Origin of the sequence: Halobacillus kuroshimensis DSM 18393 (assembly GCF_000425705.1) — a bacterium.
Taxonomy (GTDB): Bacteria; Bacillota; Bacilli; order Bacillales; family Halobacillaceae; genus Halobacillus; species Halobacillus kuroshimensis.
Map to the genome: position 1 here is coordinate 1 of NZ_AUDY01000011.1, position 230686 is coordinate 230686.

Annotated in this window: 214 protein-coding genes, 2 tRNA genes, 1 rRNA gene, 4 pseudogenes and 3 riboswitches; of the genes and pseudogenes, 157 read left to right on the forward strand and 64 right to left on the reverse strand. The window is 45.5% G+C overall.

Annotated elements, in window-relative coordinates; genetic code table 11:
* The 8 genes from rrf to tsaD all read left to right on the forward strand — a co-directional run.
* Positions 1-106: ribosomal RNA gene (gene rrf, locus H615_RS0112720) — 5S ribosomal RNA — on the forward strand; the annotation flags it as partial.
* A 36-nt stretch (positions 107-142) separates the two neighbouring features.
* Positions 143-219 (forward strand) — tRNA-Met (locus H615_RS0112725).
* 70 nt (positions 220-289) lie between these two features.
* Positions 290-366: transfer RNA gene (locus H615_RS0112730), tRNA-Asp, on the forward strand.
* A 133-nt stretch (positions 367-499) separates the two neighbouring features.
* Positions 500-1486, forward strand: coding sequence for a thiamine-phosphate kinase (thiL, locus tag H615_RS0112735; RefSeq protein WP_027955511.1), 987 nt, complete (start codon positions 500-502; stop codon positions 1484-1486).
* The gene (tsaE, locus tag H615_RS0112740) at positions 1487-1942 is read left to right on the forward strand and encodes a tRNA (adenosine(37)-N6)-threonylcarbamoyltransferase complex ATPase subunit type 1 TsaE (protein ID WP_027955512.1); all 456 of its coding nucleotides are present in this window, start codon (positions 1487-1489) and stop codon (positions 1940-1942) included.
* Positions 1939-2625, forward strand: a complete 687-nt coding sequence (tsaB, locus tag H615_RS0112745) for a tRNA (adenosine(37)-N6)-threonylcarbamoyltransferase complex dimerization subunit type 1 TsaB (protein ID WP_027955513.1) — start codon at positions 1939-1941, stop codon at positions 2623-2625. Before tsaE ends, tsaB begins: the two co-directional genes overlap by 4 nt.
* Position 2626: 1 nt before the next feature.
* On the forward strand, positions 2627-3070 hold the full coding sequence (rimI, locus tag H615_RS0112750; RefSeq protein WP_027955823.1) for a ribosomal protein S18-alanine N-acetyltransferase: 444 nt from the start codon (positions 2627-2629) through the stop codon (positions 3068-3070).
* Positions 3067-4110, forward strand: a complete 1044-nt coding sequence (gene tsaD, locus H615_RS0112755) for a tRNA (adenosine(37)-N6)-threonylcarbamoyltransferase complex transferase subunit TsaD (RefSeq protein ID WP_035532175.1) — start codon at positions 3067-3069, stop codon at positions 4108-4110. The genes rimI and tsaD overlap by 4 nt, the downstream gene beginning before the upstream one ends.
* A gap of 306 nt (positions 4111-4416) precedes the next feature.
* Here the strand turns inward: tsaD and H615_RS0112760 are convergent, their stop codons facing one another.
* On the reverse strand, positions 4417-6351 hold the full coding sequence (locus tag H615_RS0112760) for an ABC-F family ATP-binding cassette domain-containing protein (RefSeq protein WP_027955515.1): 1935 nt from the start codon (positions 6349-6351) through the stop codon (positions 4417-4419).
* A 159-nt stretch (positions 6352-6510) separates the two neighbouring features.
* On the opposite strand from H615_RS0112760, the gene moaC reads away from it, so the two are divergent.
* Positions 6511-6999: a cyclic pyranopterin monophosphate synthase MoaC gene (gene moaC / locus H615_RS0112765; protein ID WP_027955516.1), complete on the forward strand. Its 489-nt coding sequence runs from the start codon at positions 6511-6513 to the stop codon at positions 6997-6999.
* Positions 7000-7013: 14 nt separating this feature from the next.
* Positions 7014-7673, forward strand: coding sequence for a redox-sensing transcriptional repressor Rex (locus tag H615_RS0112770; RefSeq protein ID WP_027955517.1), 660 nt, complete (start codon positions 7014-7016; stop codon positions 7671-7673).
* A 38-nt stretch (positions 7674-7711) separates the two neighbouring features.
* Here H615_RS0112770 and H615_RS0112775 read toward each other — a convergent pair whose 3' ends face one another.
* Complete coding sequence (locus H615_RS0112775) at positions 7712-8533, reverse strand: SDR family oxidoreductase (RefSeq protein ID WP_027955518.1); 822 nt, start codon at positions 8531-8533, stop codon at positions 7712-7714.
* Between the two features lie 186 nt (positions 8534-8719).
* On the opposite strand from H615_RS0112775, the gene H615_RS0112780 reads away from it, so the two are divergent.
* Complete coding sequence (locus tag H615_RS0112780; protein ID WP_027955519.1) at positions 8720-10129, forward strand: MDR family MFS transporter; 1410 nt, start codon at positions 8720-8722, stop codon at positions 10127-10129.
* A 126-nt stretch (positions 10130-10255) separates the two neighbouring features.
* On the opposite strand, the gene H615_RS0112785 is transcribed toward H615_RS0112780, so the two are convergent.
* Both H615_RS0112785 and H615_RS0112790 read right to left on the reverse strand, forming a co-directional pair.
* Positions 10256-10453, reverse strand: a complete 198-nt coding sequence (locus H615_RS0112785) for a YdiK family protein (RefSeq protein ID WP_027955520.1) — start codon at positions 10451-10453, stop codon at positions 10256-10258.
* 4 nt (positions 10454-10457) lie between these two features.
* Positions 10458-11168, reverse strand: coding sequence for a CPBP family intramembrane glutamic endopeptidase (locus H615_RS0112790; protein ID WP_027955521.1), 711 nt, complete (start codon positions 11166-11168; stop codon positions 10458-10460).
* Between the two features lie 261 nt (positions 11169-11429).
* Between H615_RS0112790 and groES the strand changes: the two genes are divergently transcribed.
* From groES to H615_RS0112815, 5 genes are all read left to right on the forward strand, one after another.
* Entirely contained in the window at positions 11430-11714 is a 285-nt protein-coding gene (groES, locus tag H615_RS0112795; RefSeq protein ID WP_027955522.1) for a co-chaperone GroES, read from the forward strand.
* Positions 11715-11764: 50 nt separating this feature from the next.
* Positions 11765-13399 carry a chaperonin GroEL gene (gene groL, locus H615_RS0112800; RefSeq protein WP_027955523.1) on the forward strand — a complete coding sequence of 545 codons (1635 nt, stop codon included), beginning with the start codon at positions 11765-11767 and terminating at the stop codon, positions 13397-13399.
* 268 nt (positions 13400-13667) lie between these two features.
* Positions 13668-14648 carry a toll/interleukin-1 receptor domain-containing protein gene (locus tag H615_RS0112805; protein WP_027955524.1) on the forward strand — a complete coding sequence of 327 codons (981 nt, stop codon included), beginning with the start codon at positions 13668-13670 and terminating at the stop codon, positions 14646-14648.
* A 101-nt stretch (positions 14649-14749) separates the two neighbouring features.
* Positions 14750-15187, forward strand: coding sequence for a DUF3908 family protein (locus tag H615_RS0112810; protein WP_027955525.1), 438 nt, complete (start codon positions 14750-14752; stop codon positions 15185-15187).
* A 145-nt stretch (positions 15188-15332) separates the two neighbouring features.
* A complete protein-coding gene (locus H615_RS0112815; RefSeq protein WP_027955526.1) occupies positions 15333-15626 on the forward strand; it encodes a hypothetical protein in 294 nt (97 codons plus the stop codon).
* A 112-nt stretch (positions 15627-15738) separates the two neighbouring features.
* On the opposite strand, the pseudogene H615_RS22885 reads toward H615_RS0112815, so the two are convergent.
* Positions 15739-16861: pseudogene (locus H615_RS22885) on the reverse strand (tyrosine-type recombinase/integrase).
* A gap of 22 nt (positions 16862-16883) precedes the next feature.
* Positions 16884-17225 (reverse strand): ImmA/IrrE family metallo-endopeptidase, encoded by a 342-nt coding sequence (locus H615_RS0112825; RefSeq protein WP_244877760.1) that lies wholly within the window; start codon positions 17223-17225, stop codon positions 16884-16886.
* 322 nt (positions 17226-17547) lie between these two features.
* Between H615_RS0112825 and H615_RS0112830 the strand changes: the two genes are divergently transcribed.
* Entirely contained in the window at positions 17548-19674 is a 2127-nt protein-coding gene (locus tag H615_RS0112830; protein ID WP_035532184.1) for a hypothetical protein, read from the forward strand.
* Between the two features lie 84 nt (positions 19675-19758).
* Here H615_RS0112830 and H615_RS21325 read toward each other — a convergent pair.
* Together H615_RS21325 and istA are read right to left on the reverse strand one after the other, a co-directional pair.
* Positions 19759-20339, reverse strand: a pseudogene (locus tag H615_RS21325) (ATP-binding protein).
* On the reverse strand, positions 20336-21568 hold the full coding sequence (gene istA / locus H615_RS0112840; protein ID WP_027955529.1) for an IS21 family transposase: 1233 nt from the start codon (positions 21566-21568) through the stop codon (positions 20336-20338). Before istA ends, H615_RS21325 begins: the two are co-directional and overlap by 4 nt.
* Before the next feature lie 630 nt (positions 21569-22198).
* On the opposite strand from istA, the gene H615_RS0112845 reads away from it, so the two are divergent.
* From H615_RS0112845 to H615_RS0112880, 7 genes are all read left to right on the forward strand, one after another.
* A complete protein-coding gene (locus H615_RS0112845; protein WP_027955530.1) occupies positions 22199-24250 on the forward strand; it encodes a BglG family transcription antiterminator in 2052 nt (683 codons plus the stop codon).
* 37 nt (positions 24251-24287) lie between these two features.
* Positions 24288-24773 (forward strand): PTS sugar transporter subunit IIA, encoded by a 486-nt coding sequence (locus H615_RS0112850; protein WP_027955531.1) that lies wholly within the window; start codon positions 24288-24290, stop codon positions 24771-24773.
* Positions 24774-24775: 2 nt separating this feature from the next.
* A complete protein-coding gene (locus tag H615_RS0112855; RefSeq protein WP_027955532.1) occupies positions 24776-25060 on the forward strand; it encodes a PTS sugar transporter subunit IIB in 285 nt (94 codons plus the stop codon).
* A gap of 24 nt (positions 25061-25084) precedes the next feature.
* Entirely contained in the window at positions 25085-25369 is a 285-nt protein-coding gene (locus H615_RS0112860) for a PTS sugar transporter subunit IIB (RefSeq protein WP_027955533.1), read from the forward strand.
* A gap of 43 nt (positions 25370-25412) precedes the next feature.
* Entirely contained in the window at positions 25413-26672 is a 1260-nt protein-coding gene (locus tag H615_RS0112865; RefSeq protein ID WP_027955534.1) for a galactitol-specific PTS transporter subunit IIC, read from the forward strand.
* A 14-nt stretch (positions 26673-26686) separates the two neighbouring features.
* Positions 26687-27721 (forward strand): zinc-binding dehydrogenase, encoded by a 1035-nt coding sequence (locus H615_RS0112870; protein WP_027955535.1) that lies wholly within the window; start codon positions 26687-26689, stop codon positions 27719-27721.
* Positions 27722-27932: 211 nt separating this feature from the next.
* Complete coding sequence (locus H615_RS0112880; protein ID WP_027955536.1) at positions 27933-28979, forward strand: galactitol-1-phosphate 5-dehydrogenase; 1047 nt, start codon at positions 27933-27935, stop codon at positions 28977-28979.
* A gap of 111 nt (positions 28980-29090) precedes the next feature.
* Here the strand turns inward: H615_RS0112880 and H615_RS0112885 are convergent, their stop codons facing one another.
* Complete coding sequence (locus H615_RS0112885; RefSeq protein WP_027955537.1) at positions 29091-30026, reverse strand: ornithine cyclodeaminase family protein; 936 nt, start codon at positions 30024-30026, stop codon at positions 29091-29093.
* A gap of 297 nt (positions 30027-30323) precedes the next feature.
* Between H615_RS0112885 and H615_RS0112890 the strand changes: the two genes are divergently transcribed.
* The 9 genes from H615_RS0112890 to cntE all read left to right on the forward strand — a co-directional run bounded on the left by H615_RS0112890 (position 30324) and on the right by cntE (position 39628).
* Entirely contained in the window at positions 30324-31157 is an 834-nt protein-coding gene (locus H615_RS0112890) for a histidine racemase CntK family protein (protein ID WP_027955538.1), read from the forward strand.
* 27 nt (positions 31158-31184) lie between these two features.
* Complete coding sequence (locus H615_RS0112895) at positions 31185-31979, forward strand: methyltransferase domain-containing protein (RefSeq protein ID WP_027955539.1); 795 nt, start codon at positions 31185-31187, stop codon at positions 31977-31979.
* Between the two features lie 24 nt (positions 31980-32003).
* Positions 32004-33290 (forward strand): opine metallophore biosynthesis dehydrogenase, encoded by a 1287-nt coding sequence (locus H615_RS0112900; protein WP_027955540.1) that lies wholly within the window; start codon positions 32004-32006, stop codon positions 33288-33290.
* Between the two features lie 54 nt (positions 33291-33344).
* Complete coding sequence (gene cntA, locus H615_RS0112905; protein ID WP_027955541.1) at positions 33345-34955, forward strand: staphylopine-dependent metal ABC transporter substrate-binding lipoprotein; 1611 nt, start codon at positions 33345-33347, stop codon at positions 34953-34955.
* A gap of 82 nt (positions 34956-35037) precedes the next feature.
* Entirely contained in the window at positions 35038-35970 is a 933-nt protein-coding gene (gene opp1B / locus H615_RS0112910; RefSeq protein ID WP_027955542.1) for a nickel/cobalt ABC transporter permease, read from the forward strand.
* The gene (gene cntC, locus H615_RS0112915) at positions 35971-36831 is read left to right on the forward strand and encodes a staphylopine uptake ABC transporter permease subunit CntC (protein WP_027955543.1); all 861 of its coding nucleotides are present in this window, start codon (positions 35971-35973) and stop codon (positions 36829-36831) included.
* A 4-nt stretch (positions 36832-36835) separates the two neighbouring features.
* A complete protein-coding gene (gene cntD, locus H615_RS0112920) occupies positions 36836-37645 on the forward strand; it encodes a staphylopine uptake ABC transporter ATP-binding protein CntD (RefSeq protein ID WP_027955544.1) in 810 nt (269 codons plus the stop codon).
* Positions 37646-38392 carry an ABC transporter ATP-binding protein gene (locus H615_RS0112925; RefSeq protein WP_027955545.1) on the forward strand — a complete coding sequence of 249 codons (747 nt, stop codon included), beginning with the start codon at positions 37646-37648 and terminating at the stop codon, positions 38390-38392. It begins immediately after the preceding gene.
* Positions 38393-38437: 45 nt separating this feature from the next.
* Entirely contained in the window at positions 38438-39628 is a 1191-nt protein-coding gene (gene cntE / locus H615_RS0112930) for a staphylopine family metallophore export MFS transporter CntE (protein WP_027955546.1), read from the forward strand.
* Between the two features lie 189 nt (positions 39629-39817).
* Here the strand turns inward: cntE and H615_RS0112935 are convergent, their stop codons facing one another.
* Both H615_RS0112935 and H615_RS0112940 read right to left on the reverse strand, forming a co-directional pair.
* Positions 39818-40159, reverse strand: coding sequence for a hypothetical protein (locus H615_RS0112935; protein WP_027955547.1), 342 nt, complete (start codon positions 40157-40159; stop codon positions 39818-39820).
* 700 nt (positions 40160-40859) lie between these two features.
* Complete coding sequence (locus H615_RS0112940) at positions 40860-41633, reverse strand: MBL fold metallo-hydrolase (protein ID WP_051254701.1); 774 nt, start codon at positions 41631-41633, stop codon at positions 40860-40862.
* 513 nt (positions 41634-42146) lie between these two features.
* Between H615_RS0112940 and H615_RS0112945 the strand changes: the two genes are divergently transcribed.
* The 42 genes and pseudogenes from H615_RS0112945 (at position 42147) to H615_RS0113150 (ending at position 85335) form a co-directional block, all read left to right on the forward strand.
* Positions 42147-43112, forward strand: a complete 966-nt coding sequence (locus tag H615_RS0112945) for a CobW family GTP-binding protein (protein ID WP_027955549.1) — start codon at positions 42147-42149, stop codon at positions 43110-43112.
* A gap of 86 nt (positions 43113-43198) precedes the next feature.
* Positions 43199-44212 (forward strand): permease, encoded by a 1014-nt coding sequence (locus H615_RS0112950; protein ID WP_027955550.1) that lies wholly within the window; start codon positions 43199-43201, stop codon positions 44210-44212.
* A 7-nt stretch (positions 44213-44219) separates the two neighbouring features.
* Complete coding sequence (locus H615_RS0112955) at positions 44220-45092, forward strand: TIGR03943 family putative permease subunit (RefSeq protein ID WP_027955551.1); 873 nt, start codon at positions 44220-44222, stop codon at positions 45090-45092.
* 385 nt (positions 45093-45477) lie between these two features.
* Positions 45478-45855 (forward strand): hypothetical protein, encoded by a 378-nt coding sequence (locus tag H615_RS0112960; RefSeq protein ID WP_027955552.1) that lies wholly within the window; start codon positions 45478-45480, stop codon positions 45853-45855.
* Between the two features lie 93 nt (positions 45856-45948).
* Positions 45949-46389 carry a Fe-S cluster assembly sulfur transfer protein SufU gene (gene sufU, locus H615_RS0112965; protein WP_027955553.1) on the forward strand — a complete coding sequence of 147 codons (441 nt, stop codon included), beginning with the start codon at positions 45949-45951 and terminating at the stop codon, positions 46387-46389.
* On the forward strand, positions 46376-47353 hold the full coding sequence (locus tag H615_RS0112970; RefSeq protein WP_035532190.1) for a CobW family GTP-binding protein: 978 nt from the start codon (positions 46376-46378) through the stop codon (positions 47351-47353). The genes sufU and H615_RS0112970 overlap by 14 nt, the downstream gene beginning before the upstream one ends.
* Before the next feature lie 59 nt (positions 47354-47412).
* A complete protein-coding gene (locus H615_RS0112975; protein WP_027955555.1) occupies positions 47413-48522 on the forward strand; it encodes an NAD(P)/FAD-dependent oxidoreductase in 1110 nt (369 codons plus the stop codon).
* Entirely contained in the window at positions 48516-50189 is a 1674-nt protein-coding gene (locus H615_RS0112980) for a FeoB small GTPase domain-containing protein (RefSeq protein ID WP_027955556.1), read from the forward strand. Before H615_RS0112975 ends, H615_RS0112980 begins: the two co-directional genes overlap by 7 nt.
* A gap of 18 nt (positions 50190-50207) precedes the next feature.
* On the forward strand, positions 50208-51407 hold the full coding sequence (locus H615_RS0112985; protein ID WP_027955557.1) for a GTP-binding protein: 1200 nt from the start codon (positions 50208-50210) through the stop codon (positions 51405-51407).
* A gap of 21 nt (positions 51408-51428) precedes the next feature.
* Entirely contained in the window at positions 51429-51983 is a 555-nt protein-coding gene (gene dcd, locus H615_RS0112990; RefSeq protein ID WP_027955558.1) for a dCTP deaminase, read from the forward strand.
* Between the two features lie 38 nt (positions 51984-52021).
* Positions 52022-52291 carry a 30S ribosomal protein S14 gene (gene rpsN, locus H615_RS0112995; RefSeq protein WP_027955559.1) on the forward strand — a complete coding sequence of 90 codons (270 nt, stop codon included), beginning with the start codon at positions 52022-52024 and terminating at the stop codon, positions 52289-52291.
* Positions 52292-52473: 182 nt separating this feature from the next.
* Complete coding sequence (locus tag H615_RS0113000; RefSeq protein WP_027955560.1) at positions 52474-53652, forward strand: GTP-binding protein; 1179 nt, start codon at positions 52474-52476, stop codon at positions 53650-53652.
* A gap of 324 nt (positions 53653-53976) precedes the next feature.
* Positions 53977-54384 (forward strand): Fur family transcriptional regulator, encoded by a 408-nt coding sequence (locus H615_RS0113005; protein ID WP_027955561.1) that lies wholly within the window; start codon positions 53977-53979, stop codon positions 54382-54384.
* Between the two features lie 108 nt (positions 54385-54492).
* Positions 54493-56172: a metal ABC transporter solute-binding protein, Zn/Mn family gene (locus tag H615_RS22115; protein WP_027955562.1), complete on the forward strand. Its 1680-nt coding sequence runs from the start codon at positions 54493-54495 to the stop codon at positions 56170-56172.
* A gap of 246 nt (positions 56173-56418) precedes the next feature.
* Positions 56419-57162: an SDR family NAD(P)-dependent oxidoreductase gene (locus H615_RS0113015; protein WP_027955563.1), complete on the forward strand. Its 744-nt coding sequence runs from the start codon at positions 56419-56421 to the stop codon at positions 57160-57162.
* A gap of 214 nt (positions 57163-57376) precedes the next feature.
* Entirely contained in the window at positions 57377-58315 is a 939-nt protein-coding gene (locus tag H615_RS0113020) for a phytanoyl-CoA dioxygenase family protein (RefSeq protein ID WP_027955564.1), read from the forward strand.
* 86 nt (positions 58316-58401) lie between these two features.
* Positions 58402-59658: an MFS transporter gene (locus H615_RS21330; protein ID WP_035532195.1), complete on the forward strand. Its 1257-nt coding sequence runs from the start codon at positions 58402-58404 to the stop codon at positions 59656-59658.
* Positions 59659-60158: 500 nt separating this feature from the next.
* A complete protein-coding gene (locus tag H615_RS0113035; RefSeq protein ID WP_027955565.1) occupies positions 60159-61268 on the forward strand; it encodes a Gfo/Idh/MocA family protein in 1110 nt (369 codons plus the stop codon).
* 64 nt (positions 61269-61332) lie between these two features.
* A complete protein-coding gene (locus H615_RS0113040) occupies positions 61333-62295 on the forward strand; it encodes a LacI family DNA-binding transcriptional regulator (RefSeq protein WP_027955566.1) in 963 nt (320 codons plus the stop codon).
* Positions 62296-62917: 622 nt separating this feature from the next.
* Entirely contained in the window at positions 62918-64381 is a 1464-nt protein-coding gene (locus H615_RS0113045; RefSeq protein WP_027955567.1) for an oligosaccharide flippase family protein, read from the forward strand.
* A 16-nt stretch (positions 64382-64397) separates the two neighbouring features.
* Complete coding sequence (locus H615_RS0113050) at positions 64398-66218, forward strand: DUF7411 family protein (protein WP_027955568.1); 1821 nt, start codon at positions 64398-64400, stop codon at positions 66216-66218.
* The gene (locus H615_RS0113055) at positions 66187-67338 is read left to right on the forward strand and encodes a glycosyltransferase family 4 protein (protein WP_027955569.1); all 1152 of its coding nucleotides are present in this window, start codon (positions 66187-66189) and stop codon (positions 67336-67338) included. The genes H615_RS0113050 and H615_RS0113055 overlap by 32 nt, the downstream gene beginning before the upstream one ends.
* Before the next feature lie 42 nt (positions 67339-67380).
* A complete protein-coding gene (gene pssD / locus H615_RS0113060; RefSeq protein WP_027955570.1) occupies positions 67381-67851 on the forward strand; it encodes a PssD/Cps14F family polysaccharide biosynthesis glycosyltransferase in 471 nt (156 codons plus the stop codon).
* 5 nt (positions 67852-67856) lie between these two features.
* Complete coding sequence (pssE, locus tag H615_RS0113065; protein ID WP_244877761.1) at positions 67857-68351, forward strand: PssE/Cps14G family polysaccharide biosynthesis glycosyltransferase; 495 nt, start codon at positions 67857-67859, stop codon at positions 68349-68351.
* The gene (locus H615_RS0113070; RefSeq protein WP_027955572.1) at positions 68348-69676 is read left to right on the forward strand and encodes a UDP-glucose dehydrogenase family protein; all 1329 of its coding nucleotides are present in this window, start codon (positions 68348-68350) and stop codon (positions 69674-69676) included. Before pssE ends, H615_RS0113070 begins: the two co-directional genes overlap by 4 nt.
* On the forward strand, positions 69673-71004 hold the full coding sequence (locus H615_RS0113075; protein WP_027955573.1) for a sugar phosphate nucleotidyltransferase: 1332 nt from the start codon (positions 69673-69675) through the stop codon (positions 71002-71004). Before H615_RS0113070 ends, H615_RS0113075 begins: the two co-directional genes overlap by 4 nt.
* Before the next feature lie 81 nt (positions 71005-71085).
* Complete coding sequence (locus H615_RS21335; RefSeq protein ID WP_051254702.1) at positions 71086-71862, forward strand: YveK family protein; 777 nt, start codon at positions 71086-71088, stop codon at positions 71860-71862.
* Positions 71837-72520, forward strand: coding sequence for a CpsD/CapB family tyrosine-protein kinase (locus H615_RS0113085; RefSeq protein WP_027955574.1), 684 nt, complete (start codon positions 71837-71839; stop codon positions 72518-72520). The genes H615_RS21335 and H615_RS0113085 overlap by 26 nt, the downstream gene beginning before the upstream one ends.
* 34 nt (positions 72521-72554) lie before the next feature.
* The gene (gene galU, locus H615_RS0113090) at positions 72555-73436 is read left to right on the forward strand and encodes a UTP--glucose-1-phosphate uridylyltransferase GalU (protein WP_027955575.1); all 882 of its coding nucleotides are present in this window, start codon (positions 72555-72557) and stop codon (positions 73434-73436) included.
* A 14-nt stretch (positions 73437-73450) separates the two neighbouring features.
* Positions 73451-74125 (forward strand): sugar transferase, encoded by a 675-nt coding sequence (locus H615_RS0113095; RefSeq protein ID WP_027955576.1) that lies wholly within the window; start codon positions 73451-73453, stop codon positions 74123-74125.
* A 21-nt stretch (positions 74126-74146) separates the two neighbouring features.
* Entirely contained in the window at positions 74147-75598 is a 1452-nt protein-coding gene (locus H615_RS0113100; protein WP_027955577.1) for an oligosaccharide flippase family protein, read from the forward strand.
* Between the two features lie 30 nt (positions 75599-75628).
* Positions 75629-76363 (forward strand): sugar phosphate nucleotidyltransferase, encoded by a 735-nt coding sequence (locus tag H615_RS21340; RefSeq protein WP_035532199.1) that lies wholly within the window; start codon positions 75629-75631, stop codon positions 76361-76363.
* A 20-nt stretch (positions 76364-76383) separates the two neighbouring features.
* On the forward strand, positions 76384-76959 hold the full coding sequence (gene rfbC / locus H615_RS0113110) for a dTDP-4-dehydrorhamnose 3,5-epimerase (protein ID WP_027955578.1): 576 nt from the start codon (positions 76384-76386) through the stop codon (positions 76957-76959).
* Positions 76956-78008 (forward strand): NAD-dependent epimerase/dehydratase family protein, encoded by a 1053-nt coding sequence (locus tag H615_RS0113115; protein WP_027955579.1) that lies wholly within the window; start codon positions 76956-76958, stop codon positions 78006-78008. The genes rfbC and H615_RS0113115 overlap by 4 nt, the downstream gene beginning before the upstream one ends.
* A gap of 17 nt (positions 78009-78025) precedes the next feature.
* Positions 78026-79132, forward strand: coding sequence for a glycosyltransferase family 4 protein (locus tag H615_RS0113120; RefSeq protein ID WP_027955580.1), 1107 nt, complete (start codon positions 78026-78028; stop codon positions 79130-79132).
* Between the two features lie 42 nt (positions 79133-79174).
* Positions 79175-80596 carry an O-antigen ligase family protein gene (locus H615_RS0113125; RefSeq protein ID WP_027955581.1) on the forward strand — a complete coding sequence of 474 codons (1422 nt, stop codon included), beginning with the start codon at positions 79175-79177 and terminating at the stop codon, positions 80594-80596.
* Between the two features lies 1 nt (position 80597).
* Positions 80598-81515 (forward strand): glycosyltransferase family 2 protein, encoded by a 918-nt coding sequence (locus H615_RS21345; RefSeq protein ID WP_051254703.1) that lies wholly within the window; start codon positions 80598-80600, stop codon positions 81513-81515.
* A gap of 231 nt (positions 81516-81746) precedes the next feature.
* Positions 81747-81971, forward strand: a pseudogene (locus H615_RS22890) (LbetaH domain-containing protein); the annotation flags it as partial.
* Positions 81966-82080, forward strand: a pseudogene (locus tag H615_RS22895) (CatB-related O-acetyltransferase); the annotation flags it as partial. The pseudogenes H615_RS22890 and H615_RS22895, both read left to right, overlap by 6 nt.
* Positions 82081-82222: 142 nt before the next feature.
* A complete protein-coding gene (locus tag H615_RS21355; protein WP_035532202.1) occupies positions 82223-83377 on the forward strand; it encodes an NAD(P)-dependent oxidoreductase in 1155 nt (384 codons plus the stop codon).
* 41 nt (positions 83378-83418) lie between these two features.
* Entirely contained in the window at positions 83419-83766 is a 348-nt protein-coding gene (locus H615_RS0113145) for a helix-turn-helix domain-containing protein (RefSeq protein WP_027955582.1), read from the forward strand.
* A gap of 36 nt (positions 83767-83802) precedes the next feature.
* A complete protein-coding gene (locus tag H615_RS0113150; protein WP_156896489.1) occupies positions 83803-85335 on the forward strand; it encodes a right-handed parallel beta-helix repeat-containing protein in 1533 nt (510 codons plus the stop codon).
* A 53-nt stretch (positions 85336-85388) separates the two neighbouring features.
* Here H615_RS0113150 and H615_RS0113155 read toward each other — a convergent pair whose 3' ends face one another.
* Complete coding sequence (locus tag H615_RS0113155; RefSeq protein WP_027955584.1) at positions 85389-87143, reverse strand: right-handed parallel beta-helix repeat-containing protein; 1755 nt, start codon at positions 87141-87143, stop codon at positions 85389-85391.
* A gap of 933 nt (positions 87144-88076) precedes the next feature.
* On the opposite strand from H615_RS0113155, the gene H615_RS0113160 reads away from it, so the two are divergent.
* Positions 88077-88571 (forward strand): flavodoxin domain-containing protein, encoded by a 495-nt coding sequence (locus H615_RS0113160; RefSeq protein ID WP_027955585.1) that lies wholly within the window; start codon positions 88077-88079, stop codon positions 88569-88571.
* 74 nt (positions 88572-88645) lie between these two features.
* Complete coding sequence (locus H615_RS22720) at positions 88646-88783, forward strand: DUF454 family protein (RefSeq protein WP_244877755.1); 138 nt, start codon at positions 88646-88648, stop codon at positions 88781-88783.
* Between the two features lie 332 nt (positions 88784-89115).
* Here the strand turns inward: H615_RS22720 and H615_RS0113170 are convergent, their stop codons facing one another.
* Genes H615_RS0113170 through H615_RS0113195 form a run of 6 tightly spaced genes read right to left on the reverse strand, consistent with a single transcriptional unit; the run spans position 89116 to position 95539 of the window.
* Complete coding sequence (locus H615_RS0113170; RefSeq protein ID WP_027955586.1) at positions 89116-90027, reverse strand: NAD-dependent epimerase/dehydratase family protein; 912 nt, start codon at positions 90025-90027, stop codon at positions 89116-89118.
* Positions 90024-91313, reverse strand: coding sequence for a glycosyltransferase family 4 protein (locus H615_RS0113175; RefSeq protein WP_035532295.1), 1290 nt, complete (start codon positions 91311-91313; stop codon positions 90024-90026). Before H615_RS0113175 ends, H615_RS0113170 begins: the two co-directional genes overlap by 4 nt.
* Positions 91314-91342: 29 nt before the next feature.
* On the reverse strand, positions 91343-92404 hold the full coding sequence (locus H615_RS0113180; RefSeq protein ID WP_027955588.1) for a phosphotransferase: 1062 nt from the start codon (positions 92402-92404) through the stop codon (positions 91343-91345).
* 2 nt (positions 92405-92406) lie between these two features.
* On the reverse strand, positions 92407-93585 hold the full coding sequence (locus H615_RS0113185) for a carboxylate--amine ligase (protein WP_027955589.1): 1179 nt from the start codon (positions 93583-93585) through the stop codon (positions 92407-92409).
* On the reverse strand, positions 93582-94886 hold the full coding sequence (locus tag H615_RS0113190) for a glycosyltransferase family 4 protein (protein WP_027955590.1): 1305 nt from the start codon (positions 94884-94886) through the stop codon (positions 93582-93584). Before H615_RS0113190 ends, H615_RS0113185 begins: the two co-directional genes overlap by 4 nt.
* Positions 94883-95539, reverse strand: a complete 657-nt coding sequence (locus H615_RS0113195; RefSeq protein ID WP_027955591.1) for a PIG-L deacetylase family protein — start codon at positions 95537-95539, stop codon at positions 94883-94885. Before H615_RS0113195 ends, H615_RS0113190 begins: the two co-directional genes overlap by 4 nt.
* 231 nt (positions 95540-95770) lie before the next feature.
* Between H615_RS0113195 and H615_RS0113200 the strand changes: the two genes are divergently transcribed.
* Both H615_RS0113200 and H615_RS0113205 read left to right on the forward strand, forming a co-directional pair.
* On the forward strand, positions 95771-96241 hold the full coding sequence (locus tag H615_RS0113200) for a hypothetical protein (protein ID WP_027955592.1): 471 nt from the start codon (positions 95771-95773) through the stop codon (positions 96239-96241).
* 169 nt (positions 96242-96410) lie between these two features.
* Positions 96411-96626, forward strand: a complete 216-nt coding sequence (locus H615_RS0113205) for a hypothetical protein (RefSeq protein ID WP_035532206.1) — start codon at positions 96411-96413, stop codon at positions 96624-96626.
* A 98-nt stretch (positions 96627-96724) separates the two neighbouring features.
* Here H615_RS0113205 and H615_RS0113210 read toward each other — a convergent pair whose 3' ends face one another.
* A complete protein-coding gene (locus tag H615_RS0113210) occupies positions 96725-97273 on the reverse strand; it encodes a serine/threonine-protein kinase (protein ID WP_027955594.1) in 549 nt (182 codons plus the stop codon).
* 315 nt (positions 97274-97588) lie between these two features.
* On the opposite strand from H615_RS0113210, the gene rpsN (H615_RS0113215) reads away from it, so the two are divergent.
* On the forward strand, positions 97589-97858 hold the full coding sequence (rpsN, locus tag H615_RS0113215) for a 30S ribosomal protein S14 (RefSeq protein WP_027955595.1): 270 nt from the start codon (positions 97589-97591) through the stop codon (positions 97856-97858).
* 56 nt (positions 97859-97914) lie between these two features.
* Here the strand turns inward: rpsN (H615_RS0113215) and H615_RS0113220 are convergent, their stop codons facing one another.
* A complete protein-coding gene (locus H615_RS0113220) occupies positions 97915-99432 on the reverse strand; it encodes a multicopper oxidase family protein (protein ID WP_035532211.1) in 1518 nt (505 codons plus the stop codon).
* A gap of 168 nt (positions 99433-99600) precedes the next feature.
* Between H615_RS0113220 and H615_RS0113225 the strand changes: the two genes are divergently transcribed.
* Positions 99601-100140, forward strand: a complete 540-nt coding sequence (locus tag H615_RS0113225; RefSeq protein ID WP_027955597.1) for a TetR/AcrR family transcriptional regulator — start codon at positions 99601-99603, stop codon at positions 100138-100140.
* 36 nt (positions 100141-100176) lie between these two features.
* Here the strand turns inward: H615_RS0113225 and H615_RS0113230 are convergent, their stop codons facing one another.
* Both H615_RS0113230 and H615_RS21365 read right to left on the reverse strand, forming a co-directional pair.
* On the reverse strand, positions 100177-100584 hold the full coding sequence (locus H615_RS0113230; protein WP_027955598.1) for a carboxymuconolactone decarboxylase family protein: 408 nt from the start codon (positions 100582-100584) through the stop codon (positions 100177-100179).
* A gap of 19 nt (positions 100585-100603) precedes the next feature.
* Complete coding sequence (locus H615_RS21365; protein WP_051254705.1) at positions 100604-102148, reverse strand: BCCT family transporter; 1545 nt, start codon at positions 102146-102148, stop codon at positions 100604-100606.
* 368 nt (positions 102149-102516) lie between these two features.
* Here H615_RS21365 and H615_RS0113240 point away from each other — a divergent pair, with 368 nt between their 5' ends.
* The 3 genes from H615_RS0113240 to H615_RS0113250 are packed head-to-tail and all read left to right on the forward strand — an operon-like array spanning position 102517 to position 104847.
* Entirely contained in the window at positions 102517-103407 is an 891-nt protein-coding gene (locus tag H615_RS0113240; protein WP_027955599.1) for a beta-keto acid cleavage family enzyme, read from the forward strand.
* An 8-nt stretch (positions 103408-103415) separates the two neighbouring features.
* Complete coding sequence (locus H615_RS0113245; RefSeq protein ID WP_280513307.1) at positions 103416-104363, forward strand: 3-hydroxyacyl-CoA dehydrogenase NAD-binding domain-containing protein; 948 nt, start codon at positions 103416-103418, stop codon at positions 104361-104363.
* A 13-nt stretch (positions 104364-104376) separates the two neighbouring features.
* Entirely contained in the window at positions 104377-104847 is a 471-nt protein-coding gene (locus H615_RS0113250) for a thioesterase family protein (protein WP_027955601.1), read from the forward strand.
* Positions 104848-104942: 95 nt separating this feature from the next.
* Here the strand turns inward: H615_RS0113250 and H615_RS0113255 are convergent, their stop codons facing one another.
* From H615_RS0113255 to H615_RS0113270, 4 genes are all read right to left on the reverse strand, one after another.
* Positions 104943-105383: a tripartite tricarboxylate transporter TctB family protein gene (locus H615_RS0113255; protein ID WP_027955602.1), complete on the reverse strand. Its 441-nt coding sequence runs from the start codon at positions 105381-105383 to the stop codon at positions 104943-104945.
* Between the two features lies 1 nt (position 105384).
* Positions 105385-106866, reverse strand: coding sequence for a tripartite tricarboxylate transporter permease (locus H615_RS0113260; protein ID WP_027955603.1), 1482 nt, complete (start codon positions 106864-106866; stop codon positions 105385-105387).
* A 14-nt stretch (positions 106867-106880) separates the two neighbouring features.
* On the reverse strand, positions 106881-107993 hold the full coding sequence (locus tag H615_RS0113265; protein ID WP_244877763.1) for a type 2 periplasmic-binding domain-containing protein: 1113 nt from the start codon (positions 107991-107993) through the stop codon (positions 106881-106883).
* Between the two features lie 107 nt (positions 107994-108100).
* Positions 108101-108970 carry a LysR family transcriptional regulator gene (locus H615_RS0113270; RefSeq protein ID WP_027955605.1) on the reverse strand — a complete coding sequence of 290 codons (870 nt, stop codon included), beginning with the start codon at positions 108968-108970 and terminating at the stop codon, positions 108101-108103.
* Between the two features lie 130 nt (positions 108971-109100).
* Here H615_RS0113270 and H615_RS0113275 point away from each other — a divergent pair, with 130 nt between their 5' ends.
* Together H615_RS0113275 and H615_RS0113280 are read left to right on the forward strand one after the other, a co-directional pair.
* Entirely contained in the window at positions 109101-110216 is a 1116-nt protein-coding gene (locus H615_RS0113275) for a 2-methylaconitate cis-trans isomerase PrpF family protein (protein WP_027955606.1), read from the forward strand.
* 426 nt (positions 110217-110642) lie between these two features.
* Entirely contained in the window at positions 110643-111791 is a 1149-nt protein-coding gene (locus H615_RS0113280; RefSeq protein WP_027955607.1) for an FAD/NAD(P)-binding protein, read from the forward strand.
* Positions 111792-111829: 38 nt separating this feature from the next.
* Here the strand turns inward: H615_RS0113280 and H615_RS0113285 are convergent, their stop codons facing one another.
* Both H615_RS0113285 and H615_RS0113290 read right to left on the reverse strand, forming a co-directional pair.
* Positions 111830-112729 (reverse strand): TIGR03943 family putative permease subunit, encoded by a 900-nt coding sequence (locus tag H615_RS0113285; protein ID WP_027955608.1) that lies wholly within the window; start codon positions 112727-112729, stop codon positions 111830-111832.
* A 12-nt stretch (positions 112730-112741) separates the two neighbouring features.
* Positions 112742-113722 carry a permease gene (locus tag H615_RS0113290; protein WP_027955609.1) on the reverse strand — a complete coding sequence of 327 codons (981 nt, stop codon included), beginning with the start codon at positions 113720-113722 and terminating at the stop codon, positions 112742-112744.
* A 341-nt stretch (positions 113723-114063) separates the two neighbouring features.
* Between H615_RS0113290 and H615_RS0113295 the strand changes: the two genes are divergently transcribed.
* Together H615_RS0113295 and xylE are read left to right on the forward strand one after the other, a co-directional pair.
* Entirely contained in the window at positions 114064-114249 is a 186-nt protein-coding gene (locus tag H615_RS0113295; RefSeq protein WP_156896490.1) for a hypothetical protein, read from the forward strand.
* Between the two features lie 396 nt (positions 114250-114645).
* Positions 114646-116100, forward strand: coding sequence for a D-xylose transporter XylE (gene xylE, locus H615_RS21370; protein ID WP_035532302.1), 1455 nt, complete (start codon positions 114646-114648; stop codon positions 116098-116100).
* An 81-nt stretch (positions 116101-116181) separates the two neighbouring features.
* On the opposite strand, the gene ppdK is transcribed toward xylE, so the two are convergent.
* The 4 genes from ppdK to cudC all read right to left on the reverse strand — a co-directional run bounded on the left by ppdK (position 116182) and on the right by cudC (position 121529).
* On the reverse strand, positions 116182-118845 hold the full coding sequence (gene ppdK / locus H615_RS0113305) for a pyruvate, phosphate dikinase (protein WP_027955611.1): 2664 nt from the start codon (positions 118843-118845) through the stop codon (positions 116182-116184).
* Positions 118845-119663, reverse strand: coding sequence for a pyruvate, water dikinase regulatory protein (locus H615_RS0113310; RefSeq protein WP_027955612.1), 819 nt, complete (start codon positions 119661-119663; stop codon positions 118845-118847). Before H615_RS0113310 ends, ppdK begins: the two co-directional genes overlap by 1 nt.
* Positions 119664-119946: 283 nt before the next feature.
* On the reverse strand, positions 119947-120822 hold the full coding sequence (locus H615_RS0113315; protein WP_027955613.1) for a glycine betaine ABC transporter substrate-binding protein: 876 nt from the start codon (positions 120820-120822) through the stop codon (positions 119947-119949).
* Positions 120823-120977: 155 nt separating this feature from the next.
* Complete coding sequence (gene cudC / locus H615_RS0113320; RefSeq protein ID WP_027955614.1) at positions 120978-121529, reverse strand: choline uptake/conversion transcriptional regulator CudC; 552 nt, start codon at positions 121527-121529, stop codon at positions 120978-120980.
* A 277-nt stretch (positions 121530-121806) separates the two neighbouring features.
* Between cudC and betB the strand changes: the two genes are divergently transcribed.
* The 5 genes from betB to arsC all read left to right on the forward strand — a co-directional run bounded on the left by betB (position 121807) and on the right by arsC (position 127624).
* Entirely contained in the window at positions 121807-123279 is a 1473-nt protein-coding gene (gene betB, locus H615_RS0113325) for a betaine-aldehyde dehydrogenase (RefSeq protein WP_027955615.1), read from the forward strand.
* A gap of 48 nt (positions 123280-123327) precedes the next feature.
* Positions 123328-125010: a choline dehydrogenase gene (gene betA / locus H615_RS0113330; protein ID WP_027955616.1), complete on the forward strand. Its 1683-nt coding sequence runs from the start codon at positions 123328-123330 to the stop codon at positions 125008-125010.
* 511 nt (positions 125011-125521) lie between these two features.
* Positions 125522-125866, forward strand: coding sequence for an ArsR/SmtB family transcription factor (locus H615_RS0113340; RefSeq protein ID WP_027955617.1), 345 nt, complete (start codon positions 125522-125524; stop codon positions 125864-125866).
* Positions 125867-125884: 18 nt separating this feature from the next.
* Entirely contained in the window at positions 125885-127174 is a 1290-nt protein-coding gene (locus tag H615_RS0113345) for an arsenic transporter (RefSeq protein ID WP_206933757.1), read from the forward strand.
* A 27-nt stretch (positions 127175-127201) separates the two neighbouring features.
* Positions 127202-127624, forward strand: coding sequence for an arsenate reductase (thioredoxin) (gene arsC, locus H615_RS0113350; RefSeq protein ID WP_027955619.1), 423 nt, complete (start codon positions 127202-127204; stop codon positions 127622-127624).
* A 41-nt stretch (positions 127625-127665) separates the two neighbouring features.
* Here the strand turns inward: arsC and H615_RS0113355 are convergent, their stop codons facing one another.
* The 4 genes from H615_RS0113355 to H615_RS0113370 all read right to left on the reverse strand — a co-directional run bounded on the left by H615_RS0113355 (position 127666) and on the right by H615_RS0113370 (position 131694).
* Entirely contained in the window at positions 127666-128853 is a 1188-nt protein-coding gene (locus tag H615_RS0113355) for a macrolide family glycosyltransferase (protein WP_027955620.1), read from the reverse strand.
* A gap of 192 nt (positions 128854-129045) precedes the next feature.
* On the reverse strand, positions 129046-129204 hold the full coding sequence (locus tag H615_RS22120) for a DUF1540 domain-containing protein (protein ID WP_084163156.1): 159 nt from the start codon (positions 129202-129204) through the stop codon (positions 129046-129048).
* 151 nt (positions 129205-129355) lie between these two features.
* Entirely contained in the window at positions 129356-130171 is an 816-nt protein-coding gene (locus tag H615_RS0113365; protein WP_027955621.1) for an alpha/beta fold hydrolase, read from the reverse strand.
* A 107-nt stretch (positions 130172-130278) separates the two neighbouring features.
* Entirely contained in the window at positions 130279-131694 is a 1416-nt protein-coding gene (locus H615_RS0113370; protein WP_027955622.1) for a hypothetical protein, read from the reverse strand.
* Between the two features lie 154 nt (positions 131695-131848).
* Here H615_RS0113370 and H615_RS0113375 point away from each other — a divergent pair, with 154 nt between their 5' ends.
* The 6 genes from H615_RS0113375 (at position 131849) to H615_RS0113400 (ending at position 138541) form a co-directional block, all read left to right on the forward strand.
* Entirely contained in the window at positions 131849-132796 is a 948-nt protein-coding gene (locus H615_RS0113375) for a nucleoside hydrolase (RefSeq protein ID WP_027955623.1), read from the forward strand.
* 154 nt (positions 132797-132950) lie between these two features.
* Positions 132951-133850, forward strand: a complete 900-nt coding sequence (locus H615_RS0113380; protein ID WP_027955624.1) for an ROK family protein — start codon at positions 132951-132953, stop codon at positions 133848-133850.
* Between the two features lie 128 nt (positions 133851-133978).
* Positions 133979-136132 (forward strand): type IA DNA topoisomerase, encoded by a 2154-nt coding sequence (locus H615_RS0113385; protein WP_027955625.1) that lies wholly within the window; start codon positions 133979-133981, stop codon positions 136130-136132.
* Positions 136133-136428: 296 nt separating this feature from the next.
* On the forward strand, positions 136429-137388 hold the full coding sequence (locus H615_RS0113390) for an ATP-dependent 6-phosphofructokinase (protein WP_027955626.1): 960 nt from the start codon (positions 136429-136431) through the stop codon (positions 137386-137388).
* Positions 137389-137551: 163 nt separating this feature from the next.
* Positions 137552-137938 carry a YbaN family protein gene (locus H615_RS0113395; RefSeq protein WP_051254707.1) on the forward strand — a complete coding sequence of 129 codons (387 nt, stop codon included), beginning with the start codon at positions 137552-137554 and terminating at the stop codon, positions 137936-137938.
* A gap of 96 nt (positions 137939-138034) precedes the next feature.
* On the forward strand, positions 138035-138541 hold the full coding sequence (locus tag H615_RS0113400) for a YehS family protein (RefSeq protein ID WP_027955628.1): 507 nt from the start codon (positions 138035-138037) through the stop codon (positions 138539-138541).
* Positions 138542-138579: 38 nt separating this feature from the next.
* Here the strand turns inward: H615_RS0113400 and H615_RS0113405 are convergent, their stop codons facing one another.
* Positions 138580-138777: a hypothetical protein gene (locus H615_RS0113405; RefSeq protein WP_027955629.1), complete on the reverse strand. Its 198-nt coding sequence runs from the start codon at positions 138775-138777 to the stop codon at positions 138580-138582.
* Positions 138778-139023: 246 nt separating this feature from the next.
* Complete coding sequence (locus H615_RS0113410) at positions 139024-139269, reverse strand: hypothetical protein (RefSeq protein ID WP_027955630.1); 246 nt, start codon at positions 139267-139269, stop codon at positions 139024-139026.
* Between the two features lie 174 nt (positions 139270-139443).
* Here H615_RS0113410 and H615_RS0113415 point away from each other — a divergent pair, with 174 nt between their 5' ends.
* The 5 genes from H615_RS0113415 to H615_RS0113440 all read left to right on the forward strand — a co-directional run bounded on the left by H615_RS0113415 (position 139444) and on the right by H615_RS0113440 (position 146870).
* Positions 139444-140094, forward strand: coding sequence for an SDR family oxidoreductase (locus tag H615_RS0113415; RefSeq protein WP_027955631.1), 651 nt, complete (start codon positions 139444-139446; stop codon positions 140092-140094).
* 237 nt (positions 140095-140331) lie between these two features.
* Complete coding sequence (locus H615_RS0113425; protein ID WP_084163157.1) at positions 140332-142236, forward strand: LTA synthase family protein; 1905 nt, start codon at positions 140332-140334, stop codon at positions 142234-142236.
* A 171-nt stretch (positions 142237-142407) separates the two neighbouring features.
* On the forward strand, positions 142408-144027 hold the full coding sequence (locus H615_RS21375) for an FAD-dependent monooxygenase (protein ID WP_051254708.1): 1620 nt from the start codon (positions 142408-142410) through the stop codon (positions 144025-144027).
* A 236-nt stretch (positions 144028-144263) separates the two neighbouring features.
* Complete coding sequence (locus H615_RS0113435) at positions 144264-146498, forward strand: YhgE/Pip domain-containing protein (RefSeq protein ID WP_027955633.1); 2235 nt, start codon at positions 144264-144266, stop codon at positions 146496-146498.
* Between the two features lie 18 nt (positions 146499-146516).
* Positions 146517-146870: a YqfO family protein gene (locus tag H615_RS0113440; protein WP_027955634.1), complete on the forward strand. Its 354-nt coding sequence runs from the start codon at positions 146517-146519 to the stop codon at positions 146868-146870.
* A gap of 13 nt (positions 146871-146883) precedes the next feature.
* Here the strand turns inward: H615_RS0113440 and H615_RS22575 are convergent, their stop codons facing one another.
* The gene (locus tag H615_RS22575) at positions 146884-147105 is read right to left on the reverse strand and encodes a hypothetical protein (protein ID WP_169516204.1); all 222 of its coding nucleotides are present in this window, start codon (positions 147103-147105) and stop codon (positions 146884-146886) included.
* A 175-nt stretch (positions 147106-147280) separates the two neighbouring features.
* Positions 147281-147847, reverse strand: a complete 567-nt coding sequence (locus H615_RS0113445; RefSeq protein ID WP_027955635.1) for a TetR/AcrR family transcriptional regulator — start codon at positions 147845-147847, stop codon at positions 147281-147283.
* A gap of 272 nt (positions 147848-148119) precedes the next feature.
* Here H615_RS0113445 and H615_RS0113450 point away from each other — a divergent pair, with 272 nt between their 5' ends.
* The 3 genes from H615_RS0113450 (at position 148120) to H615_RS0113460 (ending at position 152994) form a co-directional block, all read left to right on the forward strand.
* Entirely contained in the window at positions 148120-150060 is a 1941-nt protein-coding gene (locus tag H615_RS0113450) for an efflux RND transporter permease subunit (RefSeq protein ID WP_027955636.1), read from the forward strand.
* Positions 150061-150062: 2 nt separating this feature from the next.
* Entirely contained in the window at positions 150063-151859 is a 1797-nt protein-coding gene (locus H615_RS0113455) for an AAA family ATPase (RefSeq protein WP_027955637.1), read from the forward strand.
* Positions 151860-152061: 202 nt separating this feature from the next.
* On the forward strand, positions 152062-152994 hold the full coding sequence (locus H615_RS0113460; RefSeq protein ID WP_035532229.1) for a ribose-phosphate diphosphokinase: 933 nt from the start codon (positions 152062-152064) through the stop codon (positions 152992-152994).
* A 518-nt stretch (positions 152995-153512) separates the two neighbouring features.
* Here H615_RS0113460 and H615_RS0113470 read toward each other — a convergent pair.
* Positions 153513-154400 carry a fructose bisphosphate aldolase gene (locus tag H615_RS0113470; protein WP_027955640.1) on the reverse strand — a complete coding sequence of 296 codons (888 nt, stop codon included), beginning with the start codon at positions 154398-154400 and terminating at the stop codon, positions 153513-153515.
* A 399-nt stretch (positions 154401-154799) separates the two neighbouring features.
* Here H615_RS0113470 and H615_RS0113475 point away from each other — a divergent pair, with 399 nt between their 5' ends.
* The 7 genes from H615_RS0113475 (at position 154800) to H615_RS21380 (ending at position 161567) form a co-directional block, all read left to right on the forward strand.
* Positions 154800-155753, forward strand: a complete 954-nt coding sequence (locus H615_RS0113475; protein WP_027955641.1) for an ABC transporter permease — start codon at positions 154800-154802, stop codon at positions 155751-155753.
* Positions 155743-156693 (forward strand): iron chelate uptake ABC transporter family permease subunit, encoded by a 951-nt coding sequence (locus H615_RS0113480; protein WP_027955642.1) that lies wholly within the window; start codon positions 155743-155745, stop codon positions 156691-156693. Before H615_RS0113475 ends, H615_RS0113480 begins: the two co-directional genes overlap by 11 nt.
* Positions 156687-157445: an iron ABC transporter ATP-binding protein gene (locus tag H615_RS0113485; RefSeq protein WP_027955643.1), complete on the forward strand. Its 759-nt coding sequence runs from the start codon at positions 156687-156689 to the stop codon at positions 157443-157445. Before H615_RS0113480 ends, H615_RS0113485 begins: the two co-directional genes overlap by 7 nt.
* A gap of 22 nt (positions 157446-157467) precedes the next feature.
* Entirely contained in the window at positions 157468-158430 is a 963-nt protein-coding gene (locus tag H615_RS0113490) for a siderophore ABC transporter substrate-binding protein (RefSeq protein WP_027955644.1), read from the forward strand.
* Between the two features lie 26 nt (positions 158431-158456).
* The gene (locus H615_RS0113495; RefSeq protein WP_027955645.1) at positions 158457-159278 is read left to right on the forward strand and encodes a MerR family transcriptional regulator; all 822 of its coding nucleotides are present in this window, start codon (positions 158457-158459) and stop codon (positions 159276-159278) included.
* A gap of 101 nt (positions 159279-159379) precedes the next feature.
* Positions 159380-160600: a multidrug effflux MFS transporter gene (locus tag H615_RS0113500; RefSeq protein WP_027955646.1), complete on the forward strand. Its 1221-nt coding sequence runs from the start codon at positions 159380-159382 to the stop codon at positions 160598-160600.
* 130 nt (positions 160601-160730) lie between these two features.
* Positions 160731-161567, forward strand: a complete 837-nt coding sequence (locus H615_RS21380; RefSeq protein ID WP_169516205.1) for a glycosyl hydrolase family 28-related protein — start codon at positions 160731-160733, stop codon at positions 161565-161567.
* Positions 161568-162155: 588 nt separating this feature from the next.
* Here H615_RS21380 and H615_RS0113520 read toward each other — a convergent pair.
* Positions 162156-163010 carry an SDR family oxidoreductase gene (locus tag H615_RS0113520; protein WP_027955648.1) on the reverse strand — a complete coding sequence of 285 codons (855 nt, stop codon included), beginning with the start codon at positions 163008-163010 and terminating at the stop codon, positions 162156-162158.
* 223 nt (positions 163011-163233) lie between these two features.
* On the opposite strand from H615_RS0113520, the gene H615_RS0113525 reads away from it, so the two are divergent.
* On the forward strand, positions 163234-163965 hold the full coding sequence (locus H615_RS0113525; RefSeq protein WP_027955649.1) for a tryptophan-rich sensory protein: 732 nt from the start codon (positions 163234-163236) through the stop codon (positions 163963-163965).
* Between the two features lie 158 nt (positions 163966-164123).
* Here H615_RS0113525 and H615_RS0113530 read toward each other — a convergent pair whose 3' ends face one another.
* Positions 164124-165332, reverse strand: coding sequence for a cytochrome P450 family protein (locus H615_RS0113530; RefSeq protein WP_051254710.1), 1209 nt, complete (start codon positions 165330-165332; stop codon positions 164124-164126).
* Positions 165333-165461: 129 nt separating this feature from the next.
* Between H615_RS0113530 and H615_RS0113535 the strand changes: the two genes are divergently transcribed.
* The 3 genes from H615_RS0113535 to H615_RS0113550 all read left to right on the forward strand — a co-directional run bounded on the left by H615_RS0113535 (position 165462) and on the right by H615_RS0113550 (position 167349).
* Positions 165462-166136, forward strand: a complete 675-nt coding sequence (locus tag H615_RS0113535; protein WP_211225373.1) for an LbetaH domain-containing protein — start codon at positions 165462-165464, stop codon at positions 166134-166136.
* An 82-nt stretch (positions 166137-166218) separates the two neighbouring features.
* Positions 166219-166734 carry a CBO0543 family protein gene (locus H615_RS0113540; protein ID WP_027955652.1) on the forward strand — a complete coding sequence of 172 codons (516 nt, stop codon included), beginning with the start codon at positions 166219-166221 and terminating at the stop codon, positions 166732-166734.
* Between the two features lie 237 nt (positions 166735-166971).
* Entirely contained in the window at positions 166972-167349 is a 378-nt protein-coding gene (locus tag H615_RS0113550; RefSeq protein WP_242520384.1) for a GNAT family N-acetyltransferase, read from the forward strand.
* A gap of 5 nt (positions 167350-167354) precedes the next feature.
* On the opposite strand, the gene H615_RS0113555 is transcribed toward H615_RS0113550, so the two are convergent.
* A complete protein-coding gene (locus H615_RS0113555; RefSeq protein ID WP_169516206.1) occupies positions 167355-168446 on the reverse strand; it encodes a YheC/YheD family protein in 1092 nt (363 codons plus the stop codon).
* Between the two features lie 107 nt (positions 168447-168553).
* Between H615_RS0113555 and H615_RS0113560 the strand changes: the two genes are divergently transcribed.
* Positions 168554-169870, forward strand: coding sequence for a YheC/YheD family endospore coat-associated protein (locus H615_RS0113560; protein WP_027955655.1), 1317 nt, complete (start codon positions 168554-168556; stop codon positions 169868-169870).
* 410 nt (positions 169871-170280) lie between these two features.
* Here the strand turns inward: H615_RS0113560 and H615_RS0113565 are convergent, their stop codons facing one another.
* Genes H615_RS0113565 through H615_RS0113585 form a run of 5 tightly spaced genes read right to left on the reverse strand, consistent with a single transcriptional unit; the run spans position 170281 to position 175769 of the window.
* Positions 170281-171660 (reverse strand): UDP-N-acetylmuramoyl-tripeptide--D-alanyl-D-alanine ligase, encoded by a 1380-nt coding sequence (locus H615_RS0113565; protein WP_027955656.1) that lies wholly within the window; start codon positions 171658-171660, stop codon positions 170281-170283.
* Positions 171661-171690: 30 nt separating this feature from the next.
* On the reverse strand, positions 171691-172119 hold the full coding sequence (locus tag H615_RS0113570) for a hypothetical protein (protein ID WP_027955657.1): 429 nt from the start codon (positions 172117-172119) through the stop codon (positions 171691-171693).
* Positions 172120-172144: 25 nt separating this feature from the next.
* Positions 172145-173167 (reverse strand): YheC/YheD family protein, encoded by a 1023-nt coding sequence (locus H615_RS0113575; RefSeq protein WP_027955658.1) that lies wholly within the window; start codon positions 173165-173167, stop codon positions 172145-172147.
* 10 nt (positions 173168-173177) lie between these two features.
* Positions 173178-174401 carry an ATP-grasp domain-containing protein gene (locus tag H615_RS0113580; RefSeq protein WP_027955659.1) on the reverse strand — a complete coding sequence of 408 codons (1224 nt, stop codon included), beginning with the start codon at positions 174399-174401 and terminating at the stop codon, positions 173178-173180.
* Between the two features lie 18 nt (positions 174402-174419).
* Positions 174420-175769: a YheC/YheD family endospore coat-associated protein gene (locus H615_RS0113585; protein WP_027955660.1), complete on the reverse strand. Its 1350-nt coding sequence runs from the start codon at positions 175767-175769 to the stop codon at positions 174420-174422.
* Between the two features lie 108 nt (positions 175770-175877).
* Here H615_RS0113585 and H615_RS0113590 point away from each other — a divergent pair, with 108 nt between their 5' ends.
* Positions 175878-177209: a YheC/YheD family protein gene (locus H615_RS0113590; RefSeq protein WP_027955661.1), complete on the forward strand. Its 1332-nt coding sequence runs from the start codon at positions 175878-175880 to the stop codon at positions 177207-177209.
* Here the strand turns inward: H615_RS0113590 and H615_RS0113595 are convergent.
* From H615_RS0113595 to H615_RS0113645, 9 genes are all read right to left on the reverse strand, one after another.
* The gene (locus tag H615_RS0113595) at positions 177206-177925 is read right to left on the reverse strand and encodes a YheC/YheD family protein (protein WP_169516207.1); all 720 of its coding nucleotides are present in this window, start codon (positions 177923-177925) and stop codon (positions 177206-177208) included. The genes H615_RS0113590 and H615_RS0113595 overlap by 4 nt on opposite strands.
* A 113-nt stretch (positions 177926-178038) precedes the next feature.
* Positions 178039-178392 carry a hypothetical protein gene (locus tag H615_RS0113600; protein ID WP_027955663.1) on the reverse strand — a complete coding sequence of 118 codons (354 nt, stop codon included), beginning with the start codon at positions 178390-178392 and terminating at the stop codon, positions 178039-178041.
* 290 nt (positions 178393-178682) lie between these two features.
* The gene (locus H615_RS0113610) at positions 178683-179186 is read right to left on the reverse strand and encodes a hypothetical protein (protein WP_027955665.1); all 504 of its coding nucleotides are present in this window, start codon (positions 179184-179186) and stop codon (positions 178683-178685) included.
* Between the two features lie 197 nt (positions 179187-179383).
* A complete protein-coding gene (locus H615_RS0113615; protein ID WP_027955666.1) occupies positions 179384-179806 on the reverse strand; it encodes a hypothetical protein in 423 nt (140 codons plus the stop codon).
* Positions 179807-179935: 129 nt separating this feature from the next.
* A complete protein-coding gene (locus H615_RS0113620) occupies positions 179936-181309 on the reverse strand; it encodes a M28 family peptidase (RefSeq protein WP_027955667.1) in 1374 nt (457 codons plus the stop codon).
* A gap of 393 nt (positions 181310-181702) precedes the next feature.
* A complete protein-coding gene (gene prpB / locus H615_RS0113630; protein WP_027955668.1) occupies positions 181703-182623 on the reverse strand; it encodes a methylisocitrate lyase in 921 nt (306 codons plus the stop codon).
* Positions 182624-182640: 17 nt separating this feature from the next.
* Complete coding sequence (locus H615_RS0113635; RefSeq protein ID WP_027955669.1) at positions 182641-184080, reverse strand: bifunctional 2-methylcitrate dehydratase/aconitate hydratase; 1440 nt, start codon at positions 184078-184080, stop codon at positions 182641-182643.
* Positions 184081-184128: 48 nt separating this feature from the next.
* Positions 184129-185238 carry a citrate synthase gene (mmgD, locus tag H615_RS0113640; RefSeq protein ID WP_027955670.1) on the reverse strand — a complete coding sequence of 370 codons (1110 nt, stop codon included), beginning with the start codon at positions 185236-185238 and terminating at the stop codon, positions 184129-184131.
* Between the two features lie 45 nt (positions 185239-185283).
* Positions 185284-185472: a hypothetical protein gene (locus tag H615_RS0113645; RefSeq protein WP_027955671.1), complete on the reverse strand. Its 189-nt coding sequence runs from the start codon at positions 185470-185472 to the stop codon at positions 185284-185286.
* Between the two features lie 159 nt (positions 185473-185631).
* A riboswitch (cobalamin riboswitch) is annotated at positions 185632-185825 on the reverse strand.
* Positions 185826-185980: 155 nt separating this feature from the next.
* Between H615_RS0113645 and H615_RS0113650 the strand changes: the two genes are divergently transcribed.
* The gene (locus H615_RS0113650; RefSeq protein WP_035532238.1) at positions 185981-186520 is read left to right on the forward strand and encodes a CotY/CotZ family spore coat protein; all 540 of its coding nucleotides are present in this window, start codon (positions 185981-185983) and stop codon (positions 186518-186520) included.
* 76 nt (positions 186521-186596) lie between these two features.
* On the opposite strand, the gene H615_RS0113655 is transcribed toward H615_RS0113650, so the two are convergent.
* Both H615_RS0113655 and H615_RS0113660 read right to left on the reverse strand, forming a co-directional pair.
* Positions 186597-186968 (reverse strand): hypothetical protein, encoded by a 372-nt coding sequence (locus H615_RS0113655; RefSeq protein WP_027955673.1) that lies wholly within the window; start codon positions 186966-186968, stop codon positions 186597-186599.
* Between the two features lie 18 nt (positions 186969-186986).
* A complete protein-coding gene (locus H615_RS0113660) occupies positions 186987-188159 on the reverse strand; it encodes a ParM/StbA family protein (RefSeq protein ID WP_027955674.1) in 1173 nt (390 codons plus the stop codon).
* Between the two features lie 214 nt (positions 188160-188373).
* Here H615_RS0113660 and H615_RS0113665 point away from each other — a divergent pair, with 214 nt between their 5' ends.
* The 18 genes from H615_RS0113665 (at position 188374) to H615_RS0113750 (ending at position 204521) form a co-directional block, all read left to right on the forward strand.
* The gene (locus tag H615_RS0113665; protein WP_027955675.1) at positions 188374-189138 is read left to right on the forward strand and encodes a CsxC family protein; all 765 of its coding nucleotides are present in this window, start codon (positions 188374-188376) and stop codon (positions 189136-189138) included.
* 137 nt (positions 189139-189275) lie between these two features.
* Positions 189276-190001, forward strand: a complete 726-nt coding sequence (locus H615_RS0113670; protein ID WP_051254711.1) for a CsxC family protein — start codon at positions 189276-189278, stop codon at positions 189999-190001.
* Positions 190002-190044: 43 nt separating this feature from the next.
* Positions 190045-191280: a hypothetical protein gene (locus tag H615_RS0113675; protein ID WP_027955677.1), complete on the forward strand. Its 1236-nt coding sequence runs from the start codon at positions 190045-190047 to the stop codon at positions 191278-191280.
* Positions 191277-191456 carry a hypothetical protein gene (locus H615_RS0113680; RefSeq protein WP_027955678.1) on the forward strand — a complete coding sequence of 60 codons (180 nt, stop codon included), beginning with the start codon at positions 191277-191279 and terminating at the stop codon, positions 191454-191456. The genes H615_RS0113675 and H615_RS0113680 overlap by 4 nt, the downstream gene beginning before the upstream one ends.
* A gap of 256 nt (positions 191457-191712) precedes the next feature.
* Entirely contained in the window at positions 191713-192429 is a 717-nt protein-coding gene (locus H615_RS0113685; RefSeq protein WP_051254720.1) for a ZIP family metal transporter, read from the forward strand.
* 164 nt (positions 192430-192593) lie between these two features.
* Positions 192594-194171, forward strand: a complete 1578-nt coding sequence (locus H615_RS0113690; RefSeq protein ID WP_169516208.1) for a BCCT family transporter — start codon at positions 192594-192596, stop codon at positions 194169-194171.
* Positions 194172-194226: 55 nt separating this feature from the next.
* On the forward strand, positions 194227-194598 hold the full coding sequence (locus H615_RS0113695; protein WP_027955681.1) for a VOC family protein: 372 nt from the start codon (positions 194227-194229) through the stop codon (positions 194596-194598).
* A 189-nt stretch (positions 194599-194787) separates the two neighbouring features.
* The gene (locus H615_RS0113700; protein WP_027955682.1) at positions 194788-196344 is read left to right on the forward strand and encodes a sodium:solute symporter family protein; all 1557 of its coding nucleotides are present in this window, start codon (positions 194788-194790) and stop codon (positions 196342-196344) included.
* The gene (locus H615_RS0113705; RefSeq protein ID WP_027955683.1) at positions 196316-196555 is read left to right on the forward strand and encodes a hypothetical protein; all 240 of its coding nucleotides are present in this window, start codon (positions 196316-196318) and stop codon (positions 196553-196555) included. The genes H615_RS0113700 and H615_RS0113705 overlap by 29 nt, the downstream gene beginning before the upstream one ends.
* A 24-nt stretch (positions 196556-196579) precedes the next feature.
* On the forward strand, positions 196580-196882 hold the full coding sequence (locus tag H615_RS0113710; protein ID WP_027955684.1) for an urease subunit gamma: 303 nt from the start codon (positions 196580-196582) through the stop codon (positions 196880-196882).
* Positions 196883-196894: 12 nt separating this feature from the next.
* Positions 196895-197212 carry an urease subunit beta gene (locus tag H615_RS0113715; protein ID WP_027955685.1) on the forward strand — a complete coding sequence of 106 codons (318 nt, stop codon included), beginning with the start codon at positions 196895-196897 and terminating at the stop codon, positions 197210-197212.
* Complete coding sequence (gene ureC / locus H615_RS0113720; protein WP_027955686.1) at positions 197202-198911, forward strand: urease subunit alpha; 1710 nt, start codon at positions 197202-197204, stop codon at positions 198909-198911. Before H615_RS0113715 ends, ureC begins: the two co-directional genes overlap by 11 nt.
* Before the next feature lie 9 nt (positions 198912-198920).
* Positions 198921-199370 (forward strand): urease accessory protein UreE, encoded by a 450-nt coding sequence (ureE, locus tag H615_RS0113725; protein ID WP_027955687.1) that lies wholly within the window; start codon positions 198921-198923, stop codon positions 199368-199370.
* Between the two features lie 4 nt (positions 199371-199374).
* A complete protein-coding gene (locus H615_RS0113730; protein ID WP_244877756.1) occupies positions 199375-200046 on the forward strand; it encodes an urease accessory protein UreF in 672 nt (223 codons plus the stop codon).
* Positions 200047-200070: 24 nt separating this feature from the next.
* Entirely contained in the window at positions 200071-200685 is a 615-nt protein-coding gene (gene ureG, locus H615_RS0113735; RefSeq protein ID WP_027955689.1) for an urease accessory protein UreG, read from the forward strand.
* Positions 200682-201494, forward strand: coding sequence for an urease accessory protein UreD (locus H615_RS0113740; protein WP_027955690.1), 813 nt, complete (start codon positions 200682-200684; stop codon positions 201492-201494). Before ureG ends, H615_RS0113740 begins: the two co-directional genes overlap by 4 nt.
* A gap of 12 nt (positions 201495-201506) precedes the next feature.
* On the forward strand, positions 201507-202121 hold the full coding sequence (locus H615_RS0113745; RefSeq protein WP_027955691.1) for an urease accessory protein UreH domain-containing protein: 615 nt from the start codon (positions 201507-201509) through the stop codon (positions 202119-202121).
* Between the two features lie 420 nt (positions 202122-202541).
* On the forward strand, positions 202542-204521 hold the full coding sequence (locus tag H615_RS0113750) for a penicillin-binding transpeptidase domain-containing protein (RefSeq protein ID WP_027955692.1): 1980 nt from the start codon (positions 202542-202544) through the stop codon (positions 204519-204521).
* A gap of 193 nt (positions 204522-204714) precedes the next feature.
* On the opposite strand, the gene H615_RS21385 is transcribed toward H615_RS0113750, so the two are convergent.
* The 3 genes from H615_RS21385 to H615_RS0113765 all read right to left on the reverse strand — a co-directional run bounded on the left by H615_RS21385 (position 204715) and on the right by H615_RS0113765 (position 208779).
* Positions 204715-205692, reverse strand: a complete 978-nt coding sequence (locus H615_RS21385; protein ID WP_051254713.1) for a class F sortase — start codon at positions 205690-205692, stop codon at positions 204715-204717.
* A 63-nt stretch (positions 205693-205755) separates the two neighbouring features.
* Positions 205756-207084: a hypothetical protein gene (locus tag H615_RS0113760; protein ID WP_027955693.1), complete on the reverse strand. Its 1329-nt coding sequence runs from the start codon at positions 207082-207084 to the stop codon at positions 205756-205758.
* A gap of 300 nt (positions 207085-207384) precedes the next feature.
* Positions 207385-208779, reverse strand: a complete 1395-nt coding sequence (locus H615_RS0113765) for an L-cystine transporter (RefSeq protein ID WP_027955694.1) — start codon at positions 208777-208779, stop codon at positions 207385-207387.
* A gap of 234 nt (positions 208780-209013) precedes the next feature.
* Between H615_RS0113765 and H615_RS0113770 the strand changes: the two genes are divergently transcribed.
* The 18 genes from H615_RS0113770 (at position 209014) to H615_RS0113855 (ending at position 230116) form a co-directional block, all read left to right on the forward strand.
* Positions 209014-209997 carry a ring-cleaving dioxygenase gene (locus H615_RS0113770; RefSeq protein WP_035532242.1) on the forward strand — a complete coding sequence of 328 codons (984 nt, stop codon included), beginning with the start codon at positions 209014-209016 and terminating at the stop codon, positions 209995-209997.
* A 106-nt stretch (positions 209998-210103) separates the two neighbouring features.
* On the forward strand, positions 210104-211345 hold the full coding sequence (locus tag H615_RS0113775; protein ID WP_027955696.1) for a surface carbohydrate biosynthesis protein: 1242 nt from the start codon (positions 210104-210106) through the stop codon (positions 211343-211345).
* Between the two features lie 122 nt (positions 211346-211467).
* On the forward strand, positions 211468-212466 hold the full coding sequence (locus H615_RS0113780) for an SDR family NAD(P)-dependent oxidoreductase (protein ID WP_027955697.1): 999 nt from the start codon (positions 211468-211470) through the stop codon (positions 212464-212466).
* A gap of 21 nt (positions 212467-212487) precedes the next feature.
* The gene (locus H615_RS0113785) at positions 212488-213966 is read left to right on the forward strand and encodes a hypothetical protein (RefSeq protein WP_156896491.1); all 1479 of its coding nucleotides are present in this window, start codon (positions 212488-212490) and stop codon (positions 213964-213966) included.
* Between the two features lie 82 nt (positions 213967-214048).
* Entirely contained in the window at positions 214049-214990 is a 942-nt protein-coding gene (locus H615_RS0113790) for a dTDP-glucose 4,6-dehydratase (protein ID WP_027955699.1), read from the forward strand.
* Between the two features lie 13 nt (positions 214991-215003).
* The gene (pseC, locus tag H615_RS0113795) at positions 215004-216206 is read left to right on the forward strand and encodes a UDP-4-amino-4,6-dideoxy-N-acetyl-beta-L-altrosamine transaminase (RefSeq protein WP_027955700.1); all 1203 of its coding nucleotides are present in this window, start codon (positions 215004-215006) and stop codon (positions 216204-216206) included.
* Positions 216203-217264, forward strand: coding sequence for a UDP-2,4-diacetamido-2,4,6-trideoxy-beta-L-altropyranose hydrolase (gene pseG, locus H615_RS21390; RefSeq protein WP_051254714.1), 1062 nt, complete (start codon positions 216203-216205; stop codon positions 217262-217264). Before pseC ends, pseG begins: the two co-directional genes overlap by 4 nt.
* A 9-nt stretch (positions 217265-217273) precedes the next feature.
* Positions 217274-218341 (forward strand): pseudaminic acid synthase, encoded by a 1068-nt coding sequence (gene pseI / locus H615_RS0113805; protein ID WP_027955701.1) that lies wholly within the window; start codon positions 217274-217276, stop codon positions 218339-218341.
* The gene (locus H615_RS0113810; RefSeq protein ID WP_027955702.1) at positions 218338-219075 is read left to right on the forward strand and encodes a cytidylyltransferase domain-containing protein; all 738 of its coding nucleotides are present in this window, start codon (positions 218338-218340) and stop codon (positions 219073-219075) included. The genes pseI and H615_RS0113810 overlap by 4 nt, the downstream gene beginning before the upstream one ends.
* Entirely contained in the window at positions 219075-219611 is a 537-nt protein-coding gene (pseH, locus tag H615_RS0113815; protein ID WP_027955703.1) for a UDP-4-amino-4,6-dideoxy-N-acetyl-beta-L-altrosamine N-acetyltransferase, read from the forward strand. The genes H615_RS0113810 and pseH overlap by 1 nt, the downstream gene beginning before the upstream one ends.
* A gap of 15 nt (positions 219612-219626) precedes the next feature.
* A complete protein-coding gene (locus tag H615_RS0113820; RefSeq protein WP_027955704.1) occupies positions 219627-219863 on the forward strand; it encodes an acyl carrier protein in 237 nt (78 codons plus the stop codon).
* The gene (locus H615_RS0113825) at positions 219860-221104 is read left to right on the forward strand and encodes a class I adenylate-forming enzyme family protein (protein WP_027955705.1); all 1245 of its coding nucleotides are present in this window, start codon (positions 219860-219862) and stop codon (positions 221102-221104) included. Before H615_RS0113820 ends, H615_RS0113825 begins: the two co-directional genes overlap by 4 nt.
* Complete coding sequence (locus H615_RS0113830; RefSeq protein ID WP_027955706.1) at positions 221101-221826, forward strand: SDR family NAD(P)-dependent oxidoreductase; 726 nt, start codon at positions 221101-221103, stop codon at positions 221824-221826. Before H615_RS0113825 ends, H615_RS0113830 begins: the two co-directional genes overlap by 4 nt.
* A 392-nt stretch (positions 221827-222218) precedes the next feature.
* The gene (locus H615_RS0113835; RefSeq protein ID WP_027955707.1) at positions 222219-223184 is read left to right on the forward strand and encodes an AAA family ATPase; all 966 of its coding nucleotides are present in this window, start codon (positions 222219-222221) and stop codon (positions 223182-223184) included.
* Positions 223181-224446, forward strand: a complete 1266-nt coding sequence (locus tag H615_RS0113840) for a DUF58 domain-containing protein (RefSeq protein WP_027955708.1) — start codon at positions 223181-223183, stop codon at positions 224444-224446. The genes H615_RS0113835 and H615_RS0113840 overlap by 4 nt, the downstream gene beginning before the upstream one ends.
* A complete protein-coding gene (locus H615_RS0113845; RefSeq protein ID WP_027955709.1) occupies positions 224446-226641 on the forward strand; it encodes a DUF4129 domain-containing transglutaminase family protein in 2196 nt (731 codons plus the stop codon). The genes H615_RS0113840 and H615_RS0113845 overlap by 1 nt, the downstream gene beginning before the upstream one ends.
* Positions 226642-226676: 35 nt before the next feature.
* A riboswitch (purine riboswitch) is annotated at positions 226677-226778 on the forward strand.
* Between the two features lie 128 nt (positions 226779-226906).
* Positions 226907-228445: a glutamine-hydrolyzing GMP synthase gene (gene guaA / locus H615_RS0113850; RefSeq protein WP_027955710.1), complete on the forward strand. Its 1539-nt coding sequence runs from the start codon at positions 226907-226909 to the stop codon at positions 228443-228445.
* 79 nt (positions 228446-228524) lie between these two features.
* Positions 228525-228627, forward strand: a riboswitch (purine riboswitch).
* A 154-nt stretch (positions 228628-228781) separates the two neighbouring features.
* Positions 228782-230116, forward strand: a complete 1335-nt coding sequence (locus tag H615_RS0113855; RefSeq protein ID WP_027955711.1) for an NCS2 family permease — start codon at positions 228782-228784, stop codon at positions 230114-230116.
* 87 nt (positions 230117-230203) lie between these two features.
* Here the strand turns inward: H615_RS0113855 and H615_RS0113860 are convergent, their stop codons facing one another.
* Positions 230204-230629: an Hsp20/alpha crystallin family protein gene (locus tag H615_RS0113860; RefSeq protein ID WP_027955712.1), complete on the reverse strand. Its 426-nt coding sequence runs from the start codon at positions 230627-230629 to the stop codon at positions 230204-230206.
* Positions 230630-230686: the final 57 nt, after the last annotated feature.

Genomic DNA, 230686 nt, shown 5'->3' on the forward strand with positions numbered 1-230686 from the left:
TGAAGGCGAAGAGGTCACACCTGTTCCCATGCCGAACACAGTAGTTAAGCTCTTCAGCGCCGATGGTAGTCGGGTTTACCCCCGTGAGAGTAGGACGTCGCCAGGTTGATACAATATTTTATGGGATGCATTCCCACAATATCGCGGGGTAGAGCAGTCTGGTAGCTCGTCGGGCTCATAACCCGGAGGTCACAGGTTCAAATCCTGTCCCCGCAACCAAATTATTTCTTGGTCGTGCTTCACAGGCGCTTCCAAAAATTTTTTTGTCTAAAATGATTTTCCAAATCATGGTCCGGTAGTTCAGTTGGTTAGAATGCCTGCCTGTCACGCAGGAGGTCGCGGGTTCGAGTCCCGTCCGGACCGCCACTATTTTAAACTTTTAAATGTTATACATAAAGCCTTAGGATGCTTTCCTAAGGCTTTTATTATGGATTTTTTTATTAGAGGGCGTGTCCTGGTATACTAGGAGTATTCATAACGTACGGAAAGGGTTAGAATGATGGATGAGTTTTCATTTATACGTTCCATACAACCGAAATTTTACCGCCAGGCCTCAGTCATGAAGGGGATCAGCGATGATGCAGCTGTTATCCGTCCGTTGGACGGTGATTTCGTCACTGCTGTCGACACGATGGTGGAAGGGGTCCATTTCACAAGAGAAACCATGGATCCTGAGCATATCGGATGGCGGGTACTTGCTGCTAACCTGAGCGATCTGGCTGCGATGGGGAGCACGCCCCGCTTCTACATGGTTTCGATTACGATTCCAAAAAGTTGGTCGGAACAGGAACTGCAGGCGGTCTATCAAGGCATGAAACGGCTTGCTGATCTTTATGATGTCGACTTAATCGGTGGAGATACGGTTTCCGGGCAGGAGCTGTCGCTCACTGTGACCGTGATCGGGTCTGTATCCAAGGATAAAGCCCGGTACCGCTCTCACGCTCAAGCCGGCGATCTTCTATTTGTTACCGGTACGCTAGGAGATTCCAGAGGGGGCTTGGAATACCTGCTCACAGGAAGGACAGCATCGTCCGACGGTCTTGATTATTTGATCCAGCGTCACCGTACGCCGGAGCCGAGAATCACCTTCGCTTCTTCTCTGGCTTCTTTGAACCGCATGGCGCTCAATGATGTGAGTGATGGGATTGCCAGTGAAGCCAATGAAATCGCAGCCGCTTCACACATGGATCTCATCATTGATCCGGAGGTGGTTCCTTATTCCAAAGCTCTAGAGAGGTGTTATCCTGGTCATTATCAAGCATGGATGTTTTCCGGTGGTGAAGACTTTGAGCTGCTTGGCACAGTTCCGGAGAAGGATTGGGCTGTCGTTGAAAAAACGGCAGAGTCCGTGGGTGTCCGTGTGACCCGGATTGGATATGTGGAGCATATGAGGTCTGACAGTCCCTCTGTATGGCTCGCCAAAGATGGAGGGCGGGAGAGACTTGACGCCTCCGGGTATACACATTTAAAGGAAGAGGGTGAGTAAATGACTGCATTCGAATGGAAAAGCAGTTCAGTACAAGAGACAAACGATATGGCTGTCCGGCTTGGAGAGAAGCTGACTGCGGGTGATGTACTCACCCTCGAAGGAGATCTCGGAGCGGGGAAGACGACGTTTACGAAGGGATTAGGAAAGGGGCTTGGTGTGAAACGGACCATTAACAGCCCGACTTTTACGATTATTAAGGAATATCAGGGGCGAGTGCCTTTTTATCATATGGATGTTTATCGTCTGGAGGACAGTGATGAGGACCTCGGCTTCGATGAGTATTTGGACGGCGGCGGGGTTACCGTTGTGGAATGGGCCCAGTTCATTGAGGAATACCTTCCAGAAGAGCGACTGGACATCACAATCCGGTACCTGGATGATACCGTACGCGTCTTTCACTTTGAAACAGCCTCTCCTCGATTGGAACAGGTATGTAAGGAGATTTTGTCATGAATATTTTAGCGATCGATACTTCGAATTACGTAATGGGAGTCGCGGTTCTCAGAGACGGTGAAGTTGCCGGGGAATACGTGACCCATATGAAAAAGAACCATTCCATCCGGCTGATGCCTGCGATTGACCAGGTAATGAAGGACACAGGAATGAAACCGGAAGAACTGGACAGGATCGCTGTCGCTCACGGACCTGGATCCTATACAGGTGTCCGCATCGGACTGACGACGGCGAAAACGATGGCATGGTCTCTTGGAATTCCTGTTGTCGGTGTATCCAGCCTGGAGGCGGCTGCACGTCAGGGAGCCTTTTTCCAAGGATATATCAGCCCGTTTTTCGATGCCCGGCGCGGTTTAGTGTATACCGGGTTGTATGACAGAGAGATGACCCTAGTGAAAGAGGAGCGCAACCTGCTGATGGAGGACTGGCTTCAGGAACTGAAAGAGTCAGGGGAACAGGTTCTCTTTATCAGCCAGGATACAGCTGTGCATAAGGAACGAATCCTTGAAGTGCTCGGTGACCAGGCTGTCATTCCGGCCGCACCTTACCAGTTCGCTAGACCTTCCCTAGTCGCAGCTGCTGGAGCTGACAAGGAACCGGGGCCGCTGCATGACCTTGTCCCGAATTATCTCCGCCTTCCTGAAGCAGAGGCCAAATGGCTGGCCCAGCAGGAGAACAAGTAAAATGGCGTCCGTCCGGCGAATGACCATTGACGATGTCGAAGCTGTGATGCAGGTGGAAAAAGCATCTTTTGCTGTGCCGTGGTCACAGGAAACATTTGAAAAAGAAATGACCGACAATCCATACTCCTTCTACTATGTTGTGGAAGAGGATGAGAAAATCATCGGATATTGTGGGTTGTGGTTAATTATCGATGAAGCGCATATAACCAACATTGCCATTCTTCCTGAGTACCGTGGATACAAGTATGGGGAGCTGCTCTTCGGACATACGTGCCGGGAAGCCGTCGAGCGGGGAGCTGTACAGCTTTCCCTTGAAGTCCGTGTCTCCAACATGGCTGCCCAGCATCTATACCGGAAATTCGGTCTTGTCCCCGGTGGTGTACGGAAGAGGTATTATACAGACAATGGAGAAGATGCGCTCGTTATGTGGGTGGGATTAAAATGAATGAAGATCAATACATTCTTGCAATTGAAACGAGTTGTGATGAAACAGCCGTTGCTGTCGTGAAAAACGAAACCGAACTGATTACAAACGTCGTTGCCTCACAAATAGAAAGTCATAAGCGCTTTGGCGGCGTCGTCCCGGAAATCGCGTCAAGGCATCATATTGAGCAGATGACCCTCACGCTTCAGCAGGCACTGGACGACTCGGGCATGACGATTGATGATATGGATGCGATTGCTGTGACAGAAGGACCGGGGCTGGTCGGCGCGTTGTTAGTCGGTGTAAACGCCGCGAAGTCGATAGCTTTTGCCAAGCAGAAGCCACTCGTTGGCGTGCATCATATCGCAGGCCATATCTATGCGAACCGTCTGGAAAAAGAATTTCAGTTTCCACTGTTGGCGCTCGTCGTTTCCGGTGGTCACACGGAGCTCGTACTGATGCGCGAGCACGGCTCGTTTGAGATTATCGGGGAAACACGCGATGATGCTGCAGGAGAAGCCTATGACAAAGTCGCCCGGACGCTGAAACTTCCCTATCCAGGTGGTCCCCATATCGATCGTCTGGCTCATGAAGGGGAAGAAACGATCGAGTTTCCACGGGCATGGCTCGAGGACGGTTCCTACGACTTCAGCTTCAGTGGATTGAAGTCAGCCGTCATCAACCGTCTTCATAAGGCGAAGCAGCGTGGGGAAGAGTTAAAGGCTGAAGACGTTGCGGCCAGCTTCCAGGCGAGTGTTGTCGATGTTTTATCTACGAAAGCCCTCCGTGCTGCAGAGGAATACGGTGTGAAACAGATGATTGTTGCTGGTGGGGTGGCCGCCAACAAAGGATTAAGAAAAGCGTTGGAGGAAAAATTCCAGAACAGTAAGGCAGAACTGCTGATCCCACCCCTTCATTTGTGTACGGATAATGCAGCCATGATTGCTGCAGCTGGTGCTGTAGCTTTCAATCAAGGCCATCGTTCCGGCTGGGATTTGAATGCCAACCCCGGGCTCGATCTTGAAAGGTACGGAGCAAGGAAAACAGGCTCTCCTTCCTAAAGGGGAGCTTTCTTTTCTTGAGTTATCCACATGTGTATAAGTTGTTTTTCCAGTAAAAGGCTGTGGGCAAGTAGATAATGGAAAGAAAACGTTACCATTTTGCGTGGATAAGTACGGGTTTTCCTGTGGATAATGTGTATAACCCTGTTGAGAACTGTAAATACGCGTGTGGATCTGTTGAAAACTTTGTGGATATTGAATAGTGGTTCACAGGGGTATGAGAAGGACCCCTCTTCGGCCTCTGATCTATTGAGGTCACGAGTCTACAGTCTAAAAAAGCCGGCGTATGAGCGCCGGCTTTCTTGTTTACTCATGAAGAGCTTCCCATTCTTCCATTAAAGCTTCTAAACGAGCATTCTTTTCTTTATTGTCTTCCGTAATTTCAAGAGAGCGTTCGTGATCCTGGTAAATATCCGGATCACAGAGCAGTTCTTCGTTTTCTTCCAGTACAGCTTCTACTTCCTCGATTTCCTTTTCGATTTCAGCAATCCGGCGGTTTTTCCGGCGTTCCTCACGCTTCGCGGCTTTATCCTCTTCAAAGCTGTTTTTCGGAGGCGTCTGCTTTTCCGCAGGTTTTTCCTGGGCGCGTTCGGCTTCTTCCAACTGCTGCAGTTCGTATTCTTCCTGCTTCTTCTCCACATAATAGTCATAGTCCCCGAGGAACAGGCGTGTGTTCTCCGGCTTCATTTCCACGACTTGATCGGCAATCTTGTTGATGAAGTAACGGTCGTGGGAAACGAACAGCAGGGTGCCCGGGTAGTCGACGAGTGCGGCTTCCAGCACTTCTTTACTGTCCAGGTCCAGGTGGTTGGTCGGTTCATCGAGAATGAGGAAATTGGCTTCCTGCATCATCAGCTTGGCGAGGGACAATCGTGCTTTTTCCCCGCCGCTCAATGCAGAGACCGGTTTCAGCACGTCCTCCCCTGAAAACAGGAAGTTGCCCAGAATCGTCCGGATATCTCTTTCATTTTTCATTGGGTAATCATCCCACAGCTCGTTCAGCACCGTTTTCTTAGACTGAAGCTTGAGTTGTTCCTGGTCATAATAGCCGATCTGGACGTTTGTGCCGAGGAGCTTTTTCCCTTTTGTCCCTTCCAGTTCACCGACAAGCGTCTTCAGGAGGGTCGTTTTTCCAACACCGTTTGGCCCGACGAGCGCTACAGAGTCCCCACGGTTCAGATCAAGCGTCAGGTTATCGAATAAATAGGACGAGCTGTCCGAATAGCGGAAGGCATAGTCTCTCAGCTTCAGCACATCATTGCCGCTTCTTCTCGCAGCCTGGAAACTGAACTTCGCTGACAGGTTGTCTTCCTTGGGCTTGTCCAGCTTATCCATTTTCTCGAGCTGCTTGCGGCGGCTCTGCGCCCGCTTACTCGTTGTCGCCCGGACAAGGTTCTTCTGGATGAAGTCCTCCATCCGTTTGATTTCTTCCTGCTGCTTTTCAAAGCGCTTCATTTCCTGTTCGAAGTCGGCTTCCTTTTTCTTTAAATAGTTGCTGTAGTTGCCATGATACTTCTTCGATGATTGAAAAGCGATCTCGTATACGGTATCGACGATTTTATCCAGGAAGTAACGGTCGTGCGAAACGATGACCACGGCACCGGGATAGCCCTGGAGGTAGTTTTCCAGCCAGCTCAGCGTATCGATGTCCAGGTGGTTGGTCGGCTCATCAAGAATCAATAGATCGGGACTGGTTAACAGCAGCTTCCCGAGCGCCAGCCGTGTTTTCTGACCTCCACTTAATGTAGAAATCGGTGTAGTCCAGTCAAAATCCTTGAAGTTAAGTCCGTTCAAGACGGCCCGGATATCGGCTTCATAATGGTAGCCGCCGGCGGTCTTGAACTGCTCCTGTTTCCGGTCGTAGTCCTTCAGCAGCTGCTGATAGCGGGTCTGATCTTCCATCAGCGCGGGATCGGCCATCTGCACTTCCATGGAGCGGAGTTCTTTTTCCAATGATTTTAAGTGGTCAAAAACCTGCTCCATCTCATCCCAGATCGACTTTTCGGACTGCAGACCTGTATGCTGCTCCAGGTATCCGACCGATGCATCTTTCGGTTTGAACATATCTCCGGAATCGTAGCTCATCTCTCCGGCCATAATCTTCAACAGGGTCGATTTTCCTGCCCCGTTCCGGCCGACGATGGCGATCCGGTCATTCTTTTGTACTTCCAATTTAATATTCGTTAAAATCAACTCGGCGCCGAAACGCTTCGTCAGTTGATTCAGCTGCATGAGAATCATGTCGTTTCACCTCGATGAACTAAGTGTATCTTATACGGATGCCCACTAGCAACAGAATCCCCCGTGTGAAAAGCGAACGTTGACGACTCCGGTTTGATTTTTTGGTAGAATAAGAGTAGTGTTTCAATCAGAACCATGTAGAAAAAGGGGAACGTGCCAATGACGGAATTTAGTCATTTCAATGAAGAAGGCCGTGCCCGGATGGTGGATATATCCGGCAAGGAAGATACCGTAAGGACGGCGGTCGCCTTCACAAGTGTAGAAGTGAACAAAGAGATTTATCATAAAATTACAGAACGGACGATGGAAAAAGGGGACGTTCTGTCTGTAGCCCAGGTGGCCGGTATCATGGCTGCTAAAAAAACCCCGGACTGGATTCCAATGTGTCACCCTCTACCGTTGAAGGGTGTCGATATTTCCTTCGACTGGGAGCTTGATGGAGAGAAACCGCGTTTGATCATCGAGGTTTCCGCCAGGACGAAGGGAAGCACAGGTGTGGAAATGGAAGCGCTCACGGCTGCGTCCGCTGCTGCGCTTACGGTGTATGACATGTGTAAAGCCGTAGATAAAGGGATGGTCATCGGGCCGACGTATTTGTCGGAGAAGACCGGTGGCAAAAATGGCGACTATAAACGAACGGATCGGTAAAGGAGGTCGGAGCCATGGATATGGAACAAGCAAAAATTCCACAGGCGACAGCCAAGCGGCTGCCGCTGTATTACCGCTTCTTGAATAACCTGCACAGTCAGGGAAAGCTGCGTGTATCATCGAAAGAGCTGAGTGAGGCGGTGAAAGTCGACTCCGCTACGATCCGCCGGGATTTTTCCTACTTCGGAGCACTCGGGAAGAAGGGCTACGGCTACAACGTGGAATACCTGCTGTCCTTCTTCAGAAAGACGCTCGATCAGGATGAAACGACGAAGGTCGCCCTGATTGGTGTAGGGAATCTGGGAACGGCTTTTCTGAATTACAATTTTACGAAAAACAACAATACGAAAATTGAAATGGCCTTTGATGCCAACGAGGAGCGGGTCGGTACGGAAGTCGGCGGTGTCGAAGTGCACCACATCGACGACTTGGAAAACCAGCTCGGTGACCTTGAGGTTGCCATCTTAACGGTACCGGCATCCGCCGCCCAGGGCATTGCAGAACGCCTTGTAGAAGCGGGCGTGAGCGGGATTCTCAATTTCACGCCGGCGCGGATCAGCGTACCATCGCACGTTCGAGTGCACCATATCGACCTTGCGATTGAACTGCAGGCCCTTGTCTATTTCCTGAAGCATTATCCGCTGATGGAGGATGGGCCGGTGGATGAAGCATAAAAAAGACTTAGAGCGTTGTCTGCTCTAAGTCTTTTTTACTACTTCGTCGTTTCTTTCCAGCTGTTGTCCATCAGCATTTTACCCGGCCACGTGTAGGCGGTCAGTCCGCCGTCCACAGTAAGATCCTCACCGGTAATGAACGAACTTTCATCAGAAGCGAGGAAAAGGGCGGCGGAGGCGATTTCCTCCGGCTTTCCTAACCGGCCCATCGGTGTCACCCATTTCTGCGCTTCCCGGAATTCACGACCTTCCTCTTCTTTTTTCGTACCGGCCAGTTCATCAACGAGCGGCGTTTCAATCGTTCCGGGGGATACCGCATTCACACGGATGCCCTGACGTGCGTAATCAATCGCCATCGCCCGGGTGAAATTGGTGATTCCGCCCTTGGCTGCGTTGTAGCCGGAACGGTCCAGATCAGCCGCCTGTCCGGACATGGATGATGTATTGATGATCGAACCACCATTTTCAAACATGAGCGGAAGCAGATATTTACTGACTAAAAAGGTGCCGCGCAAATCGACGGAAATGATCTGGTCGAACAAATCGACCGGATATTCGTGCACCTTGCCGCCTTCTTCATCCACACCGGCGTTGTTGAACAGCACATCAATCGTTCCGTACGTTTCCTCTACATAATTGGCAAAAACGCGGACACTTTCCTGCTCGGACACATCCAGGGCGTAGGATTCCGCCTGCCCGCCGTTGGTGTTGATTCCTTCCACAGTTTTTCGGACATCCTCTTCATCGACGTCAGCACAGATGACGCGGGCGCCTTCCTGTGCGAAAAGCTTCACGGTCGCTTTACCGATTCCTGTCGCGGCTCCTGTCACGACTGCCGTTTTATTGTCTAAACGTCCCATATGATCTTCCTCCTTTATTCATCTGGTTGTATACTACCCAGGGGTTATAGACTGGAAACATAAGGGAACGCTTACACCGCTCATTTGACCAAAAATAAACTGGAACGGCCGATGGAAGGGTTAATCCGTTTCCGAGGTGGTATAGTAGATAATAGTGTACGAATCGACAGAAAGTGAGGGACATCTATGAGTAAGCTGCCGAATAAATGGCTTGTCGTCATATCGGTTCTGTTTGGAACGTTTACCGTCATCTTAAATAATAGTATGCTGAACCCGATTTTACCGCGGTTCATTGAAATTTTTGATTCCAATGCCGTAGCCGTCGGGTGGATTTTAACGATCTTTATGGTCGCCATGGGGATGACGATGCCGCTGACGGGGTATTTCGGAGACCGGTTCGGGAAAAAGAAAGTCTACCTGACCGGTTTGTTTATTTTTATCCTTGGGTCGTTGTCTGGATTCTTTTCCTTCACGCTCAGTATGGTGATCATCTCCCGGGCGATTCAGGGAATGGCCGGGGGCTTGATGCTGCCGATCGCCATGGCACTCATTTTCAACTCGTTCCCGAGACATGAGCGGGGACTGGCGGTCGGAGTTTACGGGGTTGCGGCGATGGTCGCTCCGGCAATCGGTCCGACCGTCGGGGGACTGTTGATCCAGTATGTGGACTGGCCGTGGCTGTTTGCCTTTAACATTCCGTTTGGACTGACAGGTCTGATTTTATCTGCGAAGTTTCTGGAGCGGACGGAAACGCATCCGGAGAAAAAGTTCGACCTTGTCGGGTTTCTTATCATTACCTTAGGTATCGGATCCGTGTTGTTCGCGCTCGGACGCGGAAGGACACTGGATAAATTGATGGATCCGCTGAACCTGACGCTCGTGGTGGTCGGCTTATTGGCAATCGTCTTGTTCGTCTTTTACGAAAACCGTCAGGACGATCCGCTTCTCAATCTATCGGTCTTCAAAGTGCCGACCTATTCCGTATCCATCCTTGTCACCTCGGCTGCATCGATCGGGTTGTTCTCAGGAATTTTCCTGCTGCCGCTGCTCATTCAAAATGTCTACGGCTTGAATGAAGTCATGACAGGTCTGTTGTTCCTGCCGGCAGCCGCGGCGAGCGGGGTGTTCATGTCGATCGGCGGACGGATACTTGATAAAAAGGGACCGAAGTACGTCGTTCCGCCCGGTCTTACGATTATGGCCCTGGCGACACTGGGGCTTGGGATGCTGAAGCTTTCCACCCCATATTGGATGATTCTCGCCTTGAACACGGTGCGCGGTCTGGGCATGGGAATGGGGAACATGCCGGCGACGACGTCCGGAATGAATGCTATTCCTGAGCATCTTGTCGCACAGGGAAGTGCGATGAACAACATCATCCGGCAGATTTCCTCTTCGCTCGGTATCGTCTTTTTCTCTATTTATTATGAAGTCCGACGCGCGCAGATTTCCGCAGGAGGGGATATCGAAATGCAGGCGGCCACCCTGCAGACATTAAATGAAGCTTTCCTTGTGTCGGCGGTTGTGCTGCTGATTGCGCTGCCGTTTTCCTTTATTTTGAAAGGCGTTCCGGATGAGGACGAAAAACAAGCATAAGTAAAGAGCTTGTTCTCGCCTGGAAAGTATGTGGATGGTCGTGTTCCACTTATCGGTGGATGCCTGTCCGCGGGCACGGCCACCTTAATAAACATAAAAAACGCAGGCATCGCGCCTGCGTTTTTCTTATTTCTTCGTATTCTTAATTTTGTTATGAAGGTTGTATAAACGAACGGCCACGGCAATGTTGAAGGTGGCGACAAGCGACAAAATGATCGTCGTTGCATTCCAGATCGTTTCAACCGCTGCCTGAGCGGCAATATACGTAAAAGCAATCCCTAAGGAAAAATACAGCAGCGCCATGAATAATGGAGATGTTTTCATAAGTTTAGAATAACCCTCCAATGAAGATCGTCTCGACCTGCTCCTGCATGCGGCGGATATCTTCCTCTGTCAAAAAGTACTGGGTGGCGACAACAAACGAGTTCATCGCCATATGAGCCACGATTGGTGTAATAATTCGTTTTGTTTTGACGTAAAGGAAGGCGAATACCACACCCATGGAGAAGTAGACTAACATGTGCTTAAAGTCGAAGTGGAACGCACCGAATACAAGTGCAGAAACGAGCACTGCAAGCAGGAAGTTCGTGCGTTTGTAAATTTCTCCAAAAATAATTTTACGAAAAATAATCTCTTCTGTAATCGGAGCGAATACAACAGGGAGTAGAATGAAAAGCGGGGCTTCCCGGGCAATTTCCATCAAGCCCATCGTATTTTCCGAACCGGCCGGCACACCGAACACCTCACGTTCAATGGTGGCGGCGATCGCCTGTGCAAACAAAGCGAGAAACACACCGGCGATCGACCAGAGAATGACTTTTCCGGCACCAGCTTTTTCATCGCGCGCGTACGCTTCCTTTCTTTCCGGACGGAGCAGCAGCAGAATGATCAATGTTGCGATCGTAAAGCTGATGACAGACGAGACAGCCACCGCATCAAACCGCTCAAACCCTGCAGCGATCAGAAGAGGAGCAAAGACAAGCGTGGAAAGCTGTGTCACTACATAAATTAAAATGATATACCAATATCGTTTGGGCATACGTTTACGACTCCTTTTATTCAGCAGCAGGAACACTTCCTGCACTACATACTTTATGTATTTTATCACAGTTTCAAAACCACACGTAAGCGATACGCAGGAACGTGCGATTTTTGTCGAAAAACTTGGATAAATTTCTAGAGTTTCTACTTGAAAAACAGTAGTGAATTGATTATGATAAGAATTGTGTTAGCACTCACCTATGTCGAGTGCTAATAAACGACTAAAATCTGAACAACCATATCAAGGAGGGTGTCCTAATTGTTAAAGCCACTTGGTGATCGTATTGTCATTGAACTAGTTGAAGAAGAGCAGACTACTGCAAGCGGAATCGTACTTCCGGATTCTGCGAAGGAAAAGCCGCTGGAAGGTAAAGTTGTTGCTGTCGGTAACGGCCGCGTAACCGAACACGGCGAGAAAGTAGCACTTGAAGTCGCAACCGGCGACCGCGTGATCTACTCCAAATTCGCAGGTACCGAAGTGAAGTATGAAGGCAGTGAATACTTGATTCTCCGCGAATCCGACGTACTTGCTGTCATTCAGTAAATTCTTCAAAAATACTTAAACATACGATATTAATGAGGAGGGCATTTTAAATGGCTAAAGAAATCAAATTTAGTGAAGACGCACGCCGCTCTATGCTGCGTGGTGTAGATACATTAGCAAATGCTGTTAAAGTTACACTCGGACCAAAAGGACGTAACGTCGTTCTTGATAAAAAATTCGGTTCTCCACTCATTACTAATGATGGTGTAACCATCGCAAAAGAGATCGAGCTGGAAGATCACTTCGAAAACATGGGTGCTCAGCTTGTATCTGAAGTTGCTTCCAAAACCAACGACGTGGCCGGTGACGGTACGACGACAGCAACGGTCCTTGCTCAGGCGATGATCCGTGAAGGTCTTAAAAACGTAACATCCGGTGCGAATCCTGTCGGTATCCGTAAAGGAATCGAGAAAGCGACAGCTGTAGCAACGGAAGAGCTTCGCAAAATCTCCAAGCCGATCGAAGGCCGCGATTCCATCGCGCAGGTCGCAAGCATCTCTGCTGCTGACAACGAAGTCGGCCAGCTGATTGCTGAAGCTATGGAGCGTGTAGGTAACGACGGTGTTATCACGATTGAAGAATCCAAAGGCTTCAACACCGAGCTTGAAGTGGTTGAAGGTATGCAGTTCGACCGCGGCTATGCTTCTCCTTACATGGTCACTGACCAGGATAAGATGGAAGCGGTTCTTGAAGATCCTTACATCCTCATTACAGATAAGAAGATCAACAACATCCAGGAAGTTCTTCCTGTCCTTGAGCAAGTGGTTCAGCAGTCCAAGCCGCTTCTATTGATCTCTGAAGACGTTGAAGGCGAAGCACTTGCTACACTTGTAGTGAACAAGCTGCGCGGTACATTCAACGCAGTAGCTGTTAAGGCTCCAGGCTTCGGTGATCGTCGTAAAGCGATGCTTGAAGACATTGCAACACTTACGGGCGGCCAGGTCATCACAGAAGATCTTGGTCTTGAATTGAAGAATACAACAATCGATCAGCTTGGACGCGCGTCCAAAGCGGTCATTACTAAAGAAAACACAACGGTTGTCGAAGGTGCCGGAAACCCTGAGCAGATCTCTTCCCGTGTCGCTCAAATCCGTGCCCAGGCAGAAGAAACCACTTCTGAATTCGACAAGGAAAAACTGCAGGAGCGCCTTGCTAAACTTTCCGGGGGCGTAGCTGTCATCAAAGTCGGCGCTGCTACAGAAACAGAATTGAAAGAGCGTAAACTACGCATCGAAGACGCCTTGAACTCTACTCGAGCAGCTGTAGAAGAAGGCATCGTAGCCGGTGGTGGTACAGCGCTTGTCAACATCATTACCTCTGTCGAAGGCCTTGGCCTTGTCGACGACGAAGCGACAGGTGCAAGCATCGTTCTCCGTGCGCTTGAAGAGCCGGTTCGCCAGATCGTCCACAATGCGGGTCTTGAAGGATCCATCATCGTTGAGCGTCTGAAAGGCGAAGAAGTCGGCGTAGGCTTCAACGCAGCCACAGGCGAATGGGTAAACATGGTTGAGCAGGGTATCGTTGACCCAACTAAAGTTACACGTTCTGCGCTTCAAAACGCAGCTTCCGTAGCCGCTATGTTCTTGACGACTGAAGCGGTAGTCGCTGATCTTCCTGAAGAAGATAACGCTGGCGGCGGCATGCCTGACATGGGTGGCATGGGCGGTATGGGCGGCATGATGTAATCTGCCCCCAACCCCTTTGATAGACAAGGATTTGAAACCCTAAAATTGAATATTGACTGGATTTTGACTGGATTTCCCCTGGAAATCTCTTTAAGTCCCAGAAGCCTCTTATGAGTTCCCTGAACTTTTGGGAGGCTTTTTTATTTAAAAATATGGAAAAAACGATATAAGTGTTGAAGTGAAATTATTAATGATAGTGTATGAATCTATTTGTATAAAAACTAAAATTTGGAATAATTGTTTAGGAGATGAGATTAGGAGGGAGCTTATGTCAATAGATAATAAGAAAGTATTTATTAGTTACAGTTGGGATGATAAGTCTCATGAGCAATGGGTGATGGATCTTGTTGTTGAATTAAGAAATAATGGTGTTGATGCATCTTTCGATAAATATGTAACACAATCAAAAACTACAAACCTTTATCAGATGATGATTAATAACATGAGAAATAATGATAATGTCATTATCGTATTAACAGAAAAATTTGCCAAAAAAGCAGATGAGATACAAGGAGGAGTAGGCTTTGAGACATTGCTTAGTTTGCCAGATATCCAAGAAGATCCTAACAGGTTTATTTTCATTTTAAAGCACCAGGGAAACTTTAAGGAAGCTTTTCCATTTCATTTACGTGGTTATTATGCTATAGATTTTTCTGAGGATGAATTTTTTGATGAAAAGTTTTTGGAACTCCTCCATCGAATTGAAGGTGTCCCTATGTACGAAAAAGTTCCTTTAGGAAAGAAGCGAGATCTAAAACCGATACGCGAAATTGATTCTCCTTCAAAAAATGAAAAAGACTTTTTTAAGAATATAGAATTACCGAATTCAAGAGAAGTAAGGGATATAGATAAGGATAGGTTTCTGTCTGAAAGTTATGAAGAAATTCAAAATTTGTTTGTCGCACTTTTTAATCACCTTAAAGAAGAGCTTTCAAGCTTTGAATATGTCACCGAACAAATTAGCAATAAGAAACATATATTTAAACTTTATGTCAACGGGCAACAAAAAATAGGAATTAAGATATGGTTAGGTGGGCACTTCGGTAATGGAATTAATTTAAGTTATGACAACCACATTGATCCCTATTCTGATAACTCTATGAATGAAACCATAAGGTGTGAAGTTAATAATAGAAATGAAATGAAGTTAAGTATGACAATGAATATGTTTGGAAATAAAGAAGTAAGTGACCCAAGAAGTATAGTGCAAGAAATATGGAGAAATAATTTATCCCATTACATCAAATAAAATCCAATGTTCAGTCAATATGCTTTAATATTCGTTTTGAAACGCAACATAATCCATTTAGACGTACTTAAAAATACGTAAATAATAGAGGGAGAGTTTATATGGATTTTATTAGTTTAGAACAATTAAGGAAATATGCGTTACAAGAAAGTTACTCTAATAATTCTTGGAGAAATCTCGAATATTTTATTGAAGAATTATTAGAGAGTGGAATCTTAGATGATATTAATCACAAAGGATATATGTTTTACCCTAAGTATCTGTGGCAAGAAAACAACGAAGTTGAATTGATATTTATTTCTAAAGAATCTATACTATCTTGTATTTATAATGATGGGTATATTACTGTAAAAAAACGTATGCTAAGAGAATTAGTAAGGGTAGAAATAAGTCAAATGAACTTAAATAATAGCCAAGTTGAGTTGTCCCTTATATTTAAAGATGGGGAGAAAGAAGTTTTTAATAGCAACAATTCAAATCAAGCATGGAAGCGAAAATATTTCACAGCTATTCTAGAAATATATAAAATGATAGCTTAGTAAAGTCATTAGGCTATATACCAAAGGTGAAAAATTCAATTAGGCGTTTTTCTGTCCACTTCCTAAAATGAAAAATTAGATAAAAATTGAAACCTTTATTACCTTGATAGCGTAAGGTAATTAAAATATTTCAGGAGGGATCATTTTGAAAGAAAATAAAGTTGATAAGGTTAGGCAAATGGGACTGTATGGAGTGGAAAAGTTAGGTGAAGTCTCTAAAGATGCTGCGGCACCTGTTATTGAATTTTTTAAAGCCTTTGGAAAAGATATAGACAGTGGTGATAATTTTAGAAATAAGGTTATCGAACTAAATCCAGATAACCAAGAGGTTGCAAGCAAGGCTCTAAAACAAAGAACTACTGAAACTTTAATTAGGTATAGTGCTGTACTAGGTGTAGCCGTTACCACAGCAATATTTTATAAGAACGGTAAATCCTAATCAACCTTGTGTTCTATTTCTTCTTAAAGGCTATAATAAAAAGTAAATAACCGGATAAACAAAATCTATACTTTGCATATCCGGATATTATTTAAATACCACTCTTATATAGCTAATCTAATGCACCTTTCATAAACTCGCTGAACTTTTCAGATGCTTTTTTCTCCATGTTCTTTGTAATGTGCGCGTAGATGTTCATGGTAGTATTTATATCACTGTGTCCTAACCTTTGTTGAATTTCTTTGGCACCGACTCCTGCCTCAATTAAAAGAGATGTGTGGGTGTGCCTGAATGAATGAGGAGTAACATTTTTTTCAATTCCACTAAGCTTTAATAAACGTCTCATCCGGTTTTCAACCGTCTTTATAAAATCAGGATAGCCAGGGTTATTGATCTCTTTTGCAAAAACAAATCCAAAATCAGTATACTGATTTCCAAAAGCCATTTTTATTTCTTTTTGATAAGTTAAATGCTTCTTAAACTCATTGATTACTTGTTTATCCATTTTTATAGTCCGTATAGATCCTTTTGTTTTAGGAGTGAGCAGCTGATAATTTTTTGTATTATTATTCGGATTGTAATAGGTCTTTGTAATACGCATGGATTCATTATTAAAATTCACATCGTTCCATTTAAAAGTCTCTATCTAGCTCCTGATCCTTAGCCGTTTTTAAAAAAGTTATTAGTTCATTTTTCTCAAGAAATTTTATTACCTCATCATTTTATTCAATTTCTTCTACCGTTTCTATTTTCTTTGGAATTTTTGCAAATTCATTTGGGTTTGTTTTAATAAGGTTATATTCCAATGCCTTCTTAAAAAGCATTCGGCCAGTAGTATGGATTCCATCTAATGTATTATGTGCACATCCTTTTTCGTGTAAATCATCAAGAAATGCTTGATAGTGTTTTCTTGTAATATCAGATAGCTTCATTTTCGTAAAATATCTTTTAAAGTGCTTAATTTCTTTAGTACGCCCACGCAGGGAACTAACCTTAGAATTTTTTGCATAGAAATTCAGCCACTCATCGGCAAATTTGTTGAGAGTAGTATTGTTTTCTTCAACGTAGGATCCTACCCTTACCTCCCTTTCTAATTCTTCTGCTTCAATTCTTGCATCGGTTTTTCTAATAAATCCCCCCTTAGACTTTGTTTTTCTTTTTCTTTCTCCGGTGACTGGATCTAACCATTCCACTTGATAGGACCACTTGTTACCTCTTTTCCTTATATATGCCAAAGTTTCACCTCCCGTCTAAATATTAAGTTATAAAATGGTTTTTGACTGGTACAATAGGACGTCGCTTTATTTTTTCCAGTCGTTCCTGGCATATATCTAAAGGAATATTGAAATCTTGAGACCATAGGTCAATGATCTCAGGGTCAGTCAATGTGTACTCTTTAATCATGTGGTAGGGTAGCGAGGCGTAAAGAGTGAAGTGCCTTGCATCTCTTTCTTGTAGCTCATAAAAAGCTTTTGGCATTATTGACTGACGACCAGTGTGTCTTAATGCGTGGCAAAGTTCATGGAAGAACTGTTCTCGTTGATAGATTATAGGGATCCGACTATCTACAATTATCTCTTGAAAATTCCCCACTTTCATGTATCTAGCGTAAGTAGGTTTACTTAGTAGGGAGATATGAGATTTTAACTCAATTCTATGAATACATAAGTCTTCCGGTAGAATAATTTCATGATTTTTATACCACTTAGTTATTGAGTCCTCAAGAGTAGTGGTTGTATATGGAGTGAATCTCAATCTAATCAACCTCCTTGAGGATAATTATACGAACAAATATTCTTGTTTCCAATTCATATTTAGAAAGATATGTTACTGACAGTATAGGAATACTAGCAGCTTTTTCTTACCAATCTGTAATTTGTGATAAAATACCAGTATAAGTAATATTTTCAGGGGGATTAAAGTGGAGCATATTAAATTTATGAAAATAGCCGAATCATTAAGGCAATATAGAAGGGCAGAATTAAGAGATTTTGAGGATGAAATAGGAGTAGACCCGGTGGATAAAATTTATATGGATCCCCTTCCTGGGGATGCTGTATTGCATTCTGTACTATCAAGCAACACAACATTTCTTCTAGGGAGAAAAGGAACAGGAAAAAGTACGATTTTTACAAAAGCACAACTTTCAATGAGGGATAAAAAAAATATTATTACTACATATCTAGACGTTAAGTCACTTTATGACATGATCCCTACTCAACAAACGTCAAATGAAGTATCTGCAAATGATAATATCAGTGAGACAGCATTCAGATCTCATATGTTAAGGAAGTCAATGTTAGGGCAGGTTATATCAGAATTATTAAAGAAAATAAATGTTAGCTGCGAAAATTTATCGATTTGGGAAAGATGGACAGGTAAGAAAAAGCGATATGAGGAACTTAGGTCAAGTTTAGAAAAAATACAGGAAGAAGTTAAAACTCCGAAATTAGAGTCAAATGAGTTACCAATTCTGCAAAGGATAACAACACAAATAAGGACTAAGAATCAAACGGAAAATGCTAAGACCACCAGTGAAAAATTGGGAGGTAAAGGAAGTGTTAAAACTACTGGTTCAGGGTCTATAGAGGCATCTGCAGAATCCTCTCTCACTGATTTTGATAAATCTTTGGATGACCATGAAATTTATAATGAATACTCTGATGTTGTCTATAAATCATTTCCTTTCAGTGAAATCATAACTGAAATTCAAACTTTGTTAAGTGAGTGCGGATTATCTAAGTTGGTTATTTTTTTAGATGATTTTTCAGAGTTAAGTTTTGTTGATCAAAGGCTCTTTGTAGATGTTATTCTATCTCCATTAAACAATTCTAGTAATGAGGCAATAAAACTAAAAGTAGCAGGGTACCCTGGAAGGGTTTATTACGGGAAAATAGACCCGAATAAAATTGATACAATAAACTTAGACTTTTCCGACCTATATGAGTCAACTGAAGTACAAGAAATGGAACGATCAGCCATGAATTATACAATGGGACTTTTAGAAACTAGATTTAATTTGTTTGAGGTAGATATTGAAGATTATTTTGATTGTTCCTCTAACTCAATGGATGAGTATTATAGGTTATTGTTTCAAGCGTCTTTTAATGTTCCGAGAATAATTGGTCATTTGTTACACTTTTGCTATATAGATAGAATTTCAAAAGGAAGTAAAATAAACTTACAAGCAATTAGGTTAGCATCAAGAAAATATTTTGAACAAACTGTCCATCTTTATTTTGATAAGTTAAATAGGTTTGCTCTTGAACCTTTCGAAAACAAACTAGACAGATATAATCAAAAGGAACTCCTTGGAACTTTAATAAGTGAAGCTAAAGAGACACGTAAAAGAATAATGGGTGATGAACTGGGGGGGACCTATTTTCAGGGTATTTCAAATCCACCGACTAGCCATTTCATTGTTACTCCAAATTTAAATGAATTCTTTGCTTCTCTTGAATCTAATTTTCTTTTATCTAAATATAAAAACACCCGTAATAAGGACGGTCAACAAGTTACTGTTTATGCACTATTTTATGGATTGGTGGAAAGTGAAAGATTTCAATGGGGCTATCCTCCAGGTAGGGAGTATAGGAATTACTTTGTTCAAAGGTGTTTTGATTATACTCGTGCTGTTCATAATTACCTTTCTAATAACCAAACCATCGAATGTAACAATTGTGGCACTTGTTATTCCTTAGACAAAAGAGAAAGTTTTGAAATGTATCACTGGAAGTGTCCAGAGTGTGCTGTAGGGGATTGTAGAGTAGTTTATATTGCTGATAATTTTAAAGAAGAATTCACTCAATTAGATGAGGATATAATGCTAGAAACTATTGAGGTAGAAATACTATCCGTATTGAATTCCGAGGAGAGAAAAATGAGGGCAGGAGAAATTTCGCATCTTATTGATAGTACTCATCAAATGGTTGGGAAACGGACTAGTAAACTTCAAGAACTTGGTTTAATTGAAAAAGGAAAAAAAGATATTAATGGAAAAACATACAATGAAATTACAGAACTAGCGAAGAGGATTTACTTCTCTTGATTATCCCAAAAAGAATCCGTTAAAAAAGAGCATGTTACTAAACATGCTCTTTATTTTTTCTTCTCCTCAAGTTCCCTTGATTTACTAAGTAAGTATTGAAAGTAGCTTTCCAATGATTTGGAAAAGGGTGTGTGCGCTTAGTTCATCGAAACTAAAGTAATCTAATTCATCAATAATTAGTAATTCTGGTCGACTATATCTTTTAATAATCCGTTGGATTAACCCTTGTTTCTCTGCCTTTTGCCACTCAGCTATAAAATCATTTGCTGTGATAAAAAGTGCTTGGTGTCCATTCGTGATAGCTTCAAAAGCCAAATGGCTAAATGTGTTTTTCCTACTCCTGGTGGTCCGAGAAGTAGGATGTTATCTCCATTATGGATATATCTCCCCGATAACACTTCTTTCACTCTTCGTTCGTCAATACTAGGTTGAAAACTGAAGTCGAAGTCATGAATACTCTTGATGTAGGGGAGCTTCGCTTTCTTTAGACGCTTATCTAAAGCTGCCTTTTCCTTTTGTTCGATTTCTTGTGATAATAGCGTGATTAAGAAGTCCGAATATGGTACATTATTTTTAGATGCGTCTTCAAGGAGACCATCTATTTGATCGGCGGTGTAATGCCAACCGATTTCTTCTAAGCGTTCAACTAAAAGGTTTGTGGTCATGATTGATCACCTCCTTCTAGTTGCTCATAAATTTGAAGGGAACGCTGTTCTACTTCAATATCGGGGGACTGTAAACGGCTGGGGGTCGGCAAACCATCAGTAGTCGTTTGCAGTCCTTTATAATGTTCAAGGTTAATGTGGTCTCTTACCTTTCCAGTCATAATAGGGTGTTTAGCCACACATTCATAATGGTCATAAATCTCTAAATGATGATCTAACGTTTCTTTTATCTTCAATTCTTGCCCAACGTACCGAAAGGGTACTGAATACCTCTTACCGAGATAGGAAACAAAGCAATCCTTACTCACTTTTCTAATCTCCCAATGATGAATAGGGAATAATGGTTTCGTATTTGAAGCCATTAAATGCTTTTGTTCATGCTGGAAACGTCTATGAGGTGATTCAAGCGTTGTCTGATGAACCTTACGGTTTTCTATTTGATCTAACCACACTCTTACATTTTCATTTAATGCTTTTAACGTAGGTTCATGCTTGCGCTGCAGAAAGTTCTTCTTTAAGTATCCAACAACATTTTTCACCTTTCCTTTTGTTTGTGGTCGGTGTGGTTTACATGCCTTTGGGACAATTCCATAGTAAGCTGAAAATTCTTCGAACTTCCGATTGAATCTGATTTCGACTGGGCTATGCCTGATAACAGCAGTTTTCATATTGTCATATAAAATTTGCTCAGGAACTCCATTGAAATAAGCAAAGGCATTCATATGGCACTTCATTAAAGTTTCTAAATCCATGCTGTCTGTAAACTCTACATATTTAAGCCTCGAATAACTTAGTAAAATTACAAAAGCATAAATATCCTTTATTTCACCATCAACTTCGAATTTACCAATCTGTCCCCAATCCATCTGAGCTTGTTTCCCAGGAGGAGTCTCATATCTTATAGTAGCTTGCTTTTTTGGTCGCACCCTGTACGGTCGAATGAAATCCCGGAGGATTGTCAGTTTGCCCTCGTACCCCATAGATGTAATCTCTTCTAATAATACGGTGCAGTTCGTGGTACCCTCCTTCATGCGTTTCTCTAAGTAACCTTTGAAGGGGTCAAGCTTACTACCTTTTCTAGGTACTTTCTTCATCCTTGGTAATTCTTCAGATTTTATGTACTTCCTAATAGATTTTGGGTCAAAGCCAGTCTCGTTAGAGATAGCTGTGATTGACCACCCTTTTTGAAATAATTCTCTAATCATTAAGAATTCCCCAATCTTGATCATCACTTCTACACTCCATATCCTTATCCAGTATAGAAATGATTATCTGTTATTATTGGGGAATTTGGAACCGTTGTTATTAGGGATTTTACCACCGTTGCTTACAGAATATAATGACATACCGAATGACATACTCTTTCTCATTATTTAACAATTTCATTTAGGGTTATTAAATGCATAATACTGAATGAAGCTGGAGATAACATATTATTTTGGCATTATTTTTTACTATTTTGTTTGATGAAGCCATGGCCGGCATGATGTAAGGTTTTCCATACCTATCCCCCTGATGTGACAATGCTACAAGATAAAAGAGCTTACTCTTTTAATGAGGGGGTAAGCTCTTTTTTTGCTTAAAAAATGAGATTTATATAATAGCGAAATTTGGGAGTTTCTTTGTCGATCGAGAAGAAAAACGAATTGAGTAAATTCAAGTATGGTTTAGGTTCATAATATAATAGAAACATACGTTTAGTAGGCTGCTGAGGACCTATGCGTCACTTATAAATAATTGAATATTGCAAAAGTAAATCACTATGATGTACATTCTAACTCCATTATCTTGTGATGAAAGCGTATACATTTAAGCTGTTATAGGTGCTAGAATGAAATTGTGGAAGGGGGACAGACGGAGTGAAACTTAATGAAAGAAGTAATAAAATTCTTCGCGAGTTAGTTGTTAACCCGAAGATCACAAGTACAACTTTGGAAAAGAAGTATGATTTGACGAGGAGACAACTTGGATATAGTTTCACCAAAATCAATGATTGGTTGGAGTCTCACAACCTACCGGAAATTGAGCGAACGAGGCAGGGGCAGTTCATCATTGATCGTGCTATCTTTGCTCGAGTTAACGGTGAACACAAGCCGACGTTTGAAACGTCCGTTTTATCAGAGGGGCAAAGAGTTCACTTAATAATACTTATGCTTTTAAGTAGAAAAGAATTGTCTTTGAATCATTTCACTTACGAGCTGGACTTCAGTAAAAATACCATTTTGAATGACTTGAAGCAGGCTCAGTCCTTCTTGGATCCCTATCGTGTGTCGATTAAATACTCCAGGAAGACGGGGTATTTGCTGGAAGGTAAAGAGTTTCAAATTCGTCGTGTACTGATTAAGGCGATTTACGAATTGATGATACATACCGGGAAAAGCAAAGTGAAAGAATTGGCCGCGCTTTCCACAGAACAGTTATCTCAATTCAAAAATCAAATCGGGGAGCTTGAACACGAACTTAAAATTCAATTCACTGACGAAAAAATAGAGATCATGCCTTATATTTTGGCTTTGGTTCTGAGGAGGATTGAAAGAGGTTTCGTCATTACGAACTTCCCGTTGAAACATGATGATGTCTCGAGCACTAAAGCATACAAGCTTGTAGGTCAAATTTTTGAATCAGTCGATATTCCGGAAGAAGAGCGATTATTCATGACACTCCATCTATTGACGACAAATGTATATCGATCTGAGGAGCTGGCGGATATTGATGCGACGACTGATTTGATTCCGGTTATTGAACAAGTGCTTCAACTATTTGAGAAAAGCGCCTGTATCCATTTTCAAAACAGAGAGCATCTGGTGGATAAACTTTACCAACATATACGCCCTGCCTATTACCGAATCAAATATGGATTAACAGAGACACAAGTCATCCAAGATTCGATTACGGATGAACTTAAGGAGATCCATCATCTCCTCAAACGCTCCGTTTGGCCATTAGAACGGTTCATGGGAACCGAAATTCCAGACAATGAAGCAGCCTATTTGACGATGCTGATTGGTGGGTGGATGACAAGACAAGGAGAAAGCATTGAGGAAAAGATTAAGGCAATAGTGGTTTGTCCACAGGGGATTTCCGTTTCGAGATTGCTGTTTAATCAGCTGACCGAGCTGTTTCCAGAGTTTGTATTCTTAGATTCTTTGTCCAAACGAGAGTATATGGAATACGAATTAGATTGTGATTTAGTCTTCTCCACAATTCCTTTAGATAGCAAGGAAATTGAAAAAGTGATCGTGTGCCAAACCTTCCTGAACCACGATGACCGCCTGCGCTTGAGGAAACAAGTCATGATGAAAGTTCAAGGGTATGTCTTAAACGACATTCATGTGGATCATCTTATGGATATCATTCGAAACTACACGACTATTCATAATGAAAGAGTGTTGGTGGATGAGCTGAACTCTTATATCTACAGTAATGAGGAATCTTCTATTAAACAAAGCTTAGAACAAAGAATCCTTCACTTAGATCAACTGATTCCCATTCATCATATTAATTTGAGAAGCGCTGTAAGCTCTTGGGAACAGGCTGTAGAGATCGCTTCCGAACCTTTGATTGAGAAAGGTTATGTGGAACGCAGGTATGTGGATAAAATGGTTCATCACATAGAAAGGGATCCTTATATCATTATTGCACCCCATTTTGCTATTCCCCATGCAGCCCCTGAGGATGGAGTGATAAAAACAGGGATGAGTCTATTGAAAGTGGAACAAGGTGTATCTTTTAATGAGGAAGAAACGGTCCACGTCATTGTTGTAATCGCTGCTGAGGATAAGAAAAAGCATATGAATGGATTAATGCAATTGATGAACTTAGCAGGGTCAGAACGAGATCGAACCAGACTTATTCAAGCGGACGAAGTAAAAGATGTCCATCATCTGATTCAAGCTTATTCTACCGAGTAAAAAGTTGAAAAATATTTAATATAGAGTGGTGAAAACGGTGAGCAATATCTATTTTAATGAATCTGTCATTCTACTTAATCTGGAGGCAGCTTCCAAAGAAGAAGTACTGAAAATAATGGGAGATAATTTACTCTCTTATAACTTAGTTAAGGAAAGCTTCATTCCCGCTATCATCGCAAGGGAAGAAGAATACGCCACTGGGCTGCCAACTGCAGGAGTAGCTGTGGCGATTCCTCACACAGACGTGGATCATGTCCAGCGTAAAGCAATCAGTGTAGGTGTACTGAAAGATGCGGTCGAGTTTGGTGTGATGGGTGATGATAAGGAAACGATCCCAGTGCGCATTGTCTTTCTACTGGCGATGGATGAATCTCATTCGCAGCTGTCATTATTACAACAGTTAATGGGTGTTTTTCAAACGGAAGAAGCACTTATGTCTATTCTTAATGAAAAAAATAAAACGAATATTAGAAGTCTATTAGAAGAGAAATTGGACTTCGGTGTTCTTGAAGGAGAGAAATAATCATGGCAAAGAAACAAGTATTGGTAGCATGTGGAGCAGGTATCGCAACATCAACCGTTGTGAATGGAGCGATTGAAGAGATGGCAAAAGAAAACAACTTGGACGTTAACCTGGTGCAGATCAAGATTACTGAAGTAGGCGGATATGTGGATTCGGCTGATTTACTGGTGACTACAGCAATGACGCAGAAGGAATACCCATTCCCTGTCATTAACGCAAGATCCTTCCTTACTGGTATAGGAACAGCTGCTACAAAAGAAGAGATTTTGACAGCGCTTCAAAAATAAAAACTCAAAAGGAGAGAAATAATCATGACAAAGAAACAAGTATTGGTAGCATGTGGAGCAGGTATTGCAACATCAACTGTTGTGAACGGAGCGATTGAAGAGATGGTCAAAGAAAACAACCTGGACGTTGACCTGGTACAGATTAAAATTGCAGAAGTAGGGGGTTATGTAGATACGGCAGATTTGTTGGTAACAACGGCGATGACCCAAAAAGACTATCCGTTTCCTGTTATCAATGCCAGGACATTCTTGACTGGAATTGGTACGGAAGAGACAAAAAAAGAAATTCTACAGGAGCTTAAAAAGTAAGTTATCGCTCTTTGTAACTTGTTAGAACTAGGGAGGAGTAAACATGCAGGGTTTCGTCAATATCGTACAAGGATTTTTAGACTTAGGCGCAACGGTCATTTTGCCTGTCGCTATCTTCTTATTAGGTTTGCTATTCGGGCAGAAACCAGGAAAAGCCTTCCGCTCCGGTCTGACTATTGGAGTAGCGTTTGTGGGGATCTTCTTAGTGGTTGACTTGCTAGTCAATAACTTAGGACCAGCTGCACAAGGGATGGTAGATCGTTTAGGCGTAGAACTGAACGTCATTGATGTTGGATGGCCGGCATCATCATCAATCGCTTGGGCGTCTGTGGTAGCAGCATTCATCATCCCACTTGGTCTTGTTGTCAATGTTGTCATGCTTGTGACAAAGACGACAAAGACGATGAATGTTGATATTTGGAATTTTTGGCACTATACATTTATGGCAGCATTGATTTACGCAGTATCTGGAAGTATTGTTCAAGGCTTGATTGCTGCTGTGATATTCCAGGTGGTCTGTCTTAAAGTAGCAGATTGGACCGCCCCGATGGTCAGTAAGTTCTATGATCTTCCCGGGGTTTCTATTGCTACAGGAAGTACCATTTCCTATGCCCCGGGGATATTCTTAGTTCAGTTGTTGAACAAAATCCCTGTTATTAAGGATTGGAATGCAGATCCAGAGACGATCCAGAAACGATTCGGCATTTTCGGGGAATCGATTTTCATCGGATTGTTCTTAGGAGCAGCGATCGGAGTCCTTGCTGGCTACAGTGTAGGGGATGTTATTGAAATAGGTATGGCTATGGCTGCAGTTATGGTGCTGATGCCTAGAATGGTGAAGATTCTGATGGAAGGGCTCATGCCAGTTTCTGAGTCTGCCCGTGAATGGCTATCTAAGCGCTTCGGTGATCGGGAAATTTATATTGGATTAGACGCAGCGGTTGCATTAGGTCACCCTGCTGTAATCTCTACAGCTCTCATTCTAGTACCAATAACTGTTGTTTTAGCGGTCGTTTTACCAGGGAATGCGCTTCTCCCATTTGGTGACTTAGCTACTATACCATTCGTAGTCGCCTTCATTGTTGGAGCCGCGAGAGGGAATATCGTCCATTCCGTCATCGTTGGAACAGTTATGATCGCTTTATCTCTTTACATGGCGACTGACGTTGCTCATTTATTCACAGAAATGGCTGTAAATGCTGACTTCAACATGCCGGATGGATCAGCGAAAATCTCGAGCATTGACCAAGGCGGTAATTTAGTCAATTGGATCATCTATAAAGTATTCAGCTTGTTCAATTAACTGGAGGGATAAGATTGAAAGCACTTGTGAAGACAGAACTTGGATTCGGGAATTTAGTAATCCAAGATAGACAGGAGCCGGAAGTGAGCAAGGGTCAGGTGAAGATTGAGGTGAAATATACTGGTGTTTGTGGATCCGACATTCACACCTATGAAGGCCACTATAAAGTGAAAGTTCCAGTAACGCTTGGTCATGAATTTTCAGGAGTCATTGTCGATGTTGGCGAAGACGTTACAGAATTCAAGATTGGGGATCGAGTGACTTCGGAAACAACTTTTTACGTATGCGGCGAATGTGAATATTGTAGAAATGGGGATTATAACCTTTGCAATTATCGAAAAGGGCTCGGAACACAACAAGATGGTGGTTTTGCCAAATATTTAATTGCCAGGAAGGAAAGCGTTCATCATCTCCCACCTGAAGTAGATTACAGGTCTGGCGCCATGACAGAACCGCTTGCATGCACGCTTCATGCCGTGGACAAAACAGTCATTAATCAGGGCGATCTCGTTGTTGTTGTTGGTCCAGGTCCCATAGGGTTATTTACTGCGCAAGTTGCCAAGAGCAGAGGAGCAAAAGTTATTATTGCTGGCTTATCCCACGATCAAGTTCGATTGAGTAAAGCAGAAGAGCTTGGGATTGACTACGCCCTGGATATACAGAAGCAGGATTTACAAGAATTCGTCTACGGACTGACGGATGGATATGGAGCAGATGTCGTCTTTGAATGTTCCGGTGCTGTACCAGCTGCAAGCCTAGCCTTGAATCTACTAAGGAAAAAAGGACAATACGGGCAAGTAGGTATATTCGCTAAGCCGGAAATCGAATTCAACTTAGAGAAAATTATTCAAAAAGAAATTCAAATCATCGGAAGTAGAAGCCAGAAATCTGCTGATTGGGAGCCGAGTCTACATTTGATGAACAGCGGTCGAGTGAATGCTCGGTCACTTGTGACCCACGAATTTCCGATTACAGAGTGGGATCAGGCATACCAAGTTATAAAGAGTGGTGAAGCTATTAAAGTTTTATTGACGCCGGTAGATGAATAGAAAAGGAAATGAGGGTTTTACATGGTACATGCATTTCTTGAGTTTATGCTAGGACCGATGCAGTCAATAGGAGACGTCTATTTTGAGAACCAACTGATTTTTAATTCCTTGATTGTAGGCAGCGCTTGTTGGAAGTTGATGAAGAAGAGATCTTCCCATTCCGTATCTAAGGAAGAAACGGAAAATGTATAAAATATAGGAAGTGAGATACATGAAGACATTAAATCTTTATGGAGCCCAGGATTTAAGATATGAAGAAAAACCTAACCCTGTATTAACACTGGAAGACGAGGTTGTTATTAAGGTGAAGGCGGTAGGTATTTGTGGATCCGATGTTTCCCGATATAAAAAGCTTGGTCCTTATGTAAAAGGGATGACCTTTGGCCATGAGTTCTCGGGGGAGGTAGTGGAGACAGGCTCCAAGGCAGGTCGTATTAAAGTGGGAGACCGTGTGGCTGGATGCCCAACTTTCTACTGTGGCGAATGTCATAGTTGTTTGAAAGGAAACTTATCCCAATGTGAGAAATTGACTCTTATTGGCGCTCGCTACCCTGGTGCTTATGCTGAATTTGTCACCCTCCCTGCATCCCATGTCCTTCAACTCCCCGAGAATGTTGATTATGAATCGGCAGCCATGGTCGAACCATCTTCAGTAGTAGCTCACGGATTTTATCGTACAAGTGTATCCCCGGGATCTACTGTAGCCATTATGGGGTGTGGAAGTATTGGTTTACTAGCGGTACAGTGGGCTAAAATCTTTGGGGCTGCACAAGTAATAGCCATTGATATCGATGACAAGAAACTGGAAATAGCCAAGGAAGTAGGAGCTGATGTGATAATCAACCCAACTATTCATCCATTACAGAACCACGTAGCTGAAGTCACAGATCAGTTAGGTGTCGATTTAGCGGTAGAATGTGCTGGTTCCCCAGTTACTTCAGAACAAATTCTTGCGCTTCCAAAAAAGGGAGGGGAGGTTCTCTATATGGGAATTCCATATGCAGACATAGAATTTGAACGATTTTACTTTGAGAGAATTGTCCGTAATGAACTGAAAGTAATCGGTTCCTGGAATGCTATATCTTCTCCATTTCCAGGTAAGGAATGGGAATCAACACTACATTATATGAATACTGGACAGTTAACCATCCAACCGCTGATTTCTCATCGATTGTCATTAAAAGATGGACCGGCTGCGTTTGCAAGTCTGAATAATCGAGATGGTTCTTTTGTTAAAGTAATGTTTCTTCCCCATTAGGCTATGTGATGGTATAGACCAAAGACCGCAATTAGCGGTCTTTTAAATTTTATTTAACGAGAAGGCCTCGACCGGATCATACGATAAGCCCCATGCTCCAACTTTTCTTTCTTACTTATACAGCTTTTCATAAATCGATTGAACCACAACCAAATCAAATATGGCCGCCCCTACAGATTTGTACACGATCGTCTTTTCTTCTAAATCCTGCGGCGGATCATTTTCGGTGATGATTTTTTCGAGGTCCCAGGAGTTCTCTAAGTCCGAACGTAAATGCCCGGCCTGGATCATGTCCCCGGATTCATGCAGGGCGGATCTGGCATCTACAAATACTTCATCAGCGATTCTTAGTACTTGATCAGAGATTTCCTGCATGGAAGGGCGGAAGGAGCCGACGCCTACAATGAGTTTGCCTTTCCAATCTGAATCGTGTAATTCAGGAAGTACAGGTGTGGTGGAGGTCGTAGTTGTTACGATAATGTCTGCCTCTCTGGCTAATTCTTCGACAGAGGAAACGGTAAACGTCACTTGCGGAAAGCGGGTCTCTGCTTTTGCTTTAAACTGATGGGCTTTCTCTTCGGTGCGGTTATAAATATGTACATGTTTAATATCTCTGGCAGCGAGGGCTGATTCCAAGTGACTCCATCCTTGTGTGCCGGTTCCGATAATGCCTAACGTTTCCGCGTCTGCTTTAGCCAGGTATTTGATTCCGAGTCCTCCCAGAGCACCTGTACGCAGGGCCGTAATGGCAATGGCATCACATAAGAAAAGGGGTTCCATCGTCTTGCGGTCATTCAGAACCATCAAGCCGTGGATTGTGTCCTTTCCAGCATTTTTGTTTTCAGGAGCAACGCCTGCAAGTTTCGTTGAGTAATAGTCTTCATAGAAGGCGGGCATAAGCAAAGCCGTATTCTCCCCATCCTCTATATGCATCCGGTCCGGCGATATGAATTCGCTCTCTTTTTCGGCGTAAAAAGACTCGATGCTGTCCATCGTTTCCTTCATAGAAAAATTACTTGTAATCTCTTCTTTTGATATGACTTTCATGACTATCCCTCCTTTATGATGTACTACAGATACTATCAAATTTTTCTGAAAAAGTGAAAACACCACAAAATTATGGTGTACGACTATAAACGTAATGAGTGAGCTTGAAATTTTCGAGTGATAACGGAAAGTCGTTGGGACACAAATAAACTGGACAAATAATTGCAATAATTTCGAATATCAATTGACAAAATGGTTGGTTATGGTAATATTTAACCGTTCATTAAAATCGTAATTATTACGATTTACTGATATTACACTACATAATCAATCCTATTAAAAATTGAGGTCATCCGTATGAAACACGAAGTTGAGTTTATGAAATTTAATCCCACGCAGAATATGACCATTTTAATAGATACTCCTTACCCGATCGAAAAGCACAAAACAGTTTCTTCTGAGATTATGTCCTATCAAAACGTCTATGCAGAGCAAGTGGGGTTCATTGAAAAACCATTTAACACGAACGCTGAAGCTCGTTTGCAAATGGCTGGGGGGGAGTTTTGCGGGAACGCTTGTATGGCGCTTGCTTTACTCGTTTCATCCCAAAGAAATCTACTGAAAAATGGTTGTACGAAGTTTTCCCTGGAAGTATCTGGATCTGATCGGTTAATACAATGTCAAGTAAAGCAAGATGCTCATAACTTTTATTGTAAAGTTGATATGCCTTTACCTAAGAAAATTGAGTTAAAACAGATCATTTTTGAAGGAAATGAATTGGAAATCATCATTGTAAGGTACGACGGTTTCCTACATATTATTTTTGAAACTGATGAATTTAATGCTGAACAAAAGAAGAGAGCGCAGTCTCTAGCAGAACTCCTGGGAGCGACTTTAGAAGTTAACTTAATTGGAATACTTTTGTATAAAAGAAAAACACATGAATTGTCACCTCTTATTTATATCCCGGATCTGGATAGCAGTGTATGGGAGAGAGGGTGTGGTTCGGGGACAGCGTCTCTTGGAGCTTATCTTGCATGGAAACATAATAAGGACATTGTTTCAGAAATTAAGCAGCCAGGAGGAACGATCACCGTTGCATGCCATCATGAAGAAGGTGAACGGACGAAGCTGACTATTGAAGGTACTGTCGACCTGGTTGCTGTAGGAAAAGCGTTTATCGATGTATAACCATAATGACCTTTGGAGGTGGACGATATGTTAGAAATGAAAACTCTTGGAGAGGATTTACAAAGTTTCAGATTGAGGTTTGATGTACTAGCCAAGGATAGTAATGACACATTGGACCATAATTCTGAATTAGAGGTGCTGCTTGATGAGTACTCAAAATTTATATTAGATGAAAAGCACAATAATTTATGGGAACAGTTAAGTTCAGCCGATTCGAATAAATATAGCCAGCTTTTATCTGAATTAAGAAAGACATCCGCCCAATGTGTAGCCAGAATGGAGAAATATCGTGCATTAAGGTTATTGGAAGGACATGATGAAGGTTCAGGTTACTTTAACAACATAGAGTCTTGTATTCAACAGGAATTCGGCTGCTTTGAAATCAGTTCAAACTCAAAGGTATTACTCATAGGATCCGGCTCTTTTCCGATGACTCCACTTCTGATAGCTAAGCAGACAGGAGCAGAAGTAGTTGGAATTGATATTGATGAAGAAGCTGTCAAACTGGGCCGGCGAGTTATAGAAAAATTGGGTAGTGAGTTAAATGTCAGGCTTGAACAACAATCAGTGGAGGACCTAGGTTATGTATCACAAGCGACTCACATCATATTTAGTTCTACTGTAGAAAAAAAGTATGAAATATTAAATGAATTACATGCATTAACCAAGAATGATGTCGTGGCAGCTATGAGGTATGGGAATAAATTAAAATCATTATTCAACTATCCAATGAAGAATGTTAATCAAACGAAGTGGCGATTAGTTGATAATACTGTTCGACCAGACCAGATATTCGACATAGCCTTGTATGAAAAAGCCTAATCTATTTTTGAAAAGGAGTCATTTATGAAAGGTTTCAACAGAGTATTGATATTAGGAACTGGTCCAACTGCCATCCAGCTCGCCCTGAATTTTAAAGCGCAAATGAATAGTTATATAGGGATTGCTGGGAGAGAATCTGTTCGATCTGAAACATTTTATTCCGATATTGAAAAGAATGATTTTCAGCTAAGGGTGAGTGTTCAAAATGAGAAACATAAAAAGATGGAAGGTGAATGTCGTATCGATCAGCTTTATAAAGGGATTGATACGGTTGAGGGGAACTGGGAAACCCTTATATTATCTGTAACGACAGATGCGTACATAGATGTTTTGAGGCAGGTTCATCATCATGTTCTGGAAAAAGTGAAATATATTGTTTTAGTGTCCCCTACGTTAGGTTCTAACCATTTACTCCGGAGTTACATGAATGAACACAATTCAGACGCTGAAATCATCAGCTTTTCCACTTATTTTGGTGATACTAGATGGGTTGCAGAGCGCCCTTCTAATCATGTATTGACTACAGCGGTTAAAGAGAAAGTATTCATTGGCTCGTCCCACTACAATTCTGATTATGTAAATAAATTATGCTTCATGTATAAAGAAATCGGACTGCAGCTGGAAGTTATGAAGTCTCCTATAGAAGCTGAGACGAGAAATATTTCTCTGTATGTTCACCCTCCATTATTTATGAATGATTTTTCGTTAGATGCGATATTTGGAGATACAGAAACTAAAAAGTACGTTTATAAAGTATACCCAGAGGGGCCGGTCACCCAATATTTAGTTCGGGAAATGTTATCTCAATGGAAAGAAATCATGAATGTTCTTAAGAAGTTAAGAATAAATGGAATAAATCTGCTGCAATTCATGACGGATGATAATTATCCGGTCAGGCAGGAAAGTTTATCTCGTAATGATATCGAGAATTTCAATTCTTTTGACGACATCCACCAGGAATACTTGCTTTACATTAGGTACACTTCTTTGTTAGTGGACCCATTTTCAGAGCCTGATGCTCAAGGAAGATATTTTGATTTTTCAGCTGTCCCAATTAGAAGGGTTTTTGTGAATAAAGAAGGATATTTGGATGTTCCCAGGATGCCCAAGGAAGATTATTACCGGATAAAAATCATACATGGAATAGCAGAACATTTGAATGTACCCTGTCCGACCATTGAAAAGTTTATAAGTAAATATGAGAGTAAGTTAAAGGATGCTGCAAACTCTCAAGACTCCCGATTATTATCTGATGCCTTTATTGTTAATAGTTTTGAGACAGATATAAAGATGATTTGCAGTGAGATATAAGGACGAGCGATCATCCGTAATTGAATAGATGAACTAAAAAGGAGTCTACTCTATATGCATTATAAAAAAATCACCCAATTAAGCTTATTATTGCTGACTATATTCACCTTAGCGGCTTGTTCTTCAGGAGATGACGCAAAGGCTGAGAATGAAAATGAAAATGAATTGACTTATGCGATGACGAAAGACATTGGTGATATGAACCCACATTTATATACGGGTTATATGGCAGCTCAGGGAGTTGTATTTGAGACGTTGGTTGAAAATACAGAAGAGGGAATTAAACCTTCATTAGCCGAGTCGTGGGATATATCAGAGAATGGAAAAGTGTATACGTTTACTTTAAGGGATGATGTTAAATTCCATGATGGTGAACCTTTCAATGCAGAAGCTGTAAAGAAAAATATAGATGCTGTTCAAGAAAACGCTGAAGTCCACTCATGGATTCAGCTGTCACAAAAGATCACAGAAACAAAAGTAATTGATGAATATACTGTTGAGATTAACTTATCAGAGGCATACTACCCTACACTTTCCGAACTATCAACAACAAGGCCGTACACTTTCTTATCGCCTAATGACTTTAAAGATGGGGGTACCAAAAACGGGGTGAACGGTTATAACGGAACTGGTCCATATATCCTTACTGAACATAAAAAAGAAGAAGCTGCTGTGTTCGAAGCGAATGAACAATATTGGAATGGAGTACCTGATGTAAAGAAGGTTACTTCGAAAGTTCTTCCCTCGGGAGAAACAACGTTTTTAGCCCTTAAAAAAGGAGAAATTAACTTCCTCTTCACTGATGACCGTGGAGCAAACAGCATCGATTATGAATCCATGGAAGCTCTTGAGGCATCTGGAGAATACCAAGTCGTGAGAAGTAAACCGATGGATACAAAGTTGATTGCGGTTAACAGCAGTAATGAAGACAGCCCGATTAGGGAAACGGCGGTACGTGAGGCAATTTGGTACGCAATAGATAGAAAGACGATCAGTGAAAGTATTCTAAACGGTACTGAACAGCCGGCAGGCACGTTACTTTCTAAGAACATCCCCTATGCAGATGTTGATTTGAAAGAGCGCGGGTATGACCCGGAAATGGCAATGGAATTATTGGATAAGGCTGGCTGGAAGCTGGACGAGGGATCAGGAGTGAGAACAAAAGAGGGAAATGATCTAAATGTAACTTTCTATTACGACAGCAATGCCCCTGCCCAAAAAACACAGGCGGAGTTTATACAGGATTCCCTGAAAAATATGGGCATTAACCTTGAAATTATTGGAGAAGATTCTACGTCAATCGCAGACAGAAGAAAGTCAGGAAATTATGAGCTTTTGTACACGCGTACGTGGGGGTTAGCTTATGATCCTGAAAGTACGATTTCAGCTTTTACTGATGTTTCTTACAATCTTCATTCAACAAAAGGGATGAAGAATTCGGACGAGCTTTATAAAAAAATCGATGAAGTGATGGTGACAGTGGATAAAGAGGAACGCCAATCTTTGTATGATGATATTCTCACAATGGTTCATGATGAAGCTGTATTTATTCCGATCACATATGGTGGTATGACAGTCGTCGCACCTGAAAATCTGGAGAACATTAATTTTAAGCAAACTCAATATGAACTCCCATTTGAAGAGATGGCATATAGAGAAAAATAAAAAGGAGCATGCTCCTTTTTATTTTTTCTATTATTGGAATGCGATATGAAGTTGAAACTATCACAGTGAGAAGGAGGACCCAATGGCGTTATATACAATAAGGCGGCTGGCAGCTGTATTCCCGATTTTAATTATTATTTCTTTCTTAACTTTTTTTTTAATCAATCTTTCACCTTTCAATCCTGCTGAAATCCTTTTACAGGCAAGAGGAATCCCCGTTATAACCGACGATTTAATCTTGCAGACGGAAGAAGAATTAGGGTTGAATGATCCTTTTATTGTCCAGTATTTTAATTGGCTGATGGATTGTTTTCAATTAAATTTTGGAACATCTTATGTTACAGGAGAACCAGTATGGAATGAAATTAAACCCGCTTTCATAAATACATTAAAATTAACAGTGCTTTCATCCTTCATCATAGTTGGCTTATCGATTCTTTTAGGAGTTATCTGTGCCATTAATGAAGGAAAGTTCATTGATAAATCGGTAAGATCCATGTCCTTTGTACTGATTGGAATGCCATCATATTGGTTGGCTTCCTTAATGATTTGGTACTTTTCAGTAGAATTAGATTTACTGCCCACAAGCGGCATGTCCTCTGCTGAAAGTTATATTCTCCCAGTAAGCATCATTACGGTAAGTTACGTTGGAATCTATTTTAGAGTGATTAGAACATCTATGCTGAGTAATTTAAATGAAGACTATGTATTCTATGGACGTGCAAGTGGTTTACCTGAAAAGAAAATAACCTTACACCTGTTGAGGAATTCTCTCCAAGTATCCATTTCAGTTTTTTGTATGGGAATTCCTACAATATTAGGAGGGACTGTTGTGATTGAAAATATATTTGCATGGCCAGGTTTAGGAAGTTTGAGTGTCGATTCCATTCTTAAAAGAGATTTCCCTATTATACAAACGTATGTTTTACTGCTTGGCGCATCTTTTGTAGTATTTAATACTCTATCTGACTTGATAAATATGACTTTGAATCCCAAATTGAGGAAAGGATTTTAAATGAGGTTTTTAAAAAGCTTATTTAAGGATAAATTAGCTGCCAGTTCTTTAGTTGTTATTTTGGCAGTTATCATAATTGGTGTCTTTGCACCCGTATTCGCTCCTCATGACCCTCTTGAAGTAAACATAAGTAAGAAATACGCTGGATCATCATGGGAATACTTACTCGGTACGGATCAGCTTGGTCGCTGTGTGTTATCGAGGTTAATTTATGGGATTCGTCCAAGCATATTGTGGGTGATGGCGGCATTGATGCTTTCTGTTTTAATTGGAGCAGTACTAGGCTTTATTGCCGGCTATTTTAAAGGTAAAGTTGATGCTTTAATTATGAGAGTGTGTGACATCATGCTTTCTTTTCCAGGCTATGTAATGCCTATCGCATTTGTTGGTATCTTTGGCGTAGGTCTTGAGAATATATTGATCGCCTTTATCATTATGAAATGGGCATGGTTCACAAGAGTCATTCGAACATCTGTTATGCAGTATACGGAGCTTGAATACATACAATTTGCAAAAGCTGCAGGGGTCAATCATTTTAAAATCATCCGCAGGCATCTTATACCTGTTACGTTGGCGGATATTGCTGTTATATCCAGCAGTTCTGTTTGTTCAATGATTCTTCAAATATCTGGATTCTCCTTTCTTGGTCTGGGAGTACAGGCCCCGGCTCCGGAATGGGGCATGATGCTGAATGAAGCAAGAAGTGTCATGTTTACCAGACCTGAATTAATGCTTGCCCCTGGAATTGCAATTATTACTGTTGTTTTTGCTTTTAATTTTTTGTCTGATTCTCTGCAAACTATATTTGATCCAAAGTTAATGAAATCGAAAAAAATAAGAACAGAAAAAGTAGAGGCATGAACGTATGAACCTATTAGAAGTTCGAGCATTAAAAGTATGGAATAAAAACGACAATGTATCTATTGTACAAGACAGTTCGTTTGAGTTAAAAGAAGGAAGCTGCTTAGCGATCGTAGGAGAAAGTGGAAGTGGGAAATCGGTGACGTGTCAGGCTATAACGAGGCTGAATAAACCGTCTCTTCAACAATCTGGAGAAATATTGTTTAAAGGAGAAGATTTAACACATTTATCAAATAAAGTGATGAGAAAAAGAAGAGGGAAAAATATATGTATGATCATTCAAAATGGAATGAGCGCATTTGATCCGACGTGCGTAGTCGGCGTCCATTTGAGAGAAACCATCAACGAGCATTTTGACTGGAGCAAAGGCAAAGTAGAGGATAGATTATTAGAAGCAATGAGGAGCGTCATGCTAAAGCACCCGGCTGAGATATTAAAAAAATATCCTCACCAATTATCCGGGGGGATGCTTCAAAGAATTATGATTGCTTTAAGTATTGTGTTGGAGCCGGACATTATTATCGCAGATGAGCCTACAACGGCGCTTGATACAGTCTCGCAATATGAGGTGATTGAGCAGTTCATCAAGTTGAGGCAGAATGTGGGCTGCTCTATGATTTTTGTATCTCATGATTTAGGGGTTGTAAGACGGATAGCAGATGAGGTTTTAGTAATGAAGGATGGAGCGATTGTTGAGAGAGGAAGAAATGAAGACATTTTTGAAAACCCACAACATGAATACACAAAGTATTTGATTTCTACCCGGCGTTCTCTAAATGATCACTTTAGAAGAATTATGAAGGAGGAACTGTAGGTGTTACAGGTTAAACGAGTAGAAAAAAGTTATGCGAAAGGAGGAATATTCTCCAAGGAAAGACAACAGGTCCTAAACCGTGTCACTTTTGACTGTAGAGAAGGCGAGTGTCTTGGAATTATAGGAGAAAGCGGCAGTGGAAAGTCGACCTTGGGACGCTTAATTTTGGGAATCGAAAAACCTGATAGCGGTTCTGTTTTATTCGATGGGAAGAAATTGAAGAAGAGTCTGTCGAAGTCTGGGATTATTAGTGTAGTATTTCAAAACTACAAATCTTCCATTAACCCGTTTTTTACAGTTCAACAAGCGATTATGGAACCTATGGAGATTACCAGCAGAAATACAATGGAAAGCAGAAAAAAGGTTGTATGGCTGTTGAATCAAGTTGGTTTACCTTCCTCTTACTTAAATAAATATCCTCATGAATTATCGGGCGGAGAGGTTCAAAGAGTTTGCATTGCGAGAGCGATTTCCACTGAACCCAAATGTATCATCTTAGACGAGGCCATCAGTTCATTGGATGTATCTATTCAAACACAGATTCTGGAACTACTGAAGCGTCTGAAAGACACTCATAACATAAGTTATCTGTTTATCACGCATGATATCCAGTCAGCTGCGTATATTTGCGACAGAATTATTATATTCAAAAATGGTCAAATAGAGGAAATCGTAAAAACTGAGAATCTGAAAAATACACAGTCTGCATACGCAAAGCAGCTCTTGAAGTCGTTAATGATTTATTGATGAAAGAAAAAGGTGAAATTCAATGTGTCTGGAGGGATATGAATCTTGAGCGGAGCTATGTCTTGGCCATTTCTTAGGTTATATTTACTTGTGCTTCTATATTTCAGCGCAAATGCAATACTTAATGTGATCATTCCTTTGCAGGGAAGTGCCCTGGGAGCTACGAATACAACAATTGGTCTGATCATGGGTGCATACCTATTCACAACTATGTTTTTCAGACCGTGGGCAGGTCAAATCATAAAAAAATACGGTCCGATAAAGATATTACGTATTATTCTTATTCTGAATGGCTGTGCGTTAATTTTATATACAATTACAGGCCTGGGAGGATATTTGGTAGCGAGGATGCTGCAAGGTGTATCAACGGCGTTCTTTTCAATGGCTTTGCAGATAGGGATTATTGATGCATTGCCTGAAAAAGATCGGTCTCAGGGTATTTCATTATATTCTTTGTTCTCATACATACCAGGAATCATCGGCCCCCTATTGGCATTGGGTATTTGGCAGGGGGGGATGGAGTACTTTTCATTTGTAATGATTACAATCGCGGTTTCTGCTGTGATTTTTGGCTACAGTGCCAAAATTGATGAAAAAGATAAAGAAGCTCCTTCTTCGTCCGATGAAAAAGAACCCAGCAGCAGTACCTTCGCTTCGTTTAGTGAACTATTCAAAAATCCTCACTTGTTCAAATCCAGTGTGATCATGTTAGTGGGTTCCGTTGTGTTTGGAGCAGTGACTGTATTTATTCCGCTTTATGCTGAACAAATAGAAAATGGTAATGCCGGAGTTTATCTGATGCTGATGGCAATTACTGTTGTTGTTTGCAGGTTTACTTTAAGAAAAAGTATTCCTTCAGATGGAAAATGGCATTCGCGTTTTATGATGGGGACCATGTTTGTGCTGGCGTTAGGCGCCCAGTTTGTAAGTTTCTCTATAACTGGAGGCGCAGCTTTCTTCTATATGGGTGCTATTCTGCTGGGAATTGCCCAGGCGCTGATCTATCCTACATTGACAACCTATCTAAGTTTTGTTCTTCCCAAGTTCAATCGAAATGTTCTTCTTGGATTGTTTATTGCTATGGCGGATCTGGGCGTCTCATTCGGAGGTGTTGCCATGGGGCCGCTTGCAGATTTGTTCTCTTACTCAATCATGTATCAAATTTGCGCAGTCATGGGTGCTTTCATGATTGTTTTTTCTCACGATCGCCGCAAGGTATTAGTTGTACAGACTTGACTCATCGGAAGCTGTATTATGATGCTGATAATCGAATCGTAGTTCATCCTCCATGTCTTTTTTTAAAAGTTGATTCCTGGATGGAAAAAGAGGGGGAATTATGATGATTTTACTCAGGTGCATTTTTGTTATCTTTTAAGGTTTTGATTATACACACCAGATAAAGAAGCTGGTGTGTATAAGGAGAACCTATTTAAGGGTAACTAATTCTACAGGTCCGTGGTCATCACAGTGATCGCCATGGACATGGTGTAGACGTCCATTCACCAAGTAGTCCATATGGTCACCATGTGGGACTAATTCATGACCGCAGTCACGATCATGATTACATCCACAACTCAAAGGAGCACACTGATCAGGATTGGTTTCTGTAACTGGAACCGTACATTCATCCCAGTGACCATTATGCTCATGATGAAGATGGCCGTTATGCACATAATCAATGTGATCATCATGTTTTATTTTTGTATGACCACATGAAAGGCTGTGCTTGTGAGAGTGCTGCTCATGAATTTCGTGTCCGTTCTCCATAAATAAACCTCCTTTGTATTGGTTTTGACCTTACTTTTATAAGGTCTCCAGAATGAACAGGTAATAACCATAAAATGATGCCATGGCTTGCATACTCTAAATGAATTTTTACAAAAAAACCTCTCAATTTTATTGAGAGGTTTTCAGGCTGTAGAAAAATCCGTGTTATCCAGTTAGAGTTGTCCGCATGTCGTGTTGAGGGGGGACACATTCCGCTTTTCGGTGGATGCTTGCCGCGGGCACGGCCTCAGCTAACTTGGTCAAAAAAACATTTGACCAAGTGGATCTTTCGGCTCGCGCTGTTCCCGCAGGCGTCACCACCGAACGCTCCTCGTGCCAATGCCTGTGGGAAGACAGCTTTACCCTATGATAAAAGAGAACGTTGAGCATAGCTCCTTCGTCGTTTCAAAAGAACGGCATGGGCTGCGTTATTGCGACTTGCCCTGAAAAAAAGTGAAGGAGCAGGCGCTGACGACGGCTGCCTGCCAGAATATGAAAAAGATTGTCCTCCATCCAACAAAGGTGAGCTGGGTAAAGGAGAGTCTTTGTCGATTTTAAAGAACTCCCAAGGGGCTTTCGCTCCTGGCGGTAAGATTGAGAGGTTTTGTTTTCATGAGTATTGTATTTGATACTTTCTATTCTTTCATGATTCTTTTTCAACATCACCTGCCTTGATGTCTGACCATTCTCTTGACATTATTTATTTGGCCTTCCACTTATACGTACCATGATCTTGTTCAATATACCCCAGACCTGGAAATGGATAATGACATACAAAAAGCATGAGGCCCTGCTGTTCCGCATACTCTATGATGTCTTTTCTCGTTTCACGACCTTGTTCTGGTGATATCTCCAACCCAATATGAGAGGAAGGGTGGTTGAGTGTACGTGGGTCGCTTAATATATCGGAAACGACGAGCAGCTTTTCATCTTCTGAATGGATCATGACAGCCAGATGCCCGTTCGTGTGCCCCGGGGTAAGGAAAAGTTTAATTCCCGGCAGGATTTCGATGTCTTCCTGGATAATGTTGATAGAACTCCCTAAGTTAGACAGAATTTCATGCTCTTTTGAAGATGGTCTGGACGCCCACATTTCCCATTCTGCTGCATGAAGATAATAATCTGCATTAGGAAAGGAAGGCTTCCCCTCAGATACAGCTCCGCCAATATGGTCTAAATGCCCGTGGGTCAGAATGACATGATCAATGTCATCCCTGGTGATCCCGTGATTATCCAGCGCCTGAATGAGCTGACCTGCATCTTCGCATTCTGCACCAAATCCTGCATCTATTAAAATATGTTCATTATCTACTTCAAGATGAATAAAATTAAGGGGAGCATGAAACTCTTCAGGAAACTGCTGAGTGATAGGATCAGGTGTATTGGCTAGAAAAAACTCTCTAGTCACAGGCATACCGCCGTCGGATATCACCAAAGCATGATAGTTACCTATAGTAAAAGGATATGTATTCATTATTAACCTCCTTTGTATTAGTTGATCCGTTATACCAATCCCGTACTTATTCTTGATGCGTTTCGTAAGGTTAAATCATGGACTGTATTCTTGTCATTAAAACGTAATCATTACGAATTTTAAACCAATAAAATGAGCCAGTCAATAAATAGAGAAGGGTTGTCGTAGAGTCAGTTGACAGATATGAGTCCCGGAAGGTAGAACACTTAATAAAATATAAGAAGGGCGAACCCTAATGCTGTGGTTCGCTCTTTTCGTTAAACAGAGGTCAGTATGGTTCCTAAATGGCTTACGTTTTTCACTCCATCCAATATAACTGTCCGCGAACGCTCAGTATGATTATTCTTCTTGTACCCACACCACTATAACTGATGTACAGTACTTCAAACGACCAGTCCATTCCGGTCATTTTCATGAAATTCCTTTATCATCAAGCATACTTTGTCTCTTTAAATAATAGAGTGGAATAAATAGTACTGATTACTATTTATTTGCAAAAGGAGGGTGTTGCCGATGGCTGTACCGACGTACACCATTAGTGGGTTTTTGGGAAGTGGAAAAACGACGGTTTTACTGAAAATGATAGAGGAATGTGAAAAGAATCATAGACGGGTAGGTGTGATTTTAAATGAGCTGGGAGACGTAAATATAGAGAAACCACTATTTAAAGAACAAAACGTGAAAGAACTATTAAATGGCTGCATATGCTGTACGATAAAAGAGGATTTAAAATCGACGTTAGATGAATTTATCAAGGAGATGCATTCGAATAAACTGGATCTGCTATTCATTGAAGGGACAGGCGTTTCCAACCCTTTGGAAGTGAAGAGAGTATTAGAGGATCCTATATACGCTGCTCACTTCGATTTAATTTCTATGATCAGCCTGATTGACTCTAGTACCTTTCTGGAGTATCAAAGTATTTTCTCAAGCACTGCCGACATGAGAAAACTGTTAGAAGAACAGATTACCAGTGCCAATATCATTTTGTTAAATAAACAGGATCTTGCTAAAGAGAAGGTGTTAAATAAATCCATCAAGAAAATTAAAGGTCTTGTTGGAGAATCCGTTCCCATCTTTCAAACGTCCCATGGAAATGTCCCATTGTCAGAGTTATTCAAGAGACGGAACGGTCATCTTCCTACTTCTATACATTCAGATATTAGAGAAGAGACTAACCATTCCCATCATCACCACCATTCCGGTCTGCACGCCGTGAAGATTGATCCGGGGCCAACCGTTATGAAACATAATTTGGAAGATTGGTTGAGCCACTTACCTAAAGCTGTATTAAGAGGAAAAGGAGTGGTTAATCTTGAAGGCAGTGAGGGGCTTTATTCCTTTCAACTTGCCTCCAATACTCTTATCTTTGAAGAAATTCCAGATCCCGCCGGTATGCGCCCTGCTATTATCTTGATTGGTGATCAACTAAAGGAAACAGAACTGTTGAATAGCTTTAATCGGATAGTGAAGGCATGAAAATTGTAAATCAGCTTCATCGTCAAGGGTTGCTGTATGAATCCTTGACGATGGGTTGAAGAGGGAGTAGAGGGGAGGAGGGAACCATGACTTTCAGGCTCTACAACACATTGCTGGATGTGACAGCCATCTTGGCTTTTGTCCTTGTTGCTTACTTTGTTACGTATAGTCAAAGGGTCGGGGAAAGCACGTTGATGATTCTTCCTGATTCTTTCAAGCAGCTGAATACAATTTTTCTCAGCTTAATTATAGAGGCCATTCCGTTCGTGCTCATTGGTGTCCTCATTGCAGGGTGTATTCAAATATTTGTCACAGAGGAACATGTGAAGCGGTGGATTCCAGAAAACAAGTATCGTGCCATCTTGATGGGGTGTCTCGTAGGAGCTGTATTTCCTGCCTGTGAATGTGGAATTGTCCCGATCGTCCGGCGATTAGTAGCCAAGGGCGTACCATTGCATGCAGGAATTGGATTTCTTCTAACAGGACCATTAATTAACCCTATTGTTATTTTATCGACGTTTATGGCCTTTGGAAATGATATAAGAATGGCAGGTTTACGGATGGGCGTGGGATTTATTGCGGCGCTGCTAATCTCCCTCTTCATCAGTTCTTTTTTTAGATCAAACCAGCTCAAACATACAGTTTCCGGCTTGTATGGATCTGAGAACACTTCCACAGGAGACGTGTCCTTTATGGACAAGCTCAAAGGTATGTGTGTGCATTCCATCGATGAGTTTTTTGACATGGGCAAGTATTTAATTATAGGAGCCTTTGTTGCTGCTTTCGTTCAAACGTATGTCCAAGCACAGTCGCTCTTTTTGTTTGGAGAAGGAATGATGGGGGCGACAGGTGTCATGATGGGCTTGGCTTTCTTTTTATCCCTATGTTCAGAAGCAGACGCATTTATCGGAGCTTCCTTTAGCAGTTTATTTCCTCCCACCGCTGTTTTGGCCTTTTTAATTTACGGACCTATGATTGATTTGAAGAATACGATCATGCTCCTGAGCGTATTTAAATCCAAATTTGTTTTCATCTTACTCCTGACCATTACTGTCGTTGTTTTTGTCTGTACGATTACTATATCTTTGGTGGGCAGGTGAGCAGGTAGTGCGCTTTCATTATTATCAATTTTTGAAGCTGATCCTATTGGCCGCCTTTGCTTTTTTTCTAATACAACTGCATCACACCGGTGATGTTGAGAAGCTGATTAACCCTAAATATGTACGGATGAGTCAGGTGGCCGCAGGGGTTATCGTCCTTCTGTTTTTCGTTCAGCTTGGGAGAGTATGGGAAGGGAGTTCCAGTGAACATGCCTTCTGTCCTCCCGGTTGTACGGAAGACCATGATCATAAGCAATCGTATATAAAGAGAGGTGTGAGTTATTTGGTTCTCCTTTTCCCTTTGTTTACAGGATTTGGACTGAACCTGACATCCTTGGACGCAGCGATTGCCAAGAATAAAGGTTCTCTTCTCCCCCAGGAAGAAAACTCATATCAAGTGGATCCCTCATCCAATTCACAGACGCTTGATGAGAGCATGCCGATCCCGAATAACAACTATCTAACAGATGAAGAATATGAACAAAGAATGGATCGTTTAAACCAAGATGACATTCAGATGAATGAGGATATTTACGCTTCTTATTATCAAGAAATACAAGACAACCCTCATAGGTATAAGGGGAGAACGATTCAAATCAAAGGTTTTGTGTACAAGGAAGAAGGGTTGGAGTCTAATCAGCTGGTCGTGGCAAGATTTCTAATCACCCACTGTGTTGCCGATGCCAGGGTCATTGGATTGTTGAGTGAGTCTAACGAGGCAGGCAGCCTTAGTGAAAACACGTGGGTGGAAGTGAACGGGAGGATAGATGTACAAAACTACAATGGTGTAGACATCCCATTCATCGAAGTGAAGGAGATCAATCAGATTCCTGAGCCGGCGAACCCTTATATTTTTCCTATATTAACGAAGGTTCTTTAGACAAAACCATCTGCCCCGGTCCATGCTCGTCCAAAAGTTCACAAGGAGGGGGCAGATAGGTGTTTCAATAACCTCATAAACGACGTGAGGAGGGTGACAAACGGACAGGATCTACTAATGTGTGACCAACAAAAAATAGAAGCCGATTAATTTTCATCAACACTGATTTTTTAAATGAGTGTACAAGAAAGGTGTTGCCAAAGAATTGAAATTATGATTTAATAACAGTATTCTTCATTAAATCGTAACGATTACTATTAATTATACATAGTTAGACTTGCTGCAGGTTGTCTATGAGGAGAATAAATGGAGTGTGTCACGAAATGAAAACGGCAATCGTAACCCAGCTTCTCTAAGTGGCCAGGGTTAATATAGAGGTGAAATCATGAGTGAATATCTACAGAAAATCCTAACGGAGAACATTCTCAGCACTCTGCCTGAACAACAGAAAGATCTATATCATTACGTGATAAAGATGGAAGATGATATTGCAGAGGAAGTTGATTCTGAAGAACAATTTATGAATCATCTCAGGAGTGTTTCGCCGCATAAGCGCGCAGCGAAACATTTCAATATGACTTTGTTTGAACTTCTGAACGTCATGAAGCAGGTAGAAGAAGAGATCAGCCGCCAGCTTATACCGATGATGGACGCGGTTAAGTGGAAAGATTGCACGGAATTTGTTCTTTCCAGGTCACAGTTGAAAGAAAATCAAAAGGTGTTTTTTGTATCCATTCCCAGTGTTGACCGTTTACAGAAATGAAATTTTTTTGTCTTAAATTAAATCGTAATGATTACATTTAACCTGAATCCGTATACCGTATAACGAACCATTACGAATCATAGGGGTGGAAGGATGTTAGACGATTTATACCGTCAGGTCGTCATGGACCATGCGAAGTATAAACGGAATTATGGAACGATGGAAGACGACACGGGTGTTGATAAAGTTCATTATAAAAACCCTACCTGCGGGGATGTGATGGTTTTACATGTGAGGGCAGGAAAGGAAGGGATTGAAGAGCTAGCCTTTGAAGGTGAAGGCTGCAGTATTAGTATGGCTTCATGCTCCATGATGACGGAACTCTTGAAAAACAGCAGCATGGAAGATTGCCTGAATAAGAAACAGGCCTTTGAACGCTTGATCAGAGAAGGTGAAATGGAAGATGAAGTTGATCTAGGAGATGCAGCTTCTCTTGAGGGCGTGCACAAATTACGCGCAAGACATAATTGTGCACTTATGCCTTGGAAGGCATTTGAAAAATGGGCGGAGGAACAACGGTATGATGGAAATTGACTCAAGAATACCTGTAACCATAGTGACGGGTTACTTAGGAGCAGGGAAGACTACCTTTCTTAACCACATTCTTAATCAAACTGAAGAAAAGGTCGCTCTCATTGTGAATGAGTTTGGAGATATAGGGATTGATGCTCAGCTTATTGAACAAACCACAGAAGAAATCATAGAAATCAATAGCGGGTGTATCTGCTGTAATGTACGTAAAGATATCGTTGATACTCTATCTATGCTTGCTATATCAAGGGAAGAAAAGATGATTGAGTTTGACCGGATAATCATTGAAACTACAGGGCTTGCTGACCCTGCTCCCGTTGTACAAACGTTTCTAATGGATAAGGAAATGGTTGAAGATTACTATATTGATGCGGTCTGTACGCTTGTTGATGCCAGGCATATTTCCAATCACTTAGATCAACAAGGAGAAGCGATCAATCAAATTGCTTTTGCAGATGTCATTCTTGTCAACAAAGTTGATTTGATCACACAAGATCAACTCACAGATTTACGAAATAGACTGGAAAGTATAAATCCTACTGCATCTCAAAAAATTTGTGAGAACAGCCGGATTCCACTGAGTGATGTTCTGGACATTCGGTCATTTGATTTGCAGGAAAAAATAAAAATAAACCCGGATTTTCTAAACAATCACCATCACCACCACGATGATGAAATTTCCTCTCTGTCTTTACGAGAAGAGAGACCCTTGGATATGAAAAAACTAAATCTCTGGTTATCTTTTTTAGTTCAAGTTCAGGGTGAACGTTTATATCGTTATAAAGGTGTATTGAACATAGACGGAGTGGATCATCGCTTTGTCTTTCAAGGTGTTCATATGCTTTTTGCAGGAGAAGAAGCTGCCCTGTGGGGAGATGATGACCGGGTAAGTGAACTTGTGTTTATCGGTAGGAACCTGGATAAGAAAATTCTTACAGAACAGTTCGAGCAGTGCATAATGTCCTGAAAAAATTATGTTTGTTTTTAAATCGTAATCATTACTATTTATCGGGAAGGAGGATTTACATGAAACATTACGATGTCCTCATAGTAGGTGCAGGTGCTTCTGGGATTGGGTTAGGAATTCTCATGAAGCAGATGGGGTGTGAAAATTTTAGTATCATGGATCGCGGGGAGATTGGGGAAACATTCCGGAGATGGCCGGAAGAAATGAGGTTTATTACTCCATCGTTTCCTTCTCAAGGATTTGGTCAAACAGACTTAAATGCAGTGGCTCCTAAAACTTCACCGGGGTATACATTGAACGAAGAACACCCGACAGGAGAAGATTATGCGGAATATCTGGAGCTGTTGGTCAGCCACTATGAATTACCTGTCCAAACCGGAATTGAAGTGAACAACATAAATAAATCGGAGAATGGTTCTTTTGAGGTCCATACGTCACAAGGAGCGCTCACCAGTACGTTTGTTGTGTGGGCTGGCGGGGAGTATCAATATCCGAATCAAGAGACGTTTCCTGGTGCAGAACTATGTACTCATAACAGTCATGTTCATTCCTGGGAGGATATGAAAGCAGATGAGTATATTGTAATCGGTGGATATGAAAGTGGACTTGATGCCGTTTATCAACTGAATAAAATGAAGAAAAGTTCTCGTCTGTTAGCAAAGACGCCTACATGGAAAATTGATAGTAGTGACCCGAGCACGGTTTTATCTCCCTATACATTTAAGCGGATGCGGGAAGCAATACCTGAAGGAAGAATTAAAATATATGAGCAGACGGTCCAGTCCGTAGCTAAGGACGATGGTGTGTATTATGTGAATACGGCTGATGGAAACCAATTAACTTCACATACGGCGCCAATCTTAGCGACAGGTTTTAAAGGAAGCACCTCTATGATTTCTCATTTATTCGAAAACGGAAAACATGGAAAACCTTTAGTAAATGATCAAGATGAATCTACCAAGAGTCAAGGTTTATTCCTGTGCGGGCCCGAACTTCGTCATGATAGTCATGTGTTCTGCTTCATCTATAAGTTCCGCCAACGTTACCATGTTGTTGCCGAGGCAATCGGCTCCCGTTTGAATTTAAATATGGAAATTCTGAATCTATACAGAAAAGAAAGCTTTTATCTGGATGACCTCTCTGATTGTGGAGAGCGTTGTGAATGCTGACCGAACAGAAAAGCGAATCGTTAGAAGCGGTAGCTTTAGCAGGACTTGAATCAGTCGGGAAAACAGCTTTGTTCAGACATCTGACAGGCCATCAAACGGGCGTGGAAACCAATGTTAAGGGTTCCACTGTAACCATATCAAGTGGGGCGCTGAAAGACGATTCTACGGTGAAAATCTTTGATACTCCAGGTATTCGTTTCAAAGATGACAGCGTCACTACCCGAATGGCATTAAATCAAATGAAAGATTTGAATAAGATCATATTGGTCGTAAAGGCTTCAAATCTTAAAGATGACCTGCTCGTGTTGGAAGAGCAATTGGGATTAAGAGGGAAGAACGTGGTGGTGATCGCTACACACAGCGATAAATATCAGCCAAATGAAGAAGAAAAACAGTATGTCCGAACATTGTTGAATGTTCCTGTCGTATGGTGTAACAGCCGGTCACTGAGTCATGAAGAACAACAGGAGATAGGAAAGGCTGTTCAAACTTCTTCTGTTTGGGAATTGAACAATAATTTACTATCTTTTTTACCCTCCGGTGTAGAAGGAGAAACCACCAACTGGCTGGAAAAACTACTGGCTAAGCCTTTGGTCGGGCCTGTCTCTGCCTTATTTATGGTTATCAGCATGTTTGCAGGTCCGGTTTTTGCCGCCTATTTATTTTCCAGTTACCTTCAACCTATATCCGAAAAGGCATGGTTAAATCCTGTGAAAGAAAGCCTCATCAATGCTCCGGATTTTATTCAAGTCGTATTGATAGGGAATTATGGTGCATTAACTCTTGGATGGTACTCTTTTTTATGGGCGTTTCCAGTGGTTTTTCTTATCGGTTTAAGTGTGGCGGTAACGGAAGAGACCGGTATCCAGGAACATATCACCTATGCTTTAAATCCATGGCTGATGAAGATTGGATTATCAGGGAGAGACCTCATTCCTGTTTTAACTGGTTTCGGGTGTAATGTTGTAGCTGTTATGCAGAGCAGAACCTGCAGCAGTTGTACAAGAGCGTCGTGTATTTCTTTGATTTCTTTTGGTTCAGCTTGCAGCTACCAAATCGGTGCATCTTTATCGTTATTCGGTTCAGCTGGTCATCCGCTTATGTTTATTCCGTATATTTTCCTATTGTTTATAGTAGGGGCGGTGCACACTCGAATTTGGGAGAAGCGTTCTGTCTCTCTTGCGCCTGTTCCTTCCCTTCCATACTTGCAATCCGTGACATGGCGAGGGGTGAAGTTTCGATTAATGGGGATTATGAAACAATTTTTAAAGCAGGCGATGCCTATTTTTATAGTCATTTGTATCGTGGCTTCTCTGCTTGAATTTTTTGAAGTTATGAAAGCTATGGCTGCTCTCTTCTCTCCTTTACTGACGTTGTTTTCATTACCTGCAGAGGCAGCTCCGGGAGTCATTTTTTCTATCTTCCGAAAAGATGGAATGATGGTGCTGAATGAAGGAGAAGGTGCACTTCTTCATACCCTTGAAACGTGGCAGGTGTTTGTAGTCGTGTACTTGGCTTCTACATTGTCTTCCTGTCTTGTCACTTTGTTCTCCATTTACAAGGAGATGGGTTTGATGCACGCATTTAAAGTGTTAGGGAAACAGATGACCACTTCGGTAATAAGTACGCTGCTCCTGGCGGTCTTTTTGTCTGCTTTGTTCCATTAAAACAAGGGAGGAATTTGAATGGAAAAGAAAATACCTGTCACCGTCTTGAGTGGTTACTTAGGTTCAGGGAAAACCACGCTGCTTAATCATATATTAAACAACCGGGATGGACTGAAAATCGCTGTTATCGTCAATGATATGAGTGAAATTAATATCGATGCCGACTTAGTAGAAAAAGAGGGGCATTTCTCCAGGATAGATGAAAATTTGGTCGAGATGTCCAACGGCTGCATTTGCTGTACATTGAGAGAAGATTTACTTATTGAAGTGGAGAAGATTGCAAAGGCGGGTGACATTGACTATATCGTTATTGAATCAACGGGAATCAGTGAGCCTGTGCCGGTAGCTCAAACTTTTTCTTATATCGATGAGGAGCTGGGCATTGATCTTACCCAGTTCTGCCGTTTGGATACGATGGTTACGGTTGTAGATGCATATCGGTTTTGGCATGATTATGAATCCGGAGATCGTCTGCTGGACAGAAAACAGGCCGTAGGGGAAGAGGACGAACGAAACCTTGCAGATCTGCTTATCGACCAAATTGAGTTTTGCGATGTCCTTCTACTGAATAAATGTGACATGGTAACGAAGGAGCAGCTGGATTCGTTGACAAAAGTAGTGAAGACATTACAGCCGGATGCTGAAATCATTCCAACAACGTTTAGTGTAATTGATCCGGAAAAGATTCTAAATACGCATCGTTTTAATTTTGAGAAGGCAAGTCAATCGGCTGGCTGGCTTAAGGAATTGATGGCAGGTCCCGAAGCTCATACCCCGGAAACCGAAGAGTATGGAATTCAATCGTTTGTGTACAACAGAAGACTCCCGTTCCATTCCAAACGCTTCTCCGACTGGATCAGCCGGATGCCGGCATCGATTGTCCGGGCTAAAGGTATTACCTGGTGTGCTACAAGGAATGATATAGCGCTCCTTTTATCTCAGGCAGGCCCATCTGTTTCTTTAGAGCCTGTTTCGTACTGGGTAGCTTCACTGCCGAAAGAACAGAAAGATCGCACGATTAAGCAGAACCCTGGTGTCTTGAACGATTGGGATGTGGAGTTTGGCGATCGTATGATTAATTTAGTTTTTATAGGGGTTGAACTTGACAGAAAAGCGATTACCAAAGAGTTGGACGAGTGCTTGTTAACCCCGGAAGAGATGAATGAAAAATGGTCCGGGATGGAAGATCCTTTTCAGTGGGAAGTAAGATCACCCTAATCGAACAAAGTAGGTGCCGACATGATATTATCCAGTGAAACTATATTGAATAAGGTAGAGAAGGCGGAATTGGAAATTGCTCCATTCATTCCGGAACATGTTCAGCCTGCATCGATTGACTTGACGTTGGGCAGTCACTTTATGACAGTGGATGAGCATAGTACAGGATGTATTTCTGTAAGGAAAAAAGCCCCTTATCGTGATATTTATATCGGCCGGGGAGAATCCATCATGATCCCTCCTCATTCGTTTGTGCTTGCAACTACGAAAGAATGGGTCCGGCTGCCCAATGATCTTACCGCTTTCGTAGAAGGTAGAAGCTCCATTGGAAGGATGGGTTTGTTTGTTCAGAATGCTGGCTGGGTGGACCCGGGGTTTGAAGGACGCATCACTCTGGAATTGTTTAATTCGAACCGTTCCCCAATCGAATTGATTGAGGGATGGAGAATTTGTCAATTAGTACTCGCCCGAATGGATCGACCTACAAAAACTTATAAAGGCAAATACTTCGGACAGTCTAGTACACAGGCCAGTGCAATCTATGAAGATAAAGAAAATCATTTTTTTAATTTTTAAATCGTAATCATTACTTATAAAAGGAAGGTTGATTTTAAATGGCTAAGAAATCAAAAGTAGCAAAAGAAAAAAAGAGACAAGAAATGGTAGCGAAATACGCTGATCTTCGAAGAGAACTAAAAGCGAAAGGAGATTACGAAGCCCTAAGGAAGCTTCCGCGTGATTCTTCTCCTACTCGTTTGACCGGCAGGTGTGAAGTGACCGGGAGACCGCGCGGCTATATGAGGAAGTTCAAAATGTCCCGCATTGCTTTTAGGGAATATGCTCATAAAGGCCAGGTTCCAGGTGTGAAAAAAGCAAGCTGGTAAGTAAAAGGGTATGAATGTGCCTGAATAAGTAAATCATCATTGGTGGTGAACTTCAAGGGTATTGGCTGCAGGCATACCAGAACGTGTGCAGCTGACTATTACCCTTGAATTTAAATGAAAATATGGCAGGGTGCTGGAAAAGCGGTAGATTAAACCGTATCATCCGCTTAGGAGGAGAAAAGATGTCAAAGAAGATACCAGTAACCGTTTTAAGTGGTTATTTAGGGTCCGGAAAAACGACGTTATTAAATCATTTGTTGCACAATAGAGAAGACCTCAAAATCGCGGTCATTGTAAATGATATGAGTGAAGTCAACATAGATGCAGATATGATCAAGCAAGGTGGATTCAGCCGGACAGAAGAAAAGTTGGTTGAATTACAGAATGGCTGCATCTGCTGTACTCTGAGGGACGATTTAATTAAGGAGGTAGAAAAGCTTTCCAACCTGGACATCGATTATATCGTTATTGAGTCCACCGGAATATCAGAACCCATTCCCGTTGCCCAGAGCTTTACGTATGAAGATGAAGAACTGGGAATCAACCTTGGTAACCACTGTCGATTAGACACTATGGTAACCGTCGTCGATGCCAATCGCTTCTGGGATGATTATGGATCAGGAGAAAACTTACTGGACCGTAATCAAGGGGCTGATGAAAACGATGCTAGGGAAGTGATCGACCTATTGATCGACCAAATTGAATTTGCGAACGTTATTCTGTTGAATAAAATCGATTTAGTAGAAGAAGTCAATAGAGAGGAATTAAAGGCTGTTATCAAACAATTAAATCCTCACGCCAAAGTGGTGGATACGACTTACAGCCAAGTGCCTCTCCATGAAGTTTTAAATACAGGTTTATTTGATTTTGAACAAGCAAGTCAGGGAGCAGGATGGATGAAAGAACTAAATGAAGAACATGTCCCGGAAAGCGAAGAATACGGGATTGGCTCTTTTGTTTATCGGAGGAAGAGGCCATTTCACCCGGAGCGCTGGATGAATTGGCTGGAGAATTGGCCGGAAGGAATCGTTCGATCCAAAGGATTCTTCTGGCTGGCTTCGAGAAATGACACGTCTGGGTTATTATCTCAGGCTGGAACTTCTCTCGCTATCCAAGGAGTCGGAGACTGGATAGCTACGTACCCAGAACAAGAACGGGAAGAGATTTTGAAAGAAGAACCAGAGTTAGCTGAACGATGGGATGATAAGTATGGAGACCGCATGACGGAATTGGTATTTATTGGTATAAAAATGAATAAAGAGGAAATCATCAAAGGACTTGATCACTGCCTGCTGACCGACGAAGAAATGGAATGGGACTGGCATGACCTCCATGATCCACTACCAGCTTTTACTGGTTGAGAAAACAAAAAAGGATTACACCCTTAGATAGGTTGTGGTTTCCTTTCCTTACACAACGTCCCGCTTGAAGCTTTCCTGGATTGTGATTGGTGCGATGATATCGAGGGGGAAATATTCTTGAATCGCTTATATTTCTCCTTTAAAATTAATATAAATTAAATAGTAATGACTATGAACTGGGTGTTCTTTCTATTAATCAGGTATACAACGCGTGCTAATCGTAATGGCTGAGTGATTTGTCTGTGACGTATTGTAATAGATGTGGGCATCATCTATGATTTCTAATTCGATCAGCACACAAATGTGGGTAAGGGGTGAAGAATGATGAATTTGAATACAGCTATCCAATTGTTAAAAGAAAAAGGGTACAAACATACAAAGCAGAGAGAACGTATGCTTGAGATTTTTGTTAGTCAGGATCAATATATAGCAGCGAAAGATGTGTTGAGAATGATTCAACAGGACTTTCCCAGTGTGAGTTATGATACGATCTATAGAAATTTATATCTTTTAACGGATGAAGAAATGTTAGAAGCGACTGTGCTTCATGGAGAAAAACATTTCCGACTTGCATGCTATTCTAATGAGCATCATCACCATTTCATTTGTAACAGCTGTGGGAGTAAGAAAGAGGTTGAGTTCTGTCCTATGAACGTAATAGAAAAGCTGCAGGGTTATCAAATCGAACATCATAAATTTGAGATTTATGGAGAATGTCCACAATGTCACTAAGCCGGTTGGAATAAACCGGCTTTATTTTTTGGGAATCATCGTAATGATTACTGTTTACAATTCGTAATCATTACGATAGAATGATTTAGGAAATAAGGAGGAGAAAATATGTTAAAAAAAATAATAGGCGTAGTGAGTTTATTTGCTTTCATATTCGTACTTACAGCATGTGGAGAAGAAGAATCAAGCAATAGTGAAGAAGGAGAACAGTCCGATGGTTCAAGTGAAGCGTTGAGTATTTATACGACGGTTTATCCTCTTCAGTATTTTGCCGAGCAGATTACAGGGGAGCAGGCGGATGTGCAATCAATTCTGCCTCCGGGTTCAGACCCTCACACATATGAACCAACATCAAAAGAAATGATTGAAATGGCAGAAGCAGACGCATTTATTTACAACGGTGCCGGGTTAGAACCCTATGCCGAAAAAATTTCAGACTCTATCAAATCTGAAGATGTGAAAATTCTGGAAGCATCCAAGGGGATTGAATTAAAAGAGCATGCTCATAACCATGAGGAAGAAGAAGGAACTCACGAGGATGAACATGCTCATGAAGAAGAAGAAAATCATGAGGGCGAACATGCTCATGAGGAGGAAGAAGGAAGCAGCCATGAAGATGAACACGCTGGACATAACCACGGGGACCAGGACCCGCACGTCTGGCTTGATCCTATCCTTTCTATTCAGGTAGCTGAGAATATTAAAGATACACTGGTTGAACTGAATCCTGAGCAGGAAGATACCTATAATGAAAACTTCCAGGAACTAAAAAGCAACCTTGAAGGTCTGGATCAGGAATTTCACGATCAGCTGGAAACAGCACCAAAGAATAAATTCATCGTGTCTCATGCCGCTTATGGATATTGGGAACAATCCTACGGCGTCGAGCAGGTTTCTGTTTCTGGTTTAAGTCCAACCAATGAACCTTCTCAAAAAGATTTGGAAGAAATCATTAAAACGGCTGAACAGCATAACATCAAACACGTATTCTTTGAGCAGAATGTCACGCCTAAAGTTGCGGACATCGTTAGAAAAGAAATTGGGGCAGAAGCTCTGCGTCTTCATAATTTGTCTGTGTTGACGGAAGAAGATATAAACAATGAAGAAGATTATTTCACTCTCATGAAGCGGAATTTAGAAGTATTGACAGAAGGGTTATCCGGAGAACCATCTGATTCAGAGGAATCTTCTGAATCAGAAGAACACAGCGAACACAACCATAACCATGGCCATGCGGATGACGAAGAAGCCCAGCAGATTTATGATGGGTACTTTGAAGATGAGCAGGTGAAGGATCGTGAACTGACAGACTGGGAAGGAGACTGGCAGTCTGTATATCCATACCTTCAGGACGGAACACTTGATGAAGTGTTTGCTCATAAGGCTGAGAATGACGGAGATATGACAGCAGAAGAATATAAAGAGTACTATAAGATCGGTTACGAAACCGATGTGGAACGCATTATTTTTGAGGGAAATGACGTAACGTTCTTCGAAAATGGAGAAAAGTCGTCGGGGACATATACCTATGATGGTTATGAAATCCTTACCTATGAAGCTGGCAATAGAGGGGTCCGTTATATTTATGAGTTAACGGAAGAGGATGGGGATCTTCCTCAATACATCCAATTCAGCGATCACAGTATCACTCCAACTGATGCGGACCACTACCACCTCTACTGGGGAGATGACCGTGAAGCTCTATTGGACGAAGTGACAAACTGGCCGACGTATTATCCATCAGACCTGGATGGCCAGGAGATCGCTCATGAAATGATGGCGCATTGATCATCATTGTTCACGATAAATATATATGCGAGGATAAGCTGGGGACGGATATGACCGTCTCCAGCTTATTTTTGATTGGTATGCCTCTGGAGTGTGGGAAATGATTAAGCCACAGGGGCAATAATTCTTGAATGAGAATAGGTGATTAGACAAGAACCACTTCTGTCCGTATAATCAGGTTTTTACGTATAAGAATAAAGCTGGAGTTAAAGCCTGAATCATAAAAGAACACATGGAGGTATATACATGGCTGACTTAACGAACCAAGTCATTTTGATCACGGGAGCCAATCGCGGACAGGGAAAAGCGATGGCGGAGCACCTTGCCTCTCTTGGGGCAAAGGTGATTGTAGGCGCAAGGAAATGGGAAGATGCTCAAGCAACAGCAAACGAATTCGATGAGGCCTATCCCGTAAAACTGGATGTTACGAAAGATTCGGATTGGGACGGGGCCGTAGAAGAGATCGTAGGGAAGTTCGGAGCTATTGACGTTCTCATCAATAACGCAGGTGTCTTGATCCGCAAACCATTTGAAGAGATTACGATGGATGAATACCAGCAAATGATTGATGTGAATCAGCTTGGTGTCTTTCGAGGAATGAAGGCTGTTACGCCTCAAATGGAAAAACAGAGAAAAGGTTCTATCATCAACAATTTATCTATTTCCTCGTTTTCTCCGATTGCCAAGTCATCGGCGTATGCCGCGACGAAAGCATCGGTGGTCGCAATGTCCAAAGCGGCAGCGATTGAGCTCGGTAAGAAGGGAATCCGGGTGAATATGATTCATCCCGGCGGTATTGAGACGGAAATGGCTACCCAGGGGCAGGGAGTTCCTTCGTTTTATGATTCGGTCCCCCTTGGGCGTATCGGGCAGCCGGTTGAAATTGCCCGCGTAGCTGCCTTTCTAGCCTCTGATGAAAGTTCCTACTGTACCGGAACGGAAATTGTGGTAGATGGCGGCATGACGCTTGGAGTGAATGAAGAAGAATAGCTACATCAAGTCTGTAATGAACCCATATGTGAAGGCCAAACAGCCATCTATTCGTTTGATAACGAATGGGTGGTTTAATTATTATATTTTCGTTTTATTCCAATTTTTAGAATTATCCCTTGACATGAAACCCGTTTCATAAAATACCTTGTACTCATAGCGTTGTAAGCATTCTCAATAATTGAAGTTAATGAAATGGAAGGATGGATGAAGAATGAGTAAACAAGTGAAAAACAAGGGGAATCATGATTCACTGAAGATCACGCAGTCTTTGAACGAGCGGCACAACAACGAACCTTTACGCGTATTGAGTGAAGAGGATTGGAAGTTTTGGAAGAGAAACGGCTATGTCATTATTCGGAATGCTGTACCTCAGGAAAATATCGAACGTCTTCGCAATTTGATCTGGGAGTTTGAAGAAAAAGACCCTGATGACCAGGATACATGGTATACCTCTCCACGGGCAGAGATGAAAATGGAAGAGTTGAAAGGTACAGGAATGGTCGAGTTGTATAACCACCAATATTTATGGGATAACCGGATGCATCCTCGAGTTTACAACGCTTTTGTAGATATATGGGGGATGGAAGAACTTTGGAACAGTATTGACCGTTGTAACTTAAATATGCCGAAGAAAGACAAAAATGATAACGGAGGATTCATTCACTGGGATATCGATACCAGCCAAGAACCGCTTCCTCAGAATGTACAAGGCGTTTTATCCTTAGTGGATACAAAAAAAGAAATGGGAGGCTTTCAATGTATCCCAGAGCTATATCGTGAATTCCCTGAGTGGGTTAAAACACAGCCGAGTGATCGTGACCCCTATCATCCTGATACATCTGGATATGAAACGACGAAAATCACCCAAAATGCAGGGGACCTTCTTATTTTTAATTCTATGCAGCCTCATGGAATTCGTCCGAACTTTGCTGATAGACCAAGAATTGCCCAGTATATTTCTATGTTTCCGTCTCAAGAAGACAATGAAGAACTCCGCCAAGAGCGGATTGTGTCATGGCGTGATAGGATTCCTCCAAAAGGGGATGCATTCCCAGGTGACCCACGTAACTGGGAGCAGGAAAAGTATGAGAAAGCTGAGCTAAGTGATCTAGGTAAGAAATTGCTTGGCTTGAAACTCTGGGCAAAATAAATCATGTGCATAGAGAAAGCCATCTTGCTCCTAGAGTAAATGGCTTCTCTATGTCCATCTAATGATAACCGCAAGGGAGTGGAGTTATGTATCAAGGTGCTTGGGTTATTCCTCGTTTATCAACGATGATGTTTTTACAATACTTTGTGCTTGGATCCTGGTTTGCCACCATTGGTTTAATTCTAAGCAGGCATGGATTGGGATCTATAGTAGGAGCGGCTTTTTCGGTAGGAGGAATTGCGGCTATCATCTCTCCGATTATTTTAGGCATGGTCACGGACCGATTCTTTTCTTCACAAAAGGTTTTAGGCGTCATTAACCTGGTAGGGGCTGTTGTGTTATGGACGATGCCCCAGCACATATATTCGGGAAATGCGTCTGTTTTCTTACTATTAATGTTCTGCTATATGCTTTGCTTTAACCCTACATACTCGTTGACCAACAATATCAGTTTCCAGAACATTAAAGATACAACGAAAAAATTTCCACTGATCCGTGTGTGTGGAACTATTGGGTTTATTACAGCAGGACTTCTCATTGGCATTCTCGGATATTCAGATAGTCCTGTCTCCATTCAAATTGGTGGAGCAGTCTCAGCTTTTTTAGGGTTCTATAGTTTTACGCTGCCACATACGCCGCCTCTTGCTAAGGGAAAGCCGCTTTCGTTGCGGGACATTTTCTGTATAGATGCTTTTTCCTTATTGAAAAACAAGTATTTTCTTCTCTTCATTTTAGGTACGGTGATCTTATTTATCCCCAAGGCAGCCTATCAATCGTATGCTTCTGTTCTGCTTGGTACACTAAAAGTGGACAGTGTAGCTTCTGTATTGACCATTGGCCAAGTATCTGAAGTATTGTTCTTACTATTAATGCCTTTGTTTTTCCGCCGGTTGGGTTTCAAATACATGTTTATAATTGGAATTTCAGCGCACATGCTTAGGAATCTTCTTTTTTCTTTTGGAGCAGCTGAAACATTCATCCCTTTAGTTCTGGCTGGCATTGCTCTGCACGGCCTTTGTTGGGATTTCTTTTTTGTAAGCGGTTATATTTACACCGAGAAAAAAGCGGGAGAAGAAATGAAAAGTCAGGCTCAAGGCATGCTGATTATGTTTACGCAAGGTATTGGAATGTTTATTGGTGGGGCAGTATCCGGAGTCCTGTACAATAACACCGTCACAAGGGAAGGACCAGAAGCCCTTTCACAATGGAGTACTTTTTGGATATACCCCTCGATGATAGCCCTTGTTGTTGCTCTTGTGTTTCTATTCTTTTTTAACGATCGGGAGGCTGATGATACACAGGCTTCGGAAGAAGAGTTGAATAAGGAAAGAGTTTCTATTTGATTTAAGTGGACAGGGTAAAGGAGAATAGCGATGGTTTTTGTATGTTCTACACATATCAAGAAGGGCATTTCTTTTTTTTATGTACCACATGTAGTGAAAACCAGATTATCTGTTCCGTGTCATTTTTGTAGTCATTCTGCGTCTTTTGAAATAGGTTATTTCAAGAAAATTCATCATCAACGCTGCCGTTCCTATCATTCGTTAAAGGGAGGTGCGTAACATAAATCATGGACACCTTTCTTTTTTGGAGGAGAGGAAGCACCACTTCAGTTGAGGCAGGAGGGCAGACGTGTGGGTTGATATCAGAGGTGAGTTTGCAATTGGAGACATAGTCGGGAATCTTCGAATAGGAGAAATGCCTCTTAACTCTAGCGTTCGGTCCTAGTGTTTATATCGGTCAACTAACACGCAGCAGCAGGAGACAGCGTCGTGTGAAGCGAAGTTAATATGAGATTAGGGAAGGAAGCCTTCTACAAAAACGCCCAGGCGGGAGGAAAGTCATGAGAAAACTAAAAGCCGGCATCATAGGGTGCGGATCCATTGCGGAACAAAAGTATATGCCCGCTTTGATGAAATTGAAAGAAAAAGTGGAGGTGGTGAGTTTTTGTAATCGCCACCTCGATAAAGCACAAAAGTTAGCAGAAAAATTTCATGTGAAACAGCCGGATTTGTATAAGAATTATCAGGACTTGCTGCAAGACGAGAGCATTGACATGATTTTCATCTGTACCCCTAATTGTTTCCATTCGGAAATGACCGTTGCGTCATTGGAAGCAGGTAAACATGTCATGTGTGAAAAGCCCATGGCAATCAACACTAAAGAAGCGAAACGGATGTTAGAGGTTTCTGAAAAAACAGGTAAAAAATTGACGATTGGTTACCAAAATCGTTTCCGGAAGGATTCATTACTATTAAAAAAGGCTTGTGACCATGGAGATTTAGGGGAGATCTACGCCGCAAAAGCCCACGCTGTCCGTAGACGAGGTGTCCCCACCTGGGGGGTATTTATGAATAAGGAATTGCAGGGGGGAGGTTCTCTGATTGATATTGGGACGCATGCACTGGATCTGGCCCTGTGGTGTATGAATAACTATGAGGTGGATTCGGTTACAGGTGTAACATTCAACAAATTGAAAGATCAAAACCAAGCGAATTTGTTTGGTCCCTGGGATCCAGAAACTTTTGACGTAGAAGAGTCAGCTTTGGCATTTATCAAAATGAAGAACGGATCCGTTATTCACTTAGAATCGGCCTGGGCGCTTCATACCTTGGACGATAGGGAAGCTATGACAACATTGTCCGGCACAAAAGGCGGTGCAGTGATGCAGAGAAATAAAGCTGCTAACCGAGATGAATTAATCTTCCATGGGGACATGTATGGAGAGCTCTATGAGAAAACGATCGACAATCACTCAAGTATTGCCTATACTCCTTCATCGCTTATAACAGATGCAGACAAGGAAATTGGGCAGTGGATAGATGCTCTCATAGAAGAAAAAGACCCGGTTGTAACTCCCTACCAAGCCTATGTAGTCACGAAAATAATTGACGCTGTATATCGTTCCGCAGAGACTGGTGAGACAATAATATATGATGAACTGGATTACTGAGTATTTGATCGAAACTTGGTCTGTTTTAGTGAATCCTTGAATGAATAAAAGGAAGCTGATAAAAATGCCGAATATCAGGGACATAGCTGAATCCTCAGGTGTTTCTACCACAACAGTATCCCGTGTGATCAACAACCACCCTTACGTCAGTGATGAGAAGAGAGAAGCTGTAAGGAGAGCCATTGAGTTACATAATTATCAGAAGAACATCAATGCCGTTCATTTAAGTACCGGGAAAACCTTCCTTATCGGAGTTGTCGTGCCTTTTACAGATCATCCATATTTCGGGAGGTTACTGAAAGGTATTGCACAAGAGGCCCTGAACAATAACTATAAACTCATCCTATTTCAAACCAATTATGACCCTGGTAAAGAGGTAGAAGCGATGGACATGTTAAAGCATAAACAAATTGACGCTCTGATTATTTGTTCAAGGGTTTGTGAGTGGTCCATGATTTCAAAGTATTTATGCTACGGACCTATTGTATTGTGTGAAGATATTAAGGAGGAGGGAGTTTCCTCTACGTTTGTAGATCATTATGAGAGTTTTTCTAAAGCACTCGCCTACTTATATGATAAAGGATATGACAAAATCGGTTACTGTGTAGGCAGAATGACTGGAACAAATAGCAAGCAGAGGGAAAAAGCCTACAAAGATTTTCATGACCAACATAACTTCACCATTAATCCGGATTATATTTTCAGCCAAAGCCTGTACTTTGAGGACGGTATACAAATCGTTCAAGAGTTAAGAGAATTACCGGTTCCGCCTACAGCTTTACTTGTTACCAGCGACCAGATAGCGGCTGGAATCGTCACCTGTTGTGAAAAAGAGCAGATATCGATCCCCGGTCAATTGGCGATCATAGGGTTCGATAATCAGCCTATCGCTAAATTTATGGACATTACTACAATTGAAATCCCTCTAGAAAAAATTGGTCAGAAGCTCTTTCTGCAATCATTAGACACAGAACATAACACACATCAGGAAATATCAACGAGGTTGATTGAGAGGAAAACCGTGTAAAAAGTATGGGGGTTTTAAAAACACCCATACTTTTTAAGTATGATCCTCATAACGACAACAGAATATTAATGCTTAAGGATTGTAGAAAAGTCGTTTGCTATTCTGGATATAAAGGAAACCTCACCGCCGTATACAGGTGTTATCTAATGTATGACCACCCCCCCTTTGATTATTCATAGGCTAATAGATACACTCCCGCTTCCCTCTTAGCCCGGGAAGCTTTTTAATTAGTAACATAGGTCCGGAATTATTGAACTTCCATGAAAAAAGCTTCTAATGAGTCATCAAACTCTAAGAGACTTTTTTTCATGGAAGTTTGTTTTATAAACCCAAAATATTGAGTATATATAAGGTTTTGTATAAAGTTAAAAAATTCAGAAAAATGTATTGCGTTCTTCAAAAAGAACGATTATGATGAAATACAAGATAAAAAGTGTTTACTAAAACTGATAATACGTTCGTTTGTATAAGACACCTTTAAATATTATGTTAATTATTGTAAGTGAGTATTGTATTTTGTTGAAGAGGTGTTATACTATCTCAAAAGGTATTCTCTATTAAGCACAAATAGTTCTTTATAATGTAAAAAATACAATTTATCTTAATTTGAAGGGAGACCATCGTGCTAGCACGTCACACCATCATGTACTTTTTGGCCAGGGGTATCCCGGGCTTAATAAATTTTTCCGCTCTATATATTTACACACGTTTGCTTCTTCCAGAAGAGTATGGAATCTATGCGTTAGTGCTTATCGTAGCGAAGATGGCCGGAATCATATCGTTCCAATGGTTGAGACTTGGTGCGTTTCGCTTCTATTCAAATTACATAGAAGAGCACATGGAGCAGTTCTTGAGCACTATTCTGGTTTCTTATGTCGTATTGATGTCATTTGTATCCCTTATATATGGGGTGGCCTTTATTGTAGGAAGTCAGTTTATGGAGGCAGGCTTTATATGGATAATCGGCCTCATGTTCATGTTTGTTACCAATTGGTTCGAAATGAATTTGTCCATTCTACGAGCACAGCTTGCTCCTGTGACTTTCGGAATTCTTTCCATGGCCAGGGCTGTAATATCATTGATTGTTGGTGTTGTCCTTGTACTCTATGGTTTTAGTGCATATGGCTTGTTGATTGGTCTTTTCGTTGGGAACGTCCTTCCTATTCTGTTCGTTCATAAGAAACAATGGGGGAGAGTTCGTCTCCGAAAAGTGAATGTGACGCTTGTGAAAGAATTGCTTCAGTATGGATTGCCTCTAACAGCTACGTTTGCAATGGCGATGGTCATTTATGGTATGGATCGTTTGATGCTGGGCTGGATGATAGGTGAAAAGGAAGTGGGACTCTATGCCGTTCCGTACGATTTTATTCAACAGACATTGCTTGTCATTATCAGCGTCATCGTCTCCGCATCTTCTCCCATCATCATCCGCAAGTTTGAAAGTAGCTCTTTAGAAAGTACGTACGATCAAATGAAGAAGACGTTTGAATTGTTGTTGATCATCGCTGTTCCGTCTTCCCTTGGGATTGTTTTATTGGCACCGAACATCAGCAGTGTCTTCTTCGGGGAAGCATACCAAAACGCTGCCGCCCTGTTGATACCTTGGATTGTGCCAGCTGTCTTGTTAAATGGTATGAAGGAATCTTATTTCGACCTTCCGTTTACTCTGAGTAAACGGACGCGTTTACAAGTATGGCCGGTGGTACTAGGAGCTTTCCTGAATCTAATCTTGAATTATTTCTTTATTCCTGTCGCAGGTGCGAAAGGGGCTGCGATTGCCTCCCTTTTATCCTACGGGTCAGCCATGACGGTAAGTGTACTTCTCGGAAGAACTGTGTTCCGACTTCCAATACCATGGGCCCGTTCGGGGAGAGTGATGACCGCATCTCTATTTATGGTTTTTTGTCTGCTTCCAGTATTGACGCTGGAAGGAGTCCTGGGGCTTGCTGTTCAAGTGATGGTGGGGTTCATCGCTTTTGGATTTGCTGGATTGGTCTTGAATGTTGGCAGGGGGAGAACGAAGATGTCTCGTTTATTTAAGGCACGGGATACCGACAATTCACCTCCAATAAATAAACGAGCATAGTAAAGGAGGGATCGTATTGTTTTATTGTATATATAGTGGTAGTCAAAAAGGCTTCTTGGAATGGAAAGAACATGTTGATGTTCATAGCTGCTGGCTTCATAAAGATATTGAGTATTTATACTTCGATTTTAAACAGCATATTACAGCTCTTGCTATGATCGGAAACTCAAATAAGCAGATGTTTACTATGCAGGACTCCGAAAAGGAGATTCGCTTGACGTTAAGTAATTCATGGAACCCTGAATGGAAAGGGCAGAGGCCTAATGGAGTGGAAATACGCTTATCTAAAAATGAAAGGTATGTGACTATTCAGGTTCCTTTTTCTACACCTGAGCAAGTCTATTATTACGAGACTAATCAGACGTTATATGCTTCTAACGATCAAAGGTTGCTTGCAAGGTTTGCGAAAAGTAAGTTGAATGATATTTCAATCTTTCACTATTTGGAAACTGGGTGCCTTCCTTCTAATTTATCTGTTTATGAAGAAGTGTACCGAATTCCTCCAATGCATAAGTTGGTATATTCAGGAGTTGAAAAGTCAGTCCGTTATTGTGGGGAGAAGAGGGGGAGGGATGAATCAAACTATTTTTCAGCTTCAAAGCAAATCGACCAAAGACTTGAAGAAATATTGGGTACTATCCCTGGAGGATCTAAAGTCTTTTTCAGTGGAGGAGTGGATTCTGCCTTAATCGCTGCTAAGCTGAAAGAGCATGGTCGGAGTGATGTGACACTAGAAAATTACTCTTTTGGAGATGATGATCAAGAAGCCAAGTTCGCAAAAAGAGTGGCGGATTATATCGGATTGCCTTTTCATCAAATGATGTTTGATGAACACAAACTTACCGATGTTCTTGAAAATATAGGTAAAGATTATTCTTTTCCTTATTCGGACCAAGGCACCCTTCAGTCTCGACTGATGATTTCCCAAAGCCTTACAAGATCACCTTTTTCTGTAGCTATCGATGGAACAGGCGCTGACCAATTGTTCACAAAACACCAGGACGTGAAAAATTGGGAGAAGGTGTACCGATTACCACCTTCTATTCGGAAGTTGGCAAGTCCAGTATATGAGTGGATGAAGGTGTTTGAGAGCGATCCAAATATAGGTACCCCTTTAAGAGCATTTAAGAAAAGCACCGATGCTCCTATGTATTATGCAATGATCATGATGAATAACTGCTTGGACGGCGTAGCTTTTCATATGAGTAAATCTGCACGACATAAATTGCTTGAATCCTTTTATATTCGTTCAGTTCAGGAATTGGAAGGACTCTCGGAGAATGAGCAGATTGCTGCTTTAAGAGTCTCCCTTAGATCAGGCGCGTTGTCGGGTGCAAAGATTCATGATCCGTTACATGTGAATGGAACCCAGACTCTATATCCATTCCTTGACACAGAAATGGTTAAAATCGGGTCAAGGGTGCCGATAGAAGAGAAGTTTAAGGATGGAGAACAAAAATACGTTTTGAAAAAGATGCTCGCTCGTTATTTGCCTGAGTCATATATATACCGACCAAAGAATGTGTTCCTTCCGCCAATCAAAAAGGTGATGAGTAACCCGAATGTTGTGGAATGGATCGAAAGTGAAATCCTCGATAACAAAAATCCGATGCTGTCCTACGTAGATGTTTCTATGGTTACCTCGCTGTTCCAAAAAGCTAAGGAAGGTAAAGTTTTATCCTTCGATATCTATAATTTCCTTTGGAGTTTTATGATGATCAGCAGATGGGTTGCGCAGGTCAATCAAGCAATAAGTATAAAGAATAAATCCAGTATGACCATGAAAATACGAGGTGAGGAAAACCATGCAACAGCCGCTGCAAGTCGCTTATCTTGATCACGCAGAGGAAATGGGCGGCGCAGAATTCAGTTTGTACTACTTAATCAAGGAGATTGATAAGGAGTCCATCCATCCGCATCTAATCGTTCCGAATGAAAGTCCCCTGAGAGAAAAAGTTTACCATCATCCATCTGTCACCATTGCCCCACATTCGATGAGCAGCTTGAATATTGTGAAGCGTCCAATGAATGGTTTATCATTTTTTAGAGATTTATATCGGTTGACCTTCTATATAAAAAAACACATCGACGTTGTACACACCAATACATATAGAAGTGCAGTTTATGGTTTGATTGCAGGGAAGATGGCGGGGAAAAAGACAGTCTGGCATGTCCGTGATCTCCATGACAGTCTCCTTTTCAAGAAGGTCATGCCTTACTTTGCTGATCATATTATAGCTATTTCAAGAGCGGTTGCTCATCAATTCTCTGAGGATGTATTTCGGAAGAAGGGGAGCATCGTTTATAACGGGGTCGACTTTTCGGAGTACCAATTAGAGCACACAAAAGGGAGTATCAGAGCGGAGTTAAATATACCGCAAGAGGCGGTTCTAATCGGCATGGTTGGGAGAATGACAGCATGGAAGGGATACCATCACCTCATTGAAGCTCTTCCGAAGGTGATCCGTCAAGCTCCGCATGTAAGGGTGGTCATAGTTGGAGGCGCGCTGTTTGCAAGTGATGATTATATAAAGCAATTAAAGCAGATGGTGAAGGAGAGAGAACTGCAGAACCATGTCTGTTTCCTCGGACACCGTGAAGATATTCCAAATATCATGAAATCTTTGGATATCTTCATCAGCTATTCAGAAGAAGAGCCGTTCGGCAGGGTGATTATCGAGGCTCTGGCCATGGAGACGCCGGTAATTGTCGCAGATTCAGGAGGAGCTCCTGAAATTATTGAAAACGGTAACTGTGGGGTCATCGCACCTTCCGGGTCCCCGGAAGCATTAACGGCCGCGATACTATCCGTTGTCGATGAAGAAGGTAAGCTGAGAGAGCTTGGTTCGAATGGGAGGCGCTGGGTGAAGGAGAAGTTCAATACTAGAAAAGTTGGCAGGGAGATCTATCAAACGTATGAGTCGTTGTCGGTCCCTGACAAAGGGAAGTTGGTATAAAGTATAGTTCGTTATAAAGAACATGTTGGAGGGGTGTGTTACATGAAGGAGCCACTGAAAGTAGGACTTATCAGTTCTACAGGGGGGCATTTTTCCGAGCTGATGCAGCTGTTGTCAGGTGTATCTGCCTATGATTGTTTTATCGTCACAGAACAAAACAAGATTTCAGATGCGATGCACTCGGAAATACATGTCCATTTCTTAGAGCAGCAGGAGAGACGGAAGTGGTCGTTTTTCCTTACATCTATGATGAACTTTTACCGGTCCTTTCAAATATTTCGCATTGAGAATCCGGATGTCATCATTTCAACTGGAGCTGGAGCCACAGTTCCCCTCTGTCTTTTTGCGAAGCTGTTTGGGAGGAAAGTGGTTTACATTGAGAGTTTCGCAAATATTACATCTCCTACGCTGACCGGGAAAATCCTGTACCGATTTTCAGACAAATTTTATATCCAATGGGAGGAGTTACAGAAGTATTATCCTAAAGCTGAGTATAGGGGGAAGATTTTTTGATTTTTGTGACAGTAGGTACTCAGAAATTTCCTTTTGATCGCTTGTTAATTGAACTGGATCGGCTCATTGAAAATGATTTTATTACCGATGAAATCATTGCTCAACGTGGATACAGCACTTATGTACCGAAGAATTATGCTTCTTTTGACTTTTTACCTTCCCATGAGATTGTGAAGTATTTTCGTAAAGCTAGCATCATCATCACTCATGCTGGAACGAGCTCCATTCTCGAGGGTATCGAAAATAAAAAGAAAGTCATTGTGGTTCCTCGTCAGAAGAAATATGGGGAGCATGTGGATAACCATCAACTTGATATTACAAACGTTTTCTTGAAGCGCAATTTTGTTGCTGGTGTTTATGACATGAACCAGCTTGGAGTTACCATCCAGTCAATCGGAGAAAAGGTCTTTGACAGCTACCCCTTTGGCTCGAAGGTGCTCGTGGATTCTGTAACCAAATTTTTATCCGAACTGTCTGAGGAAAGGGGGCGGGCACAATGAAGATAACCGTAGTCGGATCAGGGTATGTCGGTCTGGTGACAGGGGTATGCCTCGCTGAAATGGGCCACAGGGTCATCGGATTGGATATAGATGAAGACAAGGTGCAGCAGATGCGCAACGGAATTTCTCCTATTTACGAACCTGGGATTGAAGAATGGATGGTAAGGAACGTGGAGGCAGGCCGGTTGTTGTTCACAACGGATAAAGAGAAGGCCTATACCGAGTCAGACATCGTTATGGTTGCTGTTGGTACACCTCAACGTCCGGATGGTTCTGCTGATTTGAGTTTTATTGAATCGGTAGTGATGGATCTTGCTTCCTATGTAAACCACAATATTATTTTAGTCATTAAAAGCACAGTCCCTGTCGGTACCAACCACTATGTAAAATCCTTAATTGATAGACACCTTCACCATGATGTAACGGTTCAAATGGCGTCCAACCCTGAATTTCTTAGGGAAGGCACTGCGATTAAGGATTGTCTTGAGGGGGATCGGATTGTGCTGGGAGCAGAAAATCAGGAAGTACATGACGTTTTGAGAAGCATGTACCGTCCATTCGGAATTCCGATTTATGCGACAGATATCCGTAGTGCGGAATTGATTAAATATGCTTCGAATGCTTTTCTGGCGACAAAGATTAGTTTTATTAATGAGATTGCTGCCATCTGCGAGAAGGTAGAGGCAAATGTGGACGATGTGGCGGAAGGGATGGGAAAAGACAAAAGAATTGGACCGTCCTTCCTGAGGGCAGGGATTGGTTACGGCGGATCGTGTTTTCCAAAGGATACAACAGCCTTGGTACAAATCGCTGGTGATTATGATTATCCGTTTCGCTTGTTAGAGTCGGTTATTCAAGTGAATACGAAGCAGCAGAACCTCCTTGTCGAAAAGGCTCTTAAGTATATCGGTCACTTGGAGGGGCTGGAGGTAGCGTTGCTGGGGCTCTCCTTTAAACCAAATACTGATGATATGCGGGAGGCCCCCTCTATTGCTATTGCTCATCAGTTGGTCCGTTATGGAGCGAATATCCGTGCTTATGATCCCGTAGCTGTAGATAAGGCGAAAGGTATTCTCCCATCATCTATCTCTTATAAAAACACATGGGAATCTGCCGTTGAAGGAGCTGATATCGTATTTATTCTGACAGAGTGGGATGAAATCAAGCAGCTACCTTTAAAAAAACTCCCCTCTCTGATGAAAAGTCCAAATGTATTTGACGGAAGAAATTGTTTTTCCTTAGTCGAAGCAGAGGAAGGGAAAGTAAACTATTATTCTATCGGTCGTCCCAATGTTTTATCAGGTGTGAAGGAGGTTGTGCTATGAAGCTTGTACTCTTATCAGGAGGCGCAGGAAAGAGACTGTGGCCGTTGTCCAACGGTGCAAGGTCCAAGCAGTTCTTAAGGGTTCTGAAGGATGAAAAAGGGTGCCTGGAGTCGATGGTGCAGCGCGTGTGGCGTCAAATCAAGCAGGTAAGCTTGGACGGAGATACCCTGATTGCGGCTGGCAGCCATCAAGTGGAAATTCTTGAGCATCAACTGGGGCACCAAGCGACGTTGATCCTTGAGCCTGAGCGGAGAGATACGTTCGCTGCGATCGCTCTATCTGCTTCCTACTTGTATTCCATTGAAGGAGAGAGCTTAAACTCAATCATTGGTGTCCTTCCTGTCGATCCTTATGTGGAGGACCATTTCTTCACGAAGGTGTCGGAGCTGGAGCAAGCACTTGAGAGCTCGGGCGCCGATATCGGATTGGTCGGTGTCACTCCTACTTATCCTTCTTCAAAGTATGGATATATCGTTCCTCAATCTTCCGCCTCTTCAGAATTGATTAAGGTGGGACATTTTAAAGAGAAACCAACCGAAGAGGTCGCAGAGAAGCTTATCGATCAGGGTGGCTTATGGAACAGCGGTGTGTTCGCCTTCAAACTGGAGTACATGATCTCTTTATTAGTAGATATGGGGCTGCCGATTCATTATGAGGAGCTGGTCAAAAAATACTCCCAGATTCCCAAGAACAGTTTCGATTATGAAGTTGTAGAAAAGGCGGACCATGTCGTCGCCATGGCTTATGAAGGATTTTGGAAAGACTTAGGGACATGGAATACGTTGACAGAAGAGATGGGAACAGTTGTCACGGGGAATGGGCGATCATGCGAAGAATCGATCAACACTCACGTGATAAATGAATTGGATATTCCAATAAAGGTCATCGGCGTCCAGGATGCTATTATCGCAGCAAGTCCTGATGGGATACTCGTCGCAGATAAGCAAAAAAGTCCACGAATTAAGCATTTACTAGGGGAAGAGGAAGAGAGGGTCCGGTATGTGGAAGAGAGCTGGGGAACAGCACGAACTCTTGAGACCATTCTGGATGGACTTTACGAATACATGACCACTCGTATTAGTATTCGTAAAGGTCATACGTTCGAGACCTCTCTTGTCAAAGGTGAGAATGAGGTTTGGACAATCGTCAAAGGAAAAGGTCGATCCATAGGCGAAACAGAGGAAAGTCTTATTCGGGCCGGTGACGTCTTACAACTCCCAGCGGGATCCGGACACATCATGAAAGCGGAGGAGAATTTGGAGATCATTGTTGTAAGAAGGGCACATTGTGAACGAAAAGGAGCACCGTTGGAAGCAGTCTCAAAATAAAACCGTGGTGTACTTAATTTCCATATAAACGGTAAAAAATAGCAGGCTGAGGAATGATCCTAACATATTCAGGAGGTAGACATGGGAGAATCCATTGATTTCAAAGACGTTTTTCGGTTAATCAAGCGAAGGGCTTTGATCATTTTACTTGTAGGTGTCTTAGGTGCTTTGACAAGCGGGGTTGTCACTTATTATGTCCTTCAACCCACTTATGAATCATCGACACAGCTTCTTATCAACCGGACTCCGGCTGAAGACGACTCATCTGCTAATATCAGTCAACTCCAAGCCGACTTGACAATGATGCGGTCATACCAGGTGATGATTACAAGCCCTGTTATCCTCGACAAAGTCATCGCTGAACTGGAATTGTCTGAGTCTCCGGAGGAACTGGGCGAGCAGATTACTGTCAGCAGTGAAGCTGAATCCCAGATTATCCAGATAACCGTACAGGACGACAAATTGGAACAAAGTGTCGAACTGGCCAACACGATTGCAAGTACTTTTCAGAAGGAAGTCGTGGGTTTGATGAATGTTGATAATGTCAACATTTTGACAGAAAGCACAGTAGGTGGGAGTGAGGAAATTGAAGTGGACGCTTTGACATCAATCATCATTGCGTTCATAGGCGGCTTGGCTGCTGGAACCATTCTCGTGTTCATTGTTGAATATTTCGATCGGACCTTAAAGAGTGAGAAAGAAGCTGAACAGCTGCTTGGTCTTCCGGTCCTTGTGACAATCGGTTCTATTGATAAAAAGAAACACATGTTCAAAGAGCTTCAGGAGGACCAATCGCTTATTCCGCGCGTAAAAGGAAGGGGAACGAATTCCGTTGAAACTCAAGAAAGAGCAAATTAAGAGACGTTCAAAAGGTATTGCCGCATATATGGATCCTCTATCGCAAAGTGCGGAACAGTTCCATTTGTTATTAGAAGCTTTGGAATGGAAGAAACAGCATTCTCTTTCAGTTTTAATAACTTCCCCTAATGAGGGAGGGGGGACATCTACTGCGGCTTCCAATTTGGCGATAGTTGCAGCAGAAACAGGCCTCAGCGTGCTGCTAGTGGATGCTAATTTCAGGAGTCCGGTTCTTCACGAATTATACGCGGCGGAGCAAGCCATTGGATTTTCCGATGTTCTGAAGGGAAAACAATCGCTCTCGAATGCTATCCAATCGACTAGTGTAGAAAACCTGGACGTGCTTACCAACGGTTACGACGCAACGAAAAACCACCCTTCCAGGTGGGTTCATTCTTCAAGGATGGGCACATTTATGAAGGAAGCCAAACAACAGTATAAATTGGTCGTCTTCGATACATCAGCTATGCTTCCATTCTCTGAAGGACAAGTATTAGCTGAAGAGACCGATACTACTTTGATTGTCCTTAATCATAGAAAAACGTCCAAGAGTGATGTAGAGAAGCTGAAAGAAAGGCTGCAAGCATCCAGTATCCACGTGTCTGGTATTGTGTATAACCATGGCACTTCTGAGAAGAGGAAAACGAAAACGCTTTGAGGGTATCGCTAAGATTACGATAGGAGGAGTGTAAATGAAAGAGATTAAGAAGGCTATTATCCCGGCTGCTGGTTTAGGAACGAGGTTTCTCCCAGCTACAAAAGCCTTGCCAAAAGAAATGCTTCCTATAGTCGATAAGCCAACCATCCAATACATCGTAGAAGAGGCGGTTGCGTCTGGAATCGAGGATATCCTCATTGTGACAGGGAAGGGAAAACGAGCCATAGAGGACCACTTCGACCATGCGTTTGAATTAGAGGATAACCTCGTCCAGAAGGAAAAATTTGAGCTGCTGCGGGCTGTGCGGGAGATATCAGACATGGTCGACATCCACTACATCCGCCAAAAAGAACCTAAGGGACTGGGGCACGCCGTCTTGTGCGCCCGAAAGTTTATCGGTGACGAGCCCTTTGCTGTCTTACTAGGGGATGACATTGTCGAAGGTGACGAACCATGCCTGGCGCAGTTGATTCATCAATACAAACAAACAAATTCAACCATCATAGGCGTGCAATCAGTAAAAGAAGAAGAAACCTCACGTTATGGAATTATAGATCCAATAGCTGAAGAAGATCGTAGATATCGAGTAGGAAATCTGGTGGAAAAACCACAGGAGCTTCCCCCTTCCAATTTGGCCATTATGGGGAGATACATTCTGACGCCTGAAATATTTGAATTTCTTTCACAGGAAAAACGGGGAGCGGGTGGTGAAATTCAACTTACTGATGCCATCCAGGAGCTTACAACCATCCAGGATGTCTATGCCTATTGTTTTGAGGGAGAGCGCTTTGACGTAGGTGAAAAGCTGGGCTTTATTTTGACCAACCTACACTTTGCATTAAAAAATGAGAGGTTGAGAGAATCCGTTTTAGATGAAATGCAGATGCTTATGGAACGACATAGAATCTTGACATAAGGAGCGGAGTGGTCATGAGTTTAACAAAGCCCAGGCAAAAGTCGATAGCCTTTCCTGAAAAGCTGGATGTACCCTCTCCGACCAGGACTTACTTCATTATGAAACGCACCTTCGATTTGCTTGCTGCTCTTATTGGTTTGGTCATCCTTTCCCCTGTTTTTCTGATTGTTTCCATTCTGATTAAATGGGAGGACCCTAAAGGGCCTGTGCTGTTTAAACAGCTGAGAGTAGGGGAGAGCGGAAGCACCTTCTATATGTATAAGTTTCGATCGATGGTCTATAACGCGGAAGAAATGCTGGATACTCTTATTGATCAAAATGAAGTAGAGGGCCCCATGTTTAAGATGAAGCGGGATCCAAGGATTACGAAGGTTGGATATTGGATACGACGTACGAGCATTGACGAATTTCCGCAGCTTATAAATGTACTGAGAGGAGAAATGAGCCTCGTAGGGCCTAGGCCGCCACTTCCGAGAGAAGTCATAATTTACTCAAACTATGATATGCAGCGGCTATTGATCCGGCCGGGGTGTACAGGGATGTGGCAGGTGAGTGGCAGAAGTAATGTAAGCTTTAAAGAAATGGTTCAACTGGATTTGTACTACATTCAACATCAATCCTTGAAGCTGGACATGAAGCTGCTCTTTAAAACGTTTTATGTCGTAGTGAGTTCCAAGGGTGGTTACTGAGTTTGATAGGGAGATGAGGGAATGGTAAGAGACTCAGTTCTGCTTTCCGCCCACAGGCTGTTACGATCCATATCAACATTGTTCCTTACGATGATCCTGGCAAGGACACTTACGATGGAGGAAATGGGAATCTATCAACTGCTTCTGATTATCACGATCACGCTTGGAGCGTTGGTCCCGTTCGAAATGTCCACCTCCTTCATGTATTTTCATAACAAGACAGATGATGCTAAAGAGAAGAATCGGATCATAAGCAATACGTTTGTTTCCCTATTCCTTTTAGCCATTCTGACATTTATGATTCTTTATCTTGGAAGTACACTCGGGTTATTTCTTACTGATGATGCGATGTCCCCTTTAGTGATTTGGGTGGGGATTTGGTGTTTTTCCATTATTGCTGGAAGCCATTTGGAGAATTTGTATGTGTCCACGGATAAAGCCAAGCTATTCAGCATCTTCTCTCTTGTGTATTACCTTGCTTATGCAGCTACTGCATTCCTGATCATCCATAGAGATGGAGACCTTCTAAGCATCATCCAGTTTATTGCCATCTTTGAACTTGTGCGTATGATTATCCTGCAGGCTTTATACATCGTGAAGCAGCCGTTCGCACTTAAGGTGGACTGGCCATTGCTGAAGCAGCAAGTGATCTATACGGGTTCCGTTGGTGCAGTAACGGCAATTACGGTGGTTAATGGGTATGCAGATAAAATTCTTGTGAAGTTCTTTTCTAATCTGGAAGAATTCGCTATTTTCGCCATCGTTTCCAAGGAAATCCCGTTTGTGCTGACAATAACGGCCTCTGTTGTCACTGTCATGCTCTCCAAATTAAGCCATTTATACAATGTGAAGAACGACGTGAAACGGACGCTTTCCCTTTGGCAGAGCACCAGTAAAATTCTTGCCGTCATCATCTTTCCAATGTTTTGGATACTACTATTTTATAAAGAGGAATATATTTCGCTGATTTATTCTGATATGTATTTGACAGGGATTCCGATTTTTTTGATCTATTTGATCAAGTTTCCGCTGAGTTTTACTGTTTTCTATACCCTGCTGTTGATTTCTGGAAATCAAAAGCTTGTTTTAATTAATACAGCTATTGTCGTGGGATCAAACCTGGTGTTGAGTTATATAGGGGTTTTGTCGTTTGGTCCCTATGGTGTAGCTGTGGCAACGGTTAGCACTGCATTCATAGGGGCTTATCTTCAGCAGAGGGACGTGTGCAGGGTGTTCGGAATCAAACAAAGGGAACTGCTGCCTTATCTCATGATTGCAAGGACTTTTCTAATTTCAGGTGGTATCAGCTATGTTGTTCTTCAGTTCACTCGTTTTCTACCGGTGCACATGTTTATTCAGTTTTTTATTGGTGGACTACTCATTATGATTAGCACAATGGCTGTTTCTTACAAATTGAAAGACATCCCGTCCGGTCATTTATCTGAAGCTTGGAGACGAAGGAAAACCGCATAAGCGAGGCGGATCATAAAGGAGGAGAAGGCTATGAAAGGAGTCATTCTGGCTGGGGGGACAGGATCAAGGCTGTATCCGAAAACCAGGAATACAAATAAGCATCTGCTTCCGGTAGGTGGTGTGCCTATGATCCATCACGGAATAGGGAAGTTGAAGGAAGCTGGTATAGACGAAATTTTGATTGTCACAGGTAAAGCGCATATCGATCTTATGATTGAAGAGCTAGGATTTGGAGGTGCCTTAGGCGTACGTGTATCGTATGAAATTCAGGAAGAAGCTGGTGGGGTAGCGGAAGCCTTAGGACTGGCAGGTGGATTCAGTGGAGGGGAGCCTGTCGCTGTACTCCTGGGTGATAACATTTTTTCTGATTCGTTAGAAGCTCATGTTCGTCCTTTTCTTGAATCAGAAGCACAGGCAATGGTCTTTTTGAAGCGGGTAAAGGACCCAGAGCGATTCGGTATTGCTACATTTGCAGATGGTCGGATCTGTGCTATTGAGGAAAAGCCATCTAAGCCTGTGTCGGACTATGCGGTAACCGGAATTTATCTATACAAACCACAAGTGTTCTCAATTATTAATCGTTTGAAGCCATCAGAAAGAAAAGAATTGGAAATCACGGATGTAAATAGAGCCTTCCTTCACACAGGTCTACTTGACTTTCGGATTCTTACAGGCCATTGGATAGACGCAGGGACCCATGCATCATTAGCAGAAGCGGATCGTCTATTTACACCAAGCGTGAGTGCTGAAGTGCGTCACAGTTGAATCAAACAGGGGGTAATGATGTGAAGGTAATGGAAACGAATTTACCAGGCGTCAAGCTGATTGAACCAAAAGTATTCGGTGATCGAAGAGGTTTTTTCATGGAGAACTACAATAGATCTATATTTAATGAACATGGAATTGAAGATTCTTTCATTCAGGACAACCATTCCTTGTCTAAGGAAGCAGGGGTGCTGCGAGGGCTGCATTATCAGTTGAATCCCAAAGCCCAGTCAAAGCTGGTCCGTGTTATTACAGGTGTTGTATATGATGTAGTGGTTGATATCCGAGCAGGATCTCCAACCTATGGACAATGGCAGAGTTTCATCCTGTCAGAGCACAATCAAAGAATGCTATACGTCCCTGAGGGATTCGCTCACGGTTTTTGTACACTGACAGAGAACACCAACGTTTGTTATAAAGTGAACGCTTATTATTCACCGGAGAATGATCGGGGAATAAGGTGGGATGATTCAGAATTATTGATTGATTGGCCGGTGAGTGACCCGATTCTTTCAGAAAAAGATGGAAAGCAGCCCCTCTTTCGTGAAGCAGAGAATGATTTTCAATATAGGGTGGAAGGTAGAGTGATTCGATGAAGCACATTTTAGTGACAGGCGCTGGTGGATATGTAGGGTGTGTGTTGGTTCCGGAACTCTTAAACAAGGGGTACAGCGTTACAGCAGTCGACCGCTTTTTCTTTGGTAAAGAGAAACTGGATGCTCATGAAAATTTACAGATCGTACAGGAAGATACACGACGGTTATCAGCTCATTACTTTGAGGGTATTGATGCAGTTATTGATCTTGTAGCTATCTCGAATGATCCAAGTGGAGAGTTGTTCCAAGACATTACGTATGACATCAATCACTATTCAAGGGTAAGAACAGCTCGTCTGGCGAAGGAAAGGGGAGTAAAGCGCTACATACTACCTTCTTCCTGCAGCATTTATGGTTTTCAGGGAAGCACGAAAAGGGTGACAGAAGAGGATAGCACCAATCCACTTACGACATATGCTAAAGCGAATGAGAGAGCAGAACAGGATATTCTACCGTTAGCAGATGAAGCGTTCACTGCTGTTGTTGTTCGACAAGCGACGCTGTACGGAAAATCGAAGCGAATGCGATTTGATCTTGCTGTGAACGGCATGGTTTATGGAGCATGGAAGAACAACAAGATTCCTTTGATGAGAGACGGCACTCAGTGGAGGCCTATGCTTCATGTGCAAGATACGGTAGACCTGATGTGTCTGCTGCTTGAAGAAGATAGTCATAAAATCAACGGGGAAATTTTTAATGCCGGATCAGAATCTGGAAACTATCAACTTGAAAGGCTTGCTGATGAAATTGCGGACACATTTCCTGAGGATATCGATATTCAATGGTATGGTCATCCGGATCACCGCTCCTATCGTGTGAGTTTCGAAAAGGTAAAAACGATCCTTGGCTGGGAAGCTAAATGGACGGCTGCGGACGGTGCAATGGAAATCTATCAAGCTCTTCAAGCGAATGAACTGAGAAAGGACTTGGATACTATTACTCTTGATTGGTATAAGGAATTGATGAAGTGGCATGACATATTAAGAGGGATGGATTGGGACGGCAGCTTGTTTGATATCGAAAAGGAAGAAGTCCCTTTGAAAATATAAAGGGTGGAGGGAAAACAATGAAAGTCCTGCACATAGTCAGACAATACAGGCCTGCTATAGGAGGTTTGGAGAATTTCGTCAGTGAACTGGCAACACATCTGAATGGCAACGGTGTAGAAGCGGAGGTGTTGACCCTGGACCGCAACTTCTCTGATGATACCCCTCTACCTGACCAGTCTCTTGAAAACGGAGTTAAGGTGAGGAGGATACCATATTTTGGTTCTAAGCGTTATCCTATCGCTCTCTCTACTGTGCGTTATGTATCCCAATTCGATTTGATCCACGTTCATGCGGTTGATTCCTTCATTGATTTGATGACAATGCTGAAGCCTTTCCACCGGAAACCTATCATTCTATCCACACATGGAGGCTTTTTTCATACAAAGAATCAAGAAAGGCTGAAGTATTACTATTTTCATACGATTACCCGTATGGTGATGAGGAATGTAAACAGAGTCGTAGCTTGCAGCAATAATGATTATGATCTCTTCAGAAGAATCACATCAGATAATCTACAATTGATCGAGAACGGCATCAACGTAGAAAAGTATTCAAGAATTTCCAATCAGCGTGGAACTAAGAATCACATGATTACTGTGGGACGCTTCTCATCCAATAAACGGGTAGACCTGCTCCTCAAACTAGTCAGCCAACTGAAGAAGGAATTCGAGGATGTAAAGCTCTCCATTGTAGGAAAAGATTTCGATCGATTGAGGGCCACATATGAAGAAATGATTAAAGGCTATGGCATAACTGAACATGTGGAAATTATAGAGAATGCTACGGACGAGAGACTTTTGGAGGTAATGGCCGGTTCGGAATATTTCATCTCTGCGTCTGAATATGAAGGGTTTGGGCTTTCGGCTCTCGAGGCTATGGCGGCTGGGCGTATTCCGCTGTTGAATGACATTCCCTCGTTCAACAAAATGATCGATGATGAGAGAAATGGGTTTATTATCGACTTCAATCATATGGAAGAGGCAGTCGACAAAGTTTCCTCTATCTTACGGCGCCAAGATACAGAACATTTGATTCATTCCTCGACATCCTATGCGAACGCCTATTCTTGGAGAGAAGTAGTGAAGGATTTCCAGGCTGTATATGAAGAAGTATGCTGTGTCTAATAATTCTCTATAACGAAAGAAGAATAGAAGAGGGGAATTGCTATGATCGCTAAACACATATGGAACAAACAAACGGTTATTCTTCTGGGGGCGTGTGTTGTTTTGGCGGCAGTCATTGGGACCGCATCCAGTCTAACTCCGGAAATGGTACCTGTAATCATCGGAGCTTTATTGTTCCCATTCCTTCTCCTCCTACCTGTGGATCGGTTTCTTTTACTTATTGCTCTATGTATATTCATTGATCGCTCCTTCTTATCAGTAGGGGGTTCATATATCCGCATCTATCAGGTGCTCTTCCTGTTTATGACTTTGAAATTCGCATTGGAAATGGTAGCTCAGAAGCGTGACATCTTTACTACTCCATTATTTCTGTTCATTAATTTATGGGTGGGGAGCTATTTCCTAAGCTATAATCACGTACTGAATTATACAGACTTCTGGACCGTAGTCATTGGACAACTTTTCCTGAATCTCTTCTTCTTCCTCTCGGTACAAGTGATCTATGACAAAGGAGAACCTTTTCTTCGGAAAATTGTCAAGTACAGCATTATCTCAGGAGTGATCGTTGCAGTTGTAGGATTCGTACAATGGGCCGGCTTTTTCCTGGGAGTGGAAATCGGAATCAGTCATTATGAGCATATCGGTATTCCGCGTCCGTCCTCCTTTGCTCATGAACCTGATTGGTATGGTTTGTTTTGTGGTTATTCAGCCGCTTGGCTTCTTGTTCTGTATATGTACAAGCATTCGACTCTCTTCTCTCATTCTTTCATCCAGGTCGCTTTGGTCATTACTTGTTTAGGGGTAATGATCAGTATGGCACGAGCAGCGATTCTGGCGTTGTTTGCAGCTGGATTGTTCTTATTCATATTAACGAAAGGAAGACGCTTAATACGGTTCGCACTTTTTACAGGTATAGGTGGGGCGATTCTTGCAAGTGGTTTGTTTTTAACCCAGCCTGAAATTGGTACAAGCATTTATCAACGAATGAATCCAGTGACCTCTTTGGAAACAGATAGTGGTGCAGCTGACAGTCGAGTTGCTTCTATTCAAATGATGATTGACCATATCAACATCCACCCTATTGTTGGAAATGGTAGTGGAGGAATGGCGGAGCTTTCACAAATGCAGGAGATGAGAGACAAGTATATTTATGGAGGGGAACTCAATGAGGGAAAAGGAAATGCGAATATATTCCTCACGGTATTGTTCGATACAGGGATTATTGGGCTTGCAATCTTTCTTGTAATCATTGGTCGTCTCATCCAGATGATACACGAGATGTACTCGAAACAGGACTTCATTCCTTTAGGCTTTGCCGCATCCAGTATCGTTATCCTGGTTGACTTTAATTTCAACAACGGTTTTCGAATGGGATTTGTATGGTTTCACTTAGCTATGATTGCAGCTTACTACATGCTTTACAAGAAGAGGGAAGTTGACCGGTATGAAAAAGGTGGGGGATGAAATGATGAAAAAGAAAGCACCACCATCTGTTTGTGTAGTTATCGTGAACTTCAATGGAACCAAGGACACCTTGGATTGTTTGGATTCCTTGACTGATCAAACCTATCCAAATATCCAAGTAATCGTTGTTGATAATGCTTCTGATAATCAAGAAGAACTTGAAACGGCCCTTCTTCCGTATTCCTGCCACCTCGTGCAGTTGGAAGAGAATAGAGGATTTGCTGCTGGAAACAATGCCGGTGTGAAATATGCGATGGAACAACTCCACCCTGACTACATTTTAATGTTGAACAACGACACAGTGGTAAGCCCGGATTTCTTGTCCCCGCTCGTCTATGAGCTTCAACAAGACACAGGGGTAGGAGCCTGTTGTTCTCATATCAATTACCACAATCCTTCGAAACAAACTTGGTATGGTGGGGGGTATATCAACTGGAAGACAGGCACCGCCGTCCATGCTCTTCAAGATTATCAATCATCTTCTTCTAGAGATGTCGAATTTTTGACAGGATGTGCGCTTCTGTTTCCCACCCGGATGATTCAAGAAATCGGGTATTTAAATGAGGACTACTTCTTGTTTTATGAAGATACAGAGTTTTGTGTTCGTATGAAAAAGGCTGGATATAGACTTAGATATGTCCCGGAATCATTGATCTATCACAAAGTGTCTGCTACAGCAGGATTTCGTTCCCCTCTTGCGAATTATTATGGTACGAGGAATAAAATTCAATTTATGTATCTTCATTCCAATCGATTGAATTATACGTTTTTTCTTTGTTATTTCAGCATGAAGACCGTAGTGAAATTGTTGGTGTATAGATGTAAAGGGAAACGGTCCAAAGATTTGCGGAAGGCGGTTCGGAATGGCTACTGGGATTCCCTCCGTCATAAAACTGGGAAATGGCAGCGTCTTACATAAACGACTGGAGGGCTAACAGTGAAAATTGGACGTTTTATTCCTTTTGGATTAAAGAATGGAATCCGTCACTTACAGTTCAAACGGAAGTACCCATCTGTTTATCTGGGGCAGGGTGTTGAAGTGGATGTTTCGACGACTACAGTGGGGGAAGGATGCTCGATAAATGCTTACACAAGGATCTCTCATTCGGTTGTTGGGAGATATACGTATACGGCTAGAAACTGCAATGTTATGAATGTGAAGCTGGGGTCGTTTTGTTCCATTGGTCCTGGGTGTCAAATCGGATTAGGAAATCATCCCAGCCACTTCATATCAACCTCTCCAATCTTCTATTCGACTGCGGGTCAGTTGAACGGAGAAACTTGGGTGGATCAGGATTATTACGAAGAATTTTCTCCTGTCACCATCCGTGACAATGTTTGGCTCGGAGCTCATGCTATTGTACTTGATGGGGTCACGATAGGAGAAGGGGCCATTGTTGCAGCCGGTGCGGTGGTTACCAAAGATGTCCCACCTTATGCGATTGCAGCAGGTGTTCCAGCTAAAGTAATCCGTTATCGGTTCCGTGAAGAAACCATAAAAAAAATACTTGATATGCAGATTTTTTCCAGAAAAGATAAATGGCTGAAAGAGTGGATGACTGGGGAGGTCACTCCAGATGATTTGTTGTTGGGGAGATCAAAAGAACAAAGAAAAGAGGCGATGAAATGAAGAAGCGAGTAGGTGTAATTGGAACGGGTTTGATAGGGACAGGTCTGGTAAAGCTTTTGAGCAGACAGGAGGATTTGTGTGTTTCCGGTATTTTAACAAGACGCAGCATTGCTGAAATGGGGGGGTACCCGAGAGAGGAGCTCTTGACAAATTCGCGGGAGGAATTGATTGACGGTGCCGACATCATCGTAGAATGCAGTGGAGATGTACTGTATGGAAGTGAAGTCATTGAACAGGCCATGAATGCCTCCCTGCCTGTAGTCACCATGAATGCAGAATTGCAGGTCACTACGGGGTCATATTTTGCGGCAAAAGGTGTTTTTACAGAAGCGGAGGGGGATCAGCCGGGCTGTCTAGCAAAGTTGGATGAGGATGTAAGACAGATGGGGTTCAAGCCGGTTGTCTACGGTAACATCAAAGGATTCCTTAATCAAAACCCCTCTGAGGAAGACATGCTTTACTGGTCTAAGAAAAATGGGACCAGTCTTGGAATGACCACTTCTTTTACAGATGGTACGAAAGTCCATATTGAACAAGTGCTTGTCGGGAATGGACTTGGAGCAGATATATCCGATGATGGGATTCTCGGCTTGAAAGCGGATGACAGTCGTATCGGTGGACAGGACCTAGCAGAAATAGGAGATAAAGAAGGACGTGTCCTCAGTGATTATATTCTCTCCGGATCCTTGCAGCCAGGTGTCTTCATTACTGCTCGTCATGAGGAGAATCAACAAGATGCTCTCCGGTATTACAAAATGGGGGATGGGCCTTACTATACGATGCAAACCAATTACCACCTGTGTCATTTGGAGGTTCTAAAAACTATCCGGCGTGTGATCAATGGCGGTGGTATTTTACTTAATAATAGTACAAATCCGCGCCTGAGTGTAGCTGCCATTGCGAAGAAGAATTTGTTGAATGGAACAAACATTGAGCATGGAATTGGAAGTTTCGAATTTCGGGGAGAGGCTGTACGAATCAACGATGAACCGGATCATGTCCCAATTGGCCTTCTAAGGAACGGTGTTTTAAATCGTTCAATAGAAGAAGGGGAAATGATACGATTCTCTGATGTTGAACTCCCGGATTCTTTTGCCCTTCGAGTTTGGAAGAAAATCCTAAATGAACAAGTAGCCTGCGTAACGAAATGAAAGTCTTCAATCCTACCTTTATGAAGGGTGAGAGATGTTGAATGATAGGGCGGAATATTAAAAGAGTTAGGAAGCAGCAGGGGATCACACTCTCTGAATTAGCTAATCGATCTGGTATATCTAAGTCTTATTTAAGTAACCTGGAAAGAGACTTGAAACAAAACCCTTCCATACAAATTATGAAAAATATCGCTGGTGTTCTAAGAGTTGATATTGAAGAAATAATCGATCCAATTAAAGGCGAAGAAACAAAACGAATGAACGAGTGGGGAGATTTTGTTGCAGTGGCGTCTGAATACGGTTTAGAACAGGACATGCTTGATGAATATAAAGAAGTTATTGCATTTATTCATTGGAGGAGACAGCAGCAAAGATCAAAAAATAGATAAAAGAGAATTAGATAGGAGCGAAGAACCGTCGGACATTTGAAACGAACGATGTTGGTAGGGTCTTTAATATTGGTTATTGGTGCAGTCCTGGCATTGTTTATAGGTGGAAGAGAATCTTCTCCAACTTCCACAGCAGTGAACGATTGTATGGCTTCTAAGGAAGATATAGAAGAGCTGCAGGAGGAAATCAATACGGCAAGTAATACAGGTGGGGGAATTGTTTCATTAGAACCTTGCCAATATGTTATTTCCGAGCCGATTCTCCTTAAATCTGATGTCCACTTGAAAGGTGCGGGAATCGATCAGACAACAATCATGCTAAAGCCTGTGTTGGATAATGGGAAGAAAAATGACCATAAGATCATTGAGACTGAGAGTGGTGCAAAGAATATTACAATCAGTGAACTGACAGTGGATGGGAACAAGGAGGAACGTAAATCCTTGATCAATGATCCGCACGCGCATAGCATCGATATCGTTCATGTAGACGGGTTCTTAATTGATCAAATTAAAATCATACGATCAGCATCTGCTTCCATCATGTTGTATAACAGCCGGAACGGTAGTGTTCAAAATTCCAAAATAGAAGATAGTGGATCGAATGGGATTCTGGCTATGCAGGAAACGAAAAACGTGGCAATCTCCAACAATGTCATTGAGCACACAGATCATCAGAATGGGATATTCATTTCTTATCAGCGCGGTCATTCTTCATCGGACATCGTGATAGAAAACAACAAAGTCAACGATGCAGCGGATTTCGGAATAGAAGTTGGCCATATCGTTCCTGATGGGCAAGAGCAGCATAGGAATATTCAAGTCACAAATAATGAAATCCATCGAGCTACCAACGCGGGAATTGCCTTCCGGACCGTAAGTGATGGTGTCATCAAAAACAATGTCATTCGTGGGTACGGAAGAAATGGTACTTATGGAGGCGATGGGATTTTTGTGGAAGGGGGATTCAATACTTCAGAGAATGTGGAAGTGTTGGACAATGAAGTGATTCAAACGTTCCAAAGCGGTGACGCGAACGCTATCTACGTTACAGGGATGGATAGAACGCTTATCGAAGGGAATGCCGTTGAAGACAGCAGGGGAAATGGTGTTTTCGTGCAGGCATCTGTACTACCTGACCAAATAATAACCACAGATTTCACAGAAGGTAAGAGAGCGTTTCATCGGGTTGAAGTGAAGAATAACAGTTTTAAAAATAATTTAAAGAACGGCATCCATTTTCAAGGTGACAGTTCAAACGAAAATGTCATTGAACAGAACACCATCACTGGTAACGGAGAACATGGTATTCAAATAGCGAACCTGAATGTTGGAAATGGCTTTCTTATAGAGGGGAACGAAATTTCAGGTAATAAACAAACGGGGATTAGTGTTTATAAACAAGCGGATTTTCAAATTGCAGCGAACACATTCCATAATGATAATAAACAGGAATATCAAGTTTCAATCGTAGAAGCATCCCAGTCCTTGATTGAAAATAATCCCTCTCTTAAGGAAGAAGATATTTACCTTGAAAATACGCAGCTTATCACGATTAATCAAGAACCCTAAACGTATAAAAGCGAGAAGATATGTGATCTTCTCGCTTTTATAATTTCCATTCTTCAGTCCAGAAGATCAAGAATCTGAATAAGGATCTTGGAGACTTCGACTGCCTTATCTTCTTCAGTTGAAACGAGCTGCTGTAGTCGTTCTATGGCGGAAGAAACTTCTGTTGGAAGCTCAGGTGGTTCCTCGTCTTCATTGGTTCGTTTCAGGTAGATATCTTCAATTTGGATATCTAAAGAGATATCCTTATCCCAGAAAAGGAGTTCATCTTGGTTATCAGAGCTGAATGAAAAAGAATAATCCTTCCAATCAGAAGTGAGCTTAATATTTTCATTCAACTTTCTACGGTCTTGAACATAGAGATTCAACGTAGCTGAAGAATCAGACTTAGCTTTAAATGTAATTTCGTACATACCCTCATCGAAAATCTGCCGATTGGTTTGAGGGAAATATTTTGGCAAGGGATTGAAGGATGTCGGTTTCGTCCACATATTCTTTCCTGGATTGGAATCCTCTTCGGTCACAATGTTGCCGGAGACTGTCACTCGCTGAGTATCCCCCTCAACGAGAACGGCTTCTACTCCGCTCCTCAAAATGGTGTTGCTGCTGACTACATTCCCACTTGATGGATAGCTGTCAAAATGAACCCCGTTTACTTCACTATTTAAGACTGTATTCCCCGTAACCCGAATATCCTTGTACAGCCTTCTTCCATCAGGGAAGTCAGGCGTACCCCCTTGAAAGTATGAAGCCAAGACGTATATAGAATCGTTCCAGCTACTATCAATACGGTTATTGGTGATATCCATATCTTTCATACCCGTAATGTATACAGCCTGTTGATAAGGAAACCGCTGTCCTGTAACTTTTGGATAAGATTGAGAGATCGTATTATTTTTTATGTCCACGGACGAATTTAAAGATACTCTGCCCTCTACAAATATCCCATTACATCCATACTCGTGATGCTCTGCATAGTTGGTAATTGTGTTACCTTCAATTATACCGTCGGAAACCGTTCGAAATCCGATTCCGGTACAGTAAGCGTTCTCGATATTGTTGTTCTTCACTGTAATATTACGGTGGGGCTCATCCCCGGGCTTATGCGTTGTGTGTCCGACTTCGATGGCATAATCGGCCACATCCCTTACCGTATTTCCTTCAATAAGGATATTATAGGTGCTGTCCCCTTGGTACATGAAGAAAATACCATTCTGATTGTCCGTATGATCAATGATGTTGTTCAGGACTTTGATATCGTGTGTTTCCTGCATGCCTAGTATTCCGTTGCTGCCACTGTCTTTGATGACGTTGTTTTCAATCATTCCATTAGAGGAGTACCATAGTGCAATGCTGGCATCCACGGAATTAATAATTTCAATATCGTGAATATGCAGCTCATTGACGTAAGCAAAAGACATAGTATGAGAGAAGCCGCTGTTGACGAGTTCTTCTCTAAGCTCCTTGGCACCGTCGAAGGTGATGTGTGACACTTCCACATTTGAGATCTTATCAGCTAACAAAATTTTACTTGGATTCAAACTGCCATCAGATTGGACGGCTTCCATGGTCAGAATAGTCTTGCCGACTCCTTGTCCGGTTAAATGAACATTATTTTTGAGACGGAGGGGTTCAGATAAAACGATTCTTTCAGCTGGCAGGGTTACTACTCCTCCCCCTTGTTGACTGACCTGATCAATTTTATCCTGAATTTCTTTTAACGTGTCCAAAGGTTCATCAGCATGAACATTAATAGTAGACGTCAGGCATAAGGACATCGCTAAAATTATCCACGCGAATAGTTGTTTCATAAGTTTTCTTATCTCCTCTATATCAGATTTGTCCTATATATAGAGGTGAAAATCGACTCTACATGAAGACTAGTTCATCTTATTATCATTTTTGTATTAACGTGACATTATGCTTAGGAAATGGGCAGAGAAACAAAGGAGCACCAAAAAACAATTCCAGAAACGAACGTACTTGCTGTTGGAAGGGGAAACGGGTTGTAGAAAAAATAAATTCAATTATATAAACGGTCAGTTTTGATGTAGCTTCTTTTTAATAGAGCCAGCACTCCTGTATGTACCTGCACTCTGCTTGATTAGGTCAGGATGTTTATAAAATCTTGTATGGTTTTTAAACCTGCACCAATTAATGCAGGATGCTTATATTTCCCGGGAAATTGTCATGAATGGACAAATCAGTCTAAAGAATGACTTTATTATTCCTCTCAATAATAGTCATTCTAATTGTTCGCAAATCAGGAACAATTCTGACATGGAATAGACAAAAATACCCGAGCTGTTCGTCTCGAAAAAGAAATATAGTAGAAATAGGATTATAAGTGAAATATTGAACAAATAGGAGTTAAGGGGAGAAGTATGACAGAGTTGATATTGGAAAGGGTGCAGTGTGGAGCAACAAAACATTATTTAACTTCCTGTTTGTGCCGCTGCCGATTGGATAGGTATTTATAGTGGAGTTGATGGCAGGGAGGTATTCCGTTCAAGGTCACCATTCCCTTTGTCGGTTCCAATCCACCTTGAATCAATCTCATTTTCTCTCCATTTGGCGTTTGTTTATAGGACAGACCGCGTGCTGCTCCTTGAAAAATGTCGGCTGATGTTAGAAGGTCCCATGAAAAACTACTCTATCAAAGAGAACGCTTTGCTCACTTTTATGAGCTGGCTCATCCGTTTGAATGAACATCCAAACAGGTGGTTAATTAGGGGGAAAGCAGTATGAAATCAATTATAGTGTATACATCCAAACATGGAAGTACTGAAAAAGCTGTCCAGTTGCTGTCAGACCGATTGGATGGAGAAGTCGCTGCCGTTAAAGTGGATAAAGCCTGGGGAATTAACCTTCACTCTTATGATCGGGTGATCCTCGGTGGTCCAATTTATAATGGGCAACTCTCCATGGAACTCAGTTCCTATGCCGTTTGTCATTTACACACTTTGATGGAGACGCAAATCGGTTTGTTCATTCTTGCAGCAGCGGAAGATGTTTTCACTCTGCAGCGCGAATTAGAGGAGGCGTTTCCTGCGCCGCTTTATGCTTACGCTTCTGCTAAGGAATCTTTTGGTTATGAGCTGCATTTAGGTGGGTTGAGCGCTTTGGAAAAAGTGATTCTCGAAGCCAATGGTATATCCCGTAATGCTTCCAAACTGTCTTTCTCAGACATCGAACGTTTTGCAGATATGTTGAACAAAAAAATGAAAATCTATCGGTGAAGGTAAGGAGGAAGTGAGAGGTTGGAAAGAGAGTCAGTCTTGTCTTAGGTAAATCGCCTAGAGCCTTTTCAAGGATGCTTCTAATCATCATCGGAAGTGTATCATTGGGGCTTGGAGTACTGGGCATTGTTCTTCCCCTGATGCCGACAACGCCATTATTGCTGCTCACCACGGTCTGTTACATACAAAGTTCCGATCGATTGTATGACTAGCTGATGATGATCAAATGGTTCGGATTTTATATTCGAAATTATAAAGCTGGACGTGGCCACCCGATTAAACCTAAGATGTCCGTGCTCCTGATGATCTGGTTTCCGTTTTTGTTTTCGGCTTTTTACACCGCTCCCAATCTTTTGTTGAAAGTTGGTTTTATCTTCGGAGGGTGCTTATATACCGTTGTGATCTATTTGGCAAAAACGCATAAACCGGTAGAAGAAGGATAACCATTGGGTTGCGTCTCTTTTTTGTGTGGAATGAGTGATTATGTAGTGAAAATAAGGAAGAATTCCCCCTTACATTTCTTTAGGTGAGAATTCTTCCTTATTTATTTCCTTTTAAAATAATCGACCGTTTCCGCTAACCCCTCATTCAAGTCATACGCTGGAGTCCAGGTGAGTTCGCTCCGTGCCTTCTCATTGGAAAGCCGGCTGTGCCGGATGTCACCTTCCCGTTTTTCATGATAAACAGGCTCCATTGATATCCCGCACTTCTCAACAAGCAGGGTGTAAAGGTTGTTGATCGACGTTTGTGTATCACTGCCGATGTTGAGGATTTGGTTATCCGCCTTCGTCATGGCAAGCAGGTTGGCCCGCGCGACATCATCGACGTAGACAAAGTCGCGGGTCTGGCTGCCATCCCCGAAAATGACCGGGGGTTGGTTCTGTAAGAGCTGCTCAACAAAGATGCTGATTACACCGCCTTCCCCGTCGGAGCGCTGCCCGGGACCATAGACATTCGCATAGCGGAAGATGGTGTAGGGAAGGCCGTGAAGCGTGTGGAACAATCGGATATACGTTTCGGCTGCTGATTTTGAGGCTCCATAAAAGGATAGGGGGCTGGTTGGATTCTCCTCGTGGAGGGTGTCACGGGTCTCCCCATAAACGGCGCTGGAGGAGGAGAAGATGAATTTTTTCACTCCATAACGGCTGCTGTATTCCAACAGCTTTACGGTGCCTGAAATGTTAACGGCAGCGTCTTCCGCCGGTTTTTTAAGGGATTCCGTCACATTCACTTGAGCAGCGAGGTGCATCACGATGTCGGGTCTCTCCCTTTCGAATATATCCTTCACTTTTTTTGATGAAAGCTTTCTTTTGAAAACCTTCACTCCACATGGAAGGTTTTCTTTCCGTCCGTTGGAGAAATCGTCTAAAACAATGGGAATGTGACCTTCTGACAATAGCAGGTGGACAATCCGGGAGCCGATGAATCCGGCTCCACCGGTCACTAATACTTTCACTGAAAACCCTCCTTTCTATATAAATGATTCTGGTAAACGGCTTCAATTTTTTTAGTCATGACATCGCTGGTAAGGTGCTTGCGCGCGTAAGACTCGGCGGCCTCGGCAAACCGCCTGCGCTCTTCTTTGCTGGTTATGAAACGCCTGAGTGCCCGGGCCAGTTCTTCTACATTCCCCGGTTCGCAGAGAATTCCGGTTTTTTCAGGGTGGACCATTTCCGGTATGCCCCCACATGTGGTGGAGATGACCGCCTGCTTCGAATGCATAGCTTCGATGATGGATAAAGGGAAGTTGTCATTGATCGTAGGCAGAACATAGATGTCTGACTGGGAGAGGATGGACGGGATATCGTCTCGTCTTCCCCAGAAGGTGACGTTATCCAGCTCCCATTCTTCCGCTTGTTTCATCAGGATTTCTTTCATGACGCCATCTCCGACAATCCATACGTCTACATGATTCCTATACTCCCGCAGGCTTGCCAACGCTTCCAACAGATAACCATGACCTTTACGTGGGGCCAGTCGGGAAACGCAGGTCATGGTGAGTTTTTCACGGGGGCGGAGGGGGAGAGGTTTAAAATCGATGCCGGTATGAACGGTCACCAGCTTTTCTTCCGCAGCTCCAAGATCCATCAGGTTGGGGCGGAAGGAATCAGCGATCATGATAATTTTTGTACTTGCTGCTATTCCGTTTTTCTCAATACACGTAAAATAGGCTTCTTCAAGGGACCCTTTCTGGATTTTGTTGAATGTCAGGCGGCTTTTCGTGAAAAATCCGTGGGGGGTGAAAAAAAGTGGTTGTTGGTACGTTTGATTCAAATCTCCAAGAAGGAAAAGGGCAAACAGGTCCTGGGCGTGGATAACGTCATACTTCTCAAGGTTTTGGGTTTTGAGAAACGCTGAAAACACATGAAGAAAGCTGAGGTTTTTAATGATTTTTTCGTTTGTGGATCCGTAGCGTTCCATCATGAACGCCCGGGCGGCGGCGGAGGCTTCCGGAATCCACTCCTCCAGCTGCACGGAAGACATGTCCCCGGGGGCCAGTACATCGACGTGATGCCCTGCTGCCTCCATGCCGTTTTTTAATGAGGTGATGTAATGGGACAGCCCGCCGGTATTGGGATATCGAAGAAACGTTACATATAAGATGGTCAAAGGCTTCGGTGGCCGGCCTTCCATTTGCTGCTGGTGGAAGGAATGGGGGGAGTTGGGAGCGGCGTCTTTAATCTTTAAAAAATACTGATCCATCACAGCAGTAAGAGCGGGATGAATGCGGAAGGGTGGCATTTCACTCACGTTTCCTCGTCCTTTCTTATCTATTTGTAAATTCCCAGCTCTTTCCCCCATGCAGCTATTTTCTCCAGGTGGTAGGGCAGGAGTTCCCCTCCACGGTTTTCAAGGATGCGCCTCAGCTGGGTGTGCAGTCCTTTTTCAAGGGTCCGCTGCAGATAGGCCATTTTATAAAGCTTCATGGGCGGCGTTTGGAACTCAATGCCATGCTTTTTCATTTCCTTTGTATAAACATCCACGACTCGAGTGCGGATGTTGTCAGCGTCGTTCTGCCAGTCTTTGCGGAAGGCGATCAAAATCTCGACCATGACAATCATATCGAACCAGGACGGGGCGAATTTCGCTGATTCCCAGTCAATGAATTGAATGGGCCAGGCGGTAGGTTTCTGGACATCCTTTGAACAGATATTCTGCATGTGAAGGTCACCGTGGGTGATGGAGAACCCGCTTTCCAGAAGTTCAGGGAAAAAATCAGGGCCCTGCTTATACATGTTTTTCAATGATTTGTAATGAGGTTTGATGACATCCTTCCACTGTTTTTCCTTTTTGGCCTTCGTCAGCATGGTTAGTGTATTGGACATGAATTTTTCCCGGTCTTTTCTCATTTCGGGAGAGTCGTACATCGGAAACCAAGGCTGCAGAACCGCGGACTCCCTTCTGAACTTTTCCTCGTACGTGTGGGCGTGCAGCTTGGCAAGGGCAGGGATGATGAGATCGAAATGGTCGGGGGTGAACGTCAATTGTCCCCGGATCTGCGGGACAAACTCCATAAACACCCACGTATCTGACCCGTGTTTCTCCACTAAATAGATGTTAGGGAGAAATTCTTTCAGGAAAGGATAGGCCCTGCTGTAGATATTGATCTCAATTTCATTTTTATATTTGGTCGAGTGATAGATTTTGAAAATGGTCGGAAAGGTTCGGTTGTGTGTTTGAAGGTCGAGCTGATAGATGCTGCTTCGCTTCGTGGACTTCAGGTTTTGTATCGAAGTCTCTATGAGCGACACTTTTTTTCCAAGAGAGGCAGTGAGCTTCTCTTCAATACGGTTTTTATGAAACATCGACGTCAGTTCGGCGGCGGAATACATGGTTACTCACTCCTTCGGTTCTTCTTCCAGGCATTCTTCAAATGGGATAAGGTGCTGCGTATAAAAGGCATCGGGTCATCGAGGGCAAGGAGAGCAAAAACCTTCTTCCCCCTGAACCCATCTAAGAAATCTTTGACACTCATCCCGCCGTTCTTTCTTTTTTCAAGAAAGGTCAGGAAATAGCGGACAAGATAGATCCACTGAACACCGTCTGTCTGCTGTAAGGATGGTGCGGGGTGATGGCCTGTCAGGTGCAGGTAGTAAAAATAGGCAAAATCAACGCCCGAAGCGCCGGTTAAGCTGTGGGTGAGCCAGAAACGAGGGTTGATTTCAATAAGCTTGTATCGGCCATCGCGTGGGTCTTTTTTGTATTCGATCATCCCGATCCCTTTAAGGTTCAACGCTTTCAACAGTGGCAGGCCTTCCTCCACGAGCTCGGGAATTCTCCTGCTCACAATATGGGCGCCTGTGCCAAACTGGGCCGGGAACTGGTGATTTTTCTGCAGGGTGAAAAGGGCGAGTAATCTCATGTTCTCATCAAAAAAGGTGGCGATTTTATAGAAGCATTGGTTATCGCCGGGGATGATTTCCTGTATGATCAGCTCTCCGAAGGCCCGGTATGCCGGATAGACTTCCTTCAGCATGTCAGCATTCTCTATGTGAATCGCCTTTTTGTTGACGTGTTTCCGGAATTCATGACCGAATACGGGCTTTAAGATACACGGGAACTCCAACTGTGCGATGGCTTCATCCAGTTGCTGTTCATCTTCTATAAAAAAAGTTTTCGCTGTCGGTACGTGATGCTGTACGGCCAATTCATACGTTCTCTTTTTATCGAGCAGATCCATGATGGTTGAATGATCGGGATATAAGAACAAATAGTAGGATGATAGTTCACGGCGGTACTTGGAAATGAACACCACATAATCATCCGCCCCGGCATAGAGAACGGGTTTATGATCGAGAGATTCGGAGGTTTGGATTAAAAATGAAAGCAGCTCTTCCTCCTGGGTCAAGGGACTTGGGCAGACAGCGCAGTGGGCGAGCCGTGATTTCCCTTTGGAGTAGGGTCCTTCTGTATCGAAGGCATACACATCAATCCCTTTTCGGGCAAGAGTGTGGATGATTCCGACACCGTTAGCGCTTAAATCAAGCACGACAGCTGGATGTGTGAACATCATACTCCCTCCGAATCGAGAAGGTTATAGTAGAGTTCTTCCACGCGGCCGACCATTGCTTCCCGTGTCAGGTGCTTCTTGGCATAGTCATATGCCTCGCCGCCAAGCTTTTTTCGTAAGGCTTCATCTCCAAGCAGTCGTTGGAGCTGGGTGGTTAACTGGCCGACATGTCCCGGTTCTACCACGAGACCGGTTTGATTGTGATGAACAATTTCCTTGATGCCGCCGCAGTCGGTAGTCAAGACAGCTGCCCCGCTGTGCATCGCTTCTATAATGGAAATCGGAAGGTTGTCGTTAACGGTAGGAAGGACGAAAATATCGGTTTTACTCAAAATAGCAGGAATGTCCTCTCGTTTACCTAGAAATTTCACGTTTGAGAGTTTCAACGATTTGGCCTCAGCTTCAAGCGTTTCCCGCATTTCCCCGTCCCCGACAATCCACACCTCTGCCTGGCCGATCCGCTTGATCATCGACAGTGCCTTGAAAAGATGTGTATGTCCTTTGCGGGGCCCCAGTCTTGCAATGCAGGCGATGACAACTTTCTCGTTCCTGTCCTTCCGCTTCAATTCTTTGAACTCAATGCCGGTATGAATCGTGGTCAGTTTTTTCGGTTTGGCCCCGAGAGAACTCAATGGTTCGCGGAAGGAGTCACTCAAAATGACCATGTGGGTGGCGTAGTCGATGGCTTTTTCCTCCATTTTTTTGTAATACACTTCTTCGGCGGATCCTGCTTCAATGCGGTTGAATTTGACCCTGCTGAAGGTGAACATGCCGTGGGGCGTAAAAAGAAGCGGCTTTCCTATGCCTTCATTCAATCTTCCCAGGATGTTGGCTGTAAATAAATCCTGGGCGTGGAGGATATCGTATTTCTCCACTTTGACGGATGATATCATCTGTTCATAGATATAGAGGAGACGTGAGTTCTGGATGATTTTACTTGTACTGCTGCCATAACGCCGTTCAAAGAAAGTCTTTAATTCAGGAACAATCGCTTCGCGGAGCTTTTGTACCTTTTTAGGTGAAAATTGGCTGGGGGCGATGACATCGACTTTATGTCCCATAGATTTGAGGCCTTCTTTTAATGTAGTGATGTAGTTGGAAAGACCGCCGGTATGTGGATAATCCCAAAAGGTCGTGAGGAGGATGGACAATTTTTTCTGTCCGGGTTTCTGTTTTGTTTTCTTCTTCCGTCGTGGTTTTTTATCTTTTCCTTCAAGGAAGGCGCTGAGCGGCTTTGATTTGATTCCATAATATTCATCTAGAGCGGCAATCAGATGGGGGTATGGAAAATAGGATTCTTTCATTTCCATATCCTCCTGATCACTTCAAAGGCTTCAGCGTACGGAACACCGATAGTCATCCCGCGGACACTCGCCAGGTGTTTGACCCCTTCATAGGAACGCGGATGGGGAAAGTCCCGCATTTCAACTTCGTAATGTTTCAAGGAAGCTATCTTTTCTTCGATCTTTGTAGATATATTCACATAATAGTTGGGCTTGAACTGCTTATCACTGGACGGTGCATTCCACTCACTCGATGATACGGTTTCGAAGGTGATCAGCTCGATCGGCTGCTTACCAGGGAGGGGGCGGACGGCTGTGAGTACAGCCTGGAACGTAATCTGATGATCGATATTCACATCACCGTAGTGGTGGGTGAATACGATCGATGGCTGGTAAATCTCAATCAGTTTTTCAATTTCCTTTGTTAATAGATGGAGAGGCATCATTTCTAATTCCAAGTTCGGGTGTTCTAAAAATACCATTTCCTGAATTCCGATCTCTTGGTTTGCCTTGCGGGCAAGATGTTGAATGTGATGAGCCTCTTCTTTTCTTCCGTTTGCTGTAATGATCGATACGACTCTACTTCCCTGGTCCGTGTATCTCTTCAGTGTTCCTGCTGTGCCAAGGAGTTCATCGTCCGGATGGGCAGCGATGACCAATACAGTATCTTTCATTTTCTTCACCTCATTCTAATCTCTATTACGTTACTATATGTCTTCCGAATGATAGTCGAAACAGACACGAGCACAGGGCACCTGTCTGTTTGTTCCCCTATTGTAATGCAGCCTCAGAATAAAAAAGTAGAGAGAGGAGTCGGGTGCTGCCCTGAAAATAGGCTCTACAACCTTTTTGCAGCATCATATATTGATTAGGAACGAAAGCTCTAATGTAAAGAAGGTGAGCCGATGAGAAAAAATCACAGTCCATCGAACGCTGGAAAGGTTCCTGAAGGTAAGGGGCAGGATTATCATGCTTCCAGAAAGCCGCACAAAAATGCCACAGCCATGGATGATGTTCTAAAGTCCATGTTTAAACTGGGGGACCATCTTGAAGTCTTCTTCCGAGATCAAGTGCTCGGAGGGGGAGGGACCTATATAACAGCGTTCCACAACGTTCTCGTCTGGGTGGATCGTAAGGGACATATCAATGTGACCAATGTATGCGGCCCTGTCAGTGTAAGGAAAATCAAAAGGGACAGAAAAAAACGGGGGATATCCAAGAAGCAGGCTGATCCATGTTCCATGCGGAAGGACAGGAGAAATCACACCTGTGAGAAAAAGGACACCGAACGCCGGGATGAAGAGCTTCTGAACTTCGTCAAAATTGAGCAGGAACAATCAGAAGGCGGCCTGTCCTCTGATACGTACAAGAACTAATACACATAGAAGTGGTCATCTATCTATCAATGTATATCCTGTCCGGCATCCGAAACAGAAAATCTATCAAGGGCTAATAGGAAAACATTCTCAAATTGAGCGATATGCCTGTACGCATTCCATGACTCAGCATAGAAATAGAGTAAACAGTGAAAAGGAGGGAAATGATATGTATAAAGATAAAGAAAAAGATAAAGGCCAAAGCATGGCTGGGTTCCTTAACAAGATTTTGTCCATGGGTGATAAAATTGAAGTTCTATCCGGTGATGAAGAGCTGGATGAAGGTTCCTACGTATATGCGGACGATCACTTCTTAGTATGGGCTGATGATAACGGCCATATCAACACAACGAACCTTGATAATGTTACGGTTCGTAAAATCTAATTGAACGGAAAAAAGACTGGGATGGATCCAGTCTTTTTTTATGGAAAATAAAGTAGAAAGCACTCGATGCTATAAAAGGGTATTGAGTGCTTTTTTACTTATTTGGCTTTCTTCCAGGCTTGATAGACATCCGGCCTGAGTGTTTTTACATGTTTCATGAATTCTCCGGAGAGATCAAACTTTTTCATACCCTTCATCAGCTTCGTTGGATAAGGGGCGTTCGATGTGAAGGCACGTTTGTGGTCAATCACTTTAAAATCGCCGGAGGCATCCATCAGCATGTGGCGGACCTCTGTATCCCAGCGGGTAAACCCTAACCGCTTGAACTCTTCCAACACGAACAGGATTTTTTCCGTCATTTCTTCATCGATGTATCCATGACGCTTCATATGCCGGGCAAGAGAGATGCCCTGAACGAACTCCATGACAATATAATGCTCTCCATATTCATAAAGGCGGGGCATAATGGTCGAGGTCTGTCCGATTTTCATCGCTTCCAGTTCCCGCTGCCATGTTTCCTCTTTAAAGAAGTATTTGACGACTTTGTCGTCGGCGACCTTGTAAATCTCCCCATCTTTTCCATCGCCGATTATCTCATAGGGGGCCAGGTCCTTTTTAGTGATTTTCCCATTAAATAGATTCTCCATAGGATCATTCCTTTTTTATTATAGACTTTGATGCTTCTATTAGTTTATGGAGGTTGTTTTCGTCTCGTAACCGGACCAAGTGCTGAAATTTGGGATGACGTAGAGGAGAACTGGCTGGGGGTTCATGACATTTGCCAAATGGCTGATCTTATGATTTAATAGGATTACATATTTTAAAGCGTAATCGTTACACTTTAAATTGTTGGGGCATCCTCTTTAACAGGAGGTTCCCAAAAAAATTTACTGTAAATTAAATAGTAATGATTACATTTATGGATAGACAAGCATTTCTATAAAAGATTGGAGATATAAAACATGGCGAAAGCATCAAAGATAGCAAAAGAGAAAAAGAGACAGGCGATGGTAGCGAAATACGCGGACTTGCGGAAAGAGTTGAAAGAGAAGGGCGACTATGAAGCCCTTCGAAAGCTGCCTCGTGATTCTTCCCCTACACGTTTGAAAGGCCGCTGCGAAATAACCGGCAGGCCCCGGGGGTATATGAGAAAGTTCAATATGTCCCGTATTGCTTTCAGAGACTACGCCCACAAAGGCCAGATCCCTGGTGTGAAAAAAGCCAGCTGGTAATGGAAGGTGCATGGTTTTCTCCCGTTTTATTGAAGCGGAAGAAACCATGCGTTTTTTTATGTCTGAATAAAGTATGGACGCATCATTTCATAGTCCTCATGCTCTAAAATATGGCAGTGCCACACAAATAAACCAGGGTAGGGGCCAAAGCGCATCATAATCCTTGTTACTTCTCCGGGACGGGATCGAACGGTATCCTTCCAGCCTCTTTCATTCAAATCCGGAGCGGCACGCGGTCCTGTAAGGATGATCTTTCCTTCCTGTTTAAAAACATCCACATCGAAAGGCTGGCGGTCAAGGATTTGGAAACGGACCAAGTGAAGGTGGATCGGGTGGATCGCTTCTGTTTCATTGACGATGCTCCACACTTCCGTCTGTCCGAGCTTTGGAACTTCAGTAACGGGATCCGACCATAAGTGGTCATCCAACAGGTGAATATTCCGTCCGTATGAATCTTTCCGCATGCTCAGTTTCAGTGTCCGGGTTCTGTCCACGTGTGTAAACTTTGGAACAGGAGCGAGCCATCCAGGGATGGAGCTGTGATCACCGCATGACAGATTCTCGTTGACTCGGAACTGCATAATCGTTCCAGTCGTTTCAGGATCCGCTTTTTCACCCTTGGTTTCGAAATTGTTCTCCAAAATAATGGTTTTTCCATAACAAGTGGAGAAATCAATGATCACATCCGCTCTTTCGGCAGGTGCTAATACGAGAGCGGGGACGCGGACCGGGGTCTCAAGGAGTCCCTGATCTGTGCCGATTTGGATGAAAGGTGCTCCGTTGGAAAGGGAAAACCGGTAGATCCGGGCATTGGATCCGTTCAGCATCCGGAATCTGTATTTTCTAGGTTCAACATTTAAATAGGGCCAGACTTTCCCATTTACTAAAATGGTGTCTCCGTAAAAATCAGGGATGACCGAGGGAGTGGGTGCCGTTTGAGGCTGGGCTGGCCTTGATGGATAGAAAAGGCTGCCATCCGCCCGGAACGAACGGTCCTGGATGATCAATGGGAGATCGAAGGGACCGCAGGGAAGGTTCAGTCGGGCTTCATTTTCATCATGGACGATATACATGCCTGAAAGACCAGCGTAAATGTTGAGACGGGTAATCCCCATGGCATGGTCGTGGTACCAAAGGTTTGCTGCGTCTTGATGATTGGGGTAGGTGTACATTCGATGAGAAAAGTAAGGGCCTGCTTTTTTAAAGTGACGGGTGAACCATGCTTCAGGGTAGCCATCACTGGTATCCGGCGTCACTCCTCCATGCAGGTGTACGACTGTCCGTACTTCCGGCTGGCTTTTTTCTGCTCCATGAACCGTCGTATCAATGGGGAGAAAATGACGCTCAGGAAGCTCATTTTTCCATAAGACGTGGATCGGCTGATGCTTCCAGACGTGAAATGTCGGCCCTGGATACTGCCCGTTGTAGCCCCACACTTTTGTAGGAGGGAGGTCTCGGTGCAGCTTCTGGAATGTTTGCTTCATTGTCACTTCAAAATAGGGGACACCGTGAAGACAGCCTGCCGGACGCATGGTTTTCATGATGGGAAGGGGATCGACGAACTTTTTTAACATACGAATCGCTCCTATGCGTTGCTTGGTTCTTCTAGTTTATTGAACGAGGAAGAGAATTACGCCTCATGTTCAGACAGCGCCTTTCCATTCATCCATGTATCCCAAATTGATAAAATGTATGACTACTGATAACATTATGGGAAAATGGACAAAAATGAGGGGACGTATATGCCAAGGGTATCGAAGCGGCAGAAACTGCTGGAAGCAGCGGCAATGATTGTGAAGGAGCAGGGAAGCGATGCATTGACATTGGATGCCGTTGCAAAAAAAGCGGAAGTCAGCAAGGGCGGGCTTTTGTATCACTTTTCAACAAAGGAAGCTCTAGTGAAAGCGCTTGTCCAGCACATGAATGATATCTACAAAGAGAACGTGGAAAGTTTTGTGGACGAAGAAGATGATGAAGTCGGAAAGTGGGCACGGGCATTCATTAAAGTGCTCCACGACAAAAGTATAGAAAACCAGACGATCAGTGGAGGGATGCTGGCCGCTCAAGGCATCAATCCTCAACTCATGAAGCCTTTACAGGAGACTTATGCTGACTGGCAGTATCATATGGAACATGATGGACTCGATCCTGTCGATGCCACCATTCTGCGTCTTGCTGTAGACGGATTATGGCTGTCTGAAATTTTCGGCCTCGGTGTTTTACCCCAGACGCTTCGAGAGCAGGTGCTTGAACGGTTGGAAGAACAAAGCCGGCCTAAATAAAAATCACCAGATCCCAACAAGGGACTGGTGATTTTTTTATGCGTACGTTTTTTGTTTGTTATCGCGTTCCTGAAATACTTGTCGAGCCTGTGTCAGCGCATTGATTACAGAGGGGAATCCAACATAAGGAATCAACTGCATCATCGCTTCTACAATTTCTTTTTCCGTAAGCCCTGCGTTAAGGGCGGTATTGATATGAAGTTCGAGCTGGGGGAGACTTCCGCTTCCTTGAGTGACAAGACTGGATAAGACTGTAAGTGCGCGCCCTTTCTTATCCAGGTGATCCCGGTTGTAAATATCCCCGTAAGCAAACTCAATGATATATTTTCCGAGATCCGGGGAGATATCTTCCAACGCTTTCATCAGTTCAAAGTGATTGGTTCCTTTTTCTTCGTCTGTATATTCTCTTAAAATCTCCAATCCTTGTTCATATCGTGATTTCATCGGTTCGTAATCCCTCCTTTTAAGATGCCTTTTTGTTTTCTTTTTCTTCCGCTGCCCGGTCCTCGTTGACCATTTTGATGAAGGACCATCCAAGAATCGGCAGGATGACAAGCAGTGGGAAGCCTCCGACAATGCTGATGGTCTGTAGTGTCGTCAATCCACCCATATTCATGAAAATCATTGGAAGGATGGACAATGCCAGAGCCCAGAACAGGCGGTTCCATTTAAGTGGTTCTCCTTCGACCCGTTTTTGAACGACGGAAGCAATGACATACGAACCGGAATCATAGGTTGTCGACAAAAAGATCGTCGCCAGTAAAATAAACACAATGATTGCAAATGTGGCTAATGGAAGCTCGGTTAATGTTCCGATGATGGCTGCAGGTGCCCCTTCATTATTTAATGTTTCAATAACAGGGTATTGCCCACTCAGCTCCAGGTACATCGAGTAGTTTCCTAGAATCCCGAAAAAGAGAATCGTTCCCAGGCTTCCAAATAAGACCGTTCCAAAAGCGACCTGACGGATGGTCCGTCCTTTGGAAATCCGGGCGATGAACAAGCCGACGAATGGGGCATAAACGATCCACCACGCCCAATAGAATACCGTCCAGCCTTCCGGAAAACCGGTCCGTGTAAAGGAGGCCAGGTCGTTAAAGGGTTCCGACCACATGCTCATGAGGAAGAAGTTATCCATCATGCGGCCGAGGGCGGTGCCGGTTGTTTCTGTGATGAAGGTGGTCGGTCCAACGATGAAAATGAATAGGAGAAGTAGAAACGCCAGCCATAAGTTGATGTCACTTAATACCCGGATTCCTTTCTGCAGCCCGGAATAGGCACTGAGTCCGAAGATCAGTGTGCAAATCACTAGTACAACGGATTTCGTCATCATTGTATCAGGCAGGCCTACAAGATGATTCAGTCCGGATGAAATGATAGGAGCTGACAGAGCGAGACCGGTTCCGCCTCCACCAAGCAGTCCGAACATGAAGAGAATATCCACGAGTCGGCCGACCCATGTATCTGTATATTTTCCTAAAACGGGACGGCATGCTTCACTGATTTTGAATACATCGGTTTTTTTGACATAAAACATGTAGCCGATAGGAAGGGCTGGTATGGCAAACATTGCCCAGGCGATCGGTCCCCAGTGGAAAAACCCATAGGTCGATGCCCACTGGATCGCTTCGCTGGATCCAGCTTCAATTCCGAATGGGGGTCCCTGATAATAGTAGGCCCACTCAATGACACCCCAGTAAAGAATCCCTGTTCCAATTCCACTCGTGAACAGCATCGCTGCCCAGGAGCCGGTTTTGAATTCTGTTTTTGTATCCGCATCTCCCAGCTTGATATCACCATAGCGGCTCACTCCTATGAATAAGAGGAAGAGCAGCATGACTAAGCCTACGGATAAGAATAGGAAACCGAGCCTCTGGGTAACGATTTCGTTTGCAGCCAGGACGATTTCCTTTCCTTGTTCCGGAAAGATAAGAAGAGGCAGTGAAACGAACAAAAGTAGTGCCAGGGCCCCTCCAAACGTTTTCCAATCCATGATTTGTTTTTTCATATAGAAATCCTCCTTAAGAAAAAGTCCGTTATGAATTTGATAATCCGATGTAAACTTTACAATCCGGACGGTTTTGTTTCAATGGATGGATAGGGTCGTATAAGGGAGAATGTCCGTACATATTCAAGGAATGACGATCTGGGTCCGTTTATTTGATGTTTTTTATTTAGTGTGTGCTTTGATAATAGTTTTAAAAGTTTATAAAGAAATTTTTGTACGATTGAATCATTGGTACAGAAGGGATGGAAAGGGATTTTTGATCCCTGGTGGATAAGGGAAATATTGAAAGAGATTTGAAACTGAACAGTCCGGATGGTATAGTTTAAACTGGATGATCAAACAAACCAATTCAAAGGAGGACCTTTGGAATGAAAAATAAAGTATTGTTAACTTCTGCGGTCACAGGAGCGGGAGATACGATGAAGAAAAACCCCCACGTCCCTGTGACACCGAAGGAAATTGCAGCATCTGCGATTGAATCAGCTAAAGCGGGAGCTACGGTTGCCCACGTACATGCCCGGGATCCGCAAACGGGAGGCATCAGTCATGATGTGGACCACTATCGTGAAATCGTCGACCGGATTCGTGAATCAGAAACGGATGTCATCATCAATATTACGTCCGGTGGAGGCGGGGATTTCATCCCGAGCTTGAGCACACCTGCCGCGGGCGGAGACGGTACAGATATCCAGACGCCGTCTGAGCGTCATGCGCCTGTCGGTGAACTGCTTCCTGAAATGTGTACGCTCGACTGCGGCAGCACGAACTTCGGAGACATGATTTATATGAGTCCGACAGAATGGCTTCGCGAACAGGCGGAATTGATCCAGGAGAGTGGTGTGAAGCCTGAACTGGAATGCTTTGATACCGGTCATATTCGCTTTGCCAATCAATTGGTGCAAGAAGGGTTAATCGACGGCGATCCGATGTACCAATTCTGTCTTGGGATTCCGTGGGGAGCGGCGGCTGATGCAGAGACGATGATGTATATGAAGAACCGTATTCCGGAGAATGCCCATTGGTCAGCGTTTGGAATCGGGCGTATGCAGATGCCGATGGCTTCTCAATCAGCGATGCTCGGTGGAAACGTCCGTGTCGGCCTGGAAGATAATATTTATCTTTCCAAAGGCGTTCCTGCAACGAATGAACAGCTGGTCGACAAGGCTGTAGGTATGCTCCGCGGCCTGGATCTTGAGCCGATGAGCCCACAGGAAGCGCGTGAATATCTCAATCTAAGAAACCCACATGGAGGGAAATAATGTTGTCTATAAAACAAGCTGCCATTGTCGGAACAGGAGTTATCGGAAACGGCTGGATCGTTCGTATGCTTGCTCAAGGATATGATGTGATCGCAGCAGATCCAGCAGAAGGAGCAGAAGAACGGATGAGCCGGGCTGTTGAGCAGTCCTGGCCTTATGTGGAAGCACTCGGTCTTGCTGAGGGGGCTTCCAAAGATCGTTTAACATTCGTAAAAGATACAGAGGAAGCGGTGAAAAACGCGGACTTTATTCAAGAAAATGTGCCTGAAGTGGAGGAACTGAAGCAGTCAGTGCTGCAGACGATTGACAAACACGCTAAGCCGGATGCGATTATTGGTTCAAGTACGTCGGGCATTATGCCTTCTGAACTTCAAGAGCATCTACTGCATCCGGAACGATTTGTCGTGGCACACCCGTTCCATCCTGTGTATATCCTGCCTCTTGTAGAAGTAGTAGCAGGAAAACAGACGACAGACGAGAATGTAGATAAAGCGAAAGCTTTTTATGAAAGCTTGAATATGAGTGTCCTGCTCGTCCGCCATGAAATTGAAGGTCATATTGCAGACCGCCTGATTGAAGCGATTTGGAGAGAGTCTCTTCATATCGTTAATGAGGGAATTGCGACAACGGAAGAAGTCGACAAAGCCTTCACCCACGGTGCGGGTATGCGCTATGCCCAGTACGGTCCATTCCTGACGTTCCACTTAGCGGGAGGCGAAGGTGGTATGCGTCACATGCTGAAGCAGTTCGGCCCGGCCTTGAAAAAGCCGTGGACGAAGCTTGAGGCACCGGAACTTACGGACGAATTGTATGACAAAGTCGTGTCCGGGTGTGAGCATCAGTCCAATGGCATGTCGATGTCTGAACTGGATCAGAACCGCAACGAATTTTTAGTGAAGCTGTATGATCTTGTACAGGAATACTGGCCGAAAGAACAGACCGCTGTCAAACGGTAAAGGAGGAGGATTTATGGAACAATCCTTTCATTATAAAGACCGCGTGCTGCCGGAGTGGGTGGACTATAACGGGCACATGAACGATGCTGAATACAACCGCGCCTTCAGCTTAGCGACAGATGCATTTATCGATTATATCGGACTGGACGAAACGGCGAGAGACAACTACGCGTATACGATCTTCACATTGGAAACGCATATCTGCTATCTGAAGGAAATGCATGAGGACGAGCCATTTGAAATCACCGCCCGTGTTCTGGACTATGATTCCAAACGTATTCATTTGTTTTTAACGATGAAGAATCAACATGGTGAAATAACTGCCACGCTTGAAGAAATGCTGATGGGTATGGATCAAAGGACAGGCCGCCCCTCTGCTTTTCCTGATGATGTGGAGCAGAAAATTCGTTCTGTGTATCAGATGCATGCGGATCAGGAGCATCCGAAGCAGGCCGGTCGTACGATCGGTATTCGGAGGAAATAAATAAAGACCTGGTTATTTTTATAACCGGGTCTTTTTGTATGGGTGATTTCCCGTGGTAAAGAAGTGTGTTGATGAAGGCGGTTAGAACAGTCCCGCTACATTCCTAATAAAATACTGCTGGGCCAGGCGATATCCAACAGGCGGCTTAACACAGTCATGACGAATAAAGCGATGCCTGTTGAATAGAAAGCCTTGAATAAAGGGAAATTCGATTCGATTAACAAAAATGCGATTAAATAAGCAGCAGAAGCGATGAATAAACCGAAAAAGAAGATACTGATTACATAACCGACCACCCAACCGGTATAAATCAACGGTTTTAGAATCATAACTGAATGAGAAGCTTCGTTTTTACGTTTGATCAGTTTCATGATTTCTGTTATCAGATAGATGCCGGAAACAACACTGCCGGCAATCGAAACATACAAGGGGAAAAATTGGGCCAGTCGGGAAAAAGTAAGAGCGGTTACGGCTGCCCAGACGAAAGCTGCAAAAATACAAAAAGTAAAAATGATATTTAATGTTTGTTTATTCATCTTATACCTCCTGATTTTGTAAATTGCTGCTGATTTTTTTCATGATGCTTCCACCTGTAAGAAGGATGACAATCAGGGCACCTATAGTAATCACGATAGGATTGCTGAGCCATTCCCATCCGTACCTCTCAATGGAAATCCAGTAATAACGTTCTGCGGATATCGCTAGTACAAACCCAATCAGCAGAGGAGGTCTCGGCCAATCCAGCACAGTCATGATATAACCGAGCAGACCAATAACAATAAATGCGATAATGTCCCCCCATGCAAAGTTACTTTGATAAGCACCGATCAGCAAAAGAATGGTTAGAAAGGGGACCAGTTTTTCACCGGGAATTAAACTCAGTTTGGCGATAGGTTTGACCAGCGTCATGCATAAAATGGCTCCAATGATATTTGCAATAACGAGGGTCCATACGATAGATAAGGTCAGAGGCAGCTCTGTTGTCAGCATTCTTGGGCCTGCTTCCAAGCCCATGAGAATAAGACCACCGAGCAGGATCGCGGTTGTTCCGCTGCCTGGAATGCCGAAAAGGAGCGTCGGGATGAGTGCGCCGCCTTCCTTGGCATTGTTGGCGCTCTCGGGTGCAATCACACCTCGGATGTCTCCTTCACCAAACTTACTGTTTTTCACTGTCTTTTTTCCTGCTCCATAAGCCAGCCAATCAACAACACTGCCGCCTAAACCGGGGATGAATCCGATTAAGCTTCCGAGTACAGCACTTCGAAAAACTAAGAGTTTGTTTTTTAACGCATCGCCTACGCCTTTCAGCACGCCGCCTTTTAATTGACTTGCCTCTGCCACGCTCCCTTTATGTGTGAGCATGGTTATGAGGATAGGAAAGGCGAAGATCGCAAGAGCAACAACAGGAAGAGAGAGCCCGTTGGAAAGATAGAGGAAGTCAAACGTATATCGATATTCCGTAATCGCCGGCGCACTTCCGATCGATCCGATCATTAAACCGATCAGCCCGGACAGGGCGCCTTTGGCAGGCGAATCCCCAGCAAGCAGGCCGGCCATGCTTAATCCGAGCATTGTGAGCATAAATAAAACGGGTGAATTAAAGCTGGTAATCAGCGGTGCGGCGAATGGAATCGCCAGGTAAAGGACAACGCCTCCAATAATTCCGCCGATCATCGAACAAAATAAAGCAGCTCCCATTGCCCTTGACGCTTCCCCCTTTTTCGCCAGCGGAAAGCCGTCCATGATTGTAGCCTGTGAACCGGAAGATCCGGGGATCCCGAGCAGGACCGACGGAAAGGTGTCTCCTGTATGAACGACGGCGACCATCCCGATTAATAAAGCCATCCCGATGAAAGGATCCATCCCAAAAATAAACGGAAGTAAAAGAGACATGCCGACCGTTCCGCCCAACCCCGGCAGCAGTCCAACGACAATTCCTAAACCGATGCCGAGGCAGGTGAACAAAATCCTCGACGGGTCTAAAACAATACGCAACGCTTCCAATGCGCTATCAATCATAATATCCCTCGCTCCTATAGTTTTCTGCCATCAACTCCATGTTCATCTAAAAGAAACTGGTAGACCCATTCAATGGTTTTCTGGTTCGTATTTTCCTCTAAATTTTCAATTCTTTTTTCTAAATCGTCCTGGGTGTATATGTCATAATTCTCAAGGATGGAGGAGGACTCCTTCTTGAAGTCTTCATCCTCAACTAAGCGGTTGGCTGCTTTTTTTAATTTTTCTTTTGCACTTTCTGGAGCACTTTTATGGACCCATATGATTTTCTGAAGGGTATACGTTGCATTGAGGAAGTGCTTATAAGTTTCCCATGCTTGTCCTTCAGGTTCGGCCCCGTGAATATCCTTGTAGACTTCTTTGATGGTAGGAAGTTCAGGGAACTGTGGATCCCGGACGACTTCACCGGTTTCATCAATCTGTCCTAAGCTGTAGAGTGGTATGGCTTTCCCATCCTTTACTTTAGGTTCAATATTCTGCTTGTATGCTGTAGTTGTTTGAAAATCAATGTTGCTTTCCCCTTGTTCAAAAGCCACCCTTGCCGGTCCTCTTCCTTCGTACCCAAGGACGGCTTTCGAATCAATGTCCAAGACTTCAAATGATATTAATGTGGTTAGATCCAGGCCTGTCGGTGACATGCCGGCGTAATAAAGCTTTTCTTTAACCTGATCTAATTCGTAACCGCTCTCAATATCCAAATCTGCTGAGCCATAGACGACACCGCCTGTAGGCGCCCCGACAAGAGGGGTCAATTCATCGAAGCTGTATTGAACGGAAGATTGATTCAGTAAGTAAGGGATATGTGTGGAAGCACTGGTGGCGACTAAGTTGGTTCCGTCCTTTTCATATGAATTCACGTATTCATTCGTTCCAGTAATGCTTCCACCGCCCGGGACGTTCTCAATTTGAATACCGGGCTGGTTTTCAATGTGACCGGAGAGGGGGTTGGCGATGAATCTCGCAAATACATCCGTACCGCCTCCAGAATTATAAGGAACGACCATGGTCAGCAGGTCATTGTTGAAACCTTCTTCATCATTCTTACTGTTTCCATTTGAAATGACCATGGAGATCGGTTGGCACCCTGCTAAAACAAGAGTGAAAACCAGCAGGTAAGTAAGCGCATACATTTTCTTCACCGGCATGTCCTCCTTCTTTTATTTTTGTTGTCATAAGATTATAAAAATTAAAGCCATAAGTAAAATAGGTAAATGTTATTACTACCCATAAATATTTTTTATATCTTAACAGTCTGCTGTTTGATTAGAAATTCGATAAAAGCTTTAACGATCTTTAGCTGGGTTAGGTCAGTCCTATACATCAACCACGTGTCCCTTAGCACTGGTTCTCCATTTTTGTATTGCAATCCTTCTGTATAGAGATCATCAGCAGGAGTCAGGCAGATTTCAGGAACGACAGAGAAACCAAGGCCGTGCTTGACCATCTCTTTACTCGTTTCTTGTCTGTCCACTTCCATTGCTGTTAAAGGGGATTGGGAAAATTGATCGTTCCACCAGCGGCTGATCAACTGTTTGAGCGAATTGTCCGTTTTGTAATAAATAAAGGGAAGCTGGGGTAGTTCTTCCAGTGAAATACGGTTCTTGGATATGATGTACAACTGCTCTTTTGTTAACAGGGATTTTTCACCTTCCCAGTCATAATCACCTCTTAAAATTCCCAGATGGATGTGAGATTGATTTAATAAATTCATAATTTCAGTACTCCACCCTGTCTGTACCTTGAATTGTATATTCGGGTAGGAAGCAGAGAATTTTTTTAAGAGGGCGGGGAGTTTGTATTGGGCGAAATTACTGGAAACCCCGATTCTGAGCGTCCCCCGGACTTCGTTACCGATGTTGAAAATGTCGTCTTTTAAAATGAGAAAGTCCTTGACCTGCTCCTTCGCATATTCAACGAGGTATTCACCTTCAGAAGTAAACTCAATACCTTTCTTTGTCCGGAAAAAGAGTTTGGTCTGAAAAGCTTCTTCCAATTGTTTTAATCGGTAGCTGAGAGCAGGCTGAGTAATAAAAAGTTTTTCCGCAGCTTTTGTTAAGCTTTTTTCTTCGGCAATAGCCCCTAAAATCTGCCAGTCTTTTTGGTCCATTTGTTCATATCCTCCTTTTAATATAAAAAATCTTTATATGCTTCTATATAATATTTTGATTTTTCTTATAATTAACCTCATTGTACGCTATAGGTAATATTTGGACAATGCTTGAAGGAGGGCATGAAAAGTGAACAAGGTACCGATTACTTTAATGCGTGGAGGAACAAGTAAAGGGGTTTTCCTGCAGAAAAAGGATCTTCCTGCGCAAAATGAGGAAGTTGAGCGTTTCCTCCTTGATATTATGGGAAGTCCCGACCCGAACCAAATAGATGGGGTGGGGGGAGCGAATTCTTTAACGAGTAAAGTCGCCATTATTGAACAGAGCTCCAGTCCCGCATATGATATTGAATACACATTTGCCCAGGTCAGTCTTTATGATCAAATGGTGGATTTCAAAGGCAACTGTGGGAATATATCCTCAGCCGTAGGTCCATACGCCATTACAAAGGGGCTGGTTTCCCCGGAAGAACCGGTTACAAAGGTAAGGATCTTTAATACAAACACACAGAAAATCATCACAGCAGAGGTAGAAGTGGAAGACGGAAAGGTTAAAACCGAAGGAGACTATTCAATTCCAGGTGTGCCGGGCAGCGCGTCTCCGATCTTTTTAGCGTTTGAAGACCCTGAAGGAGCCGTTACGGGGCAAGTTCTTCCTACTGGAAAAGCATTGGACTCGCTTTATTGTTCAGTGGGGGAGATCAGTGTATCCATCGTAGATATCGCCAATCCTCTCGTGTTTGTCCGTGCTCATGATGTAGGGCTCCGCGGTGATGAATTGCCGGAAGAGTATTCCAAGGAGCAGATCACTTTGTTGGAAGAGATACGCTCAACTGCAGCAGAAAAATGTGGCTTTGCTTCCAAAACTGAGGCGACAAGGTTGTCTCCGGCTACTCCTAAATTAGCCTTGATCGCTGAACCCCATGACTATACCGATTCTTCCGGTGGACTCCATAAAGCAGAGGATTTCCATGTATTAGTGAGAATGATGTCGATGCAGCGCCCGCATAAGGCGCTGGCCATCACTGGTGCAGTATGTATTACGGCTGCCAGTAAGGTGGAAGGGACTATTCTTTCAGACATAATCGCTCGAAGTCAGAATACCATTGCAATCGGACATCCTGCTGGGGTTATGGAAACCATTTATCAAGATTTACCGCTGTCTGTTAAAGTGGGCCGGACCGCGCGTCTGCTGATGGAAGGTATCGTCTATACGAAAAGTCACTATCATCCGTCTGCTATGTAACCGCTGATCTGTTGTGATCTTTACTGAAAGCCTCTTAAGAGATGGTAAATCTCTTGAGAGGTTTTTATTATTTTCACAGGTGCACCAAAGGAAGTGGAAAGAACCTTCCAAAGGTTTACCATGCAAGGATGAAATAACTTTGTATAGATGTGTGGTTACATAGATCGTTTTCGATGGATAAGTGGATTGCCAAATGGGGGATCTTATGATTAAATAAGATTACATTTCACAAAAAGTAATCATTACTATTTAACCTGTTGAATAAACATGCCTGGAGCGGAATCATTAGAGGTGAACGAAAAAAATTTCGTTGTTTTTAAAGCGTAATGATTACTCTTAATGAGTTTTCATCCGTGCGGATGACCGGTGGAACGATTCGGATACCGGTGAACAAATCCAACGGTAAAGTAAAGGAGATCGATGTTGATGTACAAATGGATCATTATTGGCGGTGGTGTACAGGGGTGCTGCGTGGCGAGGCGGCTTCTTCAAGAAAAAGCAGGGAATGAAGATTTATTAATTATCGATCCATTTCCAGGACCTATGCACGTGTGGCAGACGTTAACGAAAAAGATCGGGATGTCTCATTTACGATCCCCCTCTGTCCATCACCTGGATATAGATCCTTATAGTCTGAGCAAATACTCCAAAGGACACGATTTTGCCCAGCCTTTCCGAGGGAAGTATGCCAGACCTCAATTGGATTTGTTTAATCGACACAGCCTGGATGTCATGGATGAAGTAAATCTCGAGGAAAGCTGGAAGCAGGGGACGGTCAATGGAATGACTAAAGGACACAATCATTGGAACATCTCTCTTGAGGACGGGACTGAGGTCCAAAGTGAGAGGGTCGCCCTGGCTGTGGGGGTTAATCATATTCCCCATTATCCAGAGTGGGCAAATAAAAAGGAGATGCCTGTCAGCCATGTATTTGATATGCAGACCCCTGTGCCTGACGAAGGCCGTGTTATCGTTGTTGGAGGTGGCATGACGGCGGCTCATCTTGCTCATACGTTGTCGAACAAAAGCGGTATCTCATCGGTTTCTTTAGTGAAGCGCCACCCATTCCGAGTGGAGGATTTTGACAGCGATCCTGGGTGGCTGGGTCCGAAGTTTTTAAAAGGCTATGAGAAACTGACCTGCTATGACCAACGCCGGCGTGTTATTCATCAGGCGAGGCATAAAGGCTCTATTACGAGAGAGCTGCATGTGCAGCTGAAACGGCAGATGCGCGCCTCCAGGCTGGACATTCATACAGGGGAAGTGGAGAAAGCGGTGACGGTGGAAAACGGCGTCGGACTTCAATTAAAAGATGGAAATCTTGTATCCGCTGACTCTATCGTTCTGGCTACCGGAGCGGAAACGTGCCTTCCGGGTAAGGCATGGATGGACCCTCTCATTGAACAGGTCGGTCTGCCGTGCGCGCCCTGCGGGTTTCCTGTTGTTTCAACTACATTGGAATGGAAGAATGGGTTATATGTAGCAGGAGCTCTTGCAGAACTGGAAATCGGACCGGCGGCGAGAAATATAGCTGGTGCGAGAAAATCAGCGGAGCGGATTGTAACGTCTGCCTGATATAAAAAGTCACAGCCGTCAGGGGCTGTGACTTTTTGTTATCCGCCAAATTCTAAGTCTTCATAGACGTACGGTTCCGGAGGTGTCTCGATCGGTTTGATCGCTTCCGGTTGAATGAGAGGAAGCTCCCATCCGTTCATCTGTACTTTTTCGAGTGTTCCTGTCACTTCCACCCATGTATCATTTTTGTACTGACCAAGGTTCTCCCCTTGAACGAGAATGCCGTAAATCCCTGCATCAGCTACACAGCAGCTGATTCCGAACCGCCCTACGACAATCTGGTCATCCGGGAACTTGTCATCCCGGAATACGAATCCATGGGTCGTAAGTTTTTTCCCCACATAATCGTCCATGCCGTCTTCCATCAATGTAATTGTTCCGATGTAGTTGTCGGCATTCATTTGAAGGTGGTTCTTTTCCTGCAGCTCCTTAAATAACTCGGGATATCTTTTCTCAGGAGTCAGGATGGCCGCGTTTTCCACCTCTCCGCCTGCACCTTCCTGATTTAAACCCTCCCCTTCACCATTATCATTCATAGAAGAAGGGTCATTCATATCGGACGGATCAGCGTCTGTGCGCATCTCATATTTGAATCCTTTATTGGAAGCTGCTGAACTTCCAATCACATGGTCGGAAAACATCATCCCGGTCATTACAGGGATAATGAATAATAAGTAAATAACAGTGGATCGGAGTCTGGATTTGGAGTAATCATGGTCGTGCCCGCATCCACAGTCATGATCCTGCTCTTCAAACCCACTTTTAAAGAATTGAATACTCCCAAGAACCCCCAATACGATTAAGGTGAAATACATGTAAGGCATCATGCGGGGAGCAATAAACTTTTGGATATCTCCTGAAATCATAAGCTTAATAAGAAATAATACAAATCCGAATAAAATGATGCTTCTCAAAAATTGATGGGAAGGTCGGTTCATGATCCTCCTCCTTTATATAAAGAATGCGTCATACCACAGGCTCACGGCGTATACGACAACCGTTACGATCACTAAAAAGGCAAGAACAAACCTTTTTTTGAAATAAGCCAGCATTAAAATCGTGTTTTTTAAGTCGGTCATGGGTCCATAAACGAGAAAGGCAAGAATAGAGGTCGAAGAAAAGAGTCCTTTAAAAGAAGAAGCGACAAAGGCATCAGCCTCTGAGCACAAGGATAGAATGTAGGCAAGTCCCATCATCACCGCTGGTCCGGCCAGTGCTCCATTCCCAATATCCATTAATGTTTCCCGTGCAACATAAGTTTGAACAATTCCGGCGAATAAGGCTCCAATTATGAGAAACTTCCCCATATCGAAAAATTCATCACTGGCATGCTGGAACGTTTCGGCAATTTTACCTGACCGATCGTTGTCGTTGTCATGGGTATGCTGGTGCTTCGCGGCTTCTGTTGTTTTTTTATTCAGCTGCCAGCGATTGCCGAAAAATTGATAAATGACAGCCCCTACAAGCAAGGAAACGATGAAGGCCAGTCCCATTCTTGCCCAGGCAATACTGAGGTCGGTCTGAAAGGCATAAAACGTCGACAAAAAGACGATGGGATTAAGGACAGGGGCGGAGACAAGGATGACAATCCCTACATGAAGCGGCATCCCTTTTTGGATCAGTCTTCGTACAATCGGAACAATCGCGCATTCACATACCGGAAAGACAGCGCCAATGGCAACGGCAGGGAACAGAGCCAGATAAGGGTTGGCGGGTATGTATTTTTTAAGTGTTTCTTCTTTCAAAAATGTTTGAATTACTGCAGATATAAATACACCAAGAAGTACGAAGGGGATGGCTTCCAATACAATGCTGATGAACATCGTGTTTAAATCTAATAAAGAGGGTGGGATGGAAAACATGTTTTCAAAAGGAATGGTATCACCAAATAAAAAAAGAGCGAAAAAAATCACTAATAAAAAATAAATCATACTGGATGGCGGAGAATGATCCTGGTACAAATAAAGTCCTCCTTTACATTTCGGTTTATAAATCGTAATGATTTCGATTATACACATATACTATTAACCGGAATTTCATAGACTTTGTCAATACTAGATACAAGAAAAGTATATGATAGAAATATGAGGTTAATTCGTATTGATTACAATTTGATCAATAGAGATTGGGGGGATAACGGTAAACGAAGCACACATTCCAGCATGAAATCATGATCACATATTTTATTTTGTGAATCTCTGTAAATAAGAAATTGGACTACCGTAATTTGGTAAAATGAAAGGTGTAGAAAATGATTGGAGTGAGAGGGATTATGACCAAACAAAAATGGGGAATCCTATTTGTCGTGGCAAGCGCAACCGCAATGATAATCAACTTGGTATACTTCAAGTCAGGAGACTATTATGATGTTATCCGGATCCTTTCCTACGCTGTGTTCATCATAGGGTCACTTATGATTCCCACCTATGCAAAAGCTGAAAAAAAGACGGATTCCTAATCAAAGGGAGTTCGTCTTTTTTTATTTATGTAACCGCATACAATTGTTCGTTCTCCATAAAGAACTAAACTTTTCATAAATGTTATAAACTTATTATAAACTTCAAAATAACAATCAATAGTAAATTTTTTCTAAGTATCGCCTATCCCAGGCGTGGGGCACATTCAGCGTATAGTGAATACTTTTGTAAACCTTTTCATTTTGAGGGTGATGTTTTAAAAGTCAGGATTCAGAGAAATGTATAGCTAAGATTTCACATTTACCTATTTATAGAAGTTCAAAGGCTGAAGGAGGGAGCAGAAGCTTTCAGGAGGTAATCGATATGGAATGCATTCCATATCATTCAAGCAACGGACTTTTATAGTCATCGAATTTAAGAGAGGATGTTCCAAGCAGATGAAACGAAGTCGGACGTATATTATATTCTTATCAGTCATTGCGGCATTGGGAGGGCTGCTGTTCGGCTATGATACAGCTGTTATTTCTGGTGCAGAACAATCTCTGGAAGTCTACTTCATAGATAGTTTAGGATTGAGTAAATTATTTCAAGGGTTGACGGTTTCCAGCGCGTTGATTGGCTGTATCGCAGGTGGGTTGATCAGCGGGATGCTGTCCGACCGGATTGGACGAAGGAATTCGCTGATCGTCGCAGCTGTATTGTTTTTCATTTCCGCACTCCTTTCCAGTTCACCGGAGTTTCTATTCTTTACTAAAGGTGAACCGACCATGGGTCTTTTCATTATGTTCAATATTTATAGAATTATTGGTGGTATCGGCGTAGGGCTTGCATCCGGACTGGGACCGTTATATATCAGTGAGACGGCTCCGGCGAAAATCCGAGGGAAATTGGTAACCTTATATAACCTGGCTATTATTTTCGGGATGCTGGTCGTATACATTATTAATTGGAGAATTGTATCGGGACAAAGCATGAGCTGGATCAACGATATTGGGTGGAGGTATATGTTTGCTTCAGAAGCCATCCCGGCTCTGCTGTTCTTCGGACTGTTATTCCTCGTGCCAGAGACTCCGCGTTATCTGGTCATGAAAAATAAGGATAAAAAAGCGATGAATATTCTTGAGAAAGTGAATGGCTCGGAAAAGGCAGCCAAGGATATCTATAAAAATATCAGACAGGCTGTCGACAAGATGGATAAAACGAAAACGAGCATTTTCTCCTATGGGAAAATGGTCGTGTCGATAGGGCTGTTGCTCGCAATCGCTCAGCAATTTGTGGGTATTAATGTGATTCAATATTATGCACCGCGGATTTTCTCTAATATGGGCGCCTCTACGGACAGTTCCATGCTGCAGACAATCTTGATCGGGGTCGTGAACTTCATTTTTGTTTTGATCGCTCTTTTATTCGTTGAAAAGGTTGGACGAAAACGACTGCTTCTCATCGGTTCTGTCGGAATGGCGGTAGGGATGTTCGGGATTGCTGCTTTAGCTTTCGCCGGCTCGATGGGCGTTGGTGCGCTGATTTCCATCCTTGTCTTCGTAGCCTTCTATAACTTGTCTTTCGGTCCGCTTACATGGGTGCTCGCATCAGAACTGTTCCCGAATAAAATCCGTGGTCAGGTCATGGCATTGACTGTGGCGGTGAACTGGGGAAGTAACCTGCTCGTCTCAACGACGTTCCCGACGCTTCTTGAAATGGGAGCAGGTTTCACATACGGTCTCTACGGCCTGATGTGTGTGCTATCCTTTGCTTTCGTCTGGAAGCTTGTTCCGGAAACGAAAGGGAAGACGCTCGAAGAAATCGAGCAGTACTGGCTCAGCAAGCAGAAGAAAAAACAAACCAAAGAAATCGGCGTGAAGAAGCTGAGCGGAAAAAAGGTATCCTGGTAATATCATAGAAAAAAGGACGCTGAACAAACCTTGGAGGTCGGTTCAGCGTCCTTTTTTTGAGGGGGAATCCTGTTTCTTCTATTACTGATACTGCGGAACTTGGAGTGTATGACGAACGGATGCTTGAGCAGCTGCCAGCCGGGCGGAAGGGACCCGGAAAGGTGAGCAGCTTACATAATCCATCCCAAGGTTAAAGCAGAACTGGATGGATGTCTTTTCGCCACCGTGTTCTCCGCAGATGCCGGTTTTTAAAGACGGCTTCGTCTGCCGGCCCAGCTTCACTCCGTTTTCTACCAATTTTCCGACACCATCCTGATCCAGTGATACGAACGGATTTTGTGGAAGGACATCGTTTTCGACGTAATGGTGAAGGAATTTCCCTTCTGCGTCATCCCGGCTGAACCCGAATGTGGTCTGGGTCAAGTCGTTCGTTCCAAAGGAGAAAAAGTCGGATTCCTGTGCGACCTGGTCGGCCGTTAACGCGGCTCTCGGAGTTTCAATCATTGTTCCGATCAAGAATTGAAATTTCTCTCCTTCCTGCTCTTCCACCTGCCGGCTGATGTTCAGGACGAGTCGGCGCATGTCTTTCAGTTCGTTAACGTGGCTTACTAAAGGAATCATGATTTCGGGGATGACCGTGATTCCTTTTTTCATAACATTGGCCGCGGCTTGGAAGACAGCTCTGACCTGCATTTCATAGATTTCAGGGTGGATCATGCCAAGACGACAGCCGCGGTGGCCGAGCATTGGATTGGATTCCTCCAGAAGCCGCACTTTCCGCAGCATGTTTTTCTTCGTCTGCAGTTCCTCCGCGTCAGGGTTCGTGCAGGAAAGTCTTGTGACATCTACGAGCAGCTCTTCTTTATCAGGGAGGAATTCGTGGAGCGGTGGATCCAACAAGCGGATCGTAATTGGATGTCCCTGCATCACTTCAAAGATTTTCTCGTAATCTTCCTGCTGCATCGGCAGCAGCTTATCCAATGCTTCATTCCGTTCCATGTCCGTTTCAGACAAAATCATATCCTGCACCGTCGGCAGCCGGGAGGCGTCCATGAACATGTGCTCGGTCCGGCACAACCCGATTCCGTCGGCCCCGAACTCCAAGGCTTTGGCAGCATCGACTGGATTGTCGGCGTTGGCCCGCACCCCCATCTGAGCTTCCTCGTCCGCCCATTGGAGGAGAAGCTGGAATTCATCGGATAGTTCCGGCTCAATCATTGGGATGGCCCCGTCGAAAATTTCACCAGTGCCTCCGTCGATCGTGATCAGATCGCCGTGCTTGATCGTTACAGATCCTGTGGTGAACTGTTCGGTTTCCAGATCAATCTTGATGGAGTCACAGCCGCAGATGCATGCTTTCCCCATGCCTCTGGCGACAACGGCCGCATGACTTGTCATTCCGCCGCGGCTTGTGACGACAGCTTGTGCTGCTACAATCCCGTGAATATCATCCGGTGTCGTGTCCGGGCGGACGAGGATGACCTTCTTTCCTTTTCCGGCCAGTTCTTCGGCTTCATCCGCATCAAAAACGACCTGTCCGGAGGCAGCACCCGGGGAGGCCGGCAGTCCTGTCGCGATTTGAGGACGCCCGTGTCCTGGGTCAATGCGGTGGTGGAGGAGCTGGTGAAGCTGATCCGGATCTACGCGCAGCAGGGCCTCGCGGTTGTCCATAATCTGCTCCCGTACCATCTCAACGGCAATCCGGATGGCGGCTTGAGCTGTGCGTTTTCCTGTGCGGGTCTGCAGAATATATAGATTTCCGCGTTCCACCGTGAATTCGATATCCTGCATATCTTTATAGTGATTTTCTAACAGATTACACGTGTCCTCCAGCTGTTGATAGACCTCCTGCATGTCGTCTTCCAGGCTGGCGATGGGCTGAGGGGTACGGATGCCGGCAACGACGTCTTCACCCTGGGCATTTATCAGGTATTCTCCGTATAACTTCGCTTCGCCGGTGGACGGATTGCGGGTGAACGCTACACCTGTACCGGAATCTTCGCCCATGTTACCGAAAACCATACTCTGGACATTGACGGCTGTTCCGAGGTGGCCTGGGATTTGGTTAAGACGGCGGTATAAAACGGCACGCTGATTGTTCCAGGAATCAAAGACAGCCCGGATAGTGAGAAACAACTGTTCCTTCGGGTCCTCCGGGAATGTCCGGTCGGTCTGGGCGCTGACGATGGATTTAAAATCTTCGATGATGCCTTTCCAATCCTCTGCAGTGATTTGCGTATCGGATGTGTATCCATTTTCAGTCCGTGCGTTTTCGAGACGCTGCTCAAAATGATAGTGATCCACTTTTAACACAACATTACTGAACATTTGAATGAAGCGGCGGTAAGAGTCATAGGCGAAACGGGGGTTTCCGGTCAATTCGGCCATCCCTTTGACCGTGTCATCATTCATGCCCAGGTTCAAAACGGTGTCCATCATCCCGGGCATTGAATGAACCGCGCCGGAACGGACAGACACGAGAAGGGGATTTGATGGACTGCCCAACTCCTTACCTGTGGTCCCCTCCAGTTTTTTCAGCGCATCAAGCACCTGTCCCTCGACTTCTTCAGGGAGCTGCTGGCCGGAGTCGTAGTAGGAGCGGCATGTATCCGTCGTGATTGTAAACCCGTAGGGCACTGGCAGACCGATCTTCGTCATTTCGGCCAAATTGGCTCCTTTTCCTCCCAGTAACTCTTTCCCTGCATGTTTAAGCTGATCGAACATGAAAACAAACGTCTTATCCATCACGCAAAACTCCCCCTCTTGTTATAGAGATCTAAAATAATATCAGCCGTTTCTTCGATGGCTTTATTAGACACATCGATAATTGGGCAGCCGATACGTTTCATAATATTTTGAGCGTATTCCAGTTCAGTCAGGATCCGGTTCAGAGACGCATAATTAGCAGGACCGGTAAGTCCGAGGTTTTTCAAGCGTTCTTTACGGATGTCGTTCAACTTCTCAGGAGTAATGATCAGGCCGATGCATTTGATTCCCGGAATTGAAAAAAGTTCTGGTGGTGGCGGAATCTCCGGAATCAGCGGGACATTGGCCGTTTTAATTTTCTTATTGGCTAAATACATCGATAGAGGAGTCTTGGATGTCCGGGAAACGCCGACGAGAACAAGGTCTGCCTGGTTCAGGCCTCTAGCTTCCTGCCCATCATCGTATTTCACAGCGAATTCAATCGCTTCAATTCTCTTGAAGTAGTCTTCGTCCAGCTTTCTGATCTGTCCTGGTTCACAGGTGGGTTCCATTTGAAACTTTTGAGAAAACACACCCATGAGCGGATTCATCATATCTACAGCCGTAATTCCTTCTTCTTCCGCACGCTGGTCAAGATAATGTTTGAGAGTGGGCGTGACGATCGTATAGGCGATGATGGAAGGATTGTACTTGGCTAATGTGATGACATTATTCATTTCCTGCTTATTCTGCACATAGGAAAAATGTTTCATGATGATATCCTGCCCAGTAAATTGACTCATGACTGTCTTAATCATAAGATCGGCGGATTCCCCCGCGGAGTCAGAGACAATGTATACCGTTATTTGTTTAGTCACAAAACCTCTCCCTGCTTGGTTAATGGCCGCAGTATCCGTGGATGTAGGAGTTATTTCGCTGTTCTTTTCAGGATTGCGACTTAATATGACACACTAATGATCATAATTAAGTTAATGTGTCATACTATTTATGAATAGTATGATATCACCATTCTTATGGAGTTACAATAGGAAGATTTTTTATAGAGATGTCTGATGGTTTTCATCATAGTAGGAAAAGGAGGAGAGAGTGTATATATAAAAAAAGCCGGCCTTTGCAGCAGCAGACCGGCTTTTGTATATTTTATTTTATCCATTCATCAATCAAATCCTGGTTTTCTTCCACCCATTTTTCAGCTCCATCAGCAGGTTCTTCACTGTCTTCCACGTAAGTGATCAACTCGCCGATCTGCTGGTCATTCATTTTCCAGTTTTTCAGCCATCCGCTCACTTCCGGATAATCCTCATCAAATGCAAGTCGTGTCGCATGGTGGATTTTTTCAACACCGCCATACGTGTTTTTAGGATCTTCAAGGAACTTCAGATCATATTCGGAGAAAATCCAGTGGGGGCTCCATAGCGGAGCGACAATCGGTTCTTCTTCTTTCACGGCATTCCCGATTTCTGCGAGCATGGCAGATTCAGAGCTTGGCAGTAGTTCATAATTCAAATCATAGTCTTCAATCAACTGTTCCGTCACTTCCATCGTCCCTGCACCCGGTCCGAAGCCTGTAATCTGGCTGTTGAATAAGTCTTTATGTTCGTTCAGGTCCTCTACACTATTCACTTCTTCCATATAACTCGGAACAACGAGCCCGACTTTCGCATTGTCAAACCATGCAGCTTCAGAAAAGTTCACATCATCTTTATACTTTTCCAGGTAGTTCGCATCCTGGACGGGCAGCCAGATTTCAAGGCTTGCATCAAGGTCGCCGCTTTCCAATGCTTTCATTGTACTGCCCATGTTCAGGTTGTTGAGTTTAACTTGATAGCCCTCGTCCTCCAGAATCACCTTCCACATGTTGGTCACAGCAATATTTTCCGCCCAGTTGATTTGACCGATGGAAATCTCCTGATCACCGCTGTCCGTCGATTCTCCATCTGCACTTCCGCAAGCAGAAAGGAAGGCAATGAAGAGCATGGTGCCTAATAAACTTAATCCCTTTGTCCACATTTTCATGTTAAAAACTCCTCTTTTAAGTATTGTATATGAATTCCAATATACGCTTAATTAAATTTGTTAAGAATTTATTTAACGAAAAGACGAAACAAATGACCTCTTTGAAGAGAGGTATGTATAGGAGCAGGCAGCCTGAATTCCAACTGCCTGCTTTATTATTCTTTTTTATCCTTCGGGAGAAACTCGAAAATTTCCCCATTTCGAATACTATCAACCAAATCATTCAGCCAGTGGTAGTACGCTTTGGATTCCTCCAATTGATCATAGAACTGCTTGGCTTCCGCTACGATATCAGGGGTGCTTGCGGCATCTTTGATGACATTGATAAAGTCTTCCTGCGCTTCTTCAATAGCGTCGAGGTTCATTTTGACCTCCCGCTCCCACATCTGGCAGTAAAACGACATAAACGAGCGGAAGAAGTTCTTTTCAGCCGCATACGTATGCTTCCTGGACCCTCTGGTGAAGGTTTTTTTCACCATATCGATGTCCTGGAGCTTACGGACACTCGTACTCATGCTCGGTTTGCTCATCCCAAGTTCTGTACGCATTTCATCAAGGGTCATTTGATCCTTGAAGTACATCGTCGCATATAAGTTTGCTGCAGCCGGGGTCACCCCGTATAAATCCATCGTTTCGGCAATAGCACCGATCACTTTCCCTTTGGCTTCTTCTATTTTAAGTTTTGGTCCATCCGTTGATTCACTCATCGGGTCGCTCCTTCGTTCTAAAGTAAATCGTGTTAAATATTTATCAAATTTTCTTTATGAACTTCATGTTAACGGCTTCAGTTGAAATGTCAAATGCACTGGGACGCTCACATTTGTCCGAAAGTCTGTCCCTTCTATAGTTATAGACGTATTAGGGGAATTTTATCAATATTATTCTGGTGGAGTTTTGACACCTTAGAAGAACAATGTTAGCGTTAAGTTTGTTAAATAAATTTTTAATAAAGTTAACTTACTTCCAAAAATGGAGTGAATCAATATGAATCTAAAACAACAGCAATACATCAATGGAGAATGGGTGGATGCACAGTCCGGTAAGAAACGCAGCATCATCAATCCGTACAATCAGGAGGTCATTGCAGAGGTTCCGGAAGGGGATGAGAAGGATGCCCGCGCTGCAATCGCTGCAGCAAGAGAAGCGTTTGATGAAGGAGACTGGTCATGGACGCCTGCTTCCGAGCGCGGAGAGCTGGTTACGAAAATTGGTCATCTTATAGAACGGGATCAAGAGGAACTGGCTTACCTCGAGTCACTGGATACAGGAAAGACGATGGAAGAGAGCCGCGGAGATATGGAGGATATTGCAGGAGTCTTCCGCTATTACGGAGAGCTTGCGGATAAAGAAGGTGGAGAATTGATCGATGCGCCTGTGGAGGATTCCATCAGCAAAGTCGTCCGCGAGCCCGTAGGAGTCTGCGGTCAGATTACGCCGTGGAATTATCCTCTTTTACAAGCGTCCTGGAAGCTTGCACCGGCGCTTGCTGCTGGAAACACTCTCGTGATGAAGCCGAGTGAGATCACACCGCTGACCACTATCAAAGTATTTGAACTGATGGAAGAAGTGGGCATACCTGCCGGCGTCGTCAACCTTGTCCTGGGGTCAGGAGCAACGGTTGGTGCTGAGCTTTCCAGTCATGATGATGTAGATCTCATTTCCTTTACCGGTGGGATTGCCACAGGGAAGAAAATTATGCAGTCCGCCAGCGGCAACGTGAAAAACCTGGCTTTGGAGCTGGGCGGCAAGAATCCGAATATCATTTTTGCTGATGCTGATTTTGAAACAGCTGTCGACCAGGCTTTGAATGGGGTGTTTTTCCATGCCGGGCAGATCTGCTCAGCTGGTACGCGTTTAATTGTCGATGAAGCGATTCATGACGATTTTGTACATGCGCTTGTCGAGCGGGTGAAGAACTTCAAGCTTGGAAGCGGTTTTGAACAAGATACTCAGATGGGGCCGCTCATCTCAGCTGAACACTTGGCTAAAGTTGAAGCTTACGTGGAAGCGGGCGTGAAAGAAGGAGCTTCCCTCGTTGTCGGAGGACGGCGTCCGGAAGATCCGGAACTTCAGCAGGGATTTTTCTACCTGCCTACTATTTTCACAAACTGTACGACAGATATGACAGTCGTTCAGGAGGAAGGCTTCGGTCCTGTTATAACTGTAGAGAAATTCCGCAGTGAAAAAGAAGCGGTCACCCTTGCCAATGATTCGGTTTACGGCCTTGCCGGCGGTGTCTGGACGATGGATATTGCAAAAGCAGAGCGCTGCGCGGCGAGAATGCGTATGGGAACGGTCTGGATCAACGATTTCAACCTTTATTTCCCTCACGCACCATGGGGAGGATTCAAGCAGTCCGGTATCGGGCGTGAACTGGGCAGACCAGGATTGGAAGAGTATACCGAAACGAAGCATATTTTCCATAACTTGAAGCCTGAACCCATCCACTGGTTTTGATCATACCTTTTAATTTTATAGAACAGATAGATAGAGGAGGAACAATCGATGAGTGAATACTATGATATTGTCATTGTCGGTGGAGGAAGTGCGGGATCTGTACTTGGAAACCGCCTCAGTGAAGACGGAAAGAAAAGTGTGTTGATTTTAGAGGCTGGACGCAGTGATTACTCCTGGGACCTTTTGATTCAAATGCCGGCAGCCCTGCCGTTCCCAGCGGGGAAGAGTTTGTATGACTGGAAGTATGAATCCGATCCTGAACCACATATGAACGGCCGCCGCATCAAGCATGCGCGTGGAAAAGTGCTTGGAGGATCAAGTTCCATCAATGGGATGATTTATCAGCGTGGAAATCCGATGGACTATGAGCGCTGGGGAGCGGACGAAGGAATGGAGAAGTGGAACTTTGCCCACTGTCTTCCGTACTTCAAACGTCTGGAGAATGCTATTGGTTCCCCGGATGATGACCTTCGCGGGCATGATGGTCCCATTAAGCTGGAACGTGGTCCGGCTGAGAATCCATTGTTCCAGGCGTTCTTTAACTCCGGCGCCCAGGCTGGATACTCCCGTACACCGGACGTGAATGGTTTCCGTCAGGAGGGCTTTGGACCTTTTGACAAGCATGTCTATAAGGGGCAGCGGATGTCCGCCTCCCGTGCGTATCTTCACCCGGTATCCGATCGTGAAAATTTAACGATCAAAACCCGCGCATTTGTGAAACACATCAATTTCGAAGGAACAAAAGCCAAAGGATTGACGTATCAGCGGAATGGCAAAACCCATCAGGTGGAGGCCGGAGAAATTGTTTTGTCCGGTGGGGCGATCAATACTCCACAGCTTCTGCAGTTATCAGGAGTAGGGGAAGAAAAACACCTGCGCTCACTCGGAATTAAGCCGGTCGTTAACCTGCCGGGAGTGGGAGAGAATCTTCAGGATCACCTTGAAGTGTACGTGCAGCACGCGTGCCCTCAGCCCGTTTCCCAGCAGCCAAACTTGAACAAGGCCCGTATGCCTTGGATTGGCCTTCAATGGATGATGGGTCGGACAGGCCCGGCAGCAACGAACCATTTTGAGGGCGGAGGGTTCGTCCGTTCCAATGATGAAGTGGAATATCCGAACCTGATGTTCCACTTCCTGCCGCTTGCCGTCCGTTACGATGGTCAGAAAGCGCCGACAGATCACGGCTTCCAGGTACACATTGGACCAATGTATTCCGATGCCCGCGGCTCACTGAAAATTCGCTCGAAAGATCCAAAAGAACACCCGAGTATGGTGTACAACTACCTTTCTACGGAGCAGGACAAGCGGGAATGGGTGGAGGCGATCCGGGTTACCCGTAAGATCATGTCGCAGCCGGCAATGAAGCCTTACAATGCTGGAGAAATCTCCCCGGGCCCGACCGTTCAGACTGATGAAGAGATTCTCGAGTGGGTCAGGGAGGACGCGGAAACAGCGCTTCACCCGTCCTGTACGGCAAAAATGGGTCCTGAATCCGATCCAATGGCTGTTGTTGATCCAGACACGATGAAAGTACATGGACTGGAGAACCTTCGGGTTGTGGATGCTTCTGCGATGCCTTATGTGACCAACGGAAATATCCACGCTCCTGTATTGATGCTCGCAGAAAAAGCGGCGGATCTCATTCGTGGTCGTCAGCCTCTTGAACCGATCGATGCTGACTTTTACCGTCACGGTGTTCATGCGCCGGATGCGGGAACGGTTTCTAAATAATTTGTAAGGTGCATACTATCTTCGGACCTCCGGAACCTCTTCCCGTTACTTTTCCGGAAAGTGAAGAAAAAGTTTCGACCGCCAGGCAGCAGCTCCCTTGAATGATTTTTGTTCTAAACCAACCCCTTCGGCACATAATGAATGCCGAAGGGGTTTTTTATATGGAAGCTTTTCCTTAACTCAATATTTACTTTCTATTTAATTTGAGTTATCATATTCTCATTAACTTATAAGTATATACTTATATAACTATTTCGGGGGGTATGGTTACTCAAAAATCTTGTAAGGGATATGGTATGGAGAGGTCATGATGATTCCTTTTTATTCTCTGTTGTTTTTATGGTCTATTCTGATTGGAGGTTATTGGCTGCTGCGCTTCGCAGAAAGGCCTGTACGGTCGAAGTATATGGAGGATCTGTGGCGTCCATGGAAGTATAAAGAAAAGGAAAGGGGGTAATTTCATGTTGCAAATATAAGCATATACTTATACACTGATGGTTGAGGTGATGTTATGGAAAAGACCATAATAACGTTGGAAGAAGCTGCAAAAACGCTGAAGCTTCTTGGAGATAAAACCCGTTTGACAATTGTTGGACTGTTGAAGGATGGCGAGTGCTGTGTCTGCGAATTTGTAGATGTCCTGGAAATGAGTCAGCCTTCTGTCAGTCAGCATCTAAGGAAACTCAGGGATGCGGGCTTGGTGAAGGAGCAGCGGAAAGGTCAGTGGATCTTTTATTCCTTGAACACCCGTCATGAGACATACCCGATTATTGAGGAAGTCTTGAATCAAATACCTGATCAAAAAGAAAAGTTAATCGCATTGGAGAAAGCCGGTAAACGCATCCAGTGTGACTAGTAGGAGGATTGTTTGGATTTGGCATGGATAGCAACGATTATATTTATACTTACCCTGATCTTTGTCATCTGGCAGCCTAAAAATCTGGGGATTGGATGGTCCGCCTGTGCGGGTGCCATACTTGCTCTAATTTTTGGTGTCGTTGATTTTCAGGATGTTCTCGCTGTGACGGATATCGTCTGGAACGCCACTCTCGCGTTCGTGGCGATTATCATCATTTCGCTGATTTTGGATGAGATCGGATTTTTCGAATGGGCGGCGCTGCATATGGCCCGTGCTGCTAAAGGAAATGGCCGGCGCATGTTTATTTATGTCACCCTGCTTGGTGCAGTTGTGGCTGCTTTGTTTGCCAACGACGGGGCGGCGTTGATTTTGACGCCGATTGTCCTGGCGATGGTACGAAACTTGAACTTTAAGGAAGCGATGGTTCTTCCGTTTATTATGGCGAGTGGATTTATTGCAGATACGACTTCACTGCCGCTGATTGTCAGTAACCTCGTCAACATTGTTTCTGCGGACTTTTTCGATATCGGATTTATTGAATACGCATCCCGTATGGTTGTACCGAACTTGTTTTCCTTAGCGGCCAGTATCCTCGTTTTATTCTTGTTTTTCAGAAAGAGTATCCCGGGGCAGTATGATCTGGCTCAGCTGAAGAAGCCGGTGGATGCGATCCAGGATCATAAAATGTTCCGCTTATCGTGGGCCGTTCTGGCGGTTCTGTTAGTCGGGTACTTCGCGAGTGAACCGCTCGGTATTCCAGTATCGATAATTGCCGGCATCGTGGCCATCTTCTTCTTAATGATGGCGCGCAGAAGTGCGGCTGTAAAAACGGGAGAAGTGATCAAAGGAGCCCCGTGGGCCATCGTCTTCTTCTCGGTTGGGATGTATGTCGTTGTCTACGGTTTGCGTAACGCCGGCTTGACGGACGTACTGGCTGATGTGATTCAGGCCACAGCAGACCAAGGGTTGTTTGTCGGTACCGTATCGATGGGATTCATTGCGGCTATCCTGTCGTCCATTATGAATAACATGCCGACAGTCATGATTGATGCCCTGGCGATTGCCGAGACGAATACCACGGGAACCATGAGAGAAGCCTTGATTTATGCCAACGTCATCGGTTCCGACCTTGGACCGAAGATTACGCCGATCGGATCCCTGGCCACCTTATTATGGCTTCATGTCCTTTCGACAAAAGGTGTGAAAATTTCCTGGGGCTATTACTTTAAGATAGGGATCGTCCTTACCGTTCCTACCTTATTCATTACATTAGTCGGTCTCTATGTATGGCTGCTCATCTTATAACAACTATTCAAAAAGGAGAAATGCTTTATGTCTAACAAACCAGTCATTTACTTTCTATGCACAGGAAATTCCTGCCGCAGTCAAATGGCCGAAGGGTTCGGAAAAGAATACCTGGGAGAGGAATTTGATGTCCGTTCGGCTGGTATCGAAGCCCATGGCTTAAACCCGAACGCTGTAAAAGCGATGAATGAAGTGGGTATTGATATCAGTGGTCAAGAGTCTGAAATCATTGATAACGATGTTCTTAATAATGCGGCTTATGCGATTACCCTCTGCGGAGATGCCAATGATAAGTGCCCGATGACGCCTCCACACGTCACACGTTTCCACTGGGGCTTCGATGATCCAGCGAAAGCGGAAGGGACAGAGGAAGAAAAATGGGCGGTATTCCAACGTGTCCGTGACGAGATTGCCGACCGCATTAAGACATTTGCCGAAGAGAAAAAATAAGAATGAGAAAAGCCGGGACTTGATCAAGTCCCGGCTTCTTTTTATCCGTTTCTTTTGTTCAGATACCGATCGATAACGGCGAGGGCTTCCTGCGGGCCGCCGCAGTGATCAAAGCTTTTCTTAATCTTTCGGATTCCCTCCAGATAGGCTTCATCGTTCACGACTTGGTCCACACCTCGATGCAGCGCTTCTTTCGACACTTCGTTCGGGAAAATCGGATAACCGGCGTGAAGCTCCGCAAGTCTCGCTGCCACCATAGGCTGATCTTTATCCCGGGGAAGGACAACCATCGGGACTTCCTTGTCAATGGCCTCATTTACGCTGTTCATGCCGCCGTGGGTTAAAAAGACATCGGTGTATTCCAGTACCTCAAGCTGAGGAACGTAGGACCGGATGATGAAGTTTTCCGGAGCCGCATTGATTTTGTTGAAGTCGGTAAACGATCCGGCCGCAATGACTACTTTCCCTTTAAAATCACCAAAGGCGTCGATACACAGGTTGAAAAACTCCTCTACTTGATCAAGGACGGTCCCCATTGAGATGTACAGGACTTTTTCATTCTTCAATTCTTGTAGAGGGAAATCGTGGGCGCCCTTCCGCTCGGGAAAACTTGGGCCGATAAAGTAATTTTCCTCACCAAACTCCTCTAAACGGGGCTGGAAATAGGCGCTTGTGTAGACCATCGTCTGCTCTCCTTGATTATGCATGAATTGCAGCATGGACGATGGCGCCACTCCGAATTCCTGATTCATCGTTTCCATCAATTGTTTGTTCCTGTCGCTGTACTCCAGTGTATCCGTGTGGTCCGGATGAAGAGGAAGACGTTTGCGGTAATCTTCAGGAATCAGGAAAGAGGCGGATGATGAGAAGCCAGGAATCTGCAGGTAGTCCCTGACGAGTTCGCCCGCTCCGAAAGAATCATAGTAAACAAAATCAAAGGAAATCTCTTCGGCAAGCTGCTTCGTTATCGATAAAATATCGAGAGACGTCTGCAGCATGATGTTGATGAAGGATTGAATCCCTTCTTCTGAAGAAGGATCAACACCGCCGATGAGCAGGTGATCCTCATGTAGATAGACGTGTGCCCCTACACCTTCAAGGCGGGATTTATATTTTTCAGTAGTTATGTAGTGGACGTTGTCCCCACGATCAGCAAAGGCCTTCGCAACACCGAGGCTCGGGTTTACGTGACCTTCTGCGGGAACGTTGATCATTAGGATATCAGCCATTTTTCGTCACCTCTTTATAAAATGTGAGTCAACACTCACGTTTCATAATAAAGGGGCGTAAAGCTTGAGGAAACCATCTTGTTTATAAATGGGAGAAAAGAGGGAGAGGTGGAAGAAGAGTGAAAATGATTCTTTTTATCAGTGTAGTGGAAAAAAGAGCAGCCGTGAAGGCCGCTGTGAATGGAGAGACCGTCACACTTCTTTTGCCTCAAATGTACGGCAGTCGGTTTCTTCCTGAGAGGAAGCGGTACGTCCGGATTCGCTTACGATGGAGATAGCAGGGGCTCCGCATTTCTCTCCACCTTCATTATGGATACAGTTGTTCACTTCACATAGAACTTCTAAAGCCATTCAGGTTCACCTCCCTGTATGATATCATTCTATACCTTCAGTGATTCATGACTACGCAACAGCTTGTCCATAATAGATCTATATGATAGAAAACGACCTCTATGACAGATGAGGTCGTTTTCTCAGCATCATAATTGATAGAAGCTCTTCGTCAGGTTTGTTTGGCGAGGAAGGCTTCCATAAGCGTATGGAACCTTTCATGATGTTCCCAGAACATCATGTGGCCCCCAAGGACATCGACAGCTGCTTTGGGAGCGAGTTTGTTTAAGTAAGGACGGGCAGTGCTGCTCCAGTGCTCAGCCACAACATACAGCGTTGGAATCTGTTGACTTCCTGATGCTGCTTCTTCACGATAATCCGAAAAAAGACCGGATGAAAAAAGGTTGGCTGCAATGTAATAGGGTGTCGTGAGCGACTGCTCCACCAGCCATGACAGCTCCTCCTCCGTTAAATCTCTCTGAACCATCACACTGTTCGCATAGGCGGAAATGAAATCCCGCTGTCCCTTGGGATTTCGGAGATAATTCGTGTAAGCTGCTGCCATATCGTCTAGCTTTCCTTCCACCCAGTCCTGATTCTCATTGTGGGATAAGGATTTTGGCGGCATATCAATAAGAACCTGCCCTTTCATGTCATCCGTCCCGAACTGGCGGATGTATTCCCACACTGTAAGACAACCGAATGACCATCCTATCAGAATAGGGTTTTCGATTTTCAGCGCTTGGAGAACTTTTTGTAAATCGGCTCCATGGGTGGCATAGTCGTTGCCGTGAACCGTCATGGTTGATCGTCCGTGACTTCTTGGGTCGATGACAATGGTCCGGTGGGTTTTGCAAAAGTGATCCACCTGCCGGGAGAAAACCTCTGTCGTAAAAGTAAATCCCGGTATGAAAACGAGGACGTCTCCCGCTCCGTGATCTTCTACATACAACTCGACCCCTGGCTCCACTTCAATATACGTTTTCATGCTCCACCTCCGAAGGTTGTTATCTCATTCTATTCATATCCACCGATTCCCATTTCTTTAATCCGGAATACTAAAAAACGACAGGCAGAACGCCTGTCGTTTTTAGATTATAGGAAGAAGAAAACAACAAGCTGTAGATACAGCTGGACCATCAAATAAAAGGCGATGGCGTATTTGTAGTTGAACATCAGTCCGTTTTTGACGATGCTTAATTTATTTACGGAGCTTAAGATGATTGACGGTAGAATGAGCGGCGATACCATGATGGAAATTACGCTTCCTGATGTGATGCCGAGAACGACAATTTCCGGCGGGTATGGAAGTTCCACCCCTTGAAGAATCCCGGATACAAGAACGATGACCGTCAACGGTCCCAGACCGATGAATCCGAGGATGATAACAACAAATGGCAGCACCCAGAGGAAGTTCAGGAACGGTACAGCATCTGTAATATAAAACAGTCCATCGATAATGTATTCTCCATATCCTGACTGGTTGACCGCATTGATTAAAAAGCCGGCGGCCAACAGAATGGAAAACTGCTGGGCTTTATTAGGGATGCTTTCCTTCAGGTATACTTTTCCGTTTTCTACAATAGCCCCCGTCCGACCGCGGACGATGAAGTAAAGGATGACCCAGGCGGTAATGACGATCGGAATAATCAACAGCAGATCGACAGCCCATACAGCGTTCAGGATGAAAATTGATCCGAACAACGTCACAAATAATACAGCAAACTCGACAGCATCTTTGTTGCCGCGGGTGTCCTGTTTTTTCTGCTCGGCAATTTCAGCAAGCTGCTCCTGAATACCTGCGGTCAAATCTACTCCGTAGTGCCGCTCCTGATATTTTGAAAAGAGAACAGACAGAAGGATGCCGGCAAAGGATATAAAGAACCCCTGCAAAATTGATAAACCGAGTGATGCACCGAGAGAATCGACGGCGAAAATGAAACTTGGAATGCTGACGACCCACATCGTCGTTAAGCTGAAGGCCCGCAGCAGGGCGGTCCCTTTATAGTTTTCCCATGCTTCGCCTTTCTGTTTGCTTAGAAAATCGTTGATCATCCCGTATACCATCGGAATCGATCCGAACAACAGGAAGTAGGAGATGATCTGGGTGATGACCATCATTCCGAAATAAAATTTCCGGCTCGTATTCAAAAGCCTCTGGGCAAAGTTGATGACCGATTCGATGTACGGCTTTTCCTCAAGCACCCAGCTGATCGCAGGGACGATCAGAAGGAGCGCAATCAATCCACTCATCACGGTAAAGCCCTCCACCACGCCCTGAGTGAGAGAGGTGCCCGCAATGAGGTGGACAATCAGGGCAATGATTAACAGGAGTAATGAAATCCATGCCTGTTTTACCGGAAGCAGAACATACCCTATGATGAAGGCGGCCAGACCAAACAATGACATAGCGGTGGACAAGGGCTCTCCGCCAGCAAAGGAAACGATAAAATAGATAAGGACATAAAGACTGATAAATAAAGTGTAGCCTCGTTTGGCCATTGCTTTCATGTTGGATGCTCCAATCTCTTGCTTTGTATTGACTCACATATCGTATCATATGGCGTCTCAATTATCTTAGGATGTGCACAGAAGCATAGGGTTCTATCTTTTTCTTTAGTATGATGAATAGGAAGGAATACGTATACATGAGGGGGAACGTAAGATGAGACGCGTCATTATCGATACAGATACAGCCGGCGACGATACTATCGCTTTGTTGACCACGCTGCATCATTTCAAGGTGGAGGGGGTAACCATTACCGGGGGAAATGTGGCTTTCAATCAGGAAGTTGAAAATGCGCTTTATACGATTCAGGTCGCAGCCCTGGAGGAGAAAGTGCCGGTATACAAAGGTTTGGAGCGTCCGTTGAATGCAGTGGGGATGACGGCTCACCGTACCGTTGAAGACGTTCATGGAAAGGATGGCATGGGCGGTGCTTTTTTTGACTCAGCCACCCAGCGTCCGGAAACGACACATGCTGTAGATTTTATTATTGAAACGATCAGGAAGAATCCTGGGGAAATTGAACTGCTGGCTATCGCTCCACTAACTAACATTGCGATGGCTTTTCAAAAAGATCCCGGCATTATTCCGTTGATTGCGCATGTGTATGTCATGGGAGGAACGAATAACTCGCTCGGCAATATTACAGCTGCGGCTGAATACAATTTCTGGGTCGATCCAGAGGCTGCTAATATTGTCCTCCAGTCTGGCGTTCCTGTCACGATGGTGGGATGGGATATGTGCGTCGCGTATTCGGTGATGGATGAGGAGGACCATCGGGAAATCGAAGATCTGAATACCACCGGTTCACGATTTTTCACAGCGGTCAACAAGGTGGTAAGACAGTTCAATAAAGAAGTACACCGTCTGCCCGGAACCACCCATCCGGATACACTGCTTACCGCTATAGCTGCGGATGAATCCATCATGACTGAATCGCATTCCTATTACGTCGAAGTCGAGACTCAGGGGAGGCTGACCCGCGGGTACAGCATGGTGGACATCAATAACAGGAGTGGATGTCAACCCAATGTGCGCGTCTGTGAAGCGGTGGACCGTGAAAAATACAAGCAGACGCTTATCCGCGTTTTATCTTCTATTGAATAGGTGGATTTCTATTTTTATGAAAAAGACGAGTAAAAACTTTACGTCTTGGTAATGAAACATAGAGAAGGAATTTATAGGCTGGCTTTCATTTGGTAGGTCCTCATTCTGCATGTATAGTAGATGTATAAAGAAGAATCGTAAAGGAGTGATGGATATGAAGACCATCGGCATTGATCTTGGCGGCACCAACCTGCGCGCAGGTGTCGTAGATGAGAAAGGAAGCATCCTTGTTGAAAAAAGTATCCGCACCGAAACGGATAAAGAGCCGGCGTACGTGATTCAGCAGATGAACGATATGATCAAGGAACTGATGGACGGGCATGATATTTCTTCCATCGGGATCGGATCTCCAGGTCCTCTCAATCCTCATGAAGGGAGAATCCTCAGCCCTCCGAACCTGCCGGGATGGGAGGACGTTCCCCTTGTCGATGAGGTGCAGGCAGCGGTCGATGTTCCGGTCCACCTCGATAATGATGCCAACGCTGCTGCGCTTGCCGAAGCAGCATTCGGTGCAGGACGGGGCCATGCGTCCAGTTTCTACATAACGATCAGCACGGGAATTGGCGGCGGCTATGTCCTCGACGGGAAAATCGTGCAAGGTGCCCAGGGGTATGCCGGAGAAATCGGCAACATGATCTTAAAGCCGGACGGCCCAAGCTGGTCCAATCTGAATGCTGGTTCCTTCGAAGCCCTTGCTTCTGGTACGTCTATCGGGAGAGAAGGAAAAGCGCGTCTTGGTGTAGACGGCGGTGCGGAAGAGGTTTTCCGGAAGGTGAAGGAAGGGCACGAAGCAGCAGCCCTCATCGTTGATGATACGATTACGTATTTAGCTATGGGCATTGCAAACCTCACTCACATTGTAAATCCATCTGTGTTTGTTCTGGGGGGAGGAGTAATGCAGGCGGAGGATTTGCTGCTTGTCCCTCTGAGGGAACGTTTGAATGATTACTTGTATCCGCAATTGAGAAATCAAGTGAAGCTTGAACCGGCTGAGCTCGGCACGAAAGCAGGATTGATAGGTGCAGCACTGCTCGGTCGTACAGAAGCGCTCTGATGGGGACATCTGTGTTAGGCCCTTCTCATCATATGACGTAGATTTTTGTTGAAACACTCCTCCATTTTCTCTTGCTTTCCGCCCTGTCTCATAGTACTCTTGTGGTCTATTGAAGGGAGTGGAAGACCATGGAAAAGGTGGTCATCTTAGCCGAAAAACCCTCGCAGGCAAAAGCCTATGCCGAGGCCTTTACCGTGCAAAATAAAACGAAAACCCATATACAATTAAAACCTGACCATACGTTCCCGGATGGAGCGGTCATTACGTGGGGGGTCGGCCATTTAGTTGAGCTGAAGGAGCCCCACGATTATAAGCCCGAATGGAAAAAGTGGAAGCTGGATCAGCTGCCGATCGTTCCGGACCGGTACCTTGAAAAAGTTTCCAAAGGGAAATGGGATCAGTTCCAAGCCGTCAAAAAACTGTTCCAAAGCGCTGATGTGATCATCAATGCTGCGGACGTCGACCGGGAAGGCTCTAACATTTTCTACAGCATCCTCCGCCTTACGGGGGTGAAAAACAAGCCTGTCAAAAGGCTTTGGATCAACTCCCTCGAGCGGGATGAAGTGCGCAAAGGATTTCAAAACCTGCAGGCCAATGATAAGGATCTACGGATGTTTGAAGAAGCCAAAGCCCGCCAGATCAGTGACTGGCTGGTCGGTATCAACGCCAGTCGTCTGTTTACTCTGCTGCTGCAGAAAAAGGGTTTTGGCAGCTACCTGTCGATTGGACGCGTCCAGTCCCCGACCGTGTATTTGATCTACCAGCGTCATAAGGAAATTGAAAGCTTTGTCTCTGAGCCCTTTTACCAGATTGAAGGTCAGTTCCAGGCGGAGAAAGGCTCTTATAAAGGGCTGGCTAAAATCAAGGAAAAGGATAAGGCAAAAGTACAAGCCTTTATGGATGAGTACGGTTTAAAGGAGAATGAATCGCTGTCTGGTGTTGTGGAAAATGTTGATAAAAAGACGAAGTACATCAAATCACCGAAGCTTCATTCGCTATCCACGCTGCAGAGTGTCGCGAACCGGCGTTGGAAGTATACACCATCCCATGTATTGAAAACGATGCAGAAGCTGTATGAGAAAAAACTCGTCACCTATCCACGGACGGACTGTAACTTCATAACGGAAAGTGAATTTTCCTACTTGGTGAAAAATCTGGATGGGTACCAGAAAACGCTGAACGTGTCGTTTACGCCGGTTTCCACGAAGCCGAAGAAGCGGTACGTCGACAGCAGCAAGGTGCAGGAGCACTATGCGATCATACCGACAAAATCGGTGCCGACAGAGAAGAAACTGAGCGGGCTGAGCCGTGATGAGCAGAACATTTACAATGAGGTGCTTGCAACGACGCTTGCCATGTTCCATACCGATTACATTTATGAAGAAACGACCCTGTACACGCATGTAAAAGAGCTGCCGTTTAAGACGACCGGTAAGCGCGATGTCAGTCAAGGGTGGAAGGAACTGTTTCCGAAGCCGGCCAAAGCGAAGGAAAAGGAACCCCTCCTTCCTGAAGTTCATCAGGGAGAAGAAGTGGACGCGAAGCTTCATATTAAAGAAAGCATGACACAGCCTCCGAAGCCGTACACTGAAGGTCAGCTGATCAATATGATGAAGACATGCGGAAAATTGATGGATGACGAAGGGGACGTTGAAATTTTAAAAGAGGTCGAAGGTCTGGGAACCGAAGCAACGCGTTCAAGCATCATCGAAACTATCAAAGCGCAGAATTATATTGAAGTGAAGAAGAATAACGTCTATGTAACGGAAAAAGGTAAGATGCTCTGTGAAGCCATCGAAGGCACACTGTTGTCGAGTCCATCCCTTACGGCTAAGTGGGAGACGTATTTGAAGAAAATCGGCAGCGGTGAAGGCTCCAGACAGGTGTTTCTTAAGCAGACCGGCCAATTTATAGAAAAACTCATTCAGGAGACCCCGGAGGCTCTGCAGCAGGTGGAAGTCCGCAGTACCGGGGAAAAGACATCCCGGGGCAGCAGCAAAGAACCGATTGCCAAATGTCCATCCTGTCAGACCGGTGAGATTATGGACCGCTATAAGTTTTATGGCTGTTCTAATTACAAGGAAGGCTGTAAGGTGACTTTTCCGAAGAAGCTTGCCGGCAAGACGCTGACAAGAAATATGATCAAGACGCTTTGTGAGAAGAAGAAAACGAAGGTCCTCAAAGGATTTAAGGGCAAAAAGCCGTTCAGCACAGCCTTGAAACTGGACGAGAACTTCAGTATAAAGTTTGACTTTGAAAGCAGAAATAAGCAGACCACGTAAAGAGGAGTCCTGCGTCAGGACTCTTTTTCATGTTATTGCGGAAGCTTCAACCCGGATATTTCCCTTCAGCATAGGTTTTAGTTTCAGTGGTTGTGGTCATGATTTAAGTATACCTTTGAGCTGGAGTGTATTTGTTGAATTTTTGTAAAAGAAACAGGAGAATAACGAGTGAGGAGCTCTCGACAGGGTGATGATTAAGAAAGAGAATCGGAGAGCTTAAGGACGAAACTGAGAAGCATCATACCGGCATTTGCAAGTGCCGGGGACGGATTCATAGTGGAAAGTGAGTGGTCATGATGAAAAGATTCGGTGTATTAACAAGCGGAGCAGATGCTCCGGGAATGAATGCAGCCATCCGGGCTGTTGTCCGTTCCGGTATTTATTACGGTGTAGATATGCTTGGAATCCAATATGGTTTTCAGGGTCTTATAGATGGAAAAATCGAGAAGATGGATGCTGCATCTGTCGGATCGATCATGCAGCGGGGCGGAACGATATTACAGTCCTCCCCTTCTGATGTAGTTTTTTCTGAAGAAGGTAAAGCGAAGGCACTTCAAATGATCAAGCAGCATGGAATCGATTCCCTTATCGTCATCGGTGGGAAAGAGTCGCTGCAGGCAGCGGCTGTTCTGGAAGAAGCCGGCTTACCCACTGCCGCGATTCCAGCGACGATTGATTCTGATATTCCTGGTGTTTATGAAGTCATTGGTTTTGATACAGCTCTGAATACGGTAATGGATTACATTGACAGGATCCGGGATACGGCTTCCTCCCATGAAAAGTCTTCCATTATTGAAGTGATGGGCCGGGACACCGGTAGTCTTGCCCTTTGGTCCGGACTTGCCGGCGGGGCGGAAAACATTTTGATTCCTGAGAAAAAAGAGGACCTGGACTCCATCGTTGAGCAGATCAAACAGGGGCCGTCGCGCAGCAAGCGCTACAGTATCGTTGTTGTTGCAGAGGGAACCGTGAGTGGGATCGATCTCAATGAACGACTGAAGCAGGAGGCAGGCATCGAGTCACGTGTAACGGTTCTCGGCCATACTCAGCGCGGAGGTGCCCCGACAGCGGCCGACCGGATTCTCGCCAGCCGCCTTGGAGCCTATGCCGTCGATCTGTTGATCAAGGATCAATCAGGTGTGATCGTCACTATAAAGGATAATCAGCCTGAAGCCCTTACCTATGGATCTGTCCATGCGAAAACGGTACAAGTGGACGAAGACGTGTACAACCTATCCTCTCGTTTATCCATATAAAAAAACTTCCCATCTTCAGGATGGGAAGTTTTTTCGTAGATGGAGAAGTCCTCGGTTTCCATATGAAATAATGGAAACGCTAGGGGTGGAAGGGATACAATAGAGGTAACCGGACTACTACAGGTATGATAATCGGTTCAATTTACTTTTTAAGGAGTTAATGATGAAACAAGTTGTGAAGATTCTGCTGATCATTGTCGGAAGCGTGTCCCTTGGTCTGGGTATACTGGGCATCGTCCTGCCGTTGATTCCGACGACTCCGTTTCTACTATTAACAGCTGCATGCTATGTACGAAGTTCTGATCGTCTGTACAACTGGCTGATGACAAATAAATGGTTTGGCAGTTATATACAAAATTATAAATCAGGCCGGGGGCTCCCCCTGAAAGCGAAAATATCAATCCTTGTAATGATTTGGTCTTCATTTTTATTCTCGGCTTTTTATATTGCTCCAAATCTTCTTATGAAGGCCGGATTCATCTTCGGCGGGTGCTTTTTCACAGTGGTCATCTATCTGACGAAAACATACAAGCCGGAGGATCATTCCTGATTTTTTCTCTTCAGCCTTATAGAATACGGAGAAACGTGGTAGGATGAGGACTGGTGTGAAAAAGCGGAAAAAGAACGTACAACAGGAGGTTGTGTAATGGATAATAACGATATATTGATTCGTCTGCGTTATGCTCTTGATTTAAGGGACAGTGAAATGAAGGAAATCTTTGAGCTCGGCGGTGAGGACCTTGCTGTGGAAGAGGTCAAGCTGGTGCTGACGAAAATAGAGGAAGACGACGAGGAAGCCGTGGACGGTATGGATTATATCAAGTGTACGAACAGTATGTTGGAATCATTCCTTAATGGCTTCATCATTTATAAGCGCGGCCCTCAGAAAACGAAGGACGGCGACCCTGTCAAGCCGGACCGCTCCATCAAAAACCGTTCCAGTGTGAACAATGTCATGATGAAGAAGGTGAAAATCGCCCTGCAGCTGAAAAATGAGGATGTGATTGATATCCTTGATGAAGCGGGCGTTTCGATCAGCAAAGGCGAACTCAGTGCGATCCTAAGAAAAGAGGGGCATAAAAACTATAAGCCCTGCCTGGATAAGTTCGCTCGGAACTTCCTGAAAGGTCTGGCCATTAAGTATCGTACTTGAATTGAAAAAAAGCGTCCGGATCAAACCGGACGCTTTTTTTATATGGAAGACACGTGGACGGGATCAATGGTGCTTGTGAGCGGATACTTCACCCGGAACTTACGATTGATGGCATGAACCAGGGCTTGTTTGGCTTCCTCAGATTTTATGACACCTTCTTCAATATCCTCATGTTCCATCTTCACCTCAAAATCAATCTGGTGATGTTTGTAATGGATTTTTCCAGAAACGACCATAGGAAAGAACCCCTCCTTATGCAGATCTTTTTAAGGAGAAGTTCCCTCCAAGTCTATTGGTAAAACTTTCTTATCAAAAGCCTGAAAATCGTTTAAGGGGAATCCGGATCATCAGGTTGACGTTCGCTTCCTTGCTTTCTGTTTTTACCGTCAACAGATAAGGAAAGGGCAGTGTTTAAGTGCTGCATGGATGGCGTCATTCTGTTTATCTGAAAAATCAAGGTGTGGAGATTTTCGATTCTTCGGTCAATCTTCATACACTTCGCATTCAATCGTGTCCATGTTGGCCATTGCTCGTTTCATCCGCTCAAATTTCACTTCATCGACCATGTCCTGCATACGCTCACCTGAACGGACGAGCAGAAACTTCATTTCATGCGATACTTTCCTCGTGGTCGGTCTGATGGTTCGTTTGATCACTGGAAAGACAGCGGATCCGGTAATGAGAACGACAGATCCTACTGCTGCTGTCTGGATAAATCGTAAGAACATCGGTTGCCCCTCCGTAATGATCGGTCTTACCTTAAGGTTTGCCTCTGGCTGTAAGCTTTATACCAGGGGGGCTGCCCGGCTTTTTTTAAGGGCTGGAGTGTTCCTACGTTTCTTTTTCTTGAAAAAGGGATACATATAAAGGAGATACTTATCGATGAAAGGATGGATTTATCCATGAAGGTACTTGTCGTAGGAGCCAATGGTCAGGTAGGAAAGCACCTTGTACAGAACATACAATACCATGATGATATAGAAGCTGTAGCTATGATCCGTAAAGAGGAGCAGGCCTCCTATTTTAAGGATCTTGGTGCAGATACCGTCATTGTTGATCTTGAGGATGAGACAGAAAAAATAGCGGAAGCCTTTGACGGAGTGGATGCTGTCGTGTTTACAGCGGGGTCAGGGCCGAACACAGGGCCGGACAAAACGGTAATGATTGACCTTGATGGAGCTGTGAAAACGATGGAGGCTGCCAAACAAAAAGGAGTCAGCCGCTATGTGATGGTCAGTTCCTTTGATACGACACGTGAGGCGATCCAGGGAGCTCCGGCGTCCTTCGCTCCGTATGTCATTGCGAAGCATTATGCCGATGACTGGCTGCGCCGTACGAACTTGAATTATACGATCGTCCATCCAGGTATTCTGACAAATGAAGATGGTACCGGTCAGGTAGAGGCAGCAGAGACCGTTGAACGGGGAGAGATTTCCCGGGAGGATGTTGCAGGCGTTCTGCTTTCGGTGCTTGAAAACGAATCAACGATTGGAAAAGAGTTTCAAGTCGTTGGTGGATCTACATCCATCAAAGATGCTGTGAACAAACTCTAAGCTTTCGAACAGGGGCAGCCTGCTGATTCAGCAGGCTGTTTTTTTATGGGCTGCGGCTTCTCTTATTACGAGGTTGTTACAGAATTAAAAGAACATAACAGATTATTTAAAACAAGGGGTTTTTCTTTAAAATATGTTATGATCAGTTTTGTCGTAGAAAAAAACGGCACCCATGATGCAGCGAATGTGCTGTCGGTATTTTAGTTGATTTTGGTTTATTAAAACGGAGGTTATTTCATGATTTCTAAATGGAAAGCTAAATTGGAAGACCCCGCCAATAAGAAAAAAGTAATGATTTATGGAGCGGTGATGGCTGTTTTCTGGCTGAAGATGTATATCATCCAGAGCTGCATCTTCAACCTTGACGTTGAAAACTTCAATGAAGCCTTAATTCTGGCCTTCAACCCACTCAGCAGTATTTTTCTTTTATTTGGTGTAGGGATTCTGCTTGCCGGCCGTAAAGGTATGCTGGCCATGTATATTGTCGGATCGCTTTTATTATATTTTAACGTCTTATTTTACAGAGAATACTCTGATTTCCTAACCATTCCTATGCTAGGGCAGGCGGCAAACCTTGCCGGGCTCGGAGGGAGTATTACAGATATTCTTTCGTGGACAGACATTTTCTTGTTTGTCGATATTTTTGCAGCGGCCTTTCTTTTGTTCTATTTGAACGGGAAGCGCCTGACTTCTTTCCAGCCGAAGCGTAAAGAAGGTTTCATTCTTGCGGCGCTGGCCATCCCTTTGTTCATCGTGAATATCGGATGGGCGCAGACGGAGCGTACAGAACTACTGCAGCGGGCCTTTGACCGCAATATGCTGGTGAAATATATCGGCGTTCTGAACTTCCACGCGTATGACATTGTGCTTCAAGGGCAGACCGAAGCGAAAAAGACGTTCGCGGACAGCAACGAACTCGTTCCGGTTCTCAATTATTTGAACGAAACGAAGTCCGGTGCAGGTGAAGAAATGGAAGGAGCAGCGGAAGGTAAGAACGTCATCCTTCTTTCGCTGGAGAGTACGCAGACGTTTGTTGTGGATAACACATTGAACGGGGAAGAATTGACTCCTTATTTCAATGATTTGAAAGAAGAAGGAGCTTATTTCAGCAACTTTTACCACCAAGTGAAACAGGGGCGTACGTCCGATTCTGAGTTTCTGCTCGATAACTCTCTCTATGGACTGAACCGTGGAGCGGCTTTCTTTACCCATTCAGGTAATGAGTATGAGGCCACTCCGGAAGTTCTTGATAAGGAAGGCTATACGTCATCAGTTATGCACGCCAATGATGCGACTTTCTGGAACCGGAACGTCATGTACGATTCTCTCGGGTATGATCGTTTCTATTCGAAGAAAGACTATGATGTCACCGAAGAGAAGTCCCACAGCTGGGGTTACTTGGATGAATACTTCTTTGAGGATTCCTTAGCGAAAATGGAAGAGATGGAAGAGCCGTTCTACAACAAGATGATCACGCTCACCAACCACCATCCCTTTACTCTTCCGGAAGATAAACAGCTGATTGAAAAAGGAGAAACATCCAGTCAGACGCTGAACAACTACTTCCAGACCATCCGATACCAGGATGAGGCATTGAAGCAGTTTGTGGAGGAATTCAAGCAGTCAGACCTCTATGACGACACGGTTCTCGTCATATACGGGGACCACTTCGGAATTTCTGAAAACCACCAGCAGGCGATGGGGGAATATCTCGATAAAGATATTAACGATTACGAGCAGTTCCAGCTTCAACGAGTGCCGCTTCTAATGATTGGAGAAGGCATTGAAGGTAAGGAATATGACACGGTAGGCGGCCAGATTGACCTGCGTCCGACCTTGATGAATATGCTCGGTGTAGAAGATGACAACCCGATCCAGTTCGGTCAGGACCTTTTCAATGAGGACCGCCAGGAGCTGATGGTCACACGTGACGGCAACTTCGCCAACGAAGAATATGTCGGCGTCAACGGCACCTGCTATGACCGGGAAACCGGTGAAGAGGTCGAAGACGCGGCCTGCGGAGAAGGCTTTGAACAGGCAGAAGAGGAACTGGCCTTGTCTGATTCCGTCGTATATGGAGACCTGCTGCGTTATCTGGATGAAACAGAGATGATTGAAGAAGAAGAGACGACTGATCAATAAAAATAGAGAAGAAAGAGTCTGCATACATGTATGCAGACTCTTTTTTTGTGCTGTGTTTTTCTTGATGGACCACTTATGAATATGCCTCAGCATGCTTGAAGCTCCGCCAGACGGGTATCGTACAATAGGTTGCGTTATACAAAAGTACGTAAAAGGAAGGGGCACAGAATCATGTCTTCCGTTATTGAAACAGATGTGATCGTCATCGGTGCCGGACCTACCGGATTGATGGCGGCCAATGAACTGAAAAAGCATGGCGTCGATTTCATCTGTCTGGAGAAGCGCGAAGCACCATCCGATCTCTCAAAAGCGCTCGGTATCCAGGCACGGACGATGGAAATGTTTGAGCTTCTTGGTGTGCACAAGGAATTTCTCGAAAAAGGCTATCCAGGTCCCGGGGCTAAGCTTCATCTTGGTGGAGAGAACGCTTCCGTTGTGGAACTGTACCATATTGAAAGCCGTTATCCTTACCTCTTGATCCTCCCTCAGAGTGAAACAGAAAAAATCCTGGAAAGCCATCTCGCCTCGCTCGGTGGTACAGTCGATCGGGAACACGATGTCATGGATGTCCATCAGGATGAAACGGGCGTATACGTCAAGGCGTCCTGTAACGGGGAAGTGAAGGAATATAAAGCGGACTATTTAATTGCTGCGGACGGTGCACATAGTAAAGTGCGGGATGCGCTCAATATTGATTTTGAAGGAAAAGACGAAGGGTACACCTTTTTCCTTGGTGATGTGGACGTTCCAGGACTTGAAGAAATTTTTATTCATATGCATTTGAATGACCGTGGAGCTGTTGCCTTCTTTCCTTACAAAGACGGGAGTTACCGGGTGGTCGGTTTTGACCGCGCCAGGCAGGGGCTTCCTCACAAAGATGAGTTGACGTTGGAAGAACTGCAGGACAGCGTCAATACGGTCCTGAAATATTCCTACCGTCTTGAAAACCCGACATGGCTTTCCTATTTTGGTACCGCTCACCGTCAGGTCCCCGATTATCGGAAAAACCGGGTGTTTTTTGTTGGAGATGCGGCTCATATCCACAACCCGTTCGGAGGCCAGGGGATGAATCTCGGCCTGCAGGACGCTTCCAACCTGGGCTGGAAGCTGGCTTCAGTATTGAAAGGCTATGCTGCAGATTCGTTCCTGGACAGTTATCAGGATGAACGCTTTCCTATTGGGAAGGATGTTTTGAAAGAAACGTCCCGGATGTTGAAAGTCGTGAATCTGGAGGGAACCCAGGGGAAAGTCCGCAACTGGGCTGGAAAGGCAGCGCTGACTCAGGACTGGGTGCAGCAGAGGATCGCCAATCATCTATCCAATATTTATAACGAATATGAAAAAGTGAAAAGGAATAAAAAGCTGAAGGATTCCACCCTGCCGCGTAAAGCGCTCCAAGCCGGCCGCCGTGTACCTGATCATCTTTTGTTTTTCGATGGAGCGAAGGATGAGAGGCTGTATCCGTTCATCTGCGACTATGGATTTGTCTGTCTGATTTATATTGATGCCCAGCATCAGGATGTCATAGATTATGCGTACACATTTGCGGAAAAAGTGAATGACCAGTACCAAGGGCTGATGAAGATATTCCTTGTGGCTAAAGGGGGGACTGTCCATACGGACGGTGATGATCTACCGATTATTTATGATGTCCACAGGCACATGGAACGGAAGCTCGGCATGGAAAAAGGAAGTGTGCTTTTGATCCGGCCGGATGGACATGTCGCCTTTCATGACACATCTATGGATGAAGAGAGGACGCTTGAGAAACTGCACCAGCTTTTTCAATAAGCGAGAAAGGAAACCCGCTTCTATTAGAAGCGGGTTTCCGCTCGTGGAATCACCTTTTTTCTTAATGATCGAAAATGAATTTTCGTCCTCTGCTGTGTGGATTGGTGGGGCTTACATGGAGATGCCGCCCTTTTCACTTTTGAAACATTCCTATATAATTTCTTCTCGTAGATAAAACTAACGTGAACTCATGTACTCCCATTCAAAACCATGACGAACGTATAGGAGCATCTGAAATGAAGAACATATGGAAAATATTCAGCAGAGACTGGAAAAATACCGCCACGAACTGGGTAGCGTTAATACTGATTCTTGGACTCGCTGTCCTCCCTTCCCTGTATGCCTGGTTCAACATCAAAGCATCGTGGGACCCTTACAGTCAGACGGACCAGCTGCCTGTGGCCGTGGTCAATGAAGACCAGGGGGCTGTTGTCCGGGATAAGGATATCGATGTCGGTCAGGAATTGGTGGATAACTTAAAGGATGAAGACAGTTTCGACTGGCAGTTTACCGATCGCGGTGAGGCGATGGATAAACTGGAGTACGGAGACTACTATGCCGTCATTGTCATTCCAGAGACTTTTTCTGAACACTTAGGAACGGTCGTGGAAGGGAATCCGGAAAAGTCGGAAGTGCAGTACTATGTCAACGAAAAGATTAATGCCATTGCCCCTAAAATTACTGAAAAAGGAGCCACGGTGCTGGTCGATCAAATTACCAGTCAGTTCATCTCGGAAGTGAACGGTACCGTTGCCGATCTGTTCAACGATCTTGGGCTTGAACTGGAGAACGATCTGCCGGATATCAAGCGCTTTGAAGAATATATTTTCAAGTTGGAAGAGAATCTGCCTGAAATTTATCAATTGATTTCCGACGCGTATGATGATTCGCAGAATGCTTCCTCCATCATCAAAGATGTGCAGGGGCTCATTCCGCAGGCTGAGCAGGCGGCAGGGGATGGATTAAGCACAATTGATGAAACGACGGCGTTTATTGACGATGCCGAACAGCGGTTGAACGAGCTCTCTCCGCAGGTAAAGGAAGATTTAAGCGCGGCACAGCAGACGGCTGAGGACGTGAACGCCTTCTTGAAGGATGTCCAGTCGGTCGATGTGAATGTCGATTCCATTGGTGAAATCCGTAGTCAAATCAATGATCAGACAAGTCAGTCCTTGGAAGAAATTGCGGCGGTCGAGCAGCTTCTCCAACAAGTGAAGGAACAACAGCAGACTAATCAAGTGAATGAAGAAAATCAGGAAGACAATGGGGAAGAGAGCAGTGAAGAAAGCACACCGCAGCCATCCCCGCAGATTCCTGAGGAAACGATTGATCAGGCGATTGCTGATGTCCAGGCGATAGAAGAAGCTCTCACGGCCATCCAGGAGGACAGCAGTCAGATTGGTGACCGATTGTCAGAAGCTCAGCAGAACATCGATCAGACCCTTGCCTCCCTTGAAGAAAAATCAGGGGAAACGGCGGACCAGATTGATGCGTTCTTAAAAGAATATAACGAAAACATCGAGCCGCAGGTACTGTCTGAAATCGACAAAGCTCAAAGCACGCTTGCGGACGCCCGATCAATTTTGGTGGATGTCCAATCGACGGTTCCTGAAGTCGAGCGCATCCTGAACAGTACGGAAGGCAATATTGCTGAAGGTCAGGATATCCTGGAATATATGATGAATGAATATCCGTACGTCAATCAAAAAGTGAATGAAATGGCGGATCGGATACGTGATATCCAGGGAGAAACAGATATCAATGAAATCATCGATCTTCTGAAAAATGACCCGGCCGCAGAAGAAAACTTTTTTGAAGAACCGGTCACCTTAAGTAAGAACGCCCTGTTCCCGATTGAAAACTACGGAACAGGTATGACGCCTTTCTATACGGTACTGTCCCTGTGGGTCGGTGCACTGCTTCTGGTGTCGTTACTGTCTACGGATCCGGTCAACCTTCAGGAATACCGGAGTTATGAGCAGTACTTCGGAAAACTTGCGACATTTGTGAGTATCGGATTCCTGCAGACGCTTGTCGTCACGCTCGGAAACGTATTCCTGCTTGATATCGGTGTGGCTGAAGTTGTTCCATTTGTCCTGTTCGGTCTGCTGATCAGCTTTGTGTTTATGACGGTTGTCTTTACTCTTGTATCCGTTCTTGGAGACGTCGGAAAAGCCGGAGCAATTGTCATGCTCGTCCTGCAGATTGCCGGGTCGGGAGGAACGTATCCCGTTGCGCTTCTTCCGGAGTTTTTCCAGACGATTCATCCATTCCTTCCGTTTTCCTACGCCATCGATCTGATGCGGGAAGCGGTCGGAGGTATTGTGCCGGCCCGAGTCGAAACAGACTTGGTGTTCCTCAGTTTATTCGGCGGGGTATTTCTTTTAATCGGCGTCTTTCTGAAAGGACCGCTGCATAAGCGGACAAGACAGGTGAAGGCTAAATCGAGGGAATCCGGACTGTTCCATTAACACAAAAGGAGAGGTCGTATGAAACTTGTAGATATATACCGAGTGAAAACGTATGTGATTCCTGAGTATGTTGAAAACGTCATTCAAAGTGTGCTGAGTGTGGATGATCTGCAGGTCGGTCAGTATAAGAATGTGATGTGGCAGACGAAGGATGGGATGGAGCAGTTTGTCCCCTCCGGCACAGCAGTACCTACGGAAGGGAAAAAAGGAGAAATAGAGAGGGTGACCTCGTTGCGAATTGAATTTTCCATACCGAGAGATGAAGATCTGCTGACCAAAGTGATTGAGCAGGGCATTTACGCCGCTCACCCATGGGATGAGCCGGTCGTGCAGGTAACGGAAGAACGAGAGGCCAGAAAGCATGAATCATGATTGAAAAAGCCGCTTACGTCATCAGACGTAAGCGGCTTTCAGTTTGTAAACAAGTCCAGTGTTTTTCTAGTACCTGCACCGTTGCTGGGTAGAGGGTAATCTTTTTTATCTTCTTATAATCAGCTGTCATCAGCGTTTGTTTCGGACCATTGTCATTTCCACCCGAACGACAATTACGCCGTAAGTGCAGCTCTTTTGAATCTGCGAAGCTAAGCTCAAATCGTCCTTCTCTCATAAGATACCCATTTTCCTTCGTATGTGCTGTACTTTTGGCGCGAGGAGCGTGCGGCAAGCATCCACCGATAAGCGGAACGTGACCACTACCCGGACATACAGACAACTCTACTGGATGACATGTATGATTTCTACAGCGTGAAAGCCGCTCACGTTATGGAACGTAAGCGGCTTTTTTAATCGAAATGGGAAAGGCCATGGAGGATGAAATGATTGACCATGACTGCCATTTCCTCAGGCGGCTGGTCCATGTCATTCTGGATCCAGTCTTTAATCACGTGGATGACGCCGCTGATGACAAACGTACTGACGTACTCGGATTCCTGTTTGGAAATGACTTTATCCGATGTTAAGTTATCCAGCATGAACCCCCTTGTCAGGTTCATCATCCGTTTTTCGAAGGATGGTGCCGCTTCTCCTTTCAGCAGGGTCTGAAAAATCAGCTTATTTTCAAGCACGTACGATAGGATCTTCTCCGTCATCTGAATCGACTCTTCTTCAAGCTCATGATCATATTGACTGAGATAGGTGTTCATATCCGCTGTAATTTCCTCTTCAATCCGCCCGAGCAGGTCATACTGATCGGAATAGTGGGTGTAGAACGTGGAACGATTGATGTCCGCCCGCGCGCAGATCTCTTTTACGGTAATGTCAGCGATCGGCTTCTCATTCAGCAGATGGATCAGACTTTCCTTCAGTACATGGCGGGTATACTTTTTTCGACGGTCCATTTTTTCACTCATAGCGGGGCTCCTTTTTTTACATTTTTATGACAATCCAACATTCACATACAGGTATGTTGGATAAATGACGAAAATTACAAAACTGTTTGTTGAATATCCAACACGGTGTCAATAAAATAGTATAGTGTATGAATGGGAGATGCAAGAGAGGGTGACGTTTTATCGGATGGACAGCACGAATCATAAAGCATAAAAAGAGTATTGTTCTTATCTTTGTCATACTTACGCTGTTAAGTGCGGCGGCTCAGTTCGCCGTGTCCGTCAACTACAATATGATTGACTACCTGCCTGAGGACGCTCCTTCAATTGAAGCGGTGGACATCATGGAGCAGGAATTCGATGAACCGGTGGAAAATGCCCGGGTCATGATTGAAGGTGTTTCGATCACTGAAGCACTCAGCTATAAACAGCAGCTGGAGGACGTGGATGGAGTCGGAAGTGTCACATGGCTCGATGATATCATCGATGTGAAAGTACCGTTGGAGATGGCTTCTGCGGATACAGTTGAATCCTATTACCAGGATCAAAAAGCACTCTATTCCCTCCACATAGAAGAAGGGGAAGAAGTCGCAGCCACAGATGCGATTTATGAATTGATTGGAGAAGATAACGCGGTGGCTGGTGAAGCCGTCAACACAGCTGTGTCTCAGAAAATGACAGGCAGTGAATCGATGTACGCAGCCGCACTGCTCGTTCCGATCATCATTTTGATTTTAATTTTATCAACGACATCATGGATGGAACCGGTCTTCTTCTTAGTCGCCATAGGTGTATCTGTCCTGATTAATTTAGGCACGAACATTTTCATTGGAGAAATATCCTTTGTCACGCAGTCGGTTGCTCCGATTTTACAGCTGGCCGTTTCGCTCGACTATGCGATATTCCTTCTCCACAGCTTTTCGGATTACCGCAGGGAAGTCGAAGATCCGAAGGAAGCGATGCAGCTGGCGATGAAGCGTTCTTTTCCGGCGATTGTCGCAAGTGCGTCCACAACTTTCTTTGGGTTTACCGCTCTAACCTTTATGGACTTTGGTATCGGGGCGGATCTCGGATTGAACCTGCTGAAAGGAATTCTTCTCAGCTTTATCAGTGTCATGGTATTCCTGCCGGCGCTGACGATGATGTTTTATCACTGGATTGATAAGACCCAGCACCGTCCGTTTGTTCCTGATTTCAAGGGAATCGGCCGTCACGTGATGAAGCTGCGTCTGCCGAGCTTTATCCTGCTGTTGATCATCATTGTGCCTGCTTTTCTGGCTCAAAATGAAACAAGTTTTATTTACGGAACAGGAGAACAGCCGGAAAACACAAGGGCCGGTCAGGATGTAGCCGCCATCCAGGATTCTTTTGGCAAAAATATCCCGATGGTTCTTCTCGTACCTGAAGGGGACCGGGCGAAAGAGGAAGAACTCGTGCAGGACCTGGATCAGCTTACAGATGTCTCCAGCGTCGTGTCCTATGTCAACATCGTCAGCCCCGCGATTCCGCCTGAGTACTTGGAAAAGTCGGTGACTGAAACGTTTTATTCCGAGCATTACGCTAGAATCACCTTATATACGGAAACCGATGCAGAGGGGGAAAGAGCCTTTTCCCTTATTGAAGAGGTGAAGGAAACCGCAGATGGGTACTATGATGAGACACATCTGTTGGGGGAAAGCGTCACGTTGTATGATATGAAAAATATTGTGCAGAAGGATAACACCCTTGTGAACTGGCTGACAATCGCTGCGGTTGCTGCGGTATTGATTCTTACGTTCCGGTCGGTTTCCATCCCGGTGGTCCTGCTCATTACGATTCAGGCCTCGGTATGGGTGAACCTCGCTTTTCCATATTTTATGGATACGCCGCTCGTCTACGTCGGGTATCTATTGATCAGCACGATTCAATTGGCGGCAACCGTGGACTATGCCATTTTATTTACGGAGAATTACAATCATCTCCGTAAAGACATGTCAGCTCTTGAGGCGATTAAGAAAACGATTGATGATAAGGTCTTCGCTATTTTTGTATCAGCTTCAATTTTGTCCAGTGTCGGCTTTATTTTATGGATGACCTCCACGAACCCCATTGTATCGTCGATTGGTCTGCTGCTTGGGAGAGGAGCGCTGCTTGCGTTTCTGATGGTCGTGCTCGTCCTGCCTGCCCTGCTTGTGATTTTGGACCGCGTGATTGAAAAAACGACTTGGAAAGCAAACTTTTATAAGGGGAAATGATAATGATAGGGAAACGTTCATCTTTGCTGATCATGGCTTTTCTTCTTGCCCTGCCCGCCGCTCCTGCTTCTGCGGAAGAGGATGGAAAAGCGGAGAAAGGCAGTTACTCTGAAAAGCGTGAAGTCGTCTACGCCACGTTAAATGCAGATGGCAGCCAGAAGGACATGTATGTGGTCAATAACTTTGATATCGAAGAGCCGGGAACGATTGTTGATTTCGGCCCATATTCCAGTGTGGAGAACTTAACGAATTTGAATGAAATCAAACAGAAAAATTCACGGATCGAAGTGACAGCTGAGGAAGAGGAGTTTTATTACCAGGGAAATCTAGAAGAGCAGGCTCTTCCGTGGGTAATCGATTTTTCCTATAAGCTGAGCGGAGAAAAGGTTGAACCAGAAGAACTTCTTGGAAAAGATGGACAACTGGAAATCGGGATTGAGACCTCAGAAAAAGAAGGCGCCGATCCTGTCTTTTTCAACAACTATACCCTGCAGATTACGGTCCCTTTAGATGCAGAAATCTTCGAGAATATTGAGGCGCCTGACGGAACGGTGGCCAGTTCCGGGAAAGACAGACAGGTCACGTTCACCGTTCTTCCTGAGAAAGAGGAAAGCTTCAAAATAACGGCTGATGCAGAGAATATTGAAATGGACAGTATTGAAATCGCCGCGGTTCCAGCCTCCATATCCATGGAAGAGCCGGATATCGATGGTGTGAAGAATGATATGAATTCACTTGCCGATGCAACAGCCGCCATCCATGACGGAGCAGCCGGACTTGCTGACGGCATCACTGAATTGAATAGCGGAACAGCTCAGGTTTATAGTGGTTCAGAACAGTACCTGAACGGCATCCAGGAGTTGAACAGTGGTTCGGGTTCTCTAGTCGAAGGTTCCGCATCGATTAAGAGTGCACTTGCGGAAATGAGTCGTCTGGCTTCACAGGGGCCTGGGGAATTGAACCTTGGAGATCTGTCGCAAATGCAGACGAACTTGAGAGAGCTCTCTTCCGGGCTTCAGAAAGCAGAAGATGGGCTTGTGGATTTGAGAACCAAATATGCCAATGCCCACGATCAACTGGATGAGGCGATGGCCTCCATTCCGGGGTATGAAGTGACTGAGGAGGATATCCAGGCGCTTCGTGAGTCAGGAGTCGATCAGGAAGTAGTCGATCACCTGATTGAAACGTATCACGCAGCCCAGGAGGCTAAGGCGGTCTACGGAGATGCCGAAGGCGCCTTTGATGCGGCCGGGCCTGCTCTTGATCAGGCAGTGGCTTCATTGAGTGAGATCAACGACCAGCTCGCAGCGGCGGCTGATACAATTGAAACAAATCTCGGCAGTGTGAATGTGGATGAATCCATCAAGGAACTGCAGCAGGGCATTCAGAATTTCTCCTCGCAGTATAATGATTTTCATGCCGGACTTGTTGAGTATACGGACGGCGTCGGACAGCTGGCCGGTTCGTACGAGGAAGTGCATTCCGGGATCGGCGGGCTGACAAGCGGAACCGCTGGTTTGGAATCCGGTGCTTCTGATCTTCAGAACGGAACGGCAGAACTAGCTGCCTCCACCAGCGATCTGCCGGATGAAATGCAGTCGGAAATCGATCAATTGATGAGTGAGTATGACTATTCCGATTTTGAACCGGTGTCCTTTGTTTCTGAAGAAAATGAGAATATTGAATCGGTTCAGTTTGTGATAAAAACAGAAAGCATCAAAAAAGCAGAACAGGAAGAAGAGCCGGAGGAGCAGGACGAGAAAAGCCTCTGGGACCGCTTTTTGGATTTGTTCCGCTAGGTGAATAAAGCCTTCTCTCCTTCATGCGGGAGAAGGCTTTTTATATAGAGTTAATTAGTTTCGTAACTCGAAATGGTATAGTATACTCTTTATTGGAATAACACAGTGATGTAAACTCAAAATAAAAATGGTGTAAATGTTTATTAGGATGAAAAGTAAAACATAGGCTCCATTTGAATTCTTACGTACAGGAGAGATCAAGATGAGCATGAAGCTGTTTACGCTTAATTCCAACGAACCGTTGGCAGAGGAAATCTCAGAGATATTGGATGTTCCTTTAGGAGAGAGTTCTGTAGTGAGGTTCAGTGACGGTGAAATTCAAATTACGATCGAGGAAAGTGTCCGTGGTGACGACATTTATTTGATTCAATCGACGGCCCAGCCGGTCAATGAGCATATTATGGAGCTTTTGATTATGGTGGATGCTTTGAAGAGAGCTTCCGCCAAGACCATTAATGTGGTCATCCCCTATTACGGGTATGCCCGTCAGGATCGGAAAGCACGTCCGCGTGAACCGATCACGGCTAAATTGATTGCCAACCTGTTGGAAAAAGCAGGCGTATCAAGAGTCGTCGCTCTTGACCTGCATGCGCCGCAGATTCAGGGATTCTTCAACATCCCGGTCGACCAGCTGCTCGGTATTCCGATTATTGCTCAGTATTACAAGGAGAAAAACATCGAGGATGTTGTCGTGGTAGCTCCTGATACAAGCGGTCTGCGCCGGGCGCGCCGCATGGCCGATATTCTGGATGTGCCTATAGCATTTGTGGATAGACGCCGCCCTGAACCCCACATGGAGGAAGATTTGAATGTGGTCGGTAATATTGAAGGAAAGAACGTCATTATCGTGGATGATATGATTGATACAGCCGGAACGATCGATCAAGCGGCTGCTGCGCTCCTCGAAAATGGAGCCAATGAGATTTATGCATGCGGCACCCATGCCGTATTGTCGGATCCTTCCGTGAAGATCATCGAGGATTCACCGATCAAGGAATTGGTCGTGACGAATTCTGTTTATCTTCCTGAGGAAAAGCGTATTGATAAAATCGTATCGCTATCTGTTGCCCCGTTGTTTGCGGATGCGTTGACACGTGTGCAGAAAGAGCAGTCCGTCAGTGTCCTGTTCGATTAATAAGGAAAACCCCCGCTTTTAAAAAAGCGGGGGTTTTCTACTTGCAGAGCACGTGTTCTCTTACCTCTTCGCCTGAATCGTGTGGGTGGCCACGGTCCGCTTATCGGTGGGTGCTTGCCGCGGGCACGGCCTCAGCTAACTTGGTCAACAAAACCACTTGACCAAGTGGATCTTCGGCTCGTGCTGTTCCCGCAGGCGTCACCACCGAACGCTCCCCGTGTCCACACCCTGTCATGGTTGAAAAGGTGGCCGGTTTGCTAAAGAGAGCATCATTTTTTGACATTTCACTTATAGGATCGGCTGGATGAAGGAGAGTCTTTTCCGGCACCGGAGGGAGCACAAACCATTTCACTCCTGCGGAAAAACGGGCGGGCAAGACCCCGGAGGGCGGTTTTCCCGAGGAGGCTTGGACGTTCGTCCGCGGAAAGGGAATGGTTTGTGCTCCTGAAGGCTGGTGAATAAATGGTTTCACTACACTAAGAAAACCTCCGCTTGAATCAGCGGAGGTTTTTGTCTGTTTATTTATTTACGGAAGCGTCATAAATGGAGCTTACGGAATGATTCAGGGACTGGTCGAACTCTTCCTGTGACTGATCGACATGCAGATCGCCGACAAGGGCTCTGGAGAAGCTTGCGATCAAACCTTCATTATCCTTCAGTTTTTCGTTGGCTTCTTCGCGAGAGTATCCACCGGAAAGAGCAACAACGCGGACGACACGAGGATGGTTGATGATTTCCTCGTAAGCATTCGGCTTCGTAGGAATCGTCAGTTTCAGCATCACGTTTTGATCTTCATGCAGCTGATTAAGCTGATTGAGGATCTCACCGCGCAGGATATCCTCACATTTTTCTTTTTCCTCACTGTTGATGTCGACTTCCGGCTCTATGATTGGGACGAGCCCGGCAGCAAGGATTTCTTTAGCGACTTCAAACTGTTGGTCTACGACAGCTTTGATGCCGTCGTAATTCGCTTCATGAATGACAGAACGCATTTTCGTACCAAAAATGTTTCGTTCGTTGGCACGGCGCAGCATATCATCAAGGTCAGGGATCGGCTTCATCATCTGTACGCCGTTTTCCTGTTCGGCAAGTCCTTTATCAACTTTAAGAAAAGGGACGATACCTTTGGATGAAAGGTAGTCTGCTGTGAATTTGCCTTCCACTTCGCGGTCCATCGTCTGTTCAAACAAGATGGCGCCAAGAATCTGCTCAGAATTAAAGGAAGGGGAGGTGAGAATTCTCGTTCTCATCTCGTGGACCTGGTTGAACATTTCCTCTTCATTGGCATAAGCGTCTTCGTGTACGCCATAGGCGGCAAGGGCCTTAGGTGTGCTCCCACCGCTCTGGTCCAGTGCAGCAATAAATCCTTCTTCGTTTTTCATTCGTTCAAAATGACGGGTGTTCATGAAATCCGCTCCTTTTACGAAATTTAAAAACTCCATGGATCCTTTTCCCTCTCTCACCTATTCTTTAACATCAAACAAACTCCTTCTATAATTTTTGGTTTTCCCCATTTTTCAACAGGGATAGGAGGATAGTCTTTCATATAGTTGCACATATGAGCGAGGAGTATGGTCCATAAGAGCGCAGTTTTTGTTGACCCTCCAGTTACTGGAGGGTTTAGCATGGGAAGAAGAATAAAATGCCTGTGTAGAAATTAATCGAAAAATTATATTGATAATGATAATCATTATCAATATAATGGGATATAGAAGGAAGGATAGAGGGGAGGTCCAGCCTTTTTAATTGAGAATGATTATCTTTGTCGTGTTGGAGATTGAGGCATTCCATTAAGAAGTACGTGTATGAGAGTTCTATACTTAGTCATAACTTTAATCATTTTATCCATAGCATCTATTTTCATCGGCGTATCGGAGCTGTCCTTGATGGACATTGGCGGGCTGACCTCCCAGCAGCAGGAAATTCTGCTTGTCAGCCGGATCCCGAGGCTGCTCAGTATTCTGATTGCCGGGATGAGCATGAGTGTCATCGGCTTTATTATGCAGCAGTTGAGCCGGAATAAATTCGTGTCGCCGACAACGGCCGGGACGATGGACTCTGCAAGACTCGGGATTCTTGCGGCGCTCATTCTTTTTCCGACAGCGAGCATGCTGATGAAGGTTTCCATCGCTTTTGTGTTCGCCCTGGCCGGGACGTTTCTATTCATGAAGATTCTCGACCGGATCAAATTCAAGGATACGATTTTCATCCCGCTTGTTGGTCTGATGTTCGGGAATATCGTTGGATCTCTGACGACGTTCATCGCCTACCGTTTTGATATGATCCAGAGCATCGGATCCTGGCTGCAGGGAGATTTCTCAATGATAGTAAAAGGAAGGTACGAGCTGTTGTATTTGAGTATTCCGGCTTTGATTCTGGCTTACTTTTATGCCAACCGCTTTACAATCGCCGGGATGGGAAAGGACTTTGCGAGCAACCTGGGACTTCAGTACAAACAGATCGTCAACATCGGTCTGGTCATCGTCGCGTTCGTTTCGTCCATTGTCCTGTTGACGGTCGGTTCTCTGCCGTTCCTCGGCTTGATCATTCCGAATATCGTATCGATCTACCAGGGGGACCATTTGCAGAAGAATCTGCTTCATACAGCTCTTCTGGGCGCCCTGTTTGTGCTCGTATGCGACATACTCGGCCGGGTGTTGATTTTCCCGTATGAAATATCCATTGGTTTAACGGTCGGCGTTCTTGGGAGCGGCATCTTCCTGTTTCTGCTGTTAAGGAGGAATGCTTATGCTTCTTAAAAGAAAAATGCTCCTGCTCGGTCTGCTGGCCACCGCTTTTTCGGTGCTCTTTTTGTTCTGGGATATCGGCACAGCCTTTGGTTATGTGTTTCCGCGCAGGCTGGTGAAAGTCGCCGCTATTATTTTGACAGGAAGCTGTATCGCTTTCTCTACGGTCATTTTTCAGACGATCACGAACAACCGGATTTTGACGCCGAGCTTAATCGGCCTGGATTCGCTGTACATGCTGATCCAGACGGCCATCGTATTTGTTTTCGGAGGCCGGCAGCTGGCGATGATGGAGAATCGATTCCATTTTGTGTTGTCTGTAGGTTTAATGGTGCTGTTCGCTCTGCTTCTGTTCAGGCTTGTATTTAGAATGGAGCAGCGCAATATTTACTTCCTTCTGTTGATTGGAATTATATGCGGGACCTTTTTCAGCAGCATCTCTTCCTTCATGCAGATGCTGATTGACCCGAATGAATTTTCGATTGTTCAGGATTCCATGTTTGCCAGCTTTAACAATGTTAATGATGACCTGCTTGGTATTTCCGCCATCATTATGATCCTGACCGGGGTTTACGCGTTTCCGATGTTGAAGTATTTGAATGTCATGGCCCTCGGACAGGATCAGGCAGTGAACCTCGGTATTCCTTATAACAAAATTGTCCGGCGCTGGCTGATCATTATTGCTGTCCTTGTTTCTGTATCGACAGCATTGGTGGGTCCGATCACATTTCTCGGCCTGCTCGTCGCCAATGTCGCTCATCAGCTGTTTCAAACCTACCGCCACAGCTATTTGATTATTGGAGCCGTTTTGATCAGCATCATCACACTTGCGGGTGGACAGTTTATCGTAGAGCATCTGTTCACATTCTCAATTCCAATCAGTGTCATCGTAAACTTCGTCGGCGGTGTTTACTTTCTTTACTTATTGTTGAAGGAGAATCGTTCATGGTAGAAGTGAAACACGTATCAAAAACGTATGGTTCGAAAAAAGTCATAGAAAATTTATCCGTGGACATTCAGCCCGGAAAAATTACATCTTTCATAGGATCGAACGGGGCAGGGAAAAGCACCCTGCTTTCCATGCTCAGCCGGCTGATTTCCAAGGATGAGGGCCAGGTGCTTCTGCACGGCCGGGACATTCATTCGATCAAACCGAACGATCTGGCTAAAGAGCTTTCCATTCTAAAACAGTCCAATCATATTGATCTGCGAATCCAGGTCCGTGATTTGATTAGTTTTGGACGCTTCCCATACTCACAGGGACGTTTAACAAAAGAGGACTGGGTGGAAATCAACAAAGCCATTCATTATATGGAGCTTGAGGAAATCCAGGAGCGATATATCGATGAGTTGAGTGGTGGTCAGCTGCAGCGGGCCTACATTGCCATGATCATTGCGCAGGATACAGACTATGTGATGCTCGATGAACCTTTGAACAACCTGGACATGAAGCATTCCGTACAAATTATGAAATCGTTGAGGAAAATGGTCGAGGAAATGGGGAAAACGGCGGTTATAGTGATTCACGATATCAACTTTGCCTCCTGCTACTCGGACCGGATTGTTGCCTTGAAGCATGGGGAGATTGTCCGGGAAGGCCCGACGGAGGAAATGATTAACAGTGAGATGCTAAAGGAAGTCTACGACATGGATATTCCTGTGCAGCTAATTAACGGTGAACGAATTTGTCTACATTTTAAATAATAGAAAAAAGGATGAGTCGATGATGAAAAAAGTATGGTTGTTCGGTTTATTTATTGCTGCTGTTATGTTTTTGGCAGCCTGTTCCTCTCAGGGAGAAGGGAACAGTGCGGAAGCTGAAACAAATAATGAAACTGAAGAAACGAAAGAAACTCTTACTATTGAACATGAACTAGGTACAACAGAAGTGCCGGAAAACCCTGAAAAAATAGCTGTTTTCAATTATGGTACACTGTCTGCGCTGGATCAGCTTGGAATTGAAGCGTCAGGTGTGGCAAAATCAAGTAACATCCCTTCGTATCTTTCCAAGTATGAAGGAGAAGACTATACGAATCTTGGAAGTTTGAAAGAGCCGGATTTTGAAACGATATATGAAATGCAGCCGGATTTGATCATTATTGCCGGACGACAGGGAGAAGCCTACGAGGAACTGAAGGACATTGCTCCAACGTTATATCTATCGGCTGATCCAGCAGATTTTATGGCATCCTATAAAGAGGGCATGGAAACACTGGGGCAGATTTTTAATAAGGAAGATGAAGTGCAGACCAAGCTTGATGAGCTTGATGAAACGGTCGCTGCTATGAAAGAAACAGCAGAAAACAATGGACAGGATGGCCTGGTTGTCCTTTCCAACGGTGGGAAAGTGAGTGCCTATGGACCGGGATCACGTTTCGGCATGCTTCATGATGTGTTTGGTGTCCAGCCAACGGCCGATGATATCGAAGCATCTACGCACGGGATGGATATTTCTTTTGAGTATATTGCTGAAAAAGATCCGTCCTACCTGTTCGTTGTCGACCGCGACCAAGTGGTAAATGGAGAGTCCGCCGCAGCTGAAACGTTGAATAACGATTTGGTAAATAGTACGACGGCAGCTCAAAATGACCAGATGGTTTACCTGGATCCTGAACTGTGGTATCTATCCAGTGGACTTCCTCCGATCGATCTTATGGCTGAGGAAGTGAAGCGTGCTCTGGAGGAATAAACATCAGGTAGAAGCGAGGGGGAAAGATGAAGAGAACGTTTACGATCGGCCAAATGTCCAAACTGAATAACATTTCGGTCAAAACCCTTCGTTATTATGATGATATCGGCCTGTTCGTCCCCTATGAAGTAGACCCGCAGACAGGGTACCGGTATTATTCAATGGAACAGTTCAAGAAGTTGGACATGATCACTTTTTTGAAAAATATGGGTGTGCCGCTCCGGGAAATCAAGAGGAAAGTCGAGCACAGTACAGTCGATGAATTCATGGAAGTGCTGGCGGAGTACAAACAGAAAAACGAAGATCTGATTGATGATCTTACCCGTATGAACCGCCTGCTGCGTCAAAAAATATCGGAACTCGAATCCTCCAAGGATCATCGGATCAGAAATCAGACGAACACAGAGTTCTTTCCGGAACGTTCGATCATTGAAGTACGGGGACACTTTGGCAAGCTGGATGATGTGGAAGAAGTGCTCCGTGAATTGAAAAAGCAGGTGAGTGCGAAATCTCCGATCATGGTCGGGACGGTCGGGATGGTTGTAGAACAGGCGGATGTTTTCAAAACGGATGCCGTTGATTACAGTGCTGTTTTCATCACCGTGGATGAAAAACAGGAAGAATCGCATGATAAGCGGAAAATTCTCGAAGAGGGCTTCTATGCGACAACGTATGTGAAAGCGCAGGAAAGCCGTAACCCTGCTGTTTACCAGAACATTCTGGAGAACATAACGAACGCGGGCTGGCAGACAGATGGTCCGTTTCTCGTCCGTACCATCGTAGAATCGTTCATTTCTCATAAAGAAGAAGAGCACATACGCGAAATTCAAATGAAAGTGAAACAGTAAAAGACGGCCGGGTAATTTCCCGGCCGTCTTTTTTCGTGATTGACCCTCCAGTGGGTGGACCCTGTAAACTGATGAAGTATGTGTAAAGGAGGAACGAACAGATGAATCACACAGAGGTTTATCAGGAAAGAGTAGATAAGCGGAGTACGGTTGCTGTATTTATATTTATTTTAGGATCATTGAGTGCTTTCGGTCCGTTAACCATAGATATGTATCTTCCAGCGCTTCCCACGATAGCGGATGAGCTTGGCACGACAACATCGATGACCCAGCTCAGTTTGACGGCCTGCTTGATCGGTCTTGCTGTCGGTCAGCTGGTGATGGGGCCATTAAGTGATGTCAGAGGTCGTAAAAAGCCGTTGGTCATTGCTCTCGGAGTTTATATGCTGGCATCATTTTTGTGCTTGTTTACAGGTTCCATCTGGAGCTTTGTGGCATTGCGGCTCCTGCAGGGGTTGTCCGGTGCAGCCGGACTGGTGATTTCAAGGGCAACGGCCAGAGATTTGTTTTCAGGACCTGAGCTCACAAAGTTTTTTGCGCTGCTCATGCTTGTGAATGGACTTGCGCCCATTCTTGCCCCTGTAGCAGGCGGACAGCTGCTGCAGGTGATGCCGTGGCGTGGCATTTTTGGAGTACTTACGGGTCTCGGCCTTCTCATGCTTCTTGCAGTAGCCTTGTTTTTAGAAGAAACACTTCCTAAGAAGAACCGTAAAACAGGCGGACTGAAGGAAACCGTAGCGACGTTCGGTTCATTAATCAAAAACAGAACCTTTATGGGGTATGTGTTAAGTAAAGGATTCATAATGAGTGGAATGTTCGCCTATATTTCTGGTTCGACCTTTGTCCTTCAGGAAGTCTATGCCTTATCCGCCCAGCAGTTCAGTTTGGTATTTGCGGTGAATGGTCTCGGACTTGTGGCAGCCACCCAGGTGACCGGCTGGCTCAGCCGGAAGATCAGTGGGACAGCTTTGTTCCGTTATGGATTGATTCAGGCGTTTACCGGGGGGATACTGCTTGTTGGTGCGGCTCTGGCAGAAGCCCCTGTGGTGCTGTTATGTTTCACGCTCTTCCTTGCTGTTACGAGTGTAGGAATCGTCAACACGACCGTTTTCTCTCTGGCTATGGAGGATCAGGCTGAGCAGGCAGGGAGCGCCTCAGCGCTGCTGGGACTGCTGCCTTTCTTACTCGGGGCCATCGTTTCACCGCTTGTCGGTCTTGGCGGCGGTGCCCTTCCGATGGCTCTCGTGATGGCTGTCTGTTCCACAATGGCAGTGGTCTTTTACATCCTTTTGAACCGTCCTGAGAAAAAAGCCGTTTCCTGACTACCTGCGTGGTGGTCACTGAGAATCAGGGACGGGCATGGATGGTCCTGCATAGAATGATAGAAGGCATGAAGTGCCGGATATCAGCGGTGCTCTACTTTCAGACAAACCGCATGGGGGTAGGAAAGAATTGAATCAGGATCATGCTGTTTTTGTTACAGATTTCACCGGAAGTGACTCGCAGAAAGTGCAGCAGGCCATAAATCATGCAGCAATCAATGGAAATCCAAGTGTGGTGTATGTACCGGATGGAGATTATGTCATTACTGAAACGTTGATTCTTCGTGAAGGGGTAAGTCTGATCTTTGCTTATGACGCCCGCTTTGTTGTATACGGCAATCAGGATGTGCTGCATATTGAGAAGGATGCATCAATAACAGGGGCCTATATAGCGATAGACGACAGCCGTTTTAATCGTAGGATTTTTGTTTTTGATGGGAAGTACAAGTATTACAACTCCTGGAACCGCTCCAGGTTTCAACAGATTCATATGGTGAACTGGTCGGGGTCTCATAAGGGCACAGGAATCCACCTGTCTTCCAGTCAGCCTTCTGATGAAATTTCCTTTTTGCAATTTGATGATATTAAAGCGGTGGGGCTTCACACAGCTTTAGAAATAAGGGTAACGAAACCTTCCTCTGGGTACAGCTGGGTGAATGCCAACAACTTCACGAATGTGACGATTGATGATTGTGTCAGGGGGATATGGATGAATTCTTCGAAAACCATTCCTAATGAAGCGAGCGGCAACCATTTTACAAATCTACAGATTCAACTTTCCAGTGTAAGTCAAAGGGCTGTCCGTGTGACAGGAGATTATAATTATCTACATGGAATGATCTGGGACGCTGATCTCGCTTCCCAGATGGGGGATCTAGTCCATCTGACCTCAAACAGCAGTCATACGGAGTGCAGGCTCCGTGGGAATCACAGCGTCCTTGACCAAGGGACGGACAATACCTACTAAGGCCGCGGATTATGAAGAAAGATCATCCTGAGTTAACCAGTTAGAGTTGTCCGCATGTCGTGTTGAGAGGGCACGTTCCGCTTATCGGCGGATGCTTGCCGCGGGCACGGCCTCAGCTAACTTGGTCAAGAAACCATTTGACCATGTGGATCTTCGGCCCGTGCTGTTCCCGCAGGCATCACCACCGAACGCTCCTCGTGCCGACGTTAGAATATATAGAAGAGAGATTGTGCACTACGCAGGATCGCAGATTCAAAAGAACGGCATGGGCGGCGCTGTTGCCGCCTGCGTGGAAAAGAATAAGAAAAAGGGAAAGACCAGGCGCTGATGATGGCTGCCTTCTGGAATATGAAAAAGATTGTCCTCCATCCAGCAAAGGTGAGCTGGGTGAAGGGGAGTCTTTCCCGATTTTTAGAGAACCCCCAAGGAGCGGTGCCCCTTCCACTCCTGCGGAAGAACGAGTGATCCGAGATCGCCGAGTGTGGGTTTTGCGAGGTAGCTCGGGCGCTCGTCCGCGGAAAGGGAAGGGAGCTCGCTCCTGGCGGTAAGAAAGAAAAAGACCATCCTGAGAGCAGGATGGTCTTTTTCTTATTTTCCGAGCAGGCTGGAAGTGACCATGGCGGTCTGCTTCAAACCGGTTGGATCGGCAGAGGTTTTCAGCTTCGTGAATTCCTCAGACCATTCAGAAGTTCTCATGCGGAGAGGGAGAGTGTCTTTTTCCAGTTCCATCAGCATGATTTCCGCGATTTCTTCAGGCGTCTGGAACACCCCTGAATCGTGATGATCTCGCTGGGACATATAGTCATTAAGCACCGGCTCATAAGCATCCTTCGGAAAGCCGCCTTTGTTTTCGATGTCTGAAAGAACAGATTTGGCAAATTCAGAGGAAATGCCGCCTGGCTCGACGATCATAAATTCCACACCGAAGTACGGGGTTACATAGGTCGCCAGACTCTCATAATATCCTTCCAGGGCAAATTTTGATGCACAGTAGATTTCATTCATCGGCTGGCCGACGAGCCCGCCGACAGAGGAGATGGATACAATGCGTCCTGCCCTCTGCTCTCTCATGTGAGGGAGTACGGCTTTTGTACAGCGGATCTGCCCGTACGTGTTGATATCAAAGATACGTTGGTAATCATGCTCGGATGATTGTTCAGTGTTCTGCACATAACCAACGCCTGCGTTGTTGATGAATAAATCTATACGGTCTTCCCTGTCTATAACCGTCTGGACAGCCTGATCAACAGATGCCTGTGACTGAACGTCCAGCTGAAGAAGTTCGATATCCAGTCCTTTCTGCTGGAGTTCCTTGACCGGCGTCCCTTTCTTAAGGTTCCGCATCGTGGCGTATACCTTCCAGCCTGCTTCTGCCAGCACTTTACTTACCCCAAGACCGAGTCCTGTGGATGTTCCTGTAATAACAGCAATGTTTTTATTCATCGTCATCCCATCCTTTTTGTTTTCATTATTTTTATCCATTTGGCGGTATTTCTTCATCAATCCGGATTGCTCAATGTAACTATAGCGGTTAGAGTCAACTCTAACGCAAGTAGAAGATATAAAATGTTTTGGATTTATTTGCAGGTGTGGCTTGAAATGTTTTATTCCAGGGTCAAAAGGAATAATAATGAAACATGAATGTTTTATAAAAGGGGTGTTTATTATGGGGAAATTCCTGATGAATCTGGCTGCGTTCCTTCTCGTCGTAGTAGTGAACGGGCTGGCGAATGCCTTGCCGTTGAATGGTCAGACAACAGGGGAAATATCGAACAGGCTGGATGTGCTGTTCACGCCAGCCGGCTATGTGTTCAGTATTTGGGGACTTATCTACTTATTACTCGGCATCTGGGTGCTCAGCATGTTCCCTGAAAGCCGCAGAAATCTTCCTGTTTACCAGAATACGAGCGGTCTGTTTGTGTTGAGCTCGCTGTTGAACAGTTTATGGATTTTTATGTGGCATTACGAGTTCTTCGGGCTGTCCGTCCTTGTTATGCTTTTGCTTCTGCTCACGCTCATCCGCCTTTATCTTAAGCTTCAGGAATCAGGAGCTTCGTTTTGGGAGCGGCTTCCTTTTTCCGTCTACTTAGGATGGATCAGTGTCGCTACGATTGCCAATATCAGTTATTACTTAACTTACATCGGCTGGGACGGCTTTGGGATTTCTGCCTCTGCCTGGACGATCCTTCTCCTGATCGTCGGCTTCCTGCTCGCTTTAGTCTTTATGACCAGCCAGAAGGACTGGGTGTATCCACTTGTGTTTGTCTGGGCGTTTGTCGGAATCGCCGTGAAAAACGAAGGTGCAGGCGTTCCTGGTGTGGTGTATACAGCGTATACACTCGCCGGACTACTATTGATTCTGACTGCTTTTTACGCTTTACGGCAGCGACGTTTATAAACAACTCGTCTCCGAACTCTTCCTGACCTTTCCGAATAAGAGGTTAAAAAAAGGGGGATCTTCTGTTCAGAAGATCCCCCTTACATGCCGGAGTACAGGAAGAGCGTAACAAAGAGCAATATAAAATCAGGTCCGCTGATGCGGATCTGGTTTCTTTTTTATTCCTTGCAGGAAAGCTGGACAGGGAGAGACTGAAGGCCTCGGAGCAGGAAGACAGGACGCCATTCCGGATGCTCACGTTCGGGGTCCAGGTGGATATCTGGAAAGGTATGCAGCAGTTTTTCGACAGCGGCTTTTCCTTCCATACGGGCAAGTGGAGCACCAAGACAGAAGTGAATGCCGAAACCAAAAGCGACGTGGGTATTTTTCTGCCGCGTGATATCAAAACAATCGGCGCTGGTGAATTTCGCTTCATCCCGGTTCGCTGAGCTGATTGAGGCCATGATGAAATCTCCTTTTCTTATCGTCTCTCCATGAAAATCCATGTCCTCCGCGGCCCAGCGTGCTGTGGAGAAATCAACAGGACTATAGAAACGCAGTCCTTCCTCCAGCGTTTGGGGCACGAGGGATAGGTCCTCTTTTAACTGCTCGAGCTGATCGGGATGTTCAAAGAGCGCATACATCGTATTGCCGATCAAATTGACGGTGGTTTCATGCCCGGCAATGATGAGCAGGACGACCATGGAATACAACTCATTCTTACTCAGCTGATCGCCCTCATCTTCCGTTTGAAGCAGATAGGAAATCAAATCTTCCCTGGGATGAGCCCGGCGCTTCTCAAAAAGATCGGTTAAGTAAAGGGTGAAAGCTTCGACATCCTCTACGAAATCCCCTGCCATGTTATCAGAGGCGGCCACGATGGTGTTGGACCATTTGCGGAACTTTTCACGATCTTCCACAGGCACACCAAGCATTTCACTGATCACAATAATCGGAAGTGGAAAAGCGAAATCATCAATCAAATCGACCGGTGCTGTCTTACTTTTCATTTCAGCAAGCAGTTCATCCGTAATCTCATGAATACGTGGTTCCAGAAGTTTGATCGTTTTCGGGTTGAAATAGGGCTGTACGAGCTTTCGCAGCCTTGTATGATCGGGTGGGTCGGCATCAAGCATCATATTTTCGAAAATATTCAGCCCTTCCTCCGGGGAGGGTTTGTCTCTCGTAGCGTATAGACGACTTTGATCTTTCATGAAGCTGGAGGATTTCAAGAGTTCTTTGACGTCATCGTATTTCGTCACAAGCCAGGAAGTATACCCATTGTCCGCAGACATCGGAAAGACGGGCTGTGATGTTCGTTTATCCTCATAAAACGGATAAGCCCCTGTTTTAAACTGTGAGGAATACAATGTTTCCATTTCTTTCATTTCCAAATTCCTCCTTCTCATCTTTATATATGGAGTATAAAGGATGAGAAGAAGGCTCACAAACGAACCGTTTTACGCATATCAGGAAATCAGCGGCGTACATTGTAATCAAATGCTGTGAGAAGAGGAGTGGGGGCACTGAAGACAGCTGTTCCGGTAAAAGATCTCATTTGTTTGGTTGAAAAACAGCTGGACCATTTGTTCTTATATGATGGCAAAAAGGAAAGAAACCTTCTCGCATCTGCTGTAGGGAAAGCGCTTGGAAAAACGGCCGTGAACTTTTCCCGCATTCGGAACAAGTATTACAGAAAAGGTGGCGAGGTATACTTCAATCCTTTTCATTCAGGACAGTATACGGTCTTTCTTTATTATTTATCGAGAGTATTACGTGAGTATGAGGCGTTTTCACTGGCAGAACGAATCTATTATTTGAATAAGGTTTTGAATGCCGTCGATCTTTATTATGAGGTTGAGCTGCCGGATTTCTTTTTCCTTGATCATCCCATGGGCACTGTTCTTGGAAGGGTGGTGTATGCCGACGATTTCGTGTTTTCCCAGCACATTACGGTTGGAAATAACCATGATATTTTCCCGGTATTCGAGGAGCGGGTGTCTCTGCTTGCTGGAGCGGTCGTCATTGGAAACTGCCGGATCGGAAGGAACACGATTATTAGTGCCGGGTCCTTTATTAAGGATGAAGATATTCCGGCTAATAGTCTTGTGTTCGGGAGGTCTCCGCAGCTGGTTATTAAAACAAAACCCCAAAGTTATTTCGATGAGTACTTCCATGCGAAATTTTCATAGTTTTTTTACGTAGAGGGACAAGTATAAAACAGGCGGTCATCGACGACAATGATGGTAATTGACTCATTGGAGTGGATGAACGATGTATTTACTGCTTGTTATTATCGTCTGGGTTTTGTTTGCGTGGAGGTTCATTGACTGGACCCAGTGGCACCGGCAGTACCCGACGGTGTTATTCTTTATGCTTTCTAACTTTCTCTATAACTACTTTTACTACAATCATACGCTGTGGGCTTTCCGGGGGGTTACGCTGGAGTGGCTGAACCATTCGATCATCAACGCTGCATTCACGTTCATCATCTGTCCGGCCGGTCTTGTCATTTTTCTGCAGCGGATGCCGGATTCGAAGGCCGCCCGCGTCTATTACGTTGCAGTCTGGATCGGTTTCTACACGGCGCTGGAGTGGCTGTTTTCCATGAAAGGGATGTATGTTTATGATCATGGGTGGAACAACTGGCTTAATATCCCGCTGAATACTCTGTTATTCCTCATCCTTGCGGTTCATTACAAACGCCCGTCTCTCGCTATGGTTCTGGCTGTTCCGATTGCTGTCCTGTTTTACGTATGCTTCCCGTTTCCTCTGGACAGTTTAAAATAAAAAGGGGATGGGGTCTATGGTCATCCGGGATCTTTTGTCCGTGCCGCTGTTTCTGATTCTTCTTTTCCTTACCTATGGATCGATGTGGATGTACATCGGCAGAAATACAATCAACAAAAGGAAATAGACATAGGAAGGCCGTTTAGGTCAATCTCAGCAGCTTTTTTTTGTGTCCACGCATGTAACATTACTGCGGAATATAGTAAGAAAAAGGCAGAGGAGTTTCACGTGTTGGACATGAAGTTGAAGGAAATCAGTTTCAGGGAAGTTCTGCCCTTGAAAGAAGCATTTGAAAAGGAGTCTCTGAAATTAAGGAAGACAAGAGCGACGATCTGGCTTGGAGCCTACTGTGAAGGAAAGCTCGCAGGCGTATGTGCGTTTCGGAGGACCAAATACGGGATCAAATGTAAAAGCGATCTCGTTCTGAAAGAGTTCCGCGGGCGTGGCGTGTACCGCCGTCTTTTTGAAGAGCGGTTGAAGCGTGTCCGCTCCATGGACGCGGAGAAACTGTATGCGTACTGCAATACAAACAGCCGGCCCATGTATGAGACGTATGGATTCAAGCGGAAAGGAAGACTCAAAAGGTACACCTATATGGAACGGAAACACCCCTGATCAAATCAGGGGTGTTTCATTTGATTGTATAAAAAACGTGCGTAACCAATCGGATTGGTATGTTTGGCCTTCCATTCCTCCAGGCGTTTTCCTTTATAGCGGACGTTTCCGTAACGGCCGCGGAAGTTGCATTCGATGAAATACACCCGCCCGGAAGTATCCAGAGCCAGATCGAAAGCGATATCTGCGATGTGTTCGGCGTACCTGTCGATGTGGCGGGCCAGCTGGACGGCCTTTTGTTCAATGCAATCTCTTGTTGGAATCAGTGGGAAGTCAGGGTGGTGGGTAAAGACATCTTCAAAGCTGAGCGACTGCCCTCCCTGACTAAGGTTCGTGATGAATTGATCCTTACTCGGTGAAACCTTGCATAAAATACCGGCGACCACCCAGTTTCCGGTGTGATTGCGCTGGACAACGACGCGCAGGTCGAATGGCCGTCCTTTGCAGGTGGCAAGCAGGATCTTCTCCTGAATGAGATAAGGCCTGGCATCGAAGGCTTTCAAGATTACTTCAGGAATTTCCTCCTGGAACGTTTCAACTTCCCACTGCTTTCGTTTCACCTGGTATTCCAACCGCCAGCTGTTCTTCGAAATTTTCTCTATATGCATGATTCCAGCACCCAGGCTGCCGTTGACAGGCTTTAACAGGACAGAATCATAAGAGGCCATCATGGTTTTTAAAACGGCTGGATCTGCTTTTGCTGTCCGGGGCAGAGAGTGGCGGAGCTCAGGGTCTTTCATGATCATCGTATGCATCCGGTATTTATCGTGTTTAAAGCCTTTGTGATTGTAGAAGATGATCCCTGATTCAGTTAGGAACCTCTGCTGCTTTCTGGACAAAAATCCACGGGAATACAAAATCTGTGGAAGAGGCATCGTCCGCTGTTCATATCCATTTTCACTGCTGATCCATGCTTTTACTGCCGCCCTGCCGGGTTGGATAGCTTTCACTTTGAAAAAGGCGGCTGTCAACATGAACTGGTCTGCCGCTTCCTGATATGCGCGGACATTAATTTGACTTCCTTCCACTGCCAGCCGGTCGCAGATGCTGTCAGGCAGGATGATGCCGATGGTCTCTTTTTTCTCGATATGTCTCACCTCCCGGGTTTCCATTTATCCTATGTATACAGAAGGAAGAAAAGATATGTTCTTTCCGGTTGCTCATACATATAAAAGAAGCCGGAAAATGAACAGGGGGGACACGTATGTATCAAGTGAATAAAGGAGAGGGGACGGGAACAGCCATCACGCTTCACCCATCATCCGCCTTGAAAGAGGGGATGGAGAACGGCCGGGTATATACCTGGGAGTTTGGACTGCAGTCCTGTCAGGGCGTACTTCGGACATCCGACCAGGTAGACGAAGATCAGATGGTTATGTCAGGGGAAGTCCTCGGGATCCTGATGCTTCCCATGGAGCCCCATTATGAAGTGAAATGTGAGAGAGATACCGTTCATATTGGACCTATTATAGGAATCGTCGCATCCAGCCGCCTGGAAGGTTTGCAGGATATGCTGCACAAGCTGCGGCGTTATGTGAAGAACTACGAATCCTTTGGTGGAGCCGTCATTGCGTTTTCCAATGAAGCTGTGGACGTGGATAAACGGCTGGTGGCTGGGTATCTCTTTGATCCTGTGAAAAGGGAATGGACCGCAGGGATTTATCCGTTTCCACAGGTCATTATCAAGCGTGTTCCACTAAAAAAGAAGTGGCAGAAACAATTTCACCAATTGATCGGAGACCGCATTTTTCATTCCGGAACGTTTACCAAGTGGGAAATGTATACGTGGTTTCAATCTTCCTCGTTTTTGAAGCCGTACCTTCCCGAAACGAAGATTTTCCAGGGTTCAGCAGATTTTCTTGAGATGTTGGAGACTCATCATTGTGTTTATGTAAAGCCTGTAAAAGGGATGCAGGGAAAACGTGTGGCGAAGGTGCTGCGTACAGAGAAGGGGATGAGGGTGATCTATATTCATTCAGAAGATAAAAAAGAGTTTTTATTCCCTCGATCTGAAGACGGGCTGACTTTTTTGAAGGAAGTCTTTGCCGGCAGTGAGGTGATCGTTCAGCAGGGCCTCGACCTTCAATATGAGGGGAGGGTCAATGATTTCCGGGCGGTTATGGTGAAAAACGGGGAAGGAAGCTGGGAGAGCTTTGCTTTGATGGGAAGAACCAGCCAGGAAGGGCAGATTGTCAGTAACCGTCATCAAGGGGGGAAGATTGAACCTGCGGTCGTCATGCTGGAACGGATGTTTAAGGAAAAGGAAAAAGTGTCTTCTCTAATCGGGGAGATTGAGGAGCTGGCTCTCCGAGCATCGGAAGTCATTGAGAACTGCGGTTTCCACTATTGTAAATTGGGCATCGATATCGGTGTGGATCGACACGGGCGTGTGTGGTTGATCGAAATCAATCATCGGAATCCGAATGATTTTGTTGCTTCTTTTACGGGAGACAATGAACTTGCCAACCGTATTCGTACAGCCAATATGCTGTATGCGAAACGAGTGGCGGGCTTTAAATAAGAGCAGCACAGGAAAAAGTTCGTTCTATCCAGTTAGAGTTGTCCGTATGTCATGTTGAGAGGGCACGTTCCGCTTATCGGTGGATGCTTGCCGCGGGCACGGCCTCAGCTAACTTGGTCAAGAAAACCATTTGACCAAGTGGATCTTCGGCTCGCGCTGTTCCCGCAGGCGTCACCACCGAACGCTACACGTGCCGATACCTGTGGGAAGACAGCTTTATCCTATGATAAAAGAGAACGTTGAGCATAGCTGCTTCGCCGTTTCAAAAGAACAGTACAAGCTGCGTTACTGCCGCTTGCGTGAGGAAAATCCTATCCATGACCAAGGATTGGTGATCGCTCCTTTGGAGTCACTAGAAAAAGGTTTCTCTACAAGCTAAGCAGCCCTTCCATAAATGGAAGGGCTGCTTTTTAGGTTTCGTCTTTGAGGACGCGGATGAAATGACTATAGGAGTCCCGCATCGATGTTTTAATTAAACACACGGTCTGGTCATCTGCAAATTTTTGAATGAGCTCAAGCGCTCGTTCTGGTGTGCCGCACATATAAACATGGCGCGCTCTCATCCCGCATTTCACAGCTTCTCTGGCCATGACGGCCGCTCGCTCTCCGATAGTGATGAGCCGTCCGGGCTGGTTGTTGTAAATGAGGCGTCCGATTTTTTTATGCTCCTGAATTTCTTCAGGACCCAGCTCATTGATCTGCCCGAGCACAGCTACACTGTTTTTGCCGCGTGATTTTTCCTGTAATACGGCAAGGGCAGCTTCGATGGAACCGGAGTTGGAGTTCCAGGAGTCATCAATTAATGTGGACCCGTTCAGGCCGTTGGTGATTTCCAAATGGCGTTTCAATGGTGGAAAGGTTCGGAGCCGCTGCAGCAGGGTTTCGATATCCACCCCGAAGGTATGGGCGGCAGCTATGGCTCCGAGGGCATTGCGGACCATATGAAGTCCAAAGGCAGGGACGAAGGCTTCATATTTTTTTTCAGCATGGGTGAGGGTGAACGTCATCCCTTCATCCGTATATTTGATGTGGGACCCTCTGTAATCCGCCTGCTCACCGGTCCCGAACCAGATGATCTGCCCGGGAGGGAGTGATCGAGCGAAGCGCTTGGAATGGTCACATTCTGAATTCAGGAAAATAGGTTGATCCACTCCCGCACCTTTGAGTAATTTAGCTTTTTCCTCAGCATACAGGTGCTGTGATCCATAGCGTTCAATATGATCCGTTCCGATCCCGGTTATCAACACGGAAAAGGGGCTGAAACAGCGGACACATTTCTCCAGGTGCCCTTTCTTTCCAACACCGAATTCGAAGATTCCGAAATCGGTATTCTCGTTCATCCTTGTTAAAACCCCGGCGTTCGACCGGAAAAGATTGTAGTTGCCTTTTGTTGCTTTTACGTGGTGATTCTCAGTTAACAGATACTTGACCATCTCTTTCGTCGTCGTTTTTCCATAACTGCCGGTGATGGCAAGGTGGGGAGTGGAAAGAAGGCGACGGTACCAGGCAAGGAAGTGATGGTAGGCTTCCCTTGTTTTTTTTACTTGAATAACCGTAATGTCACCGCGGAGGGGGGGGAGTCTTTTTGGACGGCTTGTGATCATCACACACGCCGGCAGCTGCTCTGTCTCCTGAACCGCTGGTGCTTTTACATCCAGGCAGAAGTATAAGCAGCCTGGCTTTACTTTCTTCACACGGGTGACGACACTTTTTACAACGGACAGGGATCCTTCACGTACAACCACACCATCCAATTCTTTCACAAGGTCACTGACTGATAGTTTTCTCACAGGATTCTCCTTTGCGCAGGAGCCGGAATTCTACCACTTCGGCTCCATGATAATGTCACGTTTCATTAAATCGATATTCAAACAGGAGAGGGAGGAAATAGAAGGAACAGGCTGGGCTATCAAACAATCCGTCCTTTTTAAGGCATAGATTTCTTCCATCCATCCCGCAGGTTCCCCGTAAATCGTAAAAGGCTGAAGAAGGGATAGAAGAACGTTTTTTTCTTGTTTATGAATGGCTTCAATGCGGAAACACCACGTTTGAAACGTTTCTCCACCAATGTCGCCCTCGGCAGAGAACGGTATGGAGGAGTGGTGTCCATAGAAGCAGAAAGGGATGGTGTCGATACGCATGAGTTTAGCGAGGAGTGGGCTGCATGGATCTGAGGGGTCTCCCTGAAGTTCCAGCTGCTGTTGATAAAGTGTTTCAATGCTTTTCAATAGACTCGCTTGATCCTTCAACCTTTCCATCCCCTTTCAATCAGCTTCAGGACTTATACTGCTGAGCCATGTAACAAGCATAAGGAATCATATGCCGGGCAATGGAAAACTCCCTGTGCCGGCTCCCAGGACGCCAGTTCACTTCATAAATCCACAGTTTTTGATGGCGGTCAACGGCTGCATCGATCCCGATTTCATCGAAAGAACGTCCGGGGTATAACGTTTCGAAATGCGTGGCGAACTGCACAGCAAAGTACTCAAGGAGCTGCTTGATATTGTAATATTCACGGCCGAATTCTTCCTTGAGGAAGGGCACAAGTTCTCCACGGTAGCCTCCCCGGCTGACATTGCTTGTTAATCGCTTGGTTCCACTGATTCGTGGATAGATCAAGGCCGTCTGCCACCGGCCTTCTTCATTTTTATGGACATGGAGGCGGAAGTCATAGCTGAATCCCGCATTCGTCCGACTGTCGATATACGGCTGAATCAAATATTTTTTGTTTTGAAGAAGGTCGGTGACTTTCTTTTCCCAAACCTCCCGCGGACAGGTCTGCTTCTCTAATCCGGTCTGCCAGGTAACGGATCCATCCTCAAGCTTTGTAATGAAGTGGATGGATTCTCCTTTCCGGCCTGAGTGAGGCTTGATGACGGCTTCCGGGTGATCTTGAAGAAACAACTGGACATCTGCCGTTGATTGAAGCGGATGGCTGGGAATCAGGTGGCCCGCAAACGTTTTTCCTCGTTTGATTTTGTTATAGACAGTCAGCTTGCTGCCAATCGATCGGCTGATAAACGGAATCTGTCTGCGGAGAGCACGGCTGACGGCTTTCTGCTTTGAGGATCTGGGCGCACTGATATTGATGATGACCTCAGGGAAGGGGAGATCCTTTTCGTGCCAGGATCCTTCCTGATAAATCCACCCTTTGATGCGTCTGTGGTCAAAATCAATCCCTGAATAAGAGAAGTAGAAAAAATCTGATCCATGCATTTTTGCTGCAGCTGCATAAGCAAAAGCTTTCGTGACGTGATGGGGTTTTTGACGGTAATGAAGCATTCCGATCCGTGTCATATTCCACACCCTATATCGGTTCTAAATGAAATTTGATTTTCTCCGCTGCTGACTTTGCTGCGTTGACAGCTTCGTCTTTATCCGGTGAAGAAGCGATGACATACGCATAACGGTGTCCCATGGATACAGGAGCGGACAAAATCGATCCTCTGCGTGGCTTTACGTAGACTTTTTTTATAGACGCCACAGTTTTGGCTTTCTGTTTTCCTGTTACTTTAATCAACTTCCCCCTGCCTTGGATGGTGATGAAGTGAGCATAGGCGGAGAGCTGTTTCTTCGGGATGCAGTCAATCCTGTCTCCCAGGTTCAACTTCAACGTTTCCTTTACTAACGAAATGCCGGTGGATTCATAAATCAGCTGGTTGACAGCACTCCCGGATATCCGGGGGTTGATTTCAATCAGTTTCCACCCGGAGTCCGTCTTCCTCATTTCCGCGTGGCATGTGCCATGTGTGAGGCCAAGATGGTGAACGATATTTTCGATGGTCGTCTGCAGTTCTTCGGTACTGGAATCAGAGAGCGGCGCCGGCATAAGATAACCGGTGATGATGAAGCGGGCTTCTTTAGAGATGATTTGTTCAATGACAGCGGCCAGCTGAACCGTTCCATGTTCGACAATGATCTCAATCAGATACTGGGGACCTTCCACATATTCTTCTAGTAGGAGGGAGGACAGACCAGACTGCCTTTTGAAATAGGTGCAGGCATCCAGGAAAGCCTCCTTGTCTTTGATTAAGAGAACGTCTTTGGAGCCATTGGAAACAGGGGACTTCAAAATAAAGGGCAGTTGATCGGCGTAAGTATGAAACAACGTATCAGCATCTTTCTCCAATGATAGAACCGCATGCTTAGGAGCTGCGGGGTGTCCGTTCAATATTTCCCTGAACCTTGTTTTATCTTCCATATGATACAAAGCGGGGACAGACAGAGAAATTAAACCCAGTTCAGCTGCCATTTCTGCAGCCAGACGAACAAAAGGGTCCACGAAACTAATAAAGGCTTTGATTTGTTTTTCTTGTTTATTTATAATCGCCAGCTGCTCGTAAATGACGTCTTTATCCTGTAAATCTTTGACGAAAATCATTTGATGCACATCGGGATACTCTTCGCGCTGGTTCATCTTCTTCATCTGCTGGGTGAGGAGGATGGTGAAATAGCCCATCTGCACGGCTGCCTCAATGGCATCTCTACTGGATCCGGATTTGTGTGTTTCTAAAAAGACGATGCAGTCCATAACCTCATGTCCCTTTCTTTACCGGGGGTCCGGGATATGTTCCTGTGGAAAACCACACATACCTTTCAATGCATCTACGTAGGATTTTTGTATGTGCCAATATAACTCATTTTCTCCTGCATAAAGGGGAAGCCGGTCATCCACATACCGGTGATTCATTTCAATCAGCCAGATCTTTCTTTTTTGGTCCAAAGCAATGTCCACACCAAAGTAGCCAAAAACGGTTCCGGACTCCTGCTCTAAGCGTTCAGCTGCCCGGCAGCAAACAGAAAAAACCTCTTCACGGAGATGGTCGATCTCTTCTTTGGAAAGGGAAAAACATGACCTCACCACATCCTCTGCGGAAGAGGCATGACCACCGCCGGCGAGATTGCTGATGATACTTTGTGGAGCACCTGTCTTAGCGACCCATCCAGCAGCTTTCCACTCAGCCTGCCTATCCTTATGCAGATAGATCCGGTAATCGATTACTTGGTGATTGAACGCAATGTCCAGACATTTCTGTGCAAGGTATGGTTTTCGACCGATGGATTTATTCAGGTGGATGGCTGCTTCTTCCGGAGTCAGGCATTTCTCCATGTTCGTTCCATCTTCTCTCGTCCGTACATGCCACGTCCGGCTTCCGGCAGAAGGTGAAATTTGAATCGTTTTACGTCCGAATGACCCTTTGACAGGTTTTAAAAATAACGATCCCCACTGGTTCACCCAATCGACGGCTTCTGAACCTCCTGTAAAAAGAGCGGTAGGAGGCAGGTGCGGGAGAAGGGACGGATCCTTCTTTAAGTACTGAAAGACCTGCCATTTTGAATAAACAGCTTGATTAAAGACGGCACCGTTTACGTGACGTTCGAAACTCAACTTCAGCTCTTTCTTTAACGACATACGCTTATACACAACATCGGGGTAGGGGAGAAGTCTTTTCTCCCAGCTTTCATCAAGAGGGTTATACATGTATCCGCTCAACTGCGTGTGTCTGGATTGAATGCCGTCCAGAGAAAAAATGGTGAGAATGCCGCTTTGGAGCGGATCATTCTGCAGCACACGGTTGAATCGTTTTCTTTTTCCCGGCAGGTATTTTTCCCTGCCTGCCGCTAATATTCCTAAATGAGGACCAATCCTGAGATGGCCTTCATCATTACGCAGTTGAAAGCTTCCCTGGTCAGGGAAAAGCAGTTCATCGGCGGTCCGTGAGGAAAGGCGTGCGTGTCGTTCCTTCGTTCCTTTTATTGTGACAGCCGCAGCTTTTGAACCGAATTCGACGATCATCGGAGTTTCCTCCTGAATAGACAGCTGTTGAAGGATGTGATGTGGAAGGTGGAAATCCCGCCCTTCCCCATTTTCTTTTTGAATGTGAATGGCGCCGTGCATCCTGTATCCCCTCTCATTGGTTTGAGGTACAGCATATGGTATTCGTGGACAATAGAAGCGTGTGACTAACTTTTACTACGATGTTTTTTACAGGTTGGAGGGAGCCCTTTGTTTATAAAAAAGAATGCAGAGCTGAGCCAGGCATCCGTTGCTTTCCACCCTTCTATGAAAGACGTTCTGGGACAGGAGGGGGGGACTTCTTTGGATGTGCACCTTGGTCTTTGGAAGCGGAGTACCTCTGTCTTTTACCACAATCATGTGAATGAAGGTGTGGTGGAATTTTCCTATGACCTGCTTCATGATCTCACCATTCCTGAGGATATTGACTTTGAATGGATGTCTGAAAAAGATGGCTTTCATCTTGGTCCGGTCCTTGGGATTTTGAGGGGGACTTCTCTGGAAAACATCCGCCCGAATGTCTTAAGCATTATGCGCCGCTGGGTGGTGGATTACAAGAATTTAAAAGGACTTGTCATTGTTTTTCCTAGGAATGGTGTCCAATCGGAAGGGGAATCGGTGACGGGGTATGGCTTTGTCGGTTTGGAAAAGGGCTTCTGTATGGGGACTTTTCCTTTTCCAAGTGCTGTGTTCAGCCGTCCGAGTGCCGGTGGAGAGCGGACCTATCGATTGTTGGATGACTTGACCTCCGGACGTTTTTTTAATCGAAGAGGAGCTGGGAAGTGGGGGTTTTACTGTGCGCTCAGACAGGACCCGGCGACAGAAAAGCTTGTACCTCATACAGAAAAATATTCCACAGACGAACGGCTGATGGCGTTGATTGATCAATATACCATCGTTTATTGGAAACGGAAGTTTGGTGCCAAAGGGTATGGCATGATTCAAATGAAGAAAGAAGCCGACCGCTATATCGTCACGAGGGTGCTGAAAGGAGAGCAGAAGCAGGATGTATTTTCCAGCGAGGGGCAGTTGAAAGCGTATCTCTCGGATATTCCCGACAGGAAAAGAGGGCTGATTCAACAAGGAGTTCCTTATGCGGCGGATGGAAAACAAGTGGACTTCAGAGCCTACGTTCAAAAAGATCCTGATTCTTCGTGGAAGATGCGCGGATTTGTCGGACGAATCGCCCGGACGGGGAGCGTCATCACCAATTTGAGGTATACCGAAAAGGTAATGAAAGGGACGGACGCCCTCCAACAGTTTTACGGGATCGGAAAAAAAGAGCGCGCGCGACTGGAGAGGAAAGTGGAGGCCGCCTGTCTGCTGGCTGCCGCCCGTCTGGATGAGGACGTGGGTCACTTTGGGGATATCGCCCTCGATTTCATCATTAGTGACAAGGGGGATCTTTATTTTCTCGAAGTGAATGCCAACTACGGCCACGCAAGCCTTGTGAGGATCGGGGATGAATCTTTGAAGCACAGTGTCTACCGTTCCCCGCTCGCCTACGCCAAATCGTTGACCGGATTTTCAGGTAAAGCTTAACCCTTTTTGTAGGAGCGGATCGTCTTATAGGCAGTAAGGTCCGGTAAATTTCTGAACATCCCAATATCCGGTTTCGTATTCACTTCAATGATCCATAAATGACCGTCCTTATCTATGGCTATATCGAGGCCGAACAGGCGGTGCTCCACATAATAAGGAGCGATATGGTGGGCAGCATGTAAACCGAGCTCATCCATCTGCTTCATAAGATCCACGGCCGCTGTTTCTCCAAAGGCCCCAGATGCGGCTTGTTCCGCAGGCAGCATCTGTTTTGTATAGTTGGTGGCGATAAAAGGGGCGGCGGCGACCCTGGCGAGCTTTCCTGTCACGTGCCAGGCAGTCTGCGTTGATTTCCTCTGGACCATAACCCGGAAATCGAACGGACATCCGTCGAATTCAGCGAGGGAGATTTTCTGTTGGATCAGGTAACGTCCGGTGCTATACGTGTTGGTAAAATGCTCATAAAGTCCGGATAAACGGGAGGACCGGATTTTTTTATGATTCACGTGCCATTCAAAGGAATCGTTCCCTAGATCGGACAGCTGGATGACCCCTCGGCCTTTATATCCGCGCGCAGGCTTTAAAATGACCTGCTTATGTCTTTGAATCATATCCAGCATCGTATCAGGGGTCAGCCGTTTTGTTTCCGGAAGAAAAGGGCGGATGACGGGAGACCGCTTCATCCATACATGTTTTCTCCATTTGCTCGTTATCACGTTTTTCATTCCTTTCTTGGACATGGGATCCGTGATCTCAGCTGGTCCCGTGCGTATGTCACCGGATAAAAAAATCCCCTGAATATCAGGGGATGGGCCCATACTGCTATCATTTACAGCGGACAGAAGAGGTTGTTGTAGGCAGCGAACAGGCTTATGGCATCTTCATAATTTTCTGTTTCAACAGCTTCCTGGAAAATGGCAATGACTTCATCTTCCGTAAGTGGATAGTTCACAAGTGAATGCGCTGCATTGAGAAGAGCGGCCGTTCCTTCCAGGGCCAGCTCCTGTGTCGGGGTGGAAGGGATGGGAAGATTGAGAGCGAATAGAAGATTGAGGTTATCTTTGTAAATGCAGACATCGAAAACAGTATTGACGCGGTCGCATATGGAATAAGCTTCCGGCCACTGAGGGATATTTTGAAGGGCCCCCCAGAATTCTGCGCTGCATCCTGTATTGACCCCCATGATCAACACCTCCTTACTTATTCACTATATGTAAGGGGGATGGAAGTGTCTGTATGGGGGAGGGGATTTATGAAGAAAGCTAGAAAACTCTTCTTTTTTATGAGCACATTCCATCGACCTGTGCTTTTCCCACAGGCGTTGCCGGCCGCTTCTTACAACCTCCCTGTTGGAAGATTTAAAAAAGAGGAGATTTTCTGTACAGCAGAAAATCTCCTCTTATATGCTTCCTTTCCAGCTGAAAACGAGTCGTATCGCTGGCCCTTCAGGCTTTTATCTTTTCTCACGATCTTTTAAAAGCGCTGGTAGCTTTTTTCCTGATCGTTGTATTCAGGTAAAGGTTCACGGAATGCGGCTGCATCCTCAGGGCGTGCGAATTCTGAAGGGGCTTTAGGAGCGGATGATTTATACCGGATATGAAACTCCTCTTCATACTCTGCAGCGGATATTCCTGCTTTCGGCTGCCTCATTCCGATGATCCATGTTTCGAAATTGTACATTCCGCGGTCGATGATGACACCGAGATCTTCCAGAGACTGGGTCAATTCATTCAGACAGTCCAGGCCGTTTCTTAAGATAATCCCGCGTTCTTTAGCTTTGTCCACCGAATGTTCCAGTCTGTACACTTCTCCTTGGTAGGAAAACTCAATAAAACAGCTGTTCCGATCCCAGTTGAAATGAAAATCTTCAATTTTCAAGCGCTTGATCGCCTTGACGAGTTTACGCTCGCAAACACTCTGTTCCTTATGCGGCATCCATTGGAATAGAATATTCTTGAATATACGATTCTTGAACAAACCATCCACCATCCTTTTTATAAGCCTAATCAATGAGAGCAGTGACAGTCAAAGTATTATAGTTTACTATTTCTCCAAAAAAAGTAAAAATCCTCTAAAAAGATGAGAAAAGTAGGAAAAGAACTTTATTCCGACACGATGATTTTATTATAATCCTTAAAAAGGGCTGAAAGAATAGTTCCAATGGACGGATTCAATCAAAGCCCCCGCAGGAGCTGTTCGTTCTGCCGGCGGAGCTGATCGTACGCCTCCTTCAATGGCTCAGGCACGAGCGTCCGTCCGTAAACCCAGGCGTTCGTTTCAATCGTCGCTTTCAATGTGGCAACCTCTTCGTCTTCCCCGTACATGAGTGTACGGAGGTCGTGCTTATGCTTTTTGAACGTAAGGTAATACCCTAGTTCATGACAGATCATCAGCTGTACATAAGCTTCCTTTGCGATGCCCAGATGGGCTTTACTCATGAAGCCGTTCACCTCAAGGTAATTAAAGGTCAGTGTATTGTTGGAGACGTTAAAGCTCATCGGAGCCTTCAATTGATTGTCTGCTGCCCAGCTGATATCCAGTTGATGGTCGCTGATCGTCTGCTGGATGATTTCTTCGATTTTCCATATGTATAACATCAATAGTTTCCTATCCTTTCTTTCTGTACTTCCTCTAAGTATAAAAGAAAAGATCAGGAGGTTTGAAGCTAAAACTACATTCTTCTCCTTAAAAAGAGGCAAAGTCCGCCGGAAGACGGACTTTTTGACTTATAGTGGCCGGTCGTCAAATTCATAATGAACCGGTCCGGGAGCTACTCTTGCATTTTCCAGGGCCGGTGTATCCGGACGGGCGATTTGGTAAACGGCGGCTCCTACAATTTCAGTCGTTTCCTTCAGCTTCTCACGGCTGATTTTGTCCAAAGTATCCTGTGGGGAGTGATACCATGGCTCAAGAGGTGCATGGATGAATAAGGCAGAGGGGATGCCTCGTTCAAAGAAAGGAACGTGGTCGCTTCGGCCGAGCTGTCCATACTCTACGACTTCCGCTACGCGTGCACCGGCGGATGCTCCTAAATCTGTCACAAGGTTTTTGTTCCCGTCAGGAGTGAACATGATCAAATCCCCCGAGTCCCTGCTGCCTACCATATCCATTTGAAAGTGGGCGCTGATGCGGCTGGCTTCTTCCTCACTCAAAGAGTCCGCATAATGATAGGACCCGACGAGCCCTTTTTCCTCAGCTCCGAAGGTCATAAAGCGCAATTCCGTGTCTGTAGGGGTTTTGGCCATGATTTTGGCAAGCTCCAATACACCGGATACTCCTGAAGCGTCGTCATTGGCCCCCGGTCCATCTGCGACAGAATCGTGGTGAGCTCCGACGGTAACGATTTGTCCGGTATCTTTATTTTTGTGTGGTTTCATGGAAGCGATCACATTATAAGAGGTTTTGTCGACCGTGCCCGCTCCTTGAATCGTCAAGTTCGTTGAGAGTGTTTCTTTTTTCAGTTTCTCTGCGAGTTTCAGACCATCTTCCCGACTGATGGCAGCGGCGGGGATATCCTGATTTTCGTATGTATAACCGAATGTCTGTCCTGACGATCCTTCGCGGTTGTACATGATCACCCCAACGGCTCCATGTTCAATGGCATTCTGTATTTTTTCATAGAAACTGTATTCGCCCCGCTCGATCAAGGCAATTTTTCCTTCGGCTTCATCCGTCACATCTTCTGGTTCAGCGAGTCCAGCATCATAAAGAGGCGCATCAACGGTCCGGTTGATGGATCCGTAAAACGTGTGGATGCCTCCGGTAAAAGGGGTGCCATTCACGGTAATGGATGGCTGACCTGACTCCCACTCCTGAAAAGTAAAGGGCTGGATCTCAGTCTCGTATCCATAGCTTTCGAATTCCTGTTTAATGTACTGAACAGCGCTCCATTCCCCTTGTGTTCCCGCTTCCCGAGGGGCTTGAGAAAGGTCACGCACCCGTTCGAAAAGGCGGTCTGCATTGATTTTCTTGATGACTTTGTTATCAAAGGCGTGGTCGGCCTGGCTCCCCGCAGGTGGTGGATCTGCCAGGACGGCAGAAGGCAGGCTGCTGAAAACTAATCCGGCAGACAATAAAAGAGTCACAGTTTTTTTTGACATAAGAATCCTCCCTGAGCATAATGGAATGCCTTCTCATTCTAGCAAATATTGTAAAAAGGGGTCTCGAGTGCAGGTAGAGGAAAAAGGGAAAGAGGCTCGACTTTATACAGGGGGCCACCTGAAAAGTCTGGCGTTCGTTGTCGAAGGTGTCCATCCATATTCCTAAAGAGTCTTTCAATACATAGGAAAGACAGGACAGTCCGCGACGTTCGGCTCATTTTTAAAAGAACAGTCATGACCCGCCCGGTTTCTTCAAGGAAATGTTCATGATAATCAGTGGAAAGTGGGGGATGCGGTGAAGCGGTGAATGTAAAACCTGTCCACGGATGAAATTTCAACACCGGACAGGTTTTACATGATTATATGGAACACTTGTTTAAGTCTATGGACGAGTTATCTGTTCCTGCTGTCGATTTCCGGGAGGATGGTTTTCGCTACTTTTTCATCTAAGGCTTCGTAGTCATAATAATCAATGGTTTCATAGAGTTCCTGTCTCGTCTGCATATCCTGAAGCTTCTCCTCCTGCGTACCTTTTTCTAGAATTTCAGAAAAGACCCGTTCATAGGCTTTCGCTGCCGCACGCAGGGAAGTAACTGGATAAATGACCATGTCCGCACCGAACGAGGCAAACTGCTGATCTGTGTAGTAGGGTGTCCGTCCGAACTCCGTCATATTGGCGAGAATCGGAGCATTCAGATTAGAAGAGGCTCGTCTGAAATCCTCCTCGCTTATGAAAGCTTCCGGGAAGATGGCGTCGGCACCGGCTTCTATATAAGCCTGGCCACGGTTGATTGCTTGATCGATTCCTTCGACCGCTTTGGCATCCGTCCTGGCCACGACAATTAAGTCGGGAGCCGCTTCTTTGATGGCTTGGATTTTCTGCATCATTTCTTCCTGGGGAATCAATTGCTTTCCGTTTAGGTGGCCGCACTTTTTAGGCATCAGCTGATCTTCAATCTGTACAGCGGCGGCTCCGGCTTCCACCATCTCCTTCGCTGCTCTTGCCGCGTTCAGCACGCCTCCATACCCCGTATCGATATCAACGAGAAGGGGAAGGTCGGAAGCCCGGACGATTTCCCGGGCTTTCCCAGCCATTTCATTGGAATAAATCAGGCCGAGATCAGGAAGGGCCTGACTGGCCGTATAAGCGGCTCCTGATAAGTAGAGGGCCTGGAAGCCAAGGTCCTTCGCGATTTTGGCACTCATCCCGTCATGGGCACCGGGGATTTTCAACAGGTTCCCGCTTTTCATTAAACGTTGAAATTCCTGAGCACGTTTTGTCTGTGTTGAGGCGGCCTGCACGAGCCATGTCATCGGTCATTCCTCCTTCATCATAATTGTAATTCGTTCATAAACTGCGGGACCGTCGTCCGGGTTAGAGCTTCGTAATCTTCGCACAGGTTCAATAGTTTATTCGTCTGTTTGAATGAAAACCGGGTTTTTACATTGTTTTGAAACTTGTTCAATAATAACGGGAGGCCTTCGTCCCGGCGTCTGCGGTGACCAATTGGATATTCCACAGCAACCGGATCTGTGGAAGTCCCATCTGAGAAAAATACTTGGACGGCATTGGCGATGGAACGCTTGTCAGGATCCAGGTAGTCCCGGGTATAGGTCTCCTCCTCGATGGTTTCCATCAAATCTCTCAGTTTATCGATCGCCGGGTTCCGGGCGGTTTCATCTTCGTAATGATCGGCGTTCAATTCGCCGTACAGGAGGCCTATGGCGGTAATGTACTGAAGGCAGTGATCCCGGTCCGCCGGGTTGTGGAGCGGCCCTTTTTTATCAATGATCCGGATGGCTGACTCATGGGTGGTAATTGTAATTTTTTCTATTTCGTCCAGTTTATCCTTCACCTGACTGTGCAGATGGATCGCGGCTTCCGCTGCTGTCTGAGCGTGAAATTCAGCAGGGAAGGAGATTTTAAATAAAATATTCTCCATAACGTAAGAACCGAAAGAACGTGAAAGGGTCAGTTCTTTTCCGCTGAACAGGACATCTTGAAATCCCCATCCGTCAGCAGAAAGGGCGGTAGGATAGCCCATTTCACCTTTCATCGTCATCAATGCCAGACGCACCCCGCGGCTTGTGGCGTCCCCGGCGGCCCATGATTTTCTTGACCCGGTGTTCGGAGCATGCCGGTAAGTACGTAAGCTTGAGTTATCAATCCACGCCTGGGATACAGCGTTTGTAACGTCTTCCGTTTTCCCGCCAAACATAGCAGTCACGACAGCTGTCGTCGCTACTTTTACGAAGAGCACATGGTCAAGTCCCTCCCGGTTCAGGCTGTTATCAAGGGCAAGAATCCCCTGAATTTCGTGAGCCTTCACGATGTATTCGAGGACTTCATGCATCGTCATCGGTTCCTGACCCGAACGGAGGCGTGTCCGGCTGATGTAATCGGCTGCAGCAAGGATGCCTCCGATGTTATCGGAAGGGTGGCCCCATTCAGCAGCAAGCCATGTGTCGTTGTAGTCGAGCCACCGGATCATGCACCCGATGTTAAACGCGGCATGGACAGGATCGAGGACATAGGATGTCCCCGGAACCCGCGCCCCGTCCGGCACAACCGTTCCAGGGACAATCGGCCCCAGATGTTTCGTGCATTCCGGATAACGGAGCGCTAAAAATCCGCATCCGAGCGTATCCATTAAGACGTATTGAGCCGTTTCCATCGCCTCTTCGCTTGTAATTTCCCCGTGCACCGCATAGGAAGCAATTTCTCTTAGAACTGGATCGACTCCGGTCTGCTGCACTTGCGTTTCATTCATCTTCCATCTCCACCTTTGCGTGAATATTTGATGAGAGAAGGCAGCCCTTTAAGGGTGCAGTCCCCGTGGTCCTGTGTAATGAACCCGAGGGCGGAACAATTTGTTATCCGTATATTGTTCGGCCACATGAGCACAGATGCCGAGCGTGCGTGCGGAAAAGAAAATCGGTGTATACAAATCAATCGGGATGCCGAGCAGATAATAGACAGGAGCGGCATAATAATCCAGATTCGGATACAATCCTTTTTCTTCCTTCATCAACTCTTCTCCTGCTTCACAGCACTCAAGCAGGTCTTCTCTGTTTTTTACAGCTGCCAGATTCCGCAGGGCTTCCTTCATTAAAGAGGCGCGGGGATCCATTTTCCTCATATACACCCGGTGGCCGAAGCCCATCACTTTCTCCTTGCGGGCGAGCTTTTCCAACAGAAGTTGTTGAAAACCTTCGACAGATCTGCCTTCAAGCAGCATGTGCATGACGGCTTCATTGGCCCCTCCGTGAAGGTTCCCCTTAAGAGAAGCGACAGCTCCCGTGAGGGCTCCATATAAATCCGAATTGGTGGAAGCAATGACACGGGCGGTAAACGTGGAATTCGGCATTTCATGTTCGCTGTACACCATTAAAGATTGGTCGAAAATCGACGCTTCCTGCTCATCTGGAACGCGTCCAGTCAGCATATACAAAAAGTTCGCACTGTAGGATAGGTCTGGATCAGGCTCCAGAATACTTTTCTCCTGCAGAAGGTGATAGCTGCCGGTGGTAATTACTGGAATTTTCGCCAGTAGACGCAGGATCGTCTGTTCCAGATTTTTTCGCTCACCGAGGTTTTTATCGTACCCGGCGAGGGCTGAGATTCCGGTCCGTAAGGCGTCCATAGGATGAGTATCTTTAGGGAGCTTAGCTAATAGTTGAACCAAACTGTCGGAAAGAGGAGCTTCTAATTTTAAGGTTTCCTCAAGTTCCTTCTGCTCCGCTCCGTCAGGGAGGCGGCCTTTCAGAAGAAGTTGAATCAAGTCGATGTACTGCCGTTTTTCAGCCAGCTCAATCAGATCATAGCCGCGGATGACGATTTCTTCAGCTTCTACATCCAGGTAGGAAAGTTTCGTTTCCGCAGCAATCACACCGTTCAACCCGGGTTGAAACATCGTCGTTTTATCCATGTGGTTCCTCCTTTGGTTAGGTAAACGCTTACAAAAAATGAGAGGTCAGCCGATCATTTCCCGACGTACCTGTTGGTAAGCTTCCTTCAAATGCGCAAGATCGCTGTCCTTATCCGTCAGTCCCTCCTGAAGAGTTTCATACATATCCTCCAGTGTGTGAGGCGCTCCACTACAAACATAAAGCATGATGCCGGATCTCAAATGGTTCAAAAATTCTTCTTTTAGCGACGCCAACAGGACTTCACCTCATCCCTTACAAAATATCGACCATAAAAAAACAACTTCCTTTTAGAAGTTGTTAAGTTTACGTATTGAAAAGCAAACAAACAGGCAGAAAACTGCCTATATGGAAACCATCCGACCGCACTTAACACCTCCTATCCTCGTAGGTTTTGATGTCTGCTGATACAGGCAGGTCTCCTGGCTTATGATCATGGCGTTCCGGAACCTTCCCATCTTCGTTTGTGAAGACAGTGGTATGTACGGAACACTCCCAATTACAGTTGCGGGACAGCACCGGATTTTAACCGGTTTCCCTATTAGTCCTTTTCTTTGAAAGAAAAGGAACCTGTATCTACAACGCTATTCAATTTTCTCTTTCAATATAGCAAACATTCGGAAAATAAACAATTTTATTTGAAATTCCGGAAAAAGTTATTCATGCCCGCATGGGCGCACACATCAAACAGAATGAGATGTGCGGCGTATACTATCAGGACTGAATGAATAAGGAGTGAAAAAGATGAGTTATGATTATGAAAGCTCAAGTTACGGTTACGACCATAAACATAAAGACCACTGTGGAAAATCCAAAAAAGTGAAGCATTATAAAAACTGCGTGGAAGATGTACTGGAGGCCATTGTTTATGCTCAGGACAGAGTGGAAGATGACAGCTGTCACACGTCATGCCAGCAATCCATTGATTCTCTGCTCGGGGATCATAAAGTAAAGAAGAACACCGTTCCGGTCATTCTTTACTGTGGCTGTGATCCCTTCAAGGGAACAGGCGTGACAACGTATTCGTGCCATGCGAAAAAAGAAACCTTCAAGTGTGTCCACACGTACCTTTTCAAAGTGAAGGATGTCCATGATGGGTGTGCGGTCCTTGAACTGCTAGTATTTAAGTCGGATTGGAAGGATGACTCGAAACAGAAGCACTCCGCATGCAGCCAGATTGATGGAAAAGCCGTTCGTGACCTGGCAGGTACGGGCATCTGCATCACCGTAGATTTATCCTGCTTCTGTGCGGTTACCTGTCTCCCGGCTGTCCGACTCCATTAAGCTGAAAAAAATTCAAACAAAGTGTCGCTTTGAATCGACTCCATCAAAAAAGCCGGCCGCAGCCGGCTTTTCTGATTCAGCCTCCGAAAGCTTCCAACATGTCTTCGATTTCTTTTTGATCAATGAAAGCAGAAGCAGCCAGGGGCGGGACGCTATTCCTGCTTGAAGGGCCGGATGAAAAGGCGCCTCTGGTGAGCATTTCTTTGATGGTGCGGAGTTCGTCGAGTACAGGGTCTCCTCCAGAGGTGCCTCCTGCTGCCGGTGCGGATAAGTACTGGTGCAGGGCAGAAAGAAGGAAGTGCTGGAGCGTATTATTTTCCGCGTGGTAGGCCAGTTCTTTTATCACATCCGCTTCGACGGTCTGCGCGTGTCCGGTCCTGACGTCTATATATTTCTCAGGAATGGTGACAACGGTTTCGTTGAAGTAATCACGGTAGGTGTGTGACATCGTTTCACCTTCTCACCCTTATGACCTGTCAGCGGTCTGTTTTTTACTGAAGAGCTGCATTTTAGCAAGAATCATCAACCCTCGTACGTTCAATTTGGCCATTTCCTCAGGGAATGTCAATTCAATCGGGCGTCCTTTTTCACTCCAGGACACAGCAGCTTCACGAATCTGACGCTCGGCAATCTGGGCTGCGCCTCCGACGGCGATATAGCGGGCTGCCCCCTTGATTTCGTGTGAACTTGAACGGACGCGGTCGAAGTGCTCCAAATATTTTCCAGCCATCAATCGCAGCTGCGGGAGAATGTAGCGGCTGATATCCTTTTTTACGCCTGCAAAAGGTTCTACATACCATTCCGACTGGCCGCGTGCCAGTTTTTCTTCCAGTTCCGATCTGGAGTTGAAGCTGTACAGCTCATTCTGGCTTACTTTTTGTATGATGGTATCGAGAAAAGGGTTGATGCCGAACGGCTCACCTTCCACAGAAGCCACCGGTTTATTGTGTTTGATACCGACAAAGTCGACGGAATCTCCTCCGAGGTCTCCAATGATGACTCCACGCTCCGATTCTTTCACCAGCGATTCATCAGAGACGGCGAGCGTTTCGGGATCGCGGGTGAGGGCCAGATAGGCGAGGGCGCCTTCTGCCCCGACGATCACATCCTCAATATGGAGAGTTACCACTGCTTCTTTCGGTTCCCGGATCCCGGGCACTTTATGGAAAATGATTGTATGCGTACCGGTGAGCCGGTTTTTCAACGTATCCTTCCGGCGCTTGTACTGGGTGGTCGGCAGGGAAACCGCCAGTTGATCGATCGTGTACTCGACATCCTTTTCTGAACCACTGCCGAGCAGGGCGTGGTAAGCAGCAGCGGCAAAAAGAAGAATATACGTCCGTTCTTCATCAACCTTTTGATTGTTAAAGGAAGTCAGGCTGACATTTCTCTGTTTGACCGCTGACTTGCCGATGTAGTAAATGTTCCGTCGGTCCTGGATGGCCGGGCTTTTGATTTCCACAATCATGTTTTCTTCATAATCCACATCTTCCTCGTCATATGGCATTTCATAAAACTCTTCATCAAACAAAGCGACGGCGTTCGGGATTTGATAATCCATGAAACCACCGTCATCTGATGCGAGAATCTTATACCAGCTGTTCCCGATATCTACAGAGAAAATATGCTCGTTTTTCATTTTCTACCTCCTGACGTTAAAGCATATGCGCAGCTTTCCAGGCTGTGCCAGTACTCCCACCGGGGGCCTCTGATAGATTTGGGCGGACCATTTCTATAAATCTTTTACAGGAACTTGTCTTAAAAGTTCCACGTTTATACTAATACAAGTGACCATGCCTTCGAAATCATAGAGCATAGACTACAGTGAGGTTACTATAAAGGAGGAAAACATCATGAGAAAAAATGACCGTCACTGTGTCAACCTGAATGAATCAGCTTCTATTGAACAGTGTACAAATTCAAGTGCGGATACTCCGATCACTCCAAGCGGAGAGCGTATCGTCCGGATTCCGGTTGAACTGGGAGCCTATAATGTTACGACTAACCTCGTCGCTAACATTTCCTTCCCACACCCGGTACTTGAAATCAAAGATATCAAAAAGCGTGTCATCATTACCCAGTGCCGTCTGCTTACGCGTACGTCCACAGGCGACGACGATGACCAGTTTTCTGCAGGTCCGTTCCCATTGTTCTTGAAAGGGTATGTCCGTAAAAACATTCAATACGCGACACCTTGTCATGATTCTGAGGGTGAGTGTGTATCATCTGAAATCAAGTCCCTCACTGTGAAAGTACCATTTGAGTGCATGACTACCATCGAATTGGATTCACCAGCTCAACTGCCTCTTCGTAATCGTAGAGACGAGTACGACTTTTTCAGAGCCCAGGACCTTGGCAAAGGATATCCGGAAAAAGACCAGTATCTGTCCAGCGATCTTTCCCAGTTCCATCAGGAAAGCTTCCAGGCATACAACCAGCTGCCATTCTGTGAGCTAGTTTCCAGTCAGATTCTTGAGTGGGACGAAGCAACAGACCGCCGCTCTTTTGGCGACAGCCCGGTTGATGAAGGATACTTCCGTCATATCGTTGAAAAAATGCAGGTGCGATTCACTATTAAAGTGCTTCAAAACCAACAGGTGCGCGTAGACGCTCTGTAATCGAAGAGGGTGGCAGTCCATCAGGGCTGTCATCTTTTTTTGCTGTTCCACCATTGTCTTGAAATCAGGATAAGAGCCCAGACACAGAAAAGGCAGCTACATACGATGTGGGTATATTTTGATTAGGGGGCAGACAAATGACAGGTGTGTTTAACGAAGAGGACGGCTTGGAGCTTCACTGTGAAAGAAAACCGCATGTAAGTATCGGCAAGATTGTAACGAAGGTTCCTGTCGTACTCGCAGAACTGAAGCTTCAGATCCATGTCAGTGAAACGATCACTTTTCCAGAGCCGGTGCTTGAGATCAAAGATATTAAGAAACGTGTGCACTTAACCCAATGCCGCCTGCTGCTGCCATCTAAAAAACTGTTTATTAAAGGATTCGTACGAAAGAATATCCAATATGCCAGCCCGTGCAGTGAAATTGAAATGCCGACAGATAAGAGTGTGGCTTCCGACCTTCATTCCTTTACGGTGGATGTCCCTTTCGAACAGGTGACTGAAATTAAGGATTTTCTTTCCATGCCGGTGATGCCGAAGAACAATACGCGGGAAGAATTTGATTTTGTCCGATCCAAGTCTTTACCAGAGGGATTTCCGGAAAAAGACCAGCATATCAGCAGTGACATTTCCCAGTATCATCAGGAAAGCAGTCAATTTTATAATGAACTGCCTTACTGTGAACTGCTGTCGAGCCGGATCGTGGAGTGGGATGAAGCATTGGACCGCATGCCTCTTCCAGGGAAAGCCCCTTTTCATGAAGGGTATTTCACAAAGATAGAGGAGAAGATGGTGCTGGATATCTGTGTGAACGTCCTGCAGAAACAGCAGATCCGTGTCGCATCTACAAGCAACGGTGATTGATTCATAGGAAAAGAGGGAGGAAAGGAGGCGTCCTTTCATATCTATGAAACGTGATGTCATTACTTTTCAACAGACACACTGGGTCAATCCTAAGAATCGTGGAAGTTTCCTGGGCGGTCATCTGTCAGGGTGGGGAGAGGAAACAAGGGGCGGCGGCCCGTTGTTTCTCCCTTCCTCTGCCGTTGAAGAGGAGGAAATGGCCTTGTTTAAACCGGAGGAAGAGGAGAAGGCTGTGGAAAACAATACCCGCATACCAATGAATGAAGGCGAAATAAGAAAACGAAAGTCGTGCCTTGCCGCTGAATTCTCTTCGATGCTTGATGAATCCAGCGGAGGGTTCTTTGATGATACGACGGAACCAGCAGAGGAGGGAGGTGTGCTCCCTGAAATATTTGCTCTTCTGGAAGAGTCGGAGGATTCTGCAGAAGCGTCCTTCGTTTCTAAAGCCGATCATGATTACCCCATCCTCGGAGATATTGCTTCTGCCATGGTAGAATCCTCCAATGAGTTCAAGAGTCATTACTTTTCTCAAAAAGCTATGTCGCAGCCCACAGAATCTTCTGATGCCGGGGAGAAGGCTGTAGAACGGCATCCTGCGGAAGACCCCCGTTCTGTTTCGTCCATTATAGAGGACGAAAGCTGTGAAGACCCTTTTTCAGGCAGTGGGATCGATGATTTATTTGCATGTGAATCCTCTTCCAGTTCTTCTTCATCCTCTTCTTCAAGCTGTCCAGTCTGTGATGATGGTTCGTCGGATTCATGGAATGAACAGAGCATAGAAAAAACGGTGAAAGTGCCTGTCCTTCTGGCTCATGTTCCATTGGAATGGGAGATCCGGGAAAGTATTCCTGTTCCTTGTCATTCCGGTGCCGTTCTGAAGACGGAATGGTCCGTCCATGACATTCACATCTCTGCTCCTATGTACCCGTTTCTATTTCTGCGCGGGTGTTTTACTGTATCCGTGGATTATCAGGAACGTGGGGAGTTGAAGCGGATCTGTAAACGGGTTCCTTTTGAGGAAACGGTGGAAGTGGGCGCGATGATCACTCCTGAACTCCCCACCTATTCGGAAAAGGAATACACAGCAAAAAGCGCGGAAATGCATAAGGAAATCTATCAAACGTATCCATCTCCGGTGGAAAAGGAGCTGGAGAACGTTTCCTTCCTGGTCCATCAGGAATGTTATGGAAAAGGAGACCTTCACGTGCAAGGGGTTTTTCATGGGGGGCTGCTTCTTTACCAGCAGCGGTTCAAACGTTTGGATGTCTGGGAATCATGAACCGAATAAACAAAAAGAAAGAGGGTTCCGCAGGAAGGAACTCTCTTTTCAATGGTCACGTTCAAGGTGCTCTCTACAATGATGGAAGGTGGAGGAATGGCTGCCTGTTCATGTTGAACGGTGGTGGGGAAATGTCCGGGATTCAGGCCGCCGCCCTGGAGGAAAATTCTCTGTGATACCAAGGCATGTTTCATCTTTGAGAGTCCGAGTCAAAAGGGTTGTCTATGAGACAGGTTTCTTTCGACTCCCTACTACTATATGTTCTCCAGGGACGGTTGGCATGGTCAGATGCCGGCAGACTATAAAATTAGGTTAGCAGCCATCAAGGGAAAGTAGATTTCTATACTGATATAGAACGTTCTTTTCCATAGGCCTGTACATATACTAGAAAACAATGGATGGAAGGGGGCGGAGCTGTTGGAGGGGACGCTGATGATTATGATCCTGTCAGCCATGGCTACGGGTGCGGGAGCCCTCCCGGTCCTGCTGATCCGCCGGGTATCCCACCGGAAAATGGACAGCATTCTCGCCTATACCGCTGGTGTGATGATGGCAGCATCTACCTATGGCCTTATCCCGGCCTCTTTGAAGCTGACTAATGTAACGGTGCTTTGTATTGGTGTACTCGGAGGCGCGCTGATTTTGAACCTGCTCGAGTATCTTCTTCCCCATGTAGATATGGATCATACGAGGAAATCACCCGTGCTGCCGCACCAATCGCTGATGCTTGTCGCGGCGATGACCCTCCATAACATTCCGGAAGGGTTGTCGGTCGGTGCCAGCCTGGCCAGTCAAGTCGAGCATCTCGGAATGGTCGTCGCTTTTTCCATGGGTCTTCAGAACGCACCGGAAGGGTTCCTTGTCGCTTTGTTCCTTCTCCATCAAAACGTTTCAAGACGGACAGCCCTTTTTATGGCGGTGCTGACAGGTGGGATCGAATGCGTCTCCAGTTTTATTGGGTTTTACGTGGTTCATATCTCTCTGTTCCTCGTTCCTTACGGGCTCGCCTTTGCTGCTGGTGCGATGTTGTTCATCGTTTATAAGGAGTTGATTCCGGAAACCCATGGTCATGGCTATGAGCGTCTGGCTACGTTCTCTTTCCTACTTGGGCTGCTCAGCATGATCGGAATTGTGGAATGGTTCCGCTGAATCCTGCCGGATGATCCGGCGGGATTTTTTGTTCTCCCAACCCTTTCTTGTAAACGTATCAGCAAAGAAAGGCAAGGGGGAATGATTCGTTGGAAATATTTTATTGGAAAAATATCGTTATAGGTGGTTTTTCATCGGGTATGCAGAAATTGGGAGGAGATAGCATGAATAAAAAAATGATTGATTACAAAATATTCATTCCATCACTTTTACTGATGGCTGCCATCAGTATCCCTTTTGCCTTGTATGAATCACAGTCGTTGGAACTTATGAATACAGTCTTTGATTCGATTGTGTCATCATTCAGCTGGGGATACTTATGGTATGGCATTTTACTGGTCGCCGCAGGTCTTTACTTGGCATTTTCCAAATACGGAAAAGTGGTTCTTGGGGATCCGAAGGAGAAGCCGAGGTTCACCCTTTTTGAGTACGCGTCCATTCTGGTCGCGATGGGTGTAGGATCGACGATCATGCGGACGGGGATGCTCCAGTGGACGTCTGTCGCCAACGACCCGCCGGCCGGTGTAGAGGCTGGTTCTGCGGAAGCCCTGCTGTGGGGGAACGCCTACAGTATGTTTTTATGGGGCTTTCAAGTATTCGCTATTTTTGTCATGATAGCACCGGCGATGGGATACATACTTCACGTAAAAAAACGCCCGTTGATGAGAATTTCAGAGGCCTGCCGGATTTTGTTCGGAGATAAGTTCACAGACGGCATCGGAGGCCGGCTGCTGGATGTGTTGTTTTTAATCAGTATTCTTTCCGGAGCAGCTGTTACGCTTGGTCTGGGAGCGCCGATCATTACGCAGAACCTTTCTCATCTGCTCGGTATCCAGGTGGATTTCACGCTGACGATCATCGTTACCATCGTCTGGGTCTTTTTATTTTCCCTTAGTGCTTATCTCGGCATCGAAAAAGGAATCAAACGGTTAAGTACATGGAACATGTATATTGCCGGTTTTTTAGCCCTGTTTATTCTCGTCGGAGGTCCAGGTGTTTTCATCCTGAACTACTTCACGGATAGTGTATCGATGCTCTTGACCAACTACCTGGATTTTTCCTTGAACACTGAATCGGTCTATCAGGGGGAAACTTCGCATATTCAAAGCAACACGATTTTCTGGTTCGCCTACAGCGCCACCTGGGCCATGCTTCACAGTGTGTTTGCAGCAAAGATTTCACAGGGTCGGACGATTAAGGAGATGATTCTCACTTATCTGCTCGCTCCAACGCTGCTTTCCTGGCTGGCGACAGGGGTCCTTGGCGGGCTTGGTGTCCACCGCTATCTGACTGGAAATCTTGATATTTTGAACTTCGTTGAAGAAGAAGCGCGTATGGCTGCGATACCGGAAATTTTAAATACGCTTCCTTTCGGAGAAATCGCCATTGTCATCTTCATGATTGTCGCCTTGATTTTCCTGACGACGACCCTCGATTCCACGACTTATACGATTGCCGCCTATACAAGTACGCGGGATATGAGCCGTTTTGAGCCGCCAAAGATGCTTCGTATTATCATTGCGGCTGTGATTACTGCTTTTGCTTTGATTCTAATGAGGATCGGCGGTCTGGCGCCATTGAATGTCGTATCAGGCCTTATGGGTCTGCCGATCATCGTCATTCAATTCATTCTGATTTACGCAGCGAAGAAAATGATCGACGCCGATCAAGCCTGGCTGACCAACGTCCGTCAGAAAGATAGGCCTTCAAAAGCTTATGAAGCGAAGCGTAAAGTGGAATAGTCTGGTAGATTGGATTACACTGATATCAGAGTAACTTTTGAAAGGGGACCTGTACATGTATGAATCACTGCACCACGTATCTATCATTGTATCGGATATAGAACAAGCCAAACATTTTTATGGCGGGGTGCTCGGATTTGAAGAAAGCCCGGACCGTCCTGATTTCGACTTTCCCGGAGCCTGGTATCAGGTAGGCGCAACGCAGATTCACTTGATTGCTTATGCAGAAGGAAAAACGCTTCGCGGTACAACCGAGATTGATTCCAGGGATGGACATTTTGCGGTCAGAGTCCGTGATGTTGAGGCGTTTATCGAAAGAATGGAAAAGCACGGAGTGGAGATGCTGAACAAGCCTGTCAATAAAACGGAATGGCATCAGGTGTACATCGCCGATCCCGATGGAAACATTATTGAATTTAATAGATAAAGCTGGAGACGGTCGATATCATTCGATCGTCTTTTTTTTGTTTTTTTCTTCCTTTTTTTGAAACGATGGCACGGCTGGGTTGTCAGCGCTTACTTAACATTAATATGTTAGTTTTTCTGACATAGGGTGTTGATTGTATGTTAGTATTTGTTGTATTATTCTGCATATTAAGAATATTGGAGGAAAATTATGCTTCCCACTTACGCTGGTTATTTGTTGTTGCTTGTGTTTGGATTGTTTTTCACTGTCGTTACGGTTGTGATGCAGCGCAGAAAAAAACAGAAAATGACCGCTGAACAGTTTAGTACCGCTGGCAGAAGCATTGGTGTCGGTCTGGCAAGTGCGTCCATCATTGCTGCCTGGACGTGGGCGGCTACGTTAATGATGTCCTCGGCTACAGGATTTCAGTACGGCATCAGCGGACCGTATTGGTATGCTGCTGGTGCCTGTATCCAAGTGCTTCTTTTTGCGATAGTAGCCATCAACTTGAAAAAGCGTGCCCCCAAAGCCCATACGTTTCTTGAATTCATTGCTCAGCGCTTTGATAAGAAGAACCACCGTTTAATTATGGGTTTTGCGTTGATGACCAACATTCTTGTGACAGCGATGGTAGTCCTTGGTGGAGCCATTGCCTTGAACTCGCTGACAGGCATGAATATTTATGCCGCCGCCTTCCTCATTCCTCTCACATTCACGATTTACACCATGATTGGTGGATTGAAAGCTTCCTTCATCGCTGATTATTTCAACACTGTTATGATTTTTGCCATCCTGGCTGTCTTCGCTGCCGCCATCTATGTGAAGTTCGGTATTGATCCGATTTATGAAGGATTGCAGAGCATGCCTTCTTCCGCCTCGATGCTGACGATGGCTTCCATACCGGGTCTTTTGTTCGGAATGGTTAATATTATCGGTAATTTTGGAGCGGTCTTTGTAGATCAGGCGTACTGGCAGCGAGCAATTGCGAGTAAGGATAGTGCCGCTTCCAAAGCTTACATATACGGAGGGCTTGCCTGGTTTTCCATTCCATTTGCGATTGCGACTTTTCTTGGTGTCAGTGCGGCCGGCCTTGGGGTGGCGGTATCGACACCGGATGCAGCGGCTCCGGAAATGGCGGCCTACCTTCTGGGTGGTATCGGTTCGATTTTATTTTTAGCCATGCTGTTTATGGCGGTTATGTCTACAGGAGCCGCCGAGCTGACAGCTATTACGAATATCATTGTCACGGATATTTACCGGACGTCAATCCGTCCGGGTGCTTCGAGTGACCAGTTATTAGCGATGTCCAGAAAGGTTACCCTTGGATTCGGATTGATGATGGGCGTCCTTTCGATTCTGTTGTTTAAGGTTGGTATCAGTCTAAGCTTTGTATATATGGCAATGGGGATTTTCGTCAGCGGTGCTGTCATCCCGGTTACCCTCGGTCTGCTTTGGAAAAAGGCGACCAATGCCGGGACTTTTTACGGCGCGTCCTCCGGGCTTGTGCTTGGTGTTACAGCATGGCTGGTTTCCGCCTCCACTATCTATGGTGAAATCACCGTGCAGTCGCTTGGGGAACTGGAGCCGATGTTCTTCGGTAATATCACAGTTTTCTTAGTGAGTGGAGCCATATCCATTGGTCATGCTCTTTATGCGAATCAATCGTTTGATTTTGACTCATTGAAAGATAAGTTCCACAGCTTCGATGAAGAAGCAGATCCCATAGAGGAGGATTCTTATGAGCGAAAACGAGCGTCAGCTGAGTAAAGATGCCGTTATTTGTACAAGATGGGCTTTATCCTTAACGGCCGTGTTCATCATTATTTTTCCAGGCATTATGTTTTTAACGGGTTATCAGTACAGCCTTGATTTTTTTAAAGGATGGACGTACTTGTCCTTTGGATGGCTGATCATCGCAGGACTGATGATTACGCTGAGGCCTGTCATTGAACTTGTCAGGGACCGGAAAGCTGGGTAGGACAAAGAGATTGGGGAGGAAACTATGAAACTGACGTCGCGGGAAAGAGAGAAGTTGATGATCGTGCTTGCTGCTGATCTGGCACGAAGAAGACAGGAGCGCGGTTTGAAGCTGAATTACCCTGAAGCGGTATCGATTATTACTTATGAAGTGGTGGAAGGTGCGAGAGATGGAAGGACGGTGGCGGATTTGATGCAGTATGGTGCCGCTGTATTGACCCGGGAGGATGTGATGGAAGGGGTTCCTGAAATGATTCCCGATATCCAGGTGGAAGCAACGTTTCCCGACGGGGTCAAGCTGGTCACCGTTCACGAGCCGATTCGATGAGGAGGAGATGAAGTGAAACCAGGTGAGTTTATCCTGAGGTCGGAAACGATCCGCTGTAATGAAGGGAAGGAAGTAGTGGAAGTCACCGTATTAAATAGAGGCGACCGGCCGGTCCAGATCGGCTCCCACTTTCACTTTTTTGAAGTGAACCCGTTTCTGCAATTTGATCGTGAAGAAGCCAGGGGGCGTCATTTGAATATTCCGGCCGGGACAGCTGTCCGGTTTGAGCCGGGAGATGAAAAAACAGTTCCTCTCGTTGCTTTTTCCGGGGAGAGAAAAGTGTATGGATTGAATCAACTTGTCAATGGGAGGCTGGATGATGAGCTTTGAGATGCCGCGGCGCCAGTATGCCGATATGTTTGGACCGACAAAAGGGGATGCGGTCCGGCTGGCTGATACGGACCTTTTTATTGAAGTGGAAAAAGACTATACGAGGTATGGAGATGAAGTGAAATTCGGAGGAGGCAAGGTCATCCGTGACGGGATGGGCCAGCACCCTCTTGCATTAAGGAATGAAGCAGTTGACCTTGTCATTACCAATGCGGTCATACTGGATCACTCCGGAATTATCAAAGCTGATATCGGGATCAAGGATGGGTGGATTCAAACGATTGGAAAAGCAGGAAACCCACTGTTGATGGATGGCGTGGATATCGTGATCGGGGCCTCTACAGAGGTCATTGCCGCTGAAGGAATGATTGTAACGGCAGGTGGGATTGATGCCCATGTTCATTTCATTTCCCCTCAGCAGATTGAAACGGCTTTATCTTCCGGTGTAACAACCATGATTGGAGGGGGGACCGGCCCGGCCACGGGTACAAAGGCAACCACGTGCACCCCTGGGTCGTGGAATATTGAGAGGATGCTGGAGGCAGCAGAAGAGTTTCCGATGAATCTCGGATTCTTAGGAAAAGGAAATACCACAAGTGCAGAAGCCATTCAGGAGCAGGTTGAAGCTGGAGCCGTAGGGCTGAAGCTTCACGAAGACTGGGGAACGACAGCGGCGACGATTGATACATGCCTGCAGGTCGCTGATCAATTTGACGTTCAAGTGGCCATTCATACAGATACGCTGAACGAAGGTGGATTCGTAGAACATACGCTCGAAGCTATCGGGGGACGGGTCATTCATACCTATCATACAGAGGGGGCCGGCGGTGGTCATGCGCCTGACATTATTGAGGCGGCCGGATATTCGAATATTCTTCCATCCTCCACGAACCCGACCCGTCCCTACACCGTGAACACGCTGGAAGAGCATCTGGATATGCTGATGGTTTGTCACCATCTGGATCCAAGTGTTCCGGAGGATATCGCTTTTGCGGACTCGCGGATTCGTAAAGAAACGATTGCCGCTGAGGATATTATGCATGACCTTGGAGTGTTCAGCATGATTTCCTCTGATTCCCAGGCTATGGGGAGGGTCGGAGAAGTAATTATCAGGACGTGGCAGACGGCCGATAAAATGAAAAAGCAGCGGGGGCCTTTAGAGGGAGACCATGAGCACAGTGACAACTTCCGGGCGAAGCGCTACGTAGCGAAATATACGATAAACCCGGCGATAACGCATGGCATATCCGACTATGTCGGCTCTGTAGAGGAAGGCAAGTTTGCTGATTTAGTGCTCTGGGATCCGGCATTTTTTGGGGTGAAGCCTGAGCTGATTTTAAAGGGCGGCTTGATTGCTCATAGTTTAATGGGCGATCCGAATGCAAGCATACCGACACCACAGCCGGTGCTGTACAGGGAGATGTTCGGTTCCCTCGGGAAAGCGAAAGCCTCTACAGCTATGACATTCGTATCTCAATCCGCCTATCAAAAAGGTGTCCATCGAACACTCGGGTTGGAAAAAATCGTCCGGCCGATTTTAGGAGTCCGGAACTTAACGAAAAAATCGATGATTCATAACGGCGAAACGCCGTCTATTGAAGTAGACCCGCAGACCTATGTTGTTAAAGTGGATGGAAAAATCATCCACTGCGAACCGGCAGAGACGGTAGCTATGGGACAGCGGTATTTCTTATTTTGAGGTGATTGGATGATTATTGAAAAGGTAGCAGGTAATATTTCAGAAACGAATAATCGGGCTCCGCACGTCGAATACGTAAAGCTGGAGAGTGAACAGCTTCTCAAACGAGTCCAGCGAGTGACGACGGATCACGGCCGTGAAATCGGTATCCGGCTCGGAAAAAACAAAGAGCTTTCGGACGGGGACATCTTACATATCGATGAGAAGAACATGATTGTCGTAAGCGTTCATAAGGATGATGTGCTTGTCATACGTCCGAAAAACATCCGCGAAATGGGAGACATTGCTCATCAGCTCGGCAACCGGCACGTGCCTGCGCAGTTTGAAGGGGAAGAAATGCTTGTTCAGTATGACTACCTCATTGAAGAACTGTTGGAGAATGAAGGCCTGGACTACTCCAGGGAAGAACGGAAGGTGCCTGAGCCCTTCCGGTATATCGGCCACAGCCATGATGATTAATTGGATGCCACTGCTGCAGCTCAGCGATTCTCAATTTCCATCCGGGGCGTTCTCGCATTCGTTTGGGTTTGAAACGTATATTCAGCAGGATGTCATCACAGATGCAGAGAGCTTCAAAGAGGCCCTGACCGCATTTTTGGACCGGCAGCTGGCATACAATGACGGCCTGGCCTTCTGGCTGGCTTATCAGGAAGTTAAAAATGATGGAGTGGATCTCATCCTCGAACTGGATCATCTTCTTTATGCGTCTACACCAGCAAGAGAAACACGGGAGGGGAATCAGCGGGTGGGGAAGCGGCTGGCAAAGTTGTGTCTGGATTTGTACCCTTCTCATCCATTGGAGCAGTATCATAAGTGGCTGATGGAAAAAGAGGGTTACGGCCACCCGGCCCTAGTGTTCGCTGTCGTTTACGGGGCGATGGAGGTATCCGGGTCCGCGGCGTTGGAAACATTTTTATTCACCTCATTGAGCTCAATGGTGCAGAACGCTGTGCGAGGGATACCTATCGGACAGACGGATGGGCAGAAAATTCTCGTCGCTCTGCAGCCCCATATACAAAAAACAGTCCGGCGTATCAAGGAAGCTTCGATCGAGGATCTGGGAGCGGGAAGTCCGGGGCTGGAAATCGCCCAGATGATGCACGAGCGCCTGCACGTACGGTTGTTTATGTCTTAAAAAAAGATTGGGAGGAATGGAATGATGGAACCGATTTGTATTGGAGTGGGAGGCCCTGTCGGGGCGGGAAAAACGATGCTTGTCGAACGGCTCACACGGGAGCTGAAGGATGAATTGAATATGGCTGTCATCACGAACGATATTTATACAAAAGAGGATGCGCAGTTTTTACTTAAGAATGGAGTGCTTCCTGGTGACCGCGTCATTGGAGTGGAAACTGGAGGTTGTCCTCATACGGCGATACGTGAGGATGCTTCGATGAACTTTGCGGCTATTGATGAGCTGAAGGAGCGTCATCATGATCTGGATTTAATTTTCGTCGAGAGCGGAGGGGATAATCTGGCTGCGACGTTCAGTCCGGAACTGGTGGACTTCTCTATCTATATCATTGACGTGGCTCAAGGGGAGAAGATTCCCAGAAAGAGCGGTCAGGGGATGATTAAATCCGATCTGTTCGTCATTAATAAAACCGACCTTGCTCCACATGTCGGAGCGGACCTTGATGTGATGAAACAGGATACGATTACAGCGCGTGGACAGAAGCCCTTCGTGTTTACCAACTTAAAAACGAAAGAGGGTCTTTCGGAGGTCATTGAATGGATTCATGACCATGCCTTTCTTAAAGGGCTGCAGGCATGACACACACCGGCGTCCTTCACCTGAAAGGAGAAAAACGCCGTAACCGGACGATCCTGTCTGGTTTTTATGAGGGGGCTTTCAAATTCACCCGTCCCGTTTACCTGGATGAGGAAACGTTGTCCGTTTATATGATTCATATTGGCGGAGGCTATGTGGATGGGGATTCCTATGTGAATGAAGTGACACTGGAAGAAGGAGCGGAATTGAGTGTAACGAGCCAGGCTGCATCCAAAGTGTACAAAACGATATCAAAGCCGGTGGAGCAGGTGACAAGGATTTATCTCGCTGCCGGCAGTTCCCTCGATTATTGTATGGATCCTCTGATCATGTATGAAGGAGCGCGATTCAATCAAGTGACGATCGTGGACATCGATGAAACGTCCTCTTTTTTCTACAACGATATTGTAACACCAGGGTGGTCCCGTGATGGAGAGCCATTCCGGTATGACTGGTACCGGAACAAATTGAAGGTGACCTCCGGAGGCAGTCTTGTTCTATATGATCACTTGCTGCTTGATCCTGGAAAAGGAGTGGAAGGGGTACTGGAACTTGAGGGGCATTCACATGTTGGATCGGTGGTTCTTTTTCATCCGGAGGCAGGAGTGGATTTTGTCGAAAAGCTTTCTGACCACCTTGAACAGCAGTTCCCTGGTGTCCGTTTCGGTCTTTCTTCGATGGATAAGGGAGGCGTCGTTATGCGGATGCTGGGAGATAACACCCAACAGCTTGAGTCGGTGACAGCGGTTGTTCACACCTTTTATCGAGAAACGTTATTACAGAAAAAAGAAGTTATCTGGCGGAAGTATTAAGGAGGATCAACAATGGAGGATATGAGTTTGTTAGCCGTTTTAGGACTGGGACTGGCGCTTGGGATTAAGCACGCGCTCGAACCGGATCATGTGATTGCGGTATCTACATCAGCGGCAAAAAGCAGAAAGGTGATTCAATCGGCGATGACCGGGATCTATTGGGGAATCGGGCATACCTTGACCATGTTTATATTTGGGATGGCGGTCATTCTCATGCAGGAGCAGATTCCTGAAACGTGGGCACAGTCGCTCGAAGCTCTTGTTGGAGTGATGTTGATTATAGTAGGAGCAACGACGTTTCTTTCTTATAAAAAGTCTTCTTTAAAGCAAGAAGGGCGCAGTTATAAGACATCTGTTTTTATGGGGATCGTCCATGGACTGGCGGGAAGTGCCGCCCTTGTACTATTAACGCTGAGCTCTGTGGAAAGCGCAGCTGAGGGAGCCGCATTCATTTTTATTTTTGGAGCAGGCACAATTATCGGAATGCTTTTGTTTACGACTGTGATTGGTCTTCCTTTTGTACTTACGACTAAAAAGTGGACGATGAATAAAGGATTGACACAGGCTGCTGGAGTTATCAGTGCTGTGTATGGCGTTTATTATTTATCAAGCATCTATCTTGGATAAGGTTGTACATAAGGTTCAAACGTCCATTTCCTTTCTTTACGAAATGGAATGTTCATTTGAGCCGATGAACGTTTGCGAAGGACCATCGCTGCAAATCTATGAAAACCTGCCAACTATTTTCTGACTGTAACTGAATGAAAAAGTTTGGGGATTCGCTCCCATGAGCCAAGGTGGGCTTTGAAAAACAGATCATCTCCTTTTTAAAATCATCATTCGGTGAGGCTTTGATGATCTTATTAGTGGTTACGCCTGCGGCAAGCATCCACCGATAAGATGCAGAAATCACAATAGACGCCGAATACGTTTTCGGCAGTGTAACGCCCGGTATAAGCCGGGCGTTTTTCTTTTTCCCAGGCTTGTCTCTGGTATAATAGAAATTAGAAAAATTTGTCTGATTACAGAAAAATAAGGGGAGATTTGATGAAAAAATGGATGATCCTGCTCGTCCTCCTGACCACGGCCGCGCTTTCTGCCTGCAGCAGTCAGCCGGAGCCGCGGGACACGTTTTCCGCGTACATGGACGCATGGGAAAAGAAAGAGTATGAAACGATGTACAGCTATTTAAGTGAATCTTCGAAAGAATCCATCACGAAAGAGGATTTTGTCAGCCGGTATGAAGATATTTATGAAGGGATCGGCGCGGAGGAGATATCGATTACATACGATCTTCCCGAAGAGGAAGAAAGCTATGATCAAGAGGATCCACCTGCCTATGAATATACGGCTTCTGTAGATTCAAGAGCCGGTGCGATTGAATTCAGTCATCAGGCGGGACTTGTCTATGAGGAAAATGAGGAGGAAGGTCGCTGGGCGGTGGAATGGATGCCGGATCTTATTTTCCCTCAGATGGTGGAAGGCGATACAGTGAGAGTCACCCGGCTGGATTCCGAACGCGGAGAGATTTTCGACCGCGACGGGCAGGGGCTGGCTGTCAAAGGTCCGGTGAAGGAAGTTGGTATTGTACCAGGGAAGATGGAAGAGGAAGAAGCCTTGAAGGAAGGACTTGCAGATATTCTCAAGCTTACGGTTGAACAAATCGATCAGAAACTGGAGCAGTCCTGGGTGAAGGATGATGTGTTCGTGCCGCTTGCGATGATTCCGGAAGATGATGAGGAGAGGCTGACGGCCCTTGAAGATCTGCCAGCTGGCTACATGATCAACGATGGGAAAGAAGCACGTGTTTATCCTTTAGGGGAAGCGGCCGCGCATTTGACCGGCTATATGGGGAGTATCACGGCTGAAGAGCTGGAAGAGCGCGAAGGAGAAGGCTACAGTACGAACGATAACATTGGGAAATCTGGGTTAGAGCTTGTCATGGAGGACCAGCTTCGGGGCGAACCGGGCTGGCGTGTGTATATTGCCGATGAGGAAAATGAAACGAAAGAAGTGCTCGCAGAACAAGAAGCGAAGGACGGGGAAGACGTCACGCTGACCATTTCATCGGATGTCCAGACGGAAGTATATGAACAATTGAAAGACGAATCCGGAACTGCGGCTGCGATTCATCCTGAGACCGGAAGTGTGGAGGCCCTTGTCAGTACTCCTTCCTACAACCCGACAGCCCTTTCTTTAGGTCTTGGAGGGGAAGAAGTGACCTTGAACAAGTTTTCAAGAACGTATTCGCCGGGGTCGACGTTTAAACCGATCACTGCAGCAGTTGGATTGGAAACAGGAACGATCAACCCGGAAGAGGAGCTGGCGATATCCGGGGAAACGTATGAGGCAGATGCCGGCTATTCTGTTACCCGTGTACCCGGGGCAGCAGCGGACAGTCAGGTGAATCTCCGCGATGCACTCGTGCGGTCGGATAACATTTACTTCGCCCGCCAGATCGTGGATATCGGCGGAGATTCTTTCCTGGAGGATGCAGCAGGATTTGGTTTTGGTGAGGATCTGCCGTTTTCCTATCCGATAGAAGCTTCCCAGTTGATGAACGAAGATACATTTGAAAGTGAATCTCTGCTTGCGGCGACCGCCTATGGGCAGGGGCAGGTGCAGATGAGCGCTGTCCACCTGGCTGCTGCCTACACGCCGTTCATTACTGATGGGACACTGATCAAACCGCAGCTTCTGCTGAATGAGGAAGAACCTCAGGCCTGGAAAGAAGACGTCGTCAGCGCGGAAACGGCTGCTTTGATCCGTGATGATTTGACAGCGGTCGTCCAGAATGAAAACGGGACCGCCTATGAGCCGGTTGTGGAAGGAATCTCCCTCGCAGGGAAAACAGGGTCAGCGGAATTAAAGAAATCCCAGGATGAAGAGGGACCTGTGAATGGATGGTTTGTGGCCTGGGATACCGAGGATCAGGGTCTGCTTGTGGCGATGATGATGGAAGATACAGAAGAAGGCAGTCACGATGTGGTGCCTAAAGTGAAAAATGTCTTCGGGAATTTGAAATAGAAAATACACTTCCGGCAGAAATGGTGTGTAGAATCCCGTTCCGCTTATCGGTGGCTGCCGCAGGCGTCACCATCGGACACTTTACGCCCCCTGACTTAACGATGGGTTGAAAAAAAGGGACGATCTTCTGCTGAACAGAAGATCGTCCCTTCCTATAACAAGCGGAAAACCACGTCTGACCGGCAGACGTGGTTTATTTTGTTCCTGTTGGATCGGAAGGCATAGATTCTGTACCTTCTTCATTGACTGTCGTTACATAATAGGAGTAATCGGATGCTTCGGAATCCGTATAGGATTTCCGTTCATGCTTGGAGATGCTGGCGACCTTTTCGAATGTTTCCCCGTCCTGGCTGCGGTAGACGCGGTATCCTGCCACATAATCCTCACGTACGGCATGCCAGGTAATCATCGTCCCCTGGATCTGCACGTTGGAAGGGGGCTGAATATCCTCCTGATTCTGCGTCGGTTCCTTCAGTTTTGAATACACGACGAGACGGTCCGCGTGACCTCCGATACTGCTGAGAAATTCACCTGTACAGGTGATAAGGTTGAGACGTTTTTCATCGGAAGATCCGAAAATCGTTTCAATGGGGGAATCATCCATCGGATAACTTTCGAGTTTTTCGACTACATAGGTCTTTTCTTCCCCGTTTTCATCGGAGACGGTAATCTCGTCTCCTTTTTCAAGTTGATCCAAATCATAAAAAACAGCAGGACCTGTCCGGCTGTCCACGTGGCCTGCGATAACAGAGTTCCCTGTACTGCCGGGCTCCGTCCCCGGTTCAAACCATCCGGCTTTCTGCGGGTCCTCCGGTACACCCATCTGTCCATTATCCAGAATCCCGACCGATTCTACAGCGGCTTCTACATCAATGGCAGGGATGGAGATGGTGGCAGGGGTGATCCCTGTTTCTTCCTGCTTTTGGTTTTTCACAACGTCAGCGGACCGCATATTTCCGTTTTTATTAATCACTGTAAATTCGCCGTCCAAAATCTCTTCTTTTTGATCCTCCGGCACATCCGTCTCTTGATAGGACGCCTGTGTAGCATTTTCAATTCGGACAACCTCCGAATCGTCCTTCCAGAAAGTGAACGCATTGAATTCATAGGCGACCATAACGAGCGCTGTCAGGCCTAGTATTGTGAAGTACATTTTCCAATCGAGCTTCATGGACTGTCACCTCTCTATCATAAGGAAGGAAGAAGAGCAGAGGCTCTTCTTCCATGGTAAGCATTACTGCTTGGCTTTGCGGATGGAAATGAAACCGGCAGAAGCTGCAGCGATAACTCCGAAGGCGATCCACATCCATGTGTTCATTCCTTGATCGCTCGCTCCACCAAAGCCTGTCTTAGGCATTTCTTCCGGCATAACTTCTCCACCGAATTGATCCGGCATTTGTGTCACGACAGCACTGCTCAATGTTTCGCCAATTCCGAACATGAAGGCATATCCTTCACGGAAAGAGTCGTAAGTGGCTGTATAGTCTTCATTCACGTAGTGATCGAAGGTCTGAAGGACATCTTCCTCGTGAGTCCAGACCGCTTCAACAGCATCCTCCTGTGGAAGGTTTCCTTCAGTAGCTGTACCAAGGAAGGCACCGAAGTCCTCAGAGAAGGCCATCAGGCTTTGTTCAGCCATTTTCCTTGCTTCTTCATCTTCTTCAAGAGCTGCTGTAATCACATCAGACTGGGCGTTGATATGATCCTGCTGCCATACTTTTTCAAACTGGGCAGCACCCTCTTCACCATAAATAGATCCGATAGCAGCTTTGAAATCAGCGGTGTGCTGGTTCTCAGCCCAAGTTACGAAATCGTAGTCTTCCGCCTGGTCAAAGCCTTTCTGCATTTCAAGAACGGCTAAAGCGAAGTGTTCAGAAGCAAGAGCATTCATGTTGGAACGCAGATCTGCTGCTGGTGTATCCGCTTTTGTTCCATTAAAGGAATCCGGCATCTGCGTTACAATGGCAGAAGAAAGGGCCTTACTAATGTCGAACATACGGTTGAAACCTTCACGGAAAGCCGTATAGGATTTCTGATACTCTTCGTTTACATAGTGGTCAAAAACGTTCAGAACATCTTGTTCGTGCGCTTTCAGGACTTCTTTGGCTGTGTCTTTGGAAAGATTTCCTTCGGTTACAGATGCAAGGAACGTACTGAATTCTTCCGTGAATTCTTCAACTTCCTCTTCTGCCATCTTACGGGCTTCTGGATCATCATTTTTCGCTGCTTCTACAAATCCATCGGAATAATCGTTATGTCCGCGGAAAATTTCTTCAAACTGCGCAGCTGCTTCATCTCCGTAAATAGAAGCGATCGCCGGGGTCATATCCTGTGCGTTCTGATCAAGTTTGTTCCATACTTCATCAGCATCTGGTGCGTCTTCATACGATTTCATCATAAACGTTGTAGCAAGGACAAAGTGCTCGGACAATAATTGATCAAGCGTCGATCTTAGATCGGCCGCCTCCGTCTGTGCTGATTTGTGGTGATCGGCCATGGCGACGGATGGGACAAGGAGCATCAAAGCCATTAATGTGATCAGGATTCTTTTCATTTGTTTCATGGTACACTCTCCTTCTTTTTTATTTTCTTACACAGCTAACGAAGCGGTGATGAAATTGGATCACAATTTCATTAAAAAAATAAAAACAGTATGGATGAAGCTCAGTGTAGAGGGAGTGAGAAATCGAGATTTTCAAGGGAATAGAAATTCCTTTAGAGGATAATGAACGTTGAATATAGGGCTTCGTTATAGTTTTCCGTGGTACATGGCAGGGAGAGCTTCTGAAGGAATAAAAAAAGCCTGCAGACCATTCATCTGCAAGCAGAAGGATCTTCCCCATATGGGGAAGATCCTTTTTGTTTAGACAGCAATATCTTTTTCAACGGCTTCCTTATCATTGAAGCGTTCGGTATTCAGCTTTTTCAGGACGCGTGAAGTCAAGGTGCCTGATGTCATAGAACCGTTGACATTAAGTGCCGTCCGGCCCATGTCAATCAGGGGCTCTACGGAAATAAGCAGTCCCGCAAGTGCGACAGGCAGGTTCATGGAAGAAAGAACAATCAAGGCAGCAAAGGTCGCTCCGCCTCCGACACCTGCAACACCAAAGGAGCTGATGGCGACAATCAGCACAAGCTGCACGAGGAATCCTGGGCTGAGCGGGTCGATTCCGACAGACGGGGCAATCATCACGGCCAGCATCGCTGGATAGATGCCGGCACAGCCGTTCTGGCCGATTGTTGCACCAAAGGAAGCTGACATGTTCGCAACCCCTTCATCTACGCCAAGGCTGTTTTTCTGGGCTGATATATTCAGTGGAATCGTTCCGGCACTGGATCTGGAAGTGAAGGCAAAGGTGAGAACCGGCAGCACTTTTTTCAAGTACGTGAACGGGTTCAAACCAAATACACTGATCAGAACCAGATGGATGATGAACATGACAGCAAGGGCGGCATAGGAGGCGAGGACGAATTTACCAAGCTCCAAAATGCCGGCGATATTGGTCTGGGCGACTGTAGTTGCCATCAAACCGAGAATACCAATAGGTGTCAGACGAAGAACGAGCGTGACGATCCGCATGACGACCGCATAAAAAGCATTGACGATGTTGATGAATGTTTCTGCATGCTCCGGCTGTTTGCGGCGTACGCCAAGAACAGCGATACCGATAATCGCAGAGAAAATGACCACGGCAATGGTGGATGTAGCACGATCCCCTGTCATATCAAGGAAAGGGTTGGCCGGGATGAATTCGAGAATTTTTTCCGGTGTGGACAAGTCCTGGACTTCTGTGAGCGTTTCTTCCAAGTATATTCCACGGTCCGACTCGGCCTGGCCGGCTTCAATCTCACTGGCATTCAGGTCGAATACGAAGGAGCTGCCAATACCGACGAGAGCGGCGATGGCTGTTGTGCCGACTAATATTCCGATGATCCAGAGCGAAATCCTTCCGAGTTCCGATGTTTTCTCAAGGTTGATGATGGACTGGATGATCGAAACCATGATCAACGGAATGACAATCATCATCAGCAGCCGCACGTAGCCGCGTCCGGCAATGTTATACCAGTCTGTTGTCTGGGAGGTGACGGCAGAGTCCGCGCCGAATACGGTCTGCAGATAAACCCCAAGCAGCACCCCGAGACCAAGACCGGTGAACACGCGCTTACTGAAGGAGACGTGTTTCTGCTGCATACGAATTAATACGAATATAAGAGCTGAAATAAGGACAATGTTCAAAAGAACAAGCAATGTTTCCATAAAAAAAGACCTCCTTTAATGGTTTATCCTATAAAACTGATAAAATTACTAAGGATTATAAAATATCCAATTTTCCACTTAAAGTCAATAGTTTTTCCATAACTTTCTATATCTTATTTTATGAGCAGGACAAATGAGCTAAGAACAGCGGAGTTGACATTTTTAGATGAAGACGGTATATTTATCTTGAAACTGAGATATTTTTAATGGATAAATATAGATGGAGGAATGGACATGAACGAACTGAAAGGGATTCACCATGTCACCGCAATTACGAGCAGTGCGGAAAAAAACTATGAATTCTTCACTTATGTGCTTGGGATGCGCCTTGTCAAAAAGACCGTCAACCAGGATGATATTGAAACGTACCACTTGTTCTTTGCAGATGACCGGGGAAACCCCGGCACAGATATGACATTCTTTGATTTTCCGGGTATTCCGAAAGGGGCTCACGGGACGAATGAAATTTCCACGACGTCGTTCCGTGTTCCAAATGACGAGGCTTTGGACTACTGGGTCAAACGCTTTGACCGTCTGGATGTGAAGCACCAGGGGATTAAGGAGCGGTTTGGGAACAAGGTTCTGCCGTTCGTCGACTTCGATGATCAGTCGTATGAATTGATTTCGGATGAAAAAGACGAAGGGGTGGCTGACGGTATTCCATGGCAGAACGGACCTGTACCGAACGAGTATGCCATTACTGGATTAGGGCCTTTGTATGTCCGCGTAGATAAGGCGGATTACTTCAAGGACGTGCTGCAAAAAGTGATGCATTTCCGTCAAACAGCAGAAGAAGGAGCCTTTACGAGATTCGAAGTCGGGGAAGGTGGTAACGGATCGGCAGTGATTGTCGAATACAACGCTGTCCTTCCAGATGCGCGCCAGGGCTTCGGAACGGTCCACCATGCGGCTTTCCGTGTCCATGACCGTGAAGCTCTCCAGGAATGGATCGATCATCTCCCAACGTTCGGGTTCCGCACGTCCGGTTTCGTGGACCGCCACTATTTCGGGTCTCTTTATGCGAAGGTAGCACCGCAGATTTTGTTCGAGTTTGCGACCGACGGGCCCGGTTTTATGGGAGACGAGCCGTATGAAACCCTGGGTGAAATGCTGTCCCTCCCGCCAAAGCTGTTGCCGAAGCGTGAGGAGATCGAAAACTACGTCCGCCCGATTGATACCGTCAGAAGCACGAAGACGATTGAAAAAGAATATGAATGAATCACGAACCCCGGATAGATGCTTTCCGGGGTCTTTTTTTCAGCATACGAATCGAAGAGGGCACATACGTATGTTTTATTCGCAGGTCTTGCAGGAGGTCAACGAAATGAAAAGCGGAAGTCGTAAGTGGCTGTATCTTCCGATTGAAACGAAAGTGAGAGAACTGGATGCCAAGTTACTGCTTGCATTTCATGCCATAAGTCAGGGATATCATGTCGTGATTGGAGAGCACTGGATGGTCGAGCAGGCAGCAGAAAAGCTGCCACTTGGTATTTTCCTGGCCAAGGGTTATTCGAAAGGGTACGGCAGAAGAGTAGTGGAAAACGTAGGGAGATATCATCATAAGATTGTAGAATTGGATGAAGAGGGGTTTTTCATTCCCGATGCTCCGAAATACATCAGCCGGCGGATGAGGAAGGAGCATATTCGCCGCCTTGCCCATGTGTGCTGCTGGGGGGAGCATCAAAAAAACATCCTGACAAAAGCTTATCCCCATATGGAAAAGAGCTGTACCATTACCGGAAATCCCAGATTCGACCTGCTGAATGACACCTATAAAGAGCTGTACGCCTCCGATGTAGAAGACATTCAGGCGGATTTCGGCTCTTATATCCTCATCAATACCCGGTTTACGTTTTATAATCCGATCGGCGGGGTGAGAGAAAACGTCCATCTGCCGGAAATGGAGAAGATAAAAAGGCTCTGCCATGCTTTTATCCACCTCGCTCAGACGTTGAGCCGGGCCTGTCCCGGAAAAAACATCATCTTCCGTCCCCATCCCGGAGAGAGCCTCGACGTTTATAAGGAAGCGTTTAAAGGATTCCATAACATCCACATCCACCGGGAGCGCAGTGTGATTCACTGGATTCTCGGGGCAGAGGCTGTCATTCATAACGGCTGTACGACCGGAATTGAAGGGGTTGTGCTGAGAAAACCGGTCATTGCCTACCAGCCTGTGATTCACTCCTCCGGTATGATGGACTTTCCCGACAGGCTGAGCATCCACGCGTTCACAGAGAACGAAGTCGTTAACATCCTGCGGCACGCTGAAAAGCCTGAACTTCCTGATGGGTTCTTTCATTATTATAGTCATCCAGCCCTCCCATCTGCCTGCACAGCCATTCTGAAAGTGTTGAACAACCAACACGTGTCCCCTGCCCCTGTCCCCTCTTTGAAAAGGCTGCGTTTCGTTAAAGACCGGCGGGAAAAAATGAAGCGGTTATTTCCATCCTTAACGACAGAAGAAATCGTACGCTTTTACTCCGGTCTGAACAAGATTACCAATAAAAACCTCTCTTATCATATCCACCCTTTAGCAGATCGGTTATATCTGCTTGAGGGCCTGTAACCAGGGACCGGGACGAGAGCCGGTTCCTGGCTGGGTTTCTATCTATTATTTTCACCTTTCTATAAAAATAGCATATACATAAGCATGATCAGGTAGAAAGATATGAGGGAAGGAGAAAGAGAGTGTTTTACAAAGATAAGGGCATTCTGGTAATTGGTGGGACGGGCACAATTGGAAAGCGGATTGTGACGACCCTTTTGAATGAATCCCCGAAATATATCAAGGTGTTGAGCCGTGATGAATATAAGCAGTATCAATTGGAAAAAGAACTGAAGTCCGATCCGCGGGTGCAGTTTATTCTAGGAGACATCCGTCATTACGAAACGGTCTATGATGCTATGGAAAACGTAGATTATGTGTTTCACCTGGCAGCCATGAAGCATGTGCCTTTCTGTGAAAACAATCCATATGAAGCGGTACTTACCAATATAGCAGGAACGCGCCACGTGGTGCGGGCAGCGAAGGCCCGAGGTGTCAAAAAGGTTGTGTTCACGAGTACAGATAAAGCGATTTCCCCGACGAATACGTATGGAGCTTCCAAGCTGATTGCTGAACGACTCCTTTTATCATCCGGACAAGACAAATCTAAGGAAGGTACGATCTTCGCCAGTGTACGTTTCGGAAATGTCATGGGATCCAGAGGGTCTGTCATTCCTCTGTTTGTTAAGCAGATGGTAGAGAAGAAGCGGATTACCGTGACGGATGATCGGATGTCACGGTTCATGATGACCATTGAAGAAGCCGCTTCCTTAACGATCCGTTCGCTGACCAGAGCGCAGGGGGGAGAAATTTTCGTCCTGAAAATGCCGGTCATTTCCCTGCAGGACCTCATTGAAGTGGTCAGGGAAGAAGTGTGTCTTGCCTATGGCTTGGACCCACATGAAATCACAGTTCAGGAGATAGGGTTGAGAGTCGGAGAAAAAATGTACGAAGAGCTGATGACCTTTGAAGAATCGACGACAGCCTGGGAATTCGAAGATATGTACGTCATCCCAGGAGATAAACAGGTCTCCTATCCGGATGCTGTCAGAACTCAAGTGGGGACATACAGCTCAAGCGATCAGAAACCAGTCTCCAAAGAAGAACTGCGCCGGCTTGTGCAGAAGCAGAATTTAATCTAAGGAAGGAAAGCAGCCATGGATATGATTGAACAAAAATACTGGTCCGTGTATCTGGACTTTCTGGATGATTTTCAATCCCTCTATTATAAAGAGCACAGCATCCCCTATCTTTGTTACTACAGAGGGTTGATCCAGGGCAATAAAGGACTGATGGAAATCTACCAGCAGAAGGGGTGGGTTTCTTTTGTTCGTAACCATGTGACGGATGTACGAGTTGTTCAGCAGCGTTTTGATGGGTATAAGGCGCGGTTTCAAAAGAATAAAATACGGGGGGAGAAAAAGAAGCTTGTGTTGTATGACGGTTACGGGCTTCTCAGGCTTCCATCTTCCACTTTATTGAGGCTGAATCGGACCTTTGAAACGCTGTACATCGTCGATCGGGAACACAGCCAGAAGAAAGGGGAGAAAAAGCCGAAGGTCAAGTCGCTGGATGAAACGGTGTTAGTGAAGAGACCGGCCAGTATGAAAAAAACAGCAGCGAGCGTCCTTCCTCCTCGTTACTTTGACGAATATAAGGTGAATGTCCATAAAGAAGTGCTGCGTCTTCAAAAAGAAGCGAAAGCGATCCTTGCCCGTAAGAAAGCGGCCGGCCACCCGGTGTACGCGGTTCCTTACTTTGAAAAAACATTGATGAAGCAGATTGACCAGGTCGTTCATCGAGTAGAACAGATCGGGGCTTTGCTGCAGCGGGAAGGGATAGGATGTGTCATCGTTCCGTATTCGCAGTATATGGAGTCACGGATCTTTTCCATCTTAGGAGCTGTTCATAATGTTCCTGTAGCTGCCCTGCAGCACGGCATCATTTCCGATGCATTCGGTTATCTTCCATGCGTCACCGATTATAAGCTTGTCTTTGGACATTATGAGAAGCATTGGTTCCTGTCCCGCGGGGTTCCGGATAAGAGGATCTTGGTGATGGGACATCCGCGGTTTGATGAAGTGTACAAGGCGGTTCAGACCAACGCAGCCAGAATCAAACAGCATATAGGGCTTCCCATTCATAAGAAAAACCTTCTCATTGTTGTACGAAGCAACTATCAAATGAAAAAATGGGAGTCGTTTTTGAGATCCCTTACCCTGTCAGATTCAGTCAATCTTATTATTAAGGATTTCCCAGACCACACGCCCCATTACTTAACAAAAAAATTCCCTTCCACCTTCCATTCCAAAAACCAGCCGTTAAGTGATTTGATCCAGCTGTCTGATGCGGTCGTCAGTTACCATTCAACCGCCGGGCTTGAAGGCTTGATGGCCGGAAAACCGGTATTTATCCTGAATAACAACTTTTATGGATACAGCGGATATTTTGATTCATTGGGACGTTTGAAGCAGGATGACCCTGTCCGGCTGGCGGGTTTGGTCAATGCTTTTCTTAAAAACGGCGGGGTTTCCGCGCACGATGAGTCCTTGATGCAGTCATTCAAACAACGCACCTATCCGCTCGGGAACGGGGCGGAAGGTCGGCTTTTATCCTTTATCACAGGGCTTATAAAGAAATGAAGTCCTGTGATTTTTTCATACATAGCGGCATCTAGAAATATATGTATATAGGAATGCCGTTTTTTAAGGAGGAGGGAGCTTTCTGAACGTACTTGTTACAGGTGGAGCAGGGTTTATCGGACGATGGGTCGTGAAGAAGTTACTGGAAGACCAGCACAATGTCTGGGTGATTGATAATTTGTCGAACGGAGACGTCGGAAATATAGAGGAGTTCCTTTCGCACAAACGTTTCAAAGCTTTTTATCATGACGATATACGCAAAGAAGATGTGATCGAACAGGTCATGAATGACTCTGTGGATATCTGCTACCATCTAGCGGCAAGTATCAATGTCCAGGACAGCATTGATGATCCGCAGACAACATTCTATAACGATACGGTTGCGGCCTTTCATTTACTGGAAAGCTGCAGAAAGCACAAGGTAAGATTTGTATTCATGAGCACGTGTATGGTGTATGATCAAGCATCCAACCCTCAAGGGATTACCGAAAAGGACCCGGTAAAACCAGCTTCTCCCTATGCCGGTTCGAAAATTGCTGCAGAAAACATGGTGTTGTCCTACTTTCATGCCTACCAGATGCCTGTCACGATCGTACGCCCTTTCAACACGTACGGTCCTTTTCAAAAGACAGGAGGAGAAGGTGGTGTGGTTCCTATTTTCATAAAGAAAAAGCTGAACAAAGATCCTATTGAGATTTATGGAAACGGGGAGCAGACCCGTGATCTTTTATACGCGGAAGACTGTGCGCGCTTCGTTGTGGAGGCGGGTCTCCATAAAGAGGCCTTTGGGGAAATTTTGAATGCGGGTCTGGGGCGCGATGTGTCGATCAATCAGCTGGCTGAGCTGATTGCAGACGGCCGGACGTCGATTACCCACATCGAACACATTCACCCACAAAGTGAGATTTCCAAGCTGTTGTGCGATTTTTCCAAAGCCAAAGAGATCCTCGGCTGGGAGCCTGAAGTAGGTTTAGAGGAGGGAATCCGCCGGACAGAGGAATGGATCAAATCCAACCGTATGTAAAGGAGCTGGGCAGGTGGGAGGCAAGCTTGCTGTATTTGGTGGAAAGCCTGTACGTCATTCGTTTCTCCCTTATGGAAGTCAGTGGATATCCAAGGAAGATAAAGAAGCTGTGGAAAGGGTTTTGAGCAGTCCCTATTTAACGACAGGACCTGCCGTAGCCAGCTTTGAAAGAAAAACAGCCGCTTATACAGGGGCCGCCTATGCGGTTTCCTTTTCCAGTGGCACGGCAGCGCTGCATGCCGCTTGTTTTACTGCCGGCATCGGGAAAGGGGACGAAGTCATCACCTCCCCTCTCACCTTTGCTGCCAGTGCCAACTGTGTCTTGTACTGCGGAGGCACGCCGGTTTTTGCTGATGTAGACCCCCGCACATATCTGATTACACCGGAAAGTATCGAAGCCGCTGTTACCGAGCGGACGAAAGCGGTCATTCCTGTAGATTTCACCGGACAGCCGGCTGATTATGAAGCCATCAGAAAAGTGGCGGACAAATACAATCTGCTTATCATCGAAGACGCCGCTCATGCGCTGGGGGCTTCCTATCGCGCACAGAAAGTCGGAGCTCTCAGTGATATGACGATGTTCAGCTTTCACCCCGTGAAACCAGTGACCACCGGAGAAGGTGGCATCATTACGACGAATGATGAGAACTGGTACAAAACGCTTCTTCAATTCCGTACTCATGGCATTACGAAGCATGCCGCTGATTTTATACAAGAACGCGCGCCGTGGGAGTATGAAATGCAGTTTCTCGGATTCAACTATCGGATGACCGATCTGCAGGCAGCTCTTGGGGAAAGCCAGCTGGACCGGCTGGATACGTTCACCTCAATGAGGGAAGCTTATGCGGATTATTACAACAACGCCTTCAGGACCGTGAAGGGTGTAACGATCCCTTATCAGGAACAGGGCCGGCGTTCGAGCTGGCACTTGTATATCCTTAAGCTTGATGAGGAGATGATTGACCGTCGGAAAGAGATTTTTGAGGCATTGACAGCGGAGAACATCGGGGTGAACGTCCATTACATGCCGGTATATGAACAGCCGTACTATCAGAAAAACGGCTTTGATCAGGTCAGCTGCCCAACCGCAGAAAAGCTGTATCAGCAATTCCTCACCCTCCCGCTTTTTCCCGCGATGGGCCAACAGGATCTGGATGATGTGATCGAAGCTGTCCGGAAGGTTTTGGATTATTACCGGGATGGGGCGGGCTCATGAGAGCAGCCATCCGTGTCGACGCATCGGTCCAGTGGGGGACCGGGCATATGATGCGCTGTCTGACCTTGGCGGAAGATCTTCGTGACCGTGGAGCCCATGTATTTTTCATATGCCGAAGCTGCCCGGAAAGTCTTGTGCAGGTGGCTGTGAACCAGTCTTTTTCTGTGTATAGGCTTGAGGACAACGGAGAATTTTCTTATAAAAAGGATGCAGACCAGACGAAGGAGCTGCTTCAATCATGGGGGCTCATCGACTGGCTGATTGTCGACCATTACCAACTGGACGCCAGTTGGGAGGAAGAGGTGCGGCCGTTGGTGAAAGGACTGATGGTCATTGATGATCTGGCTGACCGCCGGCATGCCTGTGATGTACTGTTGGACCAAAATGTCTGCAGCAATCTTCATAAACGGTATACTGATTTGATTCCTTCGTCAGCTGTCCGTCTTCTCGGACCGGACTATCTTCTTTTAAGAAAGGAATTTCTTCAGGCAGGTAAGGGGCGTAGTGGAAACATCAATCATCTTCTGATCAGCTTCGGAGGCAGCGATCCTTCCGGTCAGACGTTGAAAGCGATCGAAGCTGTCCAGCATATGACAGATCTGACTGTGACCATCGTTGTCGGTGGAGCGAACGAGAAGGAGGCGGTCATTCGGAAATACGTGTCCCGGTTTCCACACATGACTCTTCACGTGCAGACCAGTCAAATGGCACGGCTGATGGAAGAGGCTGACCTCGTCATAGGAGCTGGCGGCTCATCCATCTGGGAGTGCTGCTATATGAATCTTCCAGTGATTGTCATTCAAACAGCTGCCAATCAGGCCGCCACCATCGCTGCTTTGAAAGAGAGAAAAGCCGTTTGCTATGTGGGAAAGGGTATGGATGTGCAGGTGGACCGGTTGAAAAGGGCTGTTGAAAAGCTTGTCTACAACCCAGCCACCGCCCGGGAAATGGCCGGTCGATTTTCTCAAATCATGGATGGGTACCGCCCAGGACGTGCGGCAGCTTGTTTAATTAACTGGAATAACTCTCCTGACTTACCGGGGAGGAAGAAGGGATAAGGTTCCCCCATGGAATTCAGCATTCAAGGCCGTCGCATCGGGAGCGGTCATCCACCATTCATCATTGCGGAGATGTCAGGCAATCATAATCAATCGCTGACGAGAGCCCTTACCATGGTCGACCATGCCGCCGCATGCGGGGTGGATGCTTTGAAAATACAAACGTATAAACCGGAGACGATGACGCTCTCCAGCAACCAGCCGGATTTTGTGATTAAGGATGAACAAAGCCAATGGGATGGAAAAAAGCTTTATGACTTGTATGAGGAAGCGAAAACCCCGTGGGAATGGCATGAGAAGGTGTTCAGCAGATGCCGGGAAGCGGGGATTATTGGTTTCAGCACCCCTTTTGATGAATCAGCAGTAGATTTCCTGGAAGCGTGTCACGTTCCGTTATATAAGATATCCTCCTTTGAGAATACAGACCTCTCCTTAATTGAAAAAGTGGTGAAAACAGGGAAACCGGTCATCATCTCCACCGGAATGGCGTCCTTAAGTGAGGTGGAGGATATGGTGAAAACGGTAAGGGACAGTGGAGGCAGCCAATTTGTCCTGCTGAAGTGCACAAGCACCTATCCGGCACCTCCCGCTCACTCCAACATCAGCACAATTCCACATATGGCGCAGACATTTTCCTGCCCTGTGGGCCTCTCCGACCACACGCTCGGCATCGGGGCGGCCGTTGGAAGTGTGGCCCTGGGCGCGTCCGTCATAGAAAAGCATTTCGTGCTGGATCGGTCTGAAGGAGGCGTAGATGCTTCTTTTTCTCTGGAGCCCTCAGAAATGAAACAGCTGGTACAAGAATCGAAAAACGTGTGGCAGGCAATGGGGAGGATCTCTTATGGAGATACTCCGGAAGACGAAAGAGCGAGAAATTACCGAAGGTCTCTTTATATTTCGAAGGATGTAAAGAAAGGGGAGACATTTACAGACGAGAATATTCGAGCGGTCCGCCCGGGCTACGGCCTGCTCCCGAAATACAAAAGCGTCTTCCTTGGGAAGCGGGCGCCGTTTGCCATCTCCAAAGGCACCCCGCTGAGCTGGAATATGCTTACGGGAAGGCGGAATGATGTATGAACGTTGTGGCTGTCATCCAAGCGAGAATGGGCTCCACGCGCCTGCCTGGGAAAGTGCTGAAAATGGCAGCGGGAAAACCTCTCCTGCAGTACCAGATTGAACGTGTCCAACGGGCGTCCTGTATCGATCAGCTTGTCGTGAGTACGACTGTTCAATCTGGTGATGATGCGATTGAACACTTGTGCAGCCAGCTTGGAACGGCCTGCTTCAGAGGATCGGAAAAGGATGTATTGGAACGCTTTTACTTGACGGCCTCCCACTATCAGGCAGACGTTGTGATCCGGCTTACCGGGGACTGTCCTCTGATGGACCCTGCCGTTGTTGATGAGGTTACCGCTCTCTTTCACCATCACTATCCGAAATATCCGTATGTATCCAATACAAAAATTCGTACGTATCCAAGAGGAATGGACATCGAAGTATTTACATTCGAAGCTCTCTATCATTCTCACTTGATTGCAGATGACAGCTACACACGTGAGCATGTGACAGCAAAAATGATCCGCGATACCCGCCTGTTCAAACACAATCATCTCTTGTATAAGAGGGATGAAAGCAGACACCGATGGACGGTGGACACTATAGAAGATTTCCAGCTGGTTGCAAAGATCCTTGAACATCTCTACCCACAAAATCCCCGTTTTACTTTGGAGGACGCGCTCGCTTTGTTGGACGCCCACCCCGAATGGACGGAAATCAACCATCATATCCAGCAGAAAAAAGGAGGAGGATGATGATTGAATTCGAGAGATTGAAAGAATCCCATCTCGATCTGGTGTTACAGTGGAGAACCTCCTCATTTGTAACACGGTACATGTATACAGATATACAGCCGGACCGAGGCAGACACCAGGCCTGGTTCGAATCGGTCTCCCAATCCGACACGGACCTCTACTGGGTGGCTGCGATCGATGCAGTGCCTGTCGGTGTGCTTTCTCTAAGTGACATCCATGCTGTCCATAAACGGGCCGTTTTCGGTTATTACATAGGTGAGGAAAAATACCGGATCTATGGTGGAATCCTTCCTCTCTATCTATATAACCACGTTTTCAGCAATCTTTCTTTGAATAAGCTGACAGCAGAGGTGATGGAGGGGAACGACAAGGTTGTGAAGCTCAATACCTTCCATGGATTTCGTATGGTCGGTACACGTAAAGATCATGTGATCAAGCATGGAAAAAGCCATGACGTCCACCTGATGGAGCTTCTGAAATCCGACTGGGAGAAGAAAAGCAGGCTCTTTAAAAAATATACCGCACCTTTTTGCTAAGAAGGAGGAGGAGACGTGCAGGATAAATTGATCGTGATTGTTAACGACATGTGTAAAGATAATGGCCTGCCACCCTTGAAGCGCCTGGATGCCGACCAGCATCTCAGGGATGATTTGAACATGGACTCCTTGATGCTCGCTGAACTGACGGTCCGGGTGGAGAGTGAATTCGGCGTGGATATCTTTGAGGATGGCCTTGTTGAAACGATGGGAGACGTCATCAGGAAAATCGAAGGGCATCAGGGTCCATGAAGAATCTTTTCCTTGCTTCCAAAGGACATCAGTATACGTACGAGGAGCTCTTTAGGGATGTGGGCAGCAGGAAAATGGCGTGTTCCAGGATTTTTGTGAAAGGGAACCACCCGTATCAGATTTTCGCAGCGATCGTCCATAGTCTGTGGCTCGATTATCCGGTAGAGCTGTTGGACGGAGATTTTTCTGATGAAGAATTGAAAAGGATGGGGATCCAAGCCTCTGACCTCCAGCCGGCTTTGTTGGACGGTCTTCCTGAGCATCCCCCGTCTCATGAGGAAGTAACGGCCCGTCTTCATCCAAAAAACTGGACCTTGTCCCTATATACGTCAGGAACAACCGGACGTCCGAAAAAAGTCACTCATCGGTATGAATCGTTAACACGGCAGGTGAAAACCGGCAGCCAATGGAAGGACCATGTGTGGGGGTTTGCCTATAACCCTACACACATGGCCGGTCTGCAGGTCTTCTTTCAAGCCTTCTGCAATAAAAATCCAATGATCTATGTGTTCAATGAAGAGCAGAAACGGCTGCCTGATTTGATTGAGCCATATCAAATCACGCATCTGTCCGCTACCGCTACCTACTATCGCAATATTTTTCCCAGGCTTCAGTCGAAGACCTATCCGTGCGTCAGGCGGATCACATTTGGCGGCGAAGGCTTTGATGACCGATTGTCGGAGAAGATGAAGCAGGTTTTCCCCCATGCCCAGATCAGGAATGTGTATGCCTCGACAGAAGCAGGGAGTGTATTTGCTGGAAACGGCCGCACCTTTACCATACCCTCCTCCATAAAAGACTTGGTGAAAATCAATGAAAACCAGGAACTGCTCATCCATCAGTCGCTGGTCGGTACAATGGAAAACGCAGAGGTCGGCAGCGAATGGCTGAATACCGGAGATGTTGTACAGAAAGTCGGGGCAGATGAATTCGCTTTTGTATCCAGAAATTCTGATTTTATTAATGTCGGGGGGTACAGGGTGAATCCGTTGGAAGTCGAAGCTGTGCTGACAGCGGTCCCGGGAGTGGCGGATGCGTTGGTGAAAGGGAAGAAAAATAGTGTAACAGGAAACCTCCTTACCGCTGATATCGTGAAGGAGGCAGACGCTGAAGAGGATGAAGTGAAGAAAGCGGTCCGGGAGCACGCCTCACGCACCCTGCAGCCGTGGAAAGTACCGAGGATCCTGGCGTTTGTCGAAGACATTCCGAAAACGCGCACAGGAAAGAAGGTCAGAGAATGAAGTGGATCATTGTCACCGGTGAATCCAGAGGAGTGGGAAAGGCTATTGCCAGAGAAATCTTAATGGAAGGAACGTATGGGGTCATCGGCATCAGCCGATCGAAAGGTGCCGAAGTCGAAGATCTGAAGCAGCTGGGAGGGGAACACTTTGTCCACCTTACCTACGATTTAGAAAACGTGGAAGGGATCAAATCGTTATACCTGCAGCAGCTGAAACGGCTCGGGGTCATTCATGGGTTTGTGAACAATTCCGCATGGGCCTATGATGACATTATTTCCAACCTCCGCGTCGATCCGCTTGAGAAGATGTTCCGAATCAACGTCCTGAGTCCCATGCACCTGACCAAATATGTGATTCGGGATATGCTTTTGAACAAAACGGAAGGATCGATCGTGCACATCTCTTCCATCAGTGCCCACACCGGATACAAAGGATTAAGCATGTACGCGTCTACAAAAGGGGCCATCGAAGCGTTCTCGAAAAATACGGCGCGGGAATGGGGGGCACGGGGCATCCGTTCCAACTGCGTGATCCCCGGGTTTATGAATACAGCCATGAGTGCTTCCTTAACGGACGAACAGAAGGAGAGAATTTACAGAAGAAATGCGATGAAGAAAGAAACCGCGATGGCCAGTGTCGTACGCACCGTTCTTTTTCTTTTATCCGATCAGTCCTCTTCGATCACGGGAACAGGTATACATGTAGATAATGGAACGATATAAAAAACCGCAGATCCCCTGGATCTGCGGTTTTTTGGCTGGGGCTGCTAAACCCATAAGTAAGCTCCAGCTGAATGCTGGAGCCTCCGCCACCTATACCTATACAAACGTTCGTCTCTTATGTTCTTTTATATCTCTACTTCAGATGGCTCAAACTAAAGATACCATATAAAGGGGGATAAGTTAACTAAATTGTCGGAAAAAATCATAGGTCTTTAAGTTCATTTTATTACTTATATAATCTTTTTTAACTTTTGTTGAAAAGGGAGAAGACCCTTCAATTCCTGATATACCCATCGGCTTCTTTCTTTGTTCCATAGATAGGGATATAGTATAGTGGAAATGAGCGTGATAATTCTGAAAAATAGTGCGTCAGGGAGGAAGGGGTACATCAAATGTCTCAGCAAACGTTTCTCTATCAGCCGAAAGTAACCGAGGTACTTAACAATATTAGAAAAGTGATGATTGGAAAGGAAGAAGCAGCGCTTTTGAGCGTTGTGGCCCTTCTGGCAAAGGGGCATGTTCTGCTTGAGGATGTTCCTGGAGTAGGGAAGACGATGCTTGTCAAAACGCTTGCGAAATCCTTGGATTGTGATTTTAAGAGAATTCAATTTACACCGGATCTGCTGCCTTCAGATGTGACTGGTGTTTCCATTTATAACCCGAAGACATTGGAGTTCGAGTTCCGTCCAGGCCCCATTCTCGGAAACATCGTTCTGGCCGATGAAATCAACCGGACGTCGCCGAAGACGCAGTCCGCCCTGTTGGAAGGGATGGAGGAGACGAGCATTACCGTGGATGGGAGTACAGTCCAGCTCGGAGAGCCTTTCTTTGTCATGGCAACCCAGAACCCTATCGAATATGAAGGAACCTACCCGCTGCCGGAAGCACAGCTGGATCGTTTTCTTTTGAAAATGGAAATGGGCTATCCTACACCGAAGCAGGAGATGGAAATGCTTGCCCGTACGTCAAACAGTCATCCGATTGAAGAAATCTCAGCTGTGATATCAAGAGAAGAACTGGTGGGGCTTCAAAAGGAAACCGCCCAGGTCTATGTGGACCGCTCCGTCCATCGTTATATCGTAGACCTTGTTACAGGAACACGTCACCATGAAGGAGTCTACTTAGGCGTGAGTCCGAGGGGATCGATTTCTTTGATGAAAGCGGCCAAAGCCTATGCGTTTGTCCATGATCGCGATTATGTGCTTCCGGACGATGTGCAGTTCATGGCTCCGTATGTGCTCGGCCACCGGATGATTTTAACGTCCGAAGCGAGGTTTGAAGGGAAGACGTCCGCCTCTATCATTGAGGAGCTTCTCACGGCTACTTCGATTCCGGTGAAAAGGACGACCGGGGAATGAAGCAGACGTTCAGCCTTGCCGGCAAAGGGGCTGTCGTCGTTCTGTTGTTTACGGCCCTGTTCTCGTATGCGATGTTTCAAGGCGGATTTGTCAGCTGGTTTCTTTTTTATGCGTTTCTCCCGTTCCTTCTTTATATGATCGGTGTTCTCGTATACCCGATCCGGAAATGGGAGGTTGAGCACCAGTTGTCCAGGCGTTATGCCCTTGGCGGGGAAACGGTGGAAGTGGAGGTGACGCTGAAGCGGCGGTTCCCATTCCCGGTTTATTACTGTGTAATTGAAGAATATCTTCCGCCATCCTTGAAAAAGGTGGATGAACACTTGGAGAAATACAAGGATATGACGAAAACAGAAATGTATCATGAACAGCGGAATATCAAGAAAGTCGTTTTTCCGTGGTTCAGCCGGCGGATTTCGTACCGCTACGAACTTCAAAAGGTCCCGCGCGGTGCCCATGCCTTCAAGGCAATCCGTGTGAAAACGGGTGACTTCTTCGGATTTGTAAAAAAAGAACAGGTGTACAAGCATACGAATGAACTTCTCGTGTTCCCATACGTACGCCCGGTAAAAATGAAGGACCGGGTCTACAGCTTTGAGCAGGGAACAAGTCCTTCTTTTAAACTCAATGAGAAAAATACCAATATCGTCACCGGTGTCCGGGAATACATGCCGGGTGACCGCTTTGCCTGGGTGGATTGGAAAACGACGGCGAAGAAAAACGAAATGATGACAAAAGAGTTCGAACAGGAAAAAAGTGTGGAGATGCTGATGATCTTAAATACGGGCGCCCATTCGGATATGGACATTTTGAGCTTTGAAGGAGCGGTCGAATTTTCAGCGTCGCTTGTGAAGGAGTTTCACCAGCAGTCTTCCCCGCTGTCATTCATGACGCTTGGTGAGGACCGCCGGTATTTCCCTTATCACCAGGATCCGGCCCGCCAGCAGCAGATCCAGGGACATCTGGCCCGGGTAAGGCCGGTGGGGCAGCAGCCGTTTGCCAGTCAGCTTGAGCGCGAACGCCCCTCTGTGCCAAGCGGTGTTCTCTTGATGGTTGTCAGCCATGAGCTGGACCGGGATGTCCAGGCAGCGCTTTCGAAATTGGCGAAGAAAAGCAAGCGGCTCGTCTTTTTTTATGTACGCCCGCATGAACGGATGACCTTTCAGGATCACCAGCTGATCAAGCAGTTGAAAAGCCGTGGTGTGGTGGTCAATCTCTTATCCGAAGAGCAGATGACACAAAAGGAATTCGAGGTGAACACGTAATGCAGGATCGTCATTCCACCGTTTACCGGATGATTCTCTACGGCATCGGTTTTCTTTTGTTCTGTGAATGGCTCCGGCCGCTTGAAATGATTTCCCAGACGGATGACGTCCGGATTTTCTTTATCTTTGCGGCGTTCTGTTTTTTTGTTTCCTTTTTACAAGTCCCCTGGTATCTATCGATGCCGTTAAAAGGACTGGGTGTGGCATTTATTCTGGACGGACTGTACATCGGGGAACTGATCTTTTCCCCGGGGTGGTTCGCCGTTCTTACCGAGCAGGTCACCTTTAATATTCAGATGATCAGTGGTCAGGAATGGTGGCAGATGACGCCGCTTTTCCGCAGCCTGCTGTTCCTGATTTTACTGTGGCTTATGAGCTACCTTCTTTATTACTGGTTCGTAGTTGCGCGCCGCATGTTCTTTTTCGTGCTTCTTACGATTCTTTTCGTTGCCGTTGTTGATACATTTACGGTTTATGATGGCAGCTGGGCGATTATACGGACCTTCGTGATCGGGATGGCGGCGCTCGGACTGTCGAGCTTTGCGAAAGAAATGGATAAGGAATCCATTGTATTCAAAGGGCTTCATAAAGCCAAGGTGTGGCTTTTCCCCTTGATTGGAGTCATTTTGTTTTCTTCCGCAGCGGCTTATGCGTCTCCCAAGTTTGCTCCACAGTGGCCGGATCCGGTTCCATATTTGGAAAGTGCCGCAGGAGGGACAGGGTCCGGAGGGGGGCGGACAATCCAGAAGGTCGGGTATGGCGAGGATGACAGCCAGCTCGGCGGATCGTTTGTGCAGGATGATACGCCGATCTTCACGGCGACCATTGATGGGGACCGCTACTGGCGGATTGAATCGAAGGATACGTATACAGGAAAAGGCTGGACGGATACGCTGGAGCAGCCGGTCATGACGACAGACCCTTTTGATATTCCATTCTCCACGTTCACTGAAGAAGTGGAAACGGAAACGCAGACAGCGCAGATTGAAATGACAAGGTTCGCTTCGTTTAGAAAACTGGTTTATCCCTACGGTCTTACCTCCGTCGGGAATTTAGAAGGGGAGTTCAACCTCCGCGTCCACAGTAACACGGGGGAGATGGATACGTACCAGGGGGATGCTCCTGCGAAAATCAGTACAGCTGAATTGACGTATGAGTTTCCTTCTTTTGAGTACAGCCAGCTCCGTGAATCCGGGAATAATGATCCACAGGAAATCAGGGATCAATACCTGCAGCTTCCAGAGAATCTGCCGGAGCGCGTCCGCAATCTGGCTTCCCAGATTGTCGAGGGAGAGGACAACCGGTATGATCAGGCAAAGGCCGTGGAGCGTTACTTTTCAGCCAACGGCTTTGAATATTCAACGACGGATGTCCCGGTTCCAGGCGATGACGAAGACTATGTCGATCAATTTTTGTTTGAATCACAGATTGGATACTGTGACAACTACTCGACGTCCATGGTTGTCCTTCTCCGCTCAGAAGGGATCCCGGCCCGCTGGGTCAAAGGCTTTACAGGCGGTGAGCGGATCGATTCCGTGGAAAATGAAGAAGGAGACGGAGTCCAGAACGTGTATGAAGTTACGAGTGGAAATGCGCACTCCTGGGTGGAAGTGTACTTTCCCGACGTAGGCTGGGTTCCTTTTGAACCGACACAGGGCTTCAGTAACAACGCTGATTTTTACACGGATGTCGATGTGGAGGAGACCGAAGAAGATCCGGCAGCAGGTGCTGCAGATGATACGCAGGATGAAACGATGGGGAATCCTCAGCAGGTGGAGGAAGAAGATGAAGCCTCTGGAAATGCGGATGCAGCCTCTTCTTCTGGATCGACGACCTTTACGGCAGTCCTGACAGGTACCGTTCTTTTGGCCGCTGGGATTCTGCTTTATGTCACCCGCTACCGCTGGATGGCCGCGCTTCTGATCCGCCGCTACCGCCGTAGTGAAGACGAAGAGACGTATGAAAAGGCCTACCACTTCCTTTTGAAAGTACTGAATCATAAAGGGTTGAAACGGAAGCCTGATCAAACACTCCGTGATTACGCCTTGAAAGTGGACCAGCATTTTCAATCCAATGAAATGCGGCGGTTGACGAGTAATTATGAGCGTGTGATTTATGGGAATGAATCCCAGAAGACCCAGTGGCAGAAAGTAACGGAATTATGGGAAAATTTAATTAAAAAGACATTGTCTTGATTCCTTGCAAGACGGTTGATAGAATAAGTGAAAATTATCAGATAGAATTCTTCCTTCGTATATCCTCGGGAATAAGGCCCGAAAGTCTCTACCGGGGCACCGTAAATGCCCTGACTATGAAGGTGGGAGTCACATGACATGTCTTGACATGGATGGATTTCTGCCTTCGTTGTATGCTGCATACAAGAGGCAGGAGTCCATTTTTTTATGGAACGGGAAGAGAGAAACAGGCAGGACCAATCTTGGTACAGGGAGTGGAACGTATATGGAAAACGTACAAGGGATGATTCTCGTACTCGACTTTGGAAGTCAGTACAACCAGTTGATCACACGAAGAATCCGCGAATTCGGTGTGTACAGCGAGCTGCATTCACACAAGATGAGCATAGAGAAAATCAAGGAGCTGAATCCGAGCGGCATTATCCTTTCCGGTGGGCCGAACAGCGTATATGGAGAAAACAGCTTCCGCTGTGATGAGCAGATTTTTGAACTGGGTATTCCGGTGCTCGGCATCTGTTACGGCATGCAGTTGATGACCCACCATTTTAATGGGAAAGTGGAACGGGCCAAGGAACGCGAATACGGCAAAGCCGACATTCACATTACAGAGGACCCAGTCTTGTTCCGCAAGACACCAAAAGAACAGGCCGTATGGATGAGTCACAGTGACAAAGTAATCGAAGCTCCTGAAGGTTTCCGTGTGGATGCGACGAGCCGTTCCTGTCCTGTAGCTGCCATCAGCCACGAGGATGCAAAAATGTACGGCGTCCAGTTCCACCCGGAGGTCCGCCATTCAGAATATGGGAATGATCTTCTTCGCAGCTTCGTTTTCGACGTCTGCGATGCGAAGGACGACTGGACGATGGAACACGTCGTTGAAATGGAAGTGGAAAAAATCCGTGAGCAGGTAGGTGACCGTAAAGTACTCTGCGCGTTGAGCGGTGGTGTTGACTCTTCTGTTGTAGCTGCGTTGATCCATAAGGCGATCGGAGATCAGCTGACGTGTATTTTCGTCGACCACGGACTGCTTCGTAAGAACGAAGCCGATGACGTCATGCGCACGCTTGGCGACGGCTTCAACATGAACATTATTAAAATTGATGCCAAAGAGCGGTTCATGAGCAAACTTGACGGTGTATCCGATCCGGAAAGAAAGCGGAAGATCATCGGCAATGAGTTCATTTATGTGTTTGATGATGAAGCAGAAAAGCTGAAGGACATTGACTTCCTTGCCCAGGGTACACTGTATACCGACATTATTGAAAGTGGAACAGAAACCGCTCAGACGATCAAATCCCACCATAATGTCGGCGGTCTTCCGGAGGATATGGAATTCCAGTTGATCGAACCTTTGAATACGCTGTTCAAGGATGAAGTACGTGCGCTGGGCACGGAGCTTGGTGTACCTGAACATATCGTCTGGCGTCAGCCGTTCCCCGGCCCGGGTCTTGCTATCCGGGTTCTAGGAGAAGTGACAGAGGAAAAACTGGAAATCGTTCGTGAATCTGACTTCGTCCTTCGTGATGAAATTAAAAAGGCCGGGCTGGACCGTGACATCTGGCAGTATTTCACTGTGCTGCCTGATATCCGATCGGTCGGAGTCATGGGAGATGAGCGCACCTACGACTATACGATCGGGATCCGTGCTGTTACGTCCATTGATGGCATGACATCAGACTGGGCCCGCATACCATGGGACGTGCTGGAGAAAATATCGACACGTATCGTGAATGAAGTCGATCATATCAACCGCGTCGTGTATGACGTGACAAGTAAGCCGCCTGCAACGATTGAATGGGAATAATCGAACGTTAAAGGGTTTTTGTTGATTATTGTTCGGAAATAGTGTTGACAGTTCTTGTCGAACGATGTAAGATAAAGACAATTCAATAACGCATCACCTTCGTATAATTTTGGGGATAAGGCCCATGAGTTTCTACCAGACCGCCGTAAATTGGTCTGACTACGCTGGTGAATGGGCGCCTGCCTGTACGCATTTGCAGACGTCCGTTTATCCTCGTATCTACAGACACTCCTGGATTTTATCCAGGGGTGTCTTTTTTTGTGGGAGACGGGTCAACATAAAAATAAAGAGACCCAATAAGAAAGGCGACGGAAGACAAAAGGGGAGGATTTACAAATGAGTAAGTTTTTTAAGTTTAAGGAAATGGGAACGAGCTATCGGATTGAATTCATGGCGGGTCTGACAACGTTTCTCGCTATGGCCTACATTTTGTTCGTCAACCCGTCCACGCTTGCACTGGACGGCATTGAGGCTCTGCCTGAAGGGGTCACTCGTATTGATAAGGGAGCCGTATTCACCGCTACAGCCGTAGCAGCCGCGGTGGGTACATTGATTATGGGATTGTTTGCGAAGTATCCGATTGCTCTTGCACCCGGTATGGGACTGAACGCATTCTTTGCGTATACGGTTGTGCTCGGCTTTGGTATTCCATGGGAAACAGCGCTCGCCGGCGTACTTGCTTCTGGACTTATTTTTATTGTGTTAACGGTAACCGGCCTGCGGACGATGATCATTGATGCCATCCCGGGAAACCTTAAGCTCGCTGTCGGAGCGGGGATCGGGCTGTTCATCGCGTTTATCGGCTTTCAAAACGCCGGGATCGTACAGAACAGTGACGCGACACTGGTTCAGCTGGGCGATTTGACCGCCGGACCGACGCTTCTCGCTGTTTTCGGAATCATTGTCAGTGTCATCCTGCTTGCTGTCGGATTGAAGGGCGGCATTTTCTATGGGATGGTGCTGACGTCATTGATGGGGATTCTCACGGGCTTGATTGATCCACCGTCTGGTCTTGGCGGCATTGTCAGTCCAGCGCCGAGTGTGGCACCGACGTTTGGTGCAGCGTTGACACACTTTGGGGATATTTTCACGATCCAGATGCTCGTAGTCATCCTGACGTTCCTTTTCGTCGATTTCTTTGATACGGCCGGTACACTTGTCGCTGTAGCCACCCAGGCCGGGTTTATGAAGGATAACAAACTGCCGCGGGCCAACCGTGCGCTGTTCTCCGATTCCGCCGCTACGGTCGTCGGAGCAGTCGTCGGGACTTCGACGACGACGTCCTACATTGAATCCACCGCGGGTGTCGGAGCAGGTGGACGAACAGGCTTTGCTTCTGTCGTGACGGCAGGATTTTTCCTGCTTGCCCTGTTCTTCTCTCCGCTTCTCGCTGTTGTAACTGCTGAAGTTACCGCACCTGCTTTGATCATTGTCGGAGTGCTGATGGCGTCCACCTTGAAGAGCATTGACTGGGATGAGTTTGAAATTGCCGTCCCTGCCTTCTTTACGATTGCAGCTATGCCATTGACGTACAGCATTGCCACTGGGATTGCCATCGGCTTTATCTTCTATCCGATTACGATGATCTTAAAAGGACGATCCAAAGAAATTCATCCGATCATGTATTTCCTTTTTGTCATTTTCGTCTTATATTTCATTTTCCTTGCATAAGGATGTCTATGAAAAGAGTGCTGCACTCTTGGATGACTTCCCCGTCAAGGTATAAAAAAACCGGCTGCCTTCTGTCAGGCGCCGGTTTTATTCATCCTCCAGGTGGCGGATGGTGATCGGTTTCTGTCTTGATGAATCAGGGATGTAGCGGTGAAGCTGGACGACCAGCAGTCCGTGTCTGTAGGTGGCTTCTATCTTGTCATGCCGGACGGGGTAGGGGAGGTCGATGGAACGTTCAAATGTACCGTCGGCAATTTCTGCTTTGATCTGATGACCGCCCCGGTTGTTGATTTCAATTTTTCCTTTCAATGTCAACGTGGCGTGGTCGACGAGAACATCGACATTTTTCGGGTGGTCCATGCCGGGAATGTTGACGAAACAAAGCAGCTCATTATCGTATTGATAAATGTTGACAGCCGGTATGGCAGGCTTCATCATCCCTTCAAAGCCGCCCCAGAATTCCTGGCCGAAGAAACGGTCGAAGTTTCCTTTCCAATCCTTGAACTGGTCCATCAGCATGCACCTCCAAGATTTGTCTGTAATTGCGGTGAAAAGCGGTTGTGCCCCTTT

Excerpts from the sequence above, each read along its gene's own strand:
- H615_RS0113155 (WP_027955584.1), bottom strand. The coding sequence starts at position 87,143 with ATGAAACAACTATTCGCGTGGATAATTTTAGCGATGTCCTTATGCCTG.
- H615_RS0113495 (WP_027955645.1), top strand. The coding sequence starts at position 158,457 with ATGAAGAGAACGTTTACGATCGGCCAAATGTCCAAACTGAATAACATT.
- H615_RS0113295 (WP_156896490.1), top strand. The coding sequence starts at position 114,064 with ATGACCAAACAAAAATGGGGAATCCTATTTGTCGTGGCAAGCGCAACC.
- H615_RS0113285 (WP_027955608.1), bottom strand. The coding sequence starts at position 112,729 with ATGAACCGACCTTCCCATCAATTTTTGAGAAGCATCATTTTATTCGGA.
- H615_RS0113000 (WP_027955560.1), top strand. The coding sequence starts at position 52,474 with ATGTCAAAGAAGATACCAGTAACCGTTTTAAGTGGTTATTTAGGGTCC.
- H615_RS0113035 (WP_027955565.1), top strand. The coding sequence starts at position 60,159 with ATGAGAAAACTAAAAGCCGGCATCATAGGGTGCGGATCCATTGCGGAA.
- H615_RS0113070 (WP_027955572.1), top strand. The coding sequence starts at position 68,348 with ATGAAGATAACCGTAGTCGGATCAGGGTATGTCGGTCTGGTGACAGGG.
- rpsN (WP_027955559.1), top strand. The coding sequence starts at position 52,022 with ATGGCTAAGAAATCAAAAGTAGCAAAAGAAAAAAAGAGACAAGAAATG.
- H615_RS0112895 (WP_027955539.1), top strand. The coding sequence starts at position 31,185 with ATGTTAGAAATGAAAACTCTTGGAGAGGATTTACAAAGTTTCAGATTG.
- thiL (WP_027955511.1), top strand. The coding sequence starts at position 500 with ATGGATGAGTTTTCATTTATACGTTCCATACAACCGAAATTTTACCGC.
- H615_RS0113015 (WP_027955563.1), top strand. The coding sequence starts at position 56,419 with ATGGCTGACTTAACGAACCAAGTCATTTTGATCACGGGAGCCAATCGC.
- H615_RS0113145 (WP_027955582.1), top strand. The coding sequence starts at position 83,419 with ATGATAGGGCGGAATATTAAAAGAGTTAGGAAGCAGCAGGGGATCACA.
- H615_RS0113400 (WP_027955628.1), top strand. The coding sequence starts at position 138,035 with ATGGATAATAACGATATATTGATTCGTCTGCGTTATGCTCTTGATTTA.
- H615_RS0113200 (WP_027955592.1), top strand. The coding sequence starts at position 95,771 with ATGAGAAAAAATCACAGTCCATCGAACGCTGGAAAGGTTCCTGAAGGT.
- cntA (WP_027955541.1), top strand. The coding sequence starts at position 33,345 with ATGCATTATAAAAAAATCACCCAATTAAGCTTATTATTGCTGACTATA.
- H615_RS0113750 (WP_027955692.1), top strand. The coding sequence starts at position 202,542 with ATGAAAAAATGGATGATCCTGCTCGTCCTCCTGACCACGGCCGCGCTT.
- H615_RS0112825 (WP_244877760.1), bottom strand. The coding sequence starts at position 17,225 with ATGAAAGTGGGGAATTTTCAAGAGATAATTGTAGATAGTCGGATCCCT.
- H615_RS0113740 (WP_027955690.1), top strand. The coding sequence starts at position 200,682 with ATGACACACACCGGCGTCCTTCACCTGAAAGGAGAAAAACGCCGTAAC.
- H615_RS0113695 (WP_027955681.1), top strand. The coding sequence starts at position 194,227 with ATGTATGAATCACTGCACCACGTATCTATCATTGTATCGGATATAGAA.
- H615_RS0113840 (WP_027955708.1), top strand. The coding sequence starts at position 223,181 with ATGAAGCAGACGTTCAGCCTTGCCGGCAAAGGGGCTGTCGTCGTTCTG.
- H615_RS0112855 (WP_027955532.1), top strand. The coding sequence starts at position 24,776 with ATGGCAAAGAAACAAGTATTGGTAGCATGTGGAGCAGGTATCGCAACA.
- H615_RS0112985 (WP_027955557.1), top strand. The coding sequence starts at position 50,208 with ATGGAAAAGAAAATACCTGTCACCGTCTTGAGTGGTTACTTAGGTTCA.
- betA (WP_027955616.1), top strand. The coding sequence starts at position 123,328 with ATGAGTGAATACTATGATATTGTCATTGTCGGTGGAGGAAGTGCGGGA.
- H615_RS0113520 (WP_027955648.1), bottom strand. The coding sequence starts at position 163,010 with ATGAATAAAAACATTGCTGTTATTACAGGAACATCCACAGGACTCGGT.
- H615_RS0113690 (WP_169516208.1), top strand. The coding sequence starts at position 192,594 with ATGAATAAAAAAATGATTGATTACAAAATATTCATTCCATCACTTTTA.
- H615_RS0113260 (WP_027955603.1), bottom strand. The coding sequence starts at position 106,866 with ATGATTGATAGCGCATTGGAAGCGTTGCGTATTGTTTTAGACCCGTCG.
- H615_RS0112785 (WP_027955520.1), bottom strand. The coding sequence starts at position 10,453 with ATGAAAACATCTCCATTATTCATGGCGCTGCTGTATTTTTCCTTAGGG.
- H615_RS0113530 (WP_051254710.1), bottom strand. The coding sequence starts at position 165,332 with ATGAAAGAAATGGAAACATTGTATTCCTCACAGTTTAAAACAGGGGCT.
- H615_RS0113445 (WP_027955635.1), bottom strand. The coding sequence starts at position 147,847 with ATGAGTGAAAAAATGGACCGTCGAAAAAAGTATACCCGCCATGTACTG.
- H615_RS0113665 (WP_027955675.1), top strand. The coding sequence starts at position 188,374 with ATGAGAAAAAATGACCGTCACTGTGTCAACCTGAATGAATCAGCTTCT.
- H615_RS0113380 (WP_027955624.1), top strand. The coding sequence starts at position 132,951 with ATGAAGACCATCGGCATTGATCTTGGCGGCACCAACCTGCGCGCAGGT.
- H615_RS0113460 (WP_035532229.1), top strand. The coding sequence starts at position 152,062 with ATGAGCATGAAGCTGTTTACGCTTAATTCCAACGAACCGTTGGCAGAG.
- galU (WP_027955575.1), top strand. The coding sequence starts at position 72,555 with ATGAAAGAGATTAAGAAGGCTATTATCCCGGCTGCTGGTTTAGGAACG.
- tsaD (WP_035532175.1), top strand. The coding sequence starts at position 3,067 with ATGAATGAAGATCAATACATTCTTGCAATTGAAACGAGTTGTGATGAA.
- H615_RS0113485 (WP_027955643.1), top strand. The coding sequence starts at position 156,687 with ATGGTAGAAGTGAAACACGTATCAAAAACGTATGGTTCGAAAAAAGTC.
- H615_RS0113230 (WP_027955598.1), bottom strand. The coding sequence starts at position 100,584 with ATGAAATCACGATATGAACAAGGATTGGAGATTTTAAGAGAATATACA.
- H615_RS0113600 (WP_027955663.1), bottom strand. The coding sequence starts at position 178,392 with ATGGGGGTCAATACAGGATGCAGCGCAGAATTCTGGGGGGCCCTTCAA.
- H615_RS0113810 (WP_027955702.1), top strand. The coding sequence starts at position 218,338 with ATGAACGTTGTGGCTGTCATCCAAGCGAGAATGGGCTCCACGCGCCTG.
- H615_RS0113680 (WP_027955678.1), top strand. The coding sequence starts at position 191,277 with ATGAACCGAATAAACAAAAAGAAAGAGGGTTCCGCAGGAAGGAACTCT.
- H615_RS0113040 (WP_027955566.1), top strand. The coding sequence starts at position 61,333 with ATGCCGAATATCAGGGACATAGCTGAATCCTCAGGTGTTTCTACCACA.
- cntC (WP_027955543.1), top strand. The coding sequence starts at position 35,971 with ATGAGGTTTTTAAAAAGCTTATTTAAGGATAAATTAGCTGCCAGTTCT.
- H615_RS0113615 (WP_027955666.1), bottom strand. The coding sequence starts at position 179,806 with ATGTTATACATATGGAAAATCGAAGAAATCATCCAGCAGACGATCAGC.
- guaA (WP_027955710.1), top strand. The coding sequence starts at position 226,907 with ATGGAAAACGTACAAGGGATGATTCTCGTACTCGACTTTGGAAGTCAG.
- cntD (WP_027955544.1), top strand. The coding sequence starts at position 36,836 with ATGAACCTATTAGAAGTTCGAGCATTAAAAGTATGGAATAAAAACGAC.
- H615_RS0112900 (WP_027955540.1), top strand. The coding sequence starts at position 32,004 with ATGAAAGGTTTCAACAGAGTATTGATATTAGGAACTGGTCCAACTGCC.
- H615_RS0112960 (WP_027955552.1), top strand. The coding sequence starts at position 45,478 with ATGAGTGAATATCTACAGAAAATCCTAACGGAGAACATTCTCAGCACT.
- H615_RS0113860 (WP_027955712.1), bottom strand. The coding sequence starts at position 230,629 with ATGGACCAGTTCAAGGATTGGAAAGGAAACTTCGACCGTTTCTTCGGC.
- H615_RS0113365 (WP_027955621.1), bottom strand. The coding sequence starts at position 130,171 with ATGAAAACGTATATTGAAGTGGAGCCAGGGGTCGAGTTGTATGTAGAA.
- H615_RS0112790 (WP_027955521.1), bottom strand. The coding sequence starts at position 11,168 with ATGCCCAAACGATATTGGTATATCATTTTAATTTATGTAGTGACACAG.
- arsC (WP_027955619.1), top strand. The coding sequence starts at position 127,202 with ATGTCTAACAAACCAGTCATTTACTTTCTATGCACAGGAAATTCCTGC.
- H615_RS0113470 (WP_027955640.1), bottom strand. The coding sequence starts at position 154,400 with ATGAACACCCGTCATTTTGAACGAATGAAAAACGAAGAAGGATTTATT.
- H615_RS0112860 (WP_027955533.1), top strand. The coding sequence starts at position 25,085 with ATGACAAAGAAACAAGTATTGGTAGCATGTGGAGCAGGTATTGCAACA.
- H615_RS0113765 (WP_027955694.1), bottom strand. The coding sequence starts at position 208,779 with ATGGAAACATTGCTTGTTCTTTTGAACATTGTCCTTATTTCAGCTCTT.
- H615_RS21335 (WP_051254702.1), top strand. The coding sequence starts at position 71,086 with ATGGGAGAATCCATTGATTTCAAAGACGTTTTTCGGTTAATCAAGCGA.
- H615_RS0112780 (WP_027955519.1), top strand. The coding sequence starts at position 8,720 with ATGAGTAAGCTGCCGAATAAATGGCTTGTCGTCATATCGGTTCTGTTT.
- H615_RS0112770 (WP_027955517.1), top strand. The coding sequence starts at position 7,014 with ATGGATATGGAACAAGCAAAAATTCCACAGGCGACAGCCAAGCGGCTG.
- tsaE (WP_027955512.1), top strand. The coding sequence starts at position 1,487 with ATGACTGCATTCGAATGGAAAAGCAGTTCAGTACAAGAGACAAACGAT.
- H615_RS0112880 (WP_027955536.1), top strand. The coding sequence starts at position 27,933 with ATGAAGACATTAAATCTTTATGGAGCCCAGGATTTAAGATATGAAGAA.
- H615_RS0113540 (WP_027955652.1), top strand. The coding sequence starts at position 166,219 with ATGTATTTACTGCTTGTTATTATCGTCTGGGTTTTGTTTGCGTGGAGG.
- H615_RS0113560 (WP_027955655.1), top strand. The coding sequence starts at position 168,554 with ATGTATCAAGTGAATAAAGGAGAGGGGACGGGAACAGCCATCACGCTT.
- H615_RS0113115 (WP_027955579.1), top strand. The coding sequence starts at position 76,956 with ATGAAGCACATTTTAGTGACAGGCGCTGGTGGATATGTAGGGTGTGTG.
- H615_RS22575 (WP_169516204.1), bottom strand. The coding sequence starts at position 147,105 with ATGAGAGAAGGACGATTTGAGCTTAGCTTCGCAGATTCAAAAGAGCTG.
- H615_RS0113120 (WP_027955580.1), top strand. The coding sequence starts at position 78,026 with ATGAAAGTCCTGCACATAGTCAGACAATACAGGCCTGCTATAGGAGGT.
- H615_RS0113390 (WP_027955626.1), top strand. The coding sequence starts at position 136,429 with ATGAAAAGATTCGGTGTATTAACAAGCGGAGCAGATGCTCCGGGAATG.
- H615_RS0112975 (WP_027955555.1), top strand. The coding sequence starts at position 47,413 with ATGAAACATTACGATGTCCTCATAGTAGGTGCAGGTGCTTCTGGGATT.
- H615_RS0113730 (WP_244877756.1), top strand. The coding sequence starts at position 199,375 with ATGCCACTGCTGCAGCTCAGCGATTCTCAATTTCCATCCGGGGCGTTC.
- H615_RS0112885 (WP_027955537.1), bottom strand. The coding sequence starts at position 30,026 with ATGAAAGTCATATCAAAAGAAGAGATTACAAGTAATTTTTCTATGAAG.
- H615_RS0113585 (WP_027955660.1), bottom strand. The coding sequence starts at position 175,769 with ATGCACGGCGCCATTCACATTCAAAAAGAAAATGGGGAAGGGCGGGAT.
- H615_RS0112950 (WP_027955550.1), top strand. The coding sequence starts at position 43,199 with ATGACTTTCAGGCTCTACAACACATTGCTGGATGTGACAGCCATCTTG.
- H615_RS0113205 (WP_035532206.1), top strand. The coding sequence starts at position 96,411 with ATGTATAAAGATAAAGAAAAAGATAAAGGCCAAAGCATGGCTGGGTTC.
- groL (WP_027955523.1), top strand. The coding sequence starts at position 11,765 with ATGGCTAAAGAAATCAAATTTAGTGAAGACGCACGCCGCTCTATGCTG.
- betB (WP_027955615.1), top strand. The coding sequence starts at position 121,807 with ATGAATCTAAAACAACAGCAATACATCAATGGAGAATGGGTGGATGCA.
- ureC (WP_027955686.1), top strand. The coding sequence starts at position 197,202 with ATGAGCTTTGAGATGCCGCGGCGCCAGTATGCCGATATGTTTGGACCG.
- H615_RS21365 (WP_051254705.1), bottom strand. The coding sequence starts at position 102,148 with ATGAAAAAACAAATCATGGATTGGAAAACGTTTGGAGGGGCCCTGGCA.
- mmgD (WP_027955670.1), bottom strand. The coding sequence starts at position 185,238 with ATGGATAAAACGACGATGTTTCAACCCGGGTTGAACGGTGTGATTGCT.
- H615_RS0112760 (WP_027955515.1), bottom strand. The coding sequence starts at position 6,351 with ATGATTCTCATGCAGCTGAATCAACTGACGAAGCGTTTCGGCGCCGAG.
- pssD (WP_027955570.1), top strand. The coding sequence starts at position 67,381 with ATGAAGGAGCCACTGAAAGTAGGACTTATCAGTTCTACAGGGGGGCAT.
- H615_RS0113500 (WP_027955646.1), top strand. The coding sequence starts at position 159,380 with ATGAATCACACAGAGGTTTATCAGGAAAGAGTAGATAAGCGGAGTACG.
- H615_RS0113005 (WP_027955561.1), top strand. The coding sequence starts at position 53,977 with ATGAATTTGAATACAGCTATCCAATTGTTAAAAGAAAAAGGGTACAAA.
- H615_RS0113670 (WP_051254711.1), top strand. The coding sequence starts at position 189,276 with ATGACAGGTGTGTTTAACGAAGAGGACGGCTTGGAGCTTCACTGTGAA.
- H615_RS0113315 (WP_027955613.1), bottom strand. The coding sequence starts at position 120,822 with ATGAAAATGTGGACAAAGGGATTAAGTTTATTAGGCACCATGCTCTTC.
- H615_RS0113255 (WP_027955602.1), bottom strand. The coding sequence starts at position 105,383 with ATGAATAAACAAACATTAAATATCATTTTTACTTTTTGTATTTTTGCA.
- H615_RS0113635 (WP_027955669.1), bottom strand. The coding sequence starts at position 184,080 with ATGAATGAAACGCAAGTGCAGCAGACCGGAGTCGATCCAGTTCTAAGA.
- H615_RS21340 (WP_035532199.1), top strand. The coding sequence starts at position 75,629 with ATGAAAGGAGTCATTCTGGCTGGGGGGACAGGATCAAGGCTGTATCCG.
- H615_RS0113435 (WP_027955633.1), top strand. The coding sequence starts at position 144,264 with ATGAAGAACATATGGAAAATATTCAGCAGAGACTGGAAAAATACCGCC.
- H615_RS21375 (WP_051254708.1), top strand. The coding sequence starts at position 142,408 with ATGTCTTCCGTTATTGAAACAGATGTGATCGTCATCGGTGCCGGACCT.
- prpB (WP_027955668.1), bottom strand. The coding sequence starts at position 182,623 with ATGACATGGCTCGTGCAGGCCGCCTCAACACAGACAAAACGTGCTCAG.
- H615_RS0113370 (WP_027955622.1), bottom strand. The coding sequence starts at position 131,694 with ATGAAAGCAATGGCCAAACGAGGCTACACTTTATTTATCAGTCTTTAT.
- H615_RS0113355 (WP_027955620.1), bottom strand. The coding sequence starts at position 128,853 with ATGGCTGATATCCTAATGATCAACGTTCCCGCAGAAGGTCACGTAAAC.
- H615_RS21330 (WP_035532195.1), top strand. The coding sequence starts at position 58,402 with ATGTATCAAGGTGCTTGGGTTATTCCTCGTTTATCAACGATGATGTTT.
- H615_RS0113655 (WP_027955673.1), bottom strand. The coding sequence starts at position 186,968 with ATGTCACACACCTACCGTGATTACTTCAACGAAACCGTTGTCACCATT.
- pseG (WP_051254714.1), top strand. The coding sequence starts at position 216,203 with ATGAGAGCAGCCATCCGTGTCGACGCATCGGTCCAGTGGGGGACCGGG.
- pseI (WP_027955701.1), top strand. The coding sequence starts at position 217,274 with ATGGAATTCAGCATTCAAGGCCGTCGCATCGGGAGCGGTCATCCACCA.
- H615_RS0113660 (WP_027955674.1), bottom strand. The coding sequence starts at position 188,159 with ATGAAAAACGAGCATATTTTCTCTGTAGATATCGGGAACAGCTGGTAT.
- H615_RS0113760 (WP_027955693.1), bottom strand. The coding sequence starts at position 207,084 with ATGAAACAAATGAAAAGAATCCTGATCACATTAATGGCTTTGATGCTC.
- ppdK (WP_027955611.1), bottom strand. The coding sequence starts at position 118,845 with ATGGATAAGACGTTTGTTTTCATGTTCGATCAGCTTAAACATGCAGGG.
- pseH (WP_027955703.1), top strand. The coding sequence starts at position 219,075 with ATGATTGAATTCGAGAGATTGAAAGAATCCCATCTCGATCTGGTGTTA.
- ureE (WP_027955687.1), top strand. The coding sequence starts at position 198,921 with ATGATTATTGAAAAGGTAGCAGGTAATATTTCAGAAACGAATAATCGG.
- H615_RS21345 (WP_051254703.1), top strand. The coding sequence starts at position 80,598 with ATGATGAAAAAGAAAGCACCACCATCTGTTTGTGTAGTTATCGTGAAC.
- H615_RS21385 (WP_051254713.1), bottom strand. The coding sequence starts at position 205,692 with ATGAAGCTCGATTGGAAAATGTACTTCACAATACTAGGCCTGACAGCG.
- H615_RS0113705 (WP_027955683.1), top strand. The coding sequence starts at position 196,316 with ATGAGCGAAAACGAGCGTCAGCTGAGTAAAGATGCCGTTATTTGTACA.
- H615_RS0113405 (WP_027955629.1), bottom strand. The coding sequence starts at position 138,777 with ATGGTCGTTTCTGGAAAAATCCATTACAAACATCACCAGATTGATTTT.
- H615_RS0113685 (WP_051254720.1), top strand. The coding sequence starts at position 191,713 with ATGATTATGATCCTGTCAGCCATGGCTACGGGTGCGGGAGCCCTCCCG.
- H615_RS0113250 (WP_027955601.1), top strand. The coding sequence starts at position 104,377 with ATGGAACAATCCTTTCATTATAAAGACCGCGTGCTGCCGGAGTGGGTG.
- H615_RS0113020 (WP_027955564.1), top strand. The coding sequence starts at position 57,377 with ATGAGTAAACAAGTGAAAAACAAGGGGAATCATGATTCACTGAAGATC.
- H615_RS0113290 (WP_027955609.1), bottom strand. The coding sequence starts at position 113,722 with ATGATTTATTTTTTATTAGTGATTTTTTTCGCTCTTTTTTTATTTGGT.
- H615_RS0113710 (WP_027955684.1), top strand. The coding sequence starts at position 196,580 with ATGAAACTGACGTCGCGGGAAAGAGAGAAGTTGATGATCGTGCTTGCT.
- H615_RS22115 (WP_027955562.1), top strand. The coding sequence starts at position 54,493 with ATGTTAAAAAAAATAATAGGCGTAGTGAGTTTATTTGCTTTCATATTC.
- rpsN (WP_027955595.1), top strand. The coding sequence starts at position 97,589 with ATGGCGAAAGCATCAAAGATAGCAAAAGAGAAAAAGAGACAGGCGATG.
- H615_RS0113100 (WP_027955577.1), top strand. The coding sequence starts at position 74,147 with ATGGTAAGAGACTCAGTTCTGCTTTCCGCCCACAGGCTGTTACGATCC.
- H615_RS0113220 (WP_035532211.1), bottom strand. The coding sequence starts at position 99,432 with ATGTTAAAAAAGTTCGTCGATCCCCTTCCCATCATGAAAACCATGCGT.
- H615_RS0113180 (WP_027955588.1), bottom strand. The coding sequence starts at position 92,404 with ATGTATTCCGCCGCCGAACTGACGTCGATGTTTCATAAAAACCGTATT.
- H615_RS0113185 (WP_027955589.1), bottom strand. The coding sequence starts at position 93,585 with ATGATGTTCACACATCCAGCTGTCGTGCTTGATTTAAGCGCTAACGGT.
- H615_RS0113385 (WP_027955625.1), top strand. The coding sequence starts at position 133,979 with ATGGAAAAGGTGGTCATCTTAGCCGAAAAACCCTCGCAGGCAAAAGCC.
- H615_RS0113225 (WP_027955597.1), top strand. The coding sequence starts at position 99,601 with ATGCCAAGGGTATCGAAGCGGCAGAAACTGCTGGAAGCAGCGGCAATG.
- H615_RS0113525 (WP_027955649.1), top strand. The coding sequence starts at position 163,234 with ATGGGGAAATTCCTGATGAATCTGGCTGCGTTCCTTCTCGTCGTAGTA.
- cudC (WP_027955614.1), bottom strand. The coding sequence starts at position 121,529 with ATGAGTGAATCAACGGATGGACCAAAACTTAAAATAGAAGAAGCCAAA.
- H615_RS0113675 (WP_027955677.1), top strand. The coding sequence starts at position 190,045 with ATGAAACGTGATGTCATTACTTTTCAACAGACACACTGGGTCAATCCT.
- H615_RS0113415 (WP_027955631.1), top strand. The coding sequence starts at position 139,444 with ATGAAGGTACTTGTCGTAGGAGCCAATGGTCAGGTAGGAAAGCACCTT.
- H615_RS0113475 (WP_027955641.1), top strand. The coding sequence starts at position 154,800 with ATGAGAGTTCTATACTTAGTCATAACTTTAATCATTTTATCCATAGCA.
- H615_RS0112810 (WP_027955525.1), top strand. The coding sequence starts at position 14,750 with ATGGATTTTATTAGTTTAGAACAATTAAGGAAATATGCGTTACAAGAA.
- H615_RS22720 (WP_244877755.1), top strand. The coding sequence starts at position 88,646 with ATGCTTCTAATCATCATCGGAAGTGTATCATTGGGGCTTGGAGTACTG.
- dcd (WP_027955558.1), top strand. The coding sequence starts at position 51,429 with ATGATATTATCCAGTGAAACTATATTGAATAAGGTAGAGAAGGCGGAA.
- H615_RS22120 (WP_084163156.1), bottom strand. The coding sequence starts at position 129,204 with ATGGCTTTAGAAGTTCTATGTGAAGTGAACAACTGTATCCATAATGAA.
- H615_RS0113265 (WP_244877763.1), bottom strand. The coding sequence starts at position 107,993 with ATGTATGCGCTTACTTACCTGCTGGTTTTCACTCTTGTTTTAGCAGGG.
- H615_RS0113175 (WP_035532295.1), bottom strand. The coding sequence starts at position 91,313 with ATGCCACCCTTCCGCATTCATCCCGCTCTTACTGCTGTGATGGATCAG.
- H615_RS0113480 (WP_027955642.1), top strand. The coding sequence starts at position 155,743 with ATGCTTCTTAAAAGAAAAATGCTCCTGCTCGGTCTGCTGGCCACCGCT.
- H615_RS0113775 (WP_027955696.1), top strand. The coding sequence starts at position 210,104 with ATGAAAAGCGGAAGTCGTAAGTGGCTGTATCTTCCGATTGAAACGAAA.
- H615_RS0113455 (WP_027955637.1), top strand. The coding sequence starts at position 150,063 with ATGATAGGGAAACGTTCATCTTTGCTGATCATGGCTTTTCTTCTTGCC.
- H615_RS0113580 (WP_027955659.1), bottom strand. The coding sequence starts at position 174,401 with ATGGACTGCATCGTCTTTTTAGAAACACACAAATCCGGATCCAGTAGA.
- H615_RS0113240 (WP_027955599.1), top strand. The coding sequence starts at position 102,517 with ATGAAAAATAAAGTATTGTTAACTTCTGCGGTCACAGGAGCGGGAGAT.
- H615_RS0113550 (WP_242520384.1), top strand. The coding sequence starts at position 166,972 with ATGAAGTTGAAGGAAATCAGTTTCAGGGAAGTTCTGCCCTTGAAAGAA.
- moaC (WP_027955516.1), top strand. The coding sequence starts at position 6,511 with ATGACGGAATTTAGTCATTTCAATGAAGAAGGCCGTGCCCGGATGGTG.
- H615_RS0113785 (WP_156896491.1), top strand. The coding sequence starts at position 212,488 with ATGATTGAACAAAAATACTGGTCCGTGTATCTGGACTTTCTGGATGAT.
- H615_RS0113835 (WP_027955707.1), top strand. The coding sequence starts at position 222,219 with ATGTCTCAGCAAACGTTTCTCTATCAGCCGAAAGTAACCGAGGTACTT.
- H615_RS0113830 (WP_027955706.1), top strand. The coding sequence starts at position 221,101 with ATGAAGTGGATCATTGTCACCGGTGAATCCAGAGGAGTGGGAAAGGCT.
- H615_RS0112935 (WP_027955547.1), bottom strand. The coding sequence starts at position 40,159 with ATGGAGAACGGACACGAAATTCATGAGCAGCACTCTCACAAGCACAGC.
- H615_RS0113440 (WP_027955634.1), top strand. The coding sequence starts at position 146,517 with ATGAAACTTGTAGATATATACCGAGTGAAAACGTATGTGATTCCTGAG.
- rimI (WP_027955823.1), top strand. The coding sequence starts at position 2,627 with ATGGCGTCCGTCCGGCGAATGACCATTGACGATGTCGAAGCTGTGATG.
- opp1B (WP_027955542.1), top strand. The coding sequence starts at position 35,038 with ATGGCGTTATATACAATAAGGCGGCTGGCAGCTGTATTCCCGATTTTA.
- H615_RS0113340 (WP_027955617.1), top strand. The coding sequence starts at position 125,522 with ATGGAAAAGACCATAATAACGTTGGAAGAAGCTGCAAAAACGCTGAAG.
- H615_RS0113700 (WP_027955682.1), top strand. The coding sequence starts at position 194,788 with ATGCTTCCCACTTACGCTGGTTATTTGTTGTTGCTTGTGTTTGGATTG.
- H615_RS0113650 (WP_035532238.1), top strand. The coding sequence starts at position 185,981 with ATGAGTTATGATTATGAAAGCTCAAGTTACGGTTACGACCATAAACAT.
- H615_RS0113425 (WP_084163157.1), top strand. The coding sequence starts at position 140,332 with ATGATTTCTAAATGGAAAGCTAAATTGGAAGACCCCGCCAATAAGAAA.
- H615_RS0113280 (WP_027955607.1), top strand. The coding sequence starts at position 110,643 with ATGTACAAATGGATCATTATTGGCGGTGGTGTACAGGGGTGCTGCGTG.
- H615_RS0113210 (WP_027955594.1), bottom strand. The coding sequence starts at position 97,273 with ATGGAGAATCTATTTAATGGGAAAATCACTAAAAAGGACCTGGCCCCC.
- H615_RS0113490 (WP_027955644.1), top strand. The coding sequence starts at position 157,468 with ATGAAAAAAGTATGGTTGTTCGGTTTATTTATTGCTGCTGTTATGTTT.
- H615_RS0113125 (WP_027955581.1), top strand. The coding sequence starts at position 79,175 with ATGATCGCTAAACACATATGGAACAAACAAACGGTTATTCTTCTGGGG.
- H615_RS0113620 (WP_027955667.1), bottom strand. The coding sequence starts at position 181,309 with ATGTCAAAAAAAACTGTGACTCTTTTATTGTCTGCCGGATTAGTTTTC.
- H615_RS0112805 (WP_027955524.1), top strand. The coding sequence starts at position 13,668 with ATGTCAATAGATAATAAGAAAGTATTTATTAGTTACAGTTGGGATGAT.
- istA (WP_027955529.1), bottom strand. The coding sequence starts at position 21,568 with ATGATCAAGATTGGGGAATTCTTAATGATTAGAGAATTATTTCAAAAA.
- H615_RS0113575 (WP_027955658.1), bottom strand. The coding sequence starts at position 173,167 with ATGACACGGATCGGAATGCTTCATTACCGTCAAAAACCCCATCACGTC.
- sufU (WP_027955553.1), top strand. The coding sequence starts at position 45,949 with ATGTTAGACGATTTATACCGTCAGGTCGTCATGGACCATGCGAAGTAT.
- H615_RS0113195 (WP_027955591.1), bottom strand. The coding sequence starts at position 95,539 with ATGAAAGATACTGTATTGGTCATCGCTGCCCATCCGGACGATGAACTC.
- H615_RS0112945 (WP_027955549.1), top strand. The coding sequence starts at position 42,147 with ATGGCTGTACCGACGTACACCATTAGTGGGTTTTTGGGAAGTGGAAAA.
- H615_RS0113055 (WP_027955569.1), top strand. The coding sequence starts at position 66,187 with ATGCAACAGCCGCTGCAAGTCGCTTATCTTGATCACGCAGAGGAAATG.
- H615_RS0113270 (WP_027955605.1), bottom strand. The coding sequence starts at position 108,970 with ATGGACCAAAAAGACTGGCAGATTTTAGGGGCTATTGCCGAAGAAAAA.
- H615_RS0113095 (WP_027955576.1), top strand. The coding sequence starts at position 73,451 with ATGAGTTTAACAAAGCCCAGGCAAAAGTCGATAGCCTTTCCTGAAAAG.
- H615_RS0113375 (WP_027955623.1), top strand. The coding sequence starts at position 131,849 with ATGAGACGCGTCATTATCGATACAGATACAGCCGGCGACGATACTATC.
- H615_RS0113190 (WP_027955590.1), bottom strand. The coding sequence starts at position 94,886 with ATGAAAGAATCCTATTTTCCATACCCCCATCTGATTGCCGCTCTAGAT.
- xylE (WP_035532302.1), top strand. The coding sequence starts at position 114,646 with ATGAAACGAAGTCGGACGTATATTATATTCTTATCAGTCATTGCGGCA.
- H615_RS0112970 (WP_035532190.1), top strand. The coding sequence starts at position 46,376 with ATGATGGAAATTGACTCAAGAATACCTGTAACCATAGTGACGGGTTAC.
- H615_RS0113410 (WP_027955630.1), bottom strand. The coding sequence starts at position 139,269 with ATGTTCTTACGATTTATCCAGACAGCAGCAGTAGGATCTGTCGTTCTC.
- H615_RS21355 (WP_035532202.1), top strand. The coding sequence starts at position 82,223 with ATGAAGAAGCGAGTAGGTGTAATTGGAACGGGTTTGATAGGGACAGGT.
- H615_RS0113845 (WP_027955709.1), top strand. The coding sequence starts at position 224,446 with ATGCAGGATCGTCATTCCACCGTTTACCGGATGATTCTCTACGGCATC.
- H615_RS0112865 (WP_027955534.1), top strand. The coding sequence starts at position 25,413 with ATGCAGGGTTTCGTCAATATCGTACAAGGATTTTTAGACTTAGGCGCA.
- H615_RS0113395 (WP_051254707.1), top strand. The coding sequence starts at position 137,552 with ATGAAACAAGTTGTGAAGATTCTGCTGATCATTGTCGGAAGCGTGTCC.
- H615_RS0112890 (WP_027955538.1), top strand. The coding sequence starts at position 30,324 with ATGAAACACGAAGTTGAGTTTATGAAATTTAATCCCACGCAGAATATG.
- H615_RS0113825 (WP_027955705.1), top strand. The coding sequence starts at position 219,860 with ATGAAGAATCTTTTCCTTGCTTCCAAAGGACATCAGTATACGTACGAG.
- H615_RS0113075 (WP_027955573.1), top strand. The coding sequence starts at position 69,673 with ATGAAGCTTGTACTCTTATCAGGAGGCGCAGGAAAGAGACTGTGGCCG.
- H615_RS0112980 (WP_027955556.1), top strand. The coding sequence starts at position 48,516 with ATGCTGACCGAACAGAAAAGCGAATCGTTAGAAGCGGTAGCTTTAGCA.
- H615_RS0113745 (WP_027955691.1), top strand. The coding sequence starts at position 201,507 with ATGGAGGATATGAGTTTGTTAGCCGTTTTAGGACTGGGACTGGCGCTT.
- tsaB (WP_027955513.1), top strand. The coding sequence starts at position 1,939 with ATGAATATTTTAGCGATCGATACTTCGAATTACGTAATGGGAGTCGCG.
- ureG (WP_027955689.1), top strand. The coding sequence starts at position 200,071 with ATGGAACCGATTTGTATTGGAGTGGGAGGCCCTGTCGGGGCGGGAAAA.
- H615_RS0112940 (WP_051254701.1), bottom strand. The coding sequence starts at position 41,633 with ATGAATACATATCCTTTTACTATAGGTAACTATCATGCTTTGGTGATA.
- H615_RS0113855 (WP_027955711.1), top strand. The coding sequence starts at position 228,782 with ATGAGTAAGTTTTTTAAGTTTAAGGAAATGGGAACGAGCTATCGGATT.
- H615_RS0112775 (WP_027955518.1), bottom strand. The coding sequence starts at position 8,533 with ATGGGACGTTTAGACAATAAAACGGCAGTCGTGACAGGAGCCGCGACA.
- H615_RS0113450 (WP_027955636.1), top strand. The coding sequence starts at position 148,120 with ATGATTGACTACCTGCCTGAGGACGCTCCTTCAATTGAAGCGGTGGAC.
- H615_RS0113160 (WP_027955585.1), top strand. The coding sequence starts at position 88,077 with ATGAAATCAATTATAGTGTATACATCCAAACATGGAAGTACTGAAAAA.
- H615_RS0113770 (WP_035532242.1), top strand. The coding sequence starts at position 209,014 with ATGAACGAACTGAAAGGGATTCACCATGTCACCGCAATTACGAGCAGT.